The following is a 172,943-nucleotide window of genomic DNA, read 5'->3' as shown; positions in this document are numbered from 1 at the left end:
AAGGCCGCCCGGCCCGGGTGATCAGCTCACGTCCCGCCGGTCGCCGGCCGGAAGCGGGAGCGGCACCGGCCGAGGGCGGCGGCGCCCGCTTCGGTGGCGGTGGTGCACGGTTCGGCGGCGGCAGTGGTGCCGGCGGCGGTGCGCGCTTCGGTGGCGCTGGTGGCGGCGCCCGCTTTGGTGGTGGTGCCCGCTTCGGCCCCCGTCGTGGCACGGAAGATCGCGCCGGGGGTGAGCGGCGCTTTGGCGAGCGGCCCGGTGGGGAGCGGCCTGCAGGTGATCGGCCCTCTGTGGACCGCCCAGCCGGCGATCGCCCCTCCAGCGACCGCCCTGGCGGCGATCGGCCCTCGGGCGCCCGCCCGTTCAGTGAGCGCCGCTTCGGCGATCGCAGGCCGGAAGGTCGTCCCTCCTTTGGTGGCCGTCCCTCTTTCGGCGGCCGTCCTTCCTTCGGCGGCCGCCCCACGGGCCGGCCGCCCTTCCGCAAGCCCCCCTTCTCCGCCCCCCGGCCTGATGGCCCCGGCGGTTCCGGCGGGTTGTTCGTCGACCGTGGTGCCAGCGAGCCGCCGGCAACGGGCGAATCGGAACGCTTCGGCGCCGAACCGGCCGATGATCTGATCTGGGGACGCCATCCCGCCCAGGCCGCCCTGGAGAGCGACCGGCCGATTCACCGCATCTGGTGCACCCCTGAGCTGCGCTTCGCTCCCCGCTTCCTGCAGCTGCTGCGCGAAGCCAAGGCCGGTGGGGTGCTGGTGGAGGAGGTCACCTGGGCCCGCCTCGGCCAGCTCACCGGTGGAGCGGTGCACCAGGGGATCGTGCTGCAGGTCGCTGCCGCTGAAACCCTCGATCTCGGCACCTTGATCGACGGTTGCCGCGGCATCGGCGAACCGCCCCTGCTGATGGCGGTGGACGGACTCACCGATCCCCACAACCTCGGCGCGATCGTGCGCAGCGCCGAAGCCCTTGGCGCCCATGGCCTGGTGCTGCCGCAGCGCCGCAATGCGGGCCTCACCGGCTCGGTGGCCAAGGTGGCCGCCGGCGCCCTGGAGCACCTGCCCGTGGCCCGGGTGGTGAACCTGAACCGCTCGCTGGAACAGCTCAAGGAGGAGGGCTACCGGGTGGTGGGCCTGGCTGAAGAAGGCACGGTAAGCCTCACGGAAGCCGATCTCGACGGCCCGCTGGTGGTGGTCACCGGCTCGGAGAGCCAGGGGCTTTCGATGCTCACCCGCAAGCACTGCGACCAGCTCATCCGCATTCCGCTGCGGGGCGCCACGCCCAGCCTGAACGCCTCGGTGGCCACGGCCCTGCTGCTCTATGAGGTAGCCCGCCGCGGCTGGATGCAGGCGATCACCGGCAATGCCCCGGCTCCACGCATCGTGCGTCCGCAGCTGCCGAGCAAGGCGGCAGCCAGCACCAGCGCAGCCGCGCCAGCGGCAGCCAACGTAGGAGCAGAGGCCGCAGCGGCGGTTGACCATTCGGCAGCCGTTGCTGACGACCCGGACGCTGTGTTTTCGGCCGATGAGGAGCGGCTGGCCCTTGAAGACAAGCAGCCTGTTGCTGGGCTGCTGGCCGTTGCGGAGGAGCTCCTCGTCGCTGCTGAGGAGCTCCTCGCCGTTGAGGGGGGGGGCCTTGTGGTTGAAGAGCTGTTGGTTGATGCGGACGTTCTCGTCGTTGAAGAGCAGCGCGCCGTTGCCGAGCAGCTCGCTGATGGGGACTTCACAGCCGATGCAGAGGCGCTCGCCGATCGGGAACGTTCCGTGAGTGGGGAGAGGCTCCTGGATGAGGAGCTGCAGGAGGAGGCAGCGGCTGCTGAGGAGTTCCTCACCGGCGTCGAACCGGAACCGGTGGGGCAAGCAGAAGCAACGGAGTCAGCCGCTCCCCCGCCGCCTGAGAGCACCAGCGAGGCGGCCGCTGGCACGGCACCCCCGGCAGCCCCCTCAGCGCCTCTGGAGCTCACCCTGGAGCTCTCGCCGGCCAGCCCCACGGGCTTTCAGGGGGACATCCAGCTCTGAGTCCGACGGTGCACACCATTCGGGAAAAACGGCTATGGACGGCCCCATGCGAGGGCACAATGGGTCGGTACGAAAAGCCTGAATGGACGCCCTGATCCGGCCTTTGCGCAGCCTGGCGAACGGTCTGGGGATGGCATGGTGGGCGCGGGTGGAAACCCACGATCCCAACGTCATCTATTGGTTCGGCCCGTTCATGCGGCGCCAGGAGCTGGAAGTGGAGCTGGAGCACTTTCTCGCCGATCTTCAGGCAGAGGCGCCCGGCGGGCTCAGCCACGAAATCCTCCGCACCCACCGGGGCGAACCCCTCACCGACGTCCAGGAGCCCGGCTGATAGCGTCCCACCAGCAACGATGGGCTTGGGATGGGGATCGCCGAATGGCGTGAGCGGCTGCAGAGCGGAGACGTGTCTGCCCGTGAGCTCACCGATCACCACCTGGCCCGCATCGACGCGGTGGATCCCACCGTGCATGCCTACCTGGAGGTGACGGCGGATCGTGCCCGCGCCGATGCCGATCGCATCGACGCCGCCCGTGCCGCCGGTGAGACGCTGCCGCCGCTGGCCGGCATTCCGCTGGCGATCAAGGACAACCTCTGCACCAAGGGCATCGCCACCACCTGCTCCAGCCGCATGCTGGAGCACTTCGTGCCGCCGTACGAATCCACCGTCACCGAGCGGCTGTGGCAGGCCGGCGCGGTGTTGCTGGGCAAAACGAACCTCGACGAGTTCGCCATGGGCAGCTCGACCGAAACCTCCGCCTTCGGCCCGAGCCGCAACCCCTGGGACCCGGAACGGGTGCCGGGCGGCAGCTCCGGCGGCAGCGCGGCGGCGGTGGCCGCCGGTGAAGCGATGGCGGCCCTCGGCTCCGACACCGGCGGCTCGATCCGCCAGCCCGCTGCTTTCTGCGGCGTGGTGGGGCTCAAGCCCACCTACGGCCGGGTGAGCCGCTGGGGGCTGGTGGCCTTCGCCAGCTCGCTCGATCAGGTGGGCCCGTTCAGCACCAGCGTGGCCGATGCCGCTGAGCTGCTGCAGGTGATCGCCGGCGCCGACCCCCGCGATGGCACCTGCCTGCAGGCCCCCGTGCCGGATTACCGGGACGCGCTGCGGCAACCCATCGCCGGACTGCGCGTGGGTCTCGTGCGCGAATGCTTTGAACAGGAGGGGCTGGATCCCCAGGTGAAGGCGTCGGTGCTGGCGGCCGCCGCGCAGCTGGAGGCCCTCGGCTGCGAGCTGGTGGAGGTGAGCTGCCCCCGCTTCAACGACGGCATCGCCACCTATTACGTGATCGCCCCGTCAGAGGCGTCGGCGAACCTGGCCCGCTACGACGGTGTGAAGTACGGCTTCCGCTCCGAGCAGGCCGGCAGCCTGGCGGAGATGACCGCCCGCAGCCGCGCCGAAGGCTTCGGCGACGAGGTGCAGCGCCGCATCCTGATCGGCACCTACGCCCTCTCCGCCGGCTACGTGGATGCCTTTTACAAGAAGGCCCAGCAGGTGCGCACCCTGATCCGCCGCGACTTCGACGCCGCCTTCGGCCAGGTGGACGTGCTGCTCACCCCCACCTCACCCACCACCGCCTTCCGCTTCGGCGCCCACGCCGACGACCCGTTGGCGATGTACCTGGCCGACCTGCTCACGATTCCGGCCAACATGGCGGGCCTGCCGGCGATCTCCTTGCCCTGCGGCTTCGACGCCGACGGCCTGCCGATCGGTCTGCAGCTGATCACCGGCGTGCTGGAGGAGCCGCGCCTGCTGCAGGTGGCTCACCACTACGAACAGGCGGCGCGGGTGATGGACAGCCGGCCTGAGGCGGCCCTGGTGGCCTGAGCAGGCGATGCCGTAACCGGGAACTGAACGCCAGATCTAGTGGTGTGCCCGTAGGGTGAGCACACCCCGTAGTGGTTCAGCCACCGCACGCCCTTGGCTTTCGTTCCGCTCCACAACCACAGCGACTACAGCCTGCTGGACGGGGCCAGCCAGTTGCCGCAGATGGTGGAGCGCGCGGTGGAGCTGGGCATGCCGGCCCTCGCCCTCACCGACCACGGCGTGATGTATGGCGCGATCGAACTGCTGAAGCTGTGCCGCAAGGCCGGCATCAAGCCGATCATCGGCAATGAGATGTATGTGATCAACGGCTCGATCGAGGATCCGCAGCCGAAGAAAGAACGCCGCTACCACCTGGTGGTGCTCGCCAAGAACGACACCGGCTACCGCAACCTGGTGAAGCTCACCAGCATCAGCCACCTGCGCGGCATGCGCGGCCGCGGCATCTTTGCGCGCGCCTGCATCGACAAACAATTGCTGCAGCAGTACAGCGAAGGGCTGATTGTGGCCACCGCCTGCCTCGGCGGTGAGATCCCCCAGGCGATTCTGCGCGGCCGCCCGGATGTGGCGCGGGATGTGGCCCGTTGGTATCAGGAGCTGTTCGGGGAGGATTTCTACCTGGAAATCCAGGATCACGGCTCCCCGGAAGACCGGATCGTGAATGTGGAGATCGTGCGCATCGCTGCCGAACTCGGCATCGAGCTGATCGCCACCAACGATGCCCACTACCTCACCAGCGGCGATGTGGAAGCGCACGACGCCCTGCTCTGCGTGCTCACCGGCAAGCTGGTGACCGATGAGAAGCGCCTGCGGTACACCGGCACGGAATACATCAAGAGCGAGGCGGAAATGGGCCGCCTGTTCGCCGATCATCTCGATGCCGCCGTGGTGGCCCGCGCCATCGCCAACACCGCCGTGGTGGCCGAGAAGGTGGAGGCCTACGACATCCTCGGCCGGCAGCAGATGCCGTGCTTTCCGATCCCCGATGGCCACACGGCAGTGAGCTATCTGCGCGAGGTGAGTGAGCAGGGGCTGCGCCAGCGGCTGGGGCTCTCGGCCGCCGAGCCGTTCACGGCGCTCTATGGCGAGCGGCTGGCCTTCGAGCTGCAGGTGATGGAGCAGATGGGCTTCCCCACCTACTTCCTGGTGGTGTGGGATTACATCCGCTACGCCCGTGAGCAGGGCATCCCGGTGGGTCCGGGCCGGGGCTCGGCGGCCGGCTCGCTGGTGGCCTATGCGCTTGGCATCACGGCGCTCGATCCGGTGGAGCACGGCTTGCTGTTTGAGCGCTTCCTCAACCCCGAACGCAAGTCGATGCCGGACATCGACACCGACTTCTGCATCGAGCGGCGCGGCGAGGTGATCGAGTACGTCACCCGGCGCTATGGCGACGACAAGGTGGCGCAGATCATCACCTTCAACCGCATGACCTCCAAGGCGGTGCTGAAGGATGTGGCGCGCGTGCTCGACATCCCCTACGGCGATGCCGACCGGCTGGCCAAGTTGATTCCGGTGGTGAGGGGCAAACCGGCCAAGCTCGCCGAGATGATCGGGCCGGAGTCACCGGCGCCGGAGTTCCGCGAAAAGTATGAAAACGACGCCAATGTGCGCCGCTGGGTGGACATGGCCCGCCGCATCGAAGGCACCAACAAAACCTTCGGTGTGCATGCCGCCGGTGTGGTGATCGCCGCCGAACCGCTTGATTCGCTGGTGCCGCTGCAGCGCAACAACGATGGCCAGGTGATCACCCAGTACTTCATGGAAGATGTGGAGGCGATGGGGCTGCTGAAGATGGACTTCCTCGGCCTCAAGAACCTCACCATGATCGAAAAGACGGTGGATCTGGTGGAGCGGGGCAGCGGTGAACGCATCGACCCCGATGCCCTGCCGGCCAATGACCCCGGCACCTATGAACTGCTGGCCCGCGGTGATCTGGAAGGCATCTTTCAGCTGGAATCCAGCGGCATGCGTCAGATCGTGCGCGATCTCAAACCCTCTTCCCTGGAAGACATCTCCTCGATCCTGGCGCTCTACCGCCCCGGCCCGCTGGATGCCGGCCTGATCCCCAAATTCATCAACCGCAAGCACGGCCGCGAAGCGATCGATTTCGCCTGCCCGGCCCTGGAGCCGATCCTGAAGGAAACCTACGGAATCATGGTGTATCAGGAGCAGATCATGCGGATCGCGCAGGATCTGGCCGGCTATTCGCTGGGGGAAGCGGATCTGCTGCGCCGCGCCATGGGCAAGAAGAAGGTGTCGGAGATGCAGAAGCACAGCAGCCAGTTCGTGGAAGGGGCCACGGCCCGCGGTGTGAACAGTGCGGTGGCGGAAAAGCTGTTCGAGCAGATGGTGCTGTTCGCCGAATACTGCTTCAACAAGAGCCACTCCACCGCCTACGGGGCGGTGACGTATCAAACCGCCTATCTCAAGGCGCATTATCCGGTGGCCTACATGGCCGCCCTGCTCACCGTCAACGCCAGCAGCACCGACAAGGTGCAGCGTTACATCGCCAACTGCCAATCCATGGGCATCGAGGTGATGCCGCCCGATGTGAATGCCTCGGGCATCGACTTCACCCCCACCGGCGATCGCATCCTGTTCGGGCTCTCGGCGGTGCGCAACCTCGGCGATGGCGCCATCCGTCAGCTGCTGGAGGCCCGCCAGGCTGAGGGGCCCTTTGCCTCTCTCGCTGATCTCTGCGATCGCATCCCCACCAACCTGATGAACAGGCGGGCGCTCGAATCGCTGATCCACTGCGGCGCCCTCGATGCGCTGGAGCCCAACGCCAACCGCGCCCAGCTGATGGCGGATCTCGATCTGGTGCTGGATTGGGCAGGCTCGCGCGCCCGCGACCGCGCCAGCGGCCAGGGCAACCTGTTCGATCTGTTCGCCGCCCCGCCTGCCGCTGGGGGCGCTGATCACAGCATGGCGCCGAAAGCCGCCCCTGTGGCCGACTATCCGCCGAAGGAAAAGTTGCGGCTGGAGAAAGAGCTGGTGGGCTTCTATCTCTCCGATCACCCGCTGCGGCAACTCGCGCAGCCGATCCGGCTGCTCTCACCGATCGGCCTGGCCACGCTCGAGGAGCAGGCCGACAAGGCGCGCGTGAGTGTGGTGGCGATGGTGCCGGAGATCCGCAATGTCACCACCCGCAAAGGTGATCGCATGGCGGTGCTGCAGATCGAAGACCTCACCGGCACCGCCGAAGCGGTGGTGTTTCCGAAAACCTTCGCCCGGCTCTGCGATCACCTGATGGTGGATGCACGGCTGCTGATCTGGGCGTCGGTGGATCGCCGCGACGACCGCGTGCAGCTGATCGTGGACGATTGCCGCGCCATCGATGATCTGCAGCTGCTGCTGGTGGAGCTGGAGGCCGAGCAGGCCGCCGACATCGCCGTGCAGCATCAGCTGCGCGAATGCCTGGTGCGGCACCGGCCGGAGCAGGACGAAGCGGGGGTGCGGGTGCCGGTGGTGGCGCTGGTGAAGCTGCACGACCAGACCCGCTACGTGCGTTTCGGCCACCAGTTCTGCGTACGCGACGGCGCGGCCGCCGTGGACACACTCCACGCCGCCGCCTTCACCGCCCGGCTGCACTCACCCCTGCAGCTGGCCTGAGGCCTGGCTGATGCCGATGGGCCCCTCTGGATTGCTCAGATGGAGCAGTGGCGCGGGCGCCATCAGAGCCCGTATCTGCGCAACGTTTCCTGCCGGCAGGTGCGTTCAGCCGCCTTGAGGTTGCTGTTGAAATCAAACTGCCTGAGAAAGCATTGGCAGGTGGATTGCGTCAAGCCTTCCGGCACATTCTGACCCGAACGCCGCACTTCATCGCTCACGGCAAGCTGGCAGAAGTGCATGGCCAGGTTGCGGGCATCAAGGCTCTGCGCGCTGACCGCCACCGGCAGCGCCGGCACCACGACAGGCAAAGCCAATGCCACGGCCAGCTGAAGCCTGAAGGGTGCAAGCAGATGGATCATGGGGCCAGAAGCAATGGGATACGCCTTGCAACAAGGGATCGGGGTGCGATCAGACCCTCGTCCGTTGAAGCAGCCGCAGCACAAGAATGACAACAGCCACAACGAGAAACAGATGAATCAGCCCACCCAGGGTGAACGAACTGACAAGACCCAGCAGCCACAACACAAGCAGCACGACGGCCACGGTTTCCAGCATGGGAGGTTCTCCTGAAGAACTCAATTGTCGTTAACGTCGATAAAAGCTGGCAAGAACTAGCGAAAGAGAGGCATGTTCCTTGAATCCGTGCGCCTGGTCAGGCGACATGGAAGGACGCCTTGATCGGGCGGGCGGAAGAATAGACCCGGTGCTTCAACGCGCCACGCGAGAACCACTGTTCCATGCAAAAGCCTCAGTGGCAGTGTTTCGCAGTGGCAGTGCTTCAAGGGAAACCCCGCACCACCATCAGGCGGAGCGGAGCACACCCTGCTTCAATCCTGCCGGGAGGCCACAGGGTGAATGAAGCCCATCAACCTGGGAGCATCACGCCTGTGAGCACCTGGCAGGGATCATTTGATCTTGTCGGCGGCCTTGGAGGTGGCGTCGCTCACCTTGTTAGCGGTCGACTTCACGCCCTGTTTGAGGTCGGAGCCGGCCTGCATCGCTGCAGCCTGCACCTGTTTGGCCTGCCCTTTGAGCTTTTCGCCGGTGTCTCCGGTGAGTTCGCCGTGGGCAGCTTCAAGCCGGCCTTCCGCTTGCTTGGCGGAGGCGGAGAGATCTTTGGACATGATTCTGGCGGCAAAGGGGGTGGTGGTCACGAAGCTGGTCGAGGCCATTGCAGGGGGCTGAAACACGCAAGAGGCGATCATCACGACCATGGCGAGAATCAGGGAAATCGGGAACCTCCGATCCATTCGTTTCATTGGCTAGGTCTGCATGGGCACCCCCAACAGCTAGCCAGCGCTCCCCCAAGCGGCCACGAACGCACCATGAACGGGCCAGCATGGATTCATTCCAGGGCAGATCTGCAGCACTTTCAGGAGCACCGCTGAAGTGGCGGTGAGTCAGCCGGGCGCGTTGCTGCCCTGGCGCATCGCCCGGATGGAGGCACGCACGCGGCTGATGTTGACACCGATCTGCTCGAAGCCCAACAGGCTGCCGGCCGCTTCTTCCCAGCTGGCCGAGAGCACGCCATAGCTGAGCCCCAGCACACCCAGCAGGAACAGGCCACCGGACACCGCGAGGGTAAGCACCGGGGGGACGTCGTAGATGTTGCGGCTCACCAGCAGGTAGCTGACCACGAACGCGGACATGCCCAGCACGGAGGGAACCCCCGTGGCCAGGGCGATGCGGCGTGCCATGCGGTTGGCCACAGCAGGCGGAATCACTTTCGCCCCACTGGCCTTGGCGGCAGCGCCGCCGCCAGATTTGCCCGCTCCCGCCGTGGCAGAGGGGGCAAGACCGGAAGCCTTCGGGCGGGGCTTGCGCTTGGCCGCCATGGATCCGCTCAGCCCCGGATGCCGAGCTTGGCGATCAGCTGGGCGTAGCGATCTTCGCTCTGGGCGCGGAGATAGCCGAGCAGGCGCTTGCGGCGCCCGATCATCTTCAGCAGACCCTGGCGGGAGGAGAAATCGTGCTTGTTCTGTTGCAGGTGACCGGTGAGCTGGGAGACCCGCTCGCTCAGCATCGCCACCTGCACCTCGACGGAACCGGTATCGGTGCCGTGGGTTTGGTGGCTGTTGATCAGTTCCTGTTTCTTGGTGGTGTCGAGCGGCATGCCGGCGTCGGGCCCTGACGGTGCAAACAGACAACTTACCGCCCCGTGGGCGCCCCCTGGGCCGGAGGGAGTCAGGCGGCCTGCTGGGCCAGCCAGCGCAGGCTTTCGCGCAGCCAGGCATCGGGGCCTTCGGCCGGCTCCAGGCCGCCGCGTCCTACGGCGTGCAGCGCCCGGTTGATCTCCAGCGGCGCGTAGCCGAGCGCCTCCAGCGTGATCTGCACCTCGTCGCGGGTGGCGGCCAGGGGGGTGGTGCCGCCGTCAACGCCGGCGTCATCGAGGCCGAAGGCCCCGCCAGCCAGCGCGGCCGCCCCGCCGTCGCTCTCGGCCAGCTTGCCGCGCAGCTCCACCGCCAGGCGCTCGGCGGTGCGCTTGCCCACGCCCGGCGCCTGGCAGAGCTTGCGCAGATCCGCCTGCACGATCGCGCGCACCAGCTCCTCGGGCGGATGGGCGCCCAGCAGGGCCAGTGCCAGCTGGGGGCCCACGCCGCTGACGGCCACCAGCAAGCGGAACAGGTCCCGCTCCTGCCGCCCGCCGAAACCGAACAGGGTCCAGCCGTCTTCGCGGATCGACTGATGGATGTGCAGGGTGAGCACGGCGCCTTCAACCGGCAGCCGTTCCCAGTGGCGGCGGGTGAGCTGCACCTCGTAGCCCACCCCCTGGCAGCAGAGCAGCAGGCCGCAGCGGTGTCCCTGCTGCCACCGTTCCGCCACAGCGCCCTGCAGCCAGCCGATCATGGGCACATCTTGAGGCGCCCCCATGCTGCCCGGTCCCCTTCTCTCCGCCAGTGGGCGGTCTGCGCTGCCACCGCTGGGCGCCTGCCTGATCGCCCTGGCGCTCGGGCTGCTGCTGGCGCTCAGCGGCTGCCAGGGGGTGGGCCAGCCGTCGCAGCAGGTGCTGCTCGATGCCCTGGAGCTGCAGATCGCCCTCACCCAGCGCTCGATCGCGTCGGCGCTCGCGCTCGATCCCCCCGGAGCGCCCCAGGTGAGCCGGGTGCGCGTCAGCCATCAGGAGAAGGTCCCCATCGGCGATCGCCAGGGGCTTCACCTCAGCGGCCAGTTCGACTGGCGGCTCGCCAACGATCCCTACCGGGTGGACAGCCCCTTCGAGCTGTACCTGCTGCGCGGTGAGAAGGGGCAGAGCTGGCGCCTGGCGCGGCCGAGCGCAGAGGGCGACCGCCTCGGCTGGGTGACCGATCCACTGCCGCTGAAGGGGTAAGCGGGCTGCCCAGGTCGAATGACTGACGGCCGGCCGCCAAGGGCGGTGATCGGGTGCGCCTTGCAACGCTGCAGCTACCTGGCGGCCCTGTGAGACGTGCACCTCGCCATCGCCTGGGAACCGCTCAAGGGGAGCACCCCCAACGGCGTGCTGGTGGAAGACCGGGGCGACGATGCCAGCCGGCACATCGCTCGCGTTGACGGGGAGGAATGCGAACACCGGCGCAGCAGCACTGATGTGGAACTCCACGCGTTCGCTGAGGTTAACTACGGACGCCTGTGCGGACGCTTGCGGGGTGCTCCGCGGGAAAAGGCTCGTGCGAGTCACGGAACCGCTGATTGTGGGGTTCGAAGGCTCGGGAGTTTCCAGGCAGGGCAGTTTGTGATCTCCTCCATCATCAGCACGATGTGATGGAGATTGCCGGGCCGCCATAGGGAGCCTCCAGCCAAAGTGGCAATGAGCATCTCTGGACAATCGCCCAGGTAATCGCGTGGGAAGAGGAGGTCATATCTAGAAGTTTGCAGACCAACAAGGCCACTTGAAGGCCATTGGGGTCAACATTCAAGGTTGCCAGAGGGAGCAGTGAAGTCTCTCAAGTTGCATCGCATTGAACAGTGTTATACGGACCCGGTTAAGTCGCCAAGGGCCTGCAGGGGAATCAGAAAGACCTGTCCAAGACTGAAGTCTGGTCATGTTGCGTCAGGGGCTTTCCCGCTTATGCTGCAAAAGAGGTCTGAAGGGCGTTTTATGAGGATCCGCCCATTCGGCCATCGAAGGATTTGTCGACCATGATGGGGCCTGGCAAGGCTGAGCCAACCCCAGCATCGCCCTTGGCTACGTTGGTCCTTCGCAACGCTGCTGGAAGCTGAATGATGCCTGGCACATTGGCGTATCGATAGCCCACTGGATGCGTATGGACAGATCACCGTGGGCGTTGCCGGCAGGCACATCCATGTGACCACGATTGGCTTTTGGACGGCGACGACCTGCCGGTGGAGTGGTGTGCCTGGAGGGCCTGAATGGGCCTCTACACCCACCGAAGAACGGGAGGAAACCAGCGGTTGAGGCCCGATGGAATGGCTGCCGCATCAAATCACAAGCGAGCGCGGCAACCGCGCCCTCATCCGCTCGATAATCTACTGTTGCCCAGAGATACCCTAACTATGCTTCTCCATGAATTCAGGCTACTCATTATTGTCCCAGCCTGGATCGCCAGACCAGCATGCATAGCTATCAAATTCATCCCACCGTGCAATCTGATCTTCCGTTATACAGATTGACAAGTCTTCCTCTGGATGTTGTTTGTCATCATGCGTATAGTGCCATGCATTGTCATCAAATGAGGCGAGCTCGGCAAAGCCAACGCTCTTAAGAAATGAGATAAATCCGCGGAGCTCTTGGGCAGAGTTCAGTCGTATGCTTTTTGCGTGGTTGCCGCCTACATCATTGGCAGCTAGAAAGCCGCTTTCGTCCCTCCATGCCGTCCAAGCATGTTGTTTATCCTGTCGTGATTCTTTCATTGGTCGGTGTAGAAGCTCGGGGTCGCATTCACGACAGTCGTCGACCCGAGGATTGTCTCCCTTGTGTGCCAATACTTCTTTATGGGGGTCCCAATACCCGCCAACCTTATCCCACTGAACGACGATATGAGTGCTGCCATCTTTCCACTTGATAATTGGGCCAGTCCATCTAATCGAAGTCTCCCCAAGAATGCCGTCATGTATCCGACGGCTTCGTGCCCTTGTCTCAATTCCCCTTTGTCCGGGCGAGAAGTATGTCTTGAGGCTAGCACTATCAGAATCGCTTCGTTGCAGCCCATCTTCACCTCGCTGAGACTTGCTATCTTGCCGAGAGGGTATCTTTGTCAAATACTCTGTGCTTGCCACTCGACATGATTCAGAACCGTCAGACCATTTAATGAGCGCATCATTGCCGCCCACTATAAATCTCGGAAAAAACCTAATGATTACTCCCTCGTTTGATGCTCGACTTTTGGCTGTTGTTCCCAGGTCCATTGGTCGTGCCGAACTACTCCTATACGTGTTTCCCTTGCATTGTCACCAATCTCAAACCGGTCATCCACGTGATTTCGGAATTGAGTGGATTCTCAGTATAATCCCGCTGGTCGACTTAGAATGCCTGCCACAAGGAACTATGTCTCTAGCGCAGTAATTTCAAGTATTGCCAATACAAGGGAGCCTGTTGGTTTAGATGATGTCGCAGAGACCTTTGCCACTGCTGGCTGAACGGACCTTGCTTGCCGTGACTTGTCCTCTAGAATAGACTAACTAGTCTGAGCGTAAACGACCTCATGAATTTAGGCAACGTTGATCGCCTTAAGCAAATATACCCATCGGATGCTACCGAGGATTACTTCAAATCCGAGGCAGGCCTCAAAGCGCTAAAGCTTGCATGGAACACTGCCCTCTTTCTTCTCAGAAAGGAAGACGACGTCTTTCAGTCAATGCACTCTGAATATCTCAATCTTATTCAGTCTGGTTCGATCATAGGCGTATCCTTCTTTGATTACGGCCTTGAATCCTTTGAAGAATATGACACAAGAAAGATTAAGATACGCCTAGTCATTGCCTTGGAGCGGGACTCGTCGGCAGGTAAGTCAGCCATCAAAAATAAGTCATCTTATCCTCTTTCGATTCCAGAATCAAGCTTTGCCAGGCTTAGGCATGAGTCAAAGGAGCTTCTCGCTGAGATCGCATGGCAGGAAATCCGGCACCTAGATGTATGGAATCGAGATGAGATGCTGACTTATTCTCGGCAGCATCAGTTTAGGGATGAGATCATAGAAGAAGCCGGCTGGAACTGGGACGAGGGCGGCCCAAGAGCAAGCCTCGTGTTCGAGATGGTTCATGCCAGGAATTCATCCGAGATTCAAGAGATAACTGGAAGGACTCACGAAGAGATATTTAACTTGCTAAAGCCCTATAGGCTACCAGGCTCCGCGTTGAAGTGTTCTGATCACACTCTTCATGGCCTAGAGGTAAGCCGTCTTCAGAAAAGTCTTGGTCAAGCGCTGTTGGATAAGGGGTTTCTGGTTATCGTCGAGCCAGGCATCCTCATACCAAATAGAGCGTTCCAAAGCCATCGGAGGCCCGATCTCATTGCTCTGTACAAGGGAAGAGCCCTTGCCATCGAGATTGACAGCTCCTTCCATTTAATTGACACAAAGATGGCCAGAAGAAATGCAGAACGATTACTACAGAAGCTAGGGCAAAAGCCAGCCAGTCTCACCAGGGAAGATATCGAGAGCATGTTCCTGGATACTGCATACAAAATGAAATACCAGACAGATCGTCTGCTTGACCGAGCCATGCTTACCAGCGGAGTTCCTGTCTTTCGTTTTTGGGTCAGTGAAGTAGATAAGGATCCCAGGCAGGTAGTTGACTGCATTCTTGAGGCAATGGACTCACTAGGCGGCGAGCGAGCAGTCTTCAGGTAGCTTTCGTGGATGCCATAACTTGATGTTCTGATTAAGCGATGATCATAAGTGTCAACGCCAGTCTCATGGGAGTTCTGAGGCAGCGGTGCGCGACCGTAGCCAGACGGCTACAGTTGGCACATGCTTGAAGTCCGCCAGACAGAGCGGTTCGTCCGATGGCTTGAGGGTCTGTCTGGGTGATCTCAGAGCCCGGGCGAAGGTTCTGGCCAGGATTGAGCGCCTCATCGGCGGCAATCCTGGTGACGTCAAGCCCGTTGGGGCCGGCGTGTCGGAGTTGCGGATCGACTGCGGCCCTGGATACAGGGTCTACTTCCTACAGAGGGGAACCGCCTTGATCATCCTATTGGCTGGCGGAGATAAGAGCTCACAAGCCAAGGACATTGATGAAGCCCTTCTGTTGGCAGCCAACCTTACGGAGGAGACCTGATGAAAACCCCGACCAGCCCCTACGACGTCGCCGAGCATCTACGAACTGCGGAGGAGATGGCGGCCTACCTGGAAGCCTGCATCGAGGAGGCGGATGGAGATGCCGCCTTCATTTCCAAGGCCCTGGGCGACATCGCTCGGGCACAGGGCATGACCCAGGTGGCCAGAGACTCAGGCCTTTCTAGGGAGAGCCTCTACAAGGCCTTATCTGGAGAGCGCAGCCCAAACTTTGACACCATCCTGAAGGTGGTCTCTGCCATTGGACTCAAGTTGAGCACCAGTGTGAGAAGTGAAGCGGAGGTGACTTGAGCTCTGCTGGCGAGGCGTGGGTCCGAAAACGCCGCTTGTGGAGATGCGACACCTTCGAACAAGCCCCTGTAGTGGACAGGTCGCCGACGAGTCTGCTTCGCTAGCAATAGCTTCTAGCCTGCCACTCAGGGGCAGCGTTAGATGCTTGTGATCCACCCGGGTTGCTGGTATAACTATCGTGATGAGCGTGTCAGATGGCAGGAAGACCGCCAATTATTCTGAGGGCTAGGAATGCATTTGATGCTGTTAGGGATTCTTCCGACAATCTTGTGCAAGCTGTTCGTCCATATCTAGCAATATCGTACAAGAATAAGGCTGGCGCATTGACTCGCAAGCAGGCCGAGAGGATTGTGTCGTATTCATTTCTGACACTGATGGGAAGCTGGGAGGAGTTTGTCTATGCGGCATACATAAGGTACCTTGTGGGGTCTGGATCACCAAGTGGATATCGCCCTACACTTAGCTCAACCCGCAAGGCGACATTATTGGCGGCCTATCGACACTTGGCGCAAAGACCTAACCACCATCCTACCTCCTTCTACCATTCATGGAAGAGCTGGAATAATGTTGTTCAGAGTGCCGACCGAGACTTTTTAAATGGTGAACCATTCTCCTTGGTTGCACAAGCTGACCGCGCCTGTCTGGGGTATGCACAAAATATACGTAATAGAGTCGCTCACCGCTCAGAGAAGTGCATTCACAGCTTCAAGGAATCAGCTCGCCCTCATCTAGGACTGCAACACAACGCCAAGCTCCCGAAGGGCACCGATGCTGGCCGCTTGCTCTCGGCAGAAGTGACACATGTTTTTCCTCCTGGCAATAACAAGATCTATTATGATGACTATAGCGCTATGTTTGGCAGACTTTCACGCATAATTGCACCATAGGCTGCATCTATCAATCCCCTCGAGTGGACAGGCCACCACCAACACTCTGCTCCGCCATACCAAGCTCCCGGCCTGCCATACAGGGGCAGCGTTAGAGTGGCAGATATCAAAGGAGATCTTAATTGAAAATCACAGCAGGTGGCCGAGAGCTAATCGACGAAGCAACTCTCCTGGTTCCCAAGGGTGAGGAGGCATGGATTGAGTTCAATGCCTCCTCTTCAGTCGTAAAGGTAAAGATCTTATTTGTGGATCTCAGTGGTGATCCCGAGCCTGGCTATAGCCTCAGCGGGAATGATAATCATGCAGTACTCACCATCAAGAACTGGAATAACTCACTGCCAATGTGTATCGAAGAGCCTGCCAGATTTGGCGAACAAGATGGCCGTGCAATATATTTTCAATTCATTGGAGATTCGGTCGGAAACTTGAAGCGTATCCAGATCGCATTCTTCTGGGAGGCGCCGCAATGACAGGAAGAGTCAGAATCAACCAAGCCAGCGCACCCATAAAGAAGGTTCATGAAAATACTGATCAAGAATTGATTGTGATCACTTCTGACAGGCTAGAGCTAGTCCTTCAGAAGCATTTAAAAAACCTAGAGCGCCGAAACGAATGGATCGCTCCACTGGGCCTGCTTCTGGCAATCATTACAACCTTCTGCACAGCAACCTTCAAAGATGCATTCTTTGCTGCAGACACATGGAAGGCCATATTTGTCATGGCAGGTGTGACGTCGTTTGTCTGGCTTGTCAGGAGTGGATGGGCCTCTTTCCGGGCTCCCGATATAGGTGAGGTTATGAGTAGTATTAAGCAGAGGTCTGACTCACAATCTAACACCCAGATTCAGAAGACGGGAGCAGATGAGGCTTGCTAGCTTTACGGACCTACCCGATTCTGATCTGGAGCACTAGATTGCCCCTATATAGCCTTTGAAATGTGACGCCGCCTTACCAGATCGCTAATGTATTGCCATTGAGGCACAGGCTCTAAGCAAGTTCATCAGTTATGGCATTTCAAATTCCGAAGAAGACTCCATTCTCAATAGAGACTAGGGGCTTGGGGACAATACTCTTTCAGCCATTCTTGGCGGGCACACTTAAAGCCTTCGAGCAAGCTCTCAATAGTGGGGAGGATGACCCTGTTGAGTTTCTTAAAACATTCACAGCAGACCAAGCAAGACTGCCATGCAACGGCGAAGTGGAGCTGAGCTTACAGTTCGCGAACGGATCTGCTGTGGATGTAAATAGAATTACGTCGGAAGACTTGGCCATAATCGCAAGCGAATACCTGCGGAGGAACCAAGTCCAACTGACCTGGTATGCTTCGGGTGATAGTATAGAAATGAAAGATTCGGGTCAATGGTCTCCTGCGGAGACAGTGAGGCGAACCCCCGACGAGAGTGATATTGCATACTTACAACGATTGGCGCGAGAGTGTGTAAACGAATATGCTAGATCATGGAATAAAATAGCAAAGTCTTTCAAGTCTGTACTGAATCTCGGCAAGATAAGCAGTTTTGCCCAAGCTGATCTAAACGCTGTTCTGAGCGGAAACCGTATCAGGACAATAGCAAATACTCCGATCATTCCTATTCGGCAGTCCATTCCAATCGAGGCATCATCAGCGCTGAGACTGGATCAGGCTTATACGACAGCCGATGAGCGCCTGTCAGATTTAATTGGAGAAGTTCAGAGAGTGGGCGCCTTGATAGCGGAACAATGTGAGATTCAACGCAGTCAGAATCTGAAAACAGACTTGCTTATTGAAGCATCTAATGAAGCCACAAGTCAGGCTGATCAGAATCTGAAGTGGGCTAAGTGCGGGATTTATCTTACTTCTCTTCTAAGCATGGCTTCCCTGATCTACTCCATCTTCACTTCGCATCAGCAAGGGGTTTCGGATGCCGCGCGTGATCAGCGTTCAAGCGGGCTATCGGTTATAGCTTCTTCTTCACAGGAGAAGCTTGCTGAAATAAACAAACAAATTCAAGTCATTAGCAAAGACATCAAGGCTTGGCATCGCAAGTGAAATGCATTGAAGGCAAGATCTCTGTGCATATCCATCACTCAATCTAACATCATCATTCACCCGACCCGGTCCTTAGCAAACTGTCTTGGCACAGGCCGTTGCGGGCGGGTGATGATGAGCGTGAGGCACAACAGGCGCGAGGGACCCCCTAGAGATGGGAAGTGCAGCACACAACGTGCATCGCCTTGGCCCAGGAGACCCACGAGGCGTACCACGGCGTCCTCGCCTGTAAGCAGCTCTCCCGCGCTGCATTGATTCCTGATCATGACGCAGATACCCCACTCGTTCCAGCCCCCCGCAGCGCTCGTCGCGCCCGTGAAGACTCATGTCGTTTCTTGAGGGCTGCGCGCGCGGCTCGGTGCGCACCGCCACAGGAGCGGCAACCGGTCCATAATTGTGAACCTCGGCTCAAAGGAGAACAGCAGTGTCGAACCATTTCACTGGACTGAACCTCGGTCCGCCTCTCGGGGACCAACGACTCGACCTCTGTGACCTCTATGCGTTCCAGTCGCCCAAGGACCCGTCGAGGACCGTGATCATCCTCAATGCCAATCCAACGGCCGACGCGCTCCATCCCGATGCCATCTACCGCGTTAACATCGACAACGACGGCGATTGTCTGACGGACATCGCGATCAGCTATGTGTTCTCGCCGCCGAACGAAGGAAAGCAAACCGTAACCGTCTTCGTTGCAAAAGGGGAGGAATCCCGCTCCGTCGAAGCTGTTGGAACAAAGATCATCGCCGATGCCGAGGTCTCCTTCGGCGCCGAACCCAACATCGTCAAGTCCGGCGCCTATACGTTCTTCGCCGGTGCTCGCAGCGACGCTTTCTTTTTCGACTTCGACGGCATCAAAAATCTCTTCGATACCTCAGGCGGCAGAAACTTCACCGCCCCCCACCTGGGCGGCAAGTCTCCGTGGACCGGCGTGGATTCAAACACGGAAGCCAACGTCTTCTCGATGGTGATCGAGCTACCCACGAGCGAGCTCGACGCCGAGCCGGAGATCCGCATCTGGGGGCGATGCAGCGTGCGTGAGGACGGCAAACTGCTTCATGTTGATCGCGCCGGCCACCCGAGTGTCAGCAGCTTCTTCAACACCGATGACACCAAGTTGGAATACAACGCCAGCGAGCCAGTTAACGATCGCAAGCGATGGACGGATCAGTTCGTCCACCTGATGGGGCATACGGGCAATTACACCCGAGAAGAAGCCATCGCCGCGATCGACGCCGACCGCATTTTGCCCGACATGCTGTGTTTCAATCCTTCTAAGCCTGCGACGTATCCCAACGGTCGTGTCTTTACCGACGACGTCATCAATCATCGCCTCGCCTTCCTTTCTAAGGGTGATATTCCCCCAACCGGCCTCAGCCCGCACACTGACATTCTCGAGGAGTTCCCGTACATCGGCACGCCCCATCAGAAGACAAGCTAACGCCAGGCCAACACGGCTGTATCCATAAGGCCTCAGAGGGCATGTGTTGTGCCCGAGAGCATCCAACACCGGGAGCGGGCCCCAATGGCGATCGGCAACGATGGCCGCTTCAACGTCTCGGCCTGCTACACCCACAACGACCGGGAGTTCCTGGGGGGCTTCAGCGACTGGGCGAAGCACCTCGCCGAAAGCCGCTCGGCCCGTGATGACGAGCGCAAGGCCTTCGTGCGCGAGGTGGTGCAACCGCTGCAGGAGAAGCTCGAAACAGTGTGTATGGTGCCGGGCTCGAATGCCGAGGCCCATGTGGCGAAACGTTTCCCCCACAAGACGGTGAAGCGGGTGCGCAGCTGCCTCATACCGCTCTCGGTCGAGGCGTTCCGCAACGGGTTGTCGATGACCTTTCAGCCCGGGCAGGCCCGCAACCTCACCGCCACTGACCACTTCGCGTTCAGCGGCGCGGAGCCCTGCCGCGCAACCTGCTGCTGGCCCTGCTCACCGGCCGCATCCGCCTGCGGGGAAACCCACGGCTGCTGCTGCGGTTTGCGCGTGGCTTTGCGGTCTGAAGCCGGCGTCCCCCGTTCGTCTGGCCTGATCCCGCCGGATCAGCAGATCTGTGGACTTCGAATCCGACAACCCCATCCGGTAAGCGTTGGGCATCGTGACCGCTGAATCAAAGGGGTCTTCTTCAGACGTTTGTTCAACCACCCACACAAAAAGGAACTGCCATTACGCCCACGGGACCGTCTTCGGCAGCCCGTGACGTTTACGTTCGGCTCAATCCCCCCAAACGGAGGCCAATGGCATGGAGCAGCATTCCCAGCACCACGAGTCGATCGGCAGGCGTCAAGCTGGGGATCCATTTGCCAGATAGGCGCCTCGATTCTTCCAACACGGCACGTCGTTTTGCCCATGGGCTGAGCATCTTGCCATCATGGAACAAGGGGCGCGTGGATAATGGTAACAACCCTCAACCACAGATCTTTGACATGTGGCAACGAGCAGCCTTGGCCATTTCCACCCTTTCACTGGCAATCGCAGGCTGCACGCGCACCAGCCGTGAGCTGCCGAAGAATCTCAGTGACGTGGTCGTGACGATAGAGCTTGAACAGAACAGCAGTGCTCGAGTCTCCCGCGACACCATTCGTGCCGTGCTTGCCACTAGTGAGGGCACGATGATTGAACGGGACGATCTCCAGATCAAAGTCAATGGAACCAGGATGCAGTTCAAGGTCTGGCAAGGAAACTATTACGATCGCCACCCCTATTACTACATCGCCAATGATGCACACGAAGGCATCGGTATATTGCCACAGAAAGATTACAACTTTGTGCTGGTGATGCCCGATGGATCCAGTCATCAACTGACGACACTGAAAACCCCCATAGCAGTGTCCCTGGACCAATTCGGCTTTGTCAGAATCCCTTCATCCCCTCCAGCTGCGGCCTTCACCTGGAACGATCTTGCCGGCCCCATGCGTCTCTCCATTGCCCGTTCGGAGCAGATTCCTGATGCCGCCGGAGGTTGGGTGTCGATGGTCGGGAATCCCGGCAATGAAGACTCGCTTCACCGCACGATTGGTCCAGGTTGGTTCCGTCCCCGGAGTGGCAAGTGGCTCCTGCCGCAACGCTTTCTGATCTCCAGCGCTAAGCGACGACTGGCGATGTTGACGGCATGGATCCAAACCGAAACAATGGCCCCAGTGGCCCAACCCTTTTCCAGGAAGAGCTCGGCAACAGCCAGACGCAAGCTGGAACTGACCTTGGAGTGGCCCTAGGACTGAGGGAAGGGACAGCCCAACATCAATGACCTGACCCCCTTGATCGGTCAAGGGCTGATGAGAGTGGGTGGTTGTGGTCATGCGGCAGCTCCCTGTTGTGAGCGCGTAAACCCGCCTGCCACCAGATCGGCTTCTGCGTAGGGGTGGTGCATCAAAAACTGCTGGGTATTGGGATCCCAGCCCACCCCAACACTCCAATGGCCGCCGCCTCCCAAGACAACCATTCGTCAGCGCTGGACAAAGGCAACCTCCCCATCATTGCGTCCACGATTAAACTGTCATTAACCAAGCCAGAGGAGCTGACCATGCTTGATCTTGGACTTACCCACGTCGCCTTACCCGCTTCCGATATTGGACGCAGTGTTGATTTCTATGCTACCTATGCTGACATGCAAGTTGTGCATCGGCGCATTGACAGGGAAACAGGATCTGAAGTTGTCTGGTTGTCTGACCATACGCGACCGTTTGTGATTGTTTTGATTCAAGCCACCATTGTGCAGCCAGTTCTCTCTCCCCTAGCCCATCTTGGAATTGGCTGTAAGAGCCGGGAAGCCGTGGACATGTTGTGCGACAAGGCTCGCCAGGCTGGGCTATTGCTTGAAGAACCCAAGGATTCGGGCTATCCGATTGGCTATTGGGCATTTTTGCGAGATCCTGACGGTCATACGCTGGAACTGTCCTACGGCCAAGAGATTGGTCTAACCGTCACGCAGGAAAGCTAGATCGCGATTCATCTTTCTTCCCAGGCGGTTTCCACTCCACGAAGCAGCAGAAACACTGGCAGGGCCCTTTGCCAGCCCCCCACCGGTTGGACGGGTCACTGGCACAACAACCCCGCCGCCAGATGGTGCTGTCCCCACTCAGAAGTCCCGGTCCACCAAGCCGTGAGTGGCTCAAGTCCACTTCATGCCTGCTGCTGAATCCGCCTCCGGCTCAAGCGCATCCAATAGCGCCGGGGAGCTTGGCCTGCATTGGCTCGACGACACGACCTGCCAACGACTCCATGAGGTCCGCCGCGACCTGAACCGCGAGCTGGTGCTTCACCTGGTGAGTACTGAGCCACTGGTCGTTGTGGGTGATGCCATCGGCGGGGTTGGTCTCTTCAACGGTGACCTGGTTCTGGTTGATCAGGCCAAGCTCCCCAGCTCAGGCCGTTGCATTGTCCTGGCCCCGGGCCAGCCTGGGTCGATGGACACTGCAACGCAGACGTACGCCTGAGCTAAGAGCAGCAGAGCGGTCGGGCTACGTACACCTCGGGATCGGCGTTCCGGGGTCCATGTCACCTTCAGCCCCTCAAGACCGGTCGCGGCACCTCAGATCTGCCGCACAGCGACCACGCCTGAGTCGTGCGCATCATCATGAAGACAGGCTACGGGCTGGCGTTTGATCACTTCCCCCAGCCGCACTGGCTCAAGACATGGAGCAACACCATCCCATGGGCCACGGCATCGACCCTGAAGCCAAGGATGGCTGAAGTCACTCGTCCAGGATTACACCGATGTGATGGGATGTGTGCTGCCCCAAACCAAGGCAACATCACCATTGCCCCATCGGCGCACAACCAGATCCGAAGGTTGAGTTTAACGCGTTAACAGAGCGAAGACACCATAGCTGCATACGCTTACACCCCCAGACAACCAGGGCCGATGACTTCCACAGAACTCACAAGCTCACTGCATCCTTCATGTGATTCCCATGAACTGACATACACAGACTGGAGCGTGAGCGAGCATCACTTCGATCCAGCAAAGATACGCTCCAGAGAAACAGTATTTACGTTCGGCAACGGGTACATGGGTACGCGGGGAAGCTTTGAAGAAGGGTATCCCAATGCGATGCCAGCCACACTGGTGCATGGTGTCTATGACGACATTCCTGGAGCCTATACCGAGCTCGCAAATTGTCCAGATTGGCTGGAACTGGCGATCGTGATCAACGGCGATCGATTCCGACTGGATCATGGCACCATCCTCCACTACGAACGAACACTGGATCTACGGAACGGGATCCTTAGCCGTGCACTGCGCTGGCGGAGCCCAACGGGGAACACCGTGGATCTTCGCTTTGAGCGCTTTGCGAGCTTGGCAGATCATCCGGTTTTCGGACTGAACTGCCAGATCACTCCTGTTGATTTCACTGGAGCGATTGAAATTCAGACCAGCCTTCACGGCTTTGCCAACAACCAAGGCTTTGATCATTGGCAGCAGCTCGACCGGGGAACGAATGATCAAGGCATCTGGTTGCATGTTCGCACCCGCAGTTCTCATGTTGAACTCGGCATGGCAGCCAGAATGACACCGATCAACAATGATCTACCAATACGAACAACGAGCTCTGTTGATTGCCCCACCATCGCGATCACTTTTCTCGCGGCCAAGGGAAGAACCGTGGGCGTGGAGAAAGTTGTCACCTTGATCACATCACAGGATGTGGACCATCCCGCCCAGGCGGCTGTGGCCAAACTGACCAACCTGCCGGCCTATCCCGTTCTGCTGAGGGCGCATCAGAACGCATGGAACGAGTTTTGGCAGCAAAGCGATATAGAGATTGAAGGAGATACCAACGCACAAGTGGCCGTGCGCTACAACATCTTCCAATTGTTTATTGGCGCTTGTTCGCACATCGCGGGTGAATGCGCAGACTGCAGCCGCGTCAGCGTTCCGGCCAGAACGCTATCGGGATTTGGGTATCGAGGACACGTGTTCTGGGATACGGATATCTTCATCCTGCCACTGTTCACCTTGACGCAGCCTGAGATTGCCAAGAGCTTACTGACCTACCGCTATCACACCCTGAGTGGTGCACGGCGAAAAGCTTCCCATAGTGGCTATCACGGTGCGATGTTTGCCTGGGAGAGTGCAGCCACGGGTGATGAGATGACGCCCAGGTGGTCCATTCAGACCGACCCATACTCGAAAGCGATACGCATTTGGTGCCGTGATCGCGAAATTCATATCAGTGCCGATATTGCCTATGCGGCCTGGCACTACTGGCAGACAACTGGCGATGACATCTGGCTACGAGACTACGGAGCCGAAGTCATTCTGGACACTGCCATCTTCTGGATGAGTCGGCTGGAGTGGAAGCCGGAGCGGGAACGGTTTGAACTGGATGGAGTGATAGGCGCTGATGAATACCACGAACAGGTGAACAACAACGCCTATACCAATTGGATGGCGAAGTGGAATCTGGAGACAGCCGTCTCCGTTTACGGATGGCTGCAGCAGCAGTTTCCTGACCACGCCGCTGTGCTCGCTCAAAAGCTACAACTCAATGCAGACAGGCTGCGCCAGCTCCAAGCCGCCATCGCACAGCTGTACACCCCATACGATACAAAAACCGGGCTGATTGAACAGTTTGATCAGTTCTTCGACTTACGAGACATCCACCTGAATGACTACGAGCCCCGACATCGCTCCATGCAGGACGTTCTGGGAATGGACATGACCAATCAGTCTCAGGTACTGAAGCAACCTGACGTCCTGATGCTCCTCTATCTCATGCGAGATACCAACACATGCCTTTCCTACCCTGATGTTCTCGAAAAGAACTGGAACTACTACACTCCCCGCACAGACACCACGTACGGATCGTCGCTCTGCCCTGCCATTCTTTCGATCCTGGCCGCAAAGCTGGGCAAGGAAGAAGAAGCCTATCAATACTTCATGCAGGCAGCAACCGTTGATCTCGAAGATAGCCGCGGCAACACAGCAGATGGGATTCATGCGGCATCAGCAGGTGGCGTATGGCAAGCCGTGGTGTTCGGCTTCGCCGGTATTCACATGAAAGGAAATAGCCCAATGGCGATTCCCCATCTGCCGCCAACCTGGAAGCGGCTCAGATTCAAGCTGCAATGGCGCGGTTCCTGGCACAGTTTTGATCTGTCACAGCCAGCACCACCTCCACCTCAAGGTCCACCTCAAACTCAAGCTCCAGACATCAAGGGCTTCATCTTCGATGTGGATGGGGTGTTGACGAACACCTCCGAATCTCATTACCGCGCTTGGCAGAGATTAGCGGACGAGGAAAAGCTACCCTTCGATCGCAAGGCCAATGAGGCCCTGCGTGGTGTGTCCAGACGCGGATCGCTTCTGCAGATCATCGGCGAGCGACATTACTCCGAATCTGCACTTCAGGACATGATGGAGCGCAAAAACCGCTACTACCTTGAAGACATCCAAACCATCACCCCCCAGGACATGCTTCCAGGGGCCATTGAGTTTTTGCAGGAGCTCAGACAAGCAAAGATGAAAATTGCGATTGGCTCCGCCAGCAAGAATGCACGCACTGTCATCGACAGGCTTGGGATCGGAGCTTTCATTAATGCAATCGCAGACGGCGACAGCGTTCAACGCCCCAAGCCAGCACCAGACATCTTTCAATGTGCTGCCGCTCAATTAAACCTTGCTCCTGCCAACTGTGTGGTGGTTGAAGATGCCGCCGTTGGCATTGAAGCAGCCATTGCTGCAGGGATGTGGTCGGTTGGCATCGGACCTCAGGAGCGTGTTGGTGCCGCCAACATTGTGCTCCCAGATCTGGATGGTGTTCGCCTGAGCGATCTCGGCATGCAATGGTGATCGATCCACGCTCCTCATCACGAACGTGGTGTTGGTGAGGCGGGGATGGCCAACTGCACAAAGGAAGCCAAGAATGTGTTCATGATCTCGCCATCAGCCTTGCGGACAACCGCAACCTGATCCCAGCGTTCAAGGCGGCTATGGCGGCAACCACTACCCCCAGATCATGGTCATCTTGAGCATCTTTCGCTTCAGGCCCCTGCCTTCTACTGATCAAGGCAATGCGCCAGACTTCCGCGCATCTCGCACAGATGTGCTGCACTTCTGCCACCAATTCGGTACACCCTTCAGCCGGCGCCGGTGAACGGCCTGGCTAGACAGGGGTCTGCCACGGGCCTACCAGCAAGGGGAACAGGATCGTCAGGGTCATTGAACGAAACAACCCCGGCTTGAACGCAATGGAGAAGCGAGAACGGCTTTGTTGTCGGTGAATCAACTGCCATCCAGGTGTGACATCGATCAGGCAAATAAGCTGGCCGCCCTGTTGACCATCGCCTGCCCCAATCTCCAGGCAGCTCAGGGATGGGCTTGGGTCGAGCTGATTCCAACCGCAGCCAGATCATGACCCGGCAGCATTGGCTTTTTGTGATCACGGCCCTTGCGGTGGCCGGTGCAGGGGCAGGCTGGCTCTGGCGCGCCAACCAGCCGAAGGGTTTGGCGCCGGGGTTCGCCAGCAGCAACGGACGCATTGAGGCCGTAGAAATCGATGTGGCGGCCAAGTCAGCGGGCCGGCTCAAGCAAGTGCTGGGAAAGGAGGGGGACTTCGTTGTTCGCGGGCAGGTGCTGGCCCGCATGGACACCGATGTGCTTCACGCCCAACTCCGTGAAGCCCAGGCGGATCTGCGCAAGGCCAGCAACGCTGTGGAGACGGCGCAGAGCAGTGTGGCCCAGCGACGCAGTGAGCGAACGGCTGCGGAAGCCATCGTGCTGCAGCACAGCGCAGAGCGTGAAGACGCCCGCCGCCATCGCCGCCGCACGGAGCAGTTGTTCGTCAGTGGCGCCGTTTCAGCGGAGAGCCTCGACGATGCCCGCGCCGGTTTCTATGGCGCTGATGCGATCGTCGCCTCCGCCCAGGCCACCGTGGCGGCCAGCCGCGCCGCCATAACCACCGCAAGCTCGCTGGTGATCGAGGCGAAGGCCTCGGTGGCGGCTGCCCAGGCCCGGATCGAGGGGATCAAGGCGAACATTGCTGACAGCCAGCTCCAGGCCCCCAGGGATGGGCGGGTGCAGTACCGCGTGGCCCAGCCCGGCGAAGTGTTGAGCGCCGGCGGGAAGGTGCTGAACATGGTCGACCTTTCCGACGTTTCGATGACGTTCTTTCTGCCCACGGCCCAGGCCGGCAAGGTGCGCATGGGGGCTGATGTGCACCTAGTGCTGGACGCCGCTCCTCAGCTGGTGATTCCGGCGCGGGTCACCTTCGTGGCCGATGTGGCCCAGTTCACCCCCAAAACGGTGGAGACGGCCGTGGAGCGCCAGAAACTGATGTTCCGGATCAAGGCCCGCATTGATCCCGCCCTGCTGAAACGCCACATCCGCAGCGTCAAGACCGGACTGCCGGGCATGGCCTACGTCCGACTCGACCCCAAGGTCGCCTGGCCGGCGGCGTTGACGGTGAGGGTTCCGGATTGACGCCAGCGGTCGTTCAGCTCCGGGATGTGCAGCTGCAGTTCGGCGCGACCCGGGCCCTCGCCGGCGTCAGCCTCGATGTGGTCGGCGGTGGCCTCACCGGTCTGGTTGGTCCGGATGGGGTGGGGAAATCCAGCCTGCTGGCCCTGGTCGCTGGGATCCGCCGCAGGCAGAAGGGCCGCGTGCAGGTGCTGGGGGGTGACATGGCCGATCCACGTCATCGCCGCGAGGTCTGCCCCCGCATCGCCTACATGCCCCAGGGCCTGGGCAACAACCTGTCGCCCACGCTCACGGTGATCGAGAACATCGACTTCTTCGCGCGTCTGTTCGGCCAGGGCCGCGCCGAGCGCCGCAGCCGCCGCGCCGAGCTGCTGGAGCGCACCGGACTCGCGGCTTTCGGCACTCGCCCGGCCGGCCAGCTCTCGGGGGGCATGAAGCAGAAGCTCGGCCTGTGCTGCGCCCTGATCCACGACCCCGGCCTGCTGATCCTCGATGAACCCACCACCGGGGTCGATCCCCTCTCGCGCCGCCAGTTCTGGGACCTGATCAGCAGCATCCGGCGCGAGCACCCAGCCATGACCGTGCTGGTGGCGACCGCCTCGATGGACGAGGCCGCCAGCTTCGACTGGCTGGTGGCCATGGATGGCGGCCGCGTGCTCAGCACCGGCAGCCCGGCGGAGCTGCGGCGGCGCACCGGCACCAGCACTGCGGAGGACGCCTTCATCGCCCTGCTGCCCGAGGCGAGGCGGCGGGAGCACCATCCGGTGACGATTCCAGCGCGCCCGCCGGGCGATGGCCAGGTGGCGATCGAGGCCATGGATCTGAGCAAACGGTTCGGCACGTTCCTGGCGGTCGATCGGGTCAACGTGCGCATCGAGCGCGGCGAGATCTTCGGCTTCCTCGGCTCCAACGGTTGCGGCAAGACCACCACGATGAAGATGCTGGCCGGGCTGCTGCCGGCCAGCTCCGGCCAGGTCCTCCTCTTCCACCAGCCCCTGGACGCCGATGACCTCAGCACCCGGCGGCGGGTGGGCTACATGTCGCAGGCGTTCTCGCTCTACAGCGAGCTGACGGTGCGGCAGAACCTGGTGCTGCACGCCCGCTTGTTTCAGATGCCGGAGGCGGAGATCCCCGGGCGTGTCGCGGAGCTGGTGCAGCAGTTCGGCTTGGCGGGTCTGGAGGAGGCCCTCCCCGCTGCCCTGCCGCTGGGGGTGCGCCAGCGGCTGTCACTGGCGGTGGCACTGGTGCATCGGCCCGACCTGCTCATCCTCGATGAGCCCACGTCAGGCGTCGATCCGATCGCGCGGGACACGTTCTGGCAGAACTTGATCGACCTGTCGCGCCAGGAACAGGTCACGATTTTCCTCTCGACCCATTTCATCAACGAAGCGCAGCGCTGCGACCGCCTCTCCCTGATGCATGCCGGCCGGGTGCTGGTCAGCGACACCCCCGCCGGCCTGGTGACGCGGCGCGGCGCGGCCTCGCTCGAGCAGGCGTTCATCGGCTACCTGGAGGAGGCGAGCGGCGACAGCGCCCCCAACCCCACAACCGCAGCGCTCCAGGCTCCCCCGGCAGCAGCGCCACCCCGGCAGGGATCACCCAGGCAGGAGCAGGGGTTCAGCCTGCAACGGCTGGGGAGCTACACCCGGCGCGAGGCCCTGGAACTGAGCCGCGATCCGATCCGCATCAGCACGGCCGTGCTCGGCAGCCTGTTCCTGATGGTGGTGATGGCCTTCGGCATGAGCATGGATGTGGAGAATCTGCCCTATGCCGTGCTCGACCGCGACGGCACCACAACAAGCCGCGACTACGCCCTCAATCTGGCCGGGTCGCGCTATTTCATCGAACATCCGCCACTGGACGGCTATGACGCCCTCGATCGGCGCATGCGCTCGGGGGAGCTGAGCGTGGCGATCGAACTGCCACCGGGCTTCGGGCGTGATCTCGAGCGCGGCAACCCCGTGCAGATCGGCGCCTGGATCGACGGGTCCATGCCGATGCGGGCCGAGACGGTGCGCGCCTATGTGCAGGGCCTGCATGGTCAGTGGCAGGAGGACAGGGCACGGCGCGTGTTGGGTCAAACCAGCCCGCTCCCCCCCGCCAGCATCGAGACACGCTTCCGCTACAACCTCGACATCAGCAGCCTGGTGGCGATGGTGCCGGCCACGATTCCGATCCTGCTGCTGCTGATTCCGGCGATCCTGGCGGCGCTCTCGGTGGTGCGCGAAAAGGAACTGGGCACGATCGTCAACTTCTACGCCACCCCCGTGACCCGCCTGGAGTTCCTGCTGGGCAAGCAAGTGCCTTACGTGGCCCTGGCGATGGTGAACTATGTGCTGCTCACCCTGCTGGCGGTCACCCTGTTCGCCGTGCCTCTCACCGGCAGCGTGCTGGCCCAGGCCAGCGGCGCCCTGCTCTACGTGATCTGTGCCACCTCCCTGGGGTTGCTGATCTCCACCCTGGTGCGCACCCAGATCGCCGCCCTGTTCGGCACCGCGGTGCTGACAATCCTGCCGGCCACCTCCTTCTGCGGCTTGCTCGATCCGGTGTCGTCCCTGCAGGGCGCCGGAGCGGTGATCGGAGCGATCTATCCCACGGCCCACTATCTGACCATCTCCACCGGCACCTTCTCCAAGGGACTGGGCTTCGCGGATCTATCCGGCGCCTTCGCCGCGCTGCTGCTGGCCGTGCCCGTCCTGCTCGGCTTGTCCGTTCTCTTCCTGAAGAAACAGGAGGGCTGAACCATGCGCGCCGCCAATGTTCTGCATCTGGGTCTCAAGGAGCTGTGGAGCCTGGCCCGCGACCCGATCATGCTGCTGCTGATCGTCTTCGTCTTCACGGTGTCGGTCTACACCGGTGCCACGGTGCTTCCTGAAACGCTGCACACGGCCCCGATCGCGATCGTGGATGAAGACCATTCGCTGCTCTCCGAGCGGATCATCGTTGCGTTCGAGCCGCCCTACTTCCAGCTGCCGGAGTTGATCCAGCAGGCCCGGATGGACCAGCGCATGGATGCGGGGCTCGACACCTTCGCCCTGGTGATTCCCAGCGGCTTCCAGCGCGATGTGCTGGCCGGCCGTTCACCGGCTGTTCAGCTCAACGTGGACGCCACCCGCGTCAGCCAGGCGCTCACGGGCAGCGGCTATGTCCAGTCGATCATCAGCACCGAGGTGCAGACCTTTGTGCAGAACAGCCAGGCAACTGCGGAGCCCGCGCTGCAGCTGGTGACGCGCATGCGCTTCAACCCCGAGCTCACGAAGACCTGGTTCGGTGCCGTGAACAAGGTGATCGACAACATCACTCTGCTTTCAATCGTGTTAACCGGCGCCGCGCTGATCCGGGAGCGGGAGCGGGGCACGATCGAGCACCTGCTGGTGATGCCGGTGACGCCCTTCGAGATCATGGCCAGCAAGGTGTGGTCGATGGGTCTGGTGGTGCTTCTGTCCGGCCTGCTGTCCCTGTTGTTCGTGGTGCAGGATCTGCTCAGGGTGCCTCTGGCAGGTTCGCTGCCGCTGTTCACCGCCGGGGCGACGCTCTACCTGTTCGCCTCCACCTCGCTGGGCATCTTCCTGGGCACCTTCGCCCGTTCGATGGCTCAGTTCGGCCTGTTGCTGATGATGGTGCTGCTGCCGCTGCAGATGCTCTCGGGTGGGGTCACCCCGCGCGAAAGCATGCCCGAGCTGGTGCGGACCGTGATGCTGGCGGCGCCGAACACCCACTTCGTGATGCTCGCCCAGGGCATCCTCTTCCGTGGGGCCACGCTCTCGGTGGTGTGGCCCCAGTTCCTGGCCCTGCTGCTGATCGGTTCGGTGTTCTTCGGCGTGGCCCACGCCCGCTTCCGCAGCGCGATCACGGCGATGGCCTGATGGTGATGGCCTGAGCAAGGCCGCCGGCGTGACCCTTCAGCGGCCCAGGCTCAAGAGGGTGGAGCCGAGCACGAGGCCGGCGGCGGTGAGGATGTCGGGGTCGAGGGTTTCGCCGAACCACAGCAGCCCCCAGAGGGCGGCGAGCGGCACCTGCACGTAGCTGAGTGCGGTGGCGCGGGCGGCCGGCATCGTCATCAGGCCGCGGGTCAGGGCCAGCTGGCCCAGCTGGGTGAACACCCCCACCCCCAGCAGCCAGCCCCACTCCGCCGTGGTGGGCATCACCGGATGGAGCAGCACCAGCGGCAGGCTGAGCGGCAGCGCCAGCAGCGGGAAATAGAACACCACCACCAGGGGGTGTTCGCTGCGGCGCAGGGCGCGCACGCTCACGTACGCCAGTGCCGACAGCAACGCGCCGGCCAGGGCGAACAGCAGCGGCAGGGTGGGCAGGGCCGCGCCAGCCGCCACACCAGCCGCCGTGCCTGGCGGGAGAACCAGCGCCAGGACGCCGGGATCGGTGAGCAGCAGCACGCCCAGCCAGCCGAGGGCCACCGCCAGCCACACCCGGGCGCCGGGCCGTTCGCCCAGCAGCGGCCAGGCCAGCAGGGCCGTGAAGGTGGGGTGGAGGTATTGCAGCACCGTGGCCACCGCGAGGGGCAGGCCGGCGATGGCCAGGAACACGCAATAGAGGCCGGCCGTGCCGAGCACGCCACGGCTCACCAGCAACCCCTTGCGCTGCCCCCAGGGCGAGACACCCGCCCGCCTGAGCATCCACCAGCTGATCAGCAGGCTCACCACCGAGCGGGCCAGCACCACCTGCTCCACCGGCAACCGCCCGCCCAGCGCCTTGACGCACACCCCCATCAGGCTGAAGGCCAGGGCGCTGAGCAGCATGTCCATGCCGGATCCCAGCCAAGCAGGCGCGACGCCCGCAATCGCCGACGCTAGACACTGCCCGGCCGGCGGGGCGGTGCCTGGCGTCGGCGGGATGGTGGCAACGGCAGCTCCCTACACCTGGTGGCCTCGGGCAGAATGGGAACAAGTCAGCCCCTACCGGTAGCGCCTTTCCTTGAGTCCCACGGCACCCCAGGCCCGCCTTCACCCCCGCACGATCGAGGCCGTCAAGGAACGCGCTGACATCGTCGATGTGGTGGGGGAGCACGTGGTGCTCAAGAAGAAGGGCCGCGAGTTCGTGGGCCTCTGCCCCTTCCACGACGACAAATCGCCGTCGATGACGGTGTCACCCGCCAAGCAGTTCTATTACTGCTTCTCCTGCGGGGCCGGCGGCAACGCGATCAAGTTCCTGATGGAGCTGCAGCGCACCAGCTTCAGCGATGTGGTGCTGGATCTGGCGCGCAGATACCAGCTGCCGGTAGAAACGGTGGAGGGGCCGCAGCAGGAGCGGCTGCGGCAGCAGCTCTCGCGCCGCGAAGCACTGCTGCGGGCGCTGGCGCTGGCCTCCGGCTGGTTCCGCAGCCAGCTGCGCAGCCCCGCCGGCGCCGCCGCCCTGGCCTACCTCAAGCAGCAGCGGGGCCTGAGCGAAACCACGCTGGAGAGCTTTGAGCTCGGCTATGCGCCCGAGGCGTGGGATGGGCTGCTGAAGCACCTGCAGCAGGTGGAGGGGCTGGCGCCCGAGCTGCTGGAGGCCGCCGGTCTGGTGGTGCCGCGCAAGGGGGGCGACGGCTTCTACGACCGCTTCCGCCACCGGGTGATGGTGCCGATCCGCGACCGGCAGGGGCGAGTGATCGGCTTCGGCGGCCGCAGCCTCGACGGCGGCGAACCCAAATACCTCAACTCCCCCGAAACGGAGGTGTTCGAGAAGGGCAAGCACCTGTTCGGCCTCGACCGCGCCACCAACGCCATCCGCAAGGACGACCAGGCGGTGGTGGTGGAGGGCTACTTCGACGTGATCGCCCTGCACGCCGCCGGCATCACCAATGCGGTGGCGTCACTCGGCACGGCGCTCAGCAGCCAGCAGATCACCCAGTTGTGCCGCTGCTGCGACAGCCGCCGCCTCGTGCTCAACTTCGACACCGACGGCGCCGGCGTGCGGGCGGCGCAGCGGGCGATCGGCGAGGTGGAGCAGCTGGCGCTGCAGGGGCAGGTGGAGCTGCGGGTGCTGCACCTGCCCGCCGGCAAGGACCCCGACGACTTCCTCAAGGAGCACGGGGCCGGCGAGTACCGCGCCCTGCTGGAGCAGGCGCCGCTCTGGCTCGACTGGCAGATCGAGCAGGCACTTGAGGGCAAGGACCTGGCCCGCGCCGATCAGTTCCAGCAGGCGGTGTCGGCTCTGGTGGCCCTGCTGGGCAAGCTGCCGCAGAGCGCCGTGCGCAGCCACTACCTGCAGCAGGTGGCCGAGCGCCTCTCCGGCGGCCAGGCGCGCCTGGCCCAGAAGCTGGAGGAAGACCTGCGCCTGCAGGTGAAGGGCGAGCGTTGGCACGGCCGCGCCAGCCGCTGGGACAAACCCGGCGAGGTCGGCCTGCGCGAGCGGGCGGAGGCGGAGCTGCTGCGCCTCTACCTGCATGCGCCCGCCCACCGCGGCGCGATCCGACGGGAGCTGCGGCTGCGCGAACTGGATGATTTCGCCCTGCAGCACCACCGGCTGCTGTGGGCGGCGATCAGCCAGCTGGAGGAAGACAACCTCGGCGCCGGCCGGCTGGAGGCGGTGAACCGCGGCACTGATCCCGGCGAGGATCTGGGGGATCTCGACCTGCCCCGCCTGCTGGCCGACCAGCTGCTGATGGACCAGAGCGAACTGCTCAACCGGCTCACCCCCCTGCTGGAGCCCAACGAGCTGCAACGCATGGTGCTGGCCCAGCCCCTGCTGCAGCTGCGCGGCACCACGGCGGTGCTGGAGCGTCAGCGCAGCCTCAAGCGCTGCCGCCACCTGCTCGATTCCTGGCGCGGCCAGAACCTGGAAACCCTGGAGCGCTGCATCGCCCGGCTGCTGGCCGAAGAGAACGGCAACGGCTCAGCGACAGCAAGCCGGAGCACGGCGGCGGCCCCGCCGAGCGGCAGCGGCGGGGCAACACCGGCCCTGCTCGATATGGAAAGCCGGATCGAGGCGCTGTTCGTTGAACTGAACCGCGATGCGCTGCATTTCCAGGAGCTGTATTACAGCGAGCGGCTGCACATCGGCCATCTCGATCAGCAGCGTTGCGCCGGCTGGGAGGAAACGCTGCAGGCCCCGGCGGCCTGAGGCAGGCCAGACCAGCGGCCAGCCGTGGGAGGCGGCGGCGTTCGGGGCTGCGCAACAGCGCTCAGCGCCCCAGCAACGCCATGACCTGGGTGAAGAAATCGACGACCTGATCGTTCTCGATGAGGTCGTCGAGCACGCGGATCGGTTTGCTGTAGAGCTCATCCTGCTTCATGATCTCAGGCCAATCGATCGCAGCAGACGCCGGGGCGGAGCCATTGGCCTGGAAGGCCTTGAGAAACTCCCAGGCGATGATCCCCTGGCCGATCACGGTGGGGTGGACGCCATCCAGGCTGAAGATGCCGCCCTCCAGCAGTTCCCCCTCTTTGCTGGCTTTGTAGAACTTGGTATTGAGCGGCGGATACAGCCACTGGAATTCTTCGGGATACACATAATTGGGCATGCCGCTGTTGCGCTTCCAGGCCATGCGGGAGAGCACATCGCCAATGTCCACCAGCACGAACGGGCTGTGGGAATAGCGCTGATTGAATTCAGCCAGCAACTGCTTGATGATCGTGTTGTATCGAAGGATCACGTTATCGATGAACTGGGCATCACGAAAGGTGAGGTGATTCTGCCGCCGTGAAAGAGCCGTGGCATCGCTGACGCCATAGCGCTTGTAGTACTGGTAATAGCGGAAGGTGCCGGCGGCGTTGCCCGGCGGCACGCGCGGATCCTTCACCACCCGTTCCTCCCCGAAGCCGTCGATGATCGGCGCGATCGTCACCAGCGGCACCGTTCCCACGTAGGCCTTCCAGCTGGCGTTGCGGTTGCTGGCCATCGCCTGACAGATCTTCTCGAGCAACTGCCGGTAGTCGCGCTCGAAATCGTTCGGATGCCAGAGGTTGAAGGGATCGGGCTTGGTGGGGTCTTCACTGCGGGCGGTGAAGCTTCTGCCATCCCCCGGTGTGAGGCGAACGTCGAGGGAAAAGAGGGTGCCGAGAGCATTGTTCGCCCCCAGGAAGACGATCAGATTGTCGACACCTTCACTGGACGCCACAACTTCCAGCCAGCGGATCGGGGAGTGGGCGTCAAACGTGTCGTTGGCCTGGGGATTGAGCACGCGGTAGGCGGCCCGGTAGAAAGGTTGATTGGCGCAGGCAAGGCCGAAGTTGTTGTCGAGGCCACGGCTGTCGCGCTGGATTCGATGCTTGCAGAGCGCCGGGGTGATCTCCCAGGCATCGCTCACCCGCATCCCTTCCACGGCGGTGTTGTCGGTGAACGGTGAGCTGAAGGACGGCACGGGCTGGCCGATGGCTCCCGGCCCTCGCTCGAAATAGGTTTCAGCGCGATCCAGCTCGCCCATGATCTGCAGCAAGGCCCGCGGCCATTCCCCCCAATCCACGTCCACACCGAAACGGCCCTCCAGCCTGCGAAACAGTGCTTCGAGGTCGAACTTGAGCTTTTCCTCTTCCCACAGCACCAGCCGGTAGTCGCTGGGCGCGATCCCCAGGGCTCTGGCCAGATGGGTGCTGTAGGCATGTTCCGTGAAGGCGGTGCAGCCACTGCGAAAGCCCTGCGAGACGCTGTCGCCGATCGTGAAGAGCCTGCCCATCCAGCCGCTCGGTTCCGGTGCTGCTCACCACTCTGTCCAGGATCAGAGCAAGGCCACAACTCCGAGACATCTCTTCCAGTTCCGCATCACGCTTCCTGAAGGCGGCAGGTGTGGGGTGAGGACGCTGCTGCCTGCCTTACCTGTAGCAAGCCCATGGGGAGGCCCGTTCGAGCCGCTGTTCTATTGGGCAGACCCCTGCGGCTGTCGGCTCGGTGATCGCTCACTCTGCGATCTCGACATCTGTGACAGCGAAATCTGTGGCAGCGAAATCTGTACCCATGACATCAGCAACTGCATGATCTTTATCGAGGGTTTTCAGGCCTGTGATCTCTATACTTGTGATCTCTGCATCCGTGAAGTTAACAGCAGTGATTGCTGCCATTGTGAATTCAGCAGCCAGGATATCTGTAACTGTAAAATCTGCAGCAGGGACCACAGCTGGTTGACGCTGGCGCAACAGGAGCTGCAGGCGAGAGTTGGAAGGGTGGATTGAAGGGCCGTCTGGTCAGTTCTTGTGCGCCGAATCCCGTCCGGCGCCACAGCCGTGCCGCAACAAGTCCGTCAGAAAACCTGCGGAACTGGCTCGGCCCCCAGGACCGCTCTGCCATCCGGCCGCACCGCGGCCACCCCGGCAGCCCTGCCAGATTCGACCCCCCAGGTTGTGCTCCGTTGACACCCGCCGCTGCCGCCGACTCCGCCAGCCCTACGACCGTGGCCACCGACGCCCTGCCGGCCGCGGGGTCGATCTGGCGACGCAGCTGGTATCCCGTGGCCTATCTCAAGGATCTGGACCCGGCGCGGCCCACCCCGTTCACCCTGCTGGGCGACGACCTGGTGCTCTGGTACGACCGGGAGCCCGGCCAGTGGCGCGCGTTTGCGGATGTGTGCCCGCACCGGCTCGTGCCGCTCTCCCAGGGCCGGCTGAATGAAGCGGGCGAGCTGGAATGTCCATACCACGGCTGGACCTTCAACGGCGACGGGCACTGCACCGCCATTCCCCAGGCGGAGGGCGACACGGCCGCCGCCTCGCCCCGCAGCCACTGCCGCGCCTATGCCACCGCCACGGGGCAGGGGCTGCTGTTCGTGTTCGCCGGGGAGGCGGAGGCGGCTGCCGCCGTGCCCTTGCCGCTGCTGCCGATGCTCGCGGCGGAACCGGAGCGCTGGAGCGTGCAGGACACCTTCCGCGACCTGCCCTACGACGCCCTCACCCTGCTGGAGAACGTGCTCGATGTGAGCCATGTGCCGTTCACCCATCACGCCACGGTGGGCAAACGCGAGACGGCCGGTCCGGTGAACCTGGAGCTGACCAGCAGCGGACCGGACGGCTTCACCGGCGTGTGGCCCGAGGGGCCGCGCCGGGGCACGCTCGGCACCCAGCACACCAGCTTTCAGGCCCCCTGCCTGATGTGGCACGACCTCACCGCCAAGGGTTTTGCCCGCATCCTCACCGTGGTGTACGCCACACCGATCCGGCCGGGGGAGTGCCGCCTGTTCGCCCGCTTCCCCTTCCGCTTCGAATCGGCCCTGCCGGCGCGGCTGCTGAAGCTGCGGCCCGAATGGCTGCAGCACCTGGCCAACCACGTGGTGCTGGAAGACGACCAGGCCTTCCTGCACTGGCAGGAGCGGGTGCTGCAGCAGCGGGGCGGCAGCGACGCGCTGGTGCGTTCCTGCTACCTGGCCACCCCGTCCGATCGCTACGTGCGCGCCCTGCACGACTGGGTCAGCGGCGGCGCCGGTAAACCCTTCGGTGAGGCGCCGCTGCCCGAGCGGCTGGGGGAAACGCCGCTGCTCGAGCGCTACGAGAGCCACACCCGCCACTGCCGCAGCTGCTCCGGCGCCGACCGGCGGCTGGGCCAGCTGCAGCCGCTGGCGGCGGCCGTGCTGCTGCTGGCGCTTGGCGCGGCGGCCTGGTGGGGGGCCTCAGCGGCGGCGGCCGCTGCGCTGGTGGTGGCGGCGCTGGCGGCAGCGACCTGGTTCCAGGCAGGGCGTTGGCGGCATCAGTTGCGCGTGGGGCGGCCGGTGCCGCCGCGCAACAGCCTGCGCACCAAGGCCTGAGGCTCAGGCGCGCACCACCGGGATGTCGCTGAGGCGGGTGGTGGCGGCCCGCGAGAGCTGCTGCCGCTTCATCGCCCAGGCCGGCCGGAGGCCGCAGGCGGCCCACTGCACGGTGCCGCGGCCGTAGCGGCGGTTGAGGCCATCGATCGTGGCCATCAGCGCTTCGCGCCGCTGCTGCTGCTCCGGCGGCAGCGGCGTGAGCAGATGGTGCTGCAACTGCTGCAGGGGCTGCAGGTTCTGCAGCAGCACACCGGCCTTCTGCAGGGGTTTGTGGGGGCGGAACAGGCGCTCGGCCAGGGGTAGGGCGGCGGCCAGCAGCACGGCCGTGTCGTTGCTGGCCAGCGGCAGCGACACCGTGGCGGCATTGGCGTAGAAGCTGGTGCCGTTGAAGGGGCTGCTGCGCACGAACACGGTGATGGTGTCGGTGCGTTGGCCCTGGCGGCGCAGCTTCTCGGCGGCGCGGCTGAGGTAGGTGGCGATCGCCTCCCGCAGCTGGGGCAGCTCCCGCACCGGTTCGCTGAAGCTGCGGCTCACGCAGGTTTCCCGCTTGGCGGGCGGCACCGCCACCAGCGGCAGGCAGCTGTGGCCCCGCAACTCCTGCTGCAGCCGCAGCCCCACCACGCCCGCCTTGGCCCGCAGCTCGCCGCTGGCCATGTCGCGCAGCTGCAGCGCATTGGCCACGCCGCGCAGCCGGCACCAGCGCGAGAGCTTGCGGCCGATACCCCACACATCTTCGATCGCGACGGCCGCCAGCCAGGGATCGGGGGCGGCCAGCGCCCCCAGATCGAACACACCGCCGTGGGCGCGGTTCTGCTTGGCCAGCTTGTTGGCCACCTTGGCGAGCAGCTTGGAGGGGGCGATGCCCACCGCCACCGGCAGCCCCAGATGCCGCCGCACCTGGGCCCGCAGCGCCTGGCCCCAGGCGGTGAGATCAGCACCCGTGCCTGCCGGGCCACCGGTGCCGGCGGGGCGGCGCAGGCGGCCGAACGCTTCGTCGATCGAATAGACCTCCAGCTCCTCCACCCAGGGCTCGAGCGTGAGCATCAGGCGGTGGCTCATGTCGGCGTAGAGGGCGTAGTTGGAGCTGCGCACCACCACCCCGAGCCGCTCCAGCTCGCGGCGCACCTTGAAATAGGGGGTGCCCATGGCGATGCCGAGGGCGCGGGCCTCGGCGCTGCGGGCCACGATGCAGCCGTCGTTGTTGGAGAGCACCACCAGCGGCCGGCCGATCAACGAGGGATCGAGCGCCGCCTCGCAGGAGGCGTAGAAGTTGTTGCCGTCGATCAGCGCGGTGGCCCAGGCCATGGAGGTTGGGGTGGAGGGGGCTCAGAGCGGGTGGATCACGTGGATGGCCACGCCCCAGAGGAGCGTGTCGTCGCCCTCGCCCAGGGCCAGCGGCGGGTAGGCGGGATGGGCCGCCTCCAGCCGCAGGCGACCGCGGTGCAGCACCAGGCGCTTGAGCGTGAAAGCCCCCTCCAGCACGGCCACCACGATGCGGCCGGGGCGCGGCTCGACGCTGCGATCGACGATCAGCAGATCACCGTGATGGATGCCGGCCTCCACCATCGAATCGCCGCTCACGCGCAGGAAGAAGGTGCTGCTGGGGCGGGCGATCAGCTGCTCGTTGAGGTCGATGCCGGTTTCGACGTAGTCGTCGGCGGGGCTGGGGAAACCGGCAGCCACGCTCTCGCCGGCCAGGGGCAGCAGCAGGCCGGTGCGGCACTGGCGCAGGGGCCGCGGGAGCGGCTGGGGCTCGGGCGGTGACTGGGCGGGCATGGGCCCCGGGGCAGGCCCTGCAGATTAGTACATCTGTATTGGTTTTTCGTCGACAAGGGTGGCCGTGGCGCTCAGCCCGCCATGGGCGTGCACAGCTCGATCAACGTGCCGTCCGGTGCCCGCACGTACGACACCAGCTGGCCCCAGGGCTTCCGGGCAGGCGCAGCGATTTCCCCAGCGCCATGCTCCAGGGCGCGGGCGTGGGCCTGGGGCACGTCGTCGGTGACCAGGGCGATCTCCATGCCCAGCGGCTGGACCGTTTCGCTGGCCTTCACCACCCCGCCGGGCACATTCAGGTCCCCGAGCGCGTGGGCGGCGAAACCTAGGGTGGTGGCACCAGTGGCGCATTCGCCATAGGTGCCGGTGGGGTCGAGAAACTTCTGCGGCAGGCCGAAAGCGGCCGCATAGAAGTGCAGCGAAGCGGCCACATCGGGCACGTAGACGATCGTGTAGCCCAGTTGCATGGCCCCAGGTCCAGCGGGTCCGAGCAGAGCCATCGTGAGGTCCGGCGCCGTGCCACGACTGTAGAAGCGGCGCTCAGGCCACGCGACGCCAGCCGGCCTCACAGGCGCAGCTGAAAGCCGTCGCGGCGGTGGAAATCGGGCGCGCTGCCGGGGTGGGCCAGGGCCCAGTAGGTGAGGGCGCCGCCGGCCTGCTCCACCACGGCGGTGACTGCCAGCTCCAGCGGGCCGCCGCCGGGCAGGAGGGCGGCAAGGTCGCAGGTGAGCTCAAGCTCCAGAACGCCAGGCGTGCGCGTGACCCGGAAGGGCAGCGCCTGCAGCGCCGCCTCCGGCGCCATCCCCTGGCGGTAGCCGCTGAAGCGGTAGACGTTCCAGTGGCCGGCGGGGGAGAGGTTCACCTCCCAGTAGGCGTCGGCACCGGGAGTGGCCAGGAAGAACTCCAGGCAGGTGGTCTGCCAGAGGTCATCGCAGCGCTGGGGCAGCGCCGCCGGCTCCGGCAGGCACACGCCCTCGAGCGCGCCCGCCAGCCGCCAGCCGATCTGCAGCTCCGCGCCGCGCCGCACCACCTGGCCGGTGAGGGTGAGGGCCGCCGCTGGGGGAGACGCCGCTGGGGACACCGCCGCTGAGGAGGCCGCCATGAAGGGATGAAGCGTGAAGGCGTGGGAGTCCAGAGGTGGCGGTGGCGATGAGGGTGGCGAGGTCATGCCATCACCGCCGCGACGATCGCGCGGATCTCGGCTTCCTGCGCCTCGATGCTGGCGGCGAGGGCGAACTGCACCAGGGCCCGCTGCAGGTTCTGCCCCGGCCGGCGCACCTTGAAGTACACGTCGCCGGCGAGATGGTCGGTGAGGAAACGCACCCCCAGCTCGAAGGCCAGCAGGCGGATCGCGTCGTAGAGGAAGGCCACGTCGTCGGTGGTGAGCATGGGGCGGGCCGCCGCCGCATACCCCTCCAGCAGCGCCGCGCAGAAGCCGGTGTCGAAGCGCACCGCGCGCCAGTCGGCGGCTTCCTCCCCGGCGAGGTTGCAGGCCGAGCGCAGGCAGTCGCCGATGTCGTAGTGGATCAGGCCCGGCTTCACGGTGTCGAGATCCACCAGGCTGATCGCGGCGCCGCTGGCCGCATCGATCAGCACGTTGTTCACCTTCGGGTCGCCATGGATGGGGCGCAGCTGCAGCCGGCCGCTCCCCTTAGCGTCCTCCAGCACCGACGCCCACCGCTGCCGTTCCGCCACAAAGGCAGCGCAGTGGCGCAGCTCGGGGGAGGCGGGCGGCGGTGACGCGGCGCAGACCCGGTGGTAGGCCGCCAGGTAGGTGGGGGTGATGTGAAACCCCTCCAGCGTGTCCACCAGCTGGTCCACCGGCAGATCGCTCACCAGCCGGTGGAAGCGGCCCAGGCCATAGCCCACCTCACGGGCCTGCCCGGTGTCACTGAGCTGGTCGAGGCTGCGGGCGCCGCCGATGAAGGTGGTCATGCGCCAGAAGGCGCCGTCGCACTCCAGCCAGGGATCAGCGCCGCCCTGCAACGGCACCACGCGCGGCACCTCCCAGCGGCGGCCCAGGCCGGACGCCGGCGCCTGCAGCTGGCGCTCGGCATGGGCGGTGAAGGCCAGCAGGTTGCGCATCACATCCCGGGGCTGGCGGAACACGTGGGTGTTGAGGCGCTGCAGCACATGGGAGCCGCCGGGGGCCCCCACCAGCTGCACCAGGTAGGTGTCGTTGACGTTGCCGCCGCCGAGCGGGGCGATCGCCTGCACCGGAGCGCCGAGCGCAAACTGCTCGGCCACCGCCACCAGATCGGGCGCGGCGGGCGGCGATGGCACTGCAGGGGCACCCCCCGGCTCGTCGGTCATGGCCTGCGCGGCAGCCTGCGCTGCGGATGGTGCCACCCACCCTGCCGCGCCGCCCGTCCCCGGCTCAACCGCTGGCCAGCAGCCTCGCCCGCCAGCGGTCGCTGAGGTCTTCCCCCAGCAGCGTGAGCAGGGCATAGACCAGCACCAGCGCCAGCAGCTGGTCCCAGGCGAACGAACTGAGGCTCTCCAGCAGCTGGCTGCCGAGGCCCGTGGCGCCCACCAGGCTCACCACCACCGATTCCCGCAGCATCACATCGCTGCGGTAGGCGGCATAGGCGAGGTAGGGGCGGGCCACGCCGCTGAGGCGGCCGTAGAGCAGGGCCAGCCGCGGCCCGCTGCCGGCGCAGGCCAGCGCCTGCTCCGTGGCCGGGCTGGCATCGGCGGCGCTCTCCAGCAGCAGGCGGCCGAGCACACCGAGGTTGTGAAAGCCGAGGGCCAGCGCACCGGTGACGACACCGGGCTGCAGCACCAGCAGCAGCAGCAGGGCCGTGAGCGGCGGCGGCCAGAGGCGGCCCAGCGCCCAGACCAGGCGCAGCGGCGCTCGCAGCCAGCGGGACGGGGCCGCCAGCAGCAGCAGCAGGGGCGCCAGACCCACCGCCAGGCAGGCCGCCAGCAGCGTCAGCCCCAGGGTGCCGCCCACCAGCGCCGGCCAGGGCAGGGCCAGCACGCTGGGCCAGTCGCTCTGCAGCGGCGGCAACGGCTGCACGCTGAGCAGCGCCTGGGGCTGCACGCCAAGGGCATGACCCAGCAGCAGCGAGAGCGGCAGCAGGGCCAGCAGCACCAGCAGCATCTCCCGCGCCCGCAGCCCCACCGACGGCTGCTGCAGACCGAAGCGCACGGGCATCAGCCAACGTCGCCGCAGATAGCCCAGGCCGGCCTCCAGGCTGAGCATCACGGCGAGCAGCAGCCACAGGCCGGTCCAGAGCTCGTGGAAAGCGAGCGACTGCATGGTGAGCTTCAGCTCGGTGCCGAGGCCGCCAAGGCCGAACACCCCCAGCAGGGTGGCGCTGCGCAGGGCGCACTCCAGCCGGTAGCCGCCGTAGCTGAGCACCCCCGGCAGCAGGGCGGGGCCGAGCGCCGTGAGCAACGCGGCCGGCGCCGGCGCCCCACCGGCCCGCAGGGCCTCCACGTTGGTGGTGGGCAGCGCGTCGAGCAGATCACTCAGCACCCGCGCCACCAGCGCCGCATAGGGGATCACGATCGCCAGCACGGCCACCGCCGGCTGCAGCCCCAGCAGTTGCAGGAGCAGCAGCCCCCAGATCAGTTCATGGATGGAGCGGGGAACGGCCAGCAGGCGGCGGATGCCGGTGGCGGGCAGGGCACTGCCGGTGAGGGTGGTCCAGACGGTGCGGGAGCTGGCCACGCCCAGCAGCAGGCCGAGCACCAGGCTCACCGCCCAGCCCAGCAGCGCCATCGCCACGGTCACCAGCAGCCCACCGGCCACCGAGCGCAGCACCACCGGATCCAGCGACGGCGTCAGCGCCGCCATGGCAAACTGACCGATCAGCTCCCAGCCGCCGCCGTGGCTGAGGCCCGGCAGCACCAGCCCCAGCGGCAGCAGCACCAGGGCCGGCAGCAGCACCAGCAGCGGCGGCGCAACTCTCAGCTGCACGGCGGCGTGCCTTCGTAGAGGTCGGTCAGCAGCGCCCGGTGCACCGCGGCGATCGGCCCGTCGAACACCAGCCGGCCCTGCCGCAGACCGATCGCCCGATCGAAGCCCTCCAGCAGATCGGGGCGGTGCAGGCTGAGCAGCAGGGCACGCGGCGGCACCGCCTGACGCAGCAGCAGGGCCAGCAGCTCCGCCGCCAGGCGGGGATCAAGGCTGGCCAGAGGTTCATCGGCCAGCAGCAGCACCGGGTCCTGGCGCAGCAGCCGCGCCATGGCCACCCGCTGGCGCTGGCCGCCGGAGAGAGCCGACACCGGCCGCTCCAGCAGGTGTGGCTCCAGGTCCATCGTCGCCATCGCCTGGCGGCAGGCGTCGGTTTCGAGCGGCAGCAGCAGGTTGAGCAGGGCCTTCGGCCAGCCCCAGACCGCCAGCCGCGCGGCATTGAGGTTCTGCTGGACGCTGAGCTCTTCCACCAGGCGCAGGTCCTGCCAGAGGGTGCCGATGCGGGCCTGCTGCAGGCGGCGGCCCCGCCGTGAGCGGGCCGGTGGCCGGCCCTCCCACAGCACCTCGCCGTGCTGCGCTGGCAGCAGCCCATTGGCCACCGCCAGCAGGGTGCTCTTGCCGGCGCCGCTGGCCCCGAGCAACGCCACCCGCTCGCCCTGGCGGATGGTGAGGTCAATGCCCTCGAGCCGCGGTCGGGGTTGGCCCGGCACCGTGATGCCGCGCAGTTCGAGCACCGGGTTCATCGGTGCGTCCTCAGCGGATCTTGCCGATCTGACGGCCCACCTGCTCGATACGGGCGTAATCCGCGGCCTTGGCGGGGATGAACCGCTGGGCGCCGAACAGGGCGAGGATCTGCTTCTGCTCGGGGTCGGTGGTCCGCCAGCTGAGGATCGCCGTGCGCATGCGGGTGCTGAAGCCCTTGCCGAAGCGCTTGTCGAGATCGGGCTGGGCAAGCCAGTGGTAGTTGGGGTAGCCGGGGGTTTTCCAGATCTGGATCACCTTGGCGCGGTTGACCTTGCCCTCGCTGAGGTTGCTGCGCCACACCTCTTCGCTGAGGGCGCCGGCCTGGTAGGCGCCGCTCTGCACCAGGGCGATGGTGGCGTCATGGCTGCTGCTGAAGCCGGGGACACCGCCGGCGAAATCGCTGAGCTTGACCCCGGCCTGGTTCAGGTAGAACTGGGGCATCAGGCGGCCGGAGGTGGAACTCTCCGAGCCAAAGGTGAAACGCTTGCCCTTCAACTCCGTCAGCCCCTTCACGTTGGAGATCGGCTTGAGGCCGCTGCTGGTGTTGGCGATGAAGACGCTCTGGAACGAGGCGTCGATGTCGCGCTGGGCGACCACCTGGGCGCCGGGCTTCTGCAGGCGCGCCTGCACCCCCGTGAGACTGCCGAACCAGACCAGATCCAGGCCGCCGGTGCGGAAAGCGGTGACGGCGGCGGCGTAATCCACCACCGGCACGTAAGTGACCTTCACGCCCAGCTGACGGCTGAGTTCATTGGCCACCAGCGGGTAGAGCCGGTTGAGCACCTCAGGCTTCTGGTCGGGGATCGCACCGATGCGCAGCACCTTGGTGTTCTGCTGCGCCTTCGCCTCGCTCAGCAGCGACGGCAGGGGGCCGCCGGCGGGGGCCAGGGCCGGCAGCAGCGCCAGGGAAAGGCCCACCAGCGCAGCGGTGGCACGGATGCGGAACGTCATCGGTGAGAGGGGATCGGGGGGAAGGATGAGAGCGGGAGGCGGGTGAGGCCCAGGCCTGCGCCTCGGCACGCAGGCGGCTGAACGGGCAACTGCGCTGGGAAACGCACAAGCAGCTCGCAGCACAGCGGAGCGAGGAGGCACGAGGAGGTGTCCGAGGAGCCACACGTCGCGCTGCCCGGGGTGCCGTGCAAGCAAGGTGCGCCGCAGCAGGGCGGCCCTGGAGCCACTATGGCGCTCACGACGTCGTGCCCCGGGTTGGCGATGGTGGTGCCCCAGCCGATCGAGCGCTTCCTGCAGGAGACGGGGCCACTGCTGGATGTGCGCACCCCGGCGGAATTCGCCCAGGGCCACATTCCCGGCGCCGTCAACCTGCCGCTGTTCAGCGATGCCGAACGGGCGGAGGTGGGCACGCTCTACAAGCAGCAGGGGCGCCAGGCGGCGGTGCTGCATGGACTGGCGGTGGTGGGCCCGCGCCTGAAGGGGCTCGCGGCGGATCTGGCCGCCTGCAGCGCCGAAGCCGAGGGGGCGCCGCTGCGGCTCACCTGCTGGCGGGGGGGCATGCGCTCCGGCAACGTGGCCCTGCTGGCCGAGAGCCTGGAGCTGCCGGTGCGCCTGCTGCACGGCGGCTACAAGAGCTTCCGGCGCTGGGCGCTGGAGCTGTTCGAGCGGCCCTGGCCGCTGCGCCTGCTGGGGGGCCGCACCGGCTGCGGCAAGACCGAGCTGCTGCTGGCCCTGCAGCAGCGCGGAGCCGCCGTGGTGGACCTCGAAGGCCTTGCCAACCATCGCGGCAGCAGCTTCGGCGGGTTGGGGCTGCCGCAGCAACCCAGCACGGAGCACTACGAAAACCAGCTGGCCATGGCCTTGCAGGCGCTGGAGGGGGCGGCGGCGATCTGGCTGGAGGCGGAGAGCGCCATGGTCGGCCGCTGCCGCATCCCGGCCGGCCTCTGGCGCCAGATGAAGGCAGCACCGGTGCTGGAGGTGCAACGGCCGCTGGAGCAGCGGCTGGACCACCTGGTGGCGGTCTACGGCCAGCACGACCCGGAGGCGGTGGCGGAGGCCACCCGTCGCATCGCCAAGCGGCTGGGCCCCCAGCGCACAGCCGTCGCCCTGGAGGCGATCGCCAACGGGGAGGCGGCCGAAGCCTGCCGGCAGATGCTCGACTACTACGACCGCTGCTACGACCATGACCTCAGCGGTCGTGGCGTCGCCAGCGTGGAGCTGGGGGAACAGAGCGCGGAGCAGGCCGCCGTCCGGCTGCTGGCGGACGGCCTGATCTAAGCCAGCACCCGGCCGATCAGGACAGCAGCGCCGAAGCCGGCCGCCCGCAGGTCCTGCAGGGCGGCAGCGGCATTGCTGGCTGGCAGCGCCGCCAGCAGCGGGCCGCAGGTCTGGGGATCGATCAGCAGAGCCCTGTGGGCGGGCTCAAGGCCATGCGGGCCAGGACCTTCCAGCTGCACCGCACCGTCCAGCAGCGCCAGGGCGGCGGCATTGGCGGGGGCCAGGCTGCTGGCCACACCGGCGGCCAGCAGCTCCAGGGCACCGGGCAGCGCCGGCACGGCGGCCCAGTCGAGGGCGACACGCACGGCCGGGCTGGCGGCGATCATCTCGCCGAGGTGGCCAAGCAGCCCGAAGCCGGTCACATCGGTGCAGGCCCGGCAGCCGTGGCGCGCCAGCAGCGGCAGCAGCGGCGCCTGGCTCTGCTGCAGCACCGCCAGCGCCTGCTCGATCCAGGCGGGATCCGCGGCCGCCGCCATCGCCGCCGCGAACAGCACGCCACTGCCGAGCGGGCGGCTGAGCAGCAGCACATCACCCGGCTGGAGCGGGCCCTTGCGCAAGAACTGCGCCGGCGCCACCCGGCCGTTGACCGTGAGCGCCAGGCTGAGCCCGGCACCATCGCGGCCCTCCAGGGTGTGCCCGCCCAGCAGCACGGCCCCCTGCGGCTCCAGCACGGAACAGACCCCCGCCAGGGTCTGCCCCAGCAGCTCTTCCTGCACGGCGGCCGCCGCGGCCGGCAGGGTCACCAGCGCCTGGGCGCTCTCCACCGGCGCCCCACAGGCCCAGAGGTCGCTGCAGGCATGCAGGGTGGTGAGGCGGGCGTTGAGCCAGGGGTCGTCCACCAGGGCCGGGAAGCCATCCACGCTCTGCAGCAGCAGCGCGCCGTCGTCAAGCCGGGCCACCACGGCGGCGTCATCGGCGGGGACGGCAGCCGCAGCGAGTCGCCCCAGGGCCGCCTGCAGTGGAGCGGCGGGCAGCTTGGCGGCGCAGCCGCGGCAGGGCATGGGCTCGGTCTTGCCTCTGGCGCCCATCGGCTGCAGGGCGGTGAAGCGGTCCATGAACGCCTGGTCGATGGCCTGCTTCCAGTGCCACAGCCAGCGGTGCGGACCGATCGCCAGCGGCCCGAACAGGGCCAGGGCCCGTGGACCGGCCGGTTGCCAGCCGCCATCGCCGAGCAGTTGCAGGGCGAACGGCTGGGGCCGCCAGGGCCGCAGGGGGCGGCCGGGGCTGTCGATGCTGCGTTTCAGGTTGGCCGCCAGCACCGGCGCGGCCCGCACCGCCCAGACCCCCGATGGGGGACGGGGCTGGCCGTCGATCAGGCCGCAGTCACCGCAGGCGAACAGGCCGGGGCGGCCCACCACCTCCAGGCTGGCCGCCGTGCGGACACGGCCGCTGCCGGGATCGACCGGCAGGCCGGCAGCGGCCAGCCAGGCAGGCGCCAGGCTGCCAGTGCAGGCCAGATCTGCCGCGGCCCGCTCCGGCGCCTGGCGCTCCAGCGGGATCACCGCCGCCGCCAGCAGGCGCTCGCCGGCGCGGTTGGCGGCCACCGACCCCAGCTGCAGCCCCTGGCCCCGCAGCAGCAGGCGGGGCCGCCACCCACGGGCGCGGAAGGCCAGCGCCAGCTCCACCGCCGCAGCGCCACCACCGCGCAGCACGGGGCCTTCCGCCGCTGCATAGCCGTCGGCCCAGGCCAGGAAGGGTTCGAGCGGCTTCACCGCCATGGCGCCGGCGCACGGCGCAGTGACGGCACCCACATCCAGGCTGAGCCGCGCAAAGCGCAGTGCCGGCCGGCCAGCCAGCAGCAGCGCCCGCTCGGCCAGATCCAGCCCGGTGATCTCCGCCTGCACGAAGGTGACGCCGGCCAGCCGGCAGAGGCGGCGCAGATCGATGGCGGCGGCGCCAGCGGGCACCAGACCCGCCACCACAGCGGGCACCAGGCCGGAATAAAGCGCCGTGCTGCCGCGGCTCACCAGTGTGATCAGGGCAGCGGCCGGGCGCTGGGCAGGCCGCATCACCCAGCGGCGCAGCAGCAGGGCATGGCTGTGGCCCCCTCCTGCCAGCACCAGGTGCAGCCGGGGCGGGGCAGAAAGCCCGGGCACGGGCGTCGTCGGGCGCAGATGGCGCCATTGTGACCGCGCCCGGGCCGTGAACAAATCCCCTGCCGCCGCCTGACGGGTGGCAGGATTCGGCAAGTGGGGCCAGATTCGGTGAAATCACACCGCCATCCAGGATTGTCCTGCCTGCCTCGCCGCCCAGGCGGCCGTTCACAACCCTGCCGTCGCTGGCCGTCGCTGGCGTGGTGCACAGCCGCGTTGCTTGCCGCCTGGGTGTGGCCAGTCAACGCCCGCGCCGAAACCGTGCTGGAGCGGGCGGCGCGCACCGGCGTGATCACCATGGGCGGCCGCACCGACCTGGTGCCTTACTCCTTCGTGGACGGCAAGGGCCAGCTGGTGGGCCTGTCGATTGATGTGGCCGAGCGGATCGCCGCCGAAGCCAGCACTTACCTGAACCGTCCGGTGCGGCTGGCGTTCACTGCCGCCCCCGACGCGAACACCCTGTTCAAACAGGTGCACACCGGCGAGACCGACCTGGCCTGCGGCGTCCAGTTCACCTGGGAGCGGGAGATGTTCGTCGACTATTCGATCCCCTTCAGCCTGTCGGGAATCCGCCTGCTCACCCGCAGTGGTGGGCTCGATGGCACGGCCGCCTCGTTGCAAGGCAAGCGGATCGGTGTGCTGGCCGGCTCGCTGGGTGATGCCACGATCAAGAGCTATGCGCCCAAGGCGGTGCGGGTGCCCCTCACCGAGATCGATGCCGCCGTTGCAGCGCTGCAGGCGGGCCGGGTGGAGGCACTGGCTGGCGATTCCATCCTGCTGGCAGGCGCCGTGGCGAAAACAGGCGCCAAGGGTCTGGCACTGGTGCCCGGGGTGGGACTGCAGCGCTATGCGGTGGGGTGCATCATTCCGGAGAACAATTCCACCTTCCGCAACCTGATGAACCTGGCGATAGCCAAGTTGCTTCAGGGCTATATCAACGGCAATCGTGATGCCACTGAGAGCGTGAATCGCTGGTTGGGCCCCAGTGGAATTCTGGAATTGCCACCGCAAGTGATCAAAGATTATTTTCAGATGGTGCTGCTCACCAATGAGCAGATTCGCGTCCCAGCTGACACCACTCCGGAAGCAAAACCATGAGCATTCACTCCCGAGCCGGCGTGCTGGGTTTCCTGCTGGCGCTGGCGGCGCTCACCCTGCCAGTCGCCACCGCCGCGCCGGTTGCCTCCCATCCTGAGGCGTCAGTTGAGGACCGTCTGCGCCGCATCGCCACCGCCTTCCGCGCCCATGGCGGCCTGGACGCGGGCCTCGTCAGCCATGGGCACGGCACGGAGGATCCCACCCTGCTGGCAGCCGGCTTTGCCAATGGCGGACGGGGCGGCTTTGCCAACGCGGCCAACCGTGGAGGCTTCGTCAATGGGCACCCCTATTACGGCGGCGGCGGCGGCGGCTTCGTTAACGGCGGCGGTGGCTTCGTCAATGCCCGCTATGGCGGCGGCTTCGTCAACGGGGGCGGGGGCGGGGCCTTCCGCAACTGGTGATCGCCTGAAGAAAGGATCGCCCTTCACAACTGCCGAACGATCGAAGGCCGCCGCTGCCGCGATTGGGGCCAACCCAGCGTCCTGGCCAATCAGTCCGACGCCAACACAGGCGCGGGAGAAGCCAGGGGAATCCGTTCCCGCTGGAGGCGGTCGAGCAGGCGCCGCTGCAGCTCACGGCTGCACGCCCACTGCTGACCAGCCTGGGTGGTGAGCAGCATGCTCACGGTGATCCCGAGCGGGCCGGTGCCGGTGACACCGCGCAGGAAGGGGGCCGCCAGCAGCAGCGGCCCCCAGAGCGGATCGCGGCCGAGGGCGTCGAGTTCTTCGGCGATCACCGCCAGCACGGTGTTGATGTCGCCGATGCGATGGGAGAGCAGCACCTCCACCAACTTGCCGGAGCGGATCTTGGTGTGGTTCACCACCCGGTCGAAGGCACCGTTCTGAATCACCGCCACCCGCTGATCGAGGCAGCGCAGCTGGGTGCTCAGCACGCTCAGATCCACCACATCGCCTTCGATGTCGCCGATCTCGATCCAGTCGCCGATGGCGTAGCGATCCTCCAGCAGCACCGCCAGGCCGGCGGCGAAATCCCGCAGCAGCCCCTGGAACACGATGGCCAGGCCGCCCAGCACGGCGCCGCCGGCCAGCAGGAACGACGCAGAGGTTTCGCGCACGCCGGGGATGCCCACCACCACCCAGCCGGCAGCGATGGCGATGCAGGCCAGATCCACCAGCCGGTGGAAGATGCGCTCGAGGCTGTGATGGCGCTGGTCGCGGCGGGCCAGCTGGTCGGCGGGCACCCGGCCACTGGCGGCCCACTGATCCAGCAGAAACGACACCAGCGCGCGGCCCAGCAGCGCCGTGAACGCGAACACCAGCACCTTGATCGCCACCAGCGCTGGCTGCAGCAGCACCTCCAGGGCCAGCGGCACGCCGCCGGGAATGGCCATCAGGCCCAGCGCCACCACCGTCATCAGCTGCAGCAGCACGAGCACCAGCAGCACGACGCTCAGCGCCTCGAACAGCTGTAGGCGCAGCCCGCGCGTGGCGGCCGCCGCTGGGGCTGCTGACGCCACCGGAGCCGCCAGCGCGAACGCCGCCGGGGCCGCCACTTGCGCCTTGAGCGTGGCGATGGCCAGGCGGTTGCGGCGCCACAGCCAGAAGGTGCCAGCGGTGAGCAGCAGCACCAGGGCCATGGCCAGCAGGCAGAGCATCAACCGCTGGCGCAGGCTCTGCGGCAGCAGCGCCTGGCGGGCGTAGCGGAGGCGGCTCTGCAGCCGCTCCTGCCAACGCCGGCCCAGTTCCAGCGCGGTGGTGCCGTTCATGGTGGCGTCGGCAAAGGTCACGGTGAGCAGCGGCAGCGGCTGGGGCCGCTCCGGGACCGTGGCCTCGAGGATCACGGCGCCGGTGGGCAGCTGCCGCACCTCCACCGTGAGGTCGTCGGAGGCGGCACGCACGCCATCGGTCAGACCGCCCTCACAGGCGGGATCGTTGGCCCCCAGAGCCCGCAGCAGGCTCCACTCGGCCAGCCGTTCACTGTTGGTGCAGAGGGCGGTGGGGTTGTACAGCAAGCGGAGGTTGCCCTCGATCACCTGGGCGCGGCGCTCCGCATCGGGGCCAGTCTCCGCGTCACTGCCATGGCCGTTGCTGTTGCCAGTTCCGTTGCCGTTTCCCACCACCGGCGACGCCACCATCAGGGTGGGAATGCCGAGGATGCGCACGATCGCCACCTCGTAGCTGCCGGCCGCCACCATCGAGGTGGCGCGATCGAGGGAGGGCGGTGAGGCCGTGAAGGTGGGGCGCGCCGGTGAGGGGATCTGAACGGCCGCCGGCGTGGCCCGCAGCGGCGACCCCATGGCCAGCAGCACCACCACCAATGCCAGCGCCCCGAGCAGCCACGTGCGCGCCGGCTTCGTCAATCCGTCTTCCCTGTCATGTCCATGTTGCCTGCGCCATGCCCACCGGGGGACTTGAACCCCCACGACCGAAGCCACTGGTACCTAAAACCAGCGCGTCTACCAATTCCGCCAGGTGGGCAGCGGACCGACTGTAATCAGCGGCGCAGAATGGGGCCGCCCTGCTGCGACAGCCATGCTTGCCACCCTCGGTGGAACCCTGGCCCTGCTCGCCGGCCTCGCCCTGCTGCTCCTGCCGCTGCTGGTGCCGGAGCTGAGCCGCCCGCGCGATGCCTTCTGGGGCGCGGTGGTGCTGCTGCTGGGCCTGGTGCTGGTCACCAGTGCCGAGCGGCTGAGTGGCGCGCCGATGCTGGCGGTGCTCTGCGGCGGGCTGCTGATCGGGCGGCTCAGCACCGAGGTGAGCCAGAGCCGCTGGCGTCAGCTGAGCGAGGAGGAACGCCAGGGCTTCTGGTCTGCAGCGCGGTGGCAGACGAGCCTGAACCAGTTGGGCACCACCGTGATCGCCCTCGGCGGGCTGCTGTTCTCTCGGGCCATGGCGCTGGGCGGCTGGCTCAAGCAACGCAGCGCCGCCGTCTCCGCGAGCCTCTCCAGCAGGACCACCACCGCCAAGCCATCCCAGACCACCAAGCGCTGGGTGCGACCCGAACCTGCCGGCGCAGAGACCCCCACGGCTCCCGCTCCGCCAGCGCCGGCCGCTGACGCCCCCGAAGCGCCGCTGGCGGTGGTGAGCGACTTCGCAGAGGTGGACGCCCGCGTGCGCGCAGCACTCGCCGCCGATCAGGACCCGCCGTCGGGGACGGAAACCGCGGAGACGGCAACGGCGCCGGATCCGGCAGGCACCACAGCGGTGAGTACTGCCGAGCCAAGTGCTGAAGAGCCAGGTGCTGCCCAGGAGAGTCCTGGGCCGGTGAGCCCTGCAGCGGGTGCTCCCGCAGGTTCCGCAGAGCCAGTTGCCGGCAACGAACCTTCAGCCGATCACGACCCAGAGACCACTCACCCCAGCCCAGCCCCGTACCAGTCAGACGCTCAGGGCATCCCCGCCGGCGACCTCAGCCTCAGCGCCACGGCGGCTGCAGACACCGAAACCCGCACCGACCACAAGCGGACGCCGGAGCCCATCGCCGAACCCGAGCCCCCGAATCTGGCTGGCGATCCTCCGACCGGACCCAGCGCCCGCTGAGCCTGCTCGCAGGATCAGAAGCGACCTCCACGCAACCACACCGCTGCCGCCGGGGAATGCCGGGGCCGATAATCCCGGTTGCTGCCCCAGGCGCCGTGACCGCCCCGCCGGTGTCCTACAAGGACACCCTCAACCTGCTGCAGACCCCCTTCGGGATGCGGGCCAACGCCAGGACGCGTGAACCCGAACTGCAGGCGTTCTGGGCCGAGCAGCGCCTCTACGAGCGGCTCAGCAGCAGCAACCCCGGGCCGGTGTTCACCCTGCACGACGGGCCGCCGTATGCCAACGGCGCCCTGCACGTGGGGCATGCGCTCAACAAGATCCTCAAGGACATCATCAACAAGTACGCCCTGCTGAAGGGGCGACGGGCGCGCTTCGTGCCCGGCTGGGACTGCCACGGGCTGCCGATCGAGCTCAAGGTGCTGCAGGGCATGGGCAGCGAGGAGCGTCGCGGGCTCACGCCGATCGAGCTGCGCCGCCGCGCCCACGCCTATGCGCTCGAGCAGGTGGCGGGGCAGAAGGCGGGCTTCCGCCGCTGGGGCATCTGGGCCGACTGGGACCAGCCTTATCTCACCCTGCAGAAGCACTACGAGGCCGCCCAGATCGGTGTCTTCGGCCAGATGGTGCTGGCGGGTCACATCTACCGGGGCCTCAAGCCGGTGCACTGGAGCCCCAGCTCCCGCACCGCCCTGGCTGAAGCGGAGCTGGAATACCCCGACGGCCACACCTCCCCGAGCGTCTACGTGGCGTTTCCGGTGGTGGAGCTGCCGGCGGGGCTGGGCGCACGCCTCACCGCCATCGGCCTCACCAGCGCGGAGGCGGCCACCACACCGGCTGCCGGTGCCCTGGCTGTGGCGATCTGGACCACCACCCCCTGGACCCTGCCCGCCAACCTGGCGGTGTCGGTGAACGGGGCGCTCGATTACGCGGTGTGCCGGGTGGAGCCGGGCCGCCACCTGATCGTGGCCACGGCATTGGTGGAGAGCCTGCGCGAGAGCCTGGCGCTGCCGCTGGAGCCGCTGCTGTCGTTGAAGGGGGCCGAGCTGGAAGGGGTCGTGTATCGCCATCCCCTGATGGAGCGCAACAGCCCCGTGGTGATCGGCGGCGATTACATCACCACCGAAGCGGGAACGGGCCTGGTGCACACGGCGCCGGGCCATGGCGTCGACGACTTCAACACCGGCCGCAAGGCGGGCCTGCCTGTGCTCTGCCCGGTGGACGAAGGCGGCACGCTCACCGCCGAGGCGGGCCCGTTCGCCGGCCTGAACGTGCTGAAGGACGCCAACCCGGCGATCATCTCGGCCCTGGAGGGGGCCGGCGCCCTGCTCAAGCAGGAGAGCTACGCGCACCGCTACCCCTACGACTGGCGCACCAAGAAACCGACGATCTTCCGGGCCACCGAGCAGTGGTTCGCCTCGGTGGAGGGCTTTCGTGCCGAGGCGCTGGACGCCATCGCCGCCGTCGACTGGCTGCCGGCCAGTGGCCGCAACCGCATCGAGGCGATGGTGCGCGAACGGGGCGACTGGTGCATCTCGCGCCAGCGCACCTGGGGCGTGCCGATCCCGGTGTTTTATCACCGCGAAACGGCCGAGGTGCTGCTCGATGCGGCCACCCTCGATCACATCCAGGCACTGATCGCCGCCCACGGCTCGGATGTGTGGTGGGAGAAGGAGGAAGCCGAGTTGCTGCCCCCTGCCCATGCCGCCGAGGCGCATCTGTGGCGCAAGGGCACCGACACCATGGACGTCTGGTTCGACTCCGGCTCTTCCTGGGCGGCGGTGCTGGGCGGCCTGCAGACCGGCGAAACCACCACTGAGGACCCTCAAGCGAGCGAAACCCCTGGTCAGCCCTCAACCAGCGCAGCCGCTAAGGGGTCCCAGCAGCCACCCGCCACACCCCTCAATTACCCCGCCGACCTGTATCTGGAGGGCTCGGATCAGCACCGCGGCTGGTTCCAGAGCAGCCTGCTCACCTCGGTGGCCGTGAACGGCAGCGCCCCCTATAAGCGGGTGCTCACCCATGGGTTCACCCTCGATGAGAAGGGCCGCAAGATGAGCAAATCGCTGGGCAATGTGGTGGATCCGGCGGTGCTGGTGGAGGGCGGCAAGAATGAGAAGCAGGAGCCGGCCTACGGCGCCGATGTGCTGCGGCTGTGGGTGAGTTCGGTGGATTATTCCGCCGATGTGCCACTGGGTCCGGGGATCGTCAAGCAGCTGGCGGATGTGAGCCGCAAGGTGCGCAACACGGCCCGCTATCTGCTCGGCAACCTGCACGATTTCGACCCACGGCCCCGCGCTGAAGGAGGCGACGCGGTGCCGTTGGCGGAGCTTCCCCTGCTCGACCGCTGGATGCTGCACCGCACAGCTGCGCTGATTGAGGCGGTGAGCACCGATTTCGACAACTTCGCCTTCTATCGCTTCTTCCAGGCACTGCAGAATTTCTGCGTGGTGGACCTGTCGAACGTCTACTTCGACATCGCCAAGGACAGGCTGTACGTGAGCGCAGCCGGGTCCTTCCGCCGCCGCAGCTGCCAGACGGTGCTGCAGCTGGTGGTGGAGCGGCTGGCCGGGCTGATCGCCCCGGTGCTGTGCCACATGGCGGAGGACATCTGGCAGAACCTGCCCTATCCCGTGGCCGAAGCCTCGGTGTTCGAGCGTGGCTGGCCCACCGCCCCGGCCGCGTGGAGCGCGCCGGAGCTGCTGGCGCCGATGGAGCGCATCCTGGCCCTGCGGGCCCGGGTGAACCGGCAGCTGGAAAGCTGCCGCAGTGCCGGTGCCCTGGGCGCGTCGCTGGAGGCACAGGTGCAGCTGAGCGGCGTTGATGCCGCTCTGGCCGAGGCCCTGGAGCTGCTGGAGAGCAGCGCCCACCCGGAGGTCGACAACCTGGCCGACTGGCTGCTGGTGTCGGCGGTGCAGCTGGAGGGCGCGGCGCCGGCGGTGGTGCTGGCCGAAGACCATGGCGACACTCCCAGCGACGACAGCAACGACACCGGTGGCGGCTTCAGGCTGCGGCTCGCCCACGCCGACGGCGAGAAGTGCGAGCGTTGCTGGCACTACACCACCGATGTGGAGGAGCACACCCTGGCGCCAGGGGTGAGCGGTCGGATCTGTGGGCGCTGCCGGCAGATCCTTGCTGACTGACCATTCACAGATGGCGGAATCAGCGGCTCCAGCCGCTAGCTTCACCGGCCGAATGGAGAGTGGGATCGATGGCGCGTCCCGCCGTGGGGCAAGGGGGAATGAAAATCGGGGCATTGGCGTCGCGCAGCGGCGTGCCGGTGAAAACCCTGCGGTATTACGAAGACCTGGGCCTGCTGCCGGCGATCGGCCGCAGCGAGGGTGGCTATCGCCTCTTCGATGAACACAGCCTGCGCCGTCTGGAGTTCATCCGGCGGCTGAAAACCCTGGGGCTCACGCTGGAGGAGATCCAGGCCTGCCTCAACGTCCACGACGCCGGCGCCCTGCCGTGCGACAGCATCCAGGCCCAGCTCCTGCACCAGATCGAGCGGATCGATCACCAGATCCGTGATCTGCGTCACCTCAAGACGGAGCTGAAGGAGCTGCTGGCCCGCTGGCAGCGCCATCCTGTCGACGATGGCAGCGAAATCTGCCCGAACCTGCACATCTGAGCCGCCTGCGGATCAGCCACTTGTGCACTGTGTCGGCGAGCAGCACCGCCACGGGAGCCAGGGCGATCGGGCCGAGGTAGCCAACCGGGAAGCGGGCCAGCTCAAACACAGCGGCGATCGGGGCCACCAGCACCAGGAGGCCCGCCACCACGGGCTCGCTGAAGAAGCCAAGCCACAGCAACGGATTGGGAATGGGCAGAAGTTCCCAAAAGGGGCGCCGGTCGCTGCGGCAGGCCAGCAGCGCGGCCATTTGGCCGGCCACAATCAGGCAGAAGGCCACGGTGGAGGCCTGGTGCTGAATCGCCAGCACCTCAACGGTGGCGCGGTGATGGAGCAGGTCTGGCGCCAGCTGCTGCAGGGCGGCCAGGTCCACGCCGTTGTTGCGCCACACCAGCAGGTACCCCGCCATCGCGCTCAGTCCTTCCACCAGACCCAGCACCAGATAGGCCCGCACCATTAGGGGCCGGTTGAGCAGGGGCAGGTCCCGGGGGCGGGGCGGCTGGCGCATCACCCCCGCCTCGGGGGTCTCGGAGCCCAACCCCAGGGCCGGCAGCAGGTCGGTGCCGAGATCCACCGCCAGGATCTGCAGCACGGTGAGGGCCGCCGGGATCCGCAGCACCACCATTGCCAGGAACGGCGCGACCTCGGGCACGTTCGAGGCCAGGATGTAAGTGATGAACTTGCCGATGTTCGCCACCACCGAGCGGCCGAAGCGGACCGCCTCCACGATCGTGGCGAAGTTGTCATCGAGCAGCACGATGTCGGCCGCCTCGCGGGCCACATCGGTGCCGGTAATGCCCATGGCCAGGCCCACATCAGCGGCACGCAGGGCCGGGGCGTCGTTGACGCCATCGCCGGTGACGGCCACCACCTCACCCAGGGCCTGGTAGGCCTGCACGAGCCGCAGCTTCTGCTCCGGGGCCATGCGGGCGAACACCAGTCGGTGGCGGTACTTGAGCAGCTGGCGCAGATGCACGTCGCTGATCTGGGCCAGGGTGGAGCCCTCGATCACCCGTACCGGGTCGGCGCCGGACAGTCGGTGCTGACCATTGCCCTGGTGGCTGTTGACTCCGCGACCATTGGGGGCGGGCGGCTCCAGCAGACCGATCTGGAGCGCGATCGCCTGGGCTGTGAGTCCGTAGTCACCGGTCACCATGGTCACCCGAATGCCGGCGTCGCGGCAGCGGCGGATGGCATCGGGCACTTCGGGGCGGGGCGGGTCGTACAGGCCCAGCAGGCCGAGCAGCGTCTGGCCCGTTTCCAGCAGGTCTCCTGGCGTCGCCTGCAGTTCTTCCGCCCCGGCGGCCCGCAGGGCAACGCCGATCACCCGAAAGCCCCGGGCGGCCAGGTCGTCGTTGGCGGCCACCACACAGAGGCGCCGACGCGCATCGAGCGGTTCGCTGCCGGCAGGGGTGAGCCAGGCGTCGCAGCGCTCCAGCACCTCCAGCGGCGCTCCCTTGGTGATCACCAGGCTGTCGCCAGCGGCGATGGCCAGGGGTGGGTCAGGCCAGCTCACCAGCACCGTCATGCGCCGCCGGTGCGAATCAAAGGGGATCTCGCGCTGGCGGGGGTGAAGGCGCTGCAGCTCCGCCGGATCGAGGCCCGCGGCCTGCGCCGCCTGCAGCAGCGCCGTCTCGGTGGGATCTCCCACGGCACCGATGGCATCCAGGCGAGCGTTGCTGCAGAGGGCGGCCCCTTGCAGCAGCAGCTGATGCAGCTGCTCGCCGGGAACCGGCAGCCAGGTTTCCTCCACCGCCATGCGGTTGCAGGTGAGGGTGCCGGTCTTGTCGCTGCAGATCACACTGACGGAACCGAGTGTTTCCACCGCCGAGAGGCGACGCACCAGCGCCTTGCGCCGGCCCATCCGCTGCACGTTCAACGCCAGCGCCAGGGTGACGGTGGGCAGCAGACCCTCGGGCACGTTGGCCACGATGATGCCGATCGCGAAGACCAGGCTTTCGAGGGGCGTCATGCCCACGAACACCAGGCTCAAGGAGAAGGCGAGCAGGCCCATCGTGAGCGCGATCGTGCTGATCGTGTGCACGATGCGGGCCACCTGCTGCTCGAGGGTGCTGACGCTGCGCGGCGTGCCGGCCGTGAGATGGGCCACCTGGCCGAACTCGGTTTCAGAGCCGGTGGCGTACACGAACGCCTCGCCCCGGCCGGAGGCGATCGTGCTGCCCGCCAGCAACAGGTTGGGCCGCTCGCCGGTGGGCAGGCGCAGCTCGGCCTGGTGAGCCGGCAGGTCCATGGCCTGGCGGGCCACGGGCGCCGATTCGCCGGTCAGCACTGAAAGATCGACGCGAAGCTCATGGCTCACACTGATCCGGCAATCGGCCGGCACCCGGTCCCCTTCCTCCAGCAGCAGCCGGTCGCCGGCCACCAGCTCCTCGGCGGAGCGGAAACCCAGCGTGCCGTTACGCCAGAGCTGCACCTGGCGGGGCAGGGCACGGGTGAGGGCGGCCAGGGTGCGCTCGGCCTGGAACTCCTGCCAGAAGGAAAAGAGGCCGTTGATCAGTACCACCGCCCAGATCGCCCAACCCAGCTGCGGCGTACCCGCCACGAAGGCCAGCACCCCGGCGATCCAGAGCAGCAGGGCCATGAAGTGGACCATCTGGTCGAGCAAGCGCAGGGCCAGGGACCGGCGCTTCAGGGGCGGCAACCTGTTGGCGCCGTAACGCTCCAGCCGCTGCTGCGCCTCCGGCTGGCTGAGACCTTCTGGGGTGGTGCGCAGCCCCGGGTACACCTTCTCCAGCGGCAGGGACCAGATCGGCTGTGAAGCAGAAAGCAGCACCGGCGCCAACAGGCTGTGATGCTTTCAGGATGACCCTGGCGAATTGAATGAAGTGTCAGTCCGCCATCAGCCGTTACTGCCGCTCGCAAACGTCGGAGATGGCAGTCGCCACCGCAACCCCAACCTTTCAACACACCGCCTCAGATCTGGGCATGGCTGTGGCGCCGCCATTCAGCCCATGGCCCGAACCTCGAAACGGCGCCTTAACCACAACGACACATACACAAGTGCCACCAGCACCGGTACCTCGATCAGCGGACCGATCACACCGGCCAAGGCCTGACGGGAGCTGACCCCCCACACGCTGATGCTCACGGCGATGGCCAGCTCGAAGTTATTGCCGGCGGCGGTGAACGCAAGGGTTGCCGTTTTCGGATAGCTGAGCCCGCTGTGCCGGCCCATTGCAAAGGCCACACTCCACATGATCGCGAAGTAGAGCAGCAAAGGCACGGCCACGCCGGCCACTGCGAGCGGGTCGGAGGTGATCGCCTGGCCCTGCAGGGCGAACATCACCACGATCGTGAACAGCAGGCCGTAAAGCGCGAAGGGGCTGATGAACGGGATGAACCGCTGCTCATACCAGCGCGGTCCCTTGAGCCGGAGGCCGATGCGACGGCTGAGGTAGCCCGCCGCCAGCGGCAGCCCCAGAAACACCAGCACCGCCTTGGCAATCTCCGCCATCTGAAACGCCACGTCCTGAGTGGCCAGGCCCAACCAGCCGGGCAGGATCTTCAGGTAAAAGCCACCAAGCAAGGCATAGGCCAGAACCTGCACGATCGAATTGATCGCCACCAGCAGGGCAGCCGCCTCCCGGTCGCCCCTGGCCAGATCGATCCAGATCAAGACCATGGCGATGCAGGGGGCCAGGCCGATCAGGATCAGCCCCGTGCGGAACTCCGGCTGGTTCGGCAAGAACAGCCAGGCGAGCACGAACATCAGTGCCGGCCCCAGACCCCAGACCAACACCAAGCAGAGCCTCAGCAGCCGGCGATCCCGCGCCGCCCTGCCCAACTCCTCGTAGTGCACCTTCGCCAGCACCGGGTACATCATCAGCAGCAGCCCCAGAGCAATCGGCAGGGAGGTGTTGCCGATCCTCACGGCATCAAGCCAACCCTGGATGGCAGGAAAGAAGCGGCCCAGCAGCAGGCCGCCGCCCATCGCCAGCAGGATCCAGAGCGGCAGGAAGCGGTCGAGCAACGACAGCTGGGCCAAGACGGCCTTGTCATCGGCAGCCCGTCTGCCATGGTCGTTGGATTCCGGGGCCATGCAAGAAAGGGCGATGGGAAGGACAAGGGAGCTGGCGAGCTGAACGGCCAAAGGACGCTCACGCCATCAAGGCCTGGACGAGCAGAGAGCGGACGACTTCAGCAGTGGATCAGGTCCTGGCGCGACGGCTCACCGATCGATCAGCGCCGATGGCACAAGGTTGATGCACGCCACCCACACACTCAGCCATCGCTCGAAGATGCCCATGGATCAGCAGCAGGGGGAAGCAGGGGCGGCGCAGTCTGCAGACAGGTCCGCCAACCAGTGCTGGAGCGCCACGAGGGCTTCGCTGCGCAGGCGGTAGTAGATCCAGCGACCCTCCTGGCGATCGGCGAGCAACCCGGCCTCCTTGAGCACCTTGAGGTGAAACGACAGCTTCGATTGCGCCAGGCCCAGATCCGTGGTGAGATCGCAGACGCAACGCTCGCCATGGCCGAGGGCCTCGATCACCTGCAGACGCAGCGGATCAGCGAGGGCTTTGAGCAGTTGGCGCGCCTGCTCCGTCGGCAGGCCCGTGGTGGCGACGCTCACGGGACCATTCCTGCATAGTTGATCAATTCTAGTTGATGCATTTGTGGCCCAGTGCACCGGCGCTGTTCGCAGGCAACACCCCAGCAGCACGGTCGCATGGTCGTCTCCAGCGCCATTGAGCCGGCCACCACAGAAGGCAAACCAATGGTGAGAACCAGCGATCAGCTCCGAAACCCCGCATACGCCGCTGCCAGCATGGGCTTGCCGCCGGTTTCAACGATGGCGCCATGGGCAACGATCACGCGATCAAAGTCCCACGCCAACACCGCATCGATCGAGGCACGCACCCTACGCCGATCCGATGAGGCGAGGCGTTCGAGGATTGTGGGCTCCAGGCGATTGAAACCGCCGGCGATGCGGGTCGTGAAACGCGTGAGCCAGGGGAAAGAGGCGTCGAAATTGAACGCGCTGTCGGTGAGGAGAAGGGTCTGGCTGGGAACGTGGCACAAGGCAATTTCATCCAGAGGCACAGGACCGAGGGGGGCCATCGTGTTCAGGCCCTGCAGCTGGCACAGAAGCAGATCCGGCCAGGGGGAGGGCGCTTCAGCAGTCAGCAGCTGATCGATCATCAGGTCAGGACACTTGGCCTTGAGCGCGGCAGACCCCCAGAACCTGGCCTGCGGAAAGCAGAGCTTGAACGCATTGGCATACAGATGGTGGAAGGAATTCGGCGCCACGATATGGCCAATGCGGCCAAGTGTGGTCAGTGCGTCCACAAGCTCCGCCGTGGGCTCGATCGGAGAAAGAACGAGCAGGTTGCCGGTGTCCTGCAGGCGAATCACCGACATCCTGGCGCCGATGCTCAGGCCGAAATACGTCTGCGCCTGTTCTGCCACCCATAGATCCGTAGCCACGAGGCGAAGCATGGAGGGGTGAGTAAAGATGCTGCAGAATAAGGATGAGCGGGCGCAGCGGATGGTGGGGAGCCAGCTTCAGAAGGGCTCCGCCTGGGTCTTTCAGCACACAAACCATTCACTCCGCAGCGCAAACTGAGCACTGCGCCACTCAACGTTACACTCAAGCGCTGAACAAAGACACACAACCCACAACCGGGTACTCACTGCTCAGCCACACCAATCAGAACTCCAATCCTCGTTCTACGCAGCAATCTTCGCGCTACGCAGCAGTCTTCGTCGCTTCTCAGCACTCCTCTCCCTTCTCGGCACCTCTCTTTCCCCTCAACACTCAATCCAGGCCTTCGATTCAGCAGGCTGCGGCTCACACCTCGCCGCCACCATTCACTGCCGGTCCGGCGGGCACCCACTGCATCGATGGCGTCCGCCGCAGCGAAGAGCCCTGCCTGATGGCCATGATGCGCTGGCACCAGGCTCAGAGGGCCACCACCCTGTGGCGGCCGCCTGCTTTGGCGGCGTACATGTTGCGGTCGGCTCGCCTGAGGAACAGGGCCGCATCCTCTCCGGCGCCGTGCAGGGCCACGCCGATGGAGAAGGAGGGGGTGATGCTGTGATCCCCCCAGGGGACCGGCCTGGAAATCGCCACTTGCAGCTTCTCTGCCACCGCGATCGCATGCTCCAACGCCCGAATCCCATCAAGGATCACCAGAAACTCATCGCCACCGATGCGGCCAGCATGGTCACGGTGGCGGATCACCTGCTGGATGCGCCGCGCCACGCTCTGCAGCACCACATCGCCGCAGGCATGGCCGTAGCTGTCGTTGATGTCCTTGAACCCATCACAGTCACAGAACAGCAGGGCCAGCGGCTGGGCCCTGAGGGTCTTGTCATCCAGCAGGCGTTGCTCCAGCAGGCTGAGGATGGCGTCGCGGCTGTCAAGGCCGGTGAGGGGATCGTGGTTGGCCCGTTGCAGCAGTCGTTGTTCTTCGATCACCTTCTGATCCACAGGCTGCAGGGTGATCACATAGCCCTCGTGCAGATTCAGCGCAGCCGGCGATCCCTCGGGAGCGGCGCTGGAATCACCGCTGCGCCGCCCCTCCTCCTGCAGGCGCCTCACACTCAGATCCACCCAGCTCCAGCCTCCCTTGGGATCCGCCAGCCGCAGGCGTCCCTGGTGAATCGGGCCATGGGGCGTTAGCCAGGCATCGAGCTGCAGGGGCTCTGGCCGACCCTCGGCTGACACAAACAGCTCGCAGAAGGTCTTTCCCTTCCATTGGTCTTCTCGCCAGCCCGTCATCGGCTCCAGGGAAGGAGACACCCACACCACCTCCTCCTGCTGATTGAGCAGCATCACCACCTCCACGATGTTGTCGGTGAGCAAGCGATAGAGGGCTGCAGAATTCGCCAGGGTGCGTGCGGCCCTGAGGCGATCCGTCACGTCGCGCCAGCTCACCACAAGAAAGCCGCGTGTGGGCAGGATCTGTATGTCGTAGCAGCGGTGGGCCTGGATGAGGGTGTCATCCTTGTAGACGAAATCGTTGATGAACGTAGGGGTGCTGCGGGAGGCGGCATCGATGTGGATCTCCAGCAGGCCGTTCTGCTCCATCTGCGGAAAGATGGTCAGTAGGGTCTTGCCCACGATGGCCTCCCGTTCCTGCTGCATCGTGGCGCAGGCCGATTGATTCGCCTCCAGGATCAGAAAGTCGGTGATCGAATCCTCGTCCCCCTGGATCACCTGCAGCAGCATGAAGTAGTCGTCGGCCAGATCGAAGGCGGAACGCAGCAGTTCCAGTTGTTCAAACGTGCTGGGCACGGATGTGCTGTTTCTCTGCCGGTTGGGCTGCAGGCTCACCTGGCTCTGCCAACGGCCGGTGTCATCTCCGCTCTTTGGGCTAGCGAGGCGATCACGGAGCAGGGTTTCAAAGGCGTCCAGCTCCAGAGGGCGGCCACAGAGGTAGCCCTGGTAAAGGTTGCAGCCGAGGTTCTCGAGGATCTGGCGTTGCTCCTCTGTCTCGACCCCCTCAGCGATGCACTCCATCCCCAGGCCTTGCGCCAGGGTGATGGCGGCCTGCACAATCGTGCGATCACCGGCTGAGGCGGTGAGGCTCCTCACGAAGGTGCGGTCGATCTTGAGGCGGTGTGCCGGCAGGTCGCGCAGCAGCTCCAGCGAGGCATAGCCCGTGCCGAAGTCATCGATGGTGATGCGAAAGCCCTGATCGGCCAACACCCGCAGGTGTTCGCGGCAGGCAAGCGGATCCTGCAGCAGGGCCGACTCGGTGATCTCCAGCTCCAGCTGCGCCGGGCTGAGGTTGTGCTCCATCAGCCCATCCATCAGCGAGCTGATGTACTGCCGGCCAGGCAACTCCAGCTCCCGGGGCGAAACATTGAGCGCCAGCCGGGGCACCGGCAGGCCCGCTGCACGCCAGCGCACCAGGTGCTGCAGGGTCTGCTGAAACACCCAGCTGCCCAGCTGCAGGATGAGGCCACTCTGTTCAGCCAGAGGGATGAAATGGCTGGGCGCCACAGGAATCCCCTGGCTGTTGGTCCAACGCAGCAGAATTTCTGCGCCGACCAGGGCGCGGGAGCAGTGCACCTGCGGTTGCACCACCAGCCGGAACTGCTGCCGGTCAATGGCCTGGCCCAGCTCACCGCTCAGGTGGATGCGCTCCTGGATCTGGCGGCTGATCGTGCTGGAGTAGGCGCACACCTGGCTGCGACCCAGGCTCTTGGCCTTCGACAGCGCCGTGTTGGCGCATTGGATGAGCGTCTGCCCGGTCTGGGCGTGCTCGGGATAGGAAGCGAGGCCGATGCAGAGGCTGGGCAGCAAGGGCAGATCAGCCAGCAGCTGGTTCTGCCGGCCCCAGCGCTGCTGAAGGTGACGGCAGGCCATCAGGCCATCAGGCCATCGCCGAGAGAATGGATCGAATCCTCCAGCACGAGGAGGAAGTCGTCGCTGCTGAGGCGCGCCAGCCAGGCCTCCGATCCCATCAGCTCCTCAAGTCGCCGGGCCACTTCCTGCAGCACCTGATCGCCCACCTCGGAGCCGAACTGGTCGTTGATGTCCTGAAAGCCGTCGATGTCCAGGCTGAGCACGGCCATGGAGTTGTTGTAGCCGCGGCCCTGCAGGCGCCGGTTGAGCTCCTCAAGTGCGGCCAGCTTGTTGGGAAGGCCGGTGACCGGATCGTGGGTACGCTCCCCGATCTGGCGCTGCAGCAGGCTCTGCTCCCGGCTCAGGTCACGCAGGGTGCCCAGAGCGCGCAGGGGCTCCCCGCTGGTGTCGTAAGTGATCTGTGCATCCACCTGCATCAGCCTTTCGCTGCCATCGGCAAAGGCCAGGCGGTGGCGGCTGCACAACGCTTCGCCCAGATTGACCGCCCGCTGCAACTCCTTGTGCCAGCGGTTGCGGTCGGAGGGATGCACCAGGGCGCCATAGGCCAGGATCGTGGTGGCCGTTTCGTGGTCCGCCCACCGGCACAAGCGCCGCATCTGTGGCGACCCGCGCAGGGTGCCATCGGCAAAACGCAGCTCCCAGGAGCCGATGCCGCTGAACGCCTCCCCGTCACTCAGCAGTTTGCAGGCGCTGGCCACGCTGGTGTCGCGCAGATGCGCCTCAGTGAGGTCGCGCACGGAGCTCAGCACCAGCTGCTCCCCCTGGAGCGTCAACACCCGGTGGCTCACCTCCACATCCAGGATTGTGTGGTTCTTGCAGCGGTGACGGGTCTGAAAACTCCCCCCACCAGCGGCCACCAGTTCCTGGAGCCGGGCCGCCACCCAGGCGACATCGTGGTCAGGGTCCGCCTGGATGGCGGCCGGGGTGAGAGTGAGCAGTTCGGCTCTGCTGTAGCCCAGCCGGGTGTGTGCGGAGTCATTGCAGGCCACGAAGCGGCCGCTGCTCAACGCGAGCACAAGCAGATCAGTGCCTGTGAGGTCGGCGATCAGGCAGAAGTCGGCAATCCGGCTGCGGGCTGCTTCCGAGAGCCCACTCACCATGCCACTATCCCTCATCCTGAGTGATGCCCATTAAGGCATGTCCAATCACACCAAAGCTCCCGGCTGACCACCGAATGACGTGCGTCATTGGGACCCCGCCCGGGCCGCTCTCTCGGCAGCTTCAGGCCCCCATCAGGGCCTGCGGCCTCCACCAACGCGCCGCCTGGAGCTGGGGCGCTGGAGTGCCGGACAGGCACAACGGCACCCGGCGTGTCCCACAACACGCATCCATCAACCAAACTTGATTTAACGTCGATCTGCTTGCGATCGCCTTGCGATGAAGATCGGCATCAACGGCTTTGGCCGGATCGGCCGCCTTGTGTTCCGCGCCCTCTGGGAACGCCCGGCTCACCGCAGTGCGGACGCCGGGGGCTACACGTTGGTCCATGTCAACGACCCTGCCGGTGACGCTGCGTCTGCCGCCCATCTGCTCGAATTCGATTCCGTGCACGGCCACTGGCCTCAGGCGGTGCAGGCCGAAGCCGACGGCTTCCGCATTGGCAATCATGCCGTGAGCTACAGCCGTCACAAGGATCCCACCGCCGTGCCCTGGGCCGACGCCGGCGTGGACTTGGTGCTCGAATGCAGCGGCAAGATCAAGACCCCCGACACCCTTGAGCCCTACTTCACTGTGCCGGGCCTCAGGCGGGTGATCGTGGCCTGCCCGGTGAAAGGCATGGTCGCCGGCGCAGAAGCTCTCAACGTGGTGTTCGGCATCAACCATCACCTCTATGAGCCCAGCCGCCACCGTCTGCTCACCGCCGCTTCCTGCACCACCAACTGCCTGGCGCCGGTGGTGAAGGTGGTGCACGAAAGCTTCGGCATTCGCCACGGCTCGATCACCACCCTGCACAACATCACCAACACCCAGGTGGTGATCGATGCCTTCAAATCCGACCTGCGCCGCGCCCGCTCCGCCGGCAACTCGCTGATCCCCACCACCACCGGATCGGCCAAGGCAATTGGTCTGATCTTTCCCGAACTGCAGGGCAAGCTCAACGGCCACGCCGTGCGGGTGCCGCTCACGAATGCCTCGATCACCGATGCGGTGTTCGAACTGGAGCGCGCGGTGAGTGTGGAGGAGGTGAATGGGGCCTTTGCCGCCGCCGCCGCCGGCCCACTGCAGGGAATCCTGGGCTACGAAGAGCGGCCGCTGGTGTCGGTGGATTACATCAACGACAGCCGCAGCTCGATCATCGATGCTCTCTCCACGATGGTGGTGAACGGCACCCAGCTCAAGGTGTTCGCCTGGTACGACAACGAGTGGGGCTACAGCTGCCGCATGGCCGATCTGGCCTGCCACGTGGCGGCGCTCGAAGCCGGTGTCGGGCCAGCGGTCCGCGAGCTTTCCGGATCATGAAGCAGCTCACTGCCCTGCAGCAATACGGCATCGTGACGGCCAACTACTGGGCCTTCACCCTCACCGACGGGGCGCTGCGCATGCTGGTGGTGTTCCACTTTCACCAGCTGGGTTACACCACCCTGGAAATCGCCTTTCTGTTTCTGTTCTACGAATTTTTCGGCATCGTCACCAACCTCTACGGCGGCTGGCTCGGGGCCCGTTTCGGGCTGCGGCTCACCCTCTGGGCCGGCACATTGCTGCAGGTGGGCGCCCTGCTGATGCTGATTCCGGTGGCTGACGACTGGCCCCGCTGGTGGAGCGTGGCCTACGTGATGGTGGCCCAGGCCATCAGCGGCATCGCCAAAGACCTCAACAAGATGAGCGCCAAAAGCGCCATCAAGACCGTGGTAGCGGAAACCCCTGACGACCACAGCCGGGGCGAGAGCCAGCTGTTCCAATGGGTGGCGATCCTCACCGGCTCCAAGAACGCCCTCAAGGGGGTGGGCTTCTTCCTCGGTGGGGTGCTGCTCGCCACGATCGGCTTCAGCGCCGCCGTGGGAGCGATGGCGGCCGGCCTGTTCCTGGCCTTTCTGCTCACCTTGGTGCTGCCCGGTGAGATCGGCCGCATGAAGGAGAAACCGGCGATCACCGCACTGTTCTCGAAATCAAAGGGCATCAATGTGCTCTCAACCGCCCGTTTCTTCCTGTTCGGTGCCCGTGATGTGTGGTTCGTGGTGGCCCTGCCGGTGTTTCTGCAATCGGTGCTGGGCTGGAAATACTGGGAGGCCGGTGGCTTCATGGGCCTGTGGGTGATCGGCTACGGGATCATTCAGGCCTCGGTGCCGGCCCTGCGGCGCAGCTGGGGCAGAAGCGGCCCACCAGGGGTGTCTGCGGTGCAGTTCTGGAGCGCCGTGCTCACCGCCATTCCCGCCCTGATCGCCATCAGCCTGTGGCGCGAGGTTGGCAATCCCAGCGTGGCCCTGGTGGTGGGGCTGGTCGCCTTCGGCGCCGTGTTCGCGATGAATTCCTCGATTCACAGCTACATGGTGCTGGCCTACACCGATGCCGAATCGGTGAGCCTCAACGTGGGCTTCTATTACATGGCCAATGCGGCCGGCCGGCTGGTGGGCACGTTGCTCTCGGGCGCCCTATTCCTGGTGGGCGGCCTGCAGGCCTGCCTTTGGGCCTCGTGCCTGCTGGTGGCACTCGCCTTTCTCTCCGGGATCAGGCTGCCGCCGCCGCTGCGGCAGCAGCTAGAAGCCGCCTGAGGCTCCAGCTGCTCAGCCGGTTCTGCCAGTACGAGTGTTCAATTGACCGCTTGCGCGACACGATGGTGCCGGTCAGGGTGAAGTCGGTGCCGAGGCGCCGGTGGCGAACGGGCCACAGAACACGAGGAAGGAAGAAGTGATCGTGATGAACGGCTTGTCCGGCTCATCCTCCAGCACTTATTGACAACCAACGCGCCGAGACTATCGACTCTTTCAGTGCATCAGTCCGGGCCAGCCGCCCGGGTAGCGCAGGGTTCGCCAGTCGCCGCGGGGTGTGCTCACCTCGATGCCGATCTCGATCGGTTGCTCCACTGCACAGGCCTGCTCTTCCCACCAGCTCAGGGCCGCTTCCCAGGCGGCATCCATCGACTCGAAGTGGTCGTCGAGCACAGGGTGAGGAGCGCACTGGCGGTCGACCAGGCGATACAGCCGCTGCGAACCGGCGGCGGGGGCAGAGCGACGAAAGGGGGAGAACGCCATGAACGTCGTAACGCAGAGGAACAGTGTCGGTCCTGTGCCAGCTGCTGACTGTCACGTCGACTACGTGATGTCGTGTTCGTTACCTGACGGCGGCCCCACCAGGCCTCAACCGAGCAACGCGATGCAGTCGATCTCCACCCGCGCGCCCCGCGGCAGGGCCGCCACTTGCACGCAGGCGCGGGCGGGGGGCACAGGCCCCTGGAAGGTTTCGGCGTAGATCGCGTTCACCCGGGCAAAATCGGCCAGGTCGGCCAGAAACACCGTGGTGCGCACCACCTGGTCCGGGCCGCTGCCTGCCGCCCGCAGCACCGCCACGAGGTTGCTGAGCACCTGGCGGGTCTCGGCCTCCACATCGCCGTCGCCCACCATCGCGCCGCTGACGGGATCCAAGGCGATCTGGCCGGAGCAGAACAGCCAGCCGCCCGCCAGCACGGCCTGGTTGTAGGGGCCCACCGGCTCAGGAGCGGCGGGAGTCTGGATCGCCTCGATGGACTGGCCGGCGCCCATGGCGTTGGAAGATGGGGAAAACGAGCTTAAGGGTGTCCTATCGCCAGCTCCACCGGGGTTTCCGCAGCGGCCGCTGCCCGTGCTGTCGCTGCAGCTGCTGCCAACGCTGCCACCGGGAACCGACCTGCAGCCGCTGAGTCCATGCCGGCCGATCCGGTGCGCCTCGATGGTGTCTGGCACCGCTACGGGCGCGGCGGCGCCCCTGGCGAGGCAAACGACTGGGCGCTGGAAGCGATCGACCTGCACCTGGGCCCGGGGGAACTGGTGGGTCTGCTTGGTCCCTCCGGCTGCGGCAAGACCACACTGCTGCGCCTGATCGCCGGCTTCGAACGGCCGTCGCGGGGGCAGGTGACAGTGCAGGGCCGGCAGGTGGCCGGTCCGGCCGTCTGGGTGCCGCCGGAGCGGCGCGGGGTGGGCATGGTCTTTCAGGACTACGCCCTGTTTCCCCACCTCGATGCCTGGCAGAACACCTGTTTCGGCCTGCGGCCCCGCCAGGACCGCAGCCGGGCCGCCTGGTTGCTGGAGTTGCTGGGGCTGGCGGGTCTGGAGCAGCGCTACCCGCACGAACTCTCCGGCGGCCAGCGGCAACGGCTGGCACTGGCCCGGGCGCTGGCGCCCGCACCGGAGCTGGTGCTGCTCGATGAACCCTTCTCCAACCTGGATGTGGACGTGCGGCTGCGGCTGCGTAGCGAACTGCCTGGCGTGCTCAGCCGCTGCGGCGCCAGCGGCCTGATCGTCACCCACGACCCGGAGGAGGCGCTGGCGATCTGCGACCGCGTGGCGGTACTCAAGGACGGGCGCCTGCACCAGTGCGCGGCGCCGCAGGAGCTGGTGGAGCATCCCGCCACCGCCTTCGTGGGCCACTTCGTGCTGCAACGCAACCTGCTGCCGGCCCAGTGGCGCAACGGCCAGGTGGTCACGCCACTGGGGGCCTTCGCGCCCCTCTCCGGCGCGGCGGCCTCCCCCTGCCCGGACGGGGCACCGGCTGAGGTGCTGCTGCAACCCGATGCCCTGGAGCTGACTCCCGATCCGGCTGGCACTGCCTGGGTGATGGGTCGGGAGTTTCTGGGGCGGGAATGGCTGCTGCAGGTGGAGCTGGAACAGCCCCAGGCGGCCCCGTTCCGCCTGCGGCTGCGCCTGCCGCTGGAGCGCACCTTCCAGCTCTCCGAACGTTGCCGCCTGGGCCTGCGGCCCCAGCAGCCGGCCCTGCTCTTTCCCCAGCGGCTGCCCCTGCTCCCCTGCCTCTGAGCCCCCTGACGCCTCAGCCCTGCCAGCCGTCCTTGTGCCGACGCAGCGCGGCGAGCGTGGCGGCGTTGCCGGCACGCAGGAACAAATTGGTGGCACGCTCCAGAGCAATCGTGCTGGGGATGGTGGCCTGTCCCTGGCTGCGGGCCAGCTCCACGGCCGCCAACCGTGCCGTGATCGCGCCCGCGGCAGCCTCTGGCTCTGCCGCCACCAGCGCAGCAGCCCAGCGAAGGTTGGCGCGGGTGTACTCGTGGGCGCACCACACGCGCGTGCTGTCCGGCAGCTGCGCAAGCTGCTGCAGCGAGTGGTGCATCTGCTCCGCCGAGCCCTCGAACAGCCGCCCGCAGCCGGCGGCGAACAGGGTGTCGCCGCAGAACAGCTCCCCGTGCCCGCCCGGCACCTCGGGCAGCACATAGGCCAGATGGGCGCGGGTGTGCCCCGGCACCTCCAGCACCTCCACGGCCCGGCCCAGCAGGGTCAGGCAGTCACCGCCACGCACCGAGAGGGTCTGGAGCGGAATGCGGTCGCGGTCGGCGGCGGCGGCGATCACCGCAGCGGCTGGCCAGCGCTCCAGCAGGCCGGCGGTGCCACCGATGTGATCGGAGTGGTGGTGGGTCTGCAGCACGGCCACCAGCTCAAGCCGGTGGGCCTCCAGCCAGGCGCGCACCGGCGCCGCCACGGCGGGATCCACCACCACCGCCCGGCCGGATGGCTCCTCCGCCTTGGGGGAATCGTGCAGCACGAACACGTAGTTGTCGTTCAGCACCGGGATCAGCGAAACGGCCAGCGCCGGTGGCCGCCCGCCCGTTGCTGCCACGGCCGGCGGCTCGCTGCGGGAGGTCTGCATCGGTAAAGTCCAGGTTGCGGAGCACGCCCATGATCACCGTTGCTCTGGCCAAAGGGGCCCTGCTGAAGGATTCGGTGCGCTGCCTCGCCGCGGCCGGTCTTGATTTCTCCGCCCTGCTCGACAGCGACAACCGCCAGTTGATGGTGCCCAGCCCATGCGGTACCGCCCGCGCCCTGCTGGTGCGCAACGCCGATGTGCCTGTCTACGTGGCCTACGGCCAGGCCCAGCTCGGCATCGTCGGCGAGGACGTGCTGCGGGAGCACCAGCTGCCGGTGGCCCCCCTGGTCGACCTTGGTTTCGGTAGCTGCCGCATGGCCGTGGCGGTGAAGGCGAGCAGCGGCTACCGCCGGGCCGCCGATCTGCCGGCCCACTGCCGCGTGGCCAGCAAGTTCGTGCGCTGCGCCGAAACCTTCTTCAACCAGCTCGACCTACCGGTGGAGCTCATTCACCTCACCGGGTCGGTGGAGCTGGGCCCGATCACCGGCATGTCTGAGGCGATCGTGGATCTGGTGGCCACCGGCCGCACCCTGCGCGACAACGGGCTGGTGGCCATTGAGGACCTGTTCCACAGCACTGCCCGGCTGATCGGCCATCCCCTGGCCCTGCGACTGGATCAGGGCCAGCTGCAGACGATCATCGACCGGGTGGCGGCGGCCCGTCTGGAGGCGCGCTGATGGCCGCCCGCGACCGTCAGCGGCTGCTCAACCTGATTCCCTACCTGGGCCGCGACCGCCGCCGGCTGCTGCTCACGCTGCTGCTGCTGATTCCCGTCGCCTTCTCGGCGGCCGTGCAGCCGCTGCTGGTGGGCCAGGCGATTTCGGTGCTTCGCAACGAGCCCAGGGCCGCCTGGCTGGTGGGCCAGAGCGTGTCGGAGGCGATGCGCACCCTGGTGCTGTGCCTGCTGGCAGCGGTGCTGGTGCGCCTGGCGCTGCAGGGAGTTCAGAGCTACAGCGTGCAGGCCGTGGGGCAGCGCCTCACCGCCCGCATCCGCGACGACCTGTTCCGCCATGCGATGGCCCTATCGCTGCGCTTCCACGACCGCACCCCGGTGGGCAAGCTGCTCACCCGCCTCACCAGCGATGTCGATGCCCTGGCCGAAGTGTTCGGCAGCGGCGCCATCGGTGTGCTCGCCGACCTGGTGACCCTGGTGGTGATCGCCGTCACCATGCTCTCGATCGAGTTCCGCCTGGGCGCCCTGCTGCTGGTGATCCAGATCCCGGTGGTGGTGGTGATCCTCTGGCTGCAGGGGCGGTACCGCAAGGCCAACTACCGCGTGCGCGAAGAGCTCAGCCAGCTCAACGCCGACCTGCAGGAGAACCTGCAGGGGCTGGATGTGGTGCAGATGTTCCGGCGTGAGGCTGTGAACAGCGCCCGATTCGGCGTCACCACCAACGCTTACCGCAAGGCGGTCGACGGCACGATCTTCTACGAAAGTGCGATCTCCGCCTTCATCGAATGGGTGGCCCTCACGGCCGTGGCGATCGTGCTGGCCCTGGGTGGCTGGATGGTCACCGACGGCACCATCGGCCTGGGCACCCTGACCACCTTCATCCTGTTCTCCCAGCGCCTGTTCGATCCGCTGCGTCAGCTGGCGGAGCGCTTCACCCAGATCCAGGGCGGCCTCACGGCCGTGCAGCGCATCGGTGAGCTGCTGGAGGAACCGATTGAGATCAGCGATCTGGCCAACGAACAACGCACCGCCGCCGCCCGCGTCTCCGGCCGCGAACGGGCCAGCGAGGGCGAAGTGATCTTCGAGAACGTCTCGTTCGCCTACCGGCCCGACGATCCGATCCTCACCGACCTCAGCTTCCGCATCGCCCCAGGCGAGCATGTGGCCCTGGTGGGCCCCACCGGCTCCGGCAAGACCACCGTGATCCGCCTGCTCTGCCGGCTCTACGAACCTCAGCAGGGGCGGATCCTGCTCGATGGCATCGACATCCGCGAGCTGCCCAGCCTCACGCTGCGCCAACGGCTCGGCGTGGTGCTGCAGGACACTTTCCTGTTCAGCGGCAACGTGGCCGACAACCTGCGCCTCGATGCGGCGATCCCCGACGACGAGCTGCAGCGGATCTGCCGCGAGCTCGGTCTCGATGCCCTGCTGCGGCGCCTCCCCGATGGGCTGGCCACCGAACTGCGCGAGCGGGGCGGCAACCTGTCCTCGGGCGAGCGGCAGCTGCTGGCGGTGGCAAGGGTGGCGATCCGCGACCCATCCGTGCTGGTGATGGATGAGGCCACCGCTTTCATGGATCCCTCCACTGAAGCCACCCTGCAACGCGACCTCGACAAACTGCTGCATGCCCGCACCGCGATCGTGATCGCCCACCGCCTGGCCACCGTGGAGGCCGCCGACAGGATCCTGGTGCTGCGGCGCGGCCGCTTGATCGAGCAGGGCACACACCGCGAACTGCGCCAGGCCGGTGGGCTCTACGCCCAGCTGGCCGATCTTCAGGAGCGTGGCCTGGCCAGGCTCTGAACCCAACTCTCGATCACCTCGGCGAGCTGATGGGGCGACTGGCGCATCGGCAGATGGCCGCAGCCCTGCAGTTCGGCCAGCTCATGGCGATCGGAGTAACCCGCCAGATGACGTACGTAGCGGGGCTCCATCACCTGGTCACGGCTGCCCGCGATCCAGAGGCTCGGCACCTGGAGGCCGGCCACCAGCGCCGGCAGCTGGCGCACGGCGCCGCGGTTGGTGCTGCAGGCCAGCAGGCTGCGGGCCGCCCGCTGCTCGGCGATCAGGGGGCTGCGGATGGCGCCGGTGCCCGGCAGCTCCGCCAGCCAGCTGGGGCGCCACTGCAGGAACAGCCGACCACCATTGCGCAACTGGCTGAAGGCGCGCGGCTGGTACACCCCGCCCCCCGCCGCGATCTGAATCACCCCCAGGAGCCGATCGCCCAGCAGCGGCGCCGCATGCAGCGCCACGCTGCCGCCGAGCGAGTGGCCCACCAGCACCACGCGCCGCTCTTCCAGGCTGAGGCACTGGTCAGCCACCCAACGGCCGTAGCTGGCCAGGGTGGGGTGGAGGGAACGGGGACGGGGCGTGCCACCGAAGCCGGGCAGGTCAGGGGTCCAGAGCCGCTGGCGCCCGTCCAGTGCCAGGCGCAGCGGGTCCCAGAGGCGACCGGCCAGCAGCCAGCCGTGCAGGCACACCAGCAGTGGCCGCTCTTCCCCGGCAGCGGCGGGAGGGGGGGCAACGCCCTGGTCAGCCGGAACGGAACGGGGCAATCCAGGGGCGAAGCAGGCCTCCAGCCTGCAACGGAACCCCCCCGATCGGGCAGGATCGTCCCATTGCGTTGCCTCGGCCCTCAGGATTGGACTCCGACCCCCTTCTCTCCAGCTTCTACGGCGTCGGATTCCGCCTTTGCCCCACGCCCAATCCGCAGCTGCAGCTGGTGTTGAGCGAAGACCGGGACATCGATCTGGTGGAGCTCGAAAAACTCTGTGATGCGGTGGGCTGGAGCCGCCGGCCGCTGCGGCGGGTGCGCAAGGCGCTGCAGCACAGCCTGCTGCGCGTTGGGCTGTGGCGTCACGATCCACGCGTGCCGCGGCTGGTGGGCTTCGCCCGCTGCACCGGTGATGGCGTGCTGGAAGCCACGGTGTGGGATGTGGCGGTGCACCCGCTTTATCAGGGAGCGGGGATGGGGCGGCAGCTGATGGCCTACGTGCTCGATCGCCTGCGCACCATGGAGGTGGAGCGGGTGAGCCTGTTCGCCGACCCCGACGTGGTGGGCTTCTACCAGTCGCAGGGCTGGGAACTGGAGCCGCGTCAGCGGCGCTGCGCCTTCTGGTATTCCCCCTGAACCATCACCCGACCACTCGCTCTCAAAGCTGGTAATAGCGGCGGGCGAGCTCGCCGGCCTCGGTGCCGTGGCGCCAGGCACGCCTGAGCCGCGCGTTGTGCCAGGTGGTGCGCCACACCCCCAGCCGCCGCCAGCGCCTGCCTTCCACCCACACCACCGGTCCCAGGCAGCGGACCGGCGCCCACCGGCGCAGGCGCAGCACCAGATCGAGGTCCTCCATCAGGGGCAGAGGACGCAGCCCACCGGCCCGCTCCAGAAGGCGCCGCGGCAGCAGCAGCCCCTGGTCGCCGTAGGGCGTGCACGCCCAGCGGCTACGCAGCTCCACGGCCGCCTCCATCAGCCGCAGGGCCAGGCCCGGCTCCTGCACCCGCAGACGGAAGTACCAGGCGGCTTCGGCCTGCCCCAGCGCCGCCCGCACCGACTCCCACCAGCGCGGCGGCAGACGCAGATCGCCATGCAGCAGCAGCAGCCAGGGGGCTTCCGTGGCGGCCACCCCCGCCACCAGCTGGGCACCCCGGCCCCCGGCGGCCTGCCGCAGCGCCGCACCGGCCAGCCGCGCCAGCCGGCCGCTGCCATCGGAGCTGCCTCCATCCACCACCAGCAGTTCGCTGATCAGCCCCGGTGGCGCCAGCGACAGATCGGCCAGCAGCAGAGGCAGATGGGCCGCCTCATTGCGTACGGGGATCACCACGGCGATCCCCCCCGGCGGCGCGGCGGCCGTCAGCTGTGCCATGGCGCCAGGTCGCCGACGCGGTCGAGGTCGCTGCGCAGCGGCAGCAGAGTGGGTTCCAGACGGCATTGGCGGGCCAGATGCAGGGTCTGATCCAGTACCGCCGACGAGCCCCAGTCGATGCCACAGAACAGTGCCGGTTCAGGCCGGCGCAGACCGATCAGCCAGTAACCGCCATCGGTGGCGGGGCCCAGCACCAGGGGGCTGTGCTCCAGCGCCACGAAAGCAGCGGCCAGATCCGCACCCTCCAGCAGGGGCAGGTCTGTGCCGATCAGCACCACCCGGTGGGCCCCGGCGCGAAAGGCGCGGTGAAACTGGCGGGCAATGCGCACGCCCAGGTTGCCCTTCCCCTGCAGCACCACCGCCTCAAGGCCTGCGCCGCGCCCCCAACGCCCTGCCGCCCGCCTGCCCAGCCCCTCCACGGCCAGCAGCGTGGAGCAGCGGCCGGCAGCGGCCAGAGCCCCGGCCACCACGAGGGTGTGGGCGGTGAGTAGGCGCTGGATCCGGGCCGCCGAAACGGCGCCGATGCTGGCCCCAAGGCGCCGCTTGCAGCGGCCCGGGGCGGGCCAGCGCGCCATCACCACCAGAACACGCTGCCCCCTGGGTGAGGGAGCCGGCTCAGCCTCGCTCATCCAGGAGTCTTGAGCTCCGCCGGTCGCATGTTGAGCGTGAGGGTCTGGCTGCCACGGCGCACCCTGATGGTCATGTCGCTGCCGACCCGCACCTGATCCACCGCCACCTGCACCTCGGAAGGACTGCGCACGGCCTTGTCGTCCACCTGTTCGATCAGGTCGCAGGGCTTGAGCCCCCCCTGCTCGGCGGGGCTGCGGGGCAGCACCTCCACCACCACCACACCCTGGACTTCCGGCAGCTCGCACTCGGAGGAGGTGGCGTTGATCTCACGCGCCAGCTGGGGCGTGAGCGCCTGCAGGCGCACGCCGATGTAGGGGTGCGAGGCCCGTCCCTTCTCCAGGATCTGGGCGGCGATCTGACGGGCCAGGTTGACCGGGATCGCAAAGCTGAGGCCGGCACCGGGCGCCTGGCGGATGGCGGTGTTCACGCCGATCACCTGTCCCCGGTCGTTGATCAGCGGCCCACCGCTGTTGCCGGGGTTCACGGCCGCGTCGGTCTGGATGTAGGGCACCCGCTGGCCTTCGCCGATGGCATTGGTGCGCTGGATGGCGCTGATGATCCCTGCGGTGACGGTGTTGTCGAGCCCGAGCGGGTTGCCGATCGCGATCGCCCACTCCCCGGGCCGCACGCGGGCGGAATCCCCCAGCGGCGCCACAGGCAGCCCCTGGGCCACCACCTTCACCACGGCGATGTCGGTGAGCGGATCACTGCCGAGCACCTTGCCGGTGAAGCTGCGCCCGTCGGGCAGCGTGATCGACACCTCGTTGGCCCCCTCCACCACGTGGGCGTTGGTGATGATCACCCCGTCGGAGCGGGTGATGAAGCCCGAGCCCTGCCCCTGCTGCTGCTGAATCGCCGGGCCACGCCCGAAAAGGCCACCCAGCGGGTTGATCACCCGCTTGACCGTGTCGATGCGCACGACGGCCGGACCCACCTTTTCGACCGCATTGACGATGAAGCTGTTGCCGGTCTGCAGCGGCCCCGCCGGCGGCGCATCGCTCACCTTCGGCAGGGCGGGAGCACGGTCGCTCCGGGGCAGCTGCGGCAGCCGGGGCAAGCCGGGCAGGTCCGGCAGGCTCACCGCGCAGCCGCTCATGGCGATCCCCAGCAGTCCGGCAGTGAGGCCAGCCCGTGGAAACCGGCGCGGACGGGGGAGGCGGACAGGGGACATCGCGGGCGGGCAAGCCAGGTCAGGATGCGCCTCAACGGAGGCCGCCCGCCTGGAAGGTCTCTGCCTATATTCGGCCCCCGGGCGTTGGGGTGGTGGTGCAGCAGGGTGATCAGCTGTGGCACCGGGTTCAGGATTCGCTTCAGGCCAATCTGAGCAAGCCGACCTTCGAAACCTGGATCCGTCCAGCCCGCTGTGCCGGCTTCAGCAACGGGGTGCTGCAGCTGGAAGCGCCGAACAGCTTCGCCTGCGGCTGGCTGCGCAAGAACTACCTCACCACCATTGCCGCCGTCGCCTCCGAGCTCGCCGGGCACGGTGTCGCCGTAGAGGTGTCCACGGCCCAGACGGTCGCTGAACAGAGCCCTGATGGGCTGCCGGAGGCCATGGCCGGCGAAGGGGGGCCGGTGGCGGCCGGTGCCAGGGCGATGGCGGGCCCGTCCTCCGGCGCCCCGGTGCTGGCGGCGACCGCCAGCGGTGAAACACCCAGGCGGCCGGCGCCGGGGCTCAACCCCCGCTATGTGTTCAACCGCTTTGTGGTGGGGCCCAACAGCCGCATGGCCCATGCGGCGTCGCTGGCGGTGGCGGAGGCGCCGGGGCGGGAGTTCAACCCCCTGTTCCTGTGCGGTGGGGTCGGGCTGGGCAAGACCCACCTGATGCAGGCGATCGGCCACTACCGCGTCGAGATCGACCCGGATGCGCGCGTGTTCTACGTATCCACAGAGTCGTTCACCAACGACCTGATCCAGGCGATCCGCAAGGACGGCATGCAGAAATTCCGCGACCGCTACCGGGCCGCCGATCTGATCCTGGTGGACGACATCCAGTTCATCGAAGGCAAGGAGTACACCCAGGAGGAGTTCTTCCACACCTTCAACGCCCTGCATGAGGCCGGGCGCCAGATCGTGATCGCCAGCGATCGCCCCCCCAGCCAGATTCCCCGCCTGCAGGAGCGCCTGATCTCACGCTTCTCGATGGGCCTGATCGCCGACATCCAGACCCCGGACCTGGAGACCCGCATGGCGATCCTGCACAAGAAGGCGGAGCAGGAACGCATGACCCTGCCGCGCGACCTGATCCAGTACCTGGCGGGCCGCTTCACCTCCAACATCCGGGAGCTGGAGGGGGCGCTCACCCGGGCCGTGGCCTTCGCCTCGATCACCGGTCTGCCGATGACGGTGGAATCGGTGGCGCCGATGCTCGATCCGGTGGGCAACGAGGTGGTGGTGACGCCGCAGCAGGTGGTGGAGAAGGTGGCCGAGGTGTTCGGTGTCAGCATCGACGAGATGCGCAGCAGCAGCCGCAAACGGGCCGTGAGCCAGGCGCGTCAGGTGGGCATGTATCTGATGCGCCAGACCACCGATCTGAGCCTGCCCCGCATCGGCGATGTGTTCGGCGGCAAGGACCACAGCACCGTGATGTATGCCGTGGAGCAGGTGGAGAAGAAGCTGGCCAGCGATCCTTCCCTGGCCCGCCAGCTGCAGCAGGTGCGTGATCTCTTGCAGATCGACGGCCGCCGCCGACGCTAGAAGCTGGTGGTGATCTGCAGCCGCCAATCCGCAGCCACTGATCGGCCCTTGGCTCAGGTGAGCGGCAGGCTGCGATCGAGGCCTTCGACGCGGCCCTGGAACACACTGCTGGCGGTGATGTCTTCCGCCTCGATCGTGATCAGATCCCGCTTGGTGAGGCCGCGCCCCATGTGGTTGAACAGCCGGTTCGCCTGGCGCATGCGGGCCCGATCGATGGCATTGCGGATCGAGCGGGCATTGGCGAAGAACGGCAGCAACATACGGCGCTGGATATAATCAGAAAAAGCGATGCTGGCCTCATCGCTGAAGCGATAGCTTTCACCGGCAAGAATCAGCTTGGCGATGGCCAGCAACTCCGGAGCAGTGTAATCCGGGAAGTCGATATGGTTGGCCACACGGGAAGACAGGCCGGGATTCGATTGATAGAAGACATCCATCTTGTCTTTGTAGCCCGCAAAGATCACCACCAGATCATCACGGTTATTCTCCATCACCTGCAGCAGGATCTCGATCGCCTCAGCGCCATAATCGCGCTCATTCTCAGGGCGGTAGAGGTAGTAGGCCTCATCGATGAACAGCACGCCACCCATGGCCCGCTTGAGCATCTCCCGCGTCTTGGGGGCGGTATGGCCGATGTACTGGCCCACCAGATCATCACGGGTGGCCGTGACCAGATGGCCTTTGCGCACATACCCCAGCCGGTGCAGGATTTCGGAAATCCTCTCGGCCACAGTCGTTTTGCCCGTGCCTGGATGCCCCGTGAACGACATGTGCAAGCTGGGGGCCGCCGTGGCCAGCCCCACCTGCTTGCGGGCCCGCTCCACCACCAGCAGGGCGGCAATCTCACGGATCCGCATCTTCACCGGCTTGAGCCCGATCAGTTCACGGTCGAGCTGATCAAGCACATCACCCACGCCGGTGCCTTCGTAGGCGGCCCGCAGATCCACCGGGGTGTCATCCGCCATCACCGGATCGGAGCTGGGGCCGACGGTGGAGGGGGCCATCAGGGCACGAGACGATCGATGGCCTCGGCGAACGCGGTTTCTGGTTCACCGATCGGGCCGTCCTCTGTTTCGCTGCGCAGGGTGAGATTCACGTAGGTGCGCCCGAAGCTGATATCCGGAAAGCGGCCGCTCCGCTCGGACAGATCGTTGAGCTGCTCGAGGAAGACGCGGGTGGTTTCGTAGTCGCCGAATTCCAGCCGCCGCTCCAGACGTTCGGGTCGCTGCCGATGGGTCCAGGGTTGCTCCATCTGGGAAACCTACTGCAGGGAAATCATCCAGCCGCGGCGGCCAATCGGTCAGGCAGGCAGTCGATGCGCGCCACCCGCAACCGCTCGATCCAGGCCATCGCATAGGCCCGGTTGGCCTGTTGTTCGCTCGGGTCACTGCTGGAGAGCGGATGGGGAAAGGTGCCGTCGATCGCCGCATTGGTGACGCAGAACATCGCCTTCTGAAAACTGGCGCAGATCTTCACGCGTAGATCACCCTCCCCCCGGCCCCGGCTGCGGTACACCTGCAGCAACGCCGCCGGCAGATGGCGGCTCATGTCCTGCATCAGCAGGCTGGGCGGAATGCCCGCACCCATGGTTGGCAGTGGATCGGCATAGAGCGCGCCGTACTGGAAACAGGCCTGATCGATCGGGATCTGGCGCGCCTGCGCGTTGAACGACACCGTGCCGAGGAACGGACTGCCCCGCAGGAACACCGCCTCCACGTAGGGCACCGCCACATCACTCAGGAAGGTGAGGCCGGCAGCTGGTGGCAGGATCTCGAACGGCACACCATCGAGCTCCACCGCGTAGCAGATGGGCTGGCCGGCAGCCGCCACCAGCCCCTCGCGGATGAAGGCCACCACAGCGGCGATCGTGGCGACCTCACCGCGGCGGTGGGAGGCGGCGAGATCCAGGAACAGATCGCTCATCACCCGCCAGAACTGGCCCAGCGCGCTGGCGGTGGCCGCCGAGCGGATCAGCTCAGGCAGGAACTCCGGGAACAGAGGATCCAGCAGGGCCAGCAGCGGATCACGGCGGCGCTTGTGGCCGATCACCACGGCACAATGCTGCCGGAAGGCAGGCGAATCGAGGTAGGCATCAAGGCCGCCGGTGCCATGCCAGAGCATCAGGCGCTGGCAATACTCGGCGTATTCGAAGTTGATGCGGTCGTGGATCAGGTGGCGCCAGAGCCGCTGCGGGGTGACCTCACCGTTGAGGAAGCGCAGCACCGGGAAGGGATTGAGAAACTCGCGCTGGGCCTGATGGATGAGGTTGCGGCTGTAGGCATCGAGCACCTCCCCATAGCTCTCCAGCACCGCCACCACCTCCAGCAGGTGCTCGGCGGAGTGATCGAGCAGCGGCACCCCTGCGAGCAGGCGCTCCAGCATCGCTGCCGCTTCAGGCTGACGGGTCATCGCCCCCTCCCCCCGGCGACCAGGCCATCAGGCACCACCGGGGCAGGCAGGGCCGCAAGGCTGTGCGGCGCCCGGCTCATCGCCGTCGTGGTGGCCGTGGCAAGGGTGCCCAGTCCCTGCGGCGCCACCCCAAGCAGCAGCACCGCCAACGTGAGCGCAAGTGCAGGGATCTGTCGGGCCAGGGGCACCGCCGGCAAGGGCGTGTCGACGTCGTCGGCCGGAGGGGAAAGGCGACCGAAGAACACCCGGTTCACCAGCAGCAGGAAGTAGACCGCCGTGAGGCCCGAGCCCACCATGCACAGGACGGTGGCCAGCGGGAAGGGCACCAGGCTGCCGCGGAACACCAGAAATTCGGAGATGAAGCCCGCCATGCCGGGGATGCCCGCACTGGCCATCACCCCGGCGATCATCAGCGAACCGGTGATCGGCAGACCCCGCTCCGGGTTGAGCAGGCCACGCAGCACGTTCAGGTCGCGGGTGCCGGTGGTGGCGTACACCACCCCCACCAGCAGGAACAGCAGCGCGGAGATCAGGCCGTGGCTCACCATCTGAAAGAGCGCGCCCAGCAGACTCACCGGAGTGGCAGCGGCAGCTGCCAGCAGCACGTAGCCCATGTGGCCCACGGAGCTGTAGGCCACCATCCGTTTCATGTCCTGCTGCTGAATCGCAGCCAGCGAGCCGAACAGAACCGACACCGCCGCCCAGCCCGCCAACCATGGAGACATCAACTGCCAGGCATCGGGGAAGAGGCCAAGGCAGAAGCGCAACAGTCCATAGGTGCCGAGCTTCAGCAGCACCCCGGCCAGCAGCAGGGACACGGGCGTGGAGGCCTCGGTGTGGGCATCAGGCAGCCAGGTGTGGAACGGAAACAGCGGGATCTTGATGCCGAACCCCACGAGCAGGGCCCCCATCAGCAGCAGCTGAAGGCCCATACCCAGCTGTTGGCCCAGCAGCGGCTGCAGGCTGAAATCGGCCGTGCCGGTGGCCAGCGCCAGTCCGAAGAAGGCGCCAAGGATCAGCACACCGGACACGGCGGTGAACAGCAGGAACTTCGTGGCCGCATAGGCGCGGTTGCTGCCACCCCAGATGGCGATCAGCAACCAGAGCGGAATCAGCTCCAGCTCATAGAAGAGGAAGAACAACAGCAGATTCTGGGCGAGGAAGGCGCCGTTCACCGCCCCGCTGATCAGCAGCAGCAGGGCGTAGTAGAGGCGGGGTCGCGGCGTGGAGGCGGACGTGACCAGCGCCGCTGCCAGCGAGAGCGCCCCATTGATCAGCACCAGAGGCAGCGAAAGGCCGTCGATGCCGAGCCGGTAGTCGAGGCCAAGGCTGCCCACCCAGGGCGCCATCTCCTCGAGCTGCAGGCCGGGAATGGCGGGGTCGAACTGCCACAGCACCCGCAGCGACCAGGCCACCTGCAACACCAGCAGCGCCAGGCAGGTGCGACGCAGACGCTCGCCGCTCACCTCACCGGGCCAGAGCAGCAGGGCGATGGCGCCGAGCAGCGGGATCAGCAGCAGACCGCTCAACATGGCGGCACCTGTTCGGAAGGAAGGGTCATCGCACCACCCAGGAGAGCGAGGTGAGCAACAGCACGATCGCCACGGTCCCGGTGAGCACGTAGGTCTGGGTGTGACCGTTGACGCTCAGCTTGAGGCCTTCGGCACTGGCCAACGACAGGCTGCCCACCCGGTTCACCAGAGCGTTGACCACATCGCGGTCGAAGCGGGCGGCGGCACGCGAGAGCCCCGCCACCAGCGCCACGATCGTGACCCGGTAGATCCGATCGGTGTAGAAGTCGTAGGCGAGCAGATCCTGCAGCAGGCGCAGCGGCCGCAGGATCGTGACCGACCAGCCCTTGCGCAGCGGCAGCAGGCAGCCGGCCACCAGGGCGCCGGCACTGGTAAGCAGCAGCGAGAGCGCCACCGGCAGCGAGAATGAGGCCAGGCCGGGCACCGGGTCGATCACCACCATGATCAGCGGTGTGACCAGCACAAGCACGGTGAGGCTCACCATCGGCAGGGCCATCTGCCAGTTCACCTCAGGGGTGCGGCGAGTCTTGGGCTGGGCCGCGCCGAGGAACACCAGCCGGAACACCCGCGTGAGGTTGAGCACGGTGAGCGCGTTGGCGAGCAGCACGATCGCCGCCAGCCAGGGAGCGCTGCGCAGCATCGCCTGCACATCCAGACCCAGCGCCCAGAAGCAGCCAAGGGGAACCAGGCCGGTGGTACCTGCCGCCCCCACCAGGAACGCGCAGGTGGTGGCGGGCATGCGCCGACCCAGACCGCCCAGTTCGCTGAGGTCCTGGCAGTTGGTGGTGGCGATCACACAACCGATGCTCATGAACAGCAGTGCCTTGCCGACGGCATGGGCGAACAGCAACAGCAGGGCAATACCTGGCTGCTGCATGGCGATGGCAATGAACACCAACCCCATCGAGGCGCTGGTGGAATAGGAGAGCGTGCGCTTGATATCCACCTGAGCGATGGCCACGAGCGAACCGCCGATGGCGGTGACGGAGCCGAGCGCCACCAACGCCGCCAGGCTCAGGGGTGAAAGCTGCAGGATCGGCATCAGGCGCAGCAGCACGAGCGCGCCGCAGGTGACCACCACCGAGTTGCGCAGGATCGAAGCTGGATTCGGCCCCTCCATCGCCTCATCGAGCCACAGGTGCATCGGAAAGAGGGCGCACTTGCCCAGTGGCCCGGAGATCAGCGCCAGGCCGAGCAGATTGCCCGCCAGCGGGCTGATCTGTGCCCCTGCCGCCCAGCTGTAAAGGTCGTCGAAGCGCATCACCCCCGCCCACGCCGACAACGCCACCACCCCCATCAGCAGCAGCACGTCGCCCACCCGTTTGGTGAGGAAGGCATCGCGTGCGGCCGTCACCACCAGCGGCTGGGCATACCAGAAGCCCACCAACAGGTACGTGGAGAGGGTGAGCATCTCCAGCAGGAAGTAGGTGAGAAACAGCGAACTGCTGAGCACCACCCCCGCCATCGCCCCCTCGAAAAATCCCACCAGGGCGTAGAAGCGCGCCAGCGACCACTCCTTGTCGAGGTAACCGAGCGCGAAGAACTGGGCCAGCAGGCTCAGCCCTGTCACCAGCTCCAGGCTGGCCAGGCTGGTGAGCGAGAGATCGAAGCTGAGCGAGAGGGTGAGGTCGGCGGCCTGAAACCAGGGCACCGTGATCGCGAAGGGGCCTTCACGCAGCACGACGGCCAGCACGGCGCTGCCATGCAGGAAGGCCACCAGCGAGACGAGAATGTTCAGGTACGCGGCCGGCCTGGGGCCATCGCGGCGAATCCAGCCGCAGGCCCACGGCAGCGACAGCACGACGCCGACGAAGCCATACAGAGGAATCAGCCAGGCCAGCTGAATGATCAGGGGCGGAGCGGCGACCGTGAGCAAGGTGGCGCGACGGGTGGGTTGGGACGTGGACCATTCAGCAGTCTTGTTGTGCCAAGCCCGCCTGGGGGCCGAACACTCAGAAAGTGGCGCGTTGATTCACGAAAGCGCGCTGGTCGCCCAGCAACTGGTGGAGCCAGTCGTGCAGTTGCTCACCATGCAGGCGTTCTTCCGTCCAGAGGCGGTGGAAGAAATGGCCGTTGGCGGTATCGCCGATCAAGGCGCAGAAACGGCTGGCTTCCCCGTAGTGATCAACCAGGCGCTGCTCGAGCTCGGCATTGCGCCGCAGCAGACCGACCAGGTCGCCGGCAACGCTCACGGGCGTGAGCTGCGAAGCGGCCGGAGCCACCCCAAGCAGGAGCATGTGCTCCACGAGGCGCTGGGCATGCTGCATCTCCTCGGCGGTGTCGAGCCTGAAGCGCTCTGCGGCCTCCTCCTGACCCCAGAGGCTCAGCAGTGACGCCTGGGTCATGTACTGCTGAACCGCGGAGAGCTCCAGGCTGAGGGCCCGGCCGAGATAGCCGAGCACCCGGGGATGGGTACCGGCCTGCATGATCAGCTCCTGCGCAGGGCGCCGCTGAAGGTCAGCACGGGCTCCAGTTCGGAGTGGGGGCGGGCAATGATGTGGGCCGCCACCAGGCCATCGCCCACCCGTTCGCAGGCATCGGCACCGGCGCGCACGGCAGCGTTCACAGCGCCGGTTTCACCACGCACCATCACGGTCACATAGCCGCCGCCCACGAATTCGCGGGAGATCAGGGTGACTTCAGCTGCTTTGGTCATGGCGTCAGCGGCTTCGATCGCCGGCACCAGGCCGCGGGTTTCAATCATGCCGAGGGCGATGCCGGTCGGTGTGGAGGCCATGGCTGTGCTCTCAGTAGGGGATGGGGCCGGGGGGTGGGTGTGGACGGCGCCCTGCGGCGGCTGGTGGAGCGGACCGGCGCCGAACGGGCCGGGCTGCTGGTGGCGATCGCCTTCGCCGGGACGGTGATCGGCGGGGACGCTTCTCCAGCCGACACGGAGGAAACAGCCGACGGCGAAGCCGCGGCAGCCACCGTTGGAGCAGCGCTGCTGGACGCAGGGGTGCTGCTGGCGGCTGGGCCCGCTGCCTGGGGTGTGGGTGCGGGGGCTGCAGTGGCCGCTGAAGCCGATGGCGCGGCCGCCGCAGGGGTGACGGCAGGCAAGGCCTTGGCCGGATCCGCTGACGCCGTTGTCGTGGAGGGAGGGGTCACGGCAGCGGCGGGCGATGTGCGGCGGGACGAGGGCTGGCGGGAGGAGGGGGTGGCCATGGGGCAGCAGGAACGGACGGAATGGAAGTTGGAGAGGGAAGGGTCAACCGTCCGGGTCCCACAGGTCGATGATCCCGCCGATGGTCAGATCGGTCTGGATGTCGGGATTACCGGTGGCGAAGCGGGCTGCAGAGCCGCTGGCGGTGAACACCCAGTTGCCGGGCAGGGCGCCGATGGGATCGACCGCCACGCTGAGCTTGCCCTTGGTGTTGCGCAGCACCCGCAGGTGGCAGTGACGCAGACCTTCGATCCGCTGGGTGCAGACAAGCGATCCGGTGACCTGCATGATCTCCATCAGGCAGATCTCCGTTCGGCCGATCCAGATTCAGGATCCCAGTGGTCAATGATGCCCACGATTGTGAGATCGCTGGGATACGACTTACTGCCGGCTGCTTCCCGGGCAGCAGAGCTACCCACGCAGATCACCCAGTCGCCGGGAATGCAGCCAACGGCATCGACCGCCACTTTCTGGGAACTGCCATCCAGCACCACCTGAAGATGCTTGTGCTCGAACTCAGCGATGCGATTGGTGGCCACCAGAGGCTTGAGCACTTTGCAGATCAACATCTCAGTGCCCTCCTCCCGTGCCGAAGCTGATCGAAGACCCTACGGCTTCGGCTGGGGCATGCTGATCACGGTCGCGCACGGTCAGCAGGGTTTGCAGCAATCCCTCCGCACACAGCTGGCTGTAGCGGCTGCGAATGGCCGCATCCGTGCGGCGGCAATGCTGGATGGCCCGATCCCGAGCCCCCGGCACGCTGCCGTGATAATCAAAACGCACCACCACTGGCACCGGCAGTCCGCGTGACACATTCAGTCCCTTGAAGATCTTCACGCCCACATCCATGTCTGCGGAGCCTTCCTCCAGGGTGTCCATGTGAGCGAAATAAGTGAGATTACGCAAATGAATCTCCTTGAAACCGATGCCAACACCGATGAAGCGTTCGGCATGGCCAGCATCCACATAGGCTCCCTCGTGATAAGTGCGCACATAATCAATCTGGGAAAGATTGTGCTCGAGAAGCCGGGCCACCAGTGCCACCATGCCGTCATCGGGTTCACCGGGAGCCGCCTGGCGCACCAGTGAGAGCAGCTTGTGGCGGGCAGCCTCAGGAGTCAGGGCCTGGGTGTCGTCGTAGGCCTGGCGGGCATCCAGCCAGCGCTCCAGATCCGTGGTCCCATCCTGAGCCGGAACGTGTACGCGGATGGCATCGGTGTCGGTGTCCATGCCGATCAGCAGCAGATCCACCGAAGCGCCGCAACAGAAGCTGTTCTCCACCGCCTGCTGGAAGTCGCGAAGGCGGGCAAGGGCAGAAGCGGCGGCCAGCACATCATTGGAGCCGTGGGCGGCGCAGCCTTCGTGCAGCGGATCGCGGGAACTGAAGTGATACATCGCCACCTTGAGGTAGCGGGTGGGCTCGTGGGCGGGATTCGGCCGACCCTCGCGGTAACGCAGGTGCTCAGTCTTCACCCAGCGATCCACCGTGTTCTCCACATCAAGCAGGGCGCCGGCGTGGGGTCGGCGACGCACGGAGCTGAACGGCAGGCGCAGCGCGTAGGTGATGGCGTGGGCCAGACGCCCATCAGCGCAGGGAGTGACATCGAGCAGATGGAACCCACACGCCATCAGAAAGGCATTGAAGGCCTCAGCGGCGGCGGTTCCATCCTGGGCTTCGAGTGGGTCTTCACGGAAGAAAGCCCCACTGACCTGTTCATAGGTTTCGAACACGCACCAAGCGAACAGAGTGCGCATGTCGAGCTGCTGCACCCAGGCCGATTCCAGGATGGCCAGGGGCAGCTCAAAGCCCAGCTCGGCGGCAGCGTGCTGCTGGGCCTGGGCGATGAAATCGGGTTCGTGCTGAAGCGCCGAGAGCCGTTTGAGCACCGGCACGATCCGGTCGAAGGCCCCCTTCACCTGGGCGTCGTAGGCGTGCAGGCGTTCGTTGGCAGCGGAATCGGTGAGAGGGTGAAGCGCCCCCGCCGGCAGTGGACGGCGGCCGCGCATGGGCCGGGCGGGACGGAATGGGCCGCGGGCACCCGCCTTGGCGCGGGCGAGAGACAGCGGATCGGCAGCCCGGAGGATGGGTTCGGGAGCGAGCGAACGCAACTCCTGTGGAGCCGCCCGCATGAGTGACTCGGGCGCGATCGCCTGGATACCGGTCTGGTCCTGACGGCGCCGCGGAGCCGTGGGAGCCAGAGGCCTCTCAACGGAGGGATAGCGGCGCGAAGAAGCCAACGTCAGCAGTCAAGCGAAGGGACGAAACGAAGCATCAACCGCGGGCACCACCGGAAACGGTGATCAGGGAGCCCTTGTCCGTGCCACCGCTGGAGCCGGTCACGCGGCTCACCGGCTGGGCAATCTCATCGTTGCGCTTCGGCTGAACAGGAGCCATGGCGGACATCGGGCCGGTGCGGGTGGGATTGCGGCGGCGTGCCGAGGCTCCCTCCGTGCCGGTGACACGTTTGCCCCGGTCCCAGTCATCGCCGGTGATGTGCAGCCCGGCAGAGATACCTTCGCCAGTCACCCGTGAGAGCGGGCGCTCGCCTTCTGCCGGTTCAGCGAGCGGGGGAGCAGAAACCACCGCAGGGCCGGGGGCCATGCGCCGGGCCATCGGGATGGTGGCGGCGACGCTGGGGCTGGTGGGACGGTCGAAGCGGAACTGTTCGGTGCCGGTGACTTTGTCACCGGCCAGATCAAAAGGGCCGGTGATCCTGGCGCTGGTTTCGTAGCGGGTTCCCGTCACAGCATGGCTTCGTTCCCGCTGCTGATGGGCGGCGCGGGCCGGCGACTGAACGCTGAACTGTTGCCAGGGCTGGGTGTCGAGCGGCTGAGGGAAATCGGCCTCATGGCCCTCGGCGGCACCGCAGGCCTCGTTGAACTGGTCGGCGCCCACGTACGGGGTGCCGGTGACTGGCTCACAGGCACCCTTGGAGGCGCCGGTCATGATGCCGCCGATGCCGGGTTGAAGGCCACTGAGGCGCGGTCCTGGGGTGCCCATGCCGACGGGGACTCTCTGGCGGATCGTGCGGACCGCTTCGGGTGCACACCAGCCGGAAGCCTGCTCAAGGCCGGCATAGGGAGTGCCGGTGACGGCCTTGCAGGTGCCGGGCTCATCGCCAGTGACCTTGGAGGAGCGGCCGGTGTTGGTGCCGGAGACGATCTGCTGCTTGCCGGTGAGGCTGAAGCCCACCTTGGCCGCTTCCGGCTCGGGGCGCGCCCCGCAGAAACCTTCGTACTGCTGGCTGCCGATGTATTCATCACCGGTGACCCGGCGGCAGGTGCCCGGCTCGTTGCCGGTGACCTTTTCGGAGCGGCCCACGAGAGTGCCGGTGATGCCCGTGCCCCTGAGGGTGTGCACCTGGCCCACCTTCGGCGGCGCCTGACCGGGGCTGGCGATCGAGTCGTTGCCGACGTACTGGGTGCCGGTGGTGCGTACCGAGGCGCCGTGCTCATCACCGGTGACCTTCTCGGAGCGACCCACCATCACACCGGAGACCGGGCGGCCACCGAGGGTCTGGCTGAGGCCCACCTTGCGGGGACTGGGGGAACCGGTGGTGCCGCAGTAAGCCGCCGCCTGGTTAGCGGAGATGTATTCGGTGCCAGTGATCGACTTGCAGGTACCGGGCTCGTCGCCGGTGACCTTCTCAGAGCGGCCGACTTCGTTGCCGGTGACGCGGTTGCCATGGGTGGTGGCAGTGACGCGCACCTTGGCTGGCTGCAGGGGGGTGGGTTCGTTCTGGCAGAACAGGCGGAAGACGTCGGCGCCCATGTATTCGGTGCCGGTGACCGGCCGGCAGGTGCTGGCCTCGTTACCGGTGGTCTTCTCGGAACGATTGGCCTGCGTGCCGGTGACCACCTGACCTCGGGTGGTTTCACTGGCGCCCACCTTCCAGGTGGCGTCCTGAGCGCCGACGGGCCGGTTGGCTCCACGACGGGGACCGCAGGGCCGCGAGGTGCCACCGCAAGGACCCACGGCGCCGGCACCGTTCTTGCTCTTGAGGTCGCGAAGGCGCTGCGCGAGTTCGCGGCTGCTCATCTCGGGGTTGCCTTGCCGCACGACGGCGGCTGTGCCGTTGGAGCCATTGGTGGCGGCGGATTTTCCGTGCTTGGAGAGAGCTTCGCGGCGGGCCAGGCCCCGGGCACGGCTGGGGTTGTGCTGGGCCACCCGGCGGTTGCCGGAAAGGCGGCGATCGTCGCTGCGGCTGGCAGAGCTAGTGGAACCAAGACCGGCGGTGCGGCCGCTGCCGAGTGACCACTGGTCTGAAGCCGCAGGGCGTTCAGCAGCAGCAGCTGCGGCGTCTGTCTTGCCCTTGCACTTGCAATCGGCTGGCTTGGCGGCAGCAGAGGTGGAAGGCGCTTCCTTGCGGGTGCGATCGCGGCTGGTGTCGGCGCGCTTTCCCTTCTTGCTGAGGGCTTCGCGGCGGGCCAGCACCAGATCCCGGCTGGGGTTGGCGATGCGCGACGGAATCGAGCGCTGGCTGGATCCACTGGGAGCGGCGCCGAGCTGTTCAAAGCGAGGCGAGCGGCGCTCGGGAGCGGAGACAACGGCAGCAGGTTTGGGCGGGACCGCTTCCACAGTGCGGGCTGGGCGAGCTTCGGCAGCACCACGCACCCGGTTGGGGCTGGAGGAATAACGCTTCTCAGCAGACTTTCCGGCGGTGGAAAGTGCCAATCGACGTGCCAGTGCCGCTTCGCGACTGGATTGAGTTGCCATATCCGCCCGGTAAGGAAAGTGCCAGTGAACGTTCGTTGCGCGCAGCGTCAGACCGATCGACCGTGCGATGCGGTACTGAACAGAACTGGGAGCGTTTGGAGTGAAAGGAAGGGGAGGAGGTCCCGCCGAAGCGGGACCCACACCGCTTCAGCGCGCTTCGAAAACCACGAAGCAGGAACCCTGGCTCTGGGTGTAGGCGTCGTAGCCCACCAGACGCACGTGGTGATCGGGGTAGGCACGATGGCAGGCCTCGAGCTCACTCACGATCACGCCCAGATCCTTCTCGCCGAAGAAGGGGAGCTTCCAGTACGACCAGTAGGTGGCCATGGAACGGCTGGGGTGGACATGCTCAACGAGCGGGCTCCAACCCTGGGCAATGATGTAAGCGATCTGGTCGTAGATCTCGTCCTGGGACATCGGCGGAAGAAAGCCGAAGGTCTCCAGGGTGGCGACTGTTTGATAGTCACCCACGGTGCTCTTGAAGGGCATGGGGGTCCTTGAAGTGGAGGGGAAGGTTCAGAGGAGCTCCGCAGTGGCGGTGAAACAGGTTCACCGCCAGAACGGACTGGGGAAAATCAGCCGACGTCGAGCTTGTCGACGGTGTCGAACTCGAATTTGATTTCCTTCCAGGTTTCGAGAGCGATGGCCAGCTCAGGGCTGTGCTTGGCGGCTTCCATGAGGATGTCGCGGCTCTCCTTCTCGATCTCGCGACCGGCGTTGCGGGCCTTGACGCAGGCCTCGAGGGCCACACGGTTGGCGGCGGCGCCAGCGGCGGAACCCCAGGGGTGGCCGTGGGTGCCACCACCGAACTGCAGCACGGAATCGTCGCCGAAGATCGCCACCAGTGCGGGCATGTGCCACACGTGGATACCGCCGGAGGCCACGGCGAAGACGCCGGGCATGGAGCCCCAGTCCTGATCGAAGAAGTTGCCGCGGCTGCGATCTTCAGGAACGAAGGATTCACGCAGCTGGTCGATGAAGCCCAGGGTGGTCTGGCGATCACCTTCAAGCTTGCCCACCACGGTGCCGGTATGCAGCTGGTCACCACCGGAGAGACGCAGGCACTTCGCCAGCACCCGGAAGTGGATGCCGTGCTTGGGATGGCGGTCGATCACCGCGTGCATGGCGCGGTGAATGTGCAGCAGCATGCCGTTCTTACGGCACCACTTCGACAGACCGGTGTTGGCAGTGAAGCCACCGGTGATGTAGTCGTGCATGATGATCGGCTGACCCAGTTCTTTGGCGAACTCGGCCCGCTCGTACATCTCTTCAGGAGTGGCGGCGGTGCAGTTGAGGTAGTGACCTTTGCGCTCGCCGGTTTCCTGTTCCGCCGATTTCACGGCTTCTGCCACGAACTCGAAACGGTTCTGCCAGCGCTGGAAGGGCTGGGAGTTGATGTTTTCGTCGTCCTTGGTGAAGTCAAGACCGCCGCGGAGGCACTCATAGACCACCCGGCCGTAGTTCTTGCCGGAAAGGCCGAGCTTGGGCTTGATGGTGCAACCGAGCAGAGGACGGCCGTACTTGTTCATCCGGTCGCGCTCGACGCAGATGCCGTTCGGCGGGCCGGGGCAGGTCTTGATGAAGGCCATCGGGAAGCGGATGTCTTCCAGACGCAGGTGGCGCAGGGCCTTGAAGCCGAACACGTTGCCCACCAGGGAGGTGAGCACGTTGGTGATCGAACCTTCCTCGAACAGATCGAGGGGATAGGCAATGAAGGCATAGAAGGATTCCTTGTCGCCAGGAACGTCTTCGATGCGGTAGCAACGGCCCTTGTAGAAGTCGAGATCGGTGAGGAGCTCGGACCACACGGTGGACCAGGTGCCGGTGGAAGATTCAGCGGCCACGGCGGCAGCCACTTCTTCTTTGGGAACGCCTTCCTGGCCGGTGACCTTGAAGCAGGCCAGCAGGTCGGTGTCGAGGGGAACGTAGTCGGGAGTCCAGTACGTATCTCTGTACTCCTTGACCCCGGCGTCGTACTTCTTGCTCATGGGGGAAATCTCGTGGTGGGTCGGGTGGGAAGGGGAAAGCTGGGCAGCCCTCGATTCAGGGGCGGTTCAGCTCTCAGTCCTTGGAGCCCAGACCAAAGCTGCTGTTGAGCGCCGGTTCGACTTCACGGTGCGGGCGGGCAATGATGTGGGCTGCCACGAGGCCGTCGCCGACACGCTCGCAGGCGTCAGCGCCAGCGCGAACAGCAGCGTTGACAGCGCCGGTTTCACCGCGCACCAGCACGGTGACGTAGCCGCCGCCGACGAACTCACGACCGATCAGACGCACTTCTGCGGCTTTGGTCATCGCGTCGGCCGCTTCGATCGCGGGCACCAGGCCGCGGGTCTCGATCATGCCGAGGGCGATGCCCATGGTTTCATTCGCCATTGACGACTCCGGAACTGTGAGGAGGAGGTTCGCTAGGAACACTGCTCTTCGGGGTACCCCTGCGTCAAGCGATTTGGGTGGCCCTTCCCATCACCGTCCATGGTGAACCCGATAAGCGCTGCTCATGGGTTCCAGGTCGTTACGCCCTGTGAAGGAAACCGCTGATGTGGCCAGCTTTCCTCTCTCTTTGACGCCGGACGGATTAACCAGGAAGGGACCAACACCCGTGCCCATGGCCTCGACGCCAACCCTGCCGCCCTTGTTGCGTGAAAGCGGCCAGCGGGAGGTCTTTTGTGGTCTCACCTCGATCGTGTGGTTGCACCGCCGCATGCCGGATGCCTTCTTTCTGGTGGTGGGCTCCCGCACCTGCGCGCACCTGGTGCAGTCGGCAGCAGGGGTGATGATCTTTGCTGAACCCCGCTTCGGCACAGCGATCCTGGGGGAAAGGGATCTGGCTGGCCTGGCCGATGCCAATGAAGAGCTCGACCGGGTGGTGAACGACCTGCTGGAGCGCCGGCCCGAAATCCGCACCCTGTTCCTGGTGGGCTCCTGCCCGTCGGAAGTGATCAAGCTTGACCTGGCCAAGGCCGCGGAGCGGATCAACACCCGCATGCGCGGCCGTGTCCGGGTGGTGAACTACTCAGGCAGCGGCATCGAAACCACCTTCACCCAGGGCGAAGACGGCGCCCTGAGTGCGCTGGTTCCCTTGCTGCCCAGCAGCGATGAAAGCCAGCTGCTGCTGGTGGGAACCCTGGCCGATGGCGTCGAGGACCGCTTCCTCACCCTGTTCGAGCGCCTGGGTGTCGGGCCGGTGCGCAGCCTGCCGCCACGCCAGTCGACAGATCTCCCCGCCGTTGGGCCCGGCACCAAGCTGTTGCTCGCCCAGCCCTTTCTCAGCGACACGGTTCGGGCACTGGAGCGCCGCGGCGCCACCCGCCTCGCCAGCCCTTACCCCCTGGGAGTGGAGGGCAGCCGCGCCTGGATGGCCGCCGCCGCCGCCGCCTTCGGTGTCGACCCCGGCCTCGTGGCGGAGGTGCTCGATCCGCTGGTGGAGCGGGGCCGCAGGGCACTGGCTCCACTGCGGCAGCAACTCGAAGGCAAGCGTCTCTTCCTGATGCCCGACTCCCAGCTGGAGATCCCGTTGGCCCGCTTCCTCAGCCGCGAATGCGGCATGGAGCTGGTTGAGGTGGGCACCCCCTATCTCGATCGCCCCCTGATGGCGGAAGAGCTGGCCCTGCTGCCGGAGGGCACGCAGCTCAGCGAAGGCCAGGACCTGGAGCGGCAGCTGGAGCGGGTGCGCGCCGCCCGTCCCGATCTTGTGGTCTGCGGGCTGGGGATCGCCAATCCGCTGGAAGCGGAGGGCATCGCCACGAAGTGGTCGATTGAGCTCGTCTTCAGCCCCATCCACGGCATCGACCAGGCCGCCGATCTCGCCGAATTGTTTGCCCGTCCGCTGCACCGCCGCCAACTCCTGAAATGGAACTGACCCTCTGGACCTACGAAGGCCCCCCTCATGTGGGCGCGATGCGGATCGCCGCCTCGATGGAAGGGCTGCACTACGTGCTGCATGCGCCCCAGGGCGACACCTACGCCGACCTTCTGTTCACGATGATCGAGCGGCGAGATCGCCGTCCCCCCGTCACGTACACCACCTTCCAGGCCCGCGACCTCGGCGGTGACACCGCTGAACTGGTCAAGCGTTCGATCCAGCAAGCGGTGGATCGCTTCCAGCCCGAAGCCCTGCTGGTGGGCGAGAGCTGCACGGCGGAGCTGATCCAGGACCAGCCGGGTGCACTTGCCGGTGGGATGAATCTCGGCGTGCCGGTGGTGAACCTGGAACTGCCCGCCTATTCAAAGAAAGAGAACTGGGGGGCAGCCGAAACCCTCTATCAGCTCTGCCGCAGCCTGCTGCGCGAGCAGGTGCCGGCGCCCGGAACTCCGCGGCCCTCACCCGATCGCTGGCGGGCCGAAGGCCGTCGGCCGCGGGTGAATCTGCTCGGACCGAGCCTGCTGGGGTTCCGCTGCCGCGACGACATCAAGGAGATCCGCGGCTTGCTGAGCGAACACGGCATCGATGTGAACGTCGTGGCACCGATGGGCGCCAGGCCTGCCGATCTGTTGCGCTTGCCGGAAGCTGACGCCAATGTCTGCCTGTATCCGGAAGTGGCCGGGCCACTCTGCAGCTGGCTGGAGCGCCAGTTCGGCACGCCGGTGGTGCGCACCGTGCCCATCGGTGTGGGAGCCACGCGGCGGTTTCTTGACGAACTGAGCACCGTGCTCGATCTGGAAGCGCCCGAAGCCAACGAGGCCGACCTGCGCTCCAGGATGCCGTGGTACTCGCGCTCGGTGGATTCCACTTACCTCACCGGCAAGCGGGTGTTCATCTTTGCCGATGCCACCCACGCGATCGCCGCTGCGCGCATCGCCGCCGATGAGCTCGGCTTCACGGTGGTGGGCCTTGGCACCTACAGCCGCGAGCTGGCCCGCGAGGTGCGGGCCGCAGCCAAGGACCTGGGGCTGGAAGCCCTGATCACCGATGACTACCTCGCCGTGGAGAAGGCGATGGGAGAGGCCGCACCGGAGCTGGTGCTGGGCACCCAGATGGAACGCCACAGCGCCAAACGGCTGGGCATTCCCTGTGCGGTGATCAGCGCTCCGCTGCACGTGCAGGACGTGCCGGCCCGTTACGCCCCGCAGATGGGCTGGGAAGGGGCGAACGTGATCTTTGATTCCTGGGTACACCCGCTGATGATGGGTCTGGAGGAACACCTGATCGGCATGTTCCGCCACGACTTCGAATTCGTCGAAGGGCACCGCAGTCATCTGGCTGAGGGAGCGCCTCCCCGTCAGGCTGCGGCAGCCGAGCCTGTCCTGGCCGCGGTGGCCGGGACGTCCTTGGCAGCGGCGACCAACGGCGCCGCAGCAGCGGGCGCCACGGCCACACTGGCACCTCCCTCAGTGACCGAAGGCGTCGCGGTCTGGAGCGCCGACGGCGAAGCCGCCCTGCGCAAGATCCCCTTTTTCGTGCGTGGCAAGGTGAAAACCAACACCGAAACCTTCGCCCGTGAACACGGGTTGGTGGCGATCACCGAAGAGGTCCTCTATGACGCCAAGGCGCATTACAGCAAGTGAGGGATTGAGCGCAGAGCAGCCGGGAGATGTTTCGGTTTGCACCATGCGCGAACACGCTTGGCCGTGCTGACCTTGCATGGAACCAAGCCATTGTTCGGCCCCGTTTCAAGGCAAGGATCGCGCTGATGACAGCCACGCTCACGACTCCCACCAATCGCGTTGAAGACGGCGAAGGCAGCCTGCAGGTGCACCAGGACGCCTCGATGAACATCGAGACCGGCGCCCTGGTGATTGCGGTGTACGGCAAGGGGGGGATCGGGAAATCCACCACCTCCTCCAACCTCTCGGCCGCCTTTTCGAAGCTCGGCAAGCGAGTGCTGCAGATCGGCTGCGATCCCAAGCACGACAGCACCTTCACCCTCACCAAGAAGATGGTGCCCACGGTGATCGACATCCTCGAAACCGTGGACTTCCACAGTGAGGAGTTGCGGCCTGAAGATTTCGTCTTCGAGGGCTACAACGGCGTGATGTGCGTGGAGTCGGGTGGGCCGCCGGCGGGCACCGGCTGCGGGGGTTACGTCACCGGCCAGACGGTGAAACTGCTCAAGGAGCACCACCTGCTGGAAGACACCGATGTGGTGATCTTCGACGTACTGGGTGATGTGGTCTGCGGTGGGTTCGCCGCACCCCTTCAGCATGCCCATTACTGCCTGATCGTCACGGCGAACGACTTCGACTCGATCTTCGCCATGAACCGGATCATGCAGGCGATCAATGCCAAAGCCAAGAACTACAAGGTGCGGCTCGGTGGTGTGATTGCCAACCGCTCGGAGGAAACTGACCAGATCGATAAGTTCAACGAGCGCACGGGCCTGCGCACGATGGCCCACTTCAAAACCGTTGATGCCATCAGGAAATCACGCCTGAAGAAGTGCACCATCTTTGAGATGGAACCCAGCCCGGAAGTGGAGGCGGTGCAACAGGAGTACCTGAGCCTTGCTCAGAAGATGCTCAGCGATGTGGAACCGCTGGAGGCCGAATCCCTCAAGGATCGGGACATCTTCGATCTGCTCGGCTTCGACTGACTGAGTACGGATCGCCGGCGGCACACCCCCCTGTCGCCGGCATGACACGTTCCCGCAGCGATGACTCCGCCGGTTCAGACCCGGTTCAGACTTCGGCAGCCGCCCGTTCCACCAGGCGGCGGGCCACTGCCTGCACACCCGTGTGGGCATAGGTGTCGGTAAAGGCGTCCAGGAACACGGCGAACTGATCCAGTCGCCCCTGCCACGGGCCCAGCGTTGATTCCAACGCCCGCACGGCAGATTGGCCGGTGAGGGCGAGGTCGGCGGTGAATCCGCCGGCCCAGCCCAGCCACTGGTCCACGCCCCGGCGCAGAAAGCTGAGGTGGGCCTGATCGCCGCGCCCCGGAATCAAACCGGCCATCTGCCGGTAGGAGGGAAGCCGCTGCAGATCTTTCTGGCCAGCCGCCCCCAGCAGGCCATCCAGGCGTTGCAGGGCCTGATCACCGAGCGGCAGCAGGGCGTCGAAGCAGATCAAGGCAGCCATCCGCACCCTCGCTTCACCGGCGTAGTCGGCCAGGGCAGCGCCGAAGGCGCCGAAGCTGTCGCCGGGCAGGCCATTGACCTGGGTGAAGGCCAGCAGCTCCGCCGCCACCTTCAGGCTCAGATCCACCGCCTGCAGGGTGTCGCCAGGCGGGGTCAGATCGGCCAGGCGCTTGAGCAAAGGCAGACCGGCGCTCACGTTGGCGAGCAGCCGCACGCCACCCGCCGCGTGCTGGGAACGGTTCACAGCGTCGTACAGGCTGAGCGCGCGGCCATAGCCCTCGGCGCGGGCACGGCTCAGCAGATCGGCACGGGAACGGATGCGGGCGATCAGGGCAGGATCGTCGTCGCCGATCACCTCCTTGATCAGATCCTCAGCGCTGCGGAGGTTGGTCCACCCCCCGGGCACCAGGGTGCTGATGCCCTGGAGCGCCAGCACGGTGAGGCCCCGACGGGGCAGACTTTCGAGGCGCTCAAGCACAGTGGGGCGGGCCATCAGCGCACCAGAGCAAGGGATGGGACCGTGGCGGCAGGCCCTGTCGACGGGCCGAGCCGCCTGGGCCGCACGGAAGCGAGGGCCTTGAGGTCAAAGCTCTCCAGCAGCTCATGGCGCTCCTGCGCATCAAGGCCAACGCCCTGGCCGATCACCTTCACCTGAAAGCGGCCACCCACCAGCACGGCGCTGGCCTGGCTGCCCTGCTCCACCAGGGGCCAGCCGGCCAGGGTGTCAGCGGCAGCGGCGAACTTCTCGCGGGCCTCGGGAGCGGTGGTGGTGTCGGAGATCGCCAACAGCGCCACCATTTCTCCACTGCGCTTCAGCCTGGCCTCGCTGAAGCCACGCTTCTCCTGGCTGAACACCAGCTCTTCGCCCGGCGAGGCCGCCGGGAACAGGCGATTGAAGGCCGTGCCGTTGACCACCTGCACGGCGGGCACATCGCCCACCGTGCCGCCGGGGAGCCAGTCGGAGAAGGGGAGCAGCACCACAGCGCCCCCCACCAGAGCGGCAGCGAGGCCAAGGGCAAGGATCCAGCGCAGGAAGCGGGGCATCGACAGGCTGGGCGAAGAACAGAGAAGGGGAGAATCAGGGAAAGAAAGCGAAGAGGGGCTGGCCGGAGGCGGCTCAGCTCAGGCCCACCAGTTGCAGTGAAAGGTCCCAGGTCTGGGCAGCGATGGCGGGATCGCTGGCTTTCTCCGAGAGCTCCTGCACGAACTGCTTGCCGCCCTGCTTCTGCCGGTTGCCCCAGCTCCAGTGGGCACCGGACACGGCGAAGGCTGGATCGGCCACCACTTGCGCCACCCTGACGCCGGCCAGCTCCTGGCTGACATAGCCGCCGGTGATGTTCTTCTGAAACCAGGGGAAGATCTTCTGAAAAAGGGGATAGCTGTTGCGGAACAGCGGCGTATCCGCCACACACCCCGGATAGAGCGAACTGAACACGATGCCGGTGCGTTCGTGCAAGCGCCGGTGCAGCTCCTGCGTGGTGATCATGTTGCAGAGCTTGCTGTCCTTGTATGCCTTGCCCGGCTTGAATGGCTTGCCGCTGGCCATGGTGATCGGGGCCTTGAACCCTGCCTTGAAGCCGGAGAGATCGCCCAGATCGGCGGGCGCCGGGATCGGGATCTTGCCGCCCAGCTCCTTGGAGTTCGCCGTGACCGTGCCCAGGATCACCAGGCGGCGCGACGGATGGGTGGAGCGCTGCAGATCCTCGAGCAACAGCTGTATCAGCAGGAAGTGGCCCAGATGGTTGGTGGCCATCGACAGCTCATAACCCTGGGGCGAACGCAGCGGCTGCTTGAGCAGTGGCAGGTACACCGCCGCATTGCATACCAGCGCATCGAGCGGCCGCCCGGTGGCACGGAACGCCTGCACCAGCCCCCGGACGCTGTCGAGATCGCCGAGGTCCACCTGCAGGTGGGTGACGCTGGCCTCCGGAAGGCCCAGAGCCGTGGCGGCCGCGCGGGCCTTGGCGGTGTCGCGGCAGGCCATCACCACATGCCAGCCGCAGCCCACCAATGCCTTGGCGGCATAAAGACCCACGCCCGACGACGCACCTGTGACCATCACCGTGCCGGGCTGGCCGGTGGTGACTGCGGTGCCGGCCGTTGAAGAGGCGGAGGTCTGCTCTGTCGCCATGGGTTGAAGGGACGCGGTGCGCCTCAACCTAAGGAGGGAGCCTCAGGTCTCCGGGGCTTTACCGGCGAGATTCAACAGAAGGAAACGCGCAACGAGCGCCCCAGGGGAAGGGAGGAAGCAGGGTCAACCGCCTGCTGGAGCGGGCTTCGACGCCGGTGTGGACTGGGCGGCTGATGAATTCTTGAGCTGGGAATCTTCCCAGACGATCCGCAGCCGATTGGGAGCGATCCATTGATCCTGCTCACGAATCAAACGCTGTTCGCCGTCCTTGGAAAAGAGCTGATCGAAGCGTTGCTGAACTTTGCGGAGTTTATTTTTTTCGATATCGAGAATGGCGCTGATTTCGCCGTGGCTGTCAAGCCGCTGCTGGTAAGCCCCAGCCAGGTGCACCAGGCTCACAGAGGCGAGCAGGCCAAAGCCGAGCTTCACGGCCAGGCCGATCACGCTGCAGAGAAGTTCCTGGCGTTCACTCGAGGCCTGCCAGCCGTCGGGGTGCAGGTCTGCGGTGGTGCTGGAGGCGGCGGAGCTCAGGCGGGTGACAACCCCGGCTGGGGCGGCAGATCGTCCGTGGCCAATGCGAGGGAGATCTTTTCCCCCTGCAGGAGGCTTGGCACGGCTGGCCCGGCGCGGGCTGTCGGTGGGAGCCTGACGGGAGCGCAGGGCGGAAGCCAATGGGGGCGGCGCAGGGGTTGCCGTCTTGTAGCAGGCGGAACGCCCCCTGCCAAGGCCTGAAGCTTCAGGAGTTGTAGAGGCTGACGCTCAGACGGATGGCCAGCACGCCGGCGTGGGCCGCCACAACCAGCGCGATCAGAACTTCAACCTGGCTCAGAGAGGTGACCATGGCCGACGAAAACAAGCGTTTGACGCCACCATTGTTGGCTCAACCCTGCCATGGGCCCGACCCAACCGTTGGGCTGTCACAGCTCTTGATCTCCTCCGTTCCCTCCCTGCTGCCCATCTCCGCCGATCAGATCCGGGCCCTCGACACCTCACCCCTGATGGCCTGGAGTTCGCTCTCCGCCGCCCAGCTGATCGAGCAGGCGGGCAGCCTGCAGCTCAGCTTCGACTGGCCCCGTCCGCAGGAAGATCCGCGCGAGCTGTCGGAAGTGCCGGAAGTGCGGCTCTGGAACCTGCGGGCCGACGCCCTGCATCCCTGGCTGCCATTCGTGCTCGATCGCGGCAGCGGTCAGCTGTGCCGGCACGTGGCCATGCTGTTGCCCCATGGCTTCAGCCGCAACGAGGGGATTCGCTTCGCGCCGGAGAGCCTGGAGCTCTGGATCACCCACCGGCTTTTTCTGCTCGACGACTGGAGCCGCCGGCACGACCTGCACTGTCGCCAGGGCCTGGGGCAGATGGCGGCAGTGCTCGGCTTTGATCTCGATCCCTCCTTCTGGGCCGCACTGCCGGAGCGCTGAAGCCTCAGGCGAGCAGCAACTGCAGGCCGCGCCGTCCGCTGTCCAGTGCCAGCGCCACCGTGATCGTGCGCAGCATCAGCACCAGGCGGGCCTCGCTCACCGTGTCCAGCCGCGCCGCCGACCAGCGGGCGGCCATGGCGGCTGAGCCCCCAAGCAACAGGGCCATCACCGCATCGGCACGCCCACCGGAGAGCAACTCCACCGAGGCGGCCGAGGCGGAGCAGAGCACCGCCAGGGTGCTGAGCCGGATGGCCGCATGCAACGGCATCCTCAGGCCCTTCACCATCAGCGGCACCATCATCAGCCCGCCGCCCACACCGAGCAGGCCCCCGGCAAAGCCAGCCAGCCCTCCCACCGCCACCAGCCCTGGCAGGGGAACGGCTGGCTCCTCTGCGCCGGCTGCCGCCCCCCGACGGGGTTCGATCGTGAGGGCCAGCACGGCGTACATCAGCGCCTGCAGGGCCAGCAGGTGCCAGCCCTGCAGCAGCCCGCCCAGGCGGCTGAACGCGACGCCGCTGACGGCCGCCGCCACGCCGATCGCCAGGCAGGGCCGCACGGCGAGGTGGCCCTGCCGCAGATGCGACCAGGTGCCACCCAAGGTGGTGGGCACGATCGCCACGGTGCTGGTGGCCAGGGCCTCATGCGGCGGCAGACCGTTCAGCAGCAGCATCGGAGCGAATACCAGCCCGCCACCGATACCGAGCAGGCCCGACAGCAATCCGGCCACCACCCCCATCAGCAGCAGGGGCAGAAGTGGCAGCAGGTCGATCAGCATGGTGACGCCCTGACGCCCAGCCACTGGCCCCTACATCTTCCCTGACGCCCACCCTGCCCACGCATTGGCGCTGGATCCCGCCCCTGACCAGCAGCGGTGATCGCCAGATGGCCATCGATGATCTGCTGCTCGACGGCCTGGTGCAGGGTTCTGGCCAGGGGGTGCTGCGTCTGTACCACTGGGACCGGCCGACCTTGTCCTTGGGGCACCACCAGCACCGGCTGGAACCTCACTGGCAGGGGCTTGTGGATGCCGGCCGCCTGTCCATGGTGCGCCGCCCCAGCGGCGGGAGAGCCGTGCTGCATGACGGCTGCCTCACCTACGCGCTGCACTGGCCAGCGGCCAGCGGAAGCCGCGCCCAGACCTACTGCCGCGCAGTCCAGTGGTTGCGGCAGGCACTGGCGGGGTGGGGCCATCCCCTTCACCCTGGGCAGCAGGCCGCCAGCCGTCAGCGCAGCAGCTGTTTCGCCACGAGCACGGCGGCCGACCTGGTGGAGGCGACTGGGTCCAAGCGGGTGGGCAGCGCCCAGCTCTGGCGGCGTGGGCACCTGCTGCAGCACGGCACGCTGCTGCTGCGGCCCTCAAGCACCCGCTGGAAGGAGGTGTTCGGGCAGGAGCCCCCGGCCGCGCTGGCCCCACTGCCGGTGGAGGGTGAGGCGCTGATCGAGGGCCTGCGGCAAGCCGCCCAGCAGGATCTGGGCGGCAGCTGGAGCAGCCGGCCGCTCAGCGGCAGGGAATGGGACGAGGTGGAGCAGCGCCGCGGCAACTTCGCCGTGCGCAGCGGCGGCAGCGGTCGGAAGGCGGCTGAAGCGAAGGGGGCGGAGGCGGCCGTGGTGGTGAGGGATGGGCCTCAGCGCGGCACGTCACCGCCGGCCGATTCCAACGCCATGCCGCGGGCCACCTGAGCGATGGCCATACCGAGCGGGTAAGTGCCCTGACGACGGGCCGCCTCAAGCAGCGCCGGAGGCAGGCGTACCCCCAGACGCTTGAGCACGACTTCAGAAAGCTCAGGCCGCTCGATCGTGCCAGTGGGCAGGCCGGAGACCCCCAGCACCAGCAAGCGATCGACGCCGGGCTCATCCAGTTGGACGGCGGCCTGCCAGAGGGGAGCGTCCTCCCGGATCGAGGGGAGCGTGGAGAGGGGCTGCTGGTGGTCGCCCACCCGTTCCTGATCCCAGCGCTGAACAGGCAACGACTGGAGGGGGTCGTCGTTGATCACGCCCTGCCAACGGCCCTGCTCACAGATCAGCACCCAATCGGCCGGTTGGATCGTTTCCTCCTTGCGGCGCAGCTGGCTGAGCTCCCGCAACGAACAGCTGGACTCGAGCACCCGAAAACGACGCCGGGCGGCTTCACTCACCTTGAGGTCGCGCAGGGCCTGCTGCAACGAGAGCAACTGCAGCTGATTGCGGGAGGCACCAAGACCAAACCAGCCCAGCACAATCAACCAGAACGCCCCGAAACCTCCCCCTCGCAGCACCAGCAGGGTGCCCATGCCCACCGCCATCAGGGAGAGGAAACGGCCGATCGCCGCCGCCACCTGAATGCCGCGCCGCTGGCTGCCGGTGAACTGCCACACCAGCGCCTTGACGATCAGGCCGCCGTCCAGCGGCAGCCCAGGCAGCAGATTGAACAGCGCCAGGATCAGGTTGAGCACCCCGAGCTGGGTGACCATCTCGCCCAGCAGGGGCGACAGATGGGCAGCCGGATGGGCCCCCGCCAGCAGCAGCCCCGCCAGGATCAGACTCACGAACGGTCCGGCAGCCGCCACCTGAAGCGCACCGATCGCGGTGCTGCATTCCCGCTCCACGGTGGCCACCCCACCGAGCAGGAAGAGTGTGATGCTGCGCACCTTGACGCCGTGAGCGATCGCCACCAGCGAATGCCCCAGCTCGTGGAGCAGCACCGATACGAACAGCAGCACGGCCGTTGCAGAGGCCAGCAGCCACAACGCCACTGGGGAGGCGCGCCCCACCAGGGAGACGGAATACTGTTGTTGGAAGCCTGCCGTGGCCAGACCCAGCACGATGAACCAGCTGGGATGGATCCGCAGCGGGATGCCGCGGATCTTGAACAACATCCAACCCTCGCCCACGCCGTTATCCAGTAGTGCCCCAGGGCTGACCCAAGGCCGTCGAAGCCCGATCCTAGAAACCTGGCGGATGGGCAGGCTGCGATGACCCCACTTCTCAAGATCTGCGGACTTCGCAGCCCGGACCAGGCGTACGCCGTGGCGGCGTTGGGGGTGGAGGCGATCGGCGTGATCGCGGTGCCAGGGTCACCACGGTGGCTGGAGCCCCAGCAGCGCGCTGCGGTGTTCAGCGCCGCACGCCAGGCCAATCCCGCCTGCCTGGGGGTACTGGTGGTGGCCGATCCCGAGGACGCGATCCAGGAGCAGCTGGATCCCCTCATCGGTGGGCATCAGTTGCTGCAGCTGCACGGCAACGAGACACCCGAGCGCTGCCGGATGCTCAGCGAAACGCTGGGGTGCCAGGTGTGGAAGGCGCTGCGGATTCGCAGCCCGGAGGATCTGCAGCGGGCCGAGGACTACCGCGAGGTGGTGGCCGCCCTGCTGCTCGATGCCTGGGTGCCGGATCAACTGGGCGGCAGCGGCCGCCGCCTGCCGGTTGCCTGGCTGGAAGGGTTTGCCCCCGGCTGCCCCTGGTGGTTGGCGGGGGGCCTGAGTCCGGGCAACGTGGGTGAGGTGCTGGAGCAGCTTCAGCCCGACGGTCTTGATGCGTCCAGTGGGGTGGAACTCGCACCGGGGGACAAGGACCTGGCCCGGGTGGCAGCTCTGGTGGAGGCCGTGAAGGGAAGCGGAAACGCTGCAGGCGGGAGCTGATGCTGGCGGTTGGCTCCAAAGCGGGCGAGCATCACGGGGTAGCCATCCCCCCTTCCCCTTGAGACCCATTCCATCGTTTTCACTGGCCCCGCTGCTGCTGGTGACGGCCCTGACCGGGAGTCAGGCGGCCGTGGCACAGGGCATGATCGCTGGCTGCCGGTTGGTGGGCGCCGACCTGCAGTGCGTGCCTGGGCTGACCACAACACCTGAGCAGCAGATCCGGATCATGCAGGGTCAGATCAGCGCCGACACGGCTATGGAAGGGGTTGTGGATCAGCAGATCACAGGACTCAGCCAGTTACTGCTGCAGGGGGAAACCGCCATTGGCTCCGTGCTGACTGCTCAACTGATTGCCACCACCCTGGCCACCCTCAGCACCCCGGAGTTCCACTGGTACGTGAAGCGGCCGGGGGAGAGCACCTGGATCCTGATTCCCGGAGCTCAGGGAGGCGCTTACACCATCAAGCCGGCTGATGCCGGCAGCTTGCTGATGGTGGTAGCTGTAACCACGGAAAACGGGCAGGTGAAGCGCGAAGCGTCGCCCCCACTCGGCCCCTTGGGCCAATGATCTGAGCTCAGCTGGTGAGCATTGACTCCTGCTGCTTCACCAGCTCAAAGAATTCCTGCTTCAAGCTGGGATCGTGGCGAAAATCGCCGCGCACCACGGAGTTCACCATGCTGGTCTGGGGCTCCTTGACGCCGCGCCACTTCATGCAGTAGTGCTGTGCCTTCACCAGGATCGCCAGACCCTGGGGCTGGCAGAGACGCTCGATCTCATCGGCCAGGATCATGACGGCCTCCTCCTGGATGTGGGGACGGGAGAACACCCAATCGGCCACACGAGCGAATTTGGAGAGGCCGATCACCCGATCGCCTGGCTTGATGCCGATCCAGCAACTGCCAAGAATCGGAACCAGGTGATGGGAGCAAGCCGAACGCACCGAGATCGGACCGACGGTGTAGATCTCGTCGAGCTTTTTGACGTTGGGGAAGCTGGCAATCTTGGGCTGCTTGTGATAGCGGCCCTTGAACACCTCGTGTAGGTACATGCGAGCGACACGCTCTGCCGTTTCCTCGGTGTTGTGGTCGTTATCAATATCGATCACCAGACTGCGCAACATCTCGCGCACTTTTCCTGCCACCTCGATCTCGAGCTGCTCAAGCTCCCCCTCTTGGAGATGATCGGCCAGGTTGTCATTAGCGAAGAAGGAGACCCCGGCCTGCTGCAGGCGCTCACGAATGCGCAAGCTGACAGGTGCCGGACCCACTTCAGGCGTAAGGGCACGATCCAGCGGGGTGGAGGAAAATGTGGAGGTCATGGAAGACTCAAAGAACACCAGTTGCGGGCATCAGGGTGAGATCCTCCACCAGTTGAGACGGAGGCTGCTGGGCCAGATACAGCAGAGCTTCAGCGGCCTGATCTGCTGAAAGCATGGCACGCCGATCGAAGGACGCGTGGACGGTTTCCGTCCCCCACAGGGGGGTATCCACGGCACCGAGGGTGAGCGTGCTCACCCGGATGCCATGGCTGCGTTCCTCTTCGGCGAGGCAGCGGCTGAACGATTCAAGCGCTGCCTTGGTGGCGCAATAAGCGCCCCACTCGGGGAAGGCGCGGCGGGCTGCGTGGCTGCTCACGTTGATGATCTGTCCCCCACCGATCTGACGCATGGCGGGAAGCACCGACTGGCAGACCTGGAAGACGCTGGTGAGATTCAACTGCCACAACCATTGCCAGTGCTCCAGTGTCATGGCGGCAAGCTCGCCGGTGTAAGCCGCGCCAGCGTTGTTGATCAACACGTTCGGCGCCGCATGGCTTGCCAGCAGTGCGGCGATGGCCGGCGCGATGGCGCTGGCATCAGCAAGATCCACGGTGGCGATCCCCACCTGCCTTCCCCTTTGCCGGAAGGGTTCAGCCACGGCTTCCAGATCCTGGAGCGTGCGTGCCATCAGCAGCAGATCCCAGCCAGCGCCTGCAAAGGAGCGAGCTGCAGCAGCTCCGATGCCCCTGGAGGCACCCGTGATCAAAACCGACGGCAAACCGAAACCGCTCCTGCTGAAACCCTAAGAACCCACGGTGGAATCCGTGGTACCGGCACCGAGCACCCGTCCCATGCGACGGAACTTGTCGTAGCGCTGCTGCAGAAGCTCCGCCTCGCTGAGCTGGCCCAGTACGGCCAACTGCTCGATCAAGGCGCTGCGGAGTGTGTCCGCCGCCTGCATCGGCCCCCAGTGATTGCCGCCTGAGGGCTCATTGAGCACAACATCGATCAACCCGAGTTGCAGCAGATCCGCTGCCGTGATCTTCAAGGCGGTGGCAGCGACAGGGGCTTTGGCCGCATCACGCCAGAGGATGGACGCGCAGGCCTCAGGGCTAGCCACGGTATAGACGCTGTGCTCGAACATCAGCAGCCGATCGGCCACGCCGATGCCCAACGCACCACCGGAGCCACCTTCACCGATCACGGTGGCGATCACCGGCACCCGCAGCCGGAACATCTCGCGCAGATTGACGGCGATCGCTTCCCCCTGGCCGAGCTCCTCGGCCAGAACCCCTGCATAGGCGCCCGGAGTGTCGATGAAGGTGAGGATCGGCAGCCGGAAACGATCGGCGTGCTCCATCAGCCGCATCGCCTTGCGATAGCCGCCAGGGGAAGCCATCCCGAAGTTGCGGGCCACGTTCTCCTTGGTGTCGCGGCCCTTCTGATGGCCGATCAGCACCACGGGCTGATCACCGATGCGGCCGACTCCACCCACCAGAGCCTGGTCGTCGGAGCCTCGGCGATCGCCATGCAGCTCCAGCCACTCATCGGTGATCACCTGGATGTAATCCAGGGTGCTGGGACGCTGCGGGTGGCGGGCCACCTGGATCTTCTGCGCCGGAGTGAGGGCGCTGAAGATGTCCTCGCGGCGTCGGGCGGCAAGGGTTTCCAACTGAAGAAGTTGCTGGCTGACATCCACTTCGGAATCCTTTGCCAGCTGCCGGATCTGCTCGATCTGCTCCTCGAGCTCCACGAGCGGCTTCTCGAAATCAAGCAGGGGGCGTCGGGCCATGGGGTAGGGGGAGGCGGGAGTAGCGAGCCGAAAGGGTCAGGCGACGGCGGCGGCCAGCGGCTGCGGGACCACCGGCTCGAGGCCGAGCGGTTGGAAGCCATGGCGGAGGGACGCGTTGCCAATCTGTTCCATCGACTCGACGCTGATGTTGTTGCGGCCCCAGCTGAAGTTGGTATGCCAGCCTTCGAATTCCAGCAGCATCGCCTCTGCGAAACAGGCAAACATCTGGCGCTTGGGATTCTCCATTTCGGCAACTTCCATCATCTGCCAGTCGATATCGTTGAAGAACTCCACCACGCCACCTTTTAGCACGTGCACACCATCACCGGCCGCCTTGGTGTCGAGGTTCTTTGGGTAGCCGCCATCGATCATTAGGCAGGGGTGCTGCAGACGCTCACGATCGATCGTGAGCGTCTGCGGCAGGCTGGCAACCCAGACCACCACATTCGCCTCTGCCAGGGCGTCTTCAAGCGGAAGAATGCGGCCGCCTCCGAGCTCGCTCTGCAGATCCAGCAGGCGTTGACGCTGCCGGGCCACCAGCAGGAGCTCACCCACGCCGGTGCGCTGGCTCAGCCAGCGGCACACGCCACTGCCGATGTCGCCGGTGGCGCCCACCACCGCCACCTTGGCGGTGGAGAGATCAATGCCGAGATGCGGAGCGTTGGTTTCAACCTGGCGGCAGATCACCCAGGCGGTGTGGGTGTTTCCAGTGGTGAAACGCTCCCACTCCAGGGTGGTGGAGCGAATCTGCTGAAACTTGGAGAGATCGAAGTTCTCGAAGATGATCGAGGTGAAGCCGCCCAGCGCCGTGATCGCAATGCCGCTCTTCTGGGCGAGCTCCATGGCGTTCTGAACTTTGCGCGTGGCCGTCTTGAAGCGGCTCAGCATCTCCGGCACGAAGCAGGAGTCGATGTAGACCCCTTGGATGGTTTTGCCCGTGAGGCTGGTGACACTGACCGTTTCCAGCAGCTGAGGCGGCGCGCTGCACCACACGTCCATATCGCCGGCGGCGAACTCGTCGTAGCCGAGAGCTCCGGCCTTGCGACGCGCCTCTTCGAAGCTGCTGGAGTGACCGATCAGACCGAACATGGGAGATGCGTACCCTCAGGCTGAGGGGAAGGTGGCGGGGGCCACAGGGTTGCGCACGCTACATCGGCGGTTGCGAACCGAGGCAGCTGCAGGGTCCATGCACAGACGGAGGGCCGAACCCCGATCCAGCCACCAGACCCCCTCCTTGAATCAGCCGATCAGGGCGGCAGCGGCCATGCGGGCGATCTCGCGGGTGGAGAAGCCGATCTCGGTGAGCGCTTCCTGGTAGGCGATCAGGAAATCTTCGATCAGGCTTTCTTTCTCCATGCCGAGCACGGCTGCATCACCAGCAACCTCTTCGAGCATGCGGCGCACGAGAGGGAGATTGTCGCGGTTGGCTTGCTCAAGCTCAGCGCGGGAGGCTTCAAGGTTGGCTTTCAGCCACTCCTGGCCGTAGTTCAGGTGGGTGTATTCATCACGCACCACACCCTCAGTGATCTTGCGGGCGAAAGGATCGGCGACCGGAATGTAAATGTGATAGGCCGAGATAGCGAAGGCCTCAATCAGCAGGGCCTGAATCAGCAGACAGGTCACCACCTTGCCTTCAGCCAGGGCCGCCTGGAAGTTGCCGTGCAGCGGCAGGAAGAAGCTCTTGGCGAAGGGCATGTCTGCCGTGACGCTCAGATTGCGGGCACAGGCCTGGAAGCCCTTCATGTGCTTCAGCTCCATCCGCGCCAGGCGGGCCAGTTCCTCCGCCTCATCGGGAAGCAGGGTGCCAAGGGAGATGTAGTTGTCGTGGGCTTCCTGCTCACCCTCGATCACAATCGCGTTGATGCGGCTGTAGGCGTCTTTGTAGAGGTCGGTGGTGAAGTCCGGCAGTCCGGCAAGATCGGCCCCGGCCTCCTCGCCGGCTCCAAGGGATGACGTCTGAACGTCAAGGCTGGCCGCCGGAGTGTCGAGCGCAGGCATCGAGGACAAATCGTGAAGGCTTCGACTGTAACCACCGCCGGCCATCTCTGGTCTGCCGCCGTTCAATCGCTGCGTAAGCGCCCACGCGGTGGCCACGGGCTGGCCAGCAGGGATTCCAGCCGCTGACACCAGCCCGCCACCAGCCGCTCGAACAGTTGCTCGCCGAGGGCGGCGCTGGCGCCGCGTGCATCGCCCACCACCCCCGTGGCCGACACATCCGCCGTGAGCCAGGCGTACGGCACGGCGCCCTCCAGGCTCCAGCCGCTGGGGGGTGGGGGCTGCAACTGACCGTCGCAGGGGCGCTCGGGCCCCACCCACTGCGGCTGCAGGTGCAGCATGAGGCTGGTTTCAGCCAGGCCGGCGTGCAGACCATCGCTGCGTTCGGGTTCAGGCAGCAGGGCGCCGATCCCTTCCGGACCGCTCCAGAGAAAACAGGGCAGCACCGCCAGTGCCGGATGGGCGGCGCGCAGCTGGCGGGCAGCCACCTGCAGCAGGGCGATCTGGCCGCCGTGGGCGTTGAAGAGCACAAGGCGCTGAAAGCCGGCGGCCGCCAGCTGGGCACCGATCGTCATCACCTGGGCGATCAGCAGCTCAGCCGGCAGGCTGCAGGTGCCGGGGAAGGCAGCGTGTTCAGGTGAGAAGCCGAACCAGGACACCGGCAGCCGCCAGATCGGCAGATCGTCCGCCAGGCGGGCAAGCACGGCATCGGCCACCCGATCGGCGAAGAGAGCATCGGTGCCGAGCGGCAGGTGAGGACCGTGCTGCTCGACGGCGCCGAAAGGCCAGAGCACGGTGCTTCCCGGGCGACTCGCCGCCGCACGCACCTGAGGCCAGCTGAGCCGTTCCAGCGCTCGCTCCATGACCCAACCCTTGTGTTCGGCCCTGATCCTTACAGTGGGCAACTGTCTGCTCCCTTGGACCATGGCCGGCTCCGGCAACCAGCAGCCGCGACAGCCCCGGGAAGGAAGCCGGCGTCCCGTGCCCCCGACGGCGCCGCGGCAACCCGCAGGCGCTCCGGTGCGCAAGCCCCCGCAGGTGTTGCACATCAGCCGCAAGGACGACGAGCCGGTGGTCGACACCAGTGCCCCGATCGCCGCTGATCCGCCCACACCGGTGGCTGCTCCCATGGCCGTGCGGCCGGCGCCCCAGGCCCCGGAAGCCGCCGCCATCTCCGACGACGACCGCTTCGAGACCGCCAGCCTCGAAGGACTGACGATGGCCGATCTGCTGGGGCCCGCCCCGGAAACCGGCCGCAAAGCGGCACGCAAAACAGCGCCTGCGGCAGCAGCGGCGCCCGGCCAGCCGGCGGCGCCGGCCCGTCAGGTGGACGATTTCGATTTCGACGAAGAAGCCTTCCTTGCCGCGCTTGACGAAAACGAGCCGGTGGGCGTTTCCGGCGAGGTGGTGCCCGGGGTTGTGATCGGCGTCGAAAGCGATGGGGTGTATGTGGACATCGGCGGTAAGGCGCCGGGCTTCATGCCCAAGAGCGAATGCGGCCTCGGTGTGATCACCAACCTCAAGGAACGCTTCCCCAAAGGCCTGGCGGTGGAGGTGCTCGTCACCCGCGAGCAGAACGCCGATGGCATGGTCACGATCAGCGCCCGCGCCCTCGCTCTGCGCCAGAGCTGGGAAAAGGTGCGACAGATGGAGAAGGAGGGCAAGGTCGTGCAGGTCAAGGTGACCGGCTTCAACCGCGGCGGTGTCACCTGCGACCTCGAGGGCCTGCGTGCCTTCATCCCCCGCTCCCAGCTCCAGGACGGCGAAAACCACGAGCAGCTGGTGGGCAAGACCCTCGGCGCCGCCTTCCTGGAGGTGAGTCCCGACAACCGCAAGCTGGTGCTCTCCGAGAAGCGCGCCTCCACAGCGGCCCGCTTCTCCGAAATCGAAGTGGGCCAGCTGGTGGAGGGTCAGGTGGTGGCCGTCAAGCCCTATGGCCTGTTCGTGGATCTCGGCGGGGTGAGCGGCCTGCTGCACCAGTCGTGCATCACCGGCGGCACCCTGCGCGAACTGCGCGAGGTGTTCGATCAGGGCGATCGGGTCCAGGCGATCGTCACCTCCGTGGACCCCGGCCGCGGCCGCATAGCCCTCAACACCGCCCTGCTGGAAAACCAGCCGGGTGAACTGCTGATCAACAAGGAACAGGTGCTGCTGGAAGCAGGCGATCGAGCCAACCGGGCCCGCCTCACCCTGCGGCAGCAGGAGCAGGCGTCGGAATGAGCGGTCCGGCCACCGCAGCACCCAGCGCCGACTGGGAACTCGACTACTACTCCAGGCCTGTGCTCGAGGCCGATGGCAAGAAGCGCTGGGAGTTGCTGATCTGCAGCACTCCGGCCTTTGGGAACTCCCGGTCGGCGTTCCGGTGGGTCAAGGTCTGTCCGGCCACCAGCGTGAATTCGATCTGGCTGCAGGAGGCGCTGGCCGAGGCCCTCACCGCCGCCGCCGCCGAGGGCCTGGCAGCGCCGCGCCGGTTGCGGTGCTGGCGCGCCTCGATGCGCACCATGGTGCAGCGTGCCGCCGACGCCATCGGCCTTGAAACCGTGCCGAGCCGGCGTTGCTACGCGCTGATCGAGTGGCTGCAGGAGCGGGAGCAGCAGGTGTATGCCATGGAGGAGGGCTTCATGGCAGGTCCGCTGGCGCCTGCCCCGCTGCCGCCCCAGGCGCCGGCCATGCTGCTGCCGGAAGCGGTGCGCGGCGACAGCTGGAGCTGGGCCACCCTCAGCGTGGCCGACCTGCGCGAAGCCGCCGGCTGGGACGTGGGCTTCGATGGGCTGGTGCCCCTGCCCGCCCAGCTCAGCGACACGGCATCCGTACCTGGCATCCGGGTGTTCAGTGCCCGACGCTCCCTGGCGATCGCCGGCTGGGTGGCCGGGCTTGAGCCCGTGCGCCTGCGTCTCGATGCGGGCGCACTGGTGCTGGAGGCGGGGCTGGAGAACAGCTGGCTGCTGGGTCGCCTGGACCCCGCCGAGGCGGAAGCCGCCCAACAGGCCTTCGTGGCCGCCCGGGACGAGGCCGGTGGGTTGCAGTTCCTCGCCATCCAGAGCGACGAGCGCTCAGAGCGGTTCGAAGGCTTCTGGCTGCTGCGCGATCTCCCTGCCGGCTGAGCGCCACTCCATGGCCGAAGCCACCACGCCCCCCTTTGATCGCACAGACCTGGGCTTCAATGCCCTCGCCGGCTGGACGTGGGTGGGCACCTACGGGGGCTATTACCTGCAGGCCGATCTGCTCTCCGGCTTCGAGCACGGCTTCTTCAGCCGCCAGTGGAGTGGCCGGGGGCCCCACGAATTGGCCGGCTTCATCAGCGCCGGGGTCAGCGTTCACCGCACCCGTCAGATTCACGGCGCAGCGGTGGTGCCTGCCGCGGCGGCCATCGCCGAGCCCTGGCCCGAGGCTGATGGGCTGGTGAGCGATGCGGGCGGCCAGAGCCTGTGGGTGTGCGGCGCCGATTGCACGCCCGTGCTGATCGCCGATCTGGGCAGCGGTCAGGTGGCAGCCTGCCACGCCGGCTGGCGGGGGGTGGCGGGGCGGATCGTGCCGGCGGCGATCGAGCGGCTTGAAGCCGGCGGCAGCCGGCGCCACGACCTGCGGGTGGCCCTGGGCCCGGCCATCAGCGGCCCGGCTTACCAGGTGCACCGCTCCGTCTCCCTGCAGGTGGCCGCAGCGGTCTCTCCTGCTCCCTTGCCCAGCGAGACAGCCCTTGAGCAGCTGGCGCAGGCCGGTGCCCGCCAGGCCGATGCCCACCCCGATCACGACCGCCTCGACATCCGCCGCGCCACCGCTGCCCAGTTGCGTGCGGCCGGACTGCATGACGAGCAGATCAGTGTCTGCCCGCTCTGCACCAGCTCGGAGCCGCTGCTGTTTCACTCCTGGCGCCGGGACCAGGTCAAGGCGGTGCAGTGGAGCGGCATCGTGTCCCAGGGCTACGGCCACAGCTCCAGCTGATCGGGATTGACCCGGCCGCTCGAGCCACGCCGGTGGCGCGACGCAGCAGCCGGGCGCGTGGGGCCCGGCCGCACCCCAGGGCGAAACCAGCTCTCGAGCGCAACCTGCGCTGGTGGGTCGAGTGCGGCGAGCTCCAGCGGTGGCGGGAACAGCTCGGCCCGCTCCTGCTGGGCCCAGGCCACCACCGCCGCAGGGAGGCGGTCGGCCCCGAAGGGCACCGGCTGGCCCGGCATCGCCGCCATCTGTCGGGCGGGGTTCAAGGCCGGATCCGCCGCCTCGCACCGTGCCGCCAGCTGGCGGATCCGCTCGCGACGGGCCTGCTCGTAGCTCAGGATCGGGGCAGGGTAAGCCGCCATCGGCGGCGGACAGGCCAGCTGGTCATTGGTGAGCTCGGCCAGCTCGGGCAGCCAGCGGCGGATGAACAGCCCCTGGGGATCGCAGCGCTGCACCGCCACCGCCCCCGGGTGATAGATGCGGGTCCAGGCCTGCGCCTCCCGCTGGGTGACACCGGCCTGCATCGCCCACTGGTAGTGATCGATCGGGCAATCGCCATCGATCAGGTGGCGCATGAAGTGCAGGGCCCCGAAGCGCCAGTCGATGCCGCAGAGATTGGCCAGGAAGCTGGCATAGATCGCCCGGCTGCGGAAGTTCAGCTCCTGCCAGCCGCCTGAACCGCGCAGGCAGCGGGCAGCGGCGTCAACCATGGGAAAACCGGTGCGCCCCTCTTTCCAGGCGGCATAAAGCTCCTCGTTGAACGGCCAGGGTTCCTGATCGAAGCAGCGCCAGAGGGAGCGCAGCTCCAGCTGAGGCAGGTAGCGGAAGCGTTGGGCCATCGATGTGCCCCAGCGCAGGCGGCTGATCAGCTGCCGGGCACTGCGCTGCCGGCGATCGTCAGGGTGAGCGACCAGGGGGGCCAGCCGGGCCACCACCTGGCGCGGGCTCAGCACGCCGAACTTGAGATGGGGACTGAGGCCGCTGGTGACCCTGGCCGAGGGCACGCTCAGCTCCCAGTAGTAGGTCTGAGCCGCCGGACCTTCGAGGAAGGTGCGGAGCAGGGACTGGGCCGCCGCGCTGCCGGCCGGCGGCAGCGGTTTGCCATCGGGCTGCAGCCCCAGCGCTTCAAGGCTGGGTACCGGCAGATCCGCGAGCGGATCGGCGGGATCGGTAGGCCGGTCGGGATCGGCTGGAGCCGGCACCATCAACTGCCTGGGCGCCGGTAGGGGCGTGCGGGCCACTGCCTGCTGCCAGAGCTGGCGATAGCGGGGATAGGGAACCAAGGCGTCCACTGCTCCCACCGGCTCGACCCAGCGGATCGGCACAGCGGCGGCGGCCAGCAGGCGATTGACCCGGGCGTCACGCACACGCCCCACGATCCGCTCGCTGTCGGTGTGGGCCATCACACCAGTGGCGCCGCCCTCCCGAACCAGCCGCAGCAGCTCAGCGGCCGGATCACCGAAACGCACCAGCAAGCGGCCGCCCCGTCGCCGCAGGTCTTGGTCGAAGGCCTGCAGCGTGGCCAGCAGGAAAGCAACGCGGGCCACACCGGTTTCCGGATGAAACAGGAGCTGACGGTCCAGAACGAACAACGGCAGCACCGTGCCGAGGCGGCTGGCCTCCAGCAGCGGCTGGTGATCGCTGCAACGCAGATCACGGCGGAACCAGATGATCGTGCGGGTCAAACTCGAGGGGGAAACGACAAGCCACAGCGTGGGGCATGGGAACCACCAGCCGCGAATCCTCACGGTGCATGGGCGAGATAGCGATGAGCATGACCAGATGAGGTGGTCGATGCGCCCTGAAGGACCGCAAAAACCCTTGCATCAAACAAACATTTATCAGATAATGAGAAGGTTCTGGGTGAAAGGCCAATGTTGAGTGGCGCCGACCTTCTCGCCAAAGTCAAGGAGATGGGGGATGCAAGCAAATCCGACATCGTGCGGGCCTGCGGCTATGTCTCCACAAAGAAGAACGATAGTGAGCGCCTGAATTTCACAGCCTTCTACGAGGCACTGCTCAATGCCAAGGGGGTGGATTTCGGGGCCAATCCAAAGGTAGGAAAAGGCGGTCGCAAGCTGAGTTTCACCACAAAGGTTCAGTTCAACGGCAACCTGATGGTGGGCAAGGCCTATACCGCCCTGCTCGACCTGAAACCGGGGGATGATTTCGAGATCAAGCTGGGGCGCAAGCAGATCCGACTCATCCCGCTGGGCTCCGACGACGAAGACGAGTGAGCGCAACGGCTTCGGCCACTTTGATGCCGTCGATTGCCGCAGAGAGGATCCCCCCGGCGTAACCAGCCCCTTCCCCTGCCGGGAAGAGCCCCGCAATGTTGAGGCTCTGGAAATCATCCAATCGGGGAATTCGAACCGGCGATGAGGTGCGCGTTTCCACCCCGGTCATGACGGCCTCGGGTGCCGCAAAGCCGGGAATGGAACGCTCGAACGCCGGCAGGGCCTCCATCAGCGCCTGCACGGCGAACGGGGGCAGGCAGGCGCGCAGATCGCCGTAGCGCACCCCCGGCGCGTAGGAGGGCTGGGGGGCCGTCGCCGACAGGCCAGACGCCGGGCCAGGCGGGTGAGAATCCGGGGCAGAAGGAGCAACGGCCAGGTCGATCTCTTCCGCTCCGCTGGCCAGGAAATCGCCCAGGCGCTGGGCGGGGGCGTGGTAGGTGGAGCCCGCCGCGCGGAAGGCCGCCGCCTCCCAGTGGCGCTGAAACGCGACCCCCGCCAGGGGGTCGCCGGGCGCCTTGCCATAGGGCGCCAGGTCTTCGAGGCCTACCGTCACAACGATGGCGCTGTTGGCGTTCCGTTCGTTGCGGGAGTGCTGGCTCATGCCGTTGGTCACCACGTGGCCCGGCTCCGAGGCGGCGGCCACCACGAGCCCGCCGGGGCACATGCAGAAGCTGTAGACGCTGCGGCCGGCGCTGCCGTGATGCACCAGCTTGTATTCGGCTGGTCCAAGACGCCGGTGGCCGGCGAAGGGCCCCCAGCGGGCCCGATCGATCAGATCCTGGGGGTGCTCGATCCGCACGCCGATCGAAAAAGGCTTGGCTTCGATCGCCACCCCCACAGCCTCCAGCATCGCGAAGGTGTCCCGGGCGCTGTGTCCCACCGCCAGCACCACGTGGTGGGCCGGCAGCACGGAACCATCGGCCAGCACCACCCCAGAGATGCGCTGCTGCCTGCCACCCTCACCGTCACAGGGCTCCAGCACGAGGCGATCGACGCGGCTCTGGAAGCGGATCTCACCCCCCAGCGCCTCAATGCGGGCCCGCAGCCCACGCACCACGGTGGCCAGCTTGAAGGTGCCGATATGGGGGCGCTGCAGGGTGAGAATCTCCGCATTCGCTCCGCAGGCCACCAGCTCCTCCAGCACCTTGCGCCCGTGGTGCAGGGGATCACGCACCTGGCTGTAGAGCTTGCCGTCGGAGAAGGTGCCGGCGCCACCCTCGCCGAACTGCACATTGGATTCCGGGTCGAACGGACGCTGATGGCGCCAGAAGCCGAAGGCATCGGCAGTGCGTTCCTTCACCGGTTTGCCGCGCTCCAGCAGCAGCGGCCGAAAGCCCATCTGGGCCAGCAGCAGGGCCGCGAAATAGCCACAGGGACCGGCGCCGATCACGATCGGGCGATCCTGGGGGTCGGCGGCGTCAGCCTTGCCCACGAAGCGGTAGGTGGTGTCCGGGGTGGGCCGCAGGTGCGGATCGTTGCGGAAGCGGCGCAGCAGCGGTTTCTCGTCGGCCAGCTCCAGATCCACGCTGTAGCTGAAGCGGATCTCCGCCTTGCTGCGGGCATCCACGCTGCGCTTAACCACGCGGTGGCCGAGCAGAGCGGCCGCGGGAAGCCCCAGCCGCCGCAGGATCGCCTGGCGCAGATCCTCCTCCCCGTGATCGAGAGGGAGCTTGACTTCGCTAAGCCGCAACACAGGATCTGCCACCGCGCCTGGCGCGGCCTGACGCACCCCCTCATTCCAACAGTCCGTGCCCCGCTCGCACAGGCCGAGTCGCGCCGACCGGGCCGGCCGGTTGCCGCCGGAAGGGTTGCAAAGCTGTGCGCCCCAACCCATCCACCACCAACCGAGACCAAGCGGTGCCAGGGTGGGGGGACTTCCCGCTTTCGCATGGGACTCACCCACTGCCCCCTCTGCGTCGCTCTGGCGGTGTTCAGCGCGGTGCGCTTCAGCGCCCATGCCGTGCTGCTGTGGCAACTGGTCCGCCCCGCTCCCGCGGCATCTGGTGGGCGCCCCTCGCGCCTGCGCTGGCAAGGCGTCTAGCGTCCGGGGCCAGCCGCTCGCCCGCCTCCATGGCCCTGCATGCCACCTATCTCGGTGCCAATGGCTGGTTGCTCGAGTTCGGTGCCCTGCGCGTGCTGGTGGATCCCTGGCTCACCGGCCCCCTGGAGTTTCCACCTGGCCCCTGGTTTTTCCGTGGCAAGTTGCCGCAGGAGCGTCCCGCTCCCTTGCCGGTCGATCTGCTGGTGCTCACCCAGGGGCTGCCCGACCATTGCCATCCCGCCAGCCTGGCGCTGCTCCCGCCGACCACTCCGGTGGTGGGGTCTCCCGCGGCGGTGGCACGGGCGCGTGCGCTTGGCTTCACCCAGCTCACCGCCCTGGCGCACGGCGAAAACCACTGCCACGAGCAGCTGCGCCTCACGGCTTCGCAGGGGGCTCCGGTGCCGCAGCCGGAAAACGGCTACCTGTTCGACCATCCAGGCGGCCGTCTCTACCTGGAACCGCATGGGTTCCTTGATCCCAGCCTGCCGGAGCAGCCGCTGGACGCCGTGATCACGCCTGTGGTGGATCTGGGTCTGCCGCTGGTGGGGGCGTTCGTGAAGGGCCAGCAGGTGCTGCCCCAGCTGGTGCAGCGCTTCAAGCCCCTCACCGTGCTGGTGAGCACCACCGGCGGGGATGTGCGCTTTGAGGGTGCCCTGAACCGGCTGCTCTGGCTAAGGGGATCGCTGCAGGCCGCGGCGGCGATGCTGCCCGAGGGGTGCCGGCTGATCGATTCAAGGGCCGGCGAGCGCTACCGCCTGGAGCAACGCCAGCCAGCCGCCGCCGTGGCCCATGCTGGTGGCGCCAGTTCAGGCACCGCCGCCAGCTGACGCGACCAGTGAGCTCAGCCGGCGGTGCTGAGCAGCATTTCCGCCAGCAGCGCGGTGCAGGCTCCCAGCAGGAGGCAACGAAACCCCTTGCCGAGCAGGCTGTTGAGCAGGATCGCTTGCATCGGGATCATGGTGAGGCCTCGAAGGGAAAGGGGGCGGGCGCGGGGGTCAGGCGGCAGCGGCGCGCAGGCTGATCACAGCGGCAATCGGCACAGCGAACGGGGGCGAGCCGCTGCGGGTGAGTGGCCAGCGGCGCACCCAGCAGCGGTCGTCGATGTCATCGACGCTCACCACCTGGAAGCTGGTGCCGGCCTGGCTGGCCAGAAGCACAAATTCACCGGGTTGAACAGACATCAGCAGAAGAGGGGAACGGGAACGCAGGCCTCGCTGGTGAGCGACGGCGTGAGCCAACACAGAAGGGAGAAGGTTGACCCCCGAAATGTATCGGAAGATTGCGAATAATTGACAGCCAGTCACATCGCAGTCTTATCAGTCGGCAAATGCGGACCATGACTGTCGGCCGATCGCGGCGCTGACACACTGGCGCTTGACCCAGTGCCTCCCCAGCCCAAGCAACGCGAGCGGCTGTAGATGCGCCTGTCCAGCCTTGCCGGCACCCGGCAGTCAGCGCTCGGGTCAGCTGTCTGGCTCGTCTTCCAGCAGCAGCGAATGGAACTCGCGATACAACTGCTCGTGCTCGCGGATGGCGGCGGCAGCGGGGGCGCCCGCCAGGGGGGTCCGGGGCGTTCGGGCGGGGCCAAGGCCCCCAGGAACCGCCGGTGCTGCTGCTGCTCCCGCAGGCGCACCCGGCGGCGGCTGCTGGCGCTGACGCTCCCGCCTGGCGGTCTCGAGCGTCGCAAGACGCTCCATCAGATGGGGCGGCACCAAGCCATCGGGGCTCGCTTTGATCAGCTCATGAAAAAGCTTGTCCGGGTCCTGCTCGGTTTCCACCGCATGCAGCCGCTGCTGCGGCGCGGCAGCGGGGCGGGCCTGCGGGGCCGGCAAGGGCTGGGGAAGCTGGCGGCCCAGCTCCCGAAGCCGCTCAAGGCTGCGGGGATCAAAGCTCATGGCACGGAAGGAGGACCATCAGGCGCAGCCGAGGCTGGCGCGGGTGGAGCGGCCGGTGACGGGGTTGGTGCCGGTGGCATCGAGGCAGAGCTTCTTCAGCACATCGGCCCGGAAGGGAACATTGGTGAAATCAGCGCCATCGATCTTGACCGCGTTGAACTTGGTGTTGAACGCGAAGGCATCTTCCAGTAAGGCGTCGCGCAGGTCGGTGCCATCCAGCACCGCAGAGTCAAGGGTGGCCTCACGCAGGTCGGCGCCGTGCAGATCGGCGTCCTGCAACTTGGCGCCGAACAGGGTGGCCCCCCGCAGATCGGCACCGGAAAGATCGGCCTCGCGCAGGTTGGTGAGGCTGAAGGTGACGCCGCGCAGATCGCTGCCATGGAAATCGGCGCCGATCAGCACCTGTTTGGCATAGTCCATCGCCGCCTGGGCCGGGGCCACCGGCAGCAGCGCCACGCCGAGTGCCAGCACCAGCAGCAGCGAAGCGAGCCAGGAGCGGCAAGGAAGTCCGGCGCGGCAGCGCAGCGGGGAGGCCATGGCAGCAAGGGACAGAGAGGGAACCCTAGGAACACACGCCTTGGCCGTTCGTGAAAGGAGCCCGACCGCAACAGAGCGCCGACCGGGCGCGCAGCCGTTGCACCGTGCCCGGCCGCTGGGCGGAGCAGCGGGCGCTGCGGCTGCTGCAGACGCGAGGCTGGCGGCTGCTCTCTCAGCGGTGGCAGTGCCGATGGGGCGAACTCGACCTCGTGCTGCTGAAGCCGGGCCGGTTGCTGCTGGTGGAGGTGAAGGGCCGGCGCCGCAGCGGTGCCGATGGCTGGGGCAGGGCCAGCGTGACTCGACGCAAACGGCAGCGGCTGGCGGCCGCCTGGTCGTGCTGGCTGTGCGAACACCCCTGTTGGAGGCACCTGCCGGTGGAAGCGGTGTGCGCGCTGGTGCCGCTGCCACCGGCCCGGGCACCGGTGTGCTGGCTGCGGCTCGAATGGTGAACGCGGGTGGTCCGCTCAGGGGCTGGACAGGCCAGCGGGGGCGGGCGTGCTCGTGCCGGGAACCGACGGATCGGGAACGGTGAACTCCACCGTGCAGCGGTAGCGGGTGTTGTCCATTCCCACCGAAAAGTCTTCGCAGCGCGTGCTGGTGACCGTGGCGCCCGCCGGCACCTGCTGCATGGCCCTTTGTTTGGCGTTGTCACGGTCCCAGACGGAATCGGCGGTGGCGCTGCCAGCCAGCGCCGGACCACTCAGCAGGGGCATGGCCAAAGCGCCGATCCAGCCGACCCAGGCCAGTGAATGACGGCCAGGGTGCGCTATGTGCCGCGCCCGGCTTCGGATGAGCGCTGCAGGGCTCACGGCAGCCGGCTGCACGCCAGCGGACCTTGAGGTCAGCGGAATCACAACGGCCTCAGGGAAGCCAGCCGTGGCCGAAGCCGCCGATGCCACTGGCTCCACCCGCTCTGCGGGCTCAGCGTGTTCAACGGGTGCCATGGGTTCAACGCGTACCAATGCAGCCATCGCCCGGTCCCCGTCACTGCACCTTCTCTAGCCGCACCGGAAGGCAATGTGGGAGATCTCACGCCCAGGGTCATGACCTTCAGCGGCCACCGGGCCCGCAAACGCTTCGGCCAGCACTGGCTCACCGATGCCGGCGTGCTCGATCGCATCGTGCAGGCGGCCGAACTCGACGTCCACGACCGGGTGCTGGAGGTGGGGCCGGGCCGGGGGGCGCTGACCGAACGGCTGCTGCAAACCCCCCTGGCCAGCCTCACGGCAGTGGAACTCGACCGCGACCTGGTGGTCGGCTTGCGCCAGCAGTTCGGCGGCGATCCCCGCTTCTGCCTGCTGGAGGGGGATGTGCTTGAGCTTGAGCTGCCGTTGGCCACCAAGGTGGTGGCCAACATCCCGTACAACATCACCGGTCCGCTGCTGGAGCGGCTGGTGGGCCGGCTCGACCGCCCTGCCACTACGGCGTACTCGCGGTTGGTGCTGCTGGTGCAGCAGGAGGTGGGGGAACGCATCCGCTGCCGTGCAGGCAGCAGCGCCTACAGCGCCCTGAGCGTGCGCATGCAGTTGATGGCCCGCTGCAAGGGCGTGTGCGCCGTGCCCCCTCGCTGCTTTCAGCCGCCGCCCCGGGTGCACTCGGAGGTGATCGTGATCGAGCCCTTGCCACTGGCGGAGCGGTTGCCCGTTTCCGTGGCCGCCACGGTGGAGCGGCTGCTGCGGCGCTGCTTCGCAGCCCGGCGCAAGATGCTGCGCAACACCCTGGCGGGCCTGCTGCCGGCGGAGGCACTCAGTGCCCTGGCCGCTGCCGCCGGCATCGATCTGCAGCAGCGCCCCCAGGACCTGGAGCCCCAGCGCTGGGTGGCGTTGGCGGAGGGCTTGAATCAGGCCGAAGCCTCGGCGCCAGCCGCCCCTCTCAGCGCAGACAAGGCGAGCCTCCATCCCGATCCGTAGTCCAACGCAACCCATGGCAGCACTGAGCCGCAGCCTCACCGTTCTCGCTCCCGCCAAGATCAACCTGCACCTCGAAGTGCTCGGGTTGCGGCCGGATGGCTTCCACGAGCTGGCGATGCTGATGCAGAGCATCGATCTGGAAGACCGGCTGGTCCTGCACGAACGGGACGATGGCCGCCTCCAACTGAGCTGTGACCGCCCGGGACTGCCCACGGACGGCACGAACCTGATCAGCCGCGCCGCCCTGCTGCTGCAGCAGCGGCTGGAGGGGCCGCTGCGGGGCGCCGACATCCACCTGGAAAAACGCATCCCGATCGGAGCCGGGCTGGCGGGAGGGTCGAGCGATGCGGCTGCCGCCCTGGTGGGCCTGCACCAGCTCTGGAACATGAATCTCCCCCCGGCGACCCTGCTGGAACTGGCGGCGGAGCTGGGCTCCGATGTGCCGTTCTGCCTCGCCGGGGGGAGCCAGCTGTGTTTCGGGCGGGGAGAGCAGCTGGAGCCGTTGCCGGCGGCAGACGATCCCCTGGCCGTGCTGCTGATCAAGGATCCAGCGGTGAGTGTGTCGACACCGTGGGCCTATGGACGCTGCCGGGAGTTGCGCGGCGACTTCTACCTCGACTGCGAGGCCGACTTCGAGCAACGCCGGGAGCACCTGCGCGGCGGGCCGCTGCTGGCCGCCCTGCGGGGGGAGCGCGGATTGCCGCCCCTGCGCAACGATCTGCAGGCCGTGGTGGAGCCGGAGCAGGCCAGCGTGCGCGAGGGCCTGGCTCTGCTGCGCGGCCTGGCCGGCACCCTCGGTGTGGCGATGAGCGGATCCGGGCCCAGCCTGTTCGCTCTGTTCAGCAGCGCCGCTGAAGCCGCTGCGGCCCAGCAGCAGCTCGCTCCGGCCCTGCAGGCCGCGGGGTTCGACGCCTGGTGCTGCCGCTTCACGCCGGCAGGTGCCAGGGTCATCAGCAATCAGGCCATGCCCCCGGCCGGCTCCGTCCCCGATCCCGACGCCCCACGATGAGCGACCCCCAGCAGACCGACCCCGGCAGCGCCTCCGGCAACAGCTCCAGCAGCGGCATGCCAGCGGCCGCCGCCTCACCCACCGCTCCGCCCCGCAAGGGGCCGCTCAGTTTCCTCTCCGGTGCCGTCACCAGCGGCGCCCTGGCCTGGGTGAGCCTGCTGCTCAGCCAACGGGTGGTGACCTACTTCGCCCTCCATCCGCCGCACTACAGCAAACCGTTCGCCCAGAGCATCGGCACCGCCATGAAGACCCTGATCGTGGGCATGAGCTTCCTGGCCACCTTCAGCTTCGCCTTCGTGGGCCTGGGCCTGTTCCTGGTGTTCATTCGCAGCCTCTTGCCCGCCAGCTCCACCGAGCCTTCCTAAGGTTGCTGCCACCACCGGTTCCCCCACCGCTGCGATGACCCCTCACGATCTCGGCCTGCTGGCCCTGCTGCTCTCGCCGGGGATGATCCTGTCGGTGCTCCTGCTCGCCACCTTCGCGGCCGGCGGCTGAGCGGCACCGGCTTCACCCTGGCAGCCCTCAGACCAGCGAGCCTGCACCTCCCCTCCAACGCAGCGAGGCTGCGACTGGCGGGCCTGAGATAAGTTGGCCCCACTTCCGGCACCTGCGCCGGGTCCGCATCTCCCCTGTGGCAGAAACCCTTCTGTTCAACGCCCTGCGCGACGCCATCGACGAGGAGATGGCAAAAGACCCCACCGTCTGCGTGTTCGGCGAAGACGTGGGTCAGTACGGCGGCTCCTACAAAGTCACCAAGGACCTCTACGAGAAATACGGCGAGCTGCGCGTGCTCGACACCCCGATCGCGGAAAACAGTTTCACGGGCATGGCCGTGGGCGCCGCCATGACCGGCCTGCGGCCGATCGTGGAGGGCATGAACATGGGCTTCCTCCTGCTCGCCTTCAACCAGATCTCCAACAACATGGGGATGCTGCGTTACACCAGCGGCGGCAACTACACGATCCCCACGGTGGTGCGCGGCCCCGGCGGAGTGGGTCGTCAGCTCGGGGCTGAACACAGCCAGCGGCTTGAAGCCTATTTCCATGCCGTGCCCGGCATCAAGATCGTTGCCGTCAGCACCCCCACCAACGCCAAGGGCCTGATGAAGGCCGCCATCCGCGATAACAACCCCGTGCTCTTCTTCGAGCACGTGCTGCTGTACAACCTCAGCGAGGAGATCCCTGAAGGCGATTACATCTGCGCCCTTGATCAGGCCGATGTGGTGCGTGAAGGCAAGGACGTAACCATCCTCACGTATTCCCGCATGCGCCACCACTGCCTCAAGGCAGTGCAGCAACTCGAAGCCGAGGGTGTTGATGTGGAGCTGATCGATCTGATCAGCCTCAAACCCTTCGACATGGAGACGATCAGCCGATCGATCCGCAAGACCCATCGGGTGATCGTGGTGGAGGAGTGCATGAAAACCGGTGGCATCGGCGCCGAGCTGATCGCCCTGATCACCGAACACTGCTTCGACGATCTCGACGCCCGTCCCCTGCGCCTCTCCAGCCAGGACATCCCCACCCCCTACAACGGCGGTCTGGAGAACCTCACGATCATTCAGCCCAGCCAGATCGTGGAGGCCGCCGGGCGCCTCAAAGCAGGCACCCTCTGAGATGGCACGCCAACAAGGATGGGTGGCCCTGATCCTGGCCCTGGCGATTGCCGCCGGGGTTGTCCTGGTCACGTTTCCGCTTCAGCTCGGCCTCGATCTGCGCGGCGGCAGCCAGCTCACCCTCCAGGTGATGCCGGCCGGCGCGATTCGGCAGGTGCAGGCCGAGCAGCTCGAAGCGGTGCAGGAGGTGCTTGATCGCCGCATCAACAGCCTCGGGGTGGCCGAATCCACCCTGCAGCGCGTCGGCGATGACCAACTGCTGCTGCAGCTGCCCGGTGAGCAGGATCCCAGCCGCGCCGCCAGGGTGCTGGGCACCACGGCCCTGCTGGAGTTCCGGGTCCAGAAACCTGGCACAGAGCAGGAAATGCAAGGGTTGCTGCGCCTGAAAACCCAGGCCTCCGCCGTGCTCGGCCGGCTGAAGAACAGGCGCCCGGCTGATCCTTCCACCCCCGGGCTCCCGCCGGGCGCCACGCCCCCGCCAGCCCCCAGCTTCCCCGCTGAGGAAATGGCCAAGGCCTTCAGCGCCCTGGGCCTGGAAGTGCCGGCGGGAGCCAGCGAAGCTGACCAGCTCGAACTGCTGCTGGCCGAAGTGAACAAGCGGGTCGTGGCTCTCTATGAACCGGCCGCCTTCACGGGCCGCGACCTCACCGGCGCCGGTCGCCAACAGCAGGCCAACGGTACCGGCTGGGATGTGACGTTGAACTTCAACCGCGCCGGAGGAGAAGCCTTCGCGCGCCTCACCCAATCGATCGCGGGCACCAACCGACTGCTCGGCATCGTGCTCGATGGACGCTCGATCAGCGAGGCCAGCGTGGGCGAACAGTTCAAGGCGGCCGGGATCACCGGTGGCGCCGCGAGCATTTCCGGCAACTTCACCGCTGAAGAAGCGCGGGATCTGGAGGTGCAGCTGCGCGGTGGCTCGCTGCCCCTGCCGATCAAAATCATCGAAGTTCGCACCGTGGGGCCCACGCTCGGGGCCGAGAACATCCGCTCCAGCCTGGTGGCGGCTCTGGGCGGCCTGGCGCTGGTGGCGGTGTTCATGGTGGTGGTCTATCGCCTGCCCGGCTTCGTCTCGGTGCTGGCGCTGCTCCTCTACTCCCTGTTCAACCTCGCGGCCTACGCCCTGATTCCGGTCACGCTGTCGCTGCCAGGCATCGCTGGGTTCATCCTCAGCGTGGGCATGGCGGTGGATGCCAACGTGCTGATCTTCGAGCGGGTGAAGGAGGAGCTGCGCGGCGGCAACAGCCTCATCCGCTCGATCGACACCGGTTTCTCGCTGGCTTTCTCCTCGATCATCGACGGCCACGCCACCGGCCTGATCAGTTGCGTGGCCCTGTTCGCCCTGGGCACCGGCCTGGTGAAAGGCTTCGCCGTCACCCTGGCGATCGGCCTGGTGCTGAGCCTGTTCACCGCACTCACCTGCACCCGCACCCTGCTGCGGTTGCTGATGAGCTACCCCTCGCTGCGACGACCCACCTACTTCCTCCCGGTCCGTGAGCTTCCGTCCTCTGCTGCCTGAATGACCATGAGTCCCACAGCCGCGGATCCGGTTCCAGAGATCCGTTTTTTCCGCATCAATCGCTATCGCCGCCTCGCCTGGGGGGCCTCTGGAGCCGCCTGTGTGCTGAGCCTGCTGGGCCTGCTGCTCAGTTGGCTGAATCCATCGATCGGGCTGCCACTCAAGCCGGGCCTCGACTTCACCGGTGGCACCCGCATCCAGCTGGAGAGGGCCTGTGGCGCCAGCTGCTCCCCCCTCACGGCACCGCAGGTGGAAGAACAGCTCTCCCAGGTGAAATTGCCTGTAGAAGCTGGTGCAGCCGCCCCCCAACTTGAGCGCGCGCCACTGCAGGTGCTTGACGGCGGACGATCGATCGATCTGCGGATGCCCACCCTCAGTGCCGTCCAGAGCACGGCATTGATTGAACAGCTCAGCAGCCGGATCGGGCCATTCCTTCCGGGTGACACCTCGATCGAAACGATCGGCCCCACCCTGGGCGACCAGCTCCTGAAAAGCAGCCTGTTATCCCTGCTCGTTAGCTTCGCGGCGATCGCGGCCTACATCACCTTCCGTTACGACCGCCTGTTCGCCTCCCTGGCCATCGTCTGCCTGGCCCACGACGTGCTGATCACCGCTGGGCTGTTTGCCTGGCTGGGCCTCCTGCTGGGTGTGGAGGTTGATTCTCTGTTCGCTGTTTCGCTGATCACGGTGGCGGGGTATTCCGTCAACGACACCGTGGTGGTGTTCGACCGCATCAGGGAGCAGAAATCCTTGCTCGGTCACCTTCCCATCAATGATCAGGTGGATGTGGCAGTGGATGTCACTCTCACCCGCTCGCTCTACACCTCGCTCACCACCTTGTTGCCTCTGCTGGGCATGATTTTCTTCGGCGGCAGCAGCCTGTTCTGGTTTGCCGTGGCGCTCGCCACTGGAATCGCCGTCGGGAGTTGGTCGAGCATCGGCGTGGCGCCCACCCTGCTCAGCCTGATCACAGCATCGAACCGGGCGCGCAGCCCGCTGGCATGAGCCGCATTCCCTTTGTGCCGGTGGTGCTCGTGCTGCTGGCGCTGCTTGAACTCAGGACCGAATTCCTGCTGCTCAGTGATCACTTCACCATGGCCGCCGTGATCGCCGCGGTGGGCCGCCATCCCCTGCCGATCGGCGTGCTGGTCCTGGCGCCTGAGCTGTTCAACCGCTTCCGCTGAACGCAGCAAGCGTGTGGATCGCAGCGATCCGTGGGTTGGGCAGCGATCACAGCCACACTTCGCCCCCTGCCTGGGAAACCAGCTAAGACGCTTCCAGCGTCCAGCGGTCCATCACCTGTTCCACCAGCACCTTCTGGCAGATCACCTGCAGCACCACCACCAGCGGCAGGGCCAGCAGCACCCCGGGCAGGCCCAGCAGGGCGCCCATGCAGAGCTGGGCCATCAGTGCCACTGTGGGCAGCATGTTGACCGTACGGCTGAGCAGCACCGGCGTGAGCACGAAGGCTTCCAGGTTCTGAAGCAGCAGGCGCAGCAGCAGCACCTGCAGCACCTTGGCTGGGGAAATCAGCAGGGCCACCGCCAGTGGCAGCAAGGTGGCGGCCGTGGGACCGATCGTGGGCACAAAGGTGAGCAGGCCACACACCAAGGCGCTGAGCAGGGCCAGCGGCACCCTCAGCAGCGCCAGGCCGGCCCAGGTGAGCAGAAAAACGGTGACGGCGGAGATCGTCATGCCAGCCAGCCAGCCGCCCATGGCCTGACGGCAATCGTGCAGCAGGCTCTCCATGCCGGGGCGGGCAAAGCGCGGGGAAACGGCAAGCAGCAGGCGCTGGTGGCTGCGGGGATCGAGCGCGAGCAGCAAAGCCAGCAGCACCATCAGCAGCACCTGGATGGTGGTATTGGCGGTGCTGCCTGCCACCCCCAGCAACTGGGTGCCGAGCGGTTGCAGCCTGTCCAACGTGGTGAAGCTGGCGAACTGCTGCTCGAGGCTCTGGAACCCCTTGATCCCACCGGCCAGTTCCCCCAAGCGCTGCACCAGCTCCGGCACCAGACGCGTGAATTCACCGGCCTGCTCCACCAGCTCGGGCAACAGCAGCTCCGACACCTTCCAGCCCAGCAGCACCAACACCACGAGCACCGACAACAGGGCGGTGGGCCGGTTGATCGGCAGCCGCCGGCGCAGCTGGGTGACCGGCACATCGAGCGCTACGGCCAGCACCACGGCTCCGAACAGCACCAACAGCACCCAGCGGAGCTCCCAGAGGAGCAGCCCCAGCACCACGAGGCCCAGGAGTCCGAGCACAGCGCGAGGCTTCATGAAAGCCGACGCTGAAGCTGCCAGGGGTTGAGCACGTCGTGGATCAGTACTTCACGAATGATCACCTGTAGACACACCGCCAACGGCAGCGCCAGCAACAATCCGATCGGTCCGAACATCACCGTGAACAGGAACTGGGCGCACAGGGTGAGGCCGGGTAGCAACTTGAGCTGGTGATGCATCACCGAAGGAGTGATCACATAGCTCTCCAGATGCTGGATGACCAGATAGAGGCCAAGCACCGCCACCGCTTTCCAGGGGGCATCGAGCAGCGCCACCGACATCGGAAAGATGGTGCTCAAGGTGGGTCCCACATTGGGGATCACGTTCAGCAGGCCGGCCAGCAACGCATTGGCCACCACAAGATTCACCCCCAGCAGCCAGAGGCCGATGCCTGAGAGCAGCGCCACGAAGCAGGAGCTGATCAACACCCCCACCATCCAGTCGCTGAGGGCAGTGCCGCAGAGTTCGAGCACGCGGCGGAAGCGGCGACGGTAGAAGGAGGGCACCAGCAACACCGCCACTTCCCTGTAGGCGGTGGGTTGCACTGCCACCATCAGGCTCACGGCCACCACGAACAGCAGCTGCACAGCGCCGCTGCCGAGATTTCCCGCCAGACCCAGGAGCCGCATTGCCCCCTGGCCGATCCCGCCGGCCAGGGCGGCGGTGCTGTCCCCGCCGGCCGGCAACAGGGAGGTCAGCCACTCGAAATCAAGGCGGGTGTCCTGCTGGCCGTAGATCATCGCCCCCCCCCAGGAGAGGGTTTCGCGGCCCATCTTCAGCAGCAGCGCGGCGGCGGCGGGCACCTTGGTGAGCAGCAGTCCGAACTGCTCGGCGAAGGGGGGGATGAGCACCGCGATGGCCACGGACAGCACCACCACCAGCCCGAGCACGCTCACCAACAGCGCCAGCGAGCGGTTGCAGCGCAACCGTTGCTGCACGAATCCCACCAGGGTGCAGATCGCCATGGCCAGTACCACGGCGGCAAAGACCTGAATCACCACACCGCGCAGGCTCCAGAGCAGTGCGGCAGCGGCGATGGTGGCGGCGAACCCAAGCCAGTTCCCGAAGTTCAAGCCGGATCCGACTCCGCAGCAGGGGCTCCAGCGTCAGCCTCGTCGTCCTGGCCGGCGAAGCCAAGGCCGTGGCCCGCGGCATAGCGCTCCGCGAAACGCATGAAGCGCTCGAAATCTTCTTCGTTCTTCCAGGTGTAGGTGGCTTCGATGGCGCTGGCGCGGCCGTTCACGAAGCGAGCCTTCACCTCACGGGTCACGAGCTCCCCCTCTTCATCAAGGAGGAACATGCCGGTGATGTCACCAATGCTTTCGGGGGCCAGTGCTTCCGGCTCCTCGAACACGAACATCGCCTGGCCGGTGCGGCCGTCGCGGGAGCGGGTCAGCCGGATGTCGGGAATCACGGGTTCGTCCACCCCGCGGAAGAACTGAATAGCCGTCATCGCAGAGGGGTGGAAAATTCGATCCTAGGCAGAGCCGGATCGGCGCTTCACGGTGCGTCGTCTCCGACCCGTAGGGCTCGGCTGACATAGTGGGCAACACGCTGGCCCTGCTCTGGCTGGCTGAACGCCATGCTTTCCGGACCACCCGCCTCTGCCACGGTCACAGCCGATCAGCTGCTGGAGCGGTTCCTCAGCGCTTCCCCACGGCAGCAGCGCAGCCTGCTGGCCCAGCTGGAGGCACGTCGCACCGAGCTGCGCCCTCTGCTGATCGATCGCCTAGCGGGGCTTGATGCCAGCGGCGACGACTGGGTGCCGGGCGCCTTGATCCACTGGCTGTTGAGCGAGACCGACCCCCTGGCTGCCGATTTCCGCGGCCGGTACCCCCAGGGGTGGCTGGAAACCCCTACCGGCAGCGGCATCGACTACCAGCCTCTGCAGGCGGCCCTGAGCGAGCAGGCCTTCGAGCTGGCCGATCGCTGCACGAGCTCGATCCTGCGCCAGCTGGCCGGGTCCGCCGCCGAGGCCCGCGGGTACGTCTATTTCAGCGAGGTGCCACCGATCAGCGGCATCGATCTGCAGACCCTCGACCGGCTCTGGCTCTGCTACTCGCGCGGACGCTTCGGCTTCTCCGTACAGGGGCGCCTGCTGCAGGCCTGCGGCGGCCGCTGGGAGCGGTTGTGGCCCAAGCTCGGCTGGAAGGAGGAGGGCCTCTGGACCCGCTACCCCAAGGCTTTCACCTGGTCGTTGGAGGCACCGGATGGGCATATGCCCCTGATCAACCAGCTCCGGGGCGTGCGGCTGATGGATGCGCTGCTCAGCCATCCGGCGCTGCAACAGCGCGTGAAGGGTGTCGCTGAGGGCAACGGCGCACGGCGTTAGGGTCAAGCCAGAGCGGAAAGCGGAGTCGATGCCCCGGCCATTGGTCCCATCCCTGCGCTGGACCGATTTCATCACCCCTTCCACCCTGCAACTGGCGCCGCTCCTGGAGCTGCTGTTGGAGCCGATGCGCAGGGCCCACAACCTGGCCCAGCTTCAGCTTGGCTTGCAGGAAGCCCTGGTGAACGCCGTCCGCCATGGCAACGGCGGCGATCCGGGCAAGTGCCTGCGCATCCGTCGCATCCAGACCCCGCGCTGGATGATCTGGCAGATCCAGGACGAAGGCACGGGCGTGCCGACAGCGCGGCGCAACAGCGCCCTGCCGGAGGAGCCCGGCTCCTGCTGCGGCCGTGGATTCTTCCTCATCCACCACTGCTTCGACGACGTGCGCTGGAGCGACCGGGGCAACCGCCTGCAGCTGGCGGTGCAGATCCGGCCCGAACGGGGCTGAGTGCTCAGCAGGGTCCTTGGTTGGTGCCCACGACCTGAGGATCACTGCCTGCGGATCGCTGCCGGATCAACACGACCGGATGATCCCTACCGGGAGCCGTGCCCATGGCTCGGGCAGCCGGGGTCGCTTCGCTCCCCTTTCAGCCAGCCCAGGCCGTGCTCCAGCAAGGCGATCGCCTCCGCATGGGCGACAGGGTCGCGGCGGTGGGCCGGACTGGCCTCGCTGAGCAGATGCACCAGCGCCGAGGCGATCTGCTCGGCCGCGCGCCTGGGCTTCTGGCTCTTGTGCGCATGCCAGTCGCGGCCATCAATCACCAGCAGACGCTGCAGCTGCTCGGCCAGCTCACGGCTGCCCGGCGGCCATCCGGTTGCGGGGCCAGTGCCGGAGGAGGGCTCTGTGCTGGTGGCGGGGTTGGTGCCGGTGCCGGTGGAGGGGCCGGTGGAGAGGGCAGAGCTGCCGGAGGGCATCGGCACTGGACGAAACCAAGGGGAGGGATCCATCCTGGCGGCATGACCAGCGGTTTGACCCCTCGCAGCCGTCCCTCCAGTCGCCAGGCGGGGGGATGGCTGCACAGCCTCTCACGCATGCTGGCAGTGGCCGCCCGGGCCGAGCGGCTCAAGCCGGACGACAACAGCAGCGGCGCCCGGCGCCTGCGCCAGCGGCTTGAACTGGGCCAACGCCTGCTCGACCCGCTGCCCAAGGCCCTGCGCACCTCCAACTGGCAGGAGGAGGTGGTGTGGAAAGCCCTGCGCTGGGGTGGAGCCGGAATGCTGCTGGCACTGTGGTTGAAGCGCTGAGCAGCCGTCTCAGGCCGTCACCGCTGCCTCGCGAGGGCGTGTGGCGCACCAGACCCGGGTCATGAAATGCGTCTGGGCCGTGACCGCCTCAAAACCGGCCTGTTGCAGCCGGGCCTCGATGTCGTCGCCCACGTAATCGCGGTAATAGGGCTCGTGGAACACACGGCGGAAGTTCTCCATCGCTGCAGAGAACTGGGGCGAGTCGGCCAGCTGGATCGAGTCGGCCAGCAGTAGGACCCCTCCCGGCTCGAGCACCTTGAAGCAGGCGTTGATCACGTTCTGCCGCGCCTCGGCGGGAAGTTCATGGAGCAGGAACACGCAGGTGACGGCCTGGAAGGAGCCATCGGCGAACGGAAGGGCCTCAGCATTGCCCTGCACCAGCTGGGGCAGCTCACCCGGCAGCTGGCTCAGGCAGCGGTTGGCTTCACGGAGATAGGCGGCCGAGAGGTCGAGGCCCACCAGCTGCACCCCGGGCAGGGCCCCGCGCAGCTGGCGCAGGGTGCGGCCCGTGCCGGCGGCCACATCAAGCACCCGCAGCTGACCCGGACGACGATCGGCGAAGGCGCGCAGGCCCCGCTGAAGCGGCGCCAGCAGACGGCGACGCATCGGATCGGCGGTGCCGTTGAACAGGATCTCCACCTGCAGGTCGTAGAGCGCGGCGGAGTGGTCGCTCAGGTAACCGTCGGTCTGGTGGTGGAAGTTCTGCAGGTAATAGCCGGGGTAGTTCTCCGGCTCCACATCCCGCGGCAGGTCGCGGACATTGCGCTGGCTGCGCCGGCTCCAGATGTTGGGCAGGTCGAGCCAGACCAAGGGGTAGCGGGTGGCCCAGTCAAGCCAGGGGGCATCGAACAACAGCGAGGCGGGATACACCCCCCGCTCCGCTTCCTGCCAGTCGAGTTCCAGCAAGCGGTCCATGGAGGCGCGCAGCTGGTTGAGCATCTCCGGTGGCACCGGTACGGTCTTCGGGCCCCCGTCGGCGGCCAGCAGCTGCCCCAGACGGGTGCTCAGCTCCTTGTGCGCCACTCCCACCAAGCTCTTGCCTTGCTGGAGGGTCTGGTACGCGAGCTTGCTCACGGCATCGGGCATGGCGGCGCGGGAACATCCCTTCACATCGGCTTCATTCCAGCGGATCGCCGCGGAGGTCGCGAGCCCCACGCGCCCGAATCTTCCGGCGAAACCGGTCCGATCGCGGGCTCAGACCGACCGGAACGGCTCCCCTTGAGGTGGGGCCAGCGGCAGTCGCCGCCGCTGTCGCTGGATCCAGAAGGCAATCCAGGCACTGCTGAACACGTCACCCTCCAGCAGGAAGGCATGGTCCGTGGCCAGAGCCTCCAGCGCGGCGAGCGGGTGCGTGGGCAGCGGCGGGAACGGGTCTGGCTGGGCCTCCGCCGGCGGATGGGAGGGCTCGAGCGCCTGGATCCCGCCGGGATCGATCTGGCGGCGGATGCCATCGAGGCCCGCCAGCAGCAGGGCGCTCCAGGAGACGTAGGGATTGGCAGCGGCCTCAATGGCCACGAACGCCAGTCGCTGGCTGGCCGGCGTGGGCCGGGCCACCGGCAGACCTACCACGGTGCTGCCAACCCCTGGCGCGTAGGCCCGGCGCAGTGGCGCAGCGCTGCCGGCGCCCCCCCAACCGCCATCGATCGACGCACCGGTGCCGGTGAGGGCAAGCAGGGCCGGGGCATGCAGCAACAGCCCACCGATGTACCAGCGGGCCGTCTGGGAGAGATCGGCGCGGGTGCCTTCGCCGTAGAACAACGGCAGGCGGGCCTTGCGAAGGCTCTGGCTCACCGGCAGGCAGCCGGCCGCCTCCGCCGGCCGCTCCGCCGCCACCAGGGCCGCTGACAGCCCGCAACAGGCGGCCAGATGATGGGCGGTGTAGCCGAGCCGCATCAGGCCATCGGCAGCGGGAAGCAGCTCCGCGGCCTGCAGGGGGGCAGGCGTGCCCAGCAGCGAGAGCAGTTCGCTGCGGAAGGCCAGCGACCGCTCCGGCAACGCTGCTGCCTGTCCGTGCTCCCCCAGGGGGATGCGGCCGGCGGAGCGTTCACCGGCGCCACGCAGCAGCAGATGCGGAGCCACCTGGAACAGGGCCGTGTCCGCCAGGCCAGAGCTGGCCAGCGCCTCGGTGGCGCGGCTGGCCAGCGAGCGGGCGCAGCCGGGATGGCCATCGGAGCGGCAGCGCATCCAGCCGAACAGGCTGAGCGGTGCGGTGGGTAGGAACGGATCACGCCAGGCACTGGCGGCATCGAGCACCACCGCCGCTTCCGGCAGATCCCCTGCCGCGAGCGACTCCCCGCCGAAGCCAGCGGCGGGCAGGGCTGCAACGGACACACCTTCGCTGAAACTGGACGGCTGGATCAGCTCGGCGGCCACGGTGAGGTGATGCCAGCGGCCGGACAGGTCGCAGAGGCCGAGATCGACCCGTTCAATCGCCTGATCACGCAGCCGGCGCAGGACGTCATCGACGGTCAGAGCCATGGGCGAAGGGGAAGGAAGAGGAGCGCAAGTGGGAACCAGCAGACCAGCATGACCCCGGCCCCCGTAGGGCCGGCGGGGCTGAAACAGGCCGAACGGCCTGCGTAACCGTTTCTGTCAGATTCGGCAGATCCCTCAGCTGGACAGGGTTCTGGGCATTTCACAGTGCTAGCTTCCAGCCCAGGTGCGTCGATTTCAACGTCATGCGCGATGCCATCACCGGTCTGATCGGCCGGTATGACCAGCTGGGGCGCTATTTCGATCGGAACGCGATCGATCGCATCTCCGCCTACCTGGCGGAAGGCGAACAACGGCTCATGGCGGTGGAAATCATCAACCAGGGAGCCACCGACATCGTGCGGGAAGCCAGCCGGCGCCTGTTCGAGCAGGATCCCGAGCTGCTGCTGCCCGGCGGCAATGCCTACACCACCCGGCGCCTGGCGGCCTGCCTGCGGGACATGGACTATTTCCTGCGCTACGCCAGCTACGCCCTGATCGCCGACGACGCCACGATTCTCAACGAGCGGGTGTTGAACGGTCTCGACGACACCTACAAGAGCCTGGGAGTTCCCACGGGCCCCACGGTGCGCAGCATCACGCTGCTGGCCGATGTGGTGATGGAGCGGCTGGCCGAAGCCGGTTTTGATCCGGCTCCGCTCGTGCGGGTCCCCTTCGATCACATGGCCCGTGGCCTGTCTGCGCTCGACGTGCGCTGCCGCTGAATCCGCTCCAAGCCGTGTCTGCCCAGGACCAGCTCTGGCCTCTGGGTAGGCTGCAACCCACTTCTTCGACGCCCTGCTGGCCTTGGTCACACAGTCTTCCGATCTCCCGGTGAACGATCGTCATCGGCTCCCCCTGGAACCGATCGCCACCCCCGATCGCCTGCTGCTGGGCCCAGGGCCGTCGAATGCCCATCCCACGGTGCTGGCTGCGCTGGCACGCACACCGATCGGTCACCTCGATCCGATTTACATCGAGCTGATGGGCGAGGTGCAGGAACTGCTGCGTTACGCCTGGCAGACCGACAACCGCCTCACCATCCCGATGAGCGGCACCGGCAGTGCCGCCATGGAAGCCACCCTGGCCAACACCATCGAACCGGGTGACAAGGTTCTCGTGGCCGTGAAGGGCTATTTCGGCCTGCGGCTCGTCGACATGGCCCAGCGCTACCGCGCTGAGGTGGTCACGATCGAGCGCCCCTGGGGGGAAGCCTTCAGCCTCGAAGAGCTCGAAGCGGCGATGGCGCTCCACAAGCCGAAGATCCTGGCGCTTGTTCATGCCGAAACCTCCACCGGTGTGTGCCAGCCGATGGAAGGCATCGGCGATCTCTGCCGCCAACACGACTGCCTGCTGCTGCTCGATACGGTCACATCGCTCGGCGCCGTGCCGGTTCATCTCGACGCCTGGGGCGTGGATCTCGCCTACAGCTGCAGCCAGAAAGGGTTGAGCTGCCCTCCCGGCCTCGGTCCGTTCACCATGGGCCCTCGGGCTGAAGCCAAGCTGGCTGCCCGCAGCGGCAAGGTGCCCAACTGGTACCTGGATGTGTCACTGCTCAACCAGTACTGGGGGAGCAACCGGGTGTACCACCACACGGCACCGGTGAACATGAACTTCGGCATGCGCGAAGCGTTGCGCCTGCTGGCCGAGGAAGGCCTGGAGCACGCCTGGGGCCGCCATCGCAGCAACGCCGAGCGCCTCTGGAGCGGCCTGGAGCGCCTCGGCCTTGAGCTGCTTGTGCCACAGCCCCTGCGCCTGCCCACGCTCACCACGGTGCGCATTCCCGAGGGTGTGGATGGAAAGGCCTTCAGCCTCCATCTGCTCAACCGCCACGGCATCGAAGTGGGCGGCGGGCTCGGCGCGCTGGCCGGCTCGGTGTGGCGCATCGGCCTGATGGGCTACAACAGCCGCGCCGAAAACGTCGATCTGCTGCTCAATCTGCTGGAGACGGAGCTGCCGGCGTTCCAGTCGGGCCGCACGGCCGTCGCTGTCGCCGCTGCCTGAACCAATCCGCCAGGAGCAGGGTGGCCTGCACCTCCAGCAAGCCACCCTCCACCTCCATGCGGTGGTGAGCGCTCGGGTGCCGGGCCAGGTCCACGCTGCCACCCAACCCTCCTCGTTTGGCATCTCCGGCGGCGAACAGCACCCGCCCCATACGGGCCTGCACCAGGGCGCCAGCGCACATCGGGCAGGGTTCGAGCGTCACGATCAAGCTGCAGTCGTTGAAACGCCAGCTGCCACGCATGGCCGCGGCCTGGCTCAACGCCACCAGCTCGGCATGGCCGAGCGGATCCTGATCCAGCTGGCGGCGGTTGCTGCCCCAGCCGAGGCAGCGCCCTTCCCCATCCAGCACCACCGCCGCCACAGGGATTTCTCCCCTGTCACCGGCGCGGCGGGCCTGGCGCAGCAACCGCTCCATCCACAGGCGCTGCTGGGCGGCAGGAACGGGCGGAGGGCTCAGCACAGCGCAGCGGTGGCCGGGTCGGGCACCCAGCGTGTCAGTGCCTCCATGCTGAGGGACGGCAAGGGAGAATGAAGCCCCTTCCTGCACCGCCGTTGGCCGTCACGCCACACCTGCACCAGGCGCTTGAGCCGTTGCCGTTCGCAGCGCCAGGGCAGGCCGATCCGCTGCTGGAAGCGTTTCTCAACGGGGCGGTGCAGCAGCTCTGCCAGTGGCTGGGCACAGCCACCAGCCGCCCGCCACTGCCCGGGCTGAGCCTGTTGCCGGAACTGGAGCCCCGCCGCCACGGCCTGGATGGCACCACGCTGCTGGCCGACCTGCAGGTATTGATGGACGGGGCCTACAACCCCAACCACCCCGGCGCCCTGGCCCACCTCGATCCGCCGCCGCTCACCGCTTCGCTGGTGGGGGATCTGATCTGCGCCGGTCTGAACAACAACCTGCTCTCCGAAGAGCTGTCCCCCTCACTCAGCCGCCTGGAGCGGGGCCTGTGCGGCTGGCTGGCCCGTCGCCTCGGGCTGGGAGACGCCGCTGGCGGCATCCCAGCCAGCGGCGGCAGCCTCAGCAACCTGATGGCGCTGGTCACGGCGCGCCAGAGCCGCGGCCTGCAGCACCGCCCAGACGTGGTGGTGCTGACCAGCACCGACGCCCATGTATCGCTCGACAAGGCGGTGCTGGTGATGGGACTGCCGCCTGAGGCCTTGCTGCGGCTGCCCACCGATGCAGAGGGGCGGCTGGATCCGCAGCGGCTGGAGCAGGCGCTCACTGACCTGCAGCGGGCCGGCCGGCCCGTGCTGGCCGTGGTGGCCACCGCCGGCACCACGGTGCGCGGCGCCGTGGATCCGCTGGAGCCCCTGGCCGAGCTGTGCCAGCGCCATGGCCTCTGGCTGCACGTGGACGGGGCGATCGGTGGCGTGCTCGGCCTCAGCACCGTGCACTGCGGGGGTGTCGCAGGGCTGGGCCGGGCCGATTCGGTCACGTTGAACCCCCAGAAGCTGCTTGGGATCACCAAAACCTCTTCGCTGCTGCTGCTGGCCGAGCCCGACGCCCTGCATCAGACCTTCGGCACCGGGCTTCCCTACATGGAACCCAGCTGGGGAGGCGCCCATGGCGGCGAGTGCGGGCTACAGGGAAGCCGCAGCGCTGAGATCCTCAAGCTCTGGCTTGGCCTGCGTCAGCTCGGGCTCGAGGGGATCGACCAGCTGGTGGGCGAGGCGATCGCCCGCCGCCAGCGGCTGGAGCAGCTGCTGCACGCCGCGGCCCCGGCCGGGGCCCTCAGCCTGGTGGGTGGCCCGTTGCACCTGCTGGCCTTCCGGCCCAGCGGCGCCGATGCCCAGGCCTGCGCCCAGTGGTCGCAGCAGTGCCGTGCGGCGCTGCTGGCGGAGGAGTTGATGCTGTCCCGGCCGCTGCATCAGGGCCACCATCACCTCAAAGCGGTGCTGGGCAACCCCCACACCCAGGGCGAACATCTGGAGCGGCTGGCCGCCGTGGTGGCCCGCTCGCTTCCCGTGCCTTCCGCGCTGCTGGTGCCTACCCATGGCTGATTCCGACAAGCGCGGCCGCTGGGTGGCCATCCTCACCGGGGCGATCTCGATTCTGATCGGGGTGCTCTACCTCGGGCTGATCACGGTGCTCGACGCCCGCGGCCCCCTGCTTCCCCCTCCCCCCGAGGCCCTGGGCGTGGCGGCAGCTGGGGGTCCTTCCGCCGCTGCAACGGCTCCACCACCCGGTTGAAGGCCGCCTGCAGGAAGTCCTTGAGGGCCCCCTCGCGGCGGTTGAGGTCGTAGAGGCGGCGCACCACCTCCTGCATGCCGCCATCACCCCAGTCCTGCCCCTGCTCGAAGTAGGTGAGAAAGCTCTGACCGGCAATGCGGGTGAACCAGGCCGCACTCACCCCCTGCACCGCCTTGCTCACGATCAGCGCCGGCAGGTTGAGGGTGAGGGCGGAGCCGATCAGGGCCAGCCCGCCCTTGATCACGCCAAGACCGGCCAGCGTGCGCCCCACCGACAGGGCCAGATCCTGGCCGGCCTCCCGCGTGAGGGTGACGCCATAGACCTTGCCAAGCTCCACCACCATCTGGGCGTTCACCGCCGCGGTGCCAAGCAGATCCACCACGGGCAGAGGCGTCACCACGAGCACCCCGGCACCGATCCACATGTAGCGATCCACGATGCGTTCGCCGTCGCTGCGGCGCTGGGCGCTGAGCAGGGCCCGGCTGGCCTCGCTCAGCCGGCGGCTCTGCAACAGGATGTTGTCCGCCAGCAGCTCCTCACCGTCCTGATGCAGCACGGTGGCGATCCGTCGCAGCAGGGCATCGATCTCCGGCAGCGGCTGGTGCGGGCGGCCCCCGGGCAGCGGTACCGACTGGGGGGCGGCGCTGGCGGGCAGCACGTCCTCGTCGGCGAGGCGGCCGGAACAGCGGCGGCGCAGCAGCTCAAGCAGGCGGCGCTCCTCCTCCTGGCCGCGCAGATCGCACTTGTTGAGCACCAGCAACAGGCGCTTGCCGAGGCTGGCGAGCGCCTCGAACACCTCCAGTTCAGCGGCGCGCAGGTCGCCGTCGACCACGAAGAGCAGCAGATCGGCGCGGGCGGCCCGTTCCCGCGCCGTGATCTCCCGTTGGCGGCCATCACTGCCTGCTTCCAGAATGCCGGGGGTGTCCACCAGCCGCAGACCGCGGCGCAGTCCCTTGAGCCGCAGGCGGTAGACGCGGCAGTCGCCGGTGGAGCCCATCGCGGCACCCACCTCCCCCACCACTTCATCCAGCAGGGCACGGATCAGGGAGGTCTTGCCGGTGGAGCCGGTGCCGAACACCACCAGCTCGAGATCACCACGGGCCAGCTCCGCCTCCACCCGTTCCCGCTCCTGCCGCAACGCCACGCGCGCCACGTCGTCCCGGACCCGTTCGAGCACCTGATCGATCGCCTGCAGCTGCCGTTCGGCCGCCTCCTGGCGGTTGCCGGGCGCCACGGCCGGCGGTGGCGGCGCTGCCGGCGGGGGGCGGCGGCGCCAGGCCAGCAGCCAGGGGCCGGCAAAGCGGGCCACCAGCAGCACACCACCACCGAGCAACAGCAGGGTGACCGGGCCCACCAGCCAGGCCGGCAGCAGGTAGCTGAGTTGCCAGAGCAGATTGTTGACGGCCTGGATCAGCACGGAGGCCGCCACGACGGCGGCCAGCGCCACCGCCAGCCAGATCCAGAGGCGGAAGCGGGGCATCAGCGCCGGGCGACGGCGGCTGGGGTGCCGCTGGGCGCCGCCCGCATGATGTCGCCCCAGAGGGCAGCGGCCTGGGCGCTGGAGCCACCGGTGGGGCGGTTGTCGTCGTTGCCGAGCCAGATGCCCATCACCATGTGCCGGCGCGGTTCGAAGCCCACGAACACCAGGTCACGCGCCTCGTTGGTGGTGCCGGTCTTGCCACCCTCGTTGCCACCCAGGTAGGCGGCAGTGCCGGTGCCGGAACGCACCACCGCGCGCATCATCCCTTGCATGGCCTTGGCCGTCTGGGGTTTGACCACTTGCCGCCCCGGGCTCACGCTTCTGGCAGTGCGGGCCCGCTGCTCGCGACAGCGGGCGCTGTCGAGGCCGGCACAGGTTTCGGCATCGGTGAGGCGGCGGATGGTGCTGGGCGCATGCCACACCCCGTCGTTGACCACAGCCGCGTAAGCGGCGGTGAGCTCGGTCAGCACCACCTCACTCTGGCCAAGGGCCAGCCCGGGAACGGCATGCAGTGGCGAGGTGATACCGAGGTCTCGGGCCGTCTGCTCGACCGCCTCCAGCCCGACGCGGCGGGCCAGCCGCAGCGCGGCGGTGTTGCTGCTCATCGCGAAGGCCTGCCGCTGGCTGATCGCGCCGCGGCAGGTGCTGGCGAAGGATTGCCCCGCCCAGGTGAGCGGGCCGCAGTCGATGCCATCGCCGGGCTTGGCACCACGCTCCAGCGCCGCCACGTAGGTGAACAGCTTGAAGGTGCTGCCGGGCTGCCTGAGGGCCATGCTGGCCCGGTTGAACTGGCTGCGGCGGTAATCGCGGCCGCCGGCGATCGCCAGCATCCCGCCGCTGCGGCTGTCGAGCACCACCACCGCCCCTTCCGAGGCGCCGCCGCGGGCCAGGGCCCGCCGCAGCTGGCGCTCCACCACCTGCTGCAACGCCGGATCAAAGTGGGTCTCCACCAGGAAGTTGCCCTCCACGGCCACCTCCGCACCCACCAGGGTTTCCAGATCAGCGCGCACCTGATCGGTGTAGAAGGGCGCCGGGCGTCCCTGGCCACTGCGGCAGGCCTTGGGGCCGAGCTGAATCGGCCGGCGGCGGGCCTGGCGGGCCTGATCAGCGCTGATCTTTCCCGTGTCGGCCATCTTGGCGAGCACGGCATTGCGCGCGTCCAGCGCCGCCTGGGGATTGGAGCAGGGATCGTGGCCGTTCGGCGAAGGGAGCAGACCCACCAGCAGGGCCGCTTCATCCAGATCGAGCCTGGCGGTGGGTTTGCCGAAGTAGCTGCGGGCGGCATCCTCGAAGCCCCAGCCCACGCCCAGATACACCCGGTTGAGGTAGCTGAGCAGCAGCTCGCTCTTGCTGAATCGGGCTTCCAGCTGCAGCGCCACCAGCAGCTCGCGCCACTTGCGGGCCAGGGTCTCGCCCTGTCCCACCTGATCGGGGTAGAGGCTGCGGGCCAGCTGCTGGGTGAGTGTGCTGCCCCCCTCCAGCACGCGCCCGCCCAGCAGGTTGGTGACCAGGGCGCGACCGGTGCCGATCGGATCCACCCCCGGATGCCACCAGAAGCGGCTGTCCTCACTGGCCAGCAGCGCATCCCGCAGCACCGGCGGGAAATCGGAGAGGTTCTTGTTCTCGCGGTGTTCGCGCGAATCGGCTGATTGCAGGGGCCGGTTGGCGCGGTCGTAGAGGGCCAGCGGGCCCCGCACCGGCGCCAGGCTGCCGCGCAGCGGCAACTGCAGCGCTGACAGACCCAGCAGCAGCAGGCCGGCCCCGGCAGCGCCCGCCAATGCCAAGGTGCCGGCCCGGGCCAGGCGCAGCAGCCGGGGCATGGGTCGCCGCTGGAACACCAGTTCTGGCAACCCCGGCTCCGAGGGCGGGCCGAGCCGCACCACGTCGCCGTCCCGCAGGAGCAGTGCAGTCACCCGGCTGCCGCGCCAATAGAGGCCGTTGGTGGAGTTGTCATCGCGGATCAGCCAGTCACCGCCCACCTGCTCCAGCAACGCGTGCTGCTTGCTCACCGCCGGATGGTCGATGCCGACCTCCAGGCGGTTATCGCGGCCGATGCGATAGAGGCCGCCGTAGAGCGCCAACCGGCGTGAGGGCTGACCGGGGAGGAACACCTCCAGCACAGCGCCTCCCGCTTCGGGCGGCTGCGCCAGGCGCTGCTTGAGGCGCTCAAGTCCCGCGACCACGGCTCTCCTCCAGCAGGTCGAGCGCCAGGCAGATCACGGCTACGTTGATCGCCACATCCGCCAGGTTGAACACCGGAAAGCGCACCGGCACCAGTTCGAGAAAATCCACCACCCAGCCGAACCGCCAGCGGTCGAGGCCATTACCGAGCGCACCACCCAACAGCGCCCCCACCCCCAGCCACTGCCAGCGGCGCAGGCTGCTCTGGCGATGGATCCACACCCCCAGGCCGATCGCTACCACCAGGCTCACCAGCGCCAGCGCCTTGGTGGAGCCGGTGAACAGGCTGAAGGCGGCGCCGGTGTTGAAGACGAGGCGCAGGCGCAGCAGACCGGGCAGCAACGGGCTGCTGGAGGTGCCGGAGAGGGCCGACAGGGCCCAGGCCTTGCTGGCCTGATCGAGCACCAGCACCACCAGGGCGGTGATCCAGGCGGCGCGGCGGCGATGGCCGGCGAGGCTCATGACGGCCCCCCGTTCACGAGCTGACCAGCAGCAGCCGGCGCAGCGGCACGGCCAGCACCGCCACGGCGCAGCAGAGCATCAGCTGGGGCAGCAGCGGACCGAGGCTGTAGGCGAGCAGCAGATCGCCCAGGCCCCCTCCCCAGCGGCCCACAAGTCCACCGAGCAGCAGGTAGGCGAGGCCGCACAGCTGGATCACCCCCAGGCCGAACAGCGCCGCCCCCATCAGGCGCAGCAGTTCGCCCATGCCGGGCTGGCTGGCCAGGCGGCCGCTCAGCCAGGCGGCCGGGATGAAACCGGCCAGAAAGCCGAAGCCCGGATCGAGCAGGTAGGCCATGCCGCCACCGGTGTGGAACACCGGCAGCACCAGCAGGCCAAGGCTCAGGTAGGCCACCGCCGCCAGCAGGGCCGGCCGTGGGCCGCACACCAGGGCAGTGAGCAACAGGGCCGGCACCTGTGCGGTGACCGGCAGTTCGCGCAGGGCGTAACCCCCATCCACGAAGGGCATGGCAACGGCGACACGGATCAGGCCGCCGCTGATGATCAGCAGAAGTCCGACGATGGCGCCGCTGCAGTTAGCTAAGGCCCGCAAGCAAGGGAGATCTGGTTGGCTCCATCCTGCTGTAGTGGGGGGCAGCTGCACAGCCTTGCCAATGGACGAACCGCCATCCCCTGCCTATGCCGTCGGTGCCCTGGTGCAGCTGGGCGAGCGGCCGGCCTATCTCAAGACCGCCGACCCGATGCCGATGCTGCGACCGCCCGATCTGGTGGACAGCGGAGAGGTGGGTCAGGTGGTGAGCCTCAGAGCACTGGGACAGCTGGCCGTGCGCTTTCGGCGTGGCACCTTTCTGCTGGAGCCCGATCAGCTCTGCGCCGCCGCTGACACGGACCCCACTGCCGAACGCCCCAACGGGTGAGCGGCCCAGGCCCGTTCCGCCATGGCGAGGGCGCCAGCTGGACCGCACAGGCTGAGGCTGGGGGCTGCCAGCAATCTGCGCGCCACTTGCTGCAGGGCGTGGGGGGTGAGCGCTTCGGCGCGGACCACCGCCTCATCGGCGTAGGACCAGGGCAGGCCATGGCCGAGCACCAGCGCCTGGCGATCGGCCACCTGGCCACCCGTCTGGCGGCCAACCGCAGCGGAACCGCGGAACTTCGCGAGGGCGAGCTGCCACTCCGGGAGGGTGAGGGGTTGATCCAGCAGCCGCTGCCATTCGTTCAGCAGCTCGGTGGTGGCCAGCGCCGCCCGCTCGGCTGAACTGGAGAGGTGGCAGACGAACGGGGCGGCCCCGCGGCGAGCCGGCAGGTGCACACCCACGTCGTAGGCAAGGCCGTGCTCTTCGCGCAGGGCCACGAACAGCCGGCTGGACATGCCCACACCGAGATGGCACTGCAGCAGGCGCAGAGCCAGGGAGCGGGGATCGGCCAGGGGCACCGTGGCGGCTCCGAGCATCAGCACCAGCTGCTCGGTGTCCTGCTCCACCGTCACCAGCTCAGGGCCGCCGCAGCCTGCGGGGCCGGCGCCGGGCTGCGGCGCAAAGGTGGTCCAGGGAGAGGGTTCCTGACCCTCATCCGCCACCTCCAGCAGATCCCTCACCGCCTCGGGCGGTTGGCCCGCCATCACCAGCACCGCCCCCTGCGAGCCGAGCCCGGCGGCGGCCTGCGCTAACCGGGGCCGCTCCACGGCGGCGAGCTCATCGTCCACACCCAGGGGGTCATGGCCGTAGCCCCCCTGGCCGTAGAGCTGGCGGCGCAACAGATCGTGGGCCTGCTGGAACGGATCTTCCCGCTGGCGGGCGAGGGTCTGCAGGTTGAGCTGCCGCTCAAGGCTGAGCTGATCCGGCGCCAGCCACGGGCTGCGCACCATGGTGTGCAGCAGCGGCAGCACGGCAGAGGCATCGGCCGTGGCGCACTTGAGGCTGATCACCAGGGCGTCTTCGCTGGCTTCGCAGCGCAGTTCATCGCCGAGGCCCTCCACCAGATCGGCAATCGCCTCGCCACTGAGGTTTCCGCAGCCGCGGGTGAGCAGGCCGGCCAGCAGCTGGGCGCGACCCCGCTCACCGGGCGGGTCGGCAGCGCTGCCGCCCCTGATCCAAAGGCGCGCCGACAGGATCGCCGGGCCAGGGCGCCGGCTCACCCAGACCGGACAGCCGCTGCTCAGGGTGAAGGTGTCAGGCGCCGGCAGGGGGGGGATGGGAGGAATGCTCATGCGGGCAGGGCCAGCACACGGCAGGCGCGCTCAGGGGCGAACAGGGGCAGGATCTCAGCGTGCAGCCGTTGCGGCGTCCAGAGCCGCAACCGTTCGAGCGGCTCCTGCAGGGGCTCCAGCCGCCCCCAGAGGCTCTGGTTGCCGATCAGCCCCGCCACCGGCGAAGCCGCCTCCAGACCAAAGCGATAGCCGTTCGCCACCAGCCGCTGGGCACGCTCCCACTCGCTGGTGCTGGGGGGCGTGGCGCTGAGCTCCTGCCAGACCTTGACGATCTCCGCCTCCACAGCCTCCGCCTGATCGGGTTCGCAGACGGCTTCGAGCAGGGCCAGGCTGCCGGCCTCGAGCACGTTGAGATCGAGGTCAACACTTTCCACCAGGCGCAGATCCTCCCGCAACCGCTGCACCAGACGGCTGCGGCGTCCCTCCGCCAGCAGGGTGGTGAGCAGGTCAGCGCCGGCCGTGGCCTCCAGATCGGCAGCGGCGGGCAGTTGCCACACCATCAGCAGGCGGGCCGCCTCCAGGCGAGGGAGCCGGAGGGTGTGGCGGCCGGGCTGCAGCGCGAGGACTGGGGCAGGAGCGGCTGAGGGCGCAGAAGCAGGGGCCGATGGAGTGGCTGGTGTGGTGGTAGCAGGGGGCTCGCCGGGTCCGGCACTGGCGGAGAGGCCTGCAGGATCAGCCAGGTCGGCCAGGGCGCTGCCCGCCACCATGGCCTCGAGATCCAGTCCATCGAGGGCACCGGCCACCGCCAGGCTGCAGGCGCTGGGCCGGTAGCCGCGCCGGTGGAAGGCAGCCATGCGCTCGGGGTTGTGGCGGGTGAGGGCCTCGCGCTCACCGAGAATCGCCAGTCCGTAGGCATGACCTGGGCAGGCCAGCGCCAGCAGCCGCTGAAAGGCCACGTCCTCCGGCTGGTCTTCGCTCTGGGCGAGTTCTTCGAGCACCACCTGGCGCTCCATGTCGAAATCGGAGGCCTCCAGGCGCGGGTGCAGCACCAGATCCAGCAGCAGATCGAGGGCTTCCGCCGCCGCCGCCGGTGGAATCAGCACGTGGTAGTGAACGTCATCGAAGCCGGTGGCGGCATTGCTGCTGCCGCCGAGCGCCTCGATGCGCTGATCGAACGCTCCAGGGGCAAGGGTTTCGCTGCCCTTGAACACCATGTGCTCGAGGAAGTGGGCCAGGCCGGATTCGGCCGCCTGCTCGCTGGCGCTGCCGGCGCGGCACCAGAAATCCAGGCAGACCACCGGCGCCTGCTCCTGCCGCACACTCACCACCGGAACGCCGTTCTGGAGATGGAAGGCCTGGGGCGTCGGCAGGGCCTCATGCAGGGCAGGCAGGGAGCTCAACGGTTCAGATCCTGGCCGTGGGAAGATCAGCATTCTGCTGGCTGAGGCTGCATTGGCGAGCGCCACGATCCCAGCCACCGGCGGGGTGCACCCCTTGGTGGACACGCTGGCGGCAGCGATCCGCAGCAGCTGGCAGGCGCTGCCAGAGCTGGAGCCGCTGGCGATCGCCGACGACCTGGAGGCGATCAGCGGCAGCCTCGATGGCGAGCGGCTGTTCATCCACAACGAGCTGCGCCGCTGCCGCGGCCTGCGCAAGCTGCATCTGGAAACCGCCAGGCTGGGGGCCGGTCTGCAGATCCTTCACTGCGTCTACTTCCCTGATCCCCGCGTCGATCTGCCGGTGTTCGGCGCCGACATCGTGGCCGGGCCGGCGGGGGTGTCCGCCGCGATCGCCGATCTCTCCCCCACCCGCGGTGCGCTGCCGGAGGGCATCGCCGGGGCCCTGGCGGCCCTGCCGGTGCATCCCTTCAGCCAGCCACGGGAGCTGCCGCCCTGGGGCACGATCTTCTCGCCCTACGTGCGGTTCGTGCGCCCGGCAACCGCCCAGGAGGAGGGCTGGTTCATTGAAGAAGTGCAGGGCTTTCTGGCGGTGCTCTCGGCCGCAGCCCAGGCCGCCCACTTTCAATCCTGGGACGATCCAGCTACGGTTGCCCGGTATCACGGTCAGCTGTCGTATTGCCAGCAACAGAAACGAAACGACAAGACGCGGCGGGTGCTGGAGAAGGCCTTCAGCCCAGCGTGGGCCGACCGGTACATCGAGGAGCTTCTGTTCGACGATCCGCCGGAGCTTCCCTGACTCCCGGCCGTCCCCGCGCCCTGCGCCTCGCGATCGCGGCGCTCGTGGTGGCGGGCGTGGCTGCGGTGGCCTGGCAGTTCCGCCCGAAGCCGGCCCCCACGCCGGCACCCGTCGCCAGCAGCCGGCCTGCCGTGGTGGATGCCATTTCGGCGCTGGGCCGGCTCGAACCGGCCGGTGACATCCGCAATCTGGCGGCACCGATGTCGGAGATGGGCGGCAGCCCCCGCATCTCCGAGCTGCTGGTGCAGGAGGGCGACAGCGTGGCGGCGGGGCAGTTGCTGGCGCGCTTCGACAATCGCCCTTCGCTGCTGGCCCGGCGCAGCCTGGAGCGCAGCCGCATCGCCAACTTGAACCGCAGGGTCGCCGTGCTGGAGCGTGAAGTGAACCGCTACCGCCAGCTCGCCCGCAATGGCGCCGTCGCTGCCTCCGAACTGGAAACGCGCGAACTCACGCTGCTGGAGCTGCAGGGCAACCTGCGTGAAGCCCTTGATCAGATCGCACGCACCGAAACCGATCTGGTGAACAGTGAGTTGCGTGCTCCGATCAGCGGCACCGTTCTGAACGTCGAAGCCCGGGCGGGCGAGCGGCCCGGCGACAAGGGCATCCTCCAGATCGGTGCCAGCGACCGCATGGAAGTGGTGGCCGAGGTGTACGAGAGCGACATCCGCCGGGTGAAGCTCGGCCAGACCGCCAGCATCAGCAGCGAGAACGGCGGCTTCGATGGCAGCCTGCGCGCCCGCGTGATCCGGATCAGTCCGCAGGTGCAGCAGCGGGAGGTGCTCGCCACCGATCCCACCGGCGATGCCGACGCGCGGGTGGTGGAGGTGCGGCTCGCGCTGGATCCGGCCGATACCGCGAAGGTGCGCAACCTCACCGGAACCAAGACGATCATCCGCTTCGACCCATGAGCCGGAGCCTGCCGTGATGCGCGTCCCCTTGCTCGGGGATCTCTGGGCCGCCCGGCGCATCCCCCTGGCCTGGCTGCTGCTCACCCGTCAGCCCATGCGGCTGCTGGTGGCGCTGGCGGGGATCAGCTTCGCGGGCATCCTGATGTTCATGCAGCTGGGCTTCCGCGACGGCCTGTTCGACGCCAGCATCACAATCCACCGGCTGTTCGACGCCGACCTGGTGCTGATGAGCCCGCGCACGATGAGCTCGATCAGCATGTCGAGCTTTCCGCGCCGCCGGCTCGTGCAGGCCCTCGGTGACCCTGCGGTGCAGGGGATCACCCCGGTGCACTGGAGCTTCCTGCTGTGGCGCAACCCTGAAACGCTCGCCACCCGTCAGATCCTGGCGCTTGGCTTCGAGCCGAACGATCCGCTGTTCACCGACCCGGGCCTGGCAGCCAAGGCGAAGCTGCTCACCCAGCGCGACCGGGTGCTGTTCGATGAGGCCTCAAGGCCGGAGTTCGGACCGGTGGGTCCGTGGTTCCGCGAAGGGAAGACGGTGGAAACCGAGGTGGATGGCAAACGGGTGCGGGTGGCAGGCCTGGTGGCCCTGGGCCCCTCCTTCGGCGCCGACGGCAACCTGATCACCAGCACCGAAACTCTGCTGCGGCTCAAACCCAACACCCCGCCGGGGGCGATCGAACTGGGCCTGATCCGCCTTCGGACCGGCGCTTCCCCAGAGGTGGTGCAACAGCGGTTGCGGGAGCGGCTGCCCGCCGACGTGACGGTGTTCACCAAGCAGGAGTTCGAGGAAGCCGAGAAGGACTACTGGCGCACCAGCACCGCGATCGGGTTCATCTTCACGCTCGGTGCCGCCATGGGCTTCGTGGTGGGCTGCGTGATCGTCTATCAGATCCTCTACAGCGACGTCAGCGACCACCTGCCCGAGTACGCCACCTTGATGGCGATGGGCTACCCGCTGGTGACCCTGCTGGGGGTGGTGGCCCGGGAGGGCATCCTGCTGGCCGTGCTCGGCTATGTGCCGGCCTACGCCGCCGGCACCGGCCTTTACCACCTGGTGCGCTCCGCCACGCGCTTGCCGGTGGGGATGGAAGCCAGCCGCTCCCTGTTGATCTTCGGCCTGATCCTGGTGATGTGCATGGGCTCCGCAGCCCTGGCCATGCGCAAGCTCGGCGATGCCGATCCTGCCGAAATCTTCTGAGCCCTGCGCCGATGTCCCCCGTCACCAGCACCGTCACGAGCCCAGCCGACTACGGCAGAGCCGATGCCGGCGCCAACGCCTCGGCCATGGTGGAGATCAGCGGCCTCTGCCATTCCTATGGCAAGGGAACGATGCGCCGGCAGGTGATCCAGAACGTGGATCTGCGCATCGACCCGGGCGAAGTGGTGCTGCTCACCGGCCCGTCGGGATGCGGGAAAACCACGCTGCTCACGCTGGTGGGGGCGCTGCGCCAGGTGCAGGAGGGCCACGTGCGTGTGCTGGGCCAGGCCTTGGAGAACAGTGGCCGCGGCGAGCGACAGCGATTGCGGCGCCGCATCGGCATGATTTTTCAGGGCCACAACCTGTTGCGTTGCCTGACGGCCGAGCAGAACGTGCAGATGGGGGCGGATCTGCTGCCGGGGCTTGGCTACCGCGCCCGCCGCGACCAGGCCCGCGAATGGCTGCGGGCCGTGGGGCTCGGCGATCACCTGGGCAAGTTGCCCCACGACCTCTCGGGCGGTCAGAAGCAGCGGGTGGCGATCGCCCGGGCCCTGGCCACCCATCCACGCCTGCTGCTGGCGGATGAACCCACCGCCGCCCTCGACAGCCAGAGCGGCCGCGAGGTGGTGGAACTGCTGAAGCGCCTGGCGCGCGAGCAACAGTGCGCCGTTTTGATGGTCACCCACGATCCGCGCATCCTTGATGTAGCCGACCGGCTCGTGAAAATGGAAGACGGTCGCCTGTCGTCCGCGCCACTGGCGATCGCTGCGACAGCGCACTGAGGGGGCCCGGAAGCTGCGCTCCAGCGGAGCAGCTGACTACAGCTGTGAGCTGCGGCGGTGAACTGCTGCCATGAGCTTCAGCTGAGCTGCCGCAGTGAAACTGGGCCGTCTGAAACGACGGCGATCCAGGGCCGTGCGAAAGGGCAGTGCTGACTAGGCGGGCTGAAGCCGCTCGGAACCCATTGGCTAGAGTGAACGATCTCCCGTACCCAGGTCGTCCATGGCGAAACGCCGGAACCTCAAAAAGGAAAAGCAGGAACGTAACCGCTCCTACGCCCGCAAATTCAAGAAGCGCAAGCTCCGCAACGACGGTCGCGGTGAAGGTGCCGGCAACGGTGTCACCGGCACCGCCAACAACGGTGGCGCCGCCGACTGAGCCGTCGCGCCACGCCCCTTGATCAATGGAAAGGGATCCTGCGGGGTCCCTTTTTTTGCCTCTCGATTCGCCCTCCCCTCCGGCTTCCCCCGTCCTCCCTTCGTTTCAGGCGCATGTTTCTCAGCGTCGTCATTCCCACCTACAACCGCCGGCCCATCCTCGAGAAGGCACTCACCGCGCTGGAGCAGCAGCGGCTCGGAGCCCCGATCGAGGCCTACGAAGTGGTGGTGGTCGACGACGGCTCCACCGATGACACCCCCGCCTGGCTGCGCCAGGAGGCCGGCCGCTTCCCCCACGTGCGGCTGGTGGAACAGGACCATGGCGGTCCGGCGGAAGGGCGCAATCGGGGCGTCGCCCATGCCCGCGGCGATGTGATCGTGTTCATCGACAGCGACCTGGTGGTGAATGACGGCTTCCTGCTGGCCCATGCCGAGGCCCTGGTCGCCTACTGGGAGCGGCACGGCCACCGCCGTTGCTTCACCTACGGCGCGGTGATCAACACCTCCAACTTCGAGGACCCGCGCAGCGAACCCCACAAGCTCAGCGATCTCTCGTGGGCCTACTTCGCCACCGGCAATGTGGCGATCGACCGGGCACTGCTGGAGCAGGCTGGCCTGTTCGATACCGGCTTCCGGCTCTACGGCTGGGAAGACCTCGAACTGGGCGAACGGCTAAGGCAGCTCGGGGTGGAGCTGGTGCGCTGCCCTGAAGCGGCGGGGTATCACTGGCATCCGGCCCTGCGCCTGGAACAACTGCCCGATCTGGTGCGCATCGAGCAGGAACGGGCGCGCATGGGCCTGGTGTTCTACCGGAAGCACCCCACCCGCAGGGTGCGCTTCATCATCCAGTTCACCTGGTTGCACCGGCTGCTGTGGGAGGTGCTCACCCTCGGCGGGCTGGTCAACGAACGCACGCTGCGGCCCCTGCTGGCCTGGTTGATCCGCCGCGGCCAGCCGGGGCTGGCGATGGAGCTGCTGCGGCTGCCACTCAACCGGCTTGGCGTGCGGGCTCTTTACCGGGAAGCAAGGGCCGCAGGGCTGCGCTGAAGGCCCGTTTGGTAATTTGAGTGGTCCCCACAAACCGCACACCTGTCCGTTTCGGGTGTTCACACGATCAAGGGCGCCTCTTTCTCGAGTCGCTTCGTGCTGAACCCAGGCAGGTGGAGGCGAACCCGAAACCCTCCCCACCCATGGCTGTCGTAACCCTCTCCGAAATGATGGAGGCGGGTGCCCACTTCGGGCACCAAACCCGCCGCTGGAATCCCAAGATGTCGCGTTACATCTATTGCGCGCGCAACGGGGTCCACATCATCGACCTCGTGCAGACCGCCGTCTGCATGAACAACGCCTACAAATGGACCCGCAGCGCCTCGCGCGCTGGCAAGCGGTTCCTGTTCGTGGGCACCAAGAAACAAGCCTCCGAAGTGATTGCCCAGGAGGCTGCCCGCTGCGGCGCCGCCTACGTGAACCAGCGCTGGCTGGGTGGCATGCTCACCAACTGGAGCACGATGCGCGCCCGCATCGATCGCCTCAAGGATCTGGAGCGGATGGAGTCTTCCGGCGCCATCGCCATGCGGCCGAAGAAGGAAGCGGCCGTGCTGCGGCGCGAACTGGAGCGGCTGCAGAAGTATCTGGGTGGTCTGAAGAACATGCGCCGCCTGCCGGATGTGGTTGTGCTGGTGGACCAGCGCCGCGAAACCAACGCCGTTCTGGAGTGCCGCAAACTCGACATTCCCCTGGTGTCGATGCTTGACACCAACTGCGACCCCGACCTGGCCGACGTGCCGATCCCCTGCAACGACGACGCCGTGCGTTCCGTGCAGCTGGTGCTGGGCCGCCTGGCCGATGCGATCAACGAAGGTCGCCATGGTGCCCAGGAACCCCGCGACGACGACGAGGGCTGAGGCCCTCCTCCGCCTCCCTCAGCCTCTTCACTCCCTCTCCCTTCTCCCCCTCCGTTTCTGTCATGGCTGAGATTTCAGCAAAGCTCGTCAAGGAACTGCGCGAAAAAACCGGCGCAGGGATGATGAACTGCAAGAAGGCACTGGCCGAAAACGCCGGTGACATGACCAAGGCCGCCGAATGGCTGCGCCAGAAGGGCATTGCCACTGCGGAGAAGAAAGCCGGCCGTACAGCAGCGGAAGGGGCGATCGGCAGCTACATCCACACCGGCGCTCGCGTCGGTGTGCTGCTTGAACTCAACTGCGAAACCGACTTCGTCGCCCGCGGTGATGTGTTCCAGGAGCTGCTGCGCAACGTGGCGATGCAGATCGCCGCCTGCCCCAACGCCGAATACGTGAGCACCGAGGAGATCCCCCCGGAAATCGTCGAGCGCGAGAAAAGCATCGAAATGGGCCGCGATGATCTTGCCGGCAAGCCCGACAAGATGAAGGAGAAGATCGTCGAGGGACGCATCGGCAAGCGGCTCAAAGAGCTCGCGCTGCTGGAGCAACCCTTCATCAAGGACAGCGCGATCACTCTGGCCGAACTGGTGAAGCAGGTGGCCGGTCAGGTCGGTGAAAACATCCAGGTGCGGCGCTTCACCCGTTACACCCTGGGTGAGGGCATCCAAGTCGAAGCCAGCGATTTCGCCGCTGAAGTGGCGGCCATGAGCGGCCCGAGCGCTTGAGCGGCTCCGCCGGAGTCCTCCTCTCCGTGGAGTGTCAGCCTTGGAATCCAGCGCCACGGCACTGACGGAAGCCCAGGCCCACCTGCACCAGCTGCGCCAGCGCATGGAGCAGAGCAATCAGGCCCTGTATCGGGATCTGGCCCTCTACCTCCAGGTGCTGAGGGCCGGCTTGCCGCAGGCAGTCCTGCAGGCCACCTTTCACCTGGCCACCCAGGTGGTGCCGGCGCGCTACACGGCGCTCGACACCGCCGAGCGGCTTGGACTGCAGCAGCGCCTGCAGCAACTGGTGCAGCGCTGCAACGCTCTGCTCACGGTGGAGCAGCTGATCGTGCTGGCACGCCAGGTGCGCTCTGAACAGCAGCGCCTGCGGCGGCGGGAGCAGCGGCGTCTGCTGGCCGCCATGGCTGCTGCCGCTGGGGAAGCTACAGAGTCTTCCCATGGCGATGACACCCCTGGCCCATCCGGCGACGGCTCTGGCCAAGACTCCGGCCAGGCGATGGGCTTGCCCCGCGGTTCCGTGCAGCTGGGCATGGATCTGCCGCTCAGTGCCGATCTGTTCGCCGCCGGCCTGCCGGGCCTGAGCGGGCTGTCCGGCCTGGCCGCGCTCACCAGCGGCAGCGAGGGGGAAGGCGGCCGCGCCGCTGCGTACGGCGGCGGCGACACGGAGGACGAGGATGAGGACGACGCAGACGAAGACGACGCGCACAGCGGCCACCACGATCCAGACGGCACCGATGCGGACGACGGGCAGAGCTACGACGCCCAGAGCTACGACGACGCAGACGAAGACGACACCGACGATGACGCTCTCATCGACGCCGGCCCCGAAGATGACGACGCTGACCCAGACGGTGTAGGCCGAAACGACGACGTCCGAAACGATGGTGGCCGCAGCCACCGCCGGCACAGAAACCGCTCAGGCGGCAGCCAGGGAGATCGTGCCGCCACTCAGGCCGCCAGTGGTTTCGACGCCGGCGGCGAACCCGCCCATGTGTTCCAGGCGCTGTTCGCGATGGCCAGCGAGGCGATGGGGCGCCTGCCTGCTCCGGCCAGGGACACCGACAACGACGGCGATCAGGATCTCGATGACGACAGCGAGGGGAGCGCCGTATCAGCGTCCGCCTCGCCTACCGGCCCAGACGACAGCAGCGAGGCGCCCTATCTGTTGCCGCGCCAGCCGCTGGAGCTGCTGCACTGGTGGGGCGCCTTCGACCTCGCCCTGCAGCGGCGTCTGCGCAATCTCTCGCACGCGATCAACCTCGAATTGCTGCGCCTGGGCCTCACGCGCAGCCTGCTGCCGGCGAGCCTGCTGGATGCGGTGCTGCGCGGGCAGATCGAAGCACTGCCGGCTCCCGCCAACCTGCTGCGCCTGTCTCTGCCCTTCAGCACCGATGGCATGGCCACGCCGATGGAAGCGTTCGGTCTGCTGCTGCGCGGCCCTGATCTCGAGGCTGAGCAGCCGCGGCTGCGCACCAGCCGGCGCCGGCTGGAAGAGCGGCGCAGCGAACTGCGCACGGTCGCCCGGAACTACCGACACTGGCAGCGGCGCACCCTCGCCCTGGAGGCGGAGCAGCAGTGGTTGCAGGACAGTCGGATGGCAGGTCCGGTTCAGCCCTGACCCCGGGCTCGCCAGCGGGCGATTGGCTGGCCACCCTGCAACAGGCCCTGAGGGTGGAGGCGGAACGCGGTTTCGGCGACCTGCAGGGCCGCCACGAGTGCTTCAGCGCCTTCCTGGCCCGCAGCTGCCGCCAACCACCGGACGGCCTGACCCAGCGACCGGACGATCAACGCGCCCTGGCCGAGCTGGCTGCCGGCTTTGAGGGCTACAGCGGCCTCAGCCCCGCCCGCCGGCAGACCCTGGTGCGCCAGTGCCGCGAGCGGCTGCATGCCCTGCGCCGCTCCTTCGACCCACCGACCACCGTGGCGCCGCCACGGCTGCCGCGGCGCGAGGCGCCCGCGCCTGCGGCGGGCAGCAGAGGTGCAACCAGCGGCGATGCACGCACCAGCGGCGTAAGCAAGGGCCAGGCGGCCATCGAACCCGACACGCCGCTGGGGGCGATCCGTGGCATCGGCGCCAAGACCGCCACCCAGCTCGCCGCCATGGGGTTGCTGCTGGCCCGTGATCTGGTGCGCCACTACCCCCGCGACTACGTCGATTACGCGAACCTGGCGCGGATCGGTGCCCTGCGCGCCGGCGAGACGGCCACCGTGGTCGCCACGGTGAAGCGCTGCCATGCCTTTGCCAGCCCGCGCAATCCCAACCTCTCGATCCTGGAGCTGCAGCTGCAGGACATCACGGGCCGGCTGCGGGTGAGCCGGTTTCTGATCGGCAAGCGCTTCAGCACGCCGGGTTGGCTGAAAGCCCAGCAACGTCAGTTCCCGCCCGGCTGCACGGTGGTGGCCAGCGGCCTGGTCAAGGACTCGCCCTACGGCCCCTGCTTCCAGGATCCGCTGATGGAGGTGCTGGAGCGACCGGATGCGCCGCTGCGCTCCGATCGCATCGGCCGGCTGCTGCCGGTCTACGCGCTCACCGAAGGCCTGAACGCCGAACGCTTGCGGCAGGCCCTGCGCGTCGTGCTGGAGGCGGCGGTGCGTTGGCCCGATCCCCTGCCGGCCGGTCTGCGCCAGCGGGAAGCACTGATGGGCCGTGGGGAGGCGCTGCAGGGGTTGCACGATCCCCGCGACCGGGATCATCTGCAGGCCAGCCGTCACCGGCTGGTGTTCGATGAGTTTCTGCTGCTGCAGTTGCGGCTGCTGCAGCGACGCCTGCAGCAGAGCCGCCGGCCCTCCACGCCACTCTCGGTGAACACGGGCGCCGGCAGCCTGGTGGGCGGCTTCCTGGCGCTGCTGCCCTTCCCCCTCACCGCCGCCCAGCAGCGGGTGCTGGCGGAGATCCGCGCCGACATGGCCCGGGGCCAGCCGATGGCACGCCTGGTGCAGGGGGATGTGGGCAGCGGTAAGACCGTGGTGGCCATTGCCGCCCTGCTCACGGCGATCGAAGCCGGTTGCCAGGGGGCCTTGATGGCTCCCACCGAAGTGCTGGCCGAGCAGCATGCCCGCAAACTCGGCGACTGGCTGCCCCAGCTGCATGTGCGCGCGGCGCTGCTGACCGGCTCCACTCCGCAGCGGCGGCGCCGTGAGCTGCTGCAGGACCTGGCGAACGGCCAGCTGCAGCTGCTGGTGGGCACCCACGCCCTGCTGGAGGATCCGGTGCAGTTCGCCCGGCTCGGTCTGGTGGTGGTCGATGAGCAGCACCGCTTCGGGGTGCGGCAGCGCGACAGGCTTTTGGGGAAGGATGTCCAGCCCCACCTGCTCACCATGACCGCCACCCCGATCCCCCGCACCCTGGCGCTTTCGGTGCACGGAGATCTCGAGGTGAGCCAGATCGATGCGTTGCCTCCCGGCCGCACCCCCATCCGCACGCGGCTGCTGCGCAGCGGGGAGCGCCAGGAGGCCTACCGGCTGATCGCCGAGCAGGTGGCACTGGGGCAGCGGGCCTATGTGGTGCTGCCGCTGGTGGAGGAATCCGAGAAGCTCGACCTGCGCTCGGCGGTGGAGGTGCACCGCCAGCTGAGCGAGGAGGTGTTCCCGCAGCTGCGGGTGGGGCTGCTGCACGGCCGCATGGCCAGCAGTGAGAAGCAGGAGGCGATCACTGCCTTCGCCAGCGGCGCCTGCGATGTGCTGGTGGCCACCACGGTGGTGGAGGTGGGTGTCGACGTGCCGGACGCGAGCGTGATGGTGATCGAGCACGCCGAGCGCTTCGGCCTGGCCCAGCTGCATCAGCTGCGGGGGCGGGTGGGCCGCGGTGCCGCCGCCTCCCACTGCCTGCTGATCAATGACAGCCGCAACGCCGAAGCCCGTCAGCGGCTGGAGGTGCTGGTGCGCAGCAGCGACGGCTTCGAGATCGCCGAAATGGACCTGCAACTGCGGGGCCCCGGGCAGGTGCTCGGCACGCGCCAATCGGGGCTGCCCGATCTGGCCCTGGCCAGCCTCACGGAGGATGGCGCCGTGCTGGAACAGGCACGGGCCGTGGCGCAGGGGCTGCTGGCGGCGGATCCGGAGCTGCAGCGGCACCCGGGCCTGGCCCTGGCCCTGGCCGAACAGCGCCAGCGGCAGGCGGAAGCGGCTCGCTTGAATTGAGCCTGTCCCCTGGTCTGCCGCCGTGCCGCGTCCCTGGAGCTCGGTCCCGATCGAAGACAACGGCGAACCGCTGATCCCACTCCCCCCCGAGCTGCTCCGGCTCGAGCCTCACCCTTATGCGGCTCTCGGGGCCCCCTATGGCCAGGCCGGCTGCCCCTTCCGCCTGCGCCAGGGGGTGGTGGAGCGTCTGCTGCAGGCTCAGGACGCCCTGCAGCAGCAGCAGGATGGCTGGCGGCTGGCCGTGTTTGATGCCTGGCGGCCGCTGGCGGTGCAGGCGTTCATGGTGGAGCACGCACTGCGGGAGGAATGCCGAGCCCGTGGGGTGGATCCCGAGCGGCCGGGGCCGGAGCGCGAGGCCGTGGCCGCAGAGGTGGGCCGCTTCTGGGCCCCGCCCAGTGCCGATCCAGCCACACCGCCGCCGCACAGCACAGGGGCAGCCGTGGATCTCACCCTGGCCGGGCCGGCAGGCGCGCTGCTGGGAATGGGCGGGGACATCGATGCGATCGGCGCGGTCTCAGAGCCTGGGCACTTCGCCGACGCTGCCGCAGAGGATCCCACCGGCCCAGCGGCGAGCTGGCACCAGCGACGGCTGCTGCTGCAGGCGGTGATGGCGGCAGCTGGGTTCAGTCAGCACCCCAACGAGTGGTGGCACTTCAGCCATGGTGATCAGCTGTGGGCCTGGCGCAGCGGCGCTGCGCAGGCCTGCTACGGGCGCTGGACAGGCGCTGGGTCTGGAGAGGGCACGGTGGCGGTGGGCAGCGGCATCAGCTGAAACTCGCGCCAGATCTGCTCCGCCTCCGGCCGGCTGAGATGGCCGAGAGCGGCGCAGCGTTTCAAGGTGGCCTCGCCCATCTCCAGTTGCACCTCCCGCAGGCGGGCCAGCACCTTCGGTGGTTGGCTGGCGAACTGGTTGAGCTGGCGCCGGTAGGCGGCCAGCAGGTTGTCGCGCTTGCAGGTGAGGGGATCCGGCTCGAACGTCTGCACCGGGACGGCAGGTGTGCGTCGGTCCTGGCTGAGGGCTGCGGGCCCGGCCATGGACAGGGCGGCGAGCACAAGAGCGAGCCGCAGCGGCCGGATCAACATCCGACCAGGGCCTCACGCACGGCCACATCACCCAGCTGGGCCACGTGCTCACCGAAGCTGCGCCGCCCACCGGCCGCCTTCCAGCCCCGCAGCAGGGGTTCAAGGGTGCTCTCCAGTTCCGCCAGGGGCATCCGCTCCAGGAAGGGACTGGCCAGACGGGTGAGGTTGGGGGTGCCCCCCAACCAGAGCTGGTACTGCTCCACGCCGCTGCCCACCAGACCGATCTCCGCCATGTAGGGGCGGGCGCAACCATTGGGACAGCCGGTCATGCGCACGAGCACGGGTTTCTCGATCTCCAGGCGCCGCAGCAGGGCATCGAGGCGATCGAGCACCTCAGGAAGGATGCGTTCCGATTCGGTGATGGCCAGACCACAGGTGGGCAGGGCCGGGCAGGCGATCGCATGGCGGGCCAGCAGATCGGGAGCTTCGGGGGCCTGGAAGCCGAGCTCCGCCAGGGCGGAGCGCACCGAACTGCGCTGGGGGGTGCCGATGTTGCAGAGCAGCAGGTCCTGGTTGGGAGTGAGCCGCACCTCCAGCTGGTAGGTCTCCACCAGCTTTCGCAGCCCCTGCTTGCGCTCGCCTTCGAGGCGGCCACAGAGCAGGGGCAGGCCCACGAACCAGAGATTGGCGCTCTGGCGATGCCAGCCCAGGTAGTCGGCGAGGCGGGGGGTGGGCTCGTTCTGCAGGCCGCGGATCGGATGGGGGAAATAGCGCTTGAGCTCCTGCTTGAACCAGGCGATTCCCCGGTCGTGGATCAGGTACTTCATGCGGGCGTGGCGCCGCACCTGGCGGTCGCCGTGGTCGCGCTGCAGGGCAGCGATCGCCTGGACGAGATCGAGCACATGCTCGGCAGCCACGTAGCCGAGCGGATCGGCAGTGCGCGCAAAGGTTTCGTCCTTGTTATGGGTGCGGCCCATGCCCCCACCCACGTAGGCGTTGCAGCCCCTGAGGCGCCCACTCGGATCGGTGAACACCACCAGGCCGATGTCCTGGGTGAGCAGATCCACGGAGTTGTCGCCCGGCACCGTGACGGCCACCTTGAACTTGCGCGGCAGGTAGGTGCCGCCGTAAAGGGGCTCGGAGGCATCACCGCTGAACAGGGCTCCTTCGCGCTGGCGCTCGCGTGCCTCACGCACCGGCTTGTCGGGCTTGAAGCGGTAGCTGTGATCCCCTTCCACCCAGAGGTCGAGATAGGAGCCCTCGGCGGCCTCCGGCGACAGCAGATCGGCGATCTGATCCGCCAACCGACGCGCGGCGGGGTAGCCCCCCTTCTCGAAGGGGGCAGCGGGGGCCATCACGTTGCGGTTGATGTCACCGCAGGCCGCCAGCGTGGAACCCAGCGCGCGCACAATCGTGCCGATCACCTCGCGCAGATCGGCCTTGGCGATGCCGTGCATCTGGAAGGCCTGGCGGGTGGTCACCCGCAGCGTGCCGTTGCCGAGGTTGTTGGACAGGTCGTCCATGGCCAGATAGAGCGGCACCGGGATGCGCCCGGCGGGGCTGCGTAGCCGCAGCATCATTTGCCAGTCCTTTTCACGGCCCTTCTGGCGGTTGTCGCGGTTGTCCTGCTGATAACTGCCGTGAAACTTGAGGATCTGGACGGCGCCGTCCGTGAAGAACGGCTTGTCGTTCTCCAGTTCGGTGGCCAGCGGCTCCTTGAGATGGCCGCTGGCCGCCTTGAGCAGCTCGAACTTGGTGGGTGGCAGGTCGTTGGCAGTCGCTGGTTGCCCAGCCGTTGATTGCCCAGTGGCAGCCAACGGTTGCCCTGCTGCAGGCTTGGTGGATCCACCCTCTGAAGGGCCGCCCTCAGCCTCCCGTTCCCCCACGGACTTGCGAACACGGTTGGGGGTCACGGTCACGTTGGTGCTACCAGGTTGTTTGAAGGTAGCGAAGCAGCCGCGTCGTCACTGGCGTTCAATACAGTCGGTGGCTGTTGAGACACTTGCGTGGCCACGTTCCTGCTGGAGATCGGCACCGAGGAACTGCCGGCGGATTTCGCCCGGATGGCCCTCCCTCAATTGGAGCAGCAGGTGCGCCAGGCACTGAGCGCGCACAAGCTGCCGCTGGAGTCGCTGTGGTGCAGCAGCACGCCCCGCCGCCTCGCCGTGTGCGTGAGTGGCCTGCCGGAGCGCCAGGCCGATCAGGAAGAGGAGCGCAAGGGCCCACCGGCGGAGCAGGCCTTCGTGAACGGGGAGCCGGCTCCCGCCGCCATCGGCTTCGCCCGGCGCTGCGGCGTGGCCGCCAGCGAACTTGAAGTCCGCCAGACCCCGAAAGGGCCGTTCGTCTTCGCCCGCCTGCGGCAGCAGGGGCAGCCCACCTTCGAGCTGCTGAGCGGCCTGATTCCCGGCTGGATCGATGCCCTGCAGGGAAGGCGCTTCATGCGCTGGGGCCAGGGAGACAGTCGCTTCAGCCGGCCGGTGCGCTGGCTGGTGGCCCTGCTTGATGAGCGGGTGATTCCCGTGCAGTTGCCGGCTACCGATCCCTGCATCCAGAGCGGCCGCCTCAGCCGCGGCCACCGACTCGTGCAGTCGGAGGTGTCGATCACGGCGGCGTGCACCTACAGGCAGGAGCTGGCCGCCGCCGGGGTACAGGTCGACCGCCAGCTGCGCGCCCAGTGGATCCGTCAGCAGCTGGAGGCGGCAGCCACCGCCGCCGGCGCCCGGCCCGATCTGCCGGAGGCGCTCTTCGAGGAGCTGGTCGATCTGGTGGAGAGCCCCTCGCTGATTGAAGGCAGCATCGATGCGCACTTCCTTGCCCTGCCCCCCGAGGTGCTGAGCACGGTGATGCGTTCCCACCAGCGCTATGTGCCACTGGAGCCTGTGGGCGCCCAGGCGGATGTTCTGGCGCTCTCGGCCCGGTCCTTACTGCTGCCCAGGTTTCTCTGCATCGGCAACGGCCTGGAGGCGGCGGCCTCAACAGTGCGCCGGGGGAACGAGCGGGTGCTGCGGGCGCGGCTGGCCGATGCCGCCTTCTTCCTGGACGCAGACCGCCGGGTGAGCAGTCACAGCCGCCTCAGTCAGTTGGAGCGGGTCACGTTTGCTGAAGGCCTGGGCAGCCTGAAACAGCGCGCCGAACGAATCTGCTGGCTCACCAACACCCTGTTGGAGGCACTGGCGTTAGCGGACGACGACGCCGAAACCGCCCGCTGCGCCGCCGAACTCTGCAAGCACGATCTGGTCAGCCAGATGGTGGGCGAATTCCCGGAACTGCAGGGGGTGATCGGGGCGAAGTACGTGCTGGAGGAAGGCAAATCGCGCGGCGTGGCCCTGGCTGTGCTGGAGCACTACCTGCCGCGTGGTGCCGGCGATCGCCTGCCCAGCTCCGCTGCCGGAGCGGTGGTAGCGATGGCGGAGCGCCTGGAGCTGCTGCTCAGCATCTACGCCAAAGGGGAGCGGCCGAGCGGGTCTTCCGATCCCTACGGGCTGCGGCGGGCCGCCAACGGGCTGCTGCAGGTGCTCCACGCCCAGGGTTGGCGCCTTGATCTGAACGCTCTGCTGCAGGGCGCCACGGCGCACTGGCAGGCGCTGCTGCCAGGCCTTGGGGTGGATTCCGTCGCCCTGTCACTGGAGCTGCAGGAGTTTCTGCGCCAGCGGCTGGTGGCCCAGCTGGAGGAGGAAGGCTTCGATGCTGACCTGGTAAGGGCGGTGGCGGGTGCCACGGTCCAAGGGGAACGCCTGCTGCGCCAACCCATCGACGCCTGGGAGCGGACCCAGGTGTTGGCGGACCTTCGGGCGAGCGGCGCCCTCAAGGAGGTTCAGGCCGTGGTGCAGCGTGCGGCGCGGCTGGCGCAGCACAGCGAGCTCAGCGGCCAGGTGCTACGGGCTGATGGCGTGGTGGAGCCAGCCCGCTTCACTGCCAGCAGCGAAGCGCAACTGCTGGCAGTGGTGCAGGACATTGAGCCGCTGGCCTGCGGAGAGGCCGGCAGCATCGACTACAGCGGTCTCGCCGCAGCCCTCGGCCAGGGTGCGGGAGCGCTGGCGGCCTTCTTCGATGGCGAAACGAGCGTGATGGTGATGTGCGACGACATCGCCGTGCGCACCAACCGGCTGAATCTGCTGGCGGTCCTCACCAATCAGTCAGAGGTGCTCGCCGATTTCAGTGCCCTTGATGGGTGATCGGCGCTGCCTGTCAACGACAAAGGACCGCCAAGACTCCCCCTGGATTTGGGCAGAGCCCCAGTGAGGCGCTGAGGAGTCAGTTCAGTGACCCATCAGGGCAGGTTCCCGTTCCTCGGCTTCGGTCACGACGGACCCTGCCTCCGATGGGGTGGGGGCGATGTCGGCGGCCAGCCCCTCAGCCTGACGAGGCTGCAAGGAACCGGTGGCGGCGAAGAGCTCCATCTCTGCCTGGGTGCGGACAGCGCTCTTCACCGGCTGGTAGCCGGCGGGGGCCAGCGCCTGGCCGCGAAGCACGGAGCCGAGGGTGAGCAGGGTGAGCTTGATCTGCTGCCACGGGTTCATCATCACCACCCGCTTGTAGAGGTAGCTGTCGAAGGTGAGACGCTGCACATCTTTGTCATCGCACATTTCAACGAAGGCCTCGCGGGCAGCGTCGTTGCGATAGAAGATGTTTTGCAGAAGCTCAAGAACTTTGTAGGTGGCACCGTATTTGCGGTCCCACTTCTTGATGTAGACCTTGAGATCTTTTTCGGTGGGAATCGTTGCTCCAGAGCTGCTGGCTGCCACGATCTGTTCGGCGCACATGCGGCCACTCTTGGCGGCGAAATAGATTCCTTCACCGGAACTCTTGGTCACGTAGCCGGCGGCATCGCCCACCAAGGCCATGCGACCCACCACCCGACGCGGGCGGGGATGCTCAGGGATCGGGTGAGCTTCCACCTTGATCACCTCACCATTGAGCAGGCGGGCGGAGGCCCGTTCCCGAATGCCCTTCTGGAGCCCCTTGATCAAGGCCTGGTTGACCTGCATGGTGCCGGTTCCAACGGCCACGTGGTCGAACTTGGGGAAGACCCAGGCGTAGAAGTCCGGGGACACATCGGTGCCCACATACATTTCTGCGAGGTCTTCGTAGTAGGACATCTCCTCCTTGGGAAGACGGATGCGCTCCTGAAAGGCAATGGCGACGTTGTAGTCGCCAGCATCCATCGCCTTGGCAACGCGGCTGTTGGCCCCATCGGCGCCGACGATCAGATCCACTTCGAGAGTCTTGATCTCACCGGTAGGGCCACCGGAGGAATAATCGGCATACTTGAGGGTATAAGGGCCCTGGCGGTTCTTGCCGGTGTCGATGCTCTGAACCAGCCCGTTGACGAGGTGGGTGCCAAGCTCGGCGGCCCGATTGCGCAGGAAGCCATCAAGCACTTCGCGGCGGCACATGCCGATGTATTCATCGGCGTTGTCCAGATGGATATCCACCTCACGATTGGAGGGCGAGATCATCTTCATGTTGCGCACCTTGCGGTCGATGATCGACTCCGGCAGGTCGAATTCATCAACCATGCAGAGCGGAATCGCACCACCGCAGGGCTTGGCATTATCAAGCTTTCGCTCAAACAACCAGGTTTCGATGCCCGCCTTGGCGAGGACCTCCGCAGCACAGGAACCGCTTGGGCCGCCACCCACCACTGCGACTCGCAACATCTTGAAACCTGCTCCGCTGGAACGATCCTGGGCTGGAAGCTAACACTCCTGTTCCGGCTTTTGAGGCGCTGAAGGGCCTGGCCCCTACGATTGTTTCAAGCTTGTAGCCCCGTCCTTTGCCCCCGCGAATGTCCGCGCGTCATCAGGGCGACGACATCCCGGTGGCTCAGCGCTCGCTGCGCCCCGGACCACCCCGGGGACGATCGCTGCGCGCGGTGCTCGGCACCGTGATGGTGCTGGTGGTGGGCGGTGGCGCGCTGGGTTTTCGCTTCCGCGAGCCGCTGGTCCAGTTGCTCACCCCTCCCCCCGTCCCCGGGATCGATGCACGGCTGGGCAGCGATGGGCGGCTGCTGGGCCACTTCCCCTATGCGGAAGCGCCGACGGACCAGCTCACCAACGTGTCGCCGGGCCTGATGCTGCATACAGAGGCTGCCGTCGAGCTGCTCGCCATGCAGCGGGAAGCGGCCGCCGATGGGGTGGATCTGCGCTTGCTGAGCGGTTTCCGCTCAGTGGATCTGCAGCAGCAGATTTTCTTTGGTGTCAAATCGGAGCGCAACCAGAGCGCCGAGGAGCGCGCCCAGGTGAGCGCCCCACCGGGTTTTTCCGAGCACAGCACCGGCTACGCCGTCGATCTCGGCGATGGCGGCCGGCCCGCCGCCAACCTGAGTGTCGACTTCGAGCGCACTCCCGCCTTCCGCTGGCTGCAGGAGAATGCCAACCGCTACCACTTCAAACTCTCGTTTCCGCGCGGCAATGCCCAGGGCGTGACCTACGAGCCATGGCACTGGCGCTTCGAGGGATCAGCGGAGGCGCTGCGGATGTTCGAACCGGCCCGACAGCTGCAGGGATCTGAGCGGAGCGGGCTGGGATAGGGTGAAGGTTCATTGCAACCGGTAGTGGTTGCGTCAGAAAGGATTGAAGGAGAGATCACGCATGAGCGCCGCTTCCCAGAGCGCACCGATTCGCAATATCGCGATCATCGCCCACGTTGACCACGGCAAGACCACGCTCGTGGATGCCCTGCTTCAGCAGTCGGGGATCTTCCGGGACGGCGAGGCTGTGCCCACCTGCGTGATGGACTCGAACGACCTGGAGCGCGAGCGCGGCATCACGATCCTCTCCAAGAACACCGCGGTTGATTACGCCGGCGTACGCATCAACATCGTCGATACCCCCGGACACGCCGATTTCGGCGGCGAGGTGGAGCGGGTGCTCGGCATGGTGGATGGTGCCCTGCTGATCGTGGACGCCAACGAGGGGCCCATGCCCCAGACCCGCTTCGTGCTCAAGAAGGCGCTCGAGCAGGGCCTGCGGCCGATCGTGTTCGTCAACAAGATTGACCGCGCCCGCGTCGACCCGGAACAGGCGGTCGACAAGGTGCTGGATCTGTTCCTGGAGCTCGGCGCCGACGACGACCAGTGCGACTTCACCTACCTGTTCGGCAGCGGCATGGGGGGCTACGCCAAGCCCGACATGGCCACCGAAAGCGAAACGATGAAGCCGCTCTTCGACGCCATCCTGCGCCATGTGCCGCCGCCGGTCGGAGACCCTGAAAAGCCCCTGCAGATGCAGGTCACCACGCTCGACTACTCCGACTTCCTGGGTCGGATCATGATCGGCCGCATCCACAACGGCACCATCAAGGCCGGCCAGAGCGCCGCACTGATCCGCGACGACGGCAGCATCAAGCGCGGCCGGATCAGCAAGCTGCTCGGCTTCCAGGGCCTGCAGCGGGTGGAGATTGAGCAGGCCAGCGCCGGCGATCTGGTGGCCGTGGCGGGCTTCGATGAAGTGAACATCGGCGAAACGATCGCCTGCCCCGATCACCCCGAAGCGCTGCCCTTGATCCGGGTGGATGAACCAACCCTCCAGATGACCTTCGTGGTCAACGATTCCCCCTTCGCCGGCAAGGAAGGCAAGTTCGTCACCAGCCGCCAGCTGCGTGACCGCCTTCAGAAGGAGCTGCTCACCAACGTGGCGCTGCGGGTGGAGGACACCGACTCCCCTGATCGCTTCTCCGTGAGCGGCCGTGGTGAGCTGCACCTGGGCATCCTGATCGAAACCATGCGCCGCGAAGGCTATGAGTTCCAGGTGTCCCAGCCGCAGGTGATTTTCCGCACGATCGACGGCACACCGTGCGAGCCGGTGGAAACCCTGGTGATGGACGTTCCCGAAGATGCGGTGGGCTCCTGCATCGAGAAGCTCGGCACCCGCAAGGGCGAGATGCAGAACATGGAAACCGGCAACGACGGCCGCACCCAGCTGGAATTCGTGGTGCCGGCCCGCGGCCTGATCGGTTTCCGTGGTGAGTTCGTGCGCGCCACCCGCGGCGAAGGAATCATGAGCCACTCCTTCTTCGAATACCGCCCCATGCAGGGGGATTTCGATGCCCGCCGGAACGGCGTACTGGTGGCTTTCGAAGAAGGCACCGCCACCTTCTACGCGCTCAAGGGCGCGGAGGATCGGGGCCAGTTCTTCATCACGCCTGGCACCAAGGTCTACAAGGGCATGATCGTGGGCGAACACAACCGGCCGCCCGATCTTGAGCTGAACGTCTGCAAGGCCAAGCAGGTCACCAACATCCGCTCGGCTGGCGCTGAAGTGCTCGACACGCTTCAATCCCCGATCCAGATGACGCTTGAGCGCGCGCTTGAGTACATCGGGCCGGACGAAATGCTGGAAGTGACCCCGGAATCGATCCGGCTGCGCAAGCTGCCAGTGAAGAAGGCCGCCAAGCGATGAGCCAGGGGATGGCGTCCCGCCACCCCGGCCCAGTGCCCCCCGCCGACGACCTGACCGCAGACCCCCGTCTGCAGATGGCCGCAGGGCTGTTCAACGCGGGTGAGTGGTACGCCTGTCACGACGTGTTCGAGGAGATCTGGCACGAAACCCAGGGGCCCGACCGAGCCGCGCTTCAGGGATTTCTGCAGATCGCCGTGGCCCACCTGCATCTGCAGCGCGGCAACCAGCGTGGAGCCACGCTGCTGCTGGGTGAAGGGCTGGGCCGGCTGGCACCGTTTCCGGCCGACGCCCTCGGCTTCAACCTCACCCTGCTGCGCGCCCGGGTGGCTGACCGGCTGCACTGTCTGCAACAGGGGAATGACCCAGGGGCCCTCCCCCTGCCAGTGTTGACGCCAGCTGCCTGACCCGCAGACCCCCTGCCGCGAAGCTCGCTCCCTGAGACGGATGCGGGACTCCCACGCCCGCCCCCTTCCTGCCCCTGCCGGAACCATGCCTGAGATGCACCGACGCCGTCGCCCCCCCCTCGCTACCGCAGGGGCGGCACTAATGCTCGCGCTCTGGAGCCTCCATTCCCCCCTGGCGCGGGCGCTGCCGCTGGGGTCGCAGGTGCCCGAAGCGCCCCAGTTGCCGCGGCCGGCGGGCGCCGCACCGGGGGCCCCGATGCCCACCTCGACGTCAGCCCCTGAAGGAACGGTGCTCACGCCGCAGGCACCGATCACGCCCACCGGCCTGGTGACGATCGAATCGGACACGCAGCGCGCTGACAACAGCACCGGCATCGTGACCGCCACCGGCAACGTGAGGATTCTTTACCCCGATCGGCGCCTGGCCGCCACCGCCCGCCAGGCCCAGTACTTCACCCGGGAGGGGCGCATCGTGCTCACCGGCGATGTGGACGTGGTGCAGGAAGGCGGCAACCTGCTGCGCGCCGAACGGGTGGTCTACCTGGTGGACACCGAACGGGTGCTGGCCCAACCCACCGATGGCAAGCAGGTGTTCAGCCAGCTAAGGATCCAGCAGAACGCTCAGCCTGCTGGGCCAGCAGTGCCATGAGCCTTGTGTTGGAAGGGGTGGCCCTGAGCATCGGAGGCCGCCCCCTGGTCAAGGGGGTGACCCTCGCCCTGGAGCCCGGCGAAGTGGTCGGCCTGCTGGGCCCCAACGGCGCCGGCAAGACCACCACCTTCAACCTCGTCACCGGCTTGCTCAAACCGGATCGGGGCCGGGTCGTGCTCGATGGGAAGCGGGTGGAGCGGCTGGCCATGCCGGAGCGTGCCCGTCTGGGCATCGGCTACCTGCCCCAGGAGCCGAGCGTTTTCCGGCAGCTGAGCGTGCGCCAGAACCTGCAGCTCGCCCTGCAACAGAGCGGCGCTCCGGTGGCGGGGCGGCGGGAGCGCGTCGAGCAGTTGGTAGAGGAGTTCCACCTGACCAACTTTCAGCACCGCCGTGGCTTCCAGCTGTCTGGAGGAGAGCGGCGCCGCTGCGAAGTGGCGCGCGCCCTGGCGGTGGGCGAAGCGGGCCCGCGCTACCTGCTGCTGGATGAACCCTTCGCCGGCGTCGATCCGCTCGCCGTTGCCGACCTCCAGACCCTGATCGGCACTCTGCGGGATCGCAACATGGGTCTGCTGATCACCGATCACAACGTCCGGGAGACCCTCTCCATCACCGACCGCGCCTACATCCTCACGGAAGGCAGCCTGCTGGCCTCCGGGCCTTCGGCTGAGGTGGCCAGCAACCCGCTTGTGCGCCAGCACTACCTGGGGGAGGGCTTCCAGCTGTGACACTTGCTCATGAATCCGTGATGGCGCCCAAGCGGCTGCTGCGCCCCGTACTGCTGCTCTGGGAGCGCCTGCCGCTGATGGACCGTTGGCTGAGCGGTGAACTACTCGGCCCGCTGCTGTTCGGCGTGGCGGCCTTCACCACGGTGTCCCTGTCGGTGGGGGTGGTGTTCGAGCTGGTGCGCCGGGTGGCGGAATCGGGCTTGCCGGTGACGGCGGCGATGCAGGTGCTGGGCCTGCGCCTGCCGGGATTCCTGGTGCTGTCGTTTCCGATGGCCACCTTGATGGCCACACTGCTGGCCTACAGCAGGCTGTCGGGCAACAGTGAGCTCACGGCTCTGCGCAGCATCGGCGTGAGCACCAGCCGCATGGTGATGCCGGCCCTGGGCGTGGCGCTGCTGATGAGCCTGCTCACCTTCACGTTCAACGACCTGATCGTGCCCGCTGCCAACCTCCAGGCGGCCGACACACTCAACGAGGCCCTGGGCAGGTCGGTGGCCACGGAGAAGGGCAGCAACATCATTTACTCACGCTTCAGCCTGCGGCCCGCCAAGGATGATTCCGGCGCCGACCGCTACCTCTCTCAGCTCTTCTATGCGCGCAGGTTCGAGAAAGGGGAGATGCAGGATGTGACGGTGCTCGATTTCACCCGCGAGAACGGCACCCAGATCCTGCAGGCCAAGCAGGGAATCTGGAACGCGGAGCAGGGCATGTGGGAATTCAGGGACGGCCAGGTGGTGCTGGTGGGAGGGGCTGAGGGCTCCACCACATCCGCCAGGTTCGACCGCTACCTCTATCCGCTCGATCAGGGGCCGCTGAAACTGGCTGCCCTGCCCAAAGATGCCGCCAGCATGTCCGTGGCCGAAGCCCTGCGGGCCGAGCAGTTGCTCAGAGAGGCCGGCGACCAGAAGGAGGCCCGCCGGATGCGGGTGCGCATTCAGGAGAAATTCGCCTTCCCCACCATCTGCCTGGTGTTCGGGCTGATCGGCAGCAGCCTGGGCGTGCGCCCGGATGCCCGCACCAGCCGCAGCCAGGGGTTCGGCATCAGCGTCCTGCTGATTTTCTCCTACTACCTGATGTCCTTCATCTTCAGTTCGCTGGGGGTGAAGGGCACCCTGGCCCCCTTCCTGGCAGCCTGGATGCCGGTGTTCATCGGTCTGGCGGGTGGCCTTGTGCTGCTCCGACAGGCCAGCCGCTGATCTCCCTGCCCGCCAGGCAGACTGACCCAACCGCTTCTGGGAATCGTGCTTTCTGTGACCGATCCGGTTCTGACCCTCGCCCTGATCGCCTTCGGCCTGCTGCTGGTCGCTCTGCCGCTGGCCTTCTGGAGTTTGAGCGGCGGCCGTTCGAGCACGGTGGTGCGCCTGCTGGTGGCCGGCGCCAACGTGAGCCTCACCGCCCAACTCACACTGCGCTGGTGGGAATCGGGACACTTCCCGATCAGCAATCTCTACGAATCGCTCTGCTTCCTGGCCTGGGCCTGCACGCTCACCCAGCTGCTGGTGGAGCGCTCCTGGGCTTCCCCGCTGGTGGCGGCGGCAGCGACACCAATGGGTCTTGGCTGTGTGGCCTTTGCCAGCTTCGCCCTGCCCGACCGCCTGCAGGCGGCCTCCCCACTGGTGCCGGCCCTCCGCTCCAGCTGGTTGGTGATGCATGTGAGCGTGATCATGGTGAGCTACGCCGCCTTGCTGGTGGGTTCACTCCTATCGGTGGCCGTGCTGTTCACCGAGCGGGGCCGCCAGCTGGAGCTGCGCAGCAGTTCGATCGGCAGCGGCGGCTTCCGCCGCGCCCAGCTGGCCGCGGTGCCGGGGGGCGGCGAGGCCAGCAGCGGCCAGGGCCTGGAGCTGAGCAGCGTGGCCATCGGCGTGAGCGAACAGCTCGACAGCCTCAGCTACCGCACGATCACGGTGGGCTTCCTGCTGCTCTCGGTCGGTCTGGTGAGCGGCGCCGTGTGGGCCAATGAGGCCTGGGGCAGCTGGTGGAGCTGGGACCCGAAGGAAACCTGGGCCCTGATCTGCTGGCTCGTCTATGCCGCCTATCTGCACACCCGGCTAAGCCGCGGCTGGCAGGGCAGGCGACCGGCCCTGGTGGCCTCTGCCGGGCTGGTGGTGATCGTCGTCTGCTACATCGGCGTGAACCTGCTGGGCATCGGCCTGCACAGCTACGGCTGGTTCCTCGGTGACTGAGTCTCAGCCTTTTCGGCGGCCAAGAACGCTCCCCCCAGCGCTCCTGCTGCCCCTGGTGCTGCTCGGCGGGTTGGTGGTTCGGCTGGCACTGGCCATGGTGCTGCCGCCCGGCTACGACGAGGCCTATTACCTCTTCTACGGCCGCCATCCGGCCCTGAGCTACTTCGACCATCCCGCCGCGGTGGGGCTATGGGCCTGGGTGGGAACCCGGCTCGGCGGTTCAATTCTGGCTCTGCGGCTGCCTTCCCTGCTGAGCTACACCCTTGCACTCGCCCTGCTAATCGGCGCGACCGAGCGCTGGTTCGGCCGGCGCGCGGCCCTGCTCAGCGCCGTGCTGGGCAGCGTCGCTCCGGTCCTGTTCCTCTGCGGCGGCCTGCTGTTGCTGCCGGACAGCCCCCTGGTGCTGGCCCTCGCGGCCCTGCTCTGGTGGCTGTCACGACACCCCCGGGTGGTGCCCGTTTCACCCCGGGAGGCGATCGTCCTCGGTGTTCTGCTGGGGTTGGTCACCCTTGGCAAGTACCAGGGCCTGCTGTTGTTGCTCTCCCTGCTGGCCTGGTGCCTGGCCAACGGGGAACGCCGGCGCCACTTCCGCAGCTTCTGGCCCGGCCTGGCCCTGCTGGTCTGGCTGCTGGTGTCGGCGCCGCTTTGGCTCTGGAACCTCAACAACGGCTGGGTCACCTTCCTGTTCCAGGGTGGCCGGATCGGCGCAGGGGGGGGCTATGACCTGGCGGCCCCGCCCCTGTTTCTCCTCTCCCAACTGGTGCTGCTCTTCCCCACGGTCGGGGTGGTGCTGCTGGTGGCGTTGCGGCCCCGATCCCGCCGTGATGGCGCCGCCGTTTACCGGCAGCTTCTGCGCTGGCTGGTGGTGC

The 172,943-nt window shown here is 66.8% G+C and carries 164 protein-coding genes and 1 tRNA gene (1 of these 165 only partly in view); 82 read left to right on the top strand and 83 right to left on the bottom strand.

Annotated features, from left to right (window positions below; genetic code table 11):
• The 4 genes from rlmB to CJZ80_RS11980 form a co-directional block, all read left to right on the top strand.
• Positions 1 to 2,006: 23S rRNA (guanosine(2251)-2'-O)-methyltransferase RlmB (gene rlmB / locus CJZ80_RS11995; RefSeq protein WP_369803054.1), on the top strand; the 2,006-nt coding region annotated here is incomplete at its 5' end.
• A gap of 82 nt (positions 2,007 to 2,088) precedes the next feature.
• A complete protein-coding gene (locus CJZ80_RS11990; protein WP_094513405.1) occupies positions 2,089 to 2,337 on the top strand; it encodes a DUF1816 domain-containing protein in 249 nt (82 codons plus the stop codon).
• A gap of 30 nt (positions 2,338 to 2,367) precedes the next feature.
• Positions 2,368 to 3,828, top strand: a complete 1,461-nt coding sequence (gatA, locus tag CJZ80_RS11985; protein ID WP_094513401.1) for an Asp-tRNA(Asn)/Glu-tRNA(Gln) amidotransferase subunit GatA — start codon at positions 2,368 to 2,370, stop codon at positions 3,826 to 3,828.
• A 93-nt stretch (positions 3,829 to 3,921) separates the two neighbouring features.
• Positions 3,922 to 7,437, top strand: a complete 3,516-nt coding sequence (locus CJZ80_RS11980) for a DNA polymerase III subunit alpha (protein ID WP_094513399.1) — start codon at positions 3,922 to 3,924, stop codon at positions 7,435 to 7,437.
• 62 nt (positions 7,438 to 7,499) lie between these two features.
• On the opposite strand, the gene CJZ80_RS11975 is transcribed toward CJZ80_RS11980, so the two are convergent.
• The 6 genes from CJZ80_RS11975 to ruvA all read right to left on the bottom strand — a co-directional run bounded on the left by CJZ80_RS11975 (position 7,500) and on the right by ruvA (position 10,284).
• Entirely contained in the window at positions 7,500 to 7,736 is a 237-nt protein-coding gene (locus tag CJZ80_RS11975; RefSeq protein WP_158217479.1) for a hypothetical protein, read from the bottom strand.
• A 109-nt stretch (positions 7,737 to 7,845) separates the two neighbouring features.
• A complete protein-coding gene (locus tag CJZ80_RS15170) occupies positions 7,846 to 7,992 on the bottom strand; it encodes a lmo0937 family membrane protein (protein ID WP_144037023.1) in 147 nt (48 codons plus the stop codon).
• Positions 7,993 to 8,342: 350 nt separating this feature from the next.
• Positions 8,343 to 8,651, bottom strand: a complete 309-nt coding sequence (locus tag CJZ80_RS11970) for a CsbD family protein (protein WP_233133050.1) — start codon at positions 8,649 to 8,651, stop codon at positions 8,343 to 8,345.
• Between the two features lie 186 nt (positions 8,652 to 8,837).
• Positions 8,838 to 9,272, bottom strand: a complete 435-nt coding sequence (locus tag CJZ80_RS11965; protein ID WP_094513393.1) for a PAM68 family protein — start codon at positions 9,270 to 9,272, stop codon at positions 8,838 to 8,840.
• Positions 9,273 to 9,280: 8 nt separating this feature from the next.
• On the bottom strand, positions 9,281 to 9,550 hold the full coding sequence (gene rpsO, locus CJZ80_RS11960; protein WP_094513390.1) for a 30S ribosomal protein S15: 270 nt from the start codon (positions 9,548 to 9,550) through the stop codon (positions 9,281 to 9,283).
• Positions 9,551 to 9,621: 71 nt separating this feature from the next.
• Complete coding sequence (gene ruvA, locus CJZ80_RS11955) at positions 9,622 to 10,284, bottom strand: Holliday junction branch migration protein RuvA (RefSeq protein WP_094513388.1); 663 nt, start codon at positions 10,282 to 10,284, stop codon at positions 9,622 to 9,624.
• 22 nt (positions 10,285 to 10,306) lie between these two features.
• On the opposite strand from ruvA, the gene CJZ80_RS11950 reads away from it, so the two are divergent.
• Positions 10,307 to 10,765: a hypothetical protein gene (locus CJZ80_RS11950; RefSeq protein WP_198948303.1), complete on the top strand. Its 459-nt coding sequence runs from the start codon at positions 10,307 to 10,309 to the stop codon at positions 10,763 to 10,765.
• A gap of 1,184 nt (positions 10,766 to 11,949) precedes the next feature.
• Here the strand turns inward: CJZ80_RS11950 and CJZ80_RS15165 are convergent.
• Positions 11,950 to 12,285 (bottom strand): hypothetical protein, encoded by a 336-nt coding sequence (locus tag CJZ80_RS15165; RefSeq protein ID WP_144037022.1) that lies wholly within the window; start codon positions 12,283 to 12,285, stop codon positions 11,950 to 11,952.
• Between the two features lie 791 nt (positions 12,286 to 13,076).
• Between CJZ80_RS15165 and CJZ80_RS11940 the strand changes: the two genes are divergently transcribed.
• The 14 genes from CJZ80_RS11940 to CJZ80_RS11885 all read left to right on the top strand — a co-directional run bounded on the left by CJZ80_RS11940 (position 13,077) and on the right by CJZ80_RS11885 (position 31,157).
• On the top strand, positions 13,077 to 14,222 hold the full coding sequence (locus CJZ80_RS11940) for a hypothetical protein (protein ID WP_094513384.1): 1,146 nt from the start codon (positions 13,077 to 13,079) through the stop codon (positions 14,220 to 14,222).
• 85 nt (positions 14,223 to 14,307) lie between these two features.
• Entirely contained in the window at positions 14,308 to 14,649 is a 342-nt protein-coding gene (locus CJZ80_RS11935) for a type II toxin-antitoxin system RelE/ParE family toxin (RefSeq protein ID WP_233133049.1), read from the top strand.
• Positions 14,649 to 14,957 (top strand): addiction module antidote protein, encoded by a 309-nt coding sequence (locus CJZ80_RS11930; protein ID WP_094513381.1) that lies wholly within the window; start codon positions 14,649 to 14,651, stop codon positions 14,955 to 14,957. The genes CJZ80_RS11935 and CJZ80_RS11930 overlap by 1 nt, the downstream gene beginning before the upstream one ends.
• A 1,009-nt stretch (positions 14,958 to 15,966) precedes the next feature.
• A complete protein-coding gene (locus CJZ80_RS15160) occupies positions 15,967 to 16,314 on the top strand; it encodes a DUF6864 domain-containing function (protein WP_144037021.1) in 348 nt (115 codons plus the stop codon).
• A 613-nt stretch (positions 16,315 to 16,927) separates the two neighbouring features.
• The gene (locus CJZ80_RS15155; RefSeq protein ID WP_144037020.1) at positions 16,928 to 17,872 is read left to right on the top strand and encodes a hypothetical protein; all 945 of its coding nucleotides are present in this window, start codon (positions 16,928 to 16,930) and stop codon (positions 17,870 to 17,872) included.
• A 424-nt stretch (positions 17,873 to 18,296) separates the two neighbouring features.
• The gene (locus CJZ80_RS11925) at positions 18,297 to 19,310 is read left to right on the top strand and encodes a DUF4331 family protein (protein WP_094513378.1); all 1,014 of its coding nucleotides are present in this window, start codon (positions 18,297 to 18,299) and stop codon (positions 19,308 to 19,310) included.
• Positions 19,311 to 19,394: 84 nt separating this feature from the next.
• Positions 19,395 to 19,979, top strand: a complete 585-nt coding sequence (locus tag CJZ80_RS11920) for a hypothetical protein (protein WP_094513375.1) — start codon at positions 19,395 to 19,397, stop codon at positions 19,977 to 19,979.
• A gap of 128 nt (positions 19,980 to 20,107) precedes the next feature.
• The gene (locus tag CJZ80_RS11915) at positions 20,108 to 21,085 is read left to right on the top strand and encodes a hypothetical protein (RefSeq protein WP_144037019.1); all 978 of its coding nucleotides are present in this window, start codon (positions 20,108 to 20,110) and stop codon (positions 21,083 to 21,085) included.
• Between the two features lie 200 nt (positions 21,086 to 21,285).
• Positions 21,286 to 21,810, top strand: coding sequence for a VOC family protein (locus tag CJZ80_RS11910; protein WP_233133048.1), 525 nt, complete (start codon positions 21,286 to 21,288; stop codon positions 21,808 to 21,810).
• Between the two features lie 184 nt (positions 21,811 to 21,994).
• A complete protein-coding gene (locus tag CJZ80_RS11905) occupies positions 21,995 to 22,306 on the top strand; it encodes a hypothetical protein (protein WP_144037018.1) in 312 nt (103 codons plus the stop codon).
• A gap of 428 nt (positions 22,307 to 22,734) precedes the next feature.
• Complete coding sequence (pgmB, locus tag CJZ80_RS11900; protein ID WP_094513367.1) at positions 22,735 to 25,665, top strand: beta-phosphoglucomutase; 2,931 nt, start codon at positions 22,735 to 22,737, stop codon at positions 25,663 to 25,665.
• Between the two features lie 528 nt (positions 25,666 to 26,193).
• The gene (locus CJZ80_RS11895; protein WP_233133047.1) at positions 26,194 to 27,294 is read left to right on the top strand and encodes an HlyD family secretion protein; all 1,101 of its coding nucleotides are present in this window, start codon (positions 26,194 to 26,196) and stop codon (positions 27,292 to 27,294) included.
• Positions 27,291 to 30,032 (top strand): ribosome-associated ATPase/putative transporter RbbA, encoded by a 2,742-nt coding sequence (gene rbbA, locus CJZ80_RS11890; protein ID WP_094513364.1) that lies wholly within the window; start codon positions 27,291 to 27,293, stop codon positions 30,030 to 30,032. Before CJZ80_RS11895 ends, rbbA begins: the two co-directional genes overlap by 4 nt.
• Before the next feature lie 3 nt (positions 30,033 to 30,035).
• Positions 30,036 to 31,157, top strand: a complete 1,122-nt coding sequence (locus CJZ80_RS11885) for an ABC transporter permease (protein ID WP_094513362.1) — start codon at positions 30,036 to 30,038, stop codon at positions 31,155 to 31,157.
• A 36-nt stretch (positions 31,158 to 31,193) separates the two neighbouring features.
• Here the strand turns inward: CJZ80_RS11885 and CJZ80_RS11880 are convergent, their stop codons facing one another.
• Entirely contained in the window at positions 31,194 to 32,048 is an 855-nt protein-coding gene (locus tag CJZ80_RS11880; RefSeq protein ID WP_094513532.1) for a DMT family transporter, read from the bottom strand.
• A gap of 175 nt (positions 32,049 to 32,223) precedes the next feature.
• On the opposite strand from CJZ80_RS11880, the gene dnaG reads away from it, so the two are divergent.
• The gene (gene dnaG, locus CJZ80_RS11875; RefSeq protein ID WP_094513357.1) at positions 32,224 to 34,353 is read left to right on the top strand and encodes a DNA primase; all 2,130 of its coding nucleotides are present in this window, start codon (positions 32,224 to 32,226) and stop codon (positions 34,351 to 34,353) included.
• 61 nt (positions 34,354 to 34,414) lie between these two features.
• On the opposite strand, the gene CJZ80_RS11870 is transcribed toward dnaG, so the two are convergent.
• Positions 34,415 to 35,905, bottom strand: a complete 1,491-nt coding sequence (locus CJZ80_RS11870; protein WP_094513354.1) for a hypothetical protein — start codon at positions 35,903 to 35,905, stop codon at positions 34,415 to 34,417.
• Between the two features lie 220 nt (positions 35,906 to 36,125).
• Positions 36,126 to 36,362: a hypothetical protein gene (locus CJZ80_RS15150; protein ID WP_144037017.1), complete on the bottom strand. Its 237-nt coding sequence runs from the start codon at positions 36,360 to 36,362 to the stop codon at positions 36,126 to 36,128.
• A 269-nt stretch (positions 36,363 to 36,631) separates the two neighbouring features.
• Between CJZ80_RS15150 and CJZ80_RS11865 the strand changes: the two genes are divergently transcribed.
• Positions 36,632 to 37,960 carry a Rieske 2Fe-2S domain-containing protein gene (locus CJZ80_RS11865; RefSeq protein WP_094513528.1) on the top strand — a complete coding sequence of 443 codons (1,329 nt, stop codon included), beginning with the start codon at positions 36,632 to 36,634 and terminating at the stop codon, positions 37,958 to 37,960.
• Positions 37,961 to 37,963: 3 nt separating this feature from the next.
• Here the strand turns inward: CJZ80_RS11865 and CJZ80_RS11860 are convergent, their stop codons facing one another.
• The 8 genes from CJZ80_RS11860 to CJZ80_RS11825 all read right to left on the bottom strand — a co-directional run bounded on the left by CJZ80_RS11860 (position 37,964) and on the right by CJZ80_RS11825 (position 45,350).
• The gene (locus tag CJZ80_RS11860; protein ID WP_094513351.1) at positions 37,964 to 39,265 is read right to left on the bottom strand and encodes a Y-family DNA polymerase; all 1,302 of its coding nucleotides are present in this window, start codon (positions 39,263 to 39,265) and stop codon (positions 37,964 to 37,966) included.
• 21 nt (positions 39,266 to 39,286) lie between these two features.
• Entirely contained in the window at positions 39,287 to 39,736 is a 450-nt protein-coding gene (locus CJZ80_RS11855; protein ID WP_094513347.1) for a LexA family transcriptional regulator, read from the bottom strand.
• 71 nt (positions 39,737 to 39,807) lie between these two features.
• Positions 39,808 to 40,233 (bottom strand): VOC family protein, encoded by a 426-nt coding sequence (locus tag CJZ80_RS11850; RefSeq protein ID WP_233133045.1) that lies wholly within the window; start codon positions 40,231 to 40,233, stop codon positions 39,808 to 39,810.
• Positions 40,234 to 40,298: 65 nt separating this feature from the next.
• Complete coding sequence (locus tag CJZ80_RS11845; protein WP_094513341.1) at positions 40,299 to 40,835, bottom strand: DOMON-like domain-containing protein; 537 nt, start codon at positions 40,833 to 40,835, stop codon at positions 40,299 to 40,301.
• A gap of 62 nt (positions 40,836 to 40,897) precedes the next feature.
• Complete coding sequence (locus tag CJZ80_RS11840; RefSeq protein WP_094513339.1) at positions 40,898 to 42,046, bottom strand: phosphotransferase enzyme family protein; 1,149 nt, start codon at positions 42,044 to 42,046, stop codon at positions 40,898 to 40,900.
• Positions 42,047 to 42,110: 64 nt separating this feature from the next.
• Positions 42,111 to 43,652, bottom strand: coding sequence for a phosphonate ABC transporter (locus CJZ80_RS11835; protein ID WP_094513524.1), 1,542 nt, complete (start codon positions 43,650 to 43,652; stop codon positions 42,111 to 42,113).
• Entirely contained in the window at positions 43,649 to 44,398 is a 750-nt protein-coding gene (locus CJZ80_RS11830) for a phosphonate ABC transporter ATP-binding protein (RefSeq protein ID WP_094513337.1), read from the bottom strand. Before CJZ80_RS11830 ends, CJZ80_RS11835 begins: the two co-directional genes overlap by 4 nt.
• 10 nt (positions 44,399 to 44,408) lie before the next feature.
• Positions 44,409 to 45,350, bottom strand: coding sequence for a putative selenate ABC transporter substrate-binding protein (locus tag CJZ80_RS11825; protein WP_094513335.1), 942 nt, complete (start codon positions 45,348 to 45,350; stop codon positions 44,409 to 44,411).
• A gap of 228 nt (positions 45,351 to 45,578) precedes the next feature.
• On the opposite strand from CJZ80_RS11825, the gene mnmH reads away from it, so the two are divergent.
• Positions 45,579 to 46,628 carry a tRNA 2-selenouridine(34) synthase MnmH gene (gene mnmH, locus CJZ80_RS11820; RefSeq protein WP_233133044.1) on the top strand — a complete coding sequence of 350 codons (1,050 nt, stop codon included), beginning with the start codon at positions 45,579 to 45,581 and terminating at the stop codon, positions 46,626 to 46,628.
• Here mnmH and selD read toward each other — a convergent pair.
• A complete protein-coding gene (selD, locus tag CJZ80_RS11815; protein WP_094513329.1) occupies positions 46,625 to 48,724 on the bottom strand; it encodes a selenide, water dikinase SelD in 2,100 nt (699 codons plus the stop codon). The two genes, mnmH and selD, sit on opposite strands and share 4 nt — an antisense overlap.
• A 213-nt stretch (positions 48,725 to 48,937) precedes the next feature.
• On the opposite strand from selD, the gene grrP reads away from it, so the two are divergent.
• Together grrP and grrA are read left to right on the top strand one after the other, a co-directional pair.
• Entirely contained in the window at positions 48,938 to 49,819 is an 882-nt protein-coding gene (grrP, locus tag CJZ80_RS11810; protein ID WP_198948302.1) for an extracellular substrate binding-like orphan protein GrrP, read from the top strand.
• A complete protein-coding gene (gene grrA / locus CJZ80_RS11805; RefSeq protein WP_094513327.1) occupies positions 49,816 to 50,220 on the top strand; it encodes a GrrA/OscA1 family cyclophane-containing rSAM-modified RiPP in 405 nt (134 codons plus the stop codon). The genes grrP and grrA overlap by 4 nt, the downstream gene beginning before the upstream one ends.
• 89 nt (positions 50,221 to 50,309) lie before the next feature.
• Here the strand turns inward: grrA and CJZ80_RS11800 are convergent, their stop codons facing one another.
• Together CJZ80_RS11800 and CJZ80_RS11795 are read right to left on the bottom strand one after the other, a co-directional pair.
• Positions 50,310 to 52,139: a mechanosensitive ion channel family protein gene (locus CJZ80_RS11800; protein ID WP_094513324.1), complete on the bottom strand. Its 1,830-nt coding sequence runs from the start codon at positions 52,137 to 52,139 to the stop codon at positions 50,310 to 50,312.
• A gap of 36 nt (positions 52,140 to 52,175) precedes the next feature.
• A tRNA-Leu gene (locus CJZ80_RS11795) sits at positions 52,176 to 52,257 on the bottom strand.
• Between the two features lie 54 nt (positions 52,258 to 52,311).
• Between CJZ80_RS11795 and CJZ80_RS11790 the strand changes: the two genes are divergently transcribed.
• From CJZ80_RS11790 to CJZ80_RS11780, 3 genes are all read left to right on the top strand, one after another.
• Positions 52,312 to 53,316 carry a Ycf66 family protein gene (locus CJZ80_RS11790; protein WP_094513321.1) on the top strand — a complete coding sequence of 335 codons (1,005 nt, stop codon included), beginning with the start codon at positions 52,312 to 52,314 and terminating at the stop codon, positions 53,314 to 53,316.
• Between the two features lie 56 nt (positions 53,317 to 53,372).
• On the top strand, positions 53,373 to 56,456 hold the full coding sequence (ileS, locus tag CJZ80_RS11785; protein WP_094513318.1) for an isoleucine--tRNA ligase: 3,084 nt from the start codon (positions 53,373 to 53,375) through the stop codon (positions 56,454 to 56,456).
• A gap of 68 nt (positions 56,457 to 56,524) precedes the next feature.
• Positions 56,525 to 56,944: a heavy metal-responsive transcriptional regulator gene (locus CJZ80_RS11780; RefSeq protein WP_233133043.1), complete on the top strand. Its 420-nt coding sequence runs from the start codon at positions 56,525 to 56,527 to the stop codon at positions 56,942 to 56,944.
• Here the strand turns inward: CJZ80_RS11780 and CJZ80_RS11775 are convergent.
• From CJZ80_RS11775 to CJZ80_RS11750, 6 genes are all read right to left on the bottom strand, one after another.
• Positions 56,856 to 59,738, bottom strand: a complete 2,883-nt coding sequence (locus CJZ80_RS11775) for a cation-transporting P-type ATPase (protein ID WP_094513512.1) — start codon at positions 59,736 to 59,738, stop codon at positions 56,856 to 56,858. The two genes, CJZ80_RS11780 and CJZ80_RS11775, sit on opposite strands and share 89 nt — an antisense overlap.
• 171 nt (positions 59,739 to 59,909) lie before the next feature.
• Positions 59,910 to 61,004 carry an ACR3 family arsenite efflux transporter gene (gene arsB / locus CJZ80_RS11770; RefSeq protein ID WP_094513313.1) on the bottom strand — a complete coding sequence of 365 codons (1,095 nt, stop codon included), beginning with the start codon at positions 61,002 to 61,004 and terminating at the stop codon, positions 59,910 to 59,912.
• Between the two features lie 210 nt (positions 61,005 to 61,214).
• Positions 61,215 to 61,535, bottom strand: a complete 321-nt coding sequence (locus CJZ80_RS11765; RefSeq protein ID WP_094513310.1) for a helix-turn-helix transcriptional regulator — start codon at positions 61,533 to 61,535, stop codon at positions 61,215 to 61,217.
• A 161-nt stretch (positions 61,536 to 61,696) separates the two neighbouring features.
• A complete protein-coding gene (locus CJZ80_RS11760) occupies positions 61,697 to 62,401 on the bottom strand; it encodes a DUF4336 domain-containing protein (RefSeq protein WP_094513307.1) in 705 nt (234 codons plus the stop codon).
• A 463-nt stretch (positions 62,402 to 62,864) separates the two neighbouring features.
• Complete coding sequence (locus tag CJZ80_RS11755; protein WP_094513302.1) at positions 62,865 to 65,279, bottom strand: EAL domain-containing protein; 2,415 nt, start codon at positions 65,277 to 65,279, stop codon at positions 62,865 to 62,867.
• Positions 65,279 to 66,379 (bottom strand): diguanylate cyclase domain-containing protein, encoded by a 1,101-nt coding sequence (locus CJZ80_RS11750; RefSeq protein WP_158217477.1) that lies wholly within the window; start codon positions 66,377 to 66,379, stop codon positions 65,279 to 65,281. Before CJZ80_RS11750 ends, CJZ80_RS11755 begins: the two co-directional genes overlap by 1 nt.
• Positions 66,380 to 66,656: 277 nt before the next feature.
• Between CJZ80_RS11750 and CJZ80_RS11745 the strand changes: the two genes are divergently transcribed.
• Positions 66,657 to 67,739 carry an ArsJ-associated glyceraldehyde-3-phosphate dehydrogenase gene (locus CJZ80_RS11745; protein WP_094513294.1) on the top strand — a complete coding sequence of 361 codons (1,083 nt, stop codon included), beginning with the start codon at positions 66,657 to 66,659 and terminating at the stop codon, positions 67,737 to 67,739.
• Complete coding sequence (arsJ, locus tag CJZ80_RS11740; protein WP_094513290.1) at positions 67,736 to 68,989, top strand: organoarsenical effux MFS transporter ArsJ; 1,254 nt, start codon at positions 67,736 to 67,738, stop codon at positions 68,987 to 68,989. The genes CJZ80_RS11745 and arsJ overlap by 4 nt, the downstream gene beginning before the upstream one ends.
• A 213-nt stretch (positions 68,990 to 69,202) precedes the next feature.
• On the opposite strand, the gene CJZ80_RS11735 is transcribed toward arsJ, so the two are convergent.
• The gene (locus CJZ80_RS11735; RefSeq protein WP_094513287.1) at positions 69,203 to 69,469 is read right to left on the bottom strand and encodes a hypothetical protein; all 267 of its coding nucleotides are present in this window, start codon (positions 69,467 to 69,469) and stop codon (positions 69,203 to 69,205) included.
• Positions 69,470 to 69,574: 105 nt separating this feature from the next.
• Entirely contained in the window at positions 69,575 to 69,976 is a 402-nt protein-coding gene (locus CJZ80_RS11730) for a Rid family detoxifying hydrolase (protein ID WP_094513284.1), read from the bottom strand.
• Positions 69,977 to 70,117: 141 nt separating this feature from the next.
• Here CJZ80_RS11730 and CJZ80_RS11725 point away from each other — a divergent pair, with 141 nt between their 5' ends.
• Complete coding sequence (locus CJZ80_RS11725) at positions 70,118 to 71,224, top strand: ABC transporter ATP-binding protein (protein ID WP_094513282.1); 1,107 nt, start codon at positions 70,118 to 70,120, stop codon at positions 71,222 to 71,224.
• 13 nt (positions 71,225 to 71,237) lie between these two features.
• On the opposite strand, the gene gloB is transcribed toward CJZ80_RS11725, so the two are convergent.
• A complete protein-coding gene (gene gloB / locus CJZ80_RS11720) occupies positions 71,238 to 72,068 on the bottom strand; it encodes a hydroxyacylglutathione hydrolase (protein ID WP_094513279.1) in 831 nt (276 codons plus the stop codon).
• 29 nt (positions 72,069 to 72,097) lie between these two features.
• Here gloB and hisG point away from each other — a divergent pair, with 29 nt between their 5' ends.
• Both hisG and CJZ80_RS11710 read left to right on the top strand, forming a co-directional pair.
• Complete coding sequence (gene hisG, locus CJZ80_RS11715) at positions 72,098 to 72,742, top strand: ATP phosphoribosyltransferase (RefSeq protein ID WP_094513277.1); 645 nt, start codon at positions 72,098 to 72,100, stop codon at positions 72,740 to 72,742.
• On the top strand, positions 72,742 to 74,541 hold the full coding sequence (locus CJZ80_RS11710; RefSeq protein WP_198948301.1) for an ABC transporter ATP-binding protein: 1,800 nt from the start codon (positions 72,742 to 72,744) through the stop codon (positions 74,539 to 74,541). Before hisG ends, CJZ80_RS11710 begins: the two co-directional genes overlap by 1 nt.
• Here CJZ80_RS11710 and CJZ80_RS11705 read toward each other — a convergent pair.
• Positions 74,514 to 75,293 carry an alpha/beta fold hydrolase gene (locus CJZ80_RS11705; RefSeq protein ID WP_094513273.1) on the bottom strand — a complete coding sequence of 260 codons (780 nt, stop codon included), beginning with the start codon at positions 75,291 to 75,293 and terminating at the stop codon, positions 74,514 to 74,516. The two genes, CJZ80_RS11710 and CJZ80_RS11705, sit on opposite strands and share 28 nt — an antisense overlap.
• A gap of 86 nt (positions 75,294 to 75,379) precedes the next feature.
• Between CJZ80_RS11705 and CJZ80_RS11700 the strand changes: the two genes are divergently transcribed.
• Positions 75,380 to 75,868: a GNAT family N-acetyltransferase gene (locus CJZ80_RS11700; protein ID WP_094513270.1), complete on the top strand. Its 489-nt coding sequence runs from the start codon at positions 75,380 to 75,382 to the stop codon at positions 75,866 to 75,868.
• Positions 75,869 to 75,890: 22 nt separating this feature from the next.
• On the opposite strand, the gene CJZ80_RS11695 is transcribed toward CJZ80_RS11700, so the two are convergent.
• From CJZ80_RS11695 to CJZ80_RS11685, 3 genes are read right to left on the bottom strand one after another with little or no spacing between them, the layout of a single operon-like run.
• Positions 75,891 to 76,601, bottom strand: a complete 711-nt coding sequence (locus tag CJZ80_RS11695; protein WP_094513267.1) for a TIGR04283 family arsenosugar biosynthesis glycosyltransferase — start codon at positions 76,599 to 76,601, stop codon at positions 75,891 to 75,893.
• Positions 76,589 to 77,230: a TIGR04282 family arsenosugar biosynthesis glycosyltransferase gene (locus CJZ80_RS11690; RefSeq protein WP_094513263.1), complete on the bottom strand. Its 642-nt coding sequence runs from the start codon at positions 77,228 to 77,230 to the stop codon at positions 76,589 to 76,591. Before CJZ80_RS11690 ends, CJZ80_RS11695 begins: the two co-directional genes overlap by 13 nt.
• Positions 77,227 to 78,402, bottom strand: a complete 1,176-nt coding sequence (locus tag CJZ80_RS11685; protein WP_233133042.1) for a trypsin-like peptidase domain-containing protein — start codon at positions 78,400 to 78,402, stop codon at positions 77,227 to 77,229. Before CJZ80_RS11685 ends, CJZ80_RS11690 begins: the two co-directional genes overlap by 4 nt.
• A 95-nt stretch (positions 78,403 to 78,497) precedes the next feature.
• On the opposite strand from CJZ80_RS11685, the gene dnaA reads away from it, so the two are divergent.
• The gene (gene dnaA / locus CJZ80_RS11680; RefSeq protein WP_369803048.1) at positions 78,498 to 79,925 is read left to right on the top strand and encodes a chromosomal replication initiator protein DnaA; all 1,428 of its coding nucleotides are present in this window, start codon (positions 78,498 to 78,500) and stop codon (positions 79,923 to 79,925) included.
• A 53-nt stretch (positions 79,926 to 79,978) separates the two neighbouring features.
• Here dnaA and cbbX read toward each other — a convergent pair whose 3' ends face one another.
• The 14 genes from cbbX to CJZ80_RS11610 all read right to left on the bottom strand — a co-directional run bounded on the left by cbbX (position 79,979) and on the right by CJZ80_RS11610 (position 94,116).
• On the bottom strand, positions 79,979 to 80,929 hold the full coding sequence (gene cbbX / locus CJZ80_RS11675) for a CbbX protein (RefSeq protein WP_233133041.1): 951 nt from the start codon (positions 80,927 to 80,929) through the stop codon (positions 79,979 to 79,981).
• Positions 80,929 to 81,177, bottom strand: coding sequence for a 4a-hydroxytetrahydrobiopterin dehydratase (locus tag CJZ80_RS11670; protein ID WP_094513256.1), 249 nt, complete (start codon positions 81,175 to 81,177; stop codon positions 80,929 to 80,931). Before CJZ80_RS11670 ends, cbbX begins: the two co-directional genes overlap by 1 nt.
• Before the next feature lie 23 nt (positions 81,178 to 81,200).
• Positions 81,201 to 82,334, bottom strand: coding sequence for a CO2 hydration protein (locus CJZ80_RS11665; protein WP_094513252.1), 1,134 nt, complete (start codon positions 82,332 to 82,334; stop codon positions 81,201 to 81,203).
• A complete protein-coding gene (locus CJZ80_RS11660) occupies positions 82,331 to 83,866 on the bottom strand; it encodes an NADH-quinone oxidoreductase subunit M (RefSeq protein WP_094513249.1) in 1,536 nt (511 codons plus the stop codon). Before CJZ80_RS11660 ends, CJZ80_RS11665 begins: the two co-directional genes overlap by 4 nt.
• Before the next feature lie 25 nt (positions 83,867 to 83,891).
• Positions 83,892 to 85,742, bottom strand: coding sequence for an NAD(P)H-quinone oxidoreductase subunit F (locus CJZ80_RS11655; RefSeq protein ID WP_198948300.1), 1,851 nt, complete (start codon positions 85,740 to 85,742; stop codon positions 83,892 to 83,894).
• Positions 85,743 to 85,818: 76 nt separating this feature from the next.
• Positions 85,819 to 86,292 (bottom strand): bacterioferritin, encoded by a 474-nt coding sequence (locus CJZ80_RS11650; RefSeq protein WP_094513246.1) that lies wholly within the window; start codon positions 86,290 to 86,292, stop codon positions 85,819 to 85,821.
• A 2-nt stretch (positions 86,293 to 86,294) separates the two neighbouring features.
• Positions 86,295 to 86,603 carry a BMC domain-containing protein gene (locus CJZ80_RS11645; protein ID WP_094513243.1) on the bottom strand — a complete coding sequence of 103 codons (309 nt, stop codon included), beginning with the start codon at positions 86,601 to 86,603 and terminating at the stop codon, positions 86,295 to 86,297.
• A 468-nt stretch (positions 86,604 to 87,071) separates the two neighbouring features.
• Positions 87,072 to 87,323 carry a carboxysome peptide B gene (locus CJZ80_RS11640; protein ID WP_094513240.1) on the bottom strand — a complete coding sequence of 84 codons (252 nt, stop codon included), beginning with the start codon at positions 87,321 to 87,323 and terminating at the stop codon, positions 87,072 to 87,074.
• Positions 87,323 to 87,595: a carboxysome peptide A gene (locus CJZ80_RS11635; RefSeq protein ID WP_094513236.1), complete on the bottom strand. Its 273-nt coding sequence runs from the start codon at positions 87,593 to 87,595 to the stop codon at positions 87,323 to 87,325. Before CJZ80_RS11635 ends, CJZ80_RS11640 begins: the two co-directional genes overlap by 1 nt.
• Position 87,596: 1 nt before the next feature.
• Positions 87,597 to 89,156, bottom strand: coding sequence for a carboxysome shell carbonic anhydrase (locus CJZ80_RS11630; RefSeq protein WP_094513233.1), 1,560 nt, complete (start codon positions 89,154 to 89,156; stop codon positions 87,597 to 87,599).
• A 142-nt stretch (positions 89,157 to 89,298) separates the two neighbouring features.
• Positions 89,299 to 91,743 carry a CsoS2 family carboxysome shell protein gene (locus CJZ80_RS11625; RefSeq protein ID WP_094513229.1) on the bottom strand — a complete coding sequence of 815 codons (2,445 nt, stop codon included), beginning with the start codon at positions 91,741 to 91,743 and terminating at the stop codon, positions 89,299 to 89,301.
• Between the two features lie 147 nt (positions 91,744 to 91,890).
• The gene (locus CJZ80_RS11620; protein ID WP_094513225.1) at positions 91,891 to 92,232 is read right to left on the bottom strand and encodes a ribulose bisphosphate carboxylase small subunit; all 342 of its coding nucleotides are present in this window, start codon (positions 92,230 to 92,232) and stop codon (positions 91,891 to 91,893) included.
• 86 nt (positions 92,233 to 92,318) lie between these two features.
• On the bottom strand, positions 92,319 to 93,731 hold the full coding sequence (locus CJZ80_RS11615) for a form I ribulose bisphosphate carboxylase large subunit (RefSeq protein ID WP_094513223.1): 1,413 nt from the start codon (positions 93,729 to 93,731) through the stop codon (positions 92,319 to 92,321).
• Between the two features lie 73 nt (positions 93,732 to 93,804).
• A complete protein-coding gene (locus CJZ80_RS11610; RefSeq protein ID WP_015107695.1) occupies positions 93,805 to 94,116 on the bottom strand; it encodes a BMC domain-containing protein in 312 nt (103 codons plus the stop codon).
• A gap of 232 nt (positions 94,117 to 94,348) precedes the next feature.
• Here CJZ80_RS11610 and CJZ80_RS11605 point away from each other — a divergent pair, with 232 nt between their 5' ends.
• The 3 genes from CJZ80_RS11605 to bchL all read left to right on the top strand — a co-directional run bounded on the left by CJZ80_RS11605 (position 94,349) and on the right by bchL (position 98,273).
• Positions 94,349 to 95,602, top strand: a complete 1,254-nt coding sequence (locus tag CJZ80_RS11605; protein WP_094513221.1) for a ferredoxin:protochlorophyllide reductase (ATP-dependent) subunit N — start codon at positions 94,349 to 94,351, stop codon at positions 95,600 to 95,602.
• Entirely contained in the window at positions 95,593 to 97,248 is a 1,656-nt protein-coding gene (locus tag CJZ80_RS11600) for a ferredoxin:protochlorophyllide reductase (ATP-dependent) subunit B (RefSeq protein WP_094513217.1), read from the top strand. Before CJZ80_RS11605 ends, CJZ80_RS11600 begins: the two co-directional genes overlap by 10 nt.
• Positions 97,249 to 97,373: 125 nt before the next feature.
• Positions 97,374 to 98,273, top strand: coding sequence for a ferredoxin:protochlorophyllide reductase (ATP-dependent) iron-sulfur ATP-binding protein (bchL, locus tag CJZ80_RS11595; RefSeq protein WP_094513214.1), 900 nt, complete (start codon positions 97,374 to 97,376; stop codon positions 98,271 to 98,273).
• An 85-nt stretch (positions 98,274 to 98,358) separates the two neighbouring features.
• Here bchL and CJZ80_RS11590 read toward each other — a convergent pair whose 3' ends face one another.
• From CJZ80_RS11590 to psaM, 5 genes are all read right to left on the bottom strand, one after another.
• Positions 98,359 to 99,249: a hypothetical protein gene (locus tag CJZ80_RS11590; protein WP_094513212.1), complete on the bottom strand. Its 891-nt coding sequence runs from the start codon at positions 99,247 to 99,249 to the stop codon at positions 98,359 to 98,361.
• Positions 99,249 to 99,800: a hypothetical protein gene (locus CJZ80_RS11585; protein WP_198948299.1), complete on the bottom strand. Its 552-nt coding sequence runs from the start codon at positions 99,798 to 99,800 to the stop codon at positions 99,249 to 99,251. Before CJZ80_RS11585 ends, CJZ80_RS11590 begins: the two co-directional genes overlap by 1 nt.
• Positions 99,801 to 99,873: 73 nt before the next feature.
• Positions 99,874 to 100,887: a protochlorophyllide reductase gene (locus tag CJZ80_RS11580; protein ID WP_094513208.1), complete on the bottom strand. Its 1,014-nt coding sequence runs from the start codon at positions 100,885 to 100,887 to the stop codon at positions 99,874 to 99,876.
• Positions 100,888 to 101,010: 123 nt separating this feature from the next.
• Positions 101,011 to 101,331: a hypothetical protein gene (locus tag CJZ80_RS11575; RefSeq protein WP_233133039.1), complete on the bottom strand. Its 321-nt coding sequence runs from the start codon at positions 101,329 to 101,331 to the stop codon at positions 101,011 to 101,013.
• A gap of 292 nt (positions 101,332 to 101,623) precedes the next feature.
• Positions 101,624 to 101,728: a photosystem I reaction center subunit XII gene (gene psaM, locus CJZ80_RS11570; RefSeq protein WP_094513206.1), complete on the bottom strand. Its 105-nt coding sequence runs from the start codon at positions 101,726 to 101,728 to the stop codon at positions 101,624 to 101,626.
• An 85-nt stretch (positions 101,729 to 101,813) separates the two neighbouring features.
• On the opposite strand from psaM, the gene CJZ80_RS11565 reads away from it, so the two are divergent.
• Positions 101,814 to 102,302, top strand: a complete 489-nt coding sequence (locus CJZ80_RS11565; protein ID WP_261346604.1) for a CRR6 family NdhI maturation factor — start codon at positions 101,814 to 101,816, stop codon at positions 102,300 to 102,302.
• 4 nt (positions 102,303 to 102,306) lie between these two features.
• Here the strand turns inward: CJZ80_RS11565 and CJZ80_RS11560 are convergent, their stop codons facing one another.
• Positions 102,307 to 103,077, bottom strand: a complete 771-nt coding sequence (locus CJZ80_RS11560) for a sulfite exporter TauE/SafE family protein (RefSeq protein ID WP_198948307.1) — start codon at positions 103,075 to 103,077, stop codon at positions 102,307 to 102,309.
• A 107-nt stretch (positions 103,078 to 103,184) separates the two neighbouring features.
• Here CJZ80_RS11560 and CJZ80_RS11555 point away from each other — a divergent pair, with 107 nt between their 5' ends.
• Positions 103,185 to 103,982, top strand: coding sequence for a hypothetical protein (locus CJZ80_RS11555; RefSeq protein ID WP_094513199.1), 798 nt, complete (start codon positions 103,185 to 103,187; stop codon positions 103,980 to 103,982).
• Here the strand turns inward: CJZ80_RS11555 and CJZ80_RS11550 are convergent.
• A complete protein-coding gene (locus CJZ80_RS11550) occupies positions 103,928 to 105,172 on the bottom strand; it encodes a site-2 protease family protein (protein ID WP_094513196.1) in 1,245 nt (414 codons plus the stop codon). The genes CJZ80_RS11555 and CJZ80_RS11550 overlap by 55 nt on opposite strands.
• An 81-nt stretch (positions 105,173 to 105,253) precedes the next feature.
• On the opposite strand from CJZ80_RS11550, the gene CJZ80_RS11545 reads away from it, so the two are divergent.
• Together CJZ80_RS11545 and CJZ80_RS11540 are read left to right on the top strand one after the other, a co-directional pair.
• Positions 105,254 to 105,919, top strand: coding sequence for a phosphoribosylanthranilate isomerase (locus CJZ80_RS11545; RefSeq protein WP_094513192.1), 666 nt, complete (start codon positions 105,254 to 105,256; stop codon positions 105,917 to 105,919).
• A 58-nt stretch (positions 105,920 to 105,977) separates the two neighbouring features.
• Entirely contained in the window at positions 105,978 to 106,487 is a 510-nt protein-coding gene (locus CJZ80_RS11540) for a hypothetical protein (RefSeq protein WP_233133038.1), read from the top strand.
• 7 nt (positions 106,488 to 106,494) lie between these two features.
• Here CJZ80_RS11540 and folE read toward each other — a convergent pair whose 3' ends face one another.
• The 6 genes from folE to CJZ80_RS11510 all read right to left on the bottom strand — a co-directional run bounded on the left by folE (position 106,495) and on the right by CJZ80_RS11510 (position 111,828).
• A complete protein-coding gene (gene folE / locus CJZ80_RS11535; protein ID WP_094513189.1) occupies positions 106,495 to 107,238 on the bottom strand; it encodes a GTP cyclohydrolase I in 744 nt (247 codons plus the stop codon).
• A gap of 7 nt (positions 107,239 to 107,245) precedes the next feature.
• Complete coding sequence (locus CJZ80_RS11530; RefSeq protein ID WP_094513186.1) at positions 107,246 to 107,956, bottom strand: SDR family oxidoreductase; 711 nt, start codon at positions 107,954 to 107,956, stop codon at positions 107,246 to 107,248.
• 24 nt (positions 107,957 to 107,980) lie between these two features.
• On the bottom strand, positions 107,981 to 108,970 hold the full coding sequence (locus tag CJZ80_RS11525) for an acetyl-CoA carboxylase carboxyltransferase subunit alpha (protein WP_094513184.1): 990 nt from the start codon (positions 108,968 to 108,970) through the stop codon (positions 107,981 to 107,983).
• A gap of 36 nt (positions 108,971 to 109,006) precedes the next feature.
• Positions 109,007 to 110,059: a long-chain acyl-[acyl-carrier-protein] reductase gene (locus CJZ80_RS11520; RefSeq protein ID WP_094513181.1), complete on the bottom strand. Its 1,053-nt coding sequence runs from the start codon at positions 110,057 to 110,059 to the stop codon at positions 109,007 to 109,009.
• A 150-nt stretch (positions 110,060 to 110,209) separates the two neighbouring features.
• On the bottom strand, positions 110,210 to 110,968 hold the full coding sequence (locus CJZ80_RS11515) for an aldehyde oxygenase (deformylating) (RefSeq protein WP_094513179.1): 759 nt from the start codon (positions 110,966 to 110,968) through the stop codon (positions 110,210 to 110,212).
• Positions 110,969 to 111,030: 62 nt separating this feature from the next.
• Positions 111,031 to 111,828, bottom strand: a complete 798-nt coding sequence (locus CJZ80_RS11510) for a creatininase family protein (RefSeq protein ID WP_094513176.1) — start codon at positions 111,826 to 111,828, stop codon at positions 111,031 to 111,033.
• A gap of 61 nt (positions 111,829 to 111,889) precedes the next feature.
• Here CJZ80_RS11510 and CJZ80_RS11505 point away from each other — a divergent pair, with 61 nt between their 5' ends.
• From CJZ80_RS11505 to pgeF, 3 genes are read left to right on the top strand one after another with little or no spacing between them, the layout of a single operon-like run.
• Positions 111,890 to 113,185, top strand: a complete 1,296-nt coding sequence (locus CJZ80_RS11505) for a S1 RNA-binding domain-containing protein (RefSeq protein ID WP_094513174.1) — start codon at positions 111,890 to 111,892, stop codon at positions 113,183 to 113,185.
• Positions 113,182 to 114,069 (top strand): Tab2 family RNA-binding protein, encoded by an 888-nt coding sequence (locus tag CJZ80_RS11500; protein ID WP_094513170.1) that lies wholly within the window; start codon positions 113,182 to 113,184, stop codon positions 114,067 to 114,069. The genes CJZ80_RS11505 and CJZ80_RS11500 overlap by 4 nt, the downstream gene beginning before the upstream one ends.
• Before the next feature lie 10 nt (positions 114,070 to 114,079).
• Entirely contained in the window at positions 114,080 to 114,907 is an 828-nt protein-coding gene (pgeF, locus tag CJZ80_RS11495) for a peptidoglycan editing factor PgeF (protein WP_094513167.1), read from the top strand.
• Here pgeF and CJZ80_RS11490 read toward each other — a convergent pair.
• The gene (locus tag CJZ80_RS11490; protein WP_094513163.1) at positions 114,886 to 116,586 is read right to left on the bottom strand and encodes an FAD-binding domain-containing protein; all 1,701 of its coding nucleotides are present in this window, start codon (positions 116,584 to 116,586) and stop codon (positions 114,886 to 114,888) included. The genes pgeF and CJZ80_RS11490 overlap by 22 nt on opposite strands.
• 189 nt (positions 116,587 to 116,775) lie before the next feature.
• On the opposite strand from CJZ80_RS11490, the gene CJZ80_RS11485 reads away from it, so the two are divergent.
• Positions 116,776 to 117,138 (top strand): AbrB family transcriptional regulator, encoded by a 363-nt coding sequence (locus tag CJZ80_RS11485; RefSeq protein ID WP_094513159.1) that lies wholly within the window; start codon positions 116,776 to 116,778, stop codon positions 117,136 to 117,138.
• Here the strand turns inward: CJZ80_RS11485 and CJZ80_RS11480 are convergent.
• A complete protein-coding gene (locus tag CJZ80_RS11480) occupies positions 117,104 to 118,831 on the bottom strand; it encodes an NAD(P)/FAD-dependent oxidoreductase (RefSeq protein WP_094513483.1) in 1,728 nt (575 codons plus the stop codon). The genes CJZ80_RS11485 and CJZ80_RS11480 overlap by 35 nt on opposite strands.
• A 195-nt stretch (positions 118,832 to 119,026) precedes the next feature.
• On the opposite strand from CJZ80_RS11480, the gene CJZ80_RS15475 reads away from it, so the two are divergent.
• Both CJZ80_RS15475 and CJZ80_RS11475 read left to right on the top strand, forming a co-directional pair.
• Positions 119,027 to 119,179, top strand: coding sequence for a hypothetical protein (locus CJZ80_RS15475; protein WP_198948298.1), 153 nt, complete (start codon positions 119,027 to 119,029; stop codon positions 119,177 to 119,179).
• A 29-nt stretch (positions 119,180 to 119,208) separates the two neighbouring features.
• Positions 119,209 to 120,006 carry an MBL fold metallo-hydrolase gene (locus CJZ80_RS11475; protein WP_094513156.1) on the top strand — a complete coding sequence of 266 codons (798 nt, stop codon included), beginning with the start codon at positions 119,209 to 119,211 and terminating at the stop codon, positions 120,004 to 120,006.
• A 168-nt stretch (positions 120,007 to 120,174) separates the two neighbouring features.
• Here the strand turns inward: CJZ80_RS11475 and CJZ80_RS11470 are convergent, their stop codons facing one another.
• The 3 genes from CJZ80_RS11470 to CJZ80_RS11460 all read right to left on the bottom strand — a co-directional run bounded on the left by CJZ80_RS11470 (position 120,175) and on the right by CJZ80_RS11460 (position 121,611).
• On the bottom strand, positions 120,175 to 120,360 hold the full coding sequence (locus tag CJZ80_RS11470; protein WP_094513153.1) for a hypothetical protein: 186 nt from the start codon (positions 120,358 to 120,360) through the stop codon (positions 120,175 to 120,177).
• Positions 120,361 to 120,642: 282 nt separating this feature from the next.
• Complete coding sequence (locus CJZ80_RS11465) at positions 120,643 to 121,074, bottom strand: hypothetical protein (RefSeq protein ID WP_094513149.1); 432 nt, start codon at positions 121,072 to 121,074, stop codon at positions 120,643 to 120,645.
• A gap of 18 nt (positions 121,075 to 121,092) precedes the next feature.
• Positions 121,093 to 121,611, bottom strand: a complete 519-nt coding sequence (locus CJZ80_RS11460; protein WP_094513147.1) for a pentapeptide repeat-containing protein — start codon at positions 121,609 to 121,611, stop codon at positions 121,093 to 121,095.
• Between the two features lie 50 nt (positions 121,612 to 121,661).
• Between CJZ80_RS11460 and CJZ80_RS11455 the strand changes: the two genes are divergently transcribed.
• Entirely contained in the window at positions 121,662 to 122,060 is a 399-nt protein-coding gene (locus CJZ80_RS11455) for a YraN family protein (protein WP_233133037.1), read from the top strand.
• Between the two features lie 15 nt (positions 122,061 to 122,075).
• Here the strand turns inward: CJZ80_RS11455 and CJZ80_RS11450 are convergent, their stop codons facing one another.
• Positions 122,076 to 122,324, bottom strand: a complete 249-nt coding sequence (locus tag CJZ80_RS11450) for a hypothetical protein (RefSeq protein ID WP_198948297.1) — start codon at positions 122,322 to 122,324, stop codon at positions 122,076 to 122,078.
• Positions 122,325 to 122,654: 330 nt separating this feature from the next.
• Here CJZ80_RS11450 and rsmA point away from each other — a divergent pair, with 330 nt between their 5' ends.
• From rsmA to CJZ80_RS11415, 7 genes are all read left to right on the top strand, one after another.
• Positions 122,655 to 123,521 (top strand): 16S rRNA (adenine(1518)-N(6)/adenine(1519)-N(6))-dimethyltransferase RsmA, encoded by an 867-nt coding sequence (gene rsmA / locus CJZ80_RS11445; protein WP_094513145.1) that lies wholly within the window; start codon positions 122,655 to 122,657, stop codon positions 123,519 to 123,521.
• Positions 123,522 to 123,534: 13 nt separating this feature from the next.
• Positions 123,535 to 124,530 (top strand): 4-(cytidine 5'-diphospho)-2-C-methyl-D-erythritol kinase, encoded by a 996-nt coding sequence (gene ispE, locus CJZ80_RS11440; RefSeq protein WP_094513144.1) that lies wholly within the window; start codon positions 123,535 to 123,537, stop codon positions 124,528 to 124,530.
• Between the two features lie 56 nt (positions 124,531 to 124,586).
• Positions 124,587 to 124,895 (top strand): DUF3082 domain-containing protein, encoded by a 309-nt coding sequence (locus CJZ80_RS11435; RefSeq protein ID WP_094513478.1) that lies wholly within the window; start codon positions 124,587 to 124,589, stop codon positions 124,893 to 124,895.
• Between the two features lie 266 nt (positions 124,896 to 125,161).
• Entirely contained in the window at positions 125,162 to 126,145 is a 984-nt protein-coding gene (locus tag CJZ80_RS11430; RefSeq protein ID WP_094513143.1) for a pyruvate dehydrogenase complex E1 component subunit beta, read from the top strand.
• A gap of 1 nt (position 126,146) precedes the next feature.
• Positions 126,147 to 127,664, top strand: a complete 1,518-nt coding sequence (secD, locus tag CJZ80_RS11425) for a protein translocase subunit SecD (protein ID WP_094513142.1) — start codon at positions 126,147 to 126,149, stop codon at positions 127,662 to 127,664.
• Positions 127,665 to 128,669 (top strand): protein translocase subunit SecF, encoded by a 1,005-nt coding sequence (gene secF / locus CJZ80_RS11420; RefSeq protein ID WP_094513141.1) that lies wholly within the window; start codon positions 127,665 to 127,667, stop codon positions 128,667 to 128,669.
• A complete protein-coding gene (locus CJZ80_RS11415) occupies positions 128,666 to 128,848 on the top strand; it encodes a hypothetical protein (RefSeq protein ID WP_094513140.1) in 183 nt (60 codons plus the stop codon). Before secF ends, CJZ80_RS11415 begins: the two co-directional genes overlap by 4 nt.
• Positions 128,849 to 128,930: 82 nt before the next feature.
• Here the strand turns inward: CJZ80_RS11415 and CJZ80_RS11410 are convergent, their stop codons facing one another.
• From CJZ80_RS11410 to psb28, 3 genes are read right to left on the bottom strand one after another with little or no spacing between them, the layout of a single operon-like run.
• Positions 128,931 to 129,944, bottom strand: a complete 1,014-nt coding sequence (locus tag CJZ80_RS11410) for an AI-2E family transporter (RefSeq protein WP_094513139.1) — start codon at positions 129,942 to 129,944, stop codon at positions 128,931 to 128,933.
• A complete protein-coding gene (locus CJZ80_RS11405; RefSeq protein WP_094513138.1) occupies positions 129,941 to 131,020 on the bottom strand; it encodes an AI-2E family transporter in 1,080 nt (359 codons plus the stop codon). The genes CJZ80_RS11410 and CJZ80_RS11405 overlap by 4 nt, the downstream gene beginning before the upstream one ends.
• Positions 131,017 to 131,400 (bottom strand): photosystem II reaction center protein Psb28, encoded by a 384-nt coding sequence (gene psb28 / locus CJZ80_RS11400; protein ID WP_094513137.1) that lies wholly within the window; start codon positions 131,398 to 131,400, stop codon positions 131,017 to 131,019. The genes CJZ80_RS11405 and psb28 overlap by 4 nt, the downstream gene beginning before the upstream one ends.
• Positions 131,401 to 131,529: 129 nt before the next feature.
• Here psb28 and CJZ80_RS11395 point away from each other — a divergent pair, with 129 nt between their 5' ends.
• On the top strand, positions 131,530 to 132,279 hold the full coding sequence (locus tag CJZ80_RS11395; protein WP_094513136.1) for a GUN4 domain-containing protein: 750 nt from the start codon (positions 131,530 to 131,532) through the stop codon (positions 132,277 to 132,279).
• Positions 132,280 to 132,307: 28 nt separating this feature from the next.
• Complete coding sequence (locus CJZ80_RS11390) at positions 132,308 to 132,727, top strand: ATP-binding protein (protein ID WP_094513135.1); 420 nt, start codon at positions 132,308 to 132,310, stop codon at positions 132,725 to 132,727.
• A gap of 86 nt (positions 132,728 to 132,813) precedes the next feature.
• On the opposite strand, the gene CJZ80_RS11385 is transcribed toward CJZ80_RS11390, so the two are convergent.
• The gene (locus tag CJZ80_RS11385; RefSeq protein WP_233133036.1) at positions 132,814 to 133,194 is read right to left on the bottom strand and encodes a DUF6439 family protein; all 381 of its coding nucleotides are present in this window, start codon (positions 133,192 to 133,194) and stop codon (positions 132,814 to 132,816) included.
• A gap of 42 nt (positions 133,195 to 133,236) precedes the next feature.
• Between CJZ80_RS11385 and CJZ80_RS11380 the strand changes: the two genes are divergently transcribed.
• The gene (locus tag CJZ80_RS11380) at positions 133,237 to 133,524 is read left to right on the top strand and encodes a hypothetical protein (protein WP_094513133.1); all 288 of its coding nucleotides are present in this window, start codon (positions 133,237 to 133,239) and stop codon (positions 133,522 to 133,524) included.
• A 9-nt stretch (positions 133,525 to 133,533) separates the two neighbouring features.
• On the opposite strand, the gene CJZ80_RS11375 is transcribed toward CJZ80_RS11380, so the two are convergent.
• Both CJZ80_RS11375 and CJZ80_RS11370 read right to left on the bottom strand, forming a co-directional pair.
• Positions 133,534 to 134,610 carry a class I SAM-dependent methyltransferase gene (locus tag CJZ80_RS11375; RefSeq protein WP_094513476.1) on the bottom strand — a complete coding sequence of 359 codons (1,077 nt, stop codon included), beginning with the start codon at positions 134,608 to 134,610 and terminating at the stop codon, positions 133,534 to 133,536.
• A 108-nt stretch (positions 134,611 to 134,718) separates the two neighbouring features.
• On the bottom strand, positions 134,719 to 136,002 hold the full coding sequence (locus CJZ80_RS11370) for a hypothetical protein (RefSeq protein ID WP_094513132.1): 1,284 nt from the start codon (positions 136,000 to 136,002) through the stop codon (positions 134,719 to 134,721).
• 200 nt (positions 136,003 to 136,202) lie between these two features.
• Here CJZ80_RS11370 and CJZ80_RS11365 point away from each other — a divergent pair, with 200 nt between their 5' ends.
• Positions 136,203 to 136,721, top strand: coding sequence for an allophycocyanin subunit beta (locus tag CJZ80_RS11365; protein WP_094513131.1), 519 nt, complete (start codon positions 136,203 to 136,205; stop codon positions 136,719 to 136,721).
• Positions 136,722 to 136,794: 73 nt separating this feature from the next.
• The gene (locus CJZ80_RS11360; protein ID WP_369803057.1) at positions 136,795 to 138,000 is read left to right on the top strand and encodes an alanine--glyoxylate aminotransferase family protein; all 1,206 of its coding nucleotides are present in this window, start codon (positions 136,795 to 136,797) and stop codon (positions 137,998 to 138,000) included.
• Here CJZ80_RS11360 and CJZ80_RS11355 read toward each other — a convergent pair.
• Positions 137,930 to 138,460: a nucleoside deaminase gene (locus CJZ80_RS11355; RefSeq protein ID WP_369803047.1), complete on the bottom strand. Its 531-nt coding sequence runs from the start codon at positions 138,458 to 138,460 to the stop codon at positions 137,930 to 137,932. The genes CJZ80_RS11360 and CJZ80_RS11355 overlap by 71 nt on opposite strands.
• 68 nt (positions 138,461 to 138,528) lie before the next feature.
• Between CJZ80_RS11355 and CJZ80_RS11350 the strand changes: the two genes are divergently transcribed.
• Complete coding sequence (locus CJZ80_RS11350) at positions 138,529 to 140,001, top strand: aminotransferase class V-fold PLP-dependent enzyme (protein WP_094513129.1); 1,473 nt, start codon at positions 138,529 to 138,531, stop codon at positions 139,999 to 140,001.
• Between the two features lie 80 nt (positions 140,002 to 140,081).
• Here the strand turns inward: CJZ80_RS11350 and CJZ80_RS11340 are convergent, their stop codons facing one another.
• Genes CJZ80_RS11340 through CJZ80_RS11325 form a run of 4 tightly spaced genes read right to left on the bottom strand, consistent with a single transcriptional unit; the run spans position 140,082 to position 144,903 of the window.
• Positions 140,082 to 141,671: a YcjF family protein gene (locus tag CJZ80_RS11340; RefSeq protein ID WP_094513127.1), complete on the bottom strand. Its 1,590-nt coding sequence runs from the start codon at positions 141,669 to 141,671 to the stop codon at positions 140,082 to 140,084.
• The gene (locus CJZ80_RS11335) at positions 141,671 to 143,854 is read right to left on the bottom strand and encodes a transglycosylase domain-containing protein (protein ID WP_369803045.1); all 2,184 of its coding nucleotides are present in this window, start codon (positions 143,852 to 143,854) and stop codon (positions 141,671 to 141,673) included. The genes CJZ80_RS11340 and CJZ80_RS11335 overlap by 1 nt, the downstream gene beginning before the upstream one ends.
• Entirely contained in the window at positions 143,838 to 144,314 is a 477-nt protein-coding gene (gene lspA / locus CJZ80_RS11330; RefSeq protein ID WP_094513126.1) for a signal peptidase II, read from the bottom strand. Before lspA ends, CJZ80_RS11335 begins: the two co-directional genes overlap by 17 nt.
• Before the next feature lie 13 nt (positions 144,315 to 144,327).
• Positions 144,328 to 144,903 carry a biotin transporter BioY gene (locus tag CJZ80_RS11325; RefSeq protein ID WP_094513125.1) on the bottom strand — a complete coding sequence of 192 codons (576 nt, stop codon included), beginning with the start codon at positions 144,901 to 144,903 and terminating at the stop codon, positions 144,328 to 144,330.
• Positions 144,904 to 144,964: 61 nt separating this feature from the next.
• On the opposite strand from CJZ80_RS11325, the gene CJZ80_RS11320 reads away from it, so the two are divergent.
• Positions 144,965 to 145,228, top strand: a complete 264-nt coding sequence (locus CJZ80_RS11320) for a DUF3148 domain-containing protein (protein WP_094513124.1) — start codon at positions 144,965 to 144,967, stop codon at positions 145,226 to 145,228.
• Here CJZ80_RS11320 and CJZ80_RS11315 read toward each other — a convergent pair.
• Both CJZ80_RS11315 and CJZ80_RS11310 read right to left on the bottom strand, forming a co-directional pair.
• Positions 145,174 to 146,517, bottom strand: a complete 1,344-nt coding sequence (locus tag CJZ80_RS11315) for a pitrilysin family protein (protein WP_094513123.1) — start codon at positions 146,515 to 146,517, stop codon at positions 145,174 to 145,176. The genes CJZ80_RS11320 and CJZ80_RS11315 overlap by 55 nt on opposite strands.
• Positions 146,514 to 147,857, bottom strand: coding sequence for a pitrilysin family protein (locus CJZ80_RS11310; RefSeq protein ID WP_233133035.1), 1,344 nt, complete (start codon positions 147,855 to 147,857; stop codon positions 146,514 to 146,516). Before CJZ80_RS11310 ends, CJZ80_RS11315 begins: the two co-directional genes overlap by 4 nt.
• Before the next feature lie 52 nt (positions 147,858 to 147,909).
• Here CJZ80_RS11310 and CJZ80_RS11305 point away from each other — a divergent pair, with 52 nt between their 5' ends.
• The 11 genes from CJZ80_RS11305 (at position 147,910) to CJZ80_RS11255 (ending at position 159,460) form a co-directional block, all read left to right on the top strand.
• The gene (locus CJZ80_RS11305) at positions 147,910 to 148,653 is read left to right on the top strand and encodes a phycocyanobilin:ferredoxin oxidoreductase (RefSeq protein WP_094513122.1); all 744 of its coding nucleotides are present in this window, start codon (positions 147,910 to 147,912) and stop codon (positions 148,651 to 148,653) included.
• Positions 148,596 to 149,561 carry an HlyD family efflux transporter periplasmic adaptor subunit gene (locus tag CJZ80_RS11300; RefSeq protein WP_233133034.1) on the top strand — a complete coding sequence of 322 codons (966 nt, stop codon included), beginning with the start codon at positions 148,596 to 148,598 and terminating at the stop codon, positions 149,559 to 149,561. Before CJZ80_RS11305 ends, CJZ80_RS11300 begins: the two co-directional genes overlap by 58 nt.
• A gap of 16 nt (positions 149,562 to 149,577) precedes the next feature.
• Complete coding sequence (gene devC, locus CJZ80_RS11295; RefSeq protein ID WP_094513121.1) at positions 149,578 to 150,762, top strand: ABC transporter permease DevC; 1,185 nt, start codon at positions 149,578 to 149,580, stop codon at positions 150,760 to 150,762.
• A gap of 86 nt (positions 150,763 to 150,848) precedes the next feature.
• Positions 150,849 to 151,544, top strand: coding sequence for a DevA family ABC transporter ATP-binding protein (locus CJZ80_RS11290; RefSeq protein WP_094513461.1), 696 nt, complete (start codon positions 150,849 to 150,851; stop codon positions 151,542 to 151,544).
• A 220-nt stretch (positions 151,545 to 151,764) separates the two neighbouring features.
• Complete coding sequence (locus CJZ80_RS11285; protein ID WP_011129965.1) at positions 151,765 to 151,920, top strand: hypothetical protein; 156 nt, start codon at positions 151,765 to 151,767, stop codon at positions 151,918 to 151,920.
• Between the two features lie 113 nt (positions 151,921 to 152,033).
• The gene (locus CJZ80_RS11280; protein WP_094513120.1) at positions 152,034 to 152,966 is read left to right on the top strand and encodes a glycosyltransferase family 2 protein; all 933 of its coding nucleotides are present in this window, start codon (positions 152,034 to 152,036) and stop codon (positions 152,964 to 152,966) included.
• 143 nt (positions 152,967 to 153,109) lie between these two features.
• Entirely contained in the window at positions 153,110 to 153,823 is a 714-nt protein-coding gene (rpsB, locus tag CJZ80_RS11275; RefSeq protein WP_094513119.1) for a 30S ribosomal protein S2, read from the top strand.
• Between the two features lie 62 nt (positions 153,824 to 153,885).
• Positions 153,886 to 154,548, top strand: a complete 663-nt coding sequence (gene tsf / locus CJZ80_RS11270; RefSeq protein WP_094513118.1) for a translation elongation factor Ts — start codon at positions 153,886 to 153,888, stop codon at positions 154,546 to 154,548.
• Positions 154,549 to 154,588: 40 nt separating this feature from the next.
• Positions 154,589 to 156,166, top strand: coding sequence for a hypothetical protein (locus CJZ80_RS11265; RefSeq protein WP_094513117.1), 1,578 nt, complete (start codon positions 154,589 to 154,591; stop codon positions 156,164 to 156,166).
• Entirely contained in the window at positions 156,163 to 158,688 is a 2,526-nt protein-coding gene (recG, locus tag CJZ80_RS11260; protein ID WP_369803056.1) for an ATP-dependent DNA helicase RecG, read from the top strand. Before CJZ80_RS11265 ends, recG begins: the two co-directional genes overlap by 4 nt.
• Before the next feature lie 22 nt (positions 158,689 to 158,710).
• Positions 158,711 to 159,460, top strand: a complete 750-nt coding sequence (locus CJZ80_RS11255; protein WP_094513116.1) for a M15 family metallopeptidase — start codon at positions 158,711 to 158,713, stop codon at positions 159,458 to 159,460.
• Here CJZ80_RS11255 and CJZ80_RS11250 read toward each other — a convergent pair.
• The gene (locus CJZ80_RS11250) at positions 159,394 to 159,771 is read right to left on the bottom strand and encodes a hypothetical protein (protein ID WP_094513115.1); all 378 of its coding nucleotides are present in this window, start codon (positions 159,769 to 159,771) and stop codon (positions 159,394 to 159,396) included. The two genes, CJZ80_RS11255 and CJZ80_RS11250, sit on opposite strands and share 67 nt — an antisense overlap.
• Positions 159,765 to 161,528: an NADPH-dependent assimilatory sulfite reductase hemoprotein subunit gene (locus tag CJZ80_RS11245; RefSeq protein ID WP_094513114.1), complete on the bottom strand. Its 1,764-nt coding sequence runs from the start codon at positions 161,526 to 161,528 to the stop codon at positions 159,765 to 159,767. Before CJZ80_RS11245 ends, CJZ80_RS11250 begins: the two co-directional genes overlap by 7 nt.
• 189 nt (positions 161,529 to 161,717) lie before the next feature.
• Between CJZ80_RS11245 and glyS the strand changes: the two genes are divergently transcribed.
• Positions 161,718 to 163,886: a glycine--tRNA ligase subunit beta gene (glyS, locus tag CJZ80_RS11240; protein WP_094513113.1), complete on the top strand. Its 2,169-nt coding sequence runs from the start codon at positions 161,718 to 161,720 to the stop codon at positions 163,884 to 163,886.
• A gap of 84 nt (positions 163,887 to 163,970) precedes the next feature.
• Here the strand turns inward: glyS and chlP are convergent, their stop codons facing one another.
• Complete coding sequence (chlP, locus tag CJZ80_RS11235; RefSeq protein WP_094513112.1) at positions 163,971 to 165,371, bottom strand: geranylgeranyl reductase; 1,401 nt, start codon at positions 165,369 to 165,371, stop codon at positions 163,971 to 163,973.
• 128 nt (positions 165,372 to 165,499) lie between these two features.
• Between chlP and CJZ80_RS11230 the strand changes: the two genes are divergently transcribed.
• The 8 genes from CJZ80_RS11230 to CJZ80_RS15830 all read left to right on the top strand — a co-directional run.
• On the top strand, positions 165,500 to 166,243 hold the full coding sequence (locus tag CJZ80_RS11230) for a D-alanyl-D-alanine carboxypeptidase family protein (protein ID WP_094513111.1): 744 nt from the start codon (positions 165,500 to 165,502) through the stop codon (positions 166,241 to 166,243).
• Between the two features lie 61 nt (positions 166,244 to 166,304).
• The gene (gene typA / locus CJZ80_RS11225; protein ID WP_094513110.1) at positions 166,305 to 168,113 is read left to right on the top strand and encodes a translational GTPase TypA; all 1,809 of its coding nucleotides are present in this window, start codon (positions 166,305 to 166,307) and stop codon (positions 168,111 to 168,113) included.
• Positions 168,114 to 168,121: 8 nt separating this feature from the next.
• On the top strand, positions 168,122 to 168,517 hold the full coding sequence (locus CJZ80_RS11220) for a DUF309 domain-containing protein (RefSeq protein ID WP_094513451.1): 396 nt from the start codon (positions 168,122 to 168,124) through the stop codon (positions 168,515 to 168,517).
• 142 nt (positions 168,518 to 168,659) lie between these two features.
• Positions 168,660 to 169,166, top strand: a complete 507-nt coding sequence (locus tag CJZ80_RS11215) for a hypothetical protein (RefSeq protein ID WP_094513109.1) — start codon at positions 168,660 to 168,662, stop codon at positions 169,164 to 169,166.
• Positions 169,163 to 169,891, top strand: coding sequence for an LPS export ABC transporter ATP-binding protein (lptB, locus tag CJZ80_RS11210; RefSeq protein ID WP_094513108.1), 729 nt, complete (start codon positions 169,163 to 169,165; stop codon positions 169,889 to 169,891). The genes CJZ80_RS11215 and lptB overlap by 4 nt, the downstream gene beginning before the upstream one ends.
• A 20-nt stretch (positions 169,892 to 169,911) precedes the next feature.
• The gene (locus CJZ80_RS11205; RefSeq protein ID WP_094513107.1) at positions 169,912 to 171,087 is read left to right on the top strand and encodes an LptF/LptG family permease; all 1,176 of its coding nucleotides are present in this window, start codon (positions 169,912 to 169,914) and stop codon (positions 171,085 to 171,087) included.
• A gap of 54 nt (positions 171,088 to 171,141) precedes the next feature.
• Positions 171,142 to 172,074: a c-type cytochrome biogenesis protein CcsB gene (gene ccsB, locus CJZ80_RS11200; protein ID WP_094513106.1), complete on the top strand. Its 933-nt coding sequence runs from the start codon at positions 171,142 to 171,144 to the stop codon at positions 172,072 to 172,074.
• A 55-nt stretch (positions 172,075 to 172,129) separates the two neighbouring features.
• Positions 172,130 to 172,943, top strand: partial view of a glycosyltransferase family 39 protein gene (locus tag CJZ80_RS15830; RefSeq protein ID WP_094513105.1) — the 5' portion only. The gene runs 689 nt beyond the window's last position; only the first 814 of its 1,503 coding nucleotides appear in the window; its start codon is at positions 172,130 to 172,132; its stop codon lies beyond the right edge, outside the window.

This window comes from Synechococcus sp. MW101C3 (assembly GCF_002252635.1).
Classification (GTDB): domain Bacteria; phylum Cyanobacteriota; class Cyanobacteriia; order PCC-6307; family Cyanobiaceae; genus MW101C3.
This window is presented reverse-complemented; position numbering and strand designations above follow the sequence as displayed.

Bases quoted from the DNA above. Each gene is read 5' to 3' on its own strand.
- CJZ80_RS11990 (WP_094513405.1), top strand. From the start codon at position 2,089: ATGGACGCCCTGATCCGGCCTTTGCGCAGCCTGGCGAACGGTCTGGGG.
- gatA (WP_094513401.1), top strand. From the start codon at position 2,368: ATGGGGATCGCCGAATGGCGTGAGCGGCTGCAGAGCGGAGACGTGTCT.
- CJZ80_RS15170 (WP_144037023.1), bottom strand. From the start codon at position 7,992: ATGCTGGAAACCGTGGCCGTCGTGCTGCTTGTGTTGTGGCTGCTGGGT.
- CJZ80_RS11970 (WP_233133050.1), bottom strand. From the start codon at position 8,651: ATGGTCGTGATGATCGCCTCTTGCGTGTTTCAGCCCCCTGCAATGGCC.
- CJZ80_RS11965 (WP_094513393.1), bottom strand. From the start codon at position 9,272: ATGGCGGCCAAGCGCAAGCCCCGCCCGAAGGCTTCCGGTCTTGCCCCC.
- rpsO (WP_094513390.1), bottom strand. From the start codon at position 9,550: ATGCCGCTCGACACCACCAAGAAACAGGAACTGATCAACAGCCACCAA.
- ruvA (WP_094513388.1), bottom strand. From the start codon at position 10,284: ATGATCGGCTGGCTGCAGGGCGCTGTGGCGGAACGGTGGCAGCAGGGA.
- CJZ80_RS11950 (WP_198948303.1), top strand. From the start codon at position 10,307: ATGCTGCCCGGTCCCCTTCTCTCCGCCAGTGGGCGGTCTGCGCTGCCA.
- CJZ80_RS15165 (WP_144037022.1), bottom strand. From the start codon at position 12,285: ATGAAAGAATCACGACAGGATAAACAACATGCTTGGACGGCATGGAGG.
- CJZ80_RS11940 (WP_094513384.1), top strand. From the start codon at position 13,077: ATGAATTTAGGCAACGTTGATCGCCTTAAGCAAATATACCCATCGGAT.
- CJZ80_RS11930 (WP_094513381.1), top strand. From the start codon at position 14,649: ATGAAAACCCCGACCAGCCCCTACGACGTCGCCGAGCATCTACGAACT.
- CJZ80_RS11920 (WP_094513375.1), top strand. From the start codon at position 19,395: ATGGCGATCGGCAACGATGGCCGCTTCAACGTCTCGGCCTGCTACACC.
- CJZ80_RS11915 (WP_144037019.1), top strand. From the start codon at position 20,108: ATGGCATGGAGCAGCATTCCCAGCACCACGAGTCGATCGGCAGGCGTC.
- CJZ80_RS11910 (WP_233133048.1), top strand. From the start codon at position 21,286: ATGGCCGCCGCCTCCCAAGACAACCATTCGTCAGCGCTGGACAAAGGC.
- CJZ80_RS11905 (WP_144037018.1), top strand. From the start codon at position 21,995: ATGCCTGCTGCTGAATCCGCCTCCGGCTCAAGCGCATCCAATAGCGCC.
- pgmB (WP_094513367.1), top strand. From the start codon at position 22,735: ATGACTTCCACAGAACTCACAAGCTCACTGCATCCTTCATGTGATTCC.
- CJZ80_RS11885 (WP_094513362.1), top strand. From the start codon at position 30,036: ATGCGCGCCGCCAATGTTCTGCATCTGGGTCTCAAGGAGCTGTGGAGC.
- CJZ80_RS11880 (WP_094513532.1), bottom strand. From the start codon at position 32,048: ATGCTGCTCAGCGCCCTGGCCTTCAGCCTGATGGGGGTGTGCGTCAAG.
- CJZ80_RS11870 (WP_094513354.1), bottom strand. From the start codon at position 35,905: ATGGGCAGGCTCTTCACGATCGGCGACAGCGTCTCGCAGGGCTTTCGC.
- CJZ80_RS11860 (WP_094513351.1), bottom strand. From the start codon at position 39,265: ATGGCCTGGGCCACCGCGCTGATCGACGGCAACAACTTCTACGCCTCC.
- CJZ80_RS11855 (WP_094513347.1), bottom strand. From the start codon at position 39,736: ATGCCCGCCCAGTCACCGCCCGAGCCCCAGCCGCTCCCGCGGCCCCTG.
- CJZ80_RS11850 (WP_233133045.1), bottom strand. From the start codon at position 40,233: ATGGCTCTGCTCGGACCCGCTGGACCTGGGGCCATGCAACTGGGCTAC.
- CJZ80_RS11845 (WP_094513341.1), bottom strand. From the start codon at position 40,835: ATGGCGGCCTCCTCAGCGGCGGTGTCCCCAGCGGCGTCTCCCCCAGCG.
- CJZ80_RS11840 (WP_094513339.1), bottom strand. From the start codon at position 42,046: ATGACCGACGAGCCGGGGGGTGCCCCTGCAGTGCCATCGCCGCCCGCC.
- CJZ80_RS11830 (WP_094513337.1), bottom strand. From the start codon at position 44,398: ATGAACCCGGTGCTCGAACTGCGCGGCATCACGGTGCCGGGCCAACCC.
- CJZ80_RS11825 (WP_094513335.1), bottom strand. From the start codon at position 45,350: ATGACGTTCCGCATCCGTGCCACCGCTGCGCTGGTGGGCCTTTCCCTG.
- mnmH (WP_233133044.1), top strand. From the start codon at position 45,579: ATGGCGCTCACGACGTCGTGCCCCGGGTTGGCGATGGTGGTGCCCCAG.
- grrA (WP_094513327.1), top strand. From the start codon at position 49,816: ATGAGCATTCACTCCCGAGCCGGCGTGCTGGGTTTCCTGCTGGCGCTG.
- CJZ80_RS11790 (WP_094513321.1), top strand. From the start codon at position 52,312: ATGCTTGCCACCCTCGGTGGAACCCTGGCCCTGCTCGCCGGCCTCGCC.
- ileS (WP_094513318.1), top strand. From the start codon at position 53,373: ATGCCGGGGCCGATAATCCCGGTTGCTGCCCCAGGCGCCGTGACCGCC.
- CJZ80_RS11780 (WP_233133043.1), top strand. From the start codon at position 56,525: ATGGCGCGTCCCGCCGTGGGGCAAGGGGGAATGAAAATCGGGGCATTG.
- arsB (WP_094513313.1), bottom strand. From the start codon at position 61,004: ATGGCCCCGGAATCCAACGACCATGGCAGACGGGCTGCCGATGACAAG.
- CJZ80_RS11760 (WP_094513307.1), bottom strand. From the start codon at position 62,401: ATGCTTCGCCTCGTGGCTACGGATCTATGGGTGGCAGAACAGGCGCAG.
- CJZ80_RS11755 (WP_094513302.1), bottom strand. From the start codon at position 65,279: ATGGCCTGCCGTCACCTTCAGCAGCGCTGGGGCCGGCAGAACCAGCTG.
- CJZ80_RS11750 (WP_158217477.1), bottom strand. From the start codon at position 66,379: ATGGTGAGTGGGCTCTCGGAAGCAGCCCGCAGCCGGATTGCCGACTTC.
- CJZ80_RS11745 (WP_094513294.1), top strand. From the start codon at position 66,657: ATGAAGATCGGCATCAACGGCTTTGGCCGGATCGGCCGCCTTGTGTTC.
- arsJ (WP_094513290.1), top strand. From the start codon at position 67,736: ATGAAGCAGCTCACTGCCCTGCAGCAATACGGCATCGTGACGGCCAAC.
- CJZ80_RS11735 (WP_094513287.1), bottom strand. From the start codon at position 69,469: ATGGCGTTCTCCCCCTTTCGTCGCTCTGCCCCCGCCGCCGGTTCGCAG.
- CJZ80_RS11730 (WP_094513284.1), bottom strand. From the start codon at position 69,976: ATGGGCGCCGGCCAGTCCATCGAGGCGATCCAGACTCCCGCCGCTCCT.
- CJZ80_RS11725 (WP_094513282.1), top strand. From the start codon at position 70,118: ATGCCGGCCGATCCGGTGCGCCTCGATGGTGTCTGGCACCGCTACGGG.
- gloB (WP_094513279.1), bottom strand. From the start codon at position 72,068: ATGCAGACCTCCCGCAGCGAGCCGCCGGCCGTGGCAGCAACGGGCGGG.
- hisG (WP_094513277.1), top strand. From the start codon at position 72,098: ATGATCACCGTTGCTCTGGCCAAAGGGGCCCTGCTGAAGGATTCGGTG.
- CJZ80_RS11710 (WP_198948301.1), top strand. From the start codon at position 72,742: ATGGCCGCCCGCGACCGTCAGCGGCTGCTCAACCTGATTCCCTACCTG.
- CJZ80_RS11695 (WP_094513267.1), bottom strand. From the start codon at position 76,601: ATGGCACAGCTGACGGCCGCCGCGCCGCCGGGGGGGATCGCCGTGGTG.
- CJZ80_RS11690 (WP_094513263.1), bottom strand. From the start codon at position 77,230: ATGAGCGAGGCTGAGCCGGCTCCCTCACCCAGGGGGCAGCGTGTTCTG.
- CJZ80_RS11685 (WP_233133042.1), bottom strand. From the start codon at position 78,402: ATGTCCCCTGTCCGCCTCCCCCGTCCGCGCCGGTTTCCACGGGCTGGC.
- cbbX (WP_233133041.1), bottom strand. From the start codon at position 80,929: ATGGCCCCCTCCACCGTCGGCCCCAGCTCCGATCCGGTGATGGCGGAT.
- CJZ80_RS11670 (WP_094513256.1), bottom strand. From the start codon at position 81,177: ATGGAGCAACCCTGGACCCATCGGCAGCGACCCGAACGTCTGGAGCGG.
- CJZ80_RS11665 (WP_094513252.1), bottom strand. From the start codon at position 82,334: ATGACCCGTCAGCCTGAAGCGGCAGCGATGCTGGAGCGCCTGCTCGCA.
- CJZ80_RS11660 (WP_094513249.1), bottom strand. From the start codon at position 83,866: ATGTTGAGCGGTCTGCTGCTGATCCCGCTGCTCGGCGCCATCGCCCTG.
- CJZ80_RS11650 (WP_094513246.1), bottom strand. From the start codon at position 86,292: ATGCAGGCCGGTACCCATCCCCGGGTGCTCGGCTATCTCGGCCGGGCC.
- CJZ80_RS11645 (WP_094513243.1), bottom strand. From the start codon at position 86,603: ATGGCCTCCACACCGACCGGCATCGCCCTCGGCATGATTGAAACCCGC.
- CJZ80_RS11640 (WP_094513240.1), bottom strand. From the start codon at position 87,323: ATGGAGATCATGCAGGTCACCGGATCGCTTGTCTGCACCCAGCGGATC.
- CJZ80_RS11635 (WP_094513236.1), bottom strand. From the start codon at position 87,595: ATGTTGATCTGCAAAGTGCTCAAGCCTCTGGTGGCCACCAATCGCATC.
- CJZ80_RS11630 (WP_094513233.1), bottom strand. From the start codon at position 89,156: ATGCGGGCGGCTCCACAGGAGTTGCGTTCGCTCGCTCCCGAACCCATC.
- CJZ80_RS11625 (WP_094513229.1), bottom strand. From the start codon at position 91,743: ATGGCAACTCAATCCAGTCGCGAAGCGGCACTGGCACGTCGATTGGCA.
- CJZ80_RS11620 (WP_094513225.1), bottom strand. From the start codon at position 92,232: ATGCCCTTCAAGAGCACCGTGGGTGACTATCAAACAGTCGCCACCCTG.
- CJZ80_RS11615 (WP_094513223.1), bottom strand. From the start codon at position 93,731: ATGAGCAAGAAGTACGACGCCGGGGTCAAGGAGTACAGAGATACGTAC.
- CJZ80_RS11610 (WP_015107695.1), bottom strand. From the start codon at position 94,116: ATGGCGAATGAAACCATGGGCATCGCCCTCGGCATGATCGAGACCCGC.
- CJZ80_RS11605 (WP_094513221.1), top strand. From the start codon at position 94,349: ATGGCCTCGACGCCAACCCTGCCGCCCTTGTTGCGTGAAAGCGGCCAG.
- CJZ80_RS11600 (WP_094513217.1), top strand. From the start codon at position 95,593: ATGGAACTGACCCTCTGGACCTACGAAGGCCCCCCTCATGTGGGCGCG.
- bchL (WP_094513214.1), top strand. From the start codon at position 97,374: ATGACAGCCACGCTCACGACTCCCACCAATCGCGTTGAAGACGGCGAA.
- CJZ80_RS11590 (WP_094513212.1), bottom strand. From the start codon at position 99,249: ATGGCCCGCCCCACTGTGCTTGAGCGCCTCGAAAGTCTGCCCCGTCGG.
- CJZ80_RS11585 (WP_198948299.1), bottom strand. From the start codon at position 99,800: ATGCCCCGCTTCCTGCGCTGGATCCTTGCCCTTGGCCTCGCTGCCGCT.
- CJZ80_RS11580 (WP_094513208.1), bottom strand. From the start codon at position 100,887: ATGGCGACAGAGCAGACCTCCGCCTCTTCAACGGCCGGCACCGCAGTC.
- psaM (WP_094513206.1), bottom strand. From the start codon at position 101,728: ATGGTCACCTCTCTGAGCCAGGTTGAAGTTCTGATCGCGCTGGTTGTG.
- CJZ80_RS11560 (WP_198948307.1), bottom strand. From the start codon at position 103,077: ATGCTGATCGACCTGCTGCCACTTCTGCCCCTGCTGCTGATGGGGGTG.
- CJZ80_RS11555 (WP_094513199.1), top strand. From the start codon at position 103,185: ATGGCCATCGATGATCTGCTGCTCGACGGCCTGGTGCAGGGTTCTGGC.
- CJZ80_RS11545 (WP_094513192.1), top strand. From the start codon at position 105,254: ATGACCCCACTTCTCAAGATCTGCGGACTTCGCAGCCCGGACCAGGCG.
- folE (WP_094513189.1), bottom strand. From the start codon at position 107,238: ATGACCTCCACATTTTCCTCCACCCCGCTGGATCGTGCCCTTACGCCT.
- CJZ80_RS11525 (WP_094513184.1), bottom strand. From the start codon at position 108,970: ATGGCCCGACGCCCCCTGCTTGATTTCGAGAAGCCGCTCGTGGAGCTC.
- CJZ80_RS11520 (WP_094513181.1), bottom strand. From the start codon at position 110,059: ATGTTCGGTCTGATCGGTCACTCCAGCAGCTTCGAAGAGGCGCGTCGC.
- CJZ80_RS11515 (WP_094513179.1), bottom strand. From the start codon at position 110,968: ATGCCTGCGCTCGACACTCCGGCGGCCAGCCTTGACGTTCAGACGTCA.
- CJZ80_RS11510 (WP_094513176.1), bottom strand. From the start codon at position 111,828: ATGGAGCGAGCGCTGGAACGGCTCAGCTGGCCTCAGGTGCGTGCGGCG.
- CJZ80_RS11505 (WP_094513174.1), top strand. From the start codon at position 111,890: ATGGCCGGCTCCGGCAACCAGCAGCCGCGACAGCCCCGGGAAGGAAGC.
- CJZ80_RS11500 (WP_094513170.1), top strand. From the start codon at position 113,182: ATGAGCGGTCCGGCCACCGCAGCACCCAGCGCCGACTGGGAACTCGAC.
- pgeF (WP_094513167.1), top strand. From the start codon at position 114,080: ATGGCCGAAGCCACCACGCCCCCCTTTGATCGCACAGACCTGGGCTTC.
- CJZ80_RS11485 (WP_094513159.1), top strand. From the start codon at position 116,776: ATGTTGAGTGGCGCCGACCTTCTCGCCAAAGTCAAGGAGATGGGGGAT.
- CJZ80_RS15475 (WP_198948298.1), top strand. From the start codon at position 119,027: ATGGGACTCACCCACTGCCCCCTCTGCGTCGCTCTGGCGGTGTTCAGC.
- CJZ80_RS11475 (WP_094513156.1), top strand. From the start codon at position 119,209: ATGGCCCTGCATGCCACCTATCTCGGTGCCAATGGCTGGTTGCTCGAG.
- CJZ80_RS11470 (WP_094513153.1), bottom strand. From the start codon at position 120,360: ATGTCTGTTCAACCCGGTGAATTTGTGCTTCTGGCCAGCCAGGCCGGC.
- CJZ80_RS11465 (WP_094513149.1), bottom strand. From the start codon at position 121,074: ATGAGCTTTGATCCCCGCAGCCTTGAGCGGCTTCGGGAGCTGGGCCGC.
- CJZ80_RS11460 (WP_094513147.1), bottom strand. From the start codon at position 121,611: ATGGCCTCCCCGCTGCGCTGCCGCGCCGGACTTCCTTGCCGCTCCTGG.
- CJZ80_RS11450 (WP_198948297.1), bottom strand. From the start codon at position 122,324: ATGCCCCTGCTGAGTGGTCCGGCGCTGGCTGGCAGCGCCACCGCCGAT.
- rsmA (WP_094513145.1), top strand. From the start codon at position 122,655: ATGACCTTCAGCGGCCACCGGGCCCGCAAACGCTTCGGCCAGCACTGG.
- ispE (WP_094513144.1), top strand. From the start codon at position 123,535: ATGGCAGCACTGAGCCGCAGCCTCACCGTTCTCGCTCCCGCCAAGATC.
- CJZ80_RS11435 (WP_094513478.1), top strand. From the start codon at position 124,587: ATGCCAGCGGCCGCCGCCTCACCCACCGCTCCGCCCCGCAAGGGGCCG.
- secD (WP_094513142.1), top strand. From the start codon at position 126,147: ATGGCACGCCAACAAGGATGGGTGGCCCTGATCCTGGCCCTGGCGATT.
- secF (WP_094513141.1), top strand. From the start codon at position 127,665: ATGACCATGAGTCCCACAGCCGCGGATCCGGTTCCAGAGATCCGTTTT.
- CJZ80_RS11415 (WP_094513140.1), top strand. From the start codon at position 128,666: ATGAGCCGCATTCCCTTTGTGCCGGTGGTGCTCGTGCTGCTGGCGCTG.
- CJZ80_RS11410 (WP_094513139.1), bottom strand. From the start codon at position 129,944: ATGAAGCCTCGCGCTGTGCTCGGACTCCTGGGCCTCGTGGTGCTGGGG.
- psb28 (WP_094513137.1), bottom strand. From the start codon at position 131,400: ATGACGGCTATTCAGTTCTTCCGCGGGGTGGACGAACCCGTGATTCCC.
- CJZ80_RS11395 (WP_094513136.1), top strand. From the start codon at position 131,530: ATGCTTTCCGGACCACCCGCCTCTGCCACGGTCACAGCCGATCAGCTG.
- CJZ80_RS11390 (WP_094513135.1), top strand. From the start codon at position 132,308: ATGCCCCGGCCATTGGTCCCATCCCTGCGCTGGACCGATTTCATCACC.
- CJZ80_RS11385 (WP_233133036.1), bottom strand. From the start codon at position 133,194: ATGCCCTCCGGCAGCTCTGCCCTCTCCACCGGCCCCTCCACCGGCACC.
- CJZ80_RS11380 (WP_094513133.1), top strand. From the start codon at position 133,237: ATGACCAGCGGTTTGACCCCTCGCAGCCGTCCCTCCAGTCGCCAGGCG.
- CJZ80_RS11375 (WP_094513476.1), bottom strand. From the start codon at position 134,610: ATGCCCGATGCCGTGAGCAAGCTCGCGTACCAGACCCTCCAGCAAGGC.
- CJZ80_RS11370 (WP_094513132.1), bottom strand. From the start codon at position 136,002: ATGGCTCTGACCGTCGATGACGTCCTGCGCCGGCTGCGTGATCAGGCG.
- CJZ80_RS11365 (WP_094513131.1), top strand. From the start codon at position 136,203: ATGCGCGATGCCATCACCGGTCTGATCGGCCGGTATGACCAGCTGGGG.
- CJZ80_RS11350 (WP_094513129.1), top strand. From the start codon at position 138,529: ATGAAGCCCCTTCCTGCACCGCCGTTGGCCGTCACGCCACACCTGCAC.
- CJZ80_RS11340 (WP_094513127.1), bottom strand. From the start codon at position 141,671: ATGCCCCGCTTCCGCCTCTGGATCTGGCTGGCGGTGGCGCTGGCCGCC.
- lspA (WP_094513126.1), bottom strand. From the start codon at position 144,314: ATGAGCCTCGCCGGCCATCGCCGCCGCGCCGCCTGGATCACCGCCCTG.
- CJZ80_RS11320 (WP_094513124.1), top strand. From the start codon at position 144,965: ATGGACGAACCGCCATCCCCTGCCTATGCCGTCGGTGCCCTGGTGCAG.
- CJZ80_RS11315 (WP_094513123.1), bottom strand. From the start codon at position 146,517: ATGAGCATTCCTCCCATCCCCCCCCTGCCGGCGCCTGACACCTTCACC.
- devC (WP_094513121.1), top strand. From the start codon at position 149,578: ATGCGCGTCCCCTTGCTCGGGGATCTCTGGGCCGCCCGGCGCATCCCC.
- CJZ80_RS11290 (WP_094513461.1), top strand. From the start codon at position 150,849: ATGGTGGAGATCAGCGGCCTCTGCCATTCCTATGGCAAGGGAACGATG.
- CJZ80_RS11285 (WP_011129965.1), top strand. From the start codon at position 151,765: ATGGCGAAACGCCGGAACCTCAAAAAGGAAAAGCAGGAACGTAACCGC.
- CJZ80_RS11280 (WP_094513120.1), top strand. From the start codon at position 152,034: ATGTTTCTCAGCGTCGTCATTCCCACCTACAACCGCCGGCCCATCCTC.
- rpsB (WP_094513119.1), top strand. From the start codon at position 153,110: ATGGCTGTCGTAACCCTCTCCGAAATGATGGAGGCGGGTGCCCACTTC.
- tsf (WP_094513118.1), top strand. From the start codon at position 153,886: ATGGCTGAGATTTCAGCAAAGCTCGTCAAGGAACTGCGCGAAAAAACC.
- CJZ80_RS11250 (WP_094513115.1), bottom strand. From the start codon at position 159,771: ATGTTGATCCGGCCGCTGCGGCTCGCTCTTGTGCTCGCCGCCCTGTCC.
- chlP (WP_094513112.1), bottom strand. From the start codon at position 165,371: ATGTTGCGAGTCGCAGTGGTGGGTGGCGGCCCAAGCGGTTCCTGTGCT.
- CJZ80_RS11230 (WP_094513111.1), top strand. From the start codon at position 165,500: ATGTCCGCGCGTCATCAGGGCGACGACATCCCGGTGGCTCAGCGCTCG.
- typA (WP_094513110.1), top strand. From the start codon at position 166,305: ATGAGCGCCGCTTCCCAGAGCGCACCGATTCGCAATATCGCGATCATC.
- CJZ80_RS11220 (WP_094513451.1), top strand. From the start codon at position 168,122: ATGGCGTCCCGCCACCCCGGCCCAGTGCCCCCCGCCGACGACCTGACC.
- CJZ80_RS11215 (WP_094513109.1), top strand. From the start codon at position 168,660: ATGCTCGCGCTCTGGAGCCTCCATTCCCCCCTGGCGCGGGCGCTGCCG.
- lptB (WP_094513108.1), top strand. From the start codon at position 169,163: ATGAGCCTTGTGTTGGAAGGGGTGGCCCTGAGCATCGGAGGCCGCCCC.
- CJZ80_RS11205 (WP_094513107.1), top strand. From the start codon at position 169,912: ATGGCGCCCAAGCGGCTGCTGCGCCCCGTACTGCTGCTCTGGGAGCGC.